A 179,914-nucleotide genomic window follows, 5' to 3' on the forward strand; every position below is an offset into this window, starting at 1 on the left:
CCCCGCGCACGACACCGGGACCGTCTTCCACGTCGTCACCACACTGCTCGCCCGGCGCGGCCTGCCGCAGGTCCAGCTGCACGGCTTCAAGGACCGGACCCTGCCCGCGGCCGACGTCGTGCTCTCCGCCGGGGCCGCCGAAGCCGGCGACTCCGCCCGCCGCGCCGCCGGCCGGCTCGCCGAGGCCGGGTTCCGGGTCCGCCGGGCCTGGGCCGAGCCGTGCCGGGGCCTGGCCGGGACGACGAACGTCCAGAGCCAGGCCGCCGGCGGCACGCCGTTCCTGCACGTCGAGCTGAGCCGGACGGTCCGGGAGACCCGGCGCGACGACGTCGTCCGCGCGCTCGTCGAAGCCGACCTTCGCAAGCCCTAAGCGGTCTGCTCTCCCAGCCGCGGGAAGGGCTTCGTCGAGAACAGGACCTCCAGCGGGACCTCGAAGAACTCCGCGATCCGCAGCGCCACGAACAAGCTCGGGCTGTACTCGCCGCGCTCCAGGTAGCCGATCGTCTGGTAGTGCACGCCGAGGGCCTCCGCCAGCTGGCGTCGCGAGATCGACCGCTCCGCGCGCAGCATCGCGATCCGGTTGTAGACGACCTCGCTCATGACTCACCCCACACGCTGCATGGCCTTCTCCCGGCGCTCGGACAGCGACGAACCGGACTCGCGCCGCGCCATGCGGCGCAGCAGGACCGGGGCCAGGGCCAATCCGATCACGGACCACGCGAGCAGCACCGCGAGGGTCGGCAGCGGCCGCCACGCCTGCCCGATCTCGACGACCACCGCGCTGTCGGGCAGCAGTGCCGAACGCATCCCGAGGCCCAGCCAGTACATCGGGAACGCCTGCGCGATGCCCTGCACCCAGCTCGGCAGCGCCGTGATCGGGTAGAAGATCCCCGAGATCGCGCCCAGGCCCATGATCGGCAGCGTGATCAGCGCGATCGAGCGCGGGCTGTTGGTGAGCGACCCCAGCGCGGCCCCGAGCGGCAGCGTCGCGACCAGTCCGAGCGCCAGCACCCACAGCAGGTGCACGTACGACCAGACGCCGTCCGGAGCCAGGGAGTCGAACAGGAACAGGCACGGGACCAGCACCAGCAGGATCCCGGTGACCTGCGCCATCGCCACCGACGTCGTCTTCCCGACCAGGTAGCCGAGCATGCCGTTCGGCGTCGCTTTCGCGCGCAGCAGCGTGCCGTCCTCGCGGTCGATGGCGAGGTAGCCCGCCGTGCTGTTCAAGCCGTTGAACACGATCCCGGCGCCGAGCACGCCGGGCACGGTCGCCGCGCCGAGCGAGAAGCCGGTGCCGGGCAGGGTCGCGTTCCGCATGAAGAACAGCGTGCCGAGGAAGAGCGCGACGAAGACGAACTGGCCGATGACGTCGTCGCGGTTGGTCCACGTCTGCTTGAACTCGATCCAGCCGCGGTCCACCCCGGCCCGCAGGGCGGCGGTCCTGGCGTTCATCGCACACCCGCTTCCTGGAGGCCGAGCTCGGTTTCGCCGTCGGCTTCCGCCCGGTGGACGAGCGTCATGTAGGTGTCCTCGAGCGACGCTCGCCGCACTTCGAGGTCCGAGACGGCTTCGCCGTGCTGCTTGAACAGGTCGTACACGTACTTCGTCGCTTCGGTCGTCGAGTGGACGAAGCGCTGGCCGTCGAGGGTCCAGCGGACCTCGGCCTCGCCGGCGATCTGCCGGGACAGCGCGTCGGCCGAACCGTCGGCGATGATGCGCCCGCCGTTGAGGATGAGGATCCGGTCGGCCAGCTTCTCGGCCTCGTCGAGGTCGTGCGTGGTGAGCAGGATCGTGGTGTCGAGCTCGTCGGAGAGCCGGTGCACCAGGTCGTGGAACTCGCGCCGGGCCTCCGGGTCGAAGCCCGCGGTCGGCTCGTCGAGGAACAGCAGCTCGGGCCGCCCGACGATGCCGATCGCGACGTCGAGGCGCCGCCGCTGGCCGCCGGAGAGGTTCTTGATCTTCTTCTGCGCGTGCTCGGTGAGCCCGACGGCCGTGATCAGCTCGTCGGCGTCCCACGGCCGGGAGTGCGACGCCGTCGAGTACGGCGCGTAGTACCGGCCGAGGTGCGCGAGCAGTTCGCGCACGCGCCACTTCCCGTGGTCGCGCCAGGACTGGAGCACGACCCCCAGGCGGGCCCGCCAGTCCTCGCCGCCGTGCGCCGGGTCGACGCCCAGCACGTCGACCTCGCCGGCCGACCGCATCCGGAAGCCTTCGAGGATCTCGATCGTCGTCGTCTTGCCCGCGCCGTTCGGCCCGAGCAGGCACACGACCTCGCCCCGGTGGGCCTCGAACTCGACGCCGTGGAGCACGTCGTTCGCGCCGTAGCGCATCCGCAGCCCGCGCACGCGGATCACGGGGACAGCAGGATCTCTCATCGTCAAACCCCCATCGGACTGATGTGATGGAATGTAGCACACCTACTACATTCGATCAGACTTCTGCTGCGCCGGGAACTTGACCCGCGGTCATCCGGTTCGCCGGGCATGGGTACTTGGCTGGGGCTGGCTCTGCCGGGCGGCGTCGTGATCCTGCTGGTCATGGCCGCGATCGAGCTGCGGCCGCGCAAGAACGGCTCGCGCTTCAAGGCCCGGCTGTCCGCGACCTACATCGAGGAGACGACCGCGTTCCTCTACGGCACCAAGCGGCGTGAGCTGGAACACCGGGAAACGATGTCGATGCTCGTCGAGCAGGACGCCGAAGGCGCGCCACCCTGGCGTGACGTGGACCTGGACCGCGGAATCGCGAAAATCCGGCCCCGATCGGACCCGCCGGAGCCGGAAAACCGCCAGCTACAGTGACCCCATGCCGACCCCAGCACGTGCGCGAGCCGACGCGTGCCCGGGTGTTTTCGCACCCCACGACGCCGCCGACGGCCCGTTGGCGCGGGTCCGGCTGCCCGGCGGTGCGGTTTCCGCGGCGCAGCTGCGCGCGCTGGCCGACTGCGCCGAGGCGTGCGGCGACGGCGACCTCCACCTCACCTCGCGCGGCAACGTCCAGCTGCGCGGCGTCACCCGGCCCGGCCTCGCGTCGCGGCTGACCGACGCCGGCCTCCTGCCTTCGCCGTCCCACGAGCGGGTCCGGAACGTGCTGGCGACGCCGTTGAGCGGGCTTCACGGTGGCCTCGCCGACGTCCGGGGGCTGGCCGCGTCGCTCGATGCCGTGCTGTGTTCGACGCCGGAGCTGGCCTCGCTGCCCGGCCGGTTCCTCTTCGCCTTCGACGACGGCCGCGGTGACGTCGCCGAGGAAGGCGCCGACGTCTGCTGGCGCGCGCTCGACGCGGACGAAGGAACTCTGCTGCTCGCCGGGGGCGATACCGGACGTCGGGTGCGTCTCGCCGACGCCGTTTCCGCGCTGATCGAGGTCGCGCTGGAGTTCGGCCGGGTGCGCGGATCCGCCTGGCGCGTCGCCGAACTCGACGACCCCGCCTGGCGGGGGACGCCGGTGGCGCGGGGTGACGTCTCGGTGCCCGTCGGGATGATCGCCGGGGGCGCGGCGGGGGTCGTGCCGCGTTTCGGGCAGCTGACCGCCGAGCAGGCCCGCGCCCTGGCGGAGTTCGGTCCCGCGCTGGTCACGCCGTGGAAGTCGCTCGTCCTGCCGGACGTGCCCGCCGACGTCTTCGAGCGGCTGGGCTTCGGCGGCGTGCCGCTCGGCACGAGCGCGTGCGTCGGGCGTCCCGGCTGTGCGAAGTCGCGCGCCGACGTGCGGGCCGACGCCGTCTTCCGGCCGGGCCTGCGCGCGCACTTTTCGGGCTGTGAACGGCGGTGCGGGAAGCCGTCGCAGTCCCATGTGGACGTCGTCGCCGAAGCGGGCGGCTATCGCATCGACGGCCGCTGGGTGCCGCTCGAAGAGCTGAAAGGGAAGCTGTGATCGACTACCTGCGGGACGGTGCCGAGATCTACCGGCACTCGTTCGCCACGATCCGCGAGGAGGCGGACCTGGCGATCCTGCCCGACGACGTGGCGGGCCTGGCGGTCCGGATGATCCACGCCTGCGGCATGGTCGATCTGGTCGACGACCTGCGTTACACGCTCGACGTCGTCGAGTCCGGCCGCGCCGCGCTCGAAGCGGGCGCGCCGATCCTGTGTGACGCGCAGATGATCGCGAGCGGCGTCACGCGGCGTCGGCTGCCCGCGGGCAACGAAGTCGTCTGCACGCTGTCCGACCCTTCGGTGCCGGGGCTCGCCGAGCGGATGGGCACGACGCGCTCGGCGGCGGCCCTGGAACTGTGGCGCGACAAGCTGCCCGGCTCGGTCGTCGCGATCGGCAACGCGCCGACCGCGCTGTTCCGGCTGCTGGAGATCCTCGACGAAGGCGTCGGCGCGCCCGCGGCGATCATCGGCGTGCCGGTCGGGTTCGTCGGGGCGGTCGAGTCCAAAGTGGAGCTCGCCAAGCAGGCGCCGGCACCTTATCTCGTGGTGCACGGCCGTCGTGGCGGCAGCGCGATGGCCGTCGCCGCGATCAACGCCCTCGCGAGCGCCGAAGAATGACCGGGACGCTCTACGGCGTCGGGCTCGGCCCCGGCGACCCGGAACTGATGACGGTCAAGGCGGCGCGGCTGATCTCCGAAGCTTCGGTGATCGCCTACCACTGCGCGCGGCACGGGCGCAGCATCGCGCGGTCGGTCGCCGAGCCGTACCTGCGCGAGGGGCAGGTCGAGGAGAAGCTCGTCTACCCGGTCACGACCGAGACGACCGACCACCCCGGCGGCTACGAAGGCGCGATCGCGGACTTCTACGAGCTGAGCGCGAAGCGGCTCGCCGAGCACCTCGACGCGGGGCGCGACGTCGTCCTCCTCTGCGAAGGCGACCCGTTCTTCTACGGCTCGTACATGTACATGCACGAACGGCTTTCCGGGCGGTTCGACGCGGTCGTCGTGCCCGGCGTGACGTCGGTGAGCGCGGCGTCGTCGGTGCTCGGCCGGCCGCTGGTCCAGCGCGACGAGGTCCTGACGGTGCTGCCGGGCACGCTCCCGGCGCCCGAACTGGCCCGGCGGCTCGCCGACACCGACGCGGCGGCGGTGCTGAAACTGGGCCGCACGTTCGGTTCGGTGCGGGAGGCCTTCGAAGAGGCCGGAAAGCTGGACGACGCCGTCTTCATCGAACGCGCGACGTGGGGTCAGCAGCGGATCGAGCCCCTCGCTTCAGTTGATCCTTCGACGGTGCCTTACTTTTCGCTGGCGTTGCTGCCTTCGCCGGCTTATGCCTCGCGCGTTTCGCCTGCGCCCGCTCCTGCCCCGGTTGCCGAGGGTGCGGGCGAGGTCGTCGTGGTCGGGCTCGGCCCGGCCGGTCCGGAGTGGCTGACGCCCGAGGCCGCGGCGGAGCTTTCGGCCGCCGAGCACGTCGTCGGGTACGGGCCGTATGTCGCGCGCGTGCCGCAGAAGGCGGGCCAGCAGCGGCACGCGTCGGGCAACCGCGTCGAGGCAGACCGGGCTCGGGAGGCGTTGTCGCTGGCCGTTTCGGGCGCGCGGGTCGCGGTCGTCTCCTCGGGTGACCCGGGGGTGTTCGCGATGGCCTCGGCGGTGCTGGAGCAGGTGTCGTCGGGGCACGGCGCGGGCGTCCGGGTGCGGATCGTCCCGGGCGTGACGGCGGCGCAGGCGGCGGCGTCCCGCGTCGGCGCGCCGCTCGGGCACGACTACTGCGTGCTGTCGCTGTCCGATCGGCTCAAGCCGTGGGAGATCATCGAGAAGCGCCTCGACGCGGCGGGCGCGGCGGATCTGGTGCTGGCGCTGTACAACCCGGCGTCGCGCTCCCGGACGACTCAGCTGGCTTCCGCCCGGGACGTGCTGCTCCGCCACCGCGCGCCGTCGACGCCGGTGGTCGTCGCCCGGGACGTCGGCGGCCCGGAGGAGGACATCCGCGTCACGACGCTGGGTGACCTCGATCCGTCCACAGTGGACATGCGCTGCCTGCTGATCGTGGGGTCGTCGAAGACCCGCGCCGAGAACGGCGTGGTGTGGACTCCGCGCAGCTACTGACGGCCGAGCACGCGTTGCACCGCAGGGCGGCGTCGGCGGGCGAGGCGGCGTCGGCGGCGGGAGTGCCGGGCCGGTTCCGCGCGTGGGAGCACGCGGGGTTGCTGGCGGTACTGGCGACCGACCCCGCGCTCGCGTACCTGTCGACGGTGACCGGGGTGACGCCGGAGACGCTGCCCGAGGTGGCCGGGTTGCTGGGTTCGCCCGGCTGGGACGAGGTCGCCCCGACCGTCGTGGCCCCGGCCGGGTTGCCGGTGCCGGGACTGGTGCCGGCGGGGGAGCGGTTCCTGGCCGTCCGCCGGTTGGAGCCCGCGCCGGCCTCGCCTGCGGACGTCGCGGACGCGCAGGTGTTCCAGCGTGTTCTGCTGGCCGGGTTCGAGGTGAGCGGACCGGTGGCGGAGTACATGGCCGCGGAGCACCGGCTCCCGACCATGCGGCGCTTCCTGCTGCGGGAAGGGGAGACGCCGATCGCGGCCGCGGGCATGACGATCGACGCGGGTGTCGCGATCCTGGGGGCGGCGTCGACGTTGCCCGAGTTCCGCGGCCGGGGAGCGCAACCGGAGTTGCTGCGCCGCCGCCTCGAAGCGGCGGCGGCCGAGGGCTGCACGCTGGCGGTGGCGACGGCCCGCCCCGGCTCACCGAGCGTGGCGAACCTGGAGCGAGCCGGCTTCCGCCTCCACCGCCGGACGGCGTGGACGAAGCCCTAGCGCGTCGGGTCCTTGCCGTTGGGCTGGCTGGGTCCCGGGCCCGGGGACCACCAGCCCGGCACGGTCTTCTCCCCGTGCACCACCGTCGGCGCGATGCCCTCCGTGAACGGCTCGATCTGCAGCAGCTGGCCCCACGACTGGCTCGGCTGCCCGATCAGGTAGCTCGGGACCTCGGGTTCCTCGGCCAGCTCCTCCAGCCAGCCGATCGGCCCGCCGTTGGTCGACGACGCCCACTCCGCCTCGTCCGCCAGGCCGCCCGCCGTGATGCGGTACTCCGGGACCTGCGAGATGCCGTCGTGGGACGTCACCGGCTGGACGCACGGGTACACGAACGACGCCGGCCAGTCGACGTACACCGGCTTCGAACCGATCTTGTCCGTCAGCGTCGTGAACGTCGGGACGCGCGGGGCCGATGCCGCGATCCAGCCGTCCTCCGTCAGGTCGTTGTCGACGATGTTGATGCGGACCGCGTTCGTCTCCGGGGGCAGGTCGCGCAGGTTGATGCGGGTGTCGTTCCAGCCGCCCGTGCCCGAGCCCGGCGGGAGCATGAACTGGCTGCGCAGCACCTTCACGCCCTCCGGGGTGTTGACGCCGTAGTCGAGGCTCACCGACGTCGGGCGGCGGGCCTCGCCGGCCGTCGCCACCACGATCTGGCCGTCTGCCGGCTTCTCCGTCAGCGCGTACCAGTCGCTGCGCAGGCGGCCCGCGCGCGTCTCCTGGTCGAGGTAGCTCGACCACATCGGCACGGTCTCCGGGGTGAACCCGTGCGGCGGCTCGGCCAGCGGGTCCTTGTCGTCGACCGCGCGGGTGTGGAAGCCGGTCTGGACGCGGCCGTTGTCCTGGTCGGGGTTCGGCAGCGGGGAGTTGGGCTCCTTGGGCTTCTCCGCGACCGTCCGCTGCTCGGTCTGCGGGTGCAGGATGCTCGTCGCCGCGTCGCGCTCCACCATGACGTGGTCGGACAGGTTGCAGCTCTTGCCGAACAGGTGCCCGACGTTCGCCGCGCCGAGGCTGTAGCTGCCGGCCTGGTTGTGGATCGCCCACGCCATCGTGGCGAACTCGCCCGCCGCCACCAGGCCGCAGACCACCACCAGCGACAGCGACCCGAGCCGCAGCGCGCGCAGCCTGCCCTCCTGTGGCTGGGCCGGCAGCCCCGGCCGGTGCGCGCGGACGTTCTCGACGAACGCGTAGATCCCGGCGACGGCCGCGGCCACCAGCAGGATCGTGGACAGGCCGATGCCGCCGATCGACGGCGCCACGTTCGTCCACTGGACGCCGAGGCGCGAGACGAACCAGTACGTGTTCGGGCCGGTCGCGGCCAGCGCGCCGACGACCAGCAGCCCGGCCAGGAAGGCGGCGCGGTTGCGTTTCGACCGCAGCACGGTCGAACTCGTCGCGAGCGCCGTCAACGCCGCCATCGACGCCCCGACCGCGGCGAACGCGCCGAAGTGGTGCGTCCACTTCGTCGGCGTCAGGGCCAGCAGCAGGAAGAACAGCGCCGTCGTCCCGATCAGGCGGCGCGCAGGGCCGAGCGACGCGCCCTGGATGCGGCCGCGGCGCAGCAGCATCACCAGGCAGGTGGCGGTGCACAGCACGACCAGGAGCACCGGGAACCGGCGTGGCGCCGAGCCGTCCGGCAGGTCGGCGAACAACAGCTGGTACCGCGCGAGCTCCTGGAACCACGACAGGTTCGGGCCCACCTGGGTCCGGATCCGGGTGGCCTCCTGGACCGTCGCGAACGTCTGGTCGGCGAACACGACGACGAGCACCAGCAGCCCCGCCGCGGCGATCGGCGCGAGCACCGGAAGCCAGCCGGACTCGGTGGCGCGCTGGCGGATCAGCTTGAACAGCGGCCGCGCGGCGACCAGGAACGGTGCCACCGCGATCAGCCCGGTCGGCGTCGCGGCGAGGGTGAACCCGGCCGCGGTCAGGCCGAGGCACAGCGGCAGCAGCCGCCGCGTCACCAGGGTGCGTTCGACGGCGCAGATCGCCAGCAGCGACCCGAGCGCGGCGACGGGTTCGGGCCGGACGCCGTTGTTGTAGGGCATCCACCAGACCAGGAACACCGTCGCCGCGGCCCAGCTGGCCGGGCGGCTGGTGCGGACCTGGGCGCCCAGGCGCGGCATGACCTCGCGGCTGATCAGCAGCCAGCTCAGGACGCCGAGCAGGAACGACGGCAGCCGGATCCACGGCGGCACCACGCTGACGTGCGCCATCAGCTCGAACACGTGGTAGAACCAGCCGAACGGCGCCTCGGCGACCCCGAACCAGCGGTGGTAGTTCGTGAGGAAGCCGGTCTGCTCGGTGACCCGGGCCATCGTCAGGATGTAACCGTCGTCCGAGGTCACCGGCCCGATGAAGACCCACGCGCCGAGCGCGACGATCACCGTGGCGTCCCGCAGCGTCAGCCGCCACCAGCCGACCGGCGCCCAGCGCGGCGCGCGTCTCGCGGAGCCGGAGTCGCGGCGCCAGACCGCGATCATGCAGCCGATCAGCGACAGCACGGCGAGCACGCCGACGATGATCTTCAGCGCGGTCGGCGACGTCTGGTAGCGCGTGTCCGGCACGACCGAGACGTGCAGGCCGGCGATCGGGTCCTTGCTCGAGTTGAGGGAGGAGTAGATGCCGACCACGCGGGGCCGGACGTCGCCGTTCGCGTGGAACACCGGCGTCCCGGCCACGGCGAGGGTCATCTGCCTCGCGTCGACGTCCAGCTCGACGTCGCACTTCTCGGCGGGCAGCGGCTGCTGGGCGATCTGCTGGCCCTGGCTGGAGGCGAGCAGCACGCCGTTGTCGACGCGCAGCTGCAGGCCGACGCCCTTGCCGGACTTCGGGTCGGTGCGGCCGTCCGGCACAGTGGCGAAGAGCAGGCCCGGGCCGCTGGTGCGGGCGTCGATCGAGCGGATGGCCGCGCACGGCAGCTCGGCGCGCAGGTCCTGGGCCCAGTACCCGGTCAAGGGCGCGTTGACGGAGCGGGTGTCGCTGCCGGTCGGCCAGACGACCTCCGCCGTGTCCTGCACCACCGGCAGGAAGGGGAAAGCCAGCGCGCACAAGGCCGAGAGCAGCCCCAGCGCTACGGCAATCAGACGCATCGGCGCAACGCTAACGGGTCAGACGTCGGCGGCTGACGCAACCCCCGGATCACGCGGGGTGAAGCGCCCGTGGTGCAGGGCCTCGGTCAGGGGACGGCGGCTGCGCCAGCCGTGGCGTTCCAGGTCGGGCACGGTTTCCAGCTTGCTCACCGGCCCGACGCAGAGCCACGCGACCGGCCGGACGCCGTCCGGGACGCCCAGCAGTTCGCCCAGGAACGGCTCCCGGTAGAAGCTGACCCAGCCGACGCCGAGGCCTTCGGCGGTGGCGGCGAGCCAGAGGTTCTGGATCGCGAGGCACACCGAGTAGAGGCCGGCGTCGGCGATGGCGTGCCGGCCGAGGACGTCGGGCGCGCCACGCGCCGGGTCGTAGGTGACGACGATGCCGAGGCTCGACTCGAGAATGCCCTCGATCTTGATGTTCGCGAAGGTGCTCGCGCGGTCTTCGGTGAGCTGCTCCGCGAAGACCTCTCGCTCCTCGTGGACGTGCTTCGCGAACGTCTCGCGCGTCGCGTGGTCGTCGACCAGCACGAAGTCCCAGGGCTGGGTGAGCCCGACGCTCGGCGCGGCGTGCGCGGCCTCGAGGATCCTGAGCAGGGTGGCGTCGGGGATCGGCTCGCTGGTGAACTCGCCGCGGACGTCCCGGCGCTTGCGCAGGACTTCGTAGAACTCTTCGATCATCGGTTCAGGACCCATTCGACGGCTTCGGCCACGGTTGCGGCGGTCTCCGTCTCCGGTCGCGGCGGTCGCCGGACCAGGAGGACGGGTTTGCCCAGTTCGCGCGCCGCCGTCAGCTTCGCGCTGGTCTGCGTGCCGCCGGAGTCCTTGGTGACCAGGACGTCTGTGCGGTGGAGCAGTGCGCGTTCGGCGGCGACTTCGTACGGCCCGCGCGCGAGGATCAGCTCGTGCCGGCGGGGCAGCGGCGGCTCGGGCGGGTCGACGCAGCGGATCAGGAACCACAGGTCGTCGAGGTGCGCGAAGGCCGGGAGGCCCTGGCGGCCGCTGGTGAGGAAGACGCGGTTTCCCAGTTCGGGGAGCTTCTTCGCGGCTTCTTCGAGCGTGTCTGCCCAGTGCCAGACGTCGTTTTCGCCCGGAGTCCAGCCCGGCCGGGCCAGCCGCAGCAGGGGAGTCCGTGTGGTTTCCGCCGCTTTCGCCGCGTTCGCGCCGATGCGCTCGGCGAAGGGGTGCGTCGCGTCCACGACGGCCTTCACGTCGTTCTCGCGCAGCCAGGCCGCGAGACCATCCGGGCCGCCGAAGCCGCCTACGCGTACTTCGCCGACCGGGAGCCGCGGCCTCGCTACGCGTCCCGCGAGCGAAGACACAACGCGCACTTCGCTTCTTACGAGCTCTTCGGCGAGCTTTCGTGCTTCGCCGGTGCCGCCGAGGATGAGGATCACGGCTTGCCGTACCCGACGGCTTCGCGCCACCGGTCCAGGGTGCGCATGTTGGCCAGCGTCTCGGCCCAGGTCAGCTCGGGGGCCTGCCGGTCGCCGACGTGCGCGGCGACGTGGTCCGCTTCGCGCGCGAAGACGCCCTGGGTCGCTTCGACCTCGATGACCTCCGGCTCGCCGTCGGCCGGCGTCAGGACGATCCGGGAGACGCCCGGCTTGCGCAGCGGGTGGATCCACGCGGGCTGCGGCACGTACAGCTGGCCTCGCGTGCCGAACACGCGGATGCCGTCCTCGCGGGTGAGGCGGATGCCGCAGGAGATCGTCGCGAGGATGTCGCCGGGCAGCCGGAGCAGGCCGGTCGCGTACTCGTCGACGCCTTGCGGGGACAGTTTCGCCATCCCGCTGACCTCGGTCGGCTCGACGACGTCCTGCCCGGTCGCGGCCTGGGCGACCAGTCGCGCCAGCGACGTGCAGTAGCAGCCGACGTCGAGGATCCCGCCGCCGCCGAGCGCCGGGTCGGACAGGCGGGCGGTCTCCTCCGGGTTGCTGTCGAAGGAGAACGTCGTGTCGACCGCACGGACCTCGCCGATCGCGCCGCTCGCGATCAGCTCGACCAGCCGCCGGGTCTGCGGGTGCAGGCGGTACATGAACGCCTCCATGAGGAAGACGTCGTTGGTGCGAGCCGCGTCGATGACCTCTTCGGCGTCGGCGGCGGTGAGCGTCAGCGGTTTCTCGCACAGCACGTGCTTGCCCGCTTCGGCCGCGGCGATGGCCCATTCCTTGTGCAGCGCGTGCGGCGTCGCGACGTACACGGCGTCGATGTCCGGGTCCGCGAGGAGGTCTTCGTAGCTGCCGTAGGCCTTGGGGATCTCGAAGCGGGTGGCGAAGTCGCGGGCGCGGTCGCCGTTGCGTGCGGCGACCGCGGCGAGCGTGCCGTGCTTGCTTTCGTCGACGCCCGCGGCGAAGTGGGCGGCGATGGTCCCGGCGGCCAGCAGGCCCCAACGCAGTTCTGTCACAACGACTCCGGTTGGTCGGCCCGGTCGCGGGCACTGGAATAGAGGAAGCTGTCCGGGAAGCCCGCGGCGGCGAGCACCCGGCCGACGAAGATGGTGGCAGCGCGGGTCATCCCCGCTTCGCGGACCCTCTGGGGGAGCTCGCCGAGCACCCCGCGCACGATGGTCTCCCCGGGCTGGGTCGCCAGCGCGACGACGGCGATGGGGCAGTCGGCGCCGTAGTGGGGAGTGAGCTCCTCGGTGACGCGTTCGACGTGGTTGATCGCCAGGTGCAGCGCGAGCGTCGCCTCGGTGGCGGCGAAGGCGGCGAGGGTTTCCTTGGGCGGCATCTTGGTGGAGCGCGCCTGGACGCGGGTGATCACCAGGCTTTGCCCGACTTCGGGCACGGTGAGTTCGCGTTTCAGCGCGGCGGCCGAAGCGGCGAAGGCGGGTACGCCGGGTACGACGTCGTAAGGGACGTTCTTCGCGTCGAGCCGCCGGGCCTGCTCGGCGACGGCGCTGTAGAGCGACGGGTCACCGGAGCACAGCCGGACCACTTCGTGCCCGTTTTCGTGCACTTCGACGAGCTTCCCGACGATTTCTTCGAGGCTGAGGTTCGCGGTGTCGATCAGCGTGGCCTCGGGCGGGCAGTACGCGAGCAGGTCGGGCGGGGTCATGCTGCCCGGGTAGAGGCAGACATCGCAGCGGGCGAGCAGGTCCCGCCCCCGCACGGTGATGAGGTCGGCGGCCCCCGGCCCGGCCCCGACGAAGTGCACGGTCATCGACGGCCACCACCGGTCGCGCGGTCACGGACACTGGGCGAACGTGCGGTCATCGGCTGCTCCACTGCGTCACGGTGCGGGCGGGGGTCCACCCGGTGAAGCCCCCGAGCGGTGCCGCGCGTTCGACGGCGATCCGCAGCAGCTCACCACCTCGCTCGGCGTACACGTCACCGAGGATCCGCTCGGCCTCCAGCGTCACCCCGTGCGCCACCAGCCGCGCGCCCGTGGACAGGCACGTGTCCAGCAGGCCCGGGGTCGTCAGGCCGCCGCCGATGAAGATCGCGTCCGGCGCCGGGAGCGCGCTCAACGACTCCGGGGCCGGGCCCGTCACCACCTCCAGCTCCGGCACGCCCAAGTCGAGCGCGTTCCGGCCGATCCGCTCGGCGCGGTCCGGGTCCTGCTCGATCGCGATGGCGCGGTTCAGCTCGTGCAGCCGCGACCATTCGATCCCGACGCTGCCCGCGCCCGCGCCGACGTCCCACAACAGCTCGCCGGGGCACGGCGCGAGCCGCGCCAGCGCCGACACCCGCAGGTCGCGCTTCGTCAGCTGACCGTCGTGGGAGTACACGTCGTCCGGGATGCCGATCAGCGGCAGCGCCGGCCCCTCGCACGTCAGCGCGAACACCGTCAGCGGACCGGGGTCGCCGGCCCAGCCGTCGGTGATGCGCTCCTCCGGCCCGCCGAGGTTCTCCAGCGCGAACAGCTCGCTCTCGCCGTACCCGCGCACGGTCAGCAGGGAGCGCAACGCCGCCGCGTCGGCACCCAGCACCAGCACCCGCCGCCCCGGCGCCAGCACCCGGGCGACGCGGGCCGGCGACCGGCCGACGAGCGACACCACCTCGGTCTCCTCGGCGGACCAGCCGAGCCGCGCCCGGGCCAGCGTCACCGACGAGACCGCGGGCAGCGCCGCGACCTCGTACCCATGGGCCACCAAGGTGGTGCCGATCCCCGACAAGAACGGATCACCGCTGGCCAGGACGCAGATGCGCTCGCCTTCGTGCTCGGCGATGAGCGCGTCCAAGCCCGGCAGCAGCGGCGACGGCCACGGCTCGCCCGGGACGTCGCCGGGCAGGTACGCCAGCTGCCGCGGCGCGCCCAGCACGACGTCGGCGCCGAGCACCAGGGCCTGGGCCTGCTCGGACAGGCCCGGCCACCCGTCGGCCCCGATCCCGACCACGGTCAGCCGTGCCCGGCGTTCCCGGGGCTCCCACCCCTCGGGAACGCCGTCGCCCTGGCGGGCGGCCGCGGGTCCAGTCGCAGGTCGGAGTGATTCTTCGCGCACGATTTCCCACCCTAAGCGAGCCGGGCGCTGTGCGATGATCGGCCGGTCGCCGAGCTGGAGGAGTGCTGTTGAAGCCGTACCCGTTCACCGCCGTCGTCGGGATGCCGGACCTGCGCCTCGCGCTCGTCCTCTCCTCGATTTCGCCCGCCGTCGGCGGGGTGCTGGTGCGCGGTGAGAAGGGCACGGCGAAGTCGACCATGGTCCGCGCGCTCGCCGGCCTGCTGCCGAGCGTGGACGTCGTCGACGGCTGCCGGTTCTCCTGCGATCCCGCGGCGCCCGACCCGGTCTGCCCGGACGGCCCGCACGACGCGGCCACGAGCCACCGGCGGCCGGCGAAGCTGGTCGAGCTGCCGGTCGGCGCGGCCGAGGACCGCGTCGTCGGCTCGCTGAACCTGGAACGCGCGCTGGGCGAAGGCGTCACGGACTACCAGCCCGGACTCCTGGCCGCCGCGCACCGCGGGCTGCTCTACGTCGACGAGGTCAACCTGCTCCACGACCACCTCGTCGACACCCTGCTCGACGCCGCCGCGATGGGTCGCGCGACCGTCGAGCGCGAGGGCGTCTCGGTGTCGCACGCCGCGCGGTTCGTGCTGATCGGCACCATGAACCCCGAGGAAGGCGAGCTGCGGCCGCAGCTGCTGGACCGGTTCGGGCTGACCGTCGAGGTCGCCTCCAGCCGCGACCCGGAGCAGCGCGTCGAGGTCGTCCGGCGCCGGCTCGCCTACGAAGCCGATCCGGACGGTTTCGCCCAGCGGTACGCCGGCGATGACGCCCACCTGGCCGAGGAGATCGAGTCGGCGCAGAAGCTTTTGCCGGCCGTGAAACTCCCCGACGACGCCCTGCGCCAGATCGCCGAGATCTGCGCGTCCTTCGAGGTCGACGGCATGCGCGCGGACATCGTCACCGCGCGCGCCGCCGTCGCGCACGCGGCCTGGGCCGGCCGCGACGAGGTGACCACCGACGACGTCCGCGTCGCCGCGCGGCTCGCGCTGCCGCACCGCCGCCGCCGCAACCCGTTCGACGCCCCCGGCATCTCGGAAGAGCAGCTGGAGCAGGCACTTCAGGACGCCGAGTCGTCACAGCAGCCGGGCCCGGAGGACGACGGTCCCGGCTCGGGCTCGGCGCCGGACGAAGCTCCCCAGGACGTCCCGCAAGGAGACGCGCCGCAGGGCGAGCCGCAGCAGAAGCAGAACGGCGGGCAGCAGAAGACCGTCGGTGCCGGCGAGACGTTCAAGGCCCGCGTGTTCCGCGTCAAGGGCACCGGCGAAGGCGAGCGAGGACGTCGTTCGCGCGCGATCACCGACAGCGGCCGCACCATCGGCGTCCAGCCGCCGAGTGTCCGGGACGGGCGACCGCACCTGGTCGCGACCGTGAAAGCCGCGGCGCCGCACCAGAAAGCCCGCGGCCGCGACGGCGCCGGGCTGAAGCTGCGCCGCCAGGACCTCCGCTTCGCGCTGCGCGAAGGCCGCGAAGGCAACCTTGTGCTGTTCTGCGTCGACGCGTCCGGCTCGATGGGCGCGAAGGCGCGGATGCGCGAGGTCAAGTCCGCGGTCCTGTCCCTGCTGCTCGACGCGTATCAGCGCCGCGACAAGGTCGGGCTCGTCACCTTCCGCGGCAGCGAAGCCGAACTCGCGCTGCCGCCGACCATCAGCGTCGACGCCGCCGCGTCCCGCCTCGAAGGCCTGCCGACCGGCGGCCGGACGCCCCTCGCGGAAGGCCTCCTGGAAGCCGCGCGCGTGCTGCGCGTCGAGGAGATCCGCGACCCGCGGCGCCGCCCGCTGCTGGTCGTCGTCACCGACGGCCGCGCCACCAGCGGGCCCGACGCCGTCGCGCGCGCCCAGGCCGCGGCCGGGCTGCTCACCGGCGTCACCACCATCGTCATGGACTGCGAGAGCGGCAAGATGCGGCTCGGCCTGGCCGCCGACCTGGCCGTCCACCTCGGTGCCGAGCACGTGCCCCTGGCCGACGTCGCCGCCGAGTCGCTGGCCGACGCCGTCCGCGCCCGGACCGGGAAGGCCGCCTGATGCCGCAGGGAAAGCCGGACGTCGTCCCGGCCGACGGGCTGACCACGCGCCAGCGTCGCAACCGGCCGCTGCTCGCCGTGCACACCGGCGAGATGAAGGGCAAGTCGACCGCGGCGTTCGGGATGGCGCTGCGTGCCTGGAACCAGGGCTGGTCGATCGGCGTGTTCCAGTTCGTCAAGTCGGCGAAGTGGCGCGTCGGCGAGGAAGCCGCGTTCCGCGCGCTGGGCAAGCTGCACGACGACACCGGCGAGGGCGGGCCGGTCGAGTGGCACAAGATGGGCGAGGGCTGGAGCTGGGCGCGCAAGGCCGGCACCGACGAGGACCACGCGACGAACGCGCGTGAAGGCTGGGCGGAGATCAAGCGCCGGCTCGCCGCCGAAACCCACGACTTCTACGTCCTCGACGAGTTCTCCTACCTGCTCAAGTGGGGCTGGCTCGAAGTCGACGACGTCGTGTCCACTTTGGTCTCGCGACCCGGGCACCAGCACGTCGTCATCACCGGCCGGTACGCGCCGCCGGAGCTCGTCGAGGCCGCCGACCTCGTCGCCGAGATGACCAAGGTCAAGCACCCGATGGACGCCGGCCAGAAGGGCCAGCGGGGGATCGAGTGGTAGCGCGCGTGGTCGTCGCCGCGCCCGGTTCGGGGCACGGCAAGACCACCATCGCCGCCGGGCTGATGGCGGCGCTGCGCGAGGCCGGGCACCGCGTCTCCGGGCACAAGGTCGGCCCCGACTTCATCGACCCGAGCTACCACGCGCTGGCGACCGGACGCCCCGCGCGCAACCTGGACCCGTTCCTGCAGGGCGAAGATCAGCTGATTCCCTTGCTGCGCCACGGTTCTCGTGACGCCGACATCGCCGTCATCGAAGGCGTGATGGGCTTGTTCGACGGCGCGCTGGGCACCGAGGGCTACGCCTCGACCGCGCACGTCGCCCGGCTCCTGGACGCGCCGGTGGTGCTGGTGGTGGACGCGTCGGCGGCGTCGCGCAGTGTCGCGGCGACCGTGCTCGGGTTCGCTTCCTACGACACGCGGGTGCGGCTGGCCGGGGTCATCCTCAACAAGCTCGGCTCGCAGCGGCACCGCGACGAGATCGCGTCCGCGCTGGAGGCCACCGGCGTCCCGCTGCTGGGAGCGTTGTACCGCAACGAAGAGATCCACGCGCCGAGCCGGCACCTCGGGCTCGTCCCGGCGGCCGAACGAGCCGTCGACGCGCAGCGCGTGCTGCCGTCGCTGGCCGCGTGGGTGCGGGAGGGTGTCGACCTGGAAGCGATCGTCCGGATCGCGTCCGGGGCTTCGCGGCTTTCTGCTCCGGCGTGGTCACCGTCCGGTGTGGACGGTCCGCGCGTGACGGTCGCGGCGGCGGGCGGGCCGGCGTTCACCTTCCGCTACACCGAGAACATCGAGCTGCTGGCCGCCTGCGGTGTCGACGTGGTCGACGTCGACCCGTTGCGTGACCAGGCGTTGCCCGATGGGTGTGCCGGGCTGTATTTCGGCGGCGGATTCCCCGAAGTGCACGCGGCGGAACTTTCGGCGAACAGGGCGTTGCGACTCGAAGTGGCTTCGGCGATTTCCCGCGGCATGCCGGTGAGCGCGGAATGCGCTGGTCTGTTGTACCTGTGCCAGTCGCTGGACGGCCTGCCGATGGTCGGCGCGGTGCCCGCGGACGCGAAGATGACCGCCCGCGGCAAGCTCGGCTACCGGCGCGCGGTCGCCGTCGAGGACAACGTCCTGGCCACGGCCGGGCAGCGCGTCACCGGGCACGAGTTCCACCGCACCGAGGTCACGCCGTCGCACGGCGCATCGGCGGCCTGGGGCTGGGACCGGCAGCTGGACGGCTTCGCGTCGCCGACGCTGCACGCGTCCTACCTGCACGTCCACTGGGCCGGATATCCCGAACTGGCCCAGCGGTTCGCGGCGCGGGTCCGGGCCTATGCCTGACTACGACCTGCACCACCACGGCGACCGCGAGGTCGGGCCGGGGCTGGTCGACCTCGCCGTGAACGTCCGGCTGCCCCGGCCGCCCGCGTGGCTGCGGCAGGAGCTGGCGTCCGCTTTGGACTCCCTGGCGGCCTATCCGTCCACCGTGGAGGCTTCGCGGGCGGTCGCTTCACGGCATGGCCGTGCTGTGGAAGAAGTGCTGGTCACGGCGGGTGCGGCGGAGGCGTTCACGCTGCTGGCGTCGGCGCTGCGGCCCCGGCGTGCGGTGGTCGTGCATCCGCAGTTCACCGAGCCGGAAGCGGCTTTGCGGGCCGCCGGTCACGCCGTCTCACGGGTCGTATTGTCCGAAGAGGACGGTTTCGTGCTGGACCCGGCGTTGGTCCCGGACGACGCCGACCTGGTGTTCGTGGGTAATCCGACGAACCCGACGTCGGTGCTGCACCCCGCTTCCGCATTGCTGGCGTTGACGCGGCCCGGGCGGCTGCTGGTGGTGGACGAGGCGTTCCTGGACGCGGTCCCCGGCGAAAGCGAAAGTTTGGCGGCCGGTGTCCCGGGCGTCGTCGTGCTGCGCAGCCTGACGAAGACGTGGGGCCTGGCCGGGCTGCGGGCGGGGTACGTGCTCGCACCGGCGGACGTCATCGAACGGCTGCGCGCGGTGCAGGTGCCGTGGTCGGTGTCCACTTTGGCCGGAGTGGCGACGGTGGCGTGCTGCCGACCGTCCGCGGTGGAGGAAGCGGAGAAGCTGGCGATCGCGGCGGAGTCGGACCGCGAGTACCTGGTGTCCGGCCTGGCGGCCGCGGGCGTCCCGGTACTGGGCGACCCGCGCGGCCCGTTCGTGCTGGTCCGAGTCGCCGACGGCGCGTCCGTGCGGGCGCGGCTGCGGAAGGCGGGCTACGCGGTCCGGCGAGGAGACACGTTCCCCGGTCTCGGCCCGGACCACCTCCGCTTGGCGGTCCGCGACCGCGAGACGACCGACGCGTTCCTGGCGGCTCTGCGCAAAGTTTCGTAAACACCGACAGGGGGCTGTCGCCAACACCGCCGAGAGTGGGTATCGCCGCCGGGAAACGCCCGGCGCGGCAGTGGAAGGAACGACATGCCCCGATTCAACGACGTCGCCTGGTTCGAGATCGGTGCGGCCGACCCGGCGGCCGCCGAGCGGTTCTACGGCGAGGTCTTCGGCTGGGCCGTCGCGCAGGACGACTCGGCCAGCACCGACGCCGCCTACCGGGTCATCGACACCGGTGGTTCGCGCGGCGGGCTCTTCGCGACCAAGGGGGAAATGCCCGATTACGCGGTGTTCACCGTGCTCGTCGAGGACGTGGCGGCCGCATGCCGCCGGGTCGAAGAAGCCGGCGGGAAGGTGCAGCGGCCGCCGGCGGTGAACCCCGTCGGGGTGACCTTCGCGCACCTGCTCGACCCGGCGGGCAACCACTTCTCGGTGTTCACTCCGCCAAACTGAGCTGCGCGACGACGCCGTACGGGATGTCGAGGTCCTCGCGCCGCAGCGGGCGGGGCGGGGGTACCTCGGCGGTGACCGAGACCGACGTGATCCGGTCGACGCGGAAGGCGCGGATCTCTTCGCGCAGCCGGCACCACGCCACCAGGTACCAGTGCTCCGGCTTGCCGACGTAGCCCAGCGGCTCGATGTCCCGCCGCGTCTCGGCGCCCGCGCGGTCGCCGTAGCCGATGCGCAGGACGCGGCGGGTGACGAGCGCGTCGGCCAGCACGCGGGGGATCGGGGGCAGGTCGGCGTCGTCGGTGAGGAAGTGGACGCGGGTGGCCAGCGCTTCGGCCGCGGCGACGTCGTCCTCCTGCATCGCGGCGACGAGCTTGCGCAGCGCCGAGCCCGCTTCGGTGCGGAACGGCGTGCCCGCCAGCCGTTTGAGCGCCATGGCCATGGCGACGGCCTCGCCGGGTGTCAGGTTGACCGGCGGCAGGGTGCGCGCCTTGTCGAGGCAGTACCCGCCGGTGCGGCCGGGCTCGGCGTAGATGGGCGTGCCGGACTGCTGCAGCGCGCTGATGTCGCGCTCGACGGTGCGGGTGCTGACCTCGAACCGGTTCGCGAGCCAGCGCGCGCTGCGGGGCCGCGGCGCGACGGCCCGGAGTTCTTCGACGAGGGCGTAGAGACGATCGGTCCGGTTCACGGCCTGGACCTTAGGCGTGGGGTACGACGTTTTCAGGCGAGGGCGAGCAGCGAGGCGGCGACGGCGACCTCGACCCCGGCGCCGAGGACGTCACCGGTGACACCCCCGAGGCGCTTGGTGCACCTGACGAGCAGGGCCGCGGCGACGACGTAGGCGACGACCACGGCGAGCGTCCCTCGCCACCAGGCCAGCCCGGGGATCAGGGCACTCGCCCCGGCGGCGGCCACGGCGATCGCGGCGGCGACGGTCCTCGGGACAGAGCCGGCGACGGTGGCACCGAGCCCTTCGGGCCGCGCGGACGGCACTCCGCGCGCGCAGGACATGGAGAGCGTGCAGCGCCCGATGAGCACCCCCGCGACGACGGCGGCGACGGGATGGTGGGCTTGGCTGAGCGCACCGACCTGGACGAGCAGGACGAAGACGAGCGTCGCGACGCCGGTCGGGCCCGAGTCGCCGCGGCGCATGACGTCGAGGGCCTTGGCGCGGTCGTAGGAGGCGCCGAGGCCGTCGGCGGTGTCGGCGAGCCCGTCGAGGTGCAGGCCCCGGCTCCCGAGCGCGACGGCCCCGAGGGCAACCGCCGCGACGGCGATCCTCGGCAGGCCGAGAGCATCCCCACCGGCGACGACGAGCCCGGCGGCCGCGGCGAGGGGGAGGGCGGCGAGCGGAGCGAGCATCATGGCCCCGCCGGCAACCCGCCGATCGATGACGCGGGGCGCCGGGACGGGCACGGTGGTGAGCGTCCCGACGGCCATCCGCACGGAGTCGGCCCAGCGGCTCAAGCCAGGTCCGCCAGCAGGCCCATGTCGGCGATGATCGCCCGCGCCGCCCGGAGCGTCGGGACTGCCTGCACCGCGCCGCTCCCTTCACCCAACCGCAGCCCGAAGTCCAAGATCGGCTCCAACCCCAGCGCCTTCAACGCGAACGCCTGGGACGGCTCCGTCGAGCGGTGCCCGGCCAGCCACCACCGCTCCGCCCCCGGCGCGATGTCCCGCGCGACCAGCGCCGCCGCGCCCGAGAACACCCCGTCCAGCAGCACCGGGATCCGCAGCAACGCCGCCTCGACCAGGAACCCCGCCGTCGCCGCGACGCACGCGCTGCCCAGCGCCGTCAACCGGGAGAACGGCTCCTCCACCCGGCCCGATGTCCGCGTCAACGCCGCCGCGACCGCCTCCGTCTTGCGGTCCAGGCCCGCCGCGTCGACGCCCGTTCCCGTGCCGACCACCTCGGCCGCCGGGAGACCGAGCGAGGCCGCCACCAGTGCAGCGCACATCGCCGTGTTGCCGATCCCCATGTCGCCCGGGATCAGCACGTCCGCGTCGCCCTCCTCGCGCGCGATCGCCCGGCCCGCTTCGAACGCCGCCCGTGCCTCGCCCGGCTCCAGTGCGTCCTCGACGTCGATCGAGCCCGAGCCGCGGCGGATCTTGTGCGCCGTGACGTCGGCCGGGACGTCCGCGCCGTCCCAGTCGACGCCCAGGTCGGCCACCCGGACCTTCGCTCCGACCTGCGCCGCCAGGACGTTCACGCCGCTCTTGCCGGCCAGGAACACCCGCACCATCGCCGCGGTCACCTCGCGCGGGTACGCCGACAGCGCCGACACGCCGTGGTCGCCCGCGAAGACCACCACCCGGACGTCGTCCAGGGGGCGCGGCGGCACGCTCCCGTGCGCCGCGGCCAGCCACGCGGCGATCTCCTCCAGCCTGCCGAGCGCGCCGAGCGGCTTGACCAGGCCGTCGAGCCGCTCGAGCGCGGCGGTGCGAGCGGCGGGGTCGGGGACGGGAACGTCGAACACGGGCGCCTCCTGGCTACAGGTCGAGCGCCCGGCCCGCGACGACCAGCACGACCCGGTCGGCGTCGGCGGACACCCGGTTGTTCAGTGCGCCCAGCACATCACGGAACAGCCGTCCGGACGACGTTGCGGGCACCACACCGCTGCCGACCTCGTTGCTGACCGCGACCACCGGCACCCGCGCCGCGGCCCAGGCGGCGAGGAAGTCCTCGAGCCGGTCGTCCAGCCGGTGCTCCCAGCCCGGCTTCTCCCGCCACGCGCCGACGTCGTCCAGCACGCGCGACAGCCAGGTGCCGAGGCAGTCGATCAGCAGCGGCTCGGTCGCCTTGCGGAGGGTGCCCGCCAGGTCCGTGGTCTCGACGGTCTTCCAGTGCGACGGCCGCCGTGCCTGGTGCGCGGCCACCCGCGCGGCCCACTCGGGGTCGTCGTCGCTCGCGGGAAGGCCGGGCGCGACGTAGACGAGGTGCGGGTGGCGGGCGACGAGGCGTTCGGCGTGCCGCGACTTCCCCGAGCGGACGCCACCGAGGACCAGCACCTTGCCGTCGTCGCGTCCGTACCGGCGGAGCGCCTTCGCGAGGTTCTCGAGATAGCCGGCGAGCCGGTGGGTCAGCTTGGTCATACCCGGCATTGTGGTGCACGCGCTACCGTGCGCCACGTGCCACTCCGTCTAGGGACAACCGCTGCCGGACTCGTTACCGGATATGCCGCCGACACCCTGTTCGGCGACCCCCGACGGGGGCACCCGGTGGCGATCTTCGGTTCGGCGGCCGCGCGCCTCGAACGCGTCCTGTGGGCGGACTCGAAGCCACGCGGAGCCGTGTACACGGGGTTGTGCTCCTTCGGCGCTCTCGGCCTCGGCGTCGCGCTTCAGACGGCGACGCGGCGACGTCCCTTCGCGCGCTTCGCGCTCACTGCCGCGTGTACGTGGGCAGTACTCGGTGGACGCGGCCTCGCCGCCGAAGGCGCCGAAATGGCCCGCCTGCTCGAAGCGGGCGAAGTGCCTTCGGCGCGTCAGCGGCTCTCGCACCTCTGCGCGCGCGACGCGACGACGCTCGACTCCGCCGAGCTGACCCGCGCGGCGACCGAGTCGATCGCCGAGAACACCTCGGACGCCGTGGTCGCGCCGCTGTTCTGGGGCGCGGTCGCCGGGATGCCGGGGCTGCTGGGCTACCGCGCGCTCAACACGCTCGACGCGATGGTCGGGTACCGGTCACCGCGGTACCGGAACTTCGGCTGGGCCGCGGCGCGTGCCGACGACGTGGTCAACCTGGCGCCGTCGCGGGTCGGAGCAGCGCTCACGGCGTTGTGCGCGCCGCTCGCGGGAGGGCGCGCGGGGGGTGCGTGGCGGGTCTGGCGCCGCGACGGCGGGCAGCACCCGAGCCCGAACGCGGGCCAGGTGGAGGCGGCGTTCGCGGGGGCGCTGGACATCCGGCTCGGCGGGACCAACAGCTACGGCGGCGAGGTCGAGAGCCGCGCCCGCCTCGGCGAAGGACGCGACCCGGAGCCGGTCGACCTGCGCCGGGCGGTGCGGTTGTCGCGGCTGGTGGGTCTGGCCGCGGTCGTGGCCGCCGCCGGGGTGGCCCGGTGAGCGGCCTCCTCATCGCCGGGACGACGTCCGATGCCGGCAAGAGCCTCGTCACCGCCGGGGTCTGTCGCTGGCTCGCCCGCCAGGGCGTCCGCGTCGCGCCGTTCAAAGCCCAGAACATGTCCAACAACTCCATGGTCTGCGCCGACGGTGCCGAGATCGGGCGCGCGCAGTGGCTGCAGGCGCGCGCGGCCCGGGTCGAGCCCGAGGCCGCCATGAACCCCGTTCTGCTCAAGCCCGGCAGCGATCGGCGCAGTCATGTCGTCGCGCTCGGGAAGCCCTTCGGGACCCTCGAAGCCGGTGAGTACGCCACCGGGCGCGCCGGGCTCGCCGAGATCGCCTTCGCGGCCTACGAGGACCTCAGCTCCCGCTACGACGTCGTCGTCTGCGAAGGCGCCGGCAGTCCCGCCGAGATCAACCTGCGCGGCGGCGACTACGTCAACCTGGGGCTCGCGCGGCGGTTCGGGCTGCCCGTGCTCGTCGTCGGCGACATCGACCGCGGCGGCGTCCTGGCCGCCATGTTCGGCACCCTCGCCCTGCTCTCCGCCGAGGACCAGGCGCTCGTCGCGGGCTGGGTCGTCAACAAGTTCCGCGGCGACGTCGGCCTGCTGCGCCCCGGCCTGGACAGCCTCGAGAAGGTCACCGGCCGGCCGGTGCTGGGCGTGCTGCCGTGGCTCGACCGCGTCTGGATCGACTCCGAGGACGCCCTCGCCGCCGCCGGCTGGCGCCGCGAGGCCCACGGCCGCGGGCTGCGGGTGGCCGTTGTGCGCTTCCCGCGCGCGTCCAACGCCACCGACGTCGACGCCCTCGCCGCCGAACCCGGCGTCACCGTGACGCTGACGGCCGACCCCGACACCGTCGCGGCGGCGGACGTCGTCGTGCTGCCCGGGTCGCGCGCCACCGTGGACGACCTGGCCTGGCTGCGCGGCCGCGGTCTCGACACGGCCCTGGCGGCCCGGGCGACGTCCGGAAAGCCGATCCTCGGCATCTGCGGCGGTTACCAGATGCTCGCCGAGTCCATTGTGGACGACGTCGAGTCCGGTGCCGGCGAGGTGTCGGGACTCGGCCTGCTGCCGGCGCGGGTCCTGTTCGCCGGGGAGAAGGTGCTCGCCCGCCCGTCGGGGAGCTGGCGGGGAAACCCCGTCGACGCGTACGAGATCCACCACGGCTCGGTGACACTGTCCGCGCCCCAGGAGTCCTTTTTGGACGGCACGCGCGCGGGCGCGGTCTGGGGCACGATGTGGCACGGCGCCTTCGAGAACGACGCCTTCCGCCGCGCGTGGCTCACGGAAGCGGCGGCCCAGGCCGGGGTCGGGTGGACCCCGGCGGCGGACGCTCCCGGCTTCGCCGACCTGCGCGAGGAGATGCTGGAGAAGCTGGCCGACGCCGTCGGCGAGCACCTGGACACCGCGGCGCTGCGCACCCTGCTGGACCTGGGCGCGCCGAAGGGCCTGCCGTTCGTCCCGCCCGGCGCGCCCTAGCGGGGCACGGACGCGGTGAGCTTTCCGCTGACCTGACGCAGGGTGCAGACCGCCTCCCGGGCCCCGGTGCTCCAGGACGACTCGGTCGGGACGTGCGCGGCGAACTCGATGCTGGGCGGCGGGGTGCCTTCGGTGAAGAACGCGGCCGCCGCGATCCGGCACAAGGCCAGCGCCGGCTCCTGCAGCTTGGTGAGCCCCGGGTAGGTCTCGTACCCGTTGCCGACGTCGACCCGCGCGGCGATCTGCTCGTCGTGCGGCACGTCGCAGGCGACCCGGACCACCTGCGTGGCGTTCGCTTCGGAGTCCAGGCAGTCGCCGATCGTCATGGCGTCGATGTAGTCCGGGGCGGCCGTCGGGTGCTGCGGCGTGATCGCCACCAGGCCGACGCCGATCCAGAGCACGCTGAGCACCAGCCCGGCGACCGCCAGGCCGGTGCCGTCCCGGCCGTTGCGGCTGAGCCGGATCAAGGCGCGGGTCCCGAAGCCGAGGGCGAGCGGGACCAGCCCGAGCAGCCCCATGACGAACGCCGTGATCGCGAACCCGTCGGTCCCGGGGGACTCGACGGGTCCGCGGACCGTCGTCTGGGTGTGGCTGGACAGCGTCGAGCGCGTCTCGTCGAACAAGGTTCCCCCTCCGGAATCCCCCGACCCGGCGGGGAAATCCTAAGGGACCGGGATCACGCTCCGGCGACGGCCACGGCTTTCTTGGTGAGCGCCTTCTCCGCGAAGGCGCCGAAGGCCAGGCCCAGCGCCAGCCACAGCACCACCTGGGTGCCGACCGAAGCCGTGCGGAAGTCCCAGAGGGTCGAGGCCGGGAAGTCCGCCGGGACCTCGTCGACCGCCGGCATCAGCCAGGCCACCACGCCGATCACGACGAGGTAGCCCGCCGCGGCCAGGAGGAAGCCGTTCCAAGCGCCGAAGCGGTCCGCGAGCTTGCGGCCGAACACCGTCGCGAAGATGCCGACCAGCAGCGACACCGCGACGAACCCGAAGTACAGCTCGGTGCGCGAGCCGATCGTGCCCGCCTGGCCCACCGCGGGCGGGTTCGCCGGGTACTTCAGGAACGGGACCAGGAACACGACGGCGAAGGCGCCGCCGGTGAGCAGCAACGCCGTCACGCGGGGGCGGAGGGTGCCGAGGCGGCCCTGGGCGAACGCGAAGGCGAGCGAGAGCAGGCCGCCGATCGCGAGGCCGTAGACGACGACGCCGGTGAGCAGCCCGACCGTGCTCTGGATGTCCCGCGGGACGAGCTCTTCCTCGTGTTCTTCGGCGGGCCCGGCGCCCGCATCGTGGGAATGGGCGTGGCCGCCGGACTCCTCGAGCCCGATGGCGGTGTTCACCGACGGCTCACCGAAGGCGTAGGCGAACCCGAACGCGAGCACACCGGCGATCAGGCCCGCGAGCATGCCGCGGACCAGCAGGGTCTTCATCATGGGAGGTCGTGCCGCCGATCAGTGGCAGGGGAAGGCCAGCAGGTGCCGGCCGTCGTGCACGAACTCGTGGACGTACATGTTCGCGAAGATCGAGGTGGCGCCCTGCTCGGCGCTGACGAAGTACACCGCGATCAGGGCGAGGAGCACCACGAACACCGCCCACGGCACGATCTCACGGATCGGGATGCGGATCGGGAGCGGTACGGCGGGAGCTGCCGTGTGGGACATGAGCGTGGCCTCCTCGGGCTTTCGCGGCCTCATCGGGGACTGCACGAAGGGATCCGGGTCTGGCTTCCCCCTCGCGGGGGTCACAGTGGCGCGACCGCGCGGACTTGCACCGCGTTCCGGAATCTCCTCGTCTGGCCGGTTGAGCGTAGGTCCGCCGTTTGGGCCGCGTCAATGTGACAATGCCGCGGTGACTCGAATGGTGGCGGCCCTCGATGTGGGCGGGACGACGATCAAGGCGGCGCTGCTGGACGAGCAGCTCGAGCCCAGGGCGACGCTGCGCGCGGAGACGGCGCGCAGCGCGGACGGGACGGCGCTGGCCGCCCAGGTGGTGGACATCGTGGCCGCGTTGTCCTCGCAGGCCGGTACCGGGACGCCGGACGCGGTCGGCGTCGTCGTGCCCGGCATCGTGGACGAGGAGACCCGCGTCTGCCACTTCTCGGCCAACCTCGACTGGCGCGAGGTCCCCTTCGGCGAGCTGCTCGAAGGGCGGCTGGGGCTGCCGGTGGCGTTCGGGCACGACGTCACCGCGGGCGGCGTCGCCGAGTTCCGCGTGGGCGCGGGACAGGGCGCGACGAACGCGGCGTTCATCCCGGTCGGCACCGGGATCGCGGCCGCGCTGCTGCTCGACGGCCGCATCCACCGCGCCCACGGGCAGGCGGGCGAGGTCGGCCACATCGACGTCGGCCACCCCGGCAAGTGCGGCTGCGGCGCGATCGGCTGCCTGGAGGCGATCTCGTCGGCGGCAGCGATCGCCCGCCGCTACACCGAACGCACGGGCCGCGCGGCCGACGGCGCTCGCGAGGTCGTCGAGCTGGCTCGGCACGGCGACGAGGTCGCGGTGGCGGTGGTCCAGGACGCTTTGGACGGGCTCGGGCACGGGATCCGGACGTTGCTGACGCTGCTGGGGCCGGAGGTGATCATCCTCGGAGGTGGGTTGTTCACGGCGGCGGACTACGTGCTGGAGCCGGTGCGGGAGTGGCTGGCCGCGCACCTGACGTTCCAGCGGATGCCGGAGCTGCGGATCGCGAAGCTGGGCGACGAGGCCGGGCGGCTGGGAGCGGGGTTGCTGGCCTTGGATCTGCTCGGCCCCGCCTGACCTCGCCGCGCCCGGGTCAGAGCGCCCGCAGGAAGGCCAGTGACGGCATGAAGAAGTACTCACCGCCCCGCAAGGTCACCGACTGCGGCACCGGGTCGGCCGTGCGTTGCGCCGACCCGCCCCACTCGACCGTGTAGTCCGACGTGCCGCGCTCGCCCTGGCCGATCACCGGGTCCAGCCCCGGTGTGACGCCGTCGACGATCGGGAAGCCCGGGTTGTCCGCCCAGACCGCCTGCGTGAACTCGAACTGGTTGCCCAGTACCGCGTTGAACGCCATGAACAGCAGCCCGACCCCGCCGCTCGGCCGCGCCGACGGCGGGACGTCGGCGTTCGGGTCGTCCGGCCGTTCGCCGTAGGTGACGCCCCGGCGCGCCATCAGGTGCAGGCGCTCGCCGGCCGGTTCCTCGGCGCCGCCGGATCCGCGCGGGTTCGTCTTGCGGATGTGCGCCTGGAACGGGCACTTCAGCGCCGCGCGGTCGCTGTCGTAGGTGAAGTTGTTCGACACCGGGCTTTCCGCGCCGTCTTCGCGCTGCGTGGTGAGCGGGGTGCCGTCCTCGAACCGGCCGATGATCATCGCGCCCGCGCGCTCCCGGTCGTCGCCGGACAGGCCGAGCGTGTCGGCCAGGTCCGCCTCCGCCTGCTTGAACCGCCGCACGTTCTGTTCGAGCTTGCGGAAGACGAAGTAGCTGCCGAAGTGCACGGCCGGATCGGGGGCCGCGGTGTCCGGCACCAGCACCTGGGACAGCGGCGCCGCCGGGTTCCACACGTTGATGCCGTCGGTGTTGTTCTTCTCCGCGTCGACGTCCTCGGTGAGGAACAGCGGCTGGCTCCGGCCGTCGACGTACCCGAAGTGCTCGATGCCCTCGCCCCGCGCGTTGACGCGGCCGAGGCCGGTCTCCTCCGCGAGCACGGCGACGGAGTCCGGCAGCAGGTCCAGGATCTCGTTGCGCCGCGCGGTCATCGCCTTGTCCGTGGCGTCGCCGACGAGCACGACGGCGTGGATTTCCCCGTGGTAGCCCGGATCGAACGTCGAGCGCGGCGGGTCGTTCAGCTTCCGCCGCGTCGCCGGTGCCGCCATCCCTCGCAGGAATGCCTCGTCCTGCGGGAAGTTCTCGACGCCGAGAGCGTTGTAGCCGGCCGCCGTGAGCCCCACCCCGACGTACGGCGTGCCGGCCGCGTCGCCGCCCTTGAAGGCGCCGACTTCGTCGAGGTGTGCCTTGGCGGACTTCATCTTCCCGGTGACCGAGACCAGGAACGCCCGCGCCTCCGCGGCGTCGCCGAAAGCCAGCAATAGTACGGAAAGGTGGTCGCGGACGTGGGCCTTGAGGATGTTCGGCTGCAGTTCGCCGAGCATCACCTCGGCGTCCCCGGTCGCGGTGGTCCAGGACAGCGTGGTGGACAGGTCGACACTCATTGCGGGCTCCCCTCCCGTGTGGATGACGCAGGGGCGCACGACCGGCCGAAGCTCCCCCCGTCGGCCGTGCCCCCTGAAACCCAGGTTGCCGACACCGCGACGTCGCGTGCCACCGAAACCGGGGCATTCACACGAAAGATTAAGTTGAGCGTCGAAGCGGATCGGGGGACACCGGGGCGGTGAATCACTTTTTGCACGCCCTCCGTGTCCGCCGCTACCGGTCATTTCCGCGACAGTTCGCGGGAGCCGGTAGCGGAATTCCCGCGGCCGCCGACATCCGCCCCGAGAACGCTGGAGGCGGAGATGAACCAGGGAAGAATTCGGGTGGCCGTGCTGGTCGGCGCCGTCGCCATCGGGGTGCTCGGGCTCGCGGGGTGTGCCACCGGACCGGTCGACCGCCGGGCGTTGTGCACCGGTTTCGACGAGCTGGGAAACGACCTGATGTCGGCGAACGGCTTTTTCGACAACGCCGTTTTCTCCAGTGCCGGCGATCTGGCCGACCTGGCCGATCGGTACCAGGGCGGCGGGCTGAGCGCCGACGCGTCCGCGCTGGAGCGGATCTCCGATTCCGACTCGACGAACGGCTTCGAGCTGGACCGGGCCACGGCCGGGACGGCGAGGGTCTGCGGACACGAGCTCGGCATGGGCACGACGAGCTACGCGGACTCCGGCGGCACCGGGACGAGTGGCGGCGGGTACGGGAGCTACGGCGCCTACCCGTACGCGGCGCCCACGACGTCCGTGCCCTCCACCGAGCCGCCGGTGACCACCACGACCTCGGCGCCCGACCCGGTGTCCGACGAGACGTCCGCCCGCTCCACGCTCCAGCGGCAGGTGGACACGGACCGGGCGCGGGTGGAATCCGTGGCGGACCAGTGGGTTCCGCAGCTGTCGTCGAAGAGCTACGGCCTGGTCGCGGACGGGACGACATACGACTACCGAGCGATCTGGGCCGACTTCACGTCGACCCGGCAGGCGTACCCGTCGGCGCTGCTGCTCTGGTCCGGCGACTACGCGAGCTACACGAAGGGCGACTTCTGGGTCACGGTGGCGAGCACGACGTTCCCCACCGGCGCGGCCGCGAACGCCTGGTGCGTCGCCGAGCACCTCGATGCCGACCACTGCTTCGCCAAGCTCGTTTCGCACAGCCACGGCCCCAAGGGCAGCACTCTGCCCCGCTGAACCACCCGCCTCAGCCGAGCTTGGCCGTCGCCTCGACGAGTTCCGCCAGCGCCGCCCGGGCCTCCTCGCCGAAGGTGCGTTCGTTCGACGGCGCCACCCAGCGCGCGAACCCCGTCGTGAACGCCAGCCCGCCGATCTCGGCGGCCAGGCTCGCCGCCGGGTCCGGCACGCCGCGCGCCCGCAGCGCGTCGGCCATCGCGGCCCGGAGCTTCGCCCGCTTGAGCAGCTCGCGTTCCCGGAGGTCGGTGTGGTCCGCGACCACCGCCTGGACCTTGCGCGCGAACTCGCGGTGGTCCGGGCCGAACGCCGTCTCCGTGGCCGTCAGCGCCGCCGAGATCGCCTCGATCGGGGTCGCCGACGCCGGGGCCGCGGCGATCGCCTCCGCGAACGTGCGGCTCAGGATGTCCTGGCCGGCGAACAGCACTTCGCGCTTGTCGGCGAAGTGCCGGAAGAACGTCCGCTTGGTCAGCCCGGCGCGCTCGGTGATCTCCGCGACCGTCACCTCGTCGTAGCCGCGCTCGGCGAACGACTCCACCGCGGCGCGCACCAGCCGCTCGCGTGCGTTCGGTTCCCAGCGGCTCATGCCTCCAGCTTAAGCGATGACACCCGGTGTCGTCATACGTGCTAGCGTGATGGCACCAGGTGTCATCACAGGGAGGTTCTCATGCGTGTCTTCGTCACCGGAGCGAACGGCTGGATCGCCTCGGCCCTCGTGCCCGAACTGCTCGCGGCCGGCCACCAGGTCGTCGGCCTCGCCCGATCGGAGGCCGCCGCGGCGACCGTCGAGGAAAGGGGCGCCGAGGTGCTCCGCGGCGACCTCGGCGACCTCGAAACGCTCAAAGCCGGCGCCGACAACGCCGACGGCGTCGTCCACCTCGCCTTCGGCCACGACTTCGGCCGGATGGACGCCGCGATCCGCACCGACGCGGCCGCCGTCGAGGCCATGACGGCCGTGCTCGAAGGCAAGCCGTTCATCGCCGCGTCGGGGACGCCGTGGGTGGCCGGGCGCGTCGCGACCGAGCGGGACGACCCGGCGGGCTTCGGGCCGGTGGCGGGCCGGATGGACAACGCCCGTGCCGTCGTGAAGACGGCGGACCGCGGGGTCCGCGCGTCGGTCGTCCGGCTGCCGCGGACGGTGCACGGCGAGGGGGACGCCCACGGGCTCATCGCGCGGCTGGTGCTCGCGGGCCGGGAGCGGGGCATCGCGGCCTACGTCGGGGACGGGACGGCCCGCTGGCCGGCCGTGCACGTCGTGGACGCGGGCCACCTGTTCCGCCTGGCGCTGGAGCAGGCGCCCGCGGGTTCGGTGCTGCACGCGGTGGGCGACGAGGGCGTGGCGATCCGCGACGTCGCGGAGGTGGTCGGCCGCCGGCTCGGGCTCCCGGTCACGTCCGTCGAGGCCGAGGAGCTCGGCTTCCTCGGCGCGCTCCTGGGGATCGACCAGCCGGCTTCCAGCGAGGAGACCCAGGAACTGCTCGGCTGGCAGCCGACGCACCCGGGACTGCTGGACGACCTCGAAAAGGGTTACTACGGCTGAGCAGTGGGACAGCGCCGGCGGAGGTGGCGACAGTGACACCTCCGCCGGCGCCGGGTCTTACGCGATCGGCCGGTCCGTCGGCGCGATCGGCCGGGGCAGCACCTCGCGCCCGGTCAGGTAGGCGTCCACGCCGGCCGCGGCGCTGCGGCCCTCCGCGATCGCCCAGACGATCAGGGACTGGCCGCGGCCCATGTCACCGGCCACGAACACGTTGTCCAGGCTCGTCTTGAACGCCTTGCCGCGGGCCACGTTGCCACGCGGGTCCAGCTCGACGCCCAGGTCCTCGATCAGGCCCTTCTTCTGCGGCCCGAGGAAGCCCATCGCCAGCAGGACGAGCTGGGCCGGCAGCTCGCGCTCGGAGCCCTCGACCGGGACGAACTTGCCGCCCTCGTTGCGTACCTCGACCAGCTTCAGAGCGCGCACGCGGCCGGCGTCGTCGCCGAGGAACTCCTGCGTGTTCACCGCGTACATCCGCTCGCCGCCCTCTTCGTGCGCCGAGGACACCCGGTAGATCATCGGGTACGTCGGCCACGGGTGGGCGTCCGAACGGGCCTCCGGCGGCTTGGGCATGATCTCGAGCTGCGTCACCGACCGAGCGCCCTGGCGGTGCGACGTCCCGACGCAGTCCGCGCCGGTGTCACCGCCGCCGATCACGACGACATCCAAGCCCGAAGCGGAGTACGGGGACTCGGAGAGGTCACCGGAAGCGACCCGGTTGGCCGGCGGCAGGAACTCCATGGCCTGGTGGATGCCGTCGAGCTCGCGGCCGGTGATCGGCAGGTCGCGCCAGTCGGTGGCCCCGCCGGCGAGCACCACCGCGTCGTAGGACGACTGGAGCTCGGCCGCGGTGATGTCGACGCCGACGTTCACCGAGGTCCGGAACTCCGTGCCCTCGGCCTCCATCTGCGCCAGGCGCCGGTCGAGACGGGACTTCTCCATCTTGAACTCGGGGATGCCGTAGCGCAGCAGCCCGCCGATCTTGTCGGCCCGCTCGAGGACCACGACGCTGTGGCCCGCGCGCGTGAGCTGCTGCGCCGCGGCGAGTCCCGACGGGCCGGACCCGACGACCGCGACCTTCTTGCCGGTCTTCGCGGTGGGCGGCTGCGGCGTGATCCAGCCCTCTTCGAAGGCGCGGTCGACGATGGAGATCTCGACGCGCTTGATCGTCACCGGGTCGTCGTTGATCCCGAGCACGCACGCGGTCTCGCACGGCGCCGGGCACAGCGTGCCGGTGAACTCCGGGAAGTTGTTGGTCGCGTGCAGCCGTTCGATGGCCTGCTGCCAGTCCTCCCGCCACACCAGCGTGTTCCACTCCGGGATGAGGTTCCCGAGCGGGCAGCCCTGGTGGCAGAACGGGATGCCGCAGTCCATGCAGCGGCCGGCCTGCTTCTCCAGCTTCGTGGACGCGAAGTCCTCGTAGACCTCTCGCCAGTCCATCAGCCGCAGGCCGACCGGACGCCGCTTCGGCTCTTCGCGGGTGGTGGTCAGAAAGCCCTTGGGGTCAGCCATGTGCGGCCTCCGTTTCTTGCGGGACACCCGCACCCGGTCGGCACTCATGACTGGCTGCGCGATTATCAGCCATGAGCTGCCTCCATGATCGCCTCGTTCACGTCGCGCCCGTCCCGCTCGGCCTGCACCTGGGCGGCGAGCACGCGCTTGTAGTCCTTCGGCATGACCTTCCCGAAGCGGTCGACGCCCGCGTCCCAGTCGGCCAGCAGTTCCCGCGCGACCGCGGACTCGGTTTCGTCGTAGTGCTTTTCCAGCGTCTCGCGCAGGAAGTCCGCGTCCTCGGAGTCGAGCGGGTCGAGGTCGACCATCTCCGGGTTGACGCGGTGCGCGGGCAGGTCCAGCACGTAGGCGATGCCGCCGGACATGCCGGCCGCGAAGTTGCGCCCGATCCCGCCCAGCACGACCATCCGGCCGCCGGTCATGTACTCGCCGGCGTGGTCCCCGACGCCTTCGACGACGGCCAGCGCGCCCGAGTTGCGCACGCAGAACCGCTCGCCGACCTTGCCGCGGATGAAGATCTCGCCGCTGGTCGCGCCGTAGGCGATGACGTTCCCGGCGATGATGTGGTCCTCGGCGGCGATCCGCGCGTCCGTCGACGGGCGTACGATCAGCCGCCCGCCGGAGAGGCCCTTGCCGACGTAGTCGTTGCCGTCGCCGTAGAGCCGCAGCGTGATGCCCTTCGGCACGAACGCGCCGAACGACTGGCCGGCGGTCCCGGTGAAGGTGACGTCGATGGTGTCGTCGGGCAGGCCCTCACCGCCCCACCGCCGGGTCAGCTCCGAGCCGAGCATCGTGCCGACGGTCCGGTTCACGTTGCGGACGGGCAGCTCCAGCCGCACCTTGTCGCCGGAGTTCAACGCGCCTTCGGCGAGCTGGATCAGCGTGTTGTCCAGTGCCTTCTCGAGCCCGTGGTCCTGCTGCGTCTGCTGGAGCCGCAGCCCGGCCGGCGCCATCTCGGGCACGTGGAAGATCGGCGACAGGTCGAGCCCGGCCGCCTTCCAGTGGTCGACGGCCTTGCGCTTGTCGAGGAACTCCGCGTGCCCGACGGCCTCGGCGATCGACCGGAAGCCCAGCTCCGCCAGGTACTCGCGCACTTCCTGGGCGATGAACTCGAAGAAGTTGACGACGTACTCGGCCTTGCCGCTGAACTTCTCGCGCAGCTTCGGGTTCTGCGTCGCGACCCCCACCGGGCACGTGTCGAGGTGGCAGACGCGCATCATGATGCAGCCCGACACCACCAGCGGCGCGGTCGCGAAGCCGAACTCCTCGGCGCCGAGCAGCGCCGCGACGATCACGTCACGGCCGGTCTTGAGCTGGCCGTCGGTCTGCACGACGATCCGGTCGCGCAGCCGGTTGGCCAGCAGCGTCTGCTGCGTCTCGGCCAGGCCGAGCTCCCACGGGCCGCCCGCGTGCTTGATGGACGACAGCGGCGACGCGCCCGTCCCGCCGTCGTGGCCCGAGATGAGCACGACGTCGGCGTGGGCCTTCGAGACACCCGCCGCGACCGTGCCGACGCCGACCTCGGACACCAGCTTCACGTGGATGCGGGCCTTCGGGTTGGCGTTCTTCAGGTCGTGGATCAGCTGGGCGAGGTCCTCGATCGAGTAGATGTCGTGGTGCGGCGGCGGCGAAATCAATCCCACGCCCGGCGTCGAGAACCGCGTCTTCGCGATCCACGGGTACACCTTCGCGCCGGGCAGCTGCCCACCCTCGCCGGGCTTCGCGCCCTGCGCCATCTTGATCTGGATGTCGTCGGCGTTGACGAGGTACTCGCTGGTGACGCCGAACCGGCCGGACGCGACCTGCTTGACCGCTGAGCGACGCTCCGGGTCGTACAGCCGCTCCGCGTCTTCGCCGCCCTCACCGGTGTTGGACTTCCCGCCGAGGCGGTTCATCGCGATGGCGAGGGTCTGGTGCATCTCCATCGAGATCGAGCCGTAGGAGATGGCACCGGTGGCGAACCGCTTGACGATCTCGGAGACCGGCTCGACCTCGTCGATCGGCACCGGCGCGCGCTTGCCGTACTTGAAGTCGAACAGCCCGCGCAGCGTCAGCAGCTTCTCGGACTGGTCGTCGACGGCCTTCGTGTACTCCTTGAAGACGTCGTACTTCCCGGACCGCGTGGAGTGCTGGAGCTTGAACACCGTCTGCGGGTTGAACAGGTGCGGCTCGCCTTCGCGGCGCCACTGGTAGTCCGCGCCGGTCTCCAGCTCGCGGTGGGCGGGGCGGACGCCGTCGGCCGGGAACGCGTAGGCGTGGCGCTTCGCGACCTCGTCGGCGAGGGTGTCGAAGCCGACGCCGCCGAGGCGGGACGTCGTGCCGGTGAAGCAGTTTTCGACGACCTCTTCGCCGAGGCCGACCGCCTCGAAGATCTGCGCGCCGGTGTAGGACGCGACGGTCGAGACGCCCATCTTGGACATCGTCTTGCGGACGCCCTTGCCGAGTGCCTTGATCAGGTTGTACGTCGCCTGCTTCGGCGTCACGCCCGGGATCAGGCCCTGGTGGGCCATCTCCTCGACGGTCGCCATCGCCAGGTACGGGTTCACCGCGGCGACGCCGTAGCCGATGAGCAGGGCGATGTGGTGCACCTCGCGCGCGTCGCCGGCCTCGACGATGAGGCCGACCTGCGTGCGCGTCTTCTCGCGGACGAGGTGGTGGTGCACCGCGCCGGTGAGCAGCAGCGAGGGGATCGGCGCGTGGTTCTCGTCGACGCCGCGGTCGGACAGCACGATCAGCCGTGCGCCGTCCTCGATCGCCTCCGACACCTCGGCGCGGATCTCGTCGAGCCGCTGGATCAGCGCCTCGCCGCCGCCGTGGACGTTGTAGCGGCCGAGCACCGTGACGGCCTGGAACTCCGGCAGGTCGCCGTCGTCGTTGACGTGCACGAGCTTGGCGAGCTGGTCGTTGTCGAGCACCGGGAACGGCAGCGCGATCCGGCGGCACGACGCCGCGTTGCCGACGAGCAGGTTCGGCTCGGCGCCGATCTGGGTGCCGAGCGCGGTGACGAGCTCCTCGCGGATGGCGTCCAGCGGCGGGTTGGTCACCTGGGCGAACAGCTGGATGAAGTAGTCGAAGATCAGCCGCGACCGGCTGGACAGCGTCGCGATCGGCGAGTCGTTGCCCATCGAGCCGATCGGCTCCGCGCCGGTGCGGGCCATCGGCTCGAGGATCGCTTCGAGCTCTTCCTCGGTGTACCCGAACGCCTGCTGACGGCGGACGAGCGCGGCGTGCAGCGGCACTTCGCGGTCGCGCTCGGGCAGGTCGTCGAGCTGCACCAGGCCGGCCTCGACCCACTCGTCGTACGGGTGCGCGGTGGCCAGCTCGGTCTTGACCTCGTCGTCCTCGACGATCCGGCCCTCGGCGGTGTCCACGAGGAACATCCGGCCGGGCTCGAGGCGGCCCTTGCGCACGATCGTCGCCGGGTCGATGTCGAGCACGCCGACCTCGGAGGCGAGCACGACGAGGCCGTCGTCGGTCACCCAGTACCGCCCGGGGCGCAGGCCGTTGCGGTCCAGGACCGCCCCGATCTGGCTGCCGTCGGTGAAGGCGACGAGCGCCGGGCCGTCCCACGGCTCCATCAGCGTCGAGTGGAACTCGTAGAAGGCGCGTCGCGCCGGGTCCATTTCCTGGTGGTTCTCCCAGGCTTCCGGGATCATCATGAGAACCGCGTGGGGCAGCGAACGGCCGCCGAGGTGCAGCAGCTCCAGCACCTCGTCGAAGCTCGCCGAGTCGCTGGCGCCGCGCGTGATCACCGGGTAGATCCGCTTGAGGTCGCCCGGCACCAGGTCGGTTTCGAGGAGGGCTTCGCGGGCGTCCATCCAGTTGCGGTTGCCGCGCAAGGTGTTGATCTCGCCGTTGTGCGCGACGTACCGGTACGGGTGCGCGAGCGGCCACGACGGGAAGGTGTTGGTGGAGAAGCGGGAGTGCACGAGGCCGATGGCGCTGGTGACGCGCTCGTCGGTCAGGTCGGCGAAGAACCGCTCGACCTGGCCCTCGGTCAGCATTCCTTTGTAGACGATCGTCCGCGACGAAAGGCTGGGGAAGTAGACGTCGTCCTCGACGAGCTCGTGCTCGGCGCGCTTGCGCACGCAGAACGCGCTGCGCTCGATGTGCAGCGGGTCGGAGTGCTCCGGCTTCGGGCGGCGCGCGGTGAGGAACAGCTGCGTGAAGTGCGGCATGGTCTCGGCCGCGGTCGGCCCGCAGTGCTCGGTGTGCACCGGCAGCTCGCGCCAGCCGAGGACGCGCATGTCCTCTTCGGCCGCGATGCGCTCGATGGTCGTCATGGCCCGGCCGCGGCGCTTTTCGTCCTGCGGCAGGAAAGCCGTGCCGACGGCGTAGGTGCCCGGCTCGGGGAGCTCGAAGTCCACGACGTCGCGGTAGAACTCGTCGGGGACCTGGATCAGCAGCCCGGCGCCGTCGCCGGTGTCCGGTTCGGCGCCCCGCGCCCCGCGGTGTTCCAGGTTGCGCAACGCGACCAGGGCCTTCGCGACGATCGCATGATCTCGGCGGCCGGTCAGGTCGGCGACGAAGGCGACACCGCAGGCGTCGTGTTCGTAGTCGCTGCGGTAGAGGCCCTCGGCCTCGGCGTTGCTGAGCTGCTGCCCCGTGGTGGACAGGGAACGGGCACGGTGGGTCACGGCTGGCCGCCTCCCAAGGCGTTGGCGCGACCGGTACTCACTCCATCGTGTGGTTCGAGCTGAACCGGTTAACGAAGTGGTCCGGTACCGCGATGGTCAGTCGAGAACAGTTGCTGTTGTCGGCGTTGTCGAAGTGCAAGATGCCGCGAGGTACCGGCCGAGCGGCGATGCTCGGGAACCGGACGTGGGTCATCTGGGAGGCCGCACAACACTGGGCAGCCGAACATGTCGGTCCTGCGTGCGCGCACGGGCAGACCACTGTGGTGGGGGTCGGCTCGAGCGCGCGGTGTTACTCCCGGGTTCGCCGGGTCTTATGACGATAGTGTGAATTCGCTGTTATCGACATACGTCGTTGTCCCCGGGTGGGAAATGCCACGCTTACGTTGACGGGCCCCAGGGTAGTCCCATATGCCGGGCTGTTCCTCCCGAGTATCGGAAGATAGTGGCCTTGACCTGCGGAAACGTCTGTCTTAAGTGGTCTGGGGCACGTGTCGCGGCACCCGTGCGGGGTGGCAAGCTGAGTGCATGGCGGACTTGCCCGATGACTGATCGTTATCTCTCCGTGGCTCGTGAAGGGGTCCACGAGATCGAGATCAAGCGCTCGCGGTTCCTGTGCGCGCTGGCCCCGGTGACGTCGGAAGAGGCCGCGCGCGAGTTCATCGCGGGCCGCCGGAAGGCGGAACCGGGCGCGCGGCACCACTGTCACGCCTTCGTTTTGGGGCCGGATGGGCGAACCCGGCGGTCCAGTGACGACGGTGAGCCGGCGGGTACCGCGGGCACGCCGATGCTGGAGGTGCTCCGCCGCCGGGAGCTGACGGACACGGTCGCGGTGGTGACGCGCTACTTCGGCGGCGTGCTGCTCGGGGCGGGCGGGTTGATCCGCGCGTACGGTCAGTCCGTTTCGGACGCACTGGAAGTGGTTGGTGTACTAGAACACCGGCGTCTCAGGCTCGTCGAGGTGGCGGTGAGTTACGACCGCGCGGGCCGGCTGGAGAACGATCTGAGGGAGTCGCCGTACTTGATCCACGCGACCCGCTTCGACGCTCTCGCGCGTTTCGAGATCGGGCTGGCGCCGGGGGAGTGGCCGGCGTTCGAGAGCCGGCTCGCGGACCTGACGAACGGCGAAGCCTCGACGACCGAACTCGGCGAGACCTGGGTGGTCCACCGCCGCTGAGTGGTCCGGTCGCCGAACCGGTTGGCGCACAACGGACTTTCGGTGCTTCCGCGACAGGGTTCCGCCGTGGCACCATGTCGTGCCACCGAGTTCCGGTACCACTTCGATCGCCACAACGTCGTCGGCGCGGCTCGTCCCACGTTGACAACGTTGTCAGAAACGCTTGTCCGACAACGTTGTCGCCCGGCGGAAGCGTGCGACAAGGAGGGAAGGTTCCATGTCCGGACCACTCGCCAGACGGCTGCGCGGGGCGGCGCTCGCCGCGATCATCGCGGCCGGAGGGCTCGTCGCACTGCCCACCGCACCCGCCGGCGCGGCGACGCTGGCCCTTACGCAGTACGTGAATCCCTTCATCGGCACCGACAACAGCAACTCCCCGAACCCGGTGCCCGGCGGCGCCGGCGGCAGCACGTACCCGGGTGCGGCCGTGCCGTTCGGGATGACGCAGTTCAGCCCGGACACCCCGACCGGGTCGCCGTCCGGCTACCGCTACAGCGACACCAGCATCGAGGAGTTCAGCCTCACCCACTTCAACGGGGCGGGCTGCCCCAACAACGAAGACCTCGGCCTGCTGCCGATCACCGGTGCGATCGGCACCTCGCCGGGCACCGGCTGGACGGGTTACGCCGGCCGCTACACGAAAGCGAACGAGTCGGCCGCGCCCGGCTACTACAAGAACAAGCTCGACAACTACAACACGACCGTCGAACTGTCGGCCACCCAGCGGTCCGGCTTCATGAAGCTGACCTACCCCAACACGACGTCCGCGCGGCTGCTGGTCAACCCGGGCCGCAGCGCGACGGGCAACCGCAACGGATCGATCAGCATCAGCGGCAGCCAGCTCACCGGCTCGGCGACCGGCGGCGGCTTCTGCGGCTCGTCGAAGACGTACCAGATCTTCTACGTCATCCAGTTCGACCGCGCGCCCAGCGGCTTCGGCACCTGGCTCGGCGGCACGGTCTCGAACGGGTCCGCGAGCACCAGCGGCGCGAACGCCGGCGGCTACGTCACCTTCGACACCTCGTCGAACACCACCGTGCAGGCGAAGGTCGGCATCTCGTTCGTCAGCCTGGCCAACGCGCAGGCGAACCTCGCCGCCGAGAACCCCGGCTTCGACTTCGCCGGGACCCGCGCGGCGGCCGACACGAGCTGGAACACGATCCTCAACCGCGTCCAGGTGACCGGGGGCGCGGCCGCGGACCTGCAGAAGTTCTACACGGCGCTGTACCACGTGTTCCAGAACCCGAACATCGCCAGCGACACCAACGGCCAGTACCGCGGGTTCGACCAGGCGATCCACACGGCGTCGCACACCGTCTACCAGAACTACTCCGGCTGGGACATCTACCGCTCGTGGGCCGCGCTGATCGGGCTGGTCGCGCCGGCGGAAGCCAGTGACATAGCCAAGTCCATGGTGCTCGACGGCCAGCAGGGCGGCCTGCTGCCCAAGTGGTCGCACAACAACAACGAGCACTTCGTGATGACCGGTGACCCCGGGCCGATCGTCGTCGGCAGCATGTACGCCTTCGGCGTCCGCGGATTCGACACGGCGGCGGCGCTGACGCTGATGGACAAGAGCTCCAACGGCGGCACCGCGCAGGGCGGCTCGATCCGCGGCCGCCAGTCCGGGTACGTCAGCCGGCACTACGTCACCGAGGACCCGTCGGACTCGCTCGAGTACTCGGCGTCGGACTTCGCGGTGGCGCAGTTCGCGAAGGCCGTCGGCGACACCACGAAGTACAACACGTACATGCAGCGCGCCCAGTGGTGGCAGAACGTCTTCGGCCCCGACTCCGGCTACATCCAGCCGCGCGGCAGCACCGGCACGTGGGCCTGGCCGGTCGTGCCGTCGAGCAACAGCGGCTACACCGAAGGCAACCCGTCGCAGTACACGTGGATGGTGCCCTACAACTACCAGGGCCTGATCAACCTGATGGGCGGCCCGAAGACCGCCGTCCAGCGGCTCGACCACCACTTCACCCAGCTCAACGGCGGCCTGACCCAGCCGTACTTCTACATCGGCAACGAGCCCGAGCACGGCGTGCCGTGGGCGTACAACTACGCCGCCCACCCGCAGGGCACCAGCTCGGCGGTGCGGCGCGTGATGAACGAGTCGTTCACCACCGGCGCGGGCGGCGAGCCCGGCAACGACGACCTCGGCGCGACGTCGGCGTGGTACGTCTTCGCCGCGCTGGGCATGTACCCGGCGACCCCGGGCGCGGACGTCCTCGCCCTGCACGGCCCGCTGTTCCCGTCCGTCTCGATCATCCGCCCGAGCGGCACGATCCAGATCAACGGAAGCGGCGCGGGCCAGGGATCGCAGTACGTGCAGAGCCTCAGCGTCAACGGCGTTGCGACGACCAAGTCGTGGATCCGCTACGGCGACATCGCGGGTGCGTCGACGCTGAACTACACGATGGGCTCGTCGGCGAGCGCGTGGGGCACGAACGCCTCCGACGTCCCGCCGTCGTACAACGACGGGTTCACGCCGCCGGCCACCGCGCCGGACCTCGGCACGAACCTGGCCCAGGGCAAGGCGGCCACGGGCTCGGCGGCGTGCGCGTCGTCCGAGAGCGCCGACAAGGCCGTCGACGGCAGCCTGGCGAACAACAGCAAGTTCTGCTCCACCGCGGCCACGAAGTTCCTCCAGGTGGACCTCGGGTCGGCGCAGAACGTGTCGTCGTTCGTGGTGAAGCACGCCGGCCTCGGCGGTGAGACGACCGGCTGGAACACCGGCGCGTTCACGATCCAGACGTCGACCGACGGTTCGACCTGGACGACGGTCGCGTCCGTGACCGGTTCGAGGGCCAGCCGCACGTACAGCCCGATCACGACCCGATCGGCCCGGTACGTGAAGCTGAACCTCACCACCCCGGCCAACGACGGCAACGGCGCGGCGCGGATCTACGAGTTCGAGGTCTACCGCTGACCCACCGGTCGTGAGTGGGAAACAGGGTTAGAACACTGTTTCTCACTCACGACCGGCCGCGGCAGCCCACTCTTCGCGGGTGATCGCGTACTCGACCTCGCCGTGCTCCGAACCCGGGGCCGGGTCGTGGAAGTCCTCGAAGTACGTGCGGACGAACGTCATCCCCAGTTTCTCCATCACGCGGCGCGACGCCTTGTTCACCACCATGGTCGCCGCCGTCACGCGGCGGACGCCCAGTTCGGTGAAGCCCTTGGCGAGCAGCGCCGCCGAGCCTTCGGTCCCGTAGCCCTTGCCCCAGGCCCGCTGGTGCAGCCGGTACCCCAGCTCCGGCTCGTCCGGGGGATCGTGCGGGCGCGGGCGGAAATGGAACCACCCCAGAAAATCGCCGGTGTTCTTCTCGATCGCCGCCCAGAACCCGTAACCGGGGAAACGCTCGTAGTAACCGAGGAACGCGGGGAGATCCAGCGTGACGATCTCGGTGCGGTCCGCCGGCCGGCCCCCATTGAGGTACTTCATCACGGCCGGGTCGTCATAGAGCGCGAAGAGCGAGTCGGCGTCGTTCTCGGTGAACCGGCGCAAGATCAGCCGCTCGGTTTCGAGGAATACGTGCATCAGGTGATGCTGTCAGTGACCCCAGAGTGTGGCAAAACAATTACGCGGCGATGGCGAAGACCTCGCCCAGCGCCAGTGAGCCGGCCTCGGTCAGCACGGCGGGCACGCGGGTGCCGCACTTGCCGGGGCGGGCGGGTGCGATCAGGCCGAGCCGGGCCAGCCGGTGCACGGTGGACTGGTCGCAGCAGCTCAGGCCGTCGATGAACAGGTCGGGCTCGCAGCTGCAGCTGATCTCGGCGTGGCCCCCGGCCACGGCTCTCAATGTGGCCCGCTCCCGGTGGTTCAGTTCCGTTGTCATGGCGGTGCCTCCTTCCCGTCGTGCTCATTAGACCGCCCGACACCGACATTTTCCGCCTTTGAGGGTGCGAACCCGGGTATTTCAGGGGAACACTTAGGGGTGGCGTGTCGTCCACACCAGGGTTACCCCGGTGGGAGGGGTTCAAGCGTCGTCTTCCGGAGGTGCCGGAAAACGATCGACGTCCGGAAGCCGACGATCTCGCGGCGCAACGCCAGCCGGTCGGCGAGGAAAGCGTGCAGCCCGTCGATGTCCGGTGTCGTCACTTCGATCAGGAAATCGTCACTCCCCGCGGTCACGTAGACCGAAAGCACCTCCGGCAGGTCCGAGATCGAGCGCTGGAACTCGTCGATGACCGCCCGGCTCAACGGTCGCACCTGCGCCGCGATGAGCGCCCGGACGCCGCGGTTGAGGCTCGCCAGGTCGATGTCGGCGTGGTAGCCGCGGATGACGCCCCGCTCCCGCAGCAGCCGGACGCGTTCGAGGCACGTCGAGGGCGCGATGCCGACCTTCCGGGCGATGTCCCGGTTGGTCTGCCGGGCGTCCTCCTGCAGGTGGCGCACGATCGCCGAATCAAGTTCGTCCAGCACGGGGCCCTCCTCGGTTCCACCGAATTTAGTTCGGCGGACAGTCATCAGCGTCGATGTTCACCCTAACTTCGGTCGGCATGACCGCACATGAACAGCTCGTCGCCCGGCGTGGCCGTCGTTCCGGCGTCACCACGATGGTCGCGATCCACTCGAGCGCACTCGGCCCGGCCGTCGGCGGCTGCCGCATGAAGGCCTACGCCACGCCCGTCCAGGCCGTGGACGACGTCCTCCGCCTGTCCGCCGCGATGACGGCGAAGTGCGCCGTCGCGGGCCTCGCGTTCGGCGGCGGCAAGAGCGTCCTCGCGCTGGAGCCCGGCCGCGTCCTCTCGCCGGCGCAGCGCCGGGACGTCCTGCTCGACCACGCCGACCTGATCGCCGAGTTCGGCGGCACCTACCTGGCCGGCCCGGACGTCGGCACCGGCCCGGCCGACATGCTCGTGCTGCGCGAGGTCTCGGCGTTCGCGTTCTGCACGCCCGAGTCCGCGGGCGGCACCGGCTCCTCCAGCGGCCCGACCGCCGTCGGCGTGCTGGCCGCCCTGCGCGCGGCGGTCGGCTCCGCGGACATGACGGGGCGCCGGGTGGTGATCAGCGGCTACGGCTCCGTGGGCGCCCACCTCGCGGCGAGCCTGCACGCGGCCGGTGCCGACGTCGTCGTCTCCGACATCGACCCGGCGAAGCGCGCCGACGCCGAAAGCGGCGGGCTGACCTGGGCCGAGCCCGAGAAGGCGCTCACCTTGAGCGCCGATGTCGTCGTCCCGGCGGCGGTCGGCGGGGTGCTGAGCCCCGAGACGGTGGCCCGGCTCGACACCCCGCTGGTCGTCGGCCCGGCCAACAACCAGCTCACCGAGGACTCCGTCGCGGACGACCTGGCCGCCCGGGGCGTCCTGTGGGTCCCGGACTACGTCGCGAGCGCGGGCGGGATCGTCTACACGCTCTCGCGGGAAGCGGAGGGCCTGGACCACGAGGCCGCGCTCGCCCGCGTCGAGACGATCGGGAAGACCGTCGAAGACCTGCTGGACGCCGCGAAAGCCAACGCGACCACCCCGCTGCACGAGGCGGCCGCGCTGGCCGCGCGACGGCTCACTTCTGGTGCGGAGCCACGTACTCCTTGGCCTCCGGTGCCTCGAACAGTGGCTTGACGTACTTGACGCCGCCCTCGGCCGTGGCGTCCGGGGTGGCCGCGTACACCTGGCGCGTCGCCGGCGTCCCCGGCTTGGAGAAGTCGAGCGCCGCGACCAGGTCGTCCGTGCCGGCCGAGGTCGTCTGCTTCAGCGCCGCGGCGATGCCGTCGCGGGTGAGGTCCTTGTTGTCGCAGGCCTTCTTGAGCACCGCGCCCCACACTTCGCCGACCGCGTAGCCGTAGGGGACCCCGCCGTTGGGTGTCTCCTTGTAGGCGGCCTTGAACTTCGCCGCGACGTCCTTGGCCTTCGGCAGGTCGGCCGAGAACGGCACGCTGCTGGCGACGATCGTGAGCTTGTCCAGCGCGTTCGCCGCCGGGCTCTTCAGCAGCACCGGGTCGAACGTCGGGTTGTTGCCCAGCACCGGCACGTTCAGCCCGAGTGCCTTGTTCGCCGCGAGCGCGGACCCGGTCTGGGCGGGCGTGGTGGTCAGCGCGATCAGCTTCACCCCGGCGCCCTTGAGCCCGGTGACGACGTTCGTCAGGTCGCTGTCGGTCGAGGTGATCTTCACTTCCTTGACCGTCAGGTTGTGCTTCTTCGCGTAGAACTGCGAGCCGCGCAGGCCGTTCTTGCCGTACTCGCCGTCGATGTAGACGTGCGCGATCGTGTCGCCGTCCTTGAGCTGCCCCTGCTCCTGCAGGTACGCCAGGCCGTCGATGATCTCCAGGTCGTAGGTGGTGCCGACGATCATCACGTACGGGTTGTCGAGCAGCTCCGACGACCACGACGCGGGCGCGGCGACGGCCTTGTCGGTCGCCAGGTTCTGCTTCAGCGCGGCCACCACCGGCGAGCCGAGCAGCTGCACGAACCCGAGCACCTTCGGCTCGATCTGCGGGTACAGCGTCTTCGCGGTGTCGGCCTTGTAGCCGTGGTCGACCTCTTCGAGCTTCACCTGCCGGCCGCAGACGCCGCCGGCGGCGTTGAAGTCCTTGGCCCACAGCTCGTTGCCCTGCGTGACGCCGAGGCCGAGGTTCTTGAAGACGCCGGACTTGTCGGTCATCACGCCGAGCGTCACCTCGGTGACCGTCACCCCCTTGCCGGTCTTGACGCCGGAGCTGTCCGGGCCCGACGAGCCCGCGTCGCCCGCTTTCGTGCTGCACGCCGAGAGCGCGAGGACGGCCGCCAGCGCCGCCGCCAGGTGTGTGCGTTTCATGGTTCCTCCGCGGTTTGACGGGGTTGACGGCGAAAACGTCTTTGCGTGAGCCGGCGGCCGATCGCGGCCAGCCCGCCAGGTTCGAACAGGACGACGAGGATGATCGCGGCGCCGTAGACGAACGAGCTGACCAGGATCGGGGTCAGCGCGCCGTCGCCGGTGCCGGCGAACCAGCCGAGGTCGGCGGAGTACAGGGCGAGCACCTGCGGCAGGCCGTTGACGATCAACGCGCCGACCAGGGCGCCGGGGACCGAGCCGAGGCCGCCGATGATGACCATCGCGAGGTAGGCGATGGACACGTTGATGCCGTAGGTGCCGAACTCGCTCTCGTCCGGCTTGAGGATGTCGAACCACAGCACGGTCATCGCGCCGGCGAGACCGCCGTAGGCCGACGAGACGGCGAACGCGCCCGCCTTGGCCCGCAGCACGCTGACGCCCATCACCGCGGCCGCGGCCTCGTTGTCGCGCACCGCCCGCCACGACCGGCCGACCCGGCCGCGCACGGCACCGCGCGCGATCACGAACGCGAGCGCGGTGAGCAGCAGGAACAGGTACCACGTGCGTTCGGCCTGCCGGATCGGGACGCCGAGCAGGGTGAGCTCGGGCCCGTCGTTGGTGAAGGGGAAGCCGAACAGCGAGAACGGCGCCGGCGCGCGCCCGGTGGACGTCCCGCCGGTGAGCTCCTCGGCGGACTGTCCGAAGTAGAGCCCGAGGAACACCAGCGCGAGGGAGGCGACGCCGAGGTAGATCCCGCGCAGCCGCCCGGCCACCGGCGCGAAGGCCAGGCCCAGCAGCGCCGAGACGACGACCGCGCCGACCAGCGCCAGGCCGGGGTCCAGGCCGAAGCCGACGACGCGGTCGTCGCCGGTCGGTCCGGAAAGGACGGTGTACGCAGTGCCGCCGGCGAGCAGGAAGAACGCGTGGGCCAGGGAAAGCTGCCCGGCCTGCCCGACCACCAGTGTCAGCCCGATCGCGCCGACCCCGCCGATCATCATGTACTGCCCGGCCTTCAGCCAGGCGGCGTCGAGGTAGAGCGGCAGGGCGAGCAGGACGACCAGCAGCGCGAGCCACGCGATCGTGCGCACCAGCTTCCCCGCGTCACGGCGCTTCGGCGGCGCGGCTGCGGCGACCGGTGGGCTGTCCACTTCGGACACAGCACTGTCAGACACGGGTTCGCTCCCTCGTGCCGAACAGCCCCGAGGGCCGCACCACCAGGACCACCAGCATCACGAGGAACACCGCGCTCTTCGAGAAGTCGAACGACACGTACTGCGCGGACAGCGCTTCCACGAGGCCGACGACCAGGCCGCCGACCACCGCGCCCGCCGTCGAGTCGAGGCCGCCGAGGATCGCGGCCGGGAACGCGGCCAGCGCGATCGAGTGCGTGCCGCGCGAAAGGCCGGCGCCGGAGAAGTCCTGCGTCGCGATGAACAGGACCGCCACCCCGGCCAGCAGCCCGGCGACCAGCCACGCGGTCGCGGTGACGCGGGAGCTGCGGATGCCCATCAACGCGGCGGCTTCGCGGTTCTCCGCCTGCGCCCGCATGGCCACGCCCCAGTTCGAGTACTTGAAGGCCAGCCAGAACGCCGTGATGAGCACCGCGGCGACGCCGAGGGCGACCAGGTGCGTGCGGAACAGCGTGATCCCGCCGAGCTGGAACGGCTGCGCGTCCCAGGCGCCGCCGAGGAAGGGCAGCGTGACACCGAGGCGGCGGACGATCTCCTCGGTGACGATCACGTCGACGCCGATGGTGAGCAGGGCCAGGCTGTTCGCGTCGGCGTGGCGCGAGCGCGACAGCAGCAGCCGCTCCACGACCAGGCCGAGCAGCCCGGCCGAGACGATGCCGACGAGCGACGCGCCCACCCAGCCCAGCGCGTCCCGCGTCACCACGACGAGGTAGCCGCCGAAGAGCACGAGCGAGCCGTGCGCGAAGTTGACCACCTCGGTGGCCTTGAAGATGATGACGAACCCCAGCGCGAGCAGCGCGAACACCGCGCCCTTGCCGAGGCCGTTCACCGTGAGCTGCAGGAATGTGTTCACGCCGCCTCCGTGCCCAGATAGGCCTTGATGACGTCCGGGTCGGCCTGGACCTGCGCCGGGGTGCCGTCGGCGATGCGGCGGCCGAAGTCGAGGACCGTGACCCGGTCGGCGATGCCCATCACCAGGCCCATGTCGTGCTCGACGAGCAGGATCGAGATGCCCAGCTCGGCGCGGATCCCGCTGATCGTGCCGGCCAGCTCCGCGGTCTCCGCCGCGTTCATCCCGGCCGCGGGCTCGTCGAGCAGCAGCAGGACCGGCTCGACGGCGAGCGCGCGGGCCAGGTCGACGCGCTTGACGACGCCGTAGGGCAGCGCGCCGACCGGTGCGTCGACGACGTCACCGAGGCCGAGGAACGCGCAGATCTCCCGCGCGCGCTCGGCGTGCCGGCGTTCGGCGCGGACCGTCCACGGCAGCCGCAGCCCGACCTCGAGGAACCCGCCGCGGGTCAGCGCGTGGCGGCCGAGCAGGACGTTGTCGAGCACGGTGGAGCCGGCCGACAGCGCGGCGTTCTGGAACGACCGGCCGACGCCGAGCCCGGCGAGCTTGTGCGGCGCGAGCCCGGTGAGGTCGGTGTCGCCGAGCCGCACGCGGCCGTCGTCGGCCCGGTAGAGGCCGCTGATCACGTTGAAGCAGCTGGACTTCCCGGCGCCGTTCGGCCCGATCAGCGCGTGCAGCGAGCCGGGGGCGACGGTGAAACTCACGCAGTCGAGGGCGCGGATCCCACCGAACCGCAGGGAAACGCCCTCGACGCGCAGCTCCGGCGGCGTCATCCGGCCCACCTCGACAGCGTCCGGCCCGCGAGGTGCTCGCGCGCTCGTTCGGCCTCGGCGTCGGCGGTCTCCTGCGACTCGGCGTGCCCGCCGAGGTAGAGCCGCTGGACGTCCTGGCTCGCGGACAGCTCGGCGGCCGTCCCGGCGAGCGCGACCCGGCCGACCTCCAGCACGACGGCGTGGTCGGCGACGCCGAGCGCCATCACGGCGTTCTGCTCGACCAGCACCACGGCGGTGCCCTGCTCGTGGATCTCGCGGATGGTCCGGGCGATCTGCGCGATGATCTTCGGCGCCAGCCCGAGCGACGGCTCGTCGAACAGCAGCAGCCGCGGCGCGGACATCAGTGCCCGCCCGATGGCCAGCATCTGCTGCTCACCGCCGGACAGCAGGCCGGCCCGTTGCTTGGCGCGTTCGGTCAGCACCGGGAACAGCTCGTCGACGCGCTCGCGTGCTTCGGTTCGTTCGGCGGCGGTCCGGGCCCCGATGCCGCCGGCGCGCAGGTTCTCCTCGACGGTCATCCGCGCGAAGACCTGCCGCCCCTCGGGCACGCCGACGACGCCGAGCCGGACGATCCGGGCGGGGTCGAGCTTGCCGAGCGCGTGGCCGTCGTAGCGGATCTCGCCGTCTTCGATGACGCCCCGGTGCATGCGGAGGGTGCCGGAGACGGCTCTGAGCAGGGTGGACTTGCCGGCGCCGTTGCTGCCGAGCACGGCGAGGACGCCGTCGGCGGAGACGTCGAGGTCGACACCGTGCAGGGCGGCCGTCGACCGGCCGTACCGCACCCGCAGACCACGCACGGTCAGCACGGACTCACTCCTGGACGCACGACGCCTCCTCCACTCGTGTGACGTGAGTCACCGTCGGTGGCGGTCATCCTGCGGTGGGGTCGGGTCCTCGGACACCCCCACGTGGAGAGGTAACCGGCTACAAAACGGACACGGCGGCTTCCCGCAGCGCCTCGAACACGTCGGGTGAGGTGGTGTGCTCACCGAGCCGGACCGGCTTGCGGTCGCCGTGGAAGTCGCTGGAGCCCGTCGCGAGCAAACCGAGTCCGGTGGCCACCTCCCGCAGCCGCGTGCGGACCTCGGGGGCCTGCTCCGGGTGGTCGGCCTCGAGCCCGGTCAGCCCGGCCGCCGCGAGCGCGGCCAGCTGCGCGTCGCTGACTTCCGCGCGGCGTTTCACCGACCGCGGGTGGGCCAGCACGGTCACGCCGCCGGCCGCGCGGACCAGCCCGATCGCGTCCACTGTGGACAGGACGTGCTTCGGGACGTCGGCCCGGCCGCCGTCGACGATCCAGTCGGGGGTGAAGGCATCGGCGATGCCGACGGTGGCCAGGGCCGCGGCGATGTGCGGCCGGCCGAGCGGTGCTCCCGCGGCGATCGCCTCGACCTGCTCGAGGGTGATCGGCGCGCCCAGCTCCCGGCAGCGCTCGACCATCCGCACGGCGCGGCGCGTGCGATCGGTGCGGATCAACTCCAGCTCGGCGGCCAGCGGCGCGTACCCGGGGTCGGCGAAGTAGCCGAGCAGGTGCACCTCGGCGTCGTCGAGCCGGCAGGAGATCTCGACGCCGGGCACGATCTCGATGTCCGAGGCGGCGGTGGCGGCTTCCAGGCCGGCGAAGGTGTCGTGGTCGGTGAGGGCGAGCACCGTCAGCCCGGCCTCGGCGGCCAGCCGGGGGAGTTCCGCGGGCGGCGTCGTCCCGTCCGAGGCCGTGCTGTGCGCGTGCAGGTCGATGGTCACCCGGCGGAGGATCTCACAGCAGGCCGGCCTCGCTGGCCTTGCCGATCGCCTCGACCCGGTTGCGCGCGCCGAGCTTGTGCAACGCCGACTGCAAATACGTCTTCACCGTGTTGCGCGCCAGCCCCGTCGACTCCGCGATCTCCGGGTTCGTCTGGCCCTGCGCGGCCAGGCGCAGCACCTCGTACTCGCGGCGGGTCAGGCCGCTGCGGGCCAGCGCGTCCGATCGCTGCCCGGCGTCGGGCAGGATGCGCGGGTCGACCACCCGCTCGCCACGCAGCACCCGCCGCAGCGCCGCGACCAGGTCGGTGCCCGCCACGTCCTTCAGCAGGCAGCCGTGCGCGCCCGAGTCCAGGGCCGCCAGCACGCCCTGGTGGTCGCCGTGGGCGGTGAACACCACGATCCGGGCGGCCGGGTGCACGCGCCGCAGCTCGGCGATCACCTCCGGCGCGAGCATGTCCGGCAGCCGCAGGTCCAGCAGGATCAGGTCCGGCAGCAGCTCCGACACGCGCTGGATCGCCGCCCGGCCCGACTCCGCCGAACCCGCCACCGCCAGGCACGGGTCGGAGCGCAGCAGCAGGCTGACGCCGTCGCGGACCACCGGGTGGTCGTCGACGACGAGCACGCTCGCGCGCGTCACGACCGCACCAGCGGCACCCACGCGCGCAGCGTGCAGCCGTCGTCGTCATCGCGGACCAGGCTGACCCGGCCGCCCAGCCGCAGGGCGCGCCCGGACAGCGTGCGCAGGCCCATGCCCGTGCCGGGGACGGTCGCCGCGCCGGTGCCGTCGTCCGCGACGACCACCTGAACCCCGTCTTCGCTGGGCAGGAGACTGACGATCACCGACGACGCCCGCGCGTGCTTCTCGACGTTGAGCAGTCCTTCGCGGACCGCGGCCACCAGCAGCGCGGTGCGTTCGGCGTCCAGCGGCGGCACCGCCGCGAGCTGCACGAACCGGGCCGGGACGCCGCAGCGCGCCTGGAACGAGCGGCAGTGCTCGGCCAGCTCGACCGGCAGCGCCCGCTCCGGACTGGACTCCGACAGCGCCAGCAGCGACTCCCGCAGCGCCCCGGCCGCCGCCGAGACGTCCCCCTCCAGCCGGCGCAGCCGCGCCTCCAGCCCGGGGTTGCCGTGGACGTCCCCGTGCAGGTCGCGGACCTGGACGCCGATGGAGAACAGCAGCGCGCCGACGGAGTCGTGCAGGGCGCTCTGCATCCGCAGGCGTTCGCCGGCCACCGCGGCCGTGCGGTCGGTCTCGGCGACCTTCGCCAGCTGCAGGGCCGTCCCGGCCTGGCAGGCGACCTCCTCCATCCGCCGGACGGCGTCGTCGCCGAAGTCGGCGGGCTCGCGCATGGCCGCGTACGCGATCGCGACGGTCTCGCCGCGCGCGACGACCGGGACGGCGAGCATCGCCGCCAGACCCTCGCCGCGTACCTGGGCGTCGAACTGGTGGGTGATCGCGGGCGAGCTGACGTAGTCGGCGACCCGGACCGGCCGGCCCAGCGCCAGCACCCGCCCGCCGATGCCCTGGCCGACGGGCACCGCGAGGTCCTGCAGCGAGTCCGTCCGGGTGCCGGACATCCAGCGGATCACCGCGAGCCCCGGCTGGTCGAGCTCCGCGACGAACCCGGCCTTCGCGCCGACCGTCTCCCGGACCAGGCGCGCGGTCCCGTGCAGCGCGGCGACGCGGTCGAGCGTGCCGAGCAGCTTTTCGCGCTCGCGCAGCAGCTCGCCCAGCACCGCGCTGTACTCGGCGACGTGCTCCTTTGCCGTCACCCGATCACGATGGCACACGGGGTGTGGTTTCGGACATACCCGGCTGGAGAGGTACGGACGCCGTCCGTCGACTTGAATGGGGGCGTGGAGATCCTCACCGACGCCGCCACGCTCGCGCTGTACACGACCGACGCGTCCAACTACCGCCACGTGCCCCGGGGCGTGGTGCTGCCGAGGTCCGTCGACGACGTCGTCGCCGCGGTCGCCGAGGCGCGCGCCCGCGACCTGCCGGTGATCGCCCGCGGCGGCGGCACGAGCGTCGCCGGCAACGCGTGCGGGCCGGGCCTGGTGATCGACACCTCGCGCCACGTCGGCGGCGTGCTCTCCCTCGACCCGGGGACGCGGCTCGCGCGGGTGCTGCCCGGGACGGTCCTCGATGACCTGCAGGCGGTCGCCGCGCCGCACGGGCTGCGGTTCGGCCCGGACCCGTCGACGCACAGCCGCTGCACGCTCGGCGGGATGATCGGCAACAACGCGTGCGGCTCGCACTCGGTGGCCTGGGGGCGCACGGTCGACGTCGTCCGCTCGCTCGACGTCCTGCTCTACGACGGCACGCGGCTGCGCGTCGGGCGCGACGAGCCCACCGAAGGCCGGATCTTCGACGAGCTGCGCGCCCTGGTGCGGGACAACCTGGCCTTGCTGCGCAAGGAACTTTCGACGTGGCCGCGGCGCGTGTCCGGCTACGGGCTCGAACACCTGTTGCCGGAGAACGGGTTCGACGTCGCGAAGGCGCTCGTCGGCTCGGAGGGCACCTGCGTCACGATCCTCGAAGCCACGGTCGAACTGGCCGAGCTCCCCGCGCGCCGCGTGCTGGCGGTGCTGGGTTTTCCGTCCGACATCGCCGCGGCCGACGCCGTGCCGTCGATCCTGCCGTGGTCGCCGCTGACCGTCGAGGGCGTCGACGCCGAGCTCGTCGCGATGCTGCCGGGCCGCGCGGACGACCTGCCGCCGGGCGGGGCCTGGCTGTTCGTCGAGCTGGCCGGCGACGACCCGGCGTCGCGGGCCCGCGCGCTGGCGGCGTCGCTCGACCTCACGGGCTTCGCGATCCTGGACGACCCGGCCGCGCAACGCCGGCTGTGGCGCATCCGCGAGGAGGGCGCGGGGCTCGCGACCCGGCTCGCGGACGGCTCGGAAGCCTGGCCGGGCTGGGAGGACGCGGCCGTCCCGCCCGAGCGGCTCGGCGCGTACCTGCGCGAGTTCAAGGAGCTGATGCGGGCGCACGGGCGGCGCAGCGTCGTCTACGGCCACTACGGCGAGGGGTGCCTGCACCTGCGGCTGGACTTCGACCTGCTGTCCACGTCCGGCGTGGCGGGGTTCCGGCGGTTCCTGGAGGAGGCGGCGGACCTCGTCGCCGCGCACGGCGGGTCGCTGTCCGGCGAGCACGGCGACGGCCAGGCGCGGTCCGAGCTGCTGTCCCGGATGTACAGCCCGGACATGATGGACCTCTTCGGGCGGTTCAAGGCGATCTTCGACCCGGCCGGGCGGATGAACCCCGGCATCCTGGTGGCGCCGCGGGCGGTCGACGCCGATCTGCGCGTGCGGGCCACGTCACCATCCTTTGAGGACAGTGTCTTCCTCGGTTATCCGGAAGACCGGGGGAGTTTCGGCCAGGCGATGCGCCGCTGCGTCGGCGTTGGGAAGTGCCGCAACACCAGTGGCGGCGGTGTGATGTGCCCGAGCTACCGGGCCACCCGCGAGGAACAGCACTCGACGCGCGGGCGCGCGCACCTGCTGGCCGAGATGATCAACGGCGAGGTGATCACGGACGGCTGGCGCTCGTCCGAAGTGCACGACGCGCTCGACTTGTGCCTGTCCTGCAAGGGATGCCTGTCGGACTGCCCGGTGGACGTCGACATGGCGACGTACAAGGCGGAGTTCCTGCACCAGCACTACCGGCGGCGGCTGCGCCCGGCGTCGCACTACTCGATGGGCTGGCTGCCGCTGTGGCTGCGGCTCAGCGCCCGGGCGCCGCGGCTGGCCAACGCCGTCGGGCGGTCTTCTCTGGCGCGGTTGGTGAAACGGCTGGGCGGGATCGCGCCGGAGCGTGCGCTGCCGACGTTCGCCCCTTCGCCGTTCACGTCGTCGCGTGCGGACTTGCGGCGTAAGGCTTCGGGAGAGCGTCGCGTCGTCCTGTGGCCGGACTCGTTCAACAACTACCTGACGCCTTCGGTGCTCGACGCCGCCCACGAAGTGCTGACCGCGGCGGGCTACGACGTCGTCCTGCCGGACCGCGGAGTCTGTTGTGGACTGACGTGGGTGTCGACGGGCCAGCTCGGTGTCGCGCGCCGCGTCTTGACCCGGACGCTGGACGTGCTCGCGCCCTACCTCGAAGAGGGCTACGAGGTGGCCGGGCTGGAACCGAGCTGCACGGCCCTGTTCCGCGGCGACCTGCCGGCGCTGCTGCCGGGCGACGCGCGAGCCGCGGTGCTGGCCTCCCGGACGTTCACGTTCGCGGAGCTGCTGGCGCGGGCGCCGATCCCGTTCGCGGACCTGGACGTCGACGCGATCACGCAGGTGCACTGCCACCAGCACGCGGTTCTGGGCTTCGGCGCGGACGAGTCGGCGCTCGCGGCGGCCGGGGTCCGCAACACGACGCTGGACTCGGGCTGCTGCGGCCTGGCGGGCAACTTCGGCTTCGAGCGCGGCCACTACGAGGTGTCGAAGGCGGTGGCGGAGGACCGGATGCTCCCGGCGATCCGCGCGACGCCGGAGGAGACGCTGGTGGTGTCCGACGGCTTCAGCTGCCGCACACAGATCGCCCAGGAGTCGGGCCGCACCCCGGTGCACCTGGCGGAGCTACTCCGGCGCGCGCTGCCCGGTCGTGAGTGAGAAACCGTGTTCTAACCCTGTTTCTCACTCACGACCAGTGCGGTAGGGCTCCCACGGCTATTCCGCGCGCTCCAGGAGGGTGCGCGTCGCGGTGAGCACCAGGCGGCAGACCTCGTCGGGGTCGGCGCTGGCCAGGGGTTCCGTGCCGGAGATCTCGCGGACCAACGCGATGCCCATCAGCCAGGCCAGCGCGAGGTCGGCGCGCAGCTCGGCGTCCGGCGCGTCGGTCAGCGTCGCCAGCACCTGCGCGTACTCCTCGCCGATCTCCTGCCGGATCGCGGCCGCGGCGCCGTCGCTGCCCGACGAGCGCAAGTACGTCTCCAGTGTCCGGTTCCGCGTGCCCTCCGGGGCCAGCATGCCGCGCAAGGAGGCGCTGAAGAGCCGCTCGGGCGGGGTGCTGGCCAGCTGCTCGCGCCCGTTGCGCGCGATGACCGCCTCGAACAGCGCGTCCTTGCTGCCGAAGTAGCGGAACAGCAGCGCCTGGTTGACGCCGGCCTGGCTCGCGATCTCGCGCACGGTCGTCCGGTCGAAGCCGCGCTCGGCGAACAACGTCGCGGCGGCGTCCAGCAACGCGCGCTGCGTCGCGGCCGCGTCCCGGCGCCGGCCGGCCTGTTCGCTCATCCGAGCAGGCTAACCGGCAAACCGGGCGCGGGCGCGCCTAGGCGCCGGAAAGGCGGATCGCGGCGGCCGGGCAGGTCAGCTCGGCCTGCCGGACCGCGTCCTCCTCGCCGGCCGCCGGCCCGTCGGAGAGCAGGACGACGGTGCCGAGGTCCTCGTCCTGGTCGAAGGTGCCCGGCGCGAGCAGCACGCACTGCCCGGAGGAGACGCAGCTGTCGGTGTCCGCGGTGATCTTCATGGGGCTCACCACGTCACGGGGACGGCGTCGACCCCGCCGGCGACGCGGTTGACGCGGACCGGGATCTCGTCGATCCCGGCCGCCAGCCGCAGGCCGGGGAACCGCGAGAACAGCTTGGGGAACACCGTCCGCAGCTCGGTGCGGGCGAGGTTGGCGCCGATGCAGACGTGCGCGCCGGTGCCGAAGGCCAGGTGGACGTTCGGCGTGCGGGCCGGGTCGAACTCGTCCGGGTCGGCGAACACCGCCGCGTCGCGGTTGGCGGCGTCGCTGGAGATGAGGACCGCGTCGCCGCGCATGATCCGCGTCCCGGCGACCTCGACGTCGTCGTGGGCGTAGCGCAGCAGGCCGGTGCCGCTGGTCGCCGTCAGGCGCAGGATCTCCTCGATCGTCTGGTTGACCTCGCCGTCGGGGTCGGCGGCGAAGCGATCGCGGCGGGCGGTGTCGCTGAGCAGGAACAGCGTGCCCATCGCGATCCGGGTGGACGTCGTCTCGTGGCCGGCGAACAGCAGGCCGGCGCCCATCCGGGCGAGGTCGTCGTCGGTGAACGTGGGGTCGTCGGCCTGGACCGCGACCATGTCGGAGATGACGTCCGGCTGCGGGTCCACGCGCTTGGCGTCGGCCAGCTTCGTCATGTAGGCCTTGAACTCGGTCATGGCCGCCTGCGCGTCCTCGCCGCCGTCCATCATCGCGATCCGCTCGGACAGTCCGCGGAACTTCTCGCGGTCTTCGTACGGCACGCCGAGCAGCTCGCAGATCACCAGCACGGGCAAGGGGAACGCGAGGAAGTCGGTCAGGTCGACCGGCTCGCTGGGGTTCGCGTCGTGCGCGGCCTGCAGGTCGTCGAGGCAGCGGTCGGTCAGCTCGGCGATCCGGTCGCCGAGGGCCCGCATCCGCGGCGCGGAGAACGCGGGCGCGAGCATCCGGCGCATCCGCTTGTGCTCGGCTTCTTCGGTTTCGAAGTCCCCGCTCGGGCCGTCCTGGATCGCGGCGTTCGAAATCCGCGACGCCTGCTCCGGCGCGGGGTGTGAACGGCCGAAACGCTTGTCGCGGAAGATCTCCTTGGCCTCTTCGTACGACGTCACCAGCCACGCCGGGTCGCCGGCCGGGGTCAGCACCCGGCTGATCGGGGCCCGCCGGCGCAGCGTTTCGTAGTCCGGCGCGATGGCGAGCGCGTTCGCCCGGGTGAAGGGGAGGCGAGGCGTCTCTTCGGTGGTGGTCATGCGTCTCTCCTCAGTTCGGTTTCGAGGTCGGCGAGCCAGCGGAGCTCGGCGTCGAACTTCCCGATGACGTGGTGCAGCGCGGCGCGGCTCCACGGGTCGGCCTGCCCGGCGGCGAGCCCGGTGACCCGCGCCCGCTCGGCGAGCAGCGCCCCCTTGCGGACGTCGAGCACGCGGGCACGTTCGTCGCGGCTCAGCCGGCCGAAGTTCCCCACTCTCGCGAGGAACTCCGGTTCGTTCAGCGCCAGCTCGCCGGGGAAGTCCGCCAGCATGTCGCGCAGCAGCTCCCGCCCGACATCGGTGACCGTGTAGACGTGCCGCGGCGGTTTGGCCTCCTGCTCCTCGGCGCTGCGGCTCACCGCGCCCGCGTCGACGAAGCGCCGCAGCGTCGGGTAGAGCGAGTTGTTCGACAAGGTGTGGCCCGTCGACGCCTCCACGGCTTTGCGCAGTTCGTAGCCGTGCATCGGCTCCCGGTCCAGCTTCGACAGCAAGAGGATCTCGATCCACACCTAGGTCACCGTAACCTAGGATTCCGTGACCTGGCAATGGCGGACCGTGACAGGTGGGGAGAAACTGTGTAGCGTTGTAAGCAGTCGCTTACAATCCGACCACGGGGGTTTCCGCATGACCGTCGCCCACACCGAGCCGCTCTCGTACCCCTTCAACGAGGAGGCGGGGCTCGACCTCAACGAGGCCTACGCGGCCGCCCGCGACGCCGAGGGCATGGTCCGGGTCAAGATGACCTACGGGGACCCGGCCTGGCTGGCCACCCGCTACGCCGACGCCCGGCTGGTGCTCGGCGACCGCCGGTTCTCGCGGGCGATGGAGAAGGAGAAGGACGCGCCGCGCCGCTCGCCCGTCCAGCGTGACGGCGGCATCCTGCAGATGGACCCGCCGGACCACACGCGGCTGCGGACGCTGGTGGCGAAGGCGTTCACCATGCGGCGCGTCGAGCTGCTGCGCCCGCGCGTCGTCGAGCTCGCGACCGGGCTTATCGCGGACATGAAGGCCGCCGGACCGCCCGCCGACCTGGTCGACCTGTACGCGCTGCCGATCCCGGTCGCGGTCATCTGCGAGCTGCTCGGCGTCCCGGTCGGCGACCGGCCGAAGTTCCGCGTCTGGAGCGACGCCGCGCTGTCCACCAGCGGCCTGACCCCCGAGGAGTTCGAGCGCAACCGCGAAGAGCTGCGCGACTACATGCGCGGGCTGATCGCGGAGCACCGGGCGCGGCCCCAGGACGACCTGATGACGGCGCTGATCGAGGCGCGCGACACGCGTGACCGGCTGACCGAGCTGGAGCTGGTCGACCTGTGCGTCGGCATCCTCGTCGCCGGGCACGAGACCACCGCGAGCCAGATCCCCAACTTCGTCTACGCCTTGCTGGACCAGCCCGGCCAGTGGGAGCGGCTGGTCGCCGACCCGGACCTGATCCCGGCCGCCGTCGAGGAGCTGCTGCGGTTCGTGCCGCTGGGCGCGGGCGCCGGGTTCGCGCGCTACGCCACCGAAGACGTCGAGGTCGGCGGCGTGCTCGTGCGGGCGGGGGAGCCGGTGCTGGTGGCCATCGGGGCGGCCAACCGCGACCGGCTGCAGTTCGACGACGCCGAGGGCCTGCGGTTCGACCGCGAGGACCAGCACCACCTCGGCTTCGGCCACGGCGTCCACCACTGCCTCGGCGCGCCGCTCGCCCGGCTCGAGCTGCAGGAGGCGCTCCGCGCGTTGGTCACCGAACTGCCGGGGCTGCACCTGGCCGGCGATATCGTGTGGAAGACGCAGATGCTCGTCCGCGGACCGCGGTCGATGCCGATCGGCTGGTGACTCGGAAGGTGGCCATGAGCTGGCACGTGGAAGTCGACGAACACACCTGCATCGGTTCGGGGATGTGCGCCGCGCTGATGCCCGAGGTCTTCGTCCTCGACGGTGCGGTGGCGCAGACGGCGGTTTCGGACGTCGACGCCGACGAAACGGTGCTGGACGCCGCGGACTCGTGCCCGGCGATGGCCATCACGGTGACCGACGGCGGTCGCGAGATCGGCCCGCGTCCCTAAGGCTCGTAGCGGCCGTGCTCGGTGACCACGGCCGTGACGAGCTCGTGGGGCGTCACGTCGAACGCGGGGTTGAAGACCCGCGTGCCCGGCGGGGTGATCGGCACTCCGGCGTATTCGGTGAGCTCGCGGGCATCGCGTTCTTCGATGGCGATGCCCGCGCCGTCCGCGAGCCTGCTGTCCACTGTGGACGAAGGCGCGACCACGACGAACGGCACGCCGTGGTGCTTCGCGGCGATCGCCAGTCCGTAGGTGCCGATCTTGTTGGCGACGTCGCCGTTCGCGGCGATCCGGTCGGCGCCGACGAGCACGCAGTCGACCATCCCGCGCGCCATCGCCGCGGCGGCCGCGCCGTCCGGTTGGACCCGGTACGGGACCTGCTCCTGCGCGAGCTCCCACGCGGTCAGCCGGGCGCCTTGGAGCAGCGGGCGCGTCTCGTCGACCAGGACTTCCTCGACGAGCCCGCGGGCGTGCAGGTGCCAGACGACGCCGAGGGCGCTGCCCCAGCCGACGGTCGCGAGGCGCCCGGCGTTGCAGTGGCTGAGCAGGCGCAGCGGCCGTCGCGGGCAGGCGGCGAGCACGATCTCGGCGGCGTGGCGTGAAGCGGTCTTGTTGAGCTCTTCGTCTTCGGCGAGGAGGGCGAGGGCTTCTTCGAGGACGGCTTCCGGGCCGTGGTGAAGCTTCTTCAGCGCGCGCTCGACGCCCCAGCCGAGGTTCACGGCGGTGGGCCGCGCGGTGGCGATCAGCGCGGCATCGGCTTCGACGTCGTCGCTGGTCCGGGCCGCGAGGGCGACCCCGAGCGCCCCGGCGGCCCCGAGGGCGGGCGCCCCGCGGACGGCGAGGCGCCGGATGGCGTCGACGAGCTCACCGACGGTCCGCAGGTGCAGCAGCCGGTACTCGCCGGGCAGCGCGGTCTGGTCGATGACGACGATCGCGTCGCCGGCCCAGTCGATGGTCCTGCGCACGTGCCCTCCCGGCGTTTCTCGGTTGCGCGCCCGGTGATGATGCGGTGGTGACCATTGAACGGCAGAACCCGCCCGGCCTGCACGCACCACCGGGCTACCACCACGTGACGGTGGCGACATCGGCCCGCACGGTGTACCTGGCCGGCCAGTGCCCGCTGACCCCGGACGGTGCGGTGGTGGACGGGCTCCTTCCCCAGGTGGACCAGGTGGTGGCCAACACGGCTTCGGCCCTGGAGTTCGCGGGCGCGTCGCCGTCCGACGTGGTCCGGACGGTGATTTACGTGGTGACGGAGGACCGCTCGGTGCTGTCGGCGGTGTGGGACCGGCTGACGGAGTCGGCGATCGGGGCGGCGTTCACCTCGGCGAGCACGTTGCTGGGGGTGGCCCGGCTGGGGTACGCGGGCCAGCTGGTGGAGCTGGACGTGACGGCCGCGCCGGACTGACCGGCCTGGGCTGAGGTCGGCTGGAGCTGGGCAGGCTCGGTGGGGAGTGCGGTCGGCTGGGGCCCGCGTAGGAGCCCGCCGGGGGCTGAGGCCGATTGAGGTCTCGCGCCGGAGTTGGCGGGATCGGGCTCGGCTGAGGGCCCTGCGCCGGAGGTTGGCCGGGCTGCAGTCGGCTGGGGCCTCGCGGCGGAGGGCTGGTCGGGCATGTCGGGGGCCGCGATCGGCTGAGGCCCCGCGCCGGAGGCCGACCACGGCCGCATCGCGGGGAGGTTCGCGGTTCACCGCCGAGCAGCCTGGTCGCCGGGGGAGCAAAATCCGCACAACCCGCGCCGAGGCACGCCCGGCAGCACCGCATTCCCGCCGCCAAGCCACCCACTCGGCTCGCCTACGCCGCTAGCCTCTCCCCGGCCCCGGCCCCGGCCCCGGCCCCGGCCCCGGCCCCGGCCCCGGCCCCGGCCCCGGACCCGGCCGGACACTCGCGACCAGCCGACTGTCCTACAGCTCGGCCAGCAGATCCGTCTCCGTGATCCCCGGCCCCTGGCCGGCCCGGATGAACCACTCGGTCCCGAACGCGAAGGCGAACGCGTCGTCCGGCATGGCCAGCATGAACATGTCCTCGCTGATCTGGCTCGGGTGCGCCCGCATCGCCGCGCGCTTCGCCCCCACGTACTTCGACACGTCGACCGCCGCCGTGATCTCGGCCTCCGGTTTGCCGAACTCGACGTTCTCCGGGGGCTTCGGCGCTGCCTCCGGGGGCATCAGGCCCTGCTCCACCGCCGCTTCGAAGCCGCGCTGCATGAACTCGCGGTTGAACGTCGCCTGGAACACGCGTGGGGTGCTCGCCAGCTCCGCCGCCCGCATGCCGACCCGGTGGACCTGGATGTGGTCCGGGTGGCCGTAGTCGCCGTTGTCGTCGTAGACCGTCAGGACGTCCGCCGACTCCTCGCGCAGGATCGCCGCCAGCTGCTCGGCCGCCTTTTCGACGTCCGCCTGCCAGAAGCACTCCGGGTCGTCGTTCGTGGACTCGCCCATCATCCCGGAGTCGCGGTAGCCGAGGAACTCGACGCGCTCCACCCCGAGGATCTCCGCGGCCGCGTGCGACTCCCGCACGCGCCGCTCCCACAGGTGTTCGCCCTCGGCGAGAAAGCCCTCGGGGACCTCGCCGGCCTCGCCCTTGGTGGCGACGACGAGCACGACGCGGTGCCCCTCGGCGACGGCCTTGGCCATCACCCCGGCGGTGCGCAGGCATTCGTCGTCCGGGTGGGCGTGGAAGGTGACCAGTGTTGCCATGTCTCCGACGCTACCGAACCCCACCGACAAAAACCGTCCGCCAAGGTGCGCTGCTGCCCGTTAGGGTTCCCCGTCGTGGCCGACGACGAGAAGCGCACGCTCCAGGCTTTCCTGCGTGCCCAGCGCGAAAGCGTCCTCGCGATCCTCGACGGACTCGGCGAGGACGCGCTCGCGACCCCGGTCCTGCCGACCGGCTGGACCCCGCTCGGCATGGTCGAGCACCTCGGGTACGCCGAGCGGCACTGGTTCCAGGAGATCGTCACCGGCACCGCGGACCCGGTCGCGTGGCCGGCCGGCCCCGCGCCGTCGACCACGCCCCGGCCCCCGGAGGTCGTCTTCGCGTTCTACCGCGACCAGTGCCGCCGGTCCGACGAGATCTTCGCCGCGACGCCGTTGTCCGCGGTGCCGAAGCTGCGCCACCCCGCGCCGCTCGGGGACGAGATCGCCGACCTGCGCGGGGTGGTCCTGCACATGATCGAGGAGACGGCCCGGCACGCCGGCCACCTCGACGTCGTCCGCGAGCTGATCGACGGCCGCACCGGGCTCGGGCCGCGCTGACGGCGGCCGGTCACTCCGGGCGCGTCCATTCGTAGAGGAGGTGCCCGGGCGCGGTGAGGTCCGGTGGGGCCAGCATCCGGTCGATGACGAACGCCCTCGCGACGAACCCGAAGTGCGGGTTGGCACCGACCCGACGGCGCAGGTAGTCCTGGTTCACCGGCCCGAGCACCGGATCGGTCAGGCACCGGGCCGCGGCCAGCGTGCCGCGGGCGTACATGCCGGCGCAGATCGTGATGGTGCGCCGCCGGTCGGCCGGGTTGAGACCGCGGAAGAACAGGATCACGTCCTCGTGGAGGATGCGCGCCCCGTATTCGTCGCCGAGGACGGGGCTGAAGCGCCGGGTCCCCTCCCCGTTGCCGACTTCCAGGCCGAGCCAATCCGTTTCGGGAAAACGCGGGGACATCTTCACGGGCAGGTGCAGGGCGGCGAACATGTCGCGGGTCAGCAGGTTGAAATCCGACCCGCCGATCACCACCAGGTGACTGGCGTGGTCCGCGGGCTGCAGTTCGCTCGTCGTCGCGAACTTGACGTGGTTATCCGGGTTCAGGGCGCGAATGTGGCCGAACAGGTGGACCAGCGCGTCCGGATCGGCGTAGGTCAGCAGATCGACGTAGTCGGGATCCCGCGGATCGCTCGCCGGGAGGTTGTTGACCATCGATTCCGGGATTCGCCCGCACGTGATCACCACCGGCTCGTCCGGCGGGAACCGCCAGATGTCGGCCGATTCCCCGGCGGCCGGATCGGGGCCGAAGTCCGCGTTTTCCGCCGGCCGGCCGGCGACGGCCCTTTCCCACGCGATCGTCCACCCCGCCCGGTCTTCTTCGGGAACTCCGTACGCGGTCAGCAGGGCCAGGAGCAGATCACGCCGCGGCGCGCGCCGGCCGGCCAGGACGCCGGCCACGGTGGAGCGGGGCAAGGTGTGCCCGCGTTTCTCGCCGAGCCGCTCGATGTCGCGCAGCGACGGATTCCCGGCGCGCACCCGGCATTGCCGGAGCAGCGCGGCCAGCTGGGTGAGCGTCGTGACCCCGGACGGGTCAAGGTCACCGAATGGCCCGGGTCGGGAAGGAGGCATCTTGGCATCGTGTCCCACGTCGGCCGGTTGTGTCCCACATCGTCTCACGCTTTCCGGGCGGGATGGGGTGCCGGAACCGGCGGAAATCGGGGGACCTCGACGTCTTCGGCGTCCCGGGAGCGAGTTCGTCTTCGTGTGTCCGCGGACGTGGCACGGAAACCGCCCCCGACTGTTCAATCGTGTGAGGGACATCGGCTCTGCCGAGGGGATGGACATGCTTCACGAAGGTCAACTCGTCTACGGACTCGTCGTAGCGGTCGACGTCGAAGGATTCTCGAGAATGGGGATCCTCGACCAGACCGCGGTTCTGCTCCGACTGAAGGAGGTTCTCGACCGCGCTGCCGAACGGGCAGGTCTCGTCCGCGCCGAATGGCTCCGGCAACCGCGGGGGGACGGTGAGCTGGCGGTGCTGCCCGCCGATTCCGACGTTTCCCTCGTCGTCGCGGACTTCGTCCACGAGGTGGTGGAAGAACTGGCGCGCGGCAGCTGCCCGCGGTTGCGGTTGCGGATTTCGATGCACCACGGCGCCCTGACCGCGGGGGTCTTCGGCCCCATCGGGGACGCCCCGATCGTCGCCTGCCGGCTGCTCGACGCGGTGGCCGTGCGCGAAGCGCTCGTCCGGCACGCCGGCGACGACGTCGTGGTGGTCGTCTCGCAACGGTTGTACGAAGACGTCGTCGCGACGCGGTTCCGCGGTCTCCGGCCCGATCGGTTCCGGCCGGTGGCCGAGCGGGTCAAGGACCGGACGTACGCCGGGTACGTCTGCGTGGGCAGCCCCAAGTCCGCGTCGCCGGCCCGGGACGACGCGGTCCCGGTCGGCCACGGCACCCTGCTCGAATTTCCGAACGGGTGACTGATCGCCTGGTCAGGCGTCGAGCGACTGGGTCGTGGCGACTTCCCACGCGAACCCGTCCGGGTCGGTGAACGGCACGCCGGCGTTGACGGCGATCCGGTGCGCACCGGAGCCTTCGGGAGCGACGCCGGCCTGCTTGGCGAGCGCCTTCCGCCGGTAGAGCGCCAGCTTGACGGGTCCGCTCCCGCCGTCGAACTCGACGTACATGCGGCCGAAGCTCTTCCCGACGGTGAGACCGTGGTCGACGTAGAACTTCTTGCTGGCCAGGATGTCCTGGACGCCGAGGAGCAGCACGATCGAGCCGATCGCCCGGGTGGCCGGCCCGGTGTCCTTCTTGGTCGAGGTGGCAAGGGTCCAGATGGCACCGTCGGGCGCCTGGACGGCGCCACCGTAGCCCCACAGGGACTTCGCGGCGGGCTTGAGCGTGGTGGCCCCGGCTTCGAGAGCGGTGGCCATGAGCGAGTCGACGTCGGCGGGCTGGGCGACGACGAGGGAGAGGGTGTAGCCGCGGAAGCCGGTGGAGGCGGCCGCGGCGGTCCGGAACCGGAGCTGGGTGGTCAGTCCGAAGCCGTCGGCGTAGAAGCGCTCGGCGGCGGCGATGTCGGAAACCTCGAGGGTGATGGAGTCGATGTTCGTCATGCCGGTAACGCTAGGTCGGGGGCGGCGACCGGCGCTTCTCGATTCCTGATCGGTTGGCCTGACGTCGCCGGTAACGCGCTCGACCGGGGGCTGTCCGTGGCGAGACGTCGCCAGTAACTGGTGAAGCTCGACCAAATCGTCGCCGCACGTCCGTAGGATTCGATTCAAGAAAGGATGAATGATGAACAAAGATCCCGACGAGTGCGCCGGGCGGTTTGTTCCCGGGTTTGTGCGGGCTTCGGTGCCGGCCGACGGCAAGGTGCACGCGGTTGAGGGCCTGCAGATGGCTGTTCAGTGCGTCCGGCGGGCGAACGGTGGGATCGGTGTCGCTTCTCGGTGATCTGAACGAGGCGGGCGGGAACGTCCTGATGGTGGACTTTCCCCATATGCGGATCGAGACGGTCGAATTGACGCGGAAGCGGAAACTCTTCGGCGGCGTGAAGGACAAGAGTGTTCGCATTGCCTCGACCACGACGCCGGCCGTGCTCGACTTCGAACCGGCCTCCACGCTCGACGGCAACTCACTCTCCGCCACAAGGGTCGACTACGCGGTCTTCGTCGAGGCGGTCGTGCGGTCGGCCTGCGGAACGCGCTTGTCCCGGGATGGTCTCGCCGGCTCCGAGCGGCAGCGGCTCGAACGGGTGGCCGGGGGCGAGCGGGAGGTCGATGGTGACGACACCGTCGCCTGGTTGGGTCGACCCGAAGGACTGATCAGTACTCGTTCTTGATGACGAAGTAGGAGCCGCGGATGGTGCCGGCCAGCTTCGACTTCTGGCGGGCGAACTTGAACGCCCCCAGTTCCGCCGGGACGTCCATCCCGTCGGAGAGCTTGAACCCCACCGCTCGCTTCCCCCCGTCTTCGAGGGTGTACATCACGTTGATCGACAGGCCGTCCTCGTAGAACACGTACGCCATCCGGATGTTCTCGACCTGGAACTCGGTCGCCTCGAGCGGGGGTGCGGCGATGACGATGTCGCGTTCCTCCGCGAGGATGCGGCTCACCCAGGCGATGGTCGCCTCGGCGTCGGCCGCGGGCTCGACCGTGAAGACGTGGTCGTACTTGTTCTTGAAGTAGCGGGCCTCGTTGGCCCGCAGGCCGGCGAGGGCGGGCGCGACCGGCGACGACTCCAGGCCGGCGGTCGACACGGTGACGAAGTCCACGGCGTGGGGCACGGTTCCTCCAAGGTCAGCGCTGGTGGCGACTGTAGACGACCCGGGACCCCCACAGGACGCCCGCCGCGATGGAGACGCCCAGCAGCGCGATGCTGCCCACGATGTCGAGCACGTAGTGGTTCGCCGTGGCGAGCACGTCCGCCGCCATGAGCGCCGGGAACGCCCATGCCGCCAGCGCCAGGCGGGGACGCGTGCCCCGGAGCGCGGTCCACACGGCATACGCGCAACACAGCGACCAGCCCACGTGCATGCTGGGCATGGCCGTGTAGTGCGTCGGACTCGTCCAGCTCGGCTGGTCCCAGATGTCGTACCGGGCAACGATGTCGACGGCGCCCGGCAGCGCGAACCGCGGTGGCGACATCGGCACCGCCCAGTAGACCGGCAGGACGAGGGCCATCATCGCGACCATCGTCCGGCGGACCTGGCGGTAGACCTCGGCGTGCCGGACGAACACCCACAGCAGCGTCCCGGCGACCACCACGTAGTACAGCCGGTACAGGTACACCGCGAGCTGGGCGAGGACCGGGTTCCCGGCCAGCCAGCCGTTCACGCTCAGTTCGACGTCGAGGTGCACCGCGTGCTCCGCGGACTGGAGGGCCAGCGCGTTCGCGGTGGCGGCCGCGAAGTCCTTGCCCACCAGGGAGTCGAGAAACGCGAAGAGCGGAAACCAGAGCAGCAGGAAGATCAGCTCGACGAGCACCGCCGGTCGCCCGCCGACACCCCGGAACAGGGCCCCCAGCCGCGGATGCACGCGGTCACCCTAGCCGACCGCTCGCGCCGGACGTGGCCACCTGACAGAGTGGGCCGATGCTGAAGCAGGTGGCCGACGGTGTCTGGGTCCGGCAGAGCGAGTGGGTCCGGAGCAACGCCGTCGTGGTGCGCGCGGACGCCGGGGTGATCCTGGTCGACCCCGGCATCGACGGTGCCGATCTGACCGAGCTCGCCGACGACGTCGACCGGCTCGGTCTGCCGGTGGTCGCCGGGTTCTCCACCCACCTCCACTGGGACCACCTGCTCTGGCACCCCCGGTTCGGCGACGTGCCGCGCTACGCCACCGCCGCCTGCGCCGCGGCCGCCGGCGCGGTCCTGGAGCGCGCGCGGACGATGGCGGCGGAGAGCGCGACGGGCATCCCGCCGGAGCTGATCGGGCTCGTCACCCCGCTGCCCGCGGACGGGGGACCGGTGCCGGGCGAGCTCGTCGAGCACGAGGCGCACGCCATCGGCCACGCCGCGCTCCTGCTCGCCGACCGTGGCGTCCTGGTCGCCGGCGACATGCTCTCCGACCTCCTGATCCCGCTCCTCGACCCCCGCCGTCCCGGTCAGGTGGACGCGTACGCGACCGCGCTCGACCGGCTGGCCGAGGCCGCCCGGCACGTCGAGGTCGTGGTCCCCGGCCACGGTGCCGTCGCCGAGGGTCCCGAGGTGGCGGCGCGCTTCGCCGCCGATCGGGCCTACATCGACGCGTTGCGGCGCGGCGAGGAACCGGTCGACGCGCGGCTCGAGCAGGACTGGCTCGCCGGCCCCCACCAGGCGAACCTGGCCCGGCACTCGTCCGGGTGAATCACGCGGGCAGGGTCCGCCGCAGGAAGCCGGTCGTGAGGTCCCACGCCCGGGCCGCCGCGGCCGGGTGGTGGAACATCGGGGCCACGTTGTTGTGGAACGCGTGCCCCGCCTCCTCCTGCACGTGGATCTCCGCGCCCGGATGGGCCGCGACCGCGGACTCGACCACCGCCACGTCCGCGCGCGGGATGTACGGGTCCTGCCCGCCGAAGTGGAACTGGATCGGGCACGTGATCTTCGCCAGGTCCGCGACCTGCCCGGCCACCGTCGAGCCGTAGAACGACACCGCCACGTCCGGGTCGCCCGCGGCCGCCGCGGCGAAGGCCAGCGATCCGCCCAGGCAGAAGCCCAGCACTCCGACGCCGCCGGAAACCGCGGGATGGGCGCGGAGGTGGGCGATCGTCGCCAGGACGTCGGAAAGTCCCGACACCGGGTCGAAAGTGGACGCCACCTCCATCGACGCCGCCACGCCCGCCTCGTCGTGGGACGACGACCAGCCGGGAGCAGTCCGCCAGAACAGCTCCGGGACCGCCACCACGTACCCCTCGGCGGCGAGGTCCGCCGCCACCGAGCGCAGGTAGTCGTCCAGCCCGAAGATCTCCTGGACCAGCACCAGGCCGGGGCCGCGGCCCGACTCGGGCAGCCACACCGGGAGGTCCGTCAGCACGCTGTCCATCACGAGGCCCTTTCGAGGAGTCGGCGTCCACACCGTACTGGCTCCACGGCCGGTGGCGTCCTAAGTTGAAGTGCCGACCTAGGAGGCGCGATGGCTGAGCAGACCAAGTACATCCTGGACGAAGAGGATCTGCCGACCCAGTGGTACAACGTCATCCCCGACCTGCCGGAGCCGCCGCCACCGCCGCTGCACCCCGGCACCCGCGAGCCCGTCGGGCCGGACGACCTGGCTCCGCTCTTCCCGCAGGCGCTCATCGCCCAGGAAGTGACGACTGATCGCTATGTCGACATCCCGGAGGAGGTCCGGGACGTCTACCGGCTCTGGCGGCCGTCTCCGCTGTTCCGGGCGCGCCGGCTGGAGAAGGCGCTCGGCACGCCCGCGCGGATCTACTACAAGTACGAAGGCGTCAGCCCGGTCGGCTCGCACAAGCCGAACACCGCCGTCCCGCAGGCGTACTACAACGCGCAGGAGGGCGTCACCCGGCTGACCACCGAGACCGGCGCCGGCCAGTGGGGGAGCGCGCTCGCGTTCGCCTGCGCCCAGTACGGGCTGGAGTGCGAGGTCTGGCAGGTCCGCGCGTCCTACGACCAGAAGCCCTACCGCAAGCTGATGATGGAGACGTTCGGCGCGACCGTCCACCCGAGCCCGTCCGAGCTGACCGAGTCCGGCCGGGCGATCCTCAAGCAGCACCCGGACTCCACCGGCAGCCTCGGCATCGCGATCAGCGAGGCCGTCGAGCAGGCGGCGCAGGACCCGGACGCGCGGTACGCCCTGGGCAGCGTCCTCAACCACGTGCTGCTGCACCAGACGATCATCGGCGAAGAGGCGCTGAAGCAGTTCGAACTGGCCGGCGACACCCCGGACGTGCTGGTCGGCTGCACCGGCGGCGGCTCGAACTTCGGCGGGCTCGCGTTCCCGTTCCTGCGCGAGAAGCTGGCCGGCCGGATGAACCCGGTGATCCGCGCGGTCGAGCCGGCCGCGTGCCCGTCGCTGACGCGCGGCAAGTACGCCTACGACTTCGGTGACACCGCGGGGCTGACGCCGTTGCTGAAGATGCACACGCTCGGCCACGACTTCATCCCGGACCCGATCCACGCGGGCGGCCTGCGCTACCACGGGATGTCGCCGCTGATCTCGCACATCTACGAGCTCGGCCTGATCGAGGCGATCGCGATCGGGCAGCAGGAGTGTTTCGCCGCGGGCGTGCGGTTCGCGCGTTCCGAAGGGATCATCCCGGCGCCGGAGCCCACGCACGCGCTGGCGGCGTGCGTCCAGGAAGCGTTGCGGTGCAAGGAAACCGGCGAGGAGAAGGTGATCCTCACGGCGCTGTGCGGCCACGCGCACCTGGACCTGCCGGCGTACGGCGCCTACCTGGCCGGGGACATGGTGGACAACGAACTGTCCGCGGCGACGCTCGAGGACTCCCTCTCGACCCTGCCGTAGCGTCCGGCCCGCCCGGGGATCAGAGCACGTCGGGGATCTCCGGGCGGGACAGCTCGGTGCGCGTTTCCGCGAGGACCACGCGGTCGCGCCCGGCCGCCTTCGCCGCGAACACCGCGTCGTCCGCCGCCTGCAGCAGGATCGTGTACTCCGTCGCCGTTTCCGGGTACACCGCCGCGCCGATCGAGGCGGTCAGGCCGTCGATCACCTCGGGCTTGCCCGGGCGGATCACCGGGACCGCCACCTCGATCCGGGCGATCGCCGCGCGGATGCGGTCCGCGATGGACACGATCTCCGCGCTCGTCGCGCCCGGGAGCAGCACCACGAACTCGTCGCCGCCGAACCGGCCGACGTAGTCGCCACCGCGCACCGAGCCCTGGATCGCCGCCGCGATCGCGCGCAGGACCTCGTCGCCCGCCAGGTGGCCGTTGCCGTCGTCGATGGCCTTGAAGTGGTCGAGGTCGATCATCAGCACGCCCGCGGTCGACGACAGCTCCGCGGCGCGGGCCAGTTCGTTGCGCGCCAGCTGGACCCAGAACTCCGGCGCGAGCAGCGCGGTCTTGGAGTCCGTGCGCGCGGCGGCCTGGAACTGCGGCAGCAGCAGGCCGATGTGCAGCGCCACCGGCGTCACCATGAGCACCGGCAGCAGCCACGGCCGGACCGTCATCACCAGCGCGATCCCGCAGCCGACGCCGACCGCGGCCAGCACGATCAGCACGTCCGACGGGTTGCCGAACGCCTGCCGCGGCGGCTTGCCCGGGTTGCTCATCAGGATCGCGAGGATGACCAGCACGTAGTTGAGTCCGAAGTAGACGATCCCGGACAGCAGCAGCGCGGTCATCCCGCCGAACCCGTCCAGGTACGGCACGTACGGCGCCACGTGCCCGGTGCCGGCGGACAGAACGGCGCCAGCGGCGAAACAGGCGAGGATGACGGTCGCCCCGGAAAACACTTTCCGGTGAATTACGCCGCGCCGTTTGTAAACGCGGACCCAGGAATGGGCGTAGCTGACGACGATGACGAGCGTGGCCAATGGCGGCGGCAGCAGGAGCAGCCCGGCGAAGATCCAGATCGACTGCAGGTGCATGTGCGGCCGACCGTCGGCGGCGAGCTCCCGGATCCGCTCGATGCGTTGCGCCGCTTCGAGATGCACGATCTCGCCGCCCAGGATCAGGCCGCACCAGAGCAGGGACTGGGTGGTGACCGGCACGAGCGCGGTCGTGGCGAGGACCGCGACCAGTGCCAGCGCGTCGACGATGAGGACATAGCCGAACACCGGAGTGGCCAGCTTCCACATCGCCCACGTACGGATACCCGATCGTGGACGTTCTGAGCTGGGCTTTCGCCCTTGGGACCCGGACAATCCCACGAAACGCCCTTCTGCTCAGGACGAACCCTTTCGCGGAAATCGTCACTGTAATCGAATGAACGCGGTGTGTCACTAGGCTGGTCGGGCTACCGTCCGGTCACGCACTGTGCAAGATCCCAGCCGAACAGGAGAAATCATGTCGCACTTCCTGCCCAACGCCAACATCGTCCCGTCCCGCCGGCGCGCGCAGCGGCCGACCGACTGGACGCGCCAGCTCCCCACCGACTGGACCCGCGCGATCCCGACGGACTGGACCCCGCGTCAGCTCCCGACGGACTGGACCGCCCGCGAACTGCCCACCGACTGGACCGTCCGCGAGCTGCCGACCGACTGGACCCGCCCCGGCGTCTCGACACCGCTGCCGCAGTGCCCGACCGACTGGACGCGGTCCTGAACCGTGCCCGGTGACCGGCCTCCCGCCGGTCACCGGGGTTCCGGTTGCGCTCGCCGCCACAACATCGCCGCGCCGAAGGCGGCGACCACGCCGATCGCCCCGGCTCCGGCGACGACCCCGTGCGGCGCCGCGCGTTCGGCCGCGAGCCCGGCGAGCACCACGCCGAGTCCCTGCGACACCCGCAACGCCGTCAGCGCGAACCCGAACGCCTGCGCGCGCTGGGCGTCCGGGGTCAGCTGGACGAACGTCGTGTTGGCGATGAGGTTGTACGAACTGGCCATTCCGGACAGCGTCAGCAGCGCCAGCGTGGCCTCGAGGTCCGGACGCAGCGCGCAGCCCAGCAGCGCCGCGCACGCCAGCACCGCCAACGGTCCCAGCAACCGCGCACGCCGCTCGGCCGGGATCCGGGACAGCGCCGCCATCCCGAGCACGTTGCCCAGCGCGTACGCCCCCAGCAGCAGCCCGACGACCACCGCGCCGCCCCCGAGCTCCGCCGCGTACGGCGCCGCGATCGCCTCCCCCGCGATGTAGATGCCCGACACGCACCCCAGCGCGACCAGCGCGAGGCGGCGCCGGTCGCCGGCCACCACGGTGAAGCCCGCGCGCACGTGCCGCCACCAGCGGACGCCCGAGGACTCCCGCGGCGGCCGGGACCGGACGCCGGTGACCAGGAACAGTGCCGACGCCGCGAAGCTCACCGCGTCCGCCAGCAGCGCGCCGCCGGTGCCGATGGCCGCGACCAGGAGCCCGCCGAGGGCGAACCCGGCGACCTGGCCCGCCTGCACCAGCATCATCAGCAGGCCCATGCCGGGCACGAACGTCTCGCCCGGCAACACTTGCGGCAGCAGTGCCGCGCGGGCGGAGTTCCACACCGGGTTGAGCAGCTGGACGCCGACCAGCAGGCCGGCCACCGCCGGCAGGGGGAGACCCGGCCACGCCATCGCCGCCACCGCCAGCGCGCGCAGGACGTCGGCCAGGACCATCACCGTGCGCGGCGGGTGGCGGTCGGCCAGCCCGGACAGCAGCGGCCCGCCGACGAGGTCCGGCAGGAACGTCAGCGCGTACGCCAGCGCCGCCCAGCCCGGCGACTTCGTCCGGTCGTAGACCAGGATCGACAGCGCGACCCGGGCCAGCTGGTCACCGGTGACCGAGACGAGCTGGGCGGAGAACAGCGCCCGGAACTCGGCCACCGCGAGGACGTCCCGGAACCCTGCCGCGCGCGTCGCCATGGACACCCACGGTACCGCCGCGGACGCGGTGCGTGAACGGCCGTTAGGAGGTCACTGGCCTTCGCCGCAGGTGATTTTCGGCTGCGGGTTGTAGCGGACGTTGCGGGTCGAGCGGCTGACCTCGCGGCCCGAAGCGGCGTCCTTGAGCACGCGGGTGTCGCTCGTGGTGAACCCCGGCGCGCCGTTGGACGCGTGGCAGTTCTCCGCCGGGCCCGGCTTGGTCGGCGGGTCGGTCGGGTTGGAGCGGCCGCCCTGGATCGACTCGACGGTGTAGCGCTTGGTGCCCCACAGCTTCACGGTGATCGACGACGGCGTCCAGATCGTCTGGATCGCGATGCCGGTGGCCGAGTCGTTCGTGAACTTGATGTCGATGACGCTGGCGCCGTTGGGGTTCTGGAACACCGTCGCCTCGCGCGCGGCGGGGTAGCGGCTGATGTAGTAGCTGTGCTCCTTGTGCCCCGCGTCCTTCATGCCGCTGAAGTACGACGCGTTGTACAGCGTCGTCGCGAACTGCGAAATGCCGCCGCCGACCTCGCGCGCCGGGGCGCCGTTCTCGATCACGCCGGCTTCGACGTAGCCCTGCGGCTTGCCGCGCGGGCCGGTGAACCCGTTGAGGCTGAAGGTTTCCCCGGGCTTGACGATGGCGCCGTTCACCTTCTGCGCCACGACGCGGATGTTGGTGCCGGAGTCGGCCGCGAAGCCACCGGTGGTGAACTCGCCGACGACCTCCTTGACGCCCAGCTGGTTCGCCTGCTCGGTCGTGACCTTCGCCGGGCTGTCCTTGTAGATCGCGGCGACCTCGCGGCCGTCGGTCTTCTTGAGGACGTCGGGCAGCGGCTTGAGGCTCGGGTCCCAGTCGACGGTCCGGCCGTCGGTGGACGGGTCGACCGTGGGCTTGCCGCCCTCGAAGACGATGGTCGCCTCCTTGCCCTCCTTCTCGGTGGACTTCAGCTGCGGCCCGGCGGCTTCGGTGATCTTGCCGTTGTCGATCTTCGGGGTGAGGCCGCCACCTTCGGCGGGCTCGAAGCTCAGCGCCGCGGCGATCGCGTCCGGCTTCACGGTGGCGTTCTTGCCGTCGCCCTTGACCACCAGCGGGCCCGAGACGGCGGGCTTCGCGAACTGCTCCAGCGCGGCCTGGACGCCCTCGGGCGTGGTGCGGACCGGCGTGGTGGTGACGGGCAGCGCCAGGGTCTCCCCGCGCGCCCACTTCTCGACGACGGCGGCCTTCGCGGCCGCGACGTCGAGCTTCTGCCCGGGCTTCGGCGCGACGGCGACCGGGTTCGTGCCCTCGAACTTCACGGTGCCCTCGGCCGGGTCGCGGTCGACCTGACCGCGGAGGCCGTCGAGGGCGGCGGTGAGCTTCGCGTCCTCGGCGTGGCTGACGACGCCGACCTCGCGGCTGGAGAACAGCGACGCCAGGCGCGTGAACGGGTTCAGCGGCTGCTCGCCGGCTTGGTCGAGGGTCTGCGGCCAGTCGAGCTTCAGCCCGGCGACGGTCGGCGAGAGCGTGCCCTGGACATCGCCCGCGGTGACGGCGACGGGGCGCGTCAGCCGCGGCTCGATCTGCCCGCGCAGCTCCTGCTCGGCGGCCTGGCGATCCATCCCGCCGACGTCGACGCCCGCCACGGTCACGCCGCGCGGGACGCTGCCCTGGCTGACCAGCAGGTCGATGCCGTAGATCGCGACGAGCAGGCCGAGCGCCCCGCCCGCGATCAAGCCGGCCTTGCGCAGGTTGATCCGCCGGGCGAGCTTCTGAACCGGAGTGAGTGCCGGATTCGGTTCGGGCCGGACGACCGGCAGGACGTCCGTCTGCTCACCGTGTGACTCGGGCCAGCGCGGTTCGTACGGCAACTCTCCACCCCTTCAACGCGGCACCGGATCGCGCCGGTGACGGGATCAGCGTACGGGGCACCCGGACAAGCCGTACGACTCGCCCTAACGGGGGATGAACCGGTCACGGGAGGTCAACGCGCGTCGGGTTCCGGGTTGTTGCCCGCCCGCGCCAGGAAGTCGAAGTCGCAGCCTTCGTCCGCCTGCGTGATGTGTTCGCTGTAGAGCGCGCCGTAACCACGCTCGAACCGCTGCGCCGGCGCGACCCACTCCGAGCGACGCCGCGCCAGCTCCTCATCGGACACCTCGAGCCGCAGCGCCCGGGCGGGCACATCCAACGTGATCAGGTCGCCGTCGCGGACCAGGGCCAGCGGCCCGCCCACGTGGGACTCCGGTGCCACGTGCAGCACGCACGCTCCGTAGCTCGTGCCGCTCATCCGGGCGTCGGAGATCCGGACCATGTCGCGGACCCCGGCGGCGAGCAGGTGCGAAGGGATCGGCAGCATCCCGTACTCGGGCATGCCGGGGCCGCCGAGCGGGCCGGAACCGCGCAGCACCAGCACCGAGTCCGCGGTGATCGACGGGTCGTCGATCCGCTTCTTGAGGTCCGCGTAGTCCTCGAACACCACCGCCGGCCCGGTGTGCGTCAGCAGGTGCGGCTCGGCGGCGATGTGCTTGATCACCGCCCCCGACGGCGCCAGGTTGCCGTGCAGCACCGCCACTCCGCCCTCGGCGGCCAGTGGGTTCTCGCGCGGCCGGATGACGTCGTCGTTGTGCACCTTCGCCTGGGAAAGGTTCTCGCCGAGGGTGCGGCCGGTGACGGTGGGCCGTTCGAGGTGCAGCAGGTCGGTCAGCCGCGACAGCAGCCCGGGCAGGCCGCCCGCGTAGTAGAAGTCCTCCATCAGCCAGGCGCCGCCGGGACGGATGTTCGCCAGCACCGGCACGCGCCGGGCGAGCGCGTCGAAATCGGCCAGCGAGACCGGGATCCCGCTGCGCCCGGCCATCGCGATCAGGTGGATCGCGGCGTTGGTCGACCCGCCGAGCGCCAGCACTGTGGTGATCGCGTCCGCATAGGCCCGCTTGTCCAGGATCTGCCCCACGGTCAGGTCTTCCCAGACCATGTCGACGATCCGCGCGCCACTCGCCGCGGCCATCCGGTGGTGCGCGGAGTCGACGGCGGGGATCGACGCGGCCCCCGGCAGCGTCATGCCGAGCACCTCGGCGGCCGACGTCATCGTCGACGCCGTCCCCATGGTCATGCAGTGCCCCGGCGACCGCGCGAGACCGCGTTCCAGTTCGGACATCTCCGCGTCGCCGATCAGCCCGGCGCGCTTGTCGTCCCAGTACTTCCACATGTCGGTGCCGCTGCCGAGGACCTCGTCGCGCCAGTGCCCGCGCAGCATCGGCCCGGCCGGCACGAAGATCGCGGGCAGCCCGGCGCTCGCCGCGCCCATCAGCAGCGCCGGCGTCGTCTTGTCGCAGCCGCCCATCAGAACGGCGCCGTCGATCGGGTAGGACCGCAGGATCTCCTCGGTCTCCATCGCGAGGAGGTTGCGGTAGAGCATCGGGGTCGGCTTCTGGTACGTCTCCGACAGCGTGGCCACCGGGAACTCCAGCGGGAAGCCGCCGGCCTGCCAGACGCCGCGCTTGACCTGCTCGGCGCGTTCGCGCAGGTGCATGTGGCAGGGGTTGATGTCCGACCACGTGTTGAGGATGCCGATGACCGGTTTGCCGAGGTGCTCTTCCGGGTTGTAGCCCAGTTGACGGCCGCGGGCGCGGTGGCTGAAGTTGCGCAGCTCGTCGCCGCCGAACCACCGGTGGCTGCGGAGCTCCTCGGGTGCTTTCATGCGATCCAGTATGGCATCTGATATATGATCGCGGGGGCCTGGTTGAATGGGGTGCGACACGAGCGAGGAGCGCAACATGACCGGGACGTTCAGCCTGCCCGCCTCCCGGACCGAAGTGGTCCTGGAGGAGATCCGCCGCGGCATCCTGACCCGCGAGCTGGTGCCCGGTCAACCCCTCGTCGAAGCGGAGCTCGCCGCGCGGCTCGGCGTGTCGAAGACGCCGGTGCGCGAGGCGCTCAAGGTGCTCTCGAACTCGGGCCTGGTGACGTTCAGCCCGTACAAGGGCGCGTCGGTGGTCCTGGTCGACGCCGAGCTCGCGAAGTCCGTCTACGACGTCCGGATGGTCCTGGAACCGGAAGCGGTCCGGCGGACCGTCGAGCGGCGCGACTCCGCGTTGCTCGACGACGCCGCGGAGGCGCTCAAGGAGGCGTCGACGGCCATCGCCGACAAGGACCAGGCCGCGCTGAGCCTGCTCAACCGCCGCTTCCACCGCGCCCTCTACCGCGGCTGCGGCAACCCCCTGCTGGTCTCCATCCTCGACGACCTCAAGGACCGCGCGGCCCTGATCAGCGTCGTCGGCTGGGAAGCCAACCCCAGCTGGAAGAAGGAGTGGACGGAGCACAAGGCGGTGCTCGCGGCGGCCAAGAAGGGCGACGCCGACGGGGCCGCGGCGCTCCTCAAAGACCACATCGGCGGGTTCCTGGAACGGGTCCTCAAGGCCATCGGATGAGGCTGCTGCTCATCTCCGACACCCACGCCCGTCCGCTGCCGGAGCAGGTGTGGGACGAGGTGCCGGCGGCCGACGTCGTCGTGCACGCCGGCGACTGGGTCGAGACCGGCCTGCTCGACGAGCTCGAAGCCCGCAGCAAGCGGCTGATCGGCGTCTACGGCAACAACGACGGCGCGGACCTGCGCGCGCGGCTCCCGGAGATCGCGCGGGCGGACCTCGGCGGCGTGCGCCTGGCCGTGATCCACGAGACCGGCGCGAAGCAGGGCCGCGAGCAGCGGTGCGACGCGCTGTTCCCCGACACCGACGTGCTGGTGTTCGGGCACAGCCACATCCCGTGGGACACGACGACCCCGGCGGGGCTGCGGCTGCTCAACCCCGGTTCGCCGACCGATCGCCGCCGCCAGCCGTTCTGCACGTACCAGACGTGCCGCATCGAGGGCGGCACCCTGAAGGACGTCGAGCTGCACGAACTGCCCCCGAGGGGGTAGACAGGTCCCATGGATCCGGCATGGGCCTTGCGGGAGATCGCGTTCCAGCTCGAACGCGCGGGAGAACCGACCTACCGCGTCCGCGCGTTCCGGAACGCGGCCGCGACCGTCGACAAGACCGGTGCCGAGCAGCTGGCGCAAATGGCCGAAAACGGCACGCTGACGTCGTTGCCCGGCATCGGGAAGGCCACCGCCGGCGTCATCGAGGACGCGCTGGCCGGCCGCGACCCGGCGTACCGGGGCAAGATCGTCGAGAAGGAACTGCCCTCCGGCGAACCGCTGCGCTCGGCGTTGCGCGGTGACTGCCACACGCACTCCGACTGGTCGGACGGCGGCAGCTCGATCGGCGAGATGGCCGTCGCGGGGCGGGACCTGGGCCACGAGTGGATGGTGCTGACCGACCATTCGCCGCGGCTGACCGTCGCGAACGGGCTCTCGCCGGACCGGCTGCGGACGCAGATGCTGATCGTCGCCAAGGCCAACGAGCTGATGGCCCCCTTCCGGCTGCTGCAGGGCATCGAGGTCGACATCCTCGACGACGGCGCCCTCGACCAGGAGGAAGACCTGCTGGGGGAACTGGACTTCGTCGTCGCCAGCGTGCACTCGAAGCTGCGGATGCCGGCACGCGACATGACCCGGCGGATGCTGGCCGCGGTGCGCAACCCGCACGTCCGGGTGCTGGGGCACTGCACCGGACGGCTGGTCGTCGGGAAAGGGCGTCCGCAGTCGGAGTTCGACGCCGAGGCGGTGTTCACCGCGTGCCGCGAGAACGGCGTCGCGGTGGAGATCAACTCGCGCCCGGAACGGCTCGACCCGCCGATGAAGCTGCTGCGCCTGGCCGCGGAGATCGGCTGCGAGTTCGCCATCGACAGCGACGCGCACGCGCCGGGCCAGCTCGACTGGCAGGGCTACGGCTGCGAGCGCGCGATCGAGGCGGGGATCGGGCCGGAGCGGATCATCAACACCCGCACGGCGGACGAGCTGCTCACCCGCTGATCTCGATGACGGGGTGCTTCGCCGGGTCGAGCCAGCGCAGGAGCGTTTCGAGGTCGGGCTTCGGGATCGCGACGCAGCCCGCGGTCGGCTTCCCGTTGGCGACGTGGAGGAAGAACGCCGAGCCGGCGCCGGGGACCACGGGAGCGCGGTTGTAGTCGATGACGACGGCGTGGGCGTAGACCGGGCCCGCCTCGCCGAGGTTCTCCCCGGCGGCCTCGTCGAACGGGCACGTGCCGGGGGCGCACGAGAAATGCGTGTTGTAGTAAGGCGATCCGGCGTCGGAGACCCACCAGTCCGAGGTGGTGACCTCGCGGTAGGGCAGCCGGGTCCGCGCGGGCTCGCTGCCGAACGCTTCGGTGAGCGGCCACACGCCGGCGGGGGTGCGGGACGTCGCTTCGCTCGCCTGTCCGACGCCGCTCTTGCCGACGTACGCGGAAACGGGTCCGTGCGCACGGACCCAGTCGCCGCCCTCGCGTTCCCAGGCGGTGAGGACGGCCGTGGCCGCGCCGGCCGAGGCGGCGACGACGCGGACCACCTGGCCCGCGCCCCCGCTGAACGCCGTGGACGCTGTGGACGCGGCGCCGGCCGGGGTGGCGGCCCCGGTCAGCAGCGCGGCCGCGGCCAGCGTGGCACCGAGGGATCTCCTGCGCATGCGGGAGAGTTTACCGGTGCCACGCTGGCCGCGCCGGGCGTCAGTTGATGGTGTAGCTGTCCCCGTAGACCTTCCACTTCAGCGGGGTGTGCAGGTCGAAGTTGCCCGCGTTGAGGAACACCAGCTGCTCGGTGTCGACGCGGGAGGTGTCGGCGTGCGCCTCCTCCTGCTTCATGATGACCTTGCGGGCGTCGAAGAACGCCTTGAGGTAGGTCGTCTCGTTGCCGCCCTGCGCCGGCGTCTTCGCCTTCTTCATCGCGGCCTTGCGGATGCCGCCGAAGCTGTCCGAGCTGTCGCCGGGGCCGTGCATCACGATCGCGTCGTAGTAGGCGAACTGGCCGAGGTTGCTCAGGCCGTCCGACTTGCCCTGGCTCACCGCGGGGTTGAAGTACACGCGGTCGCGCTCGCTGTTCTGCGCGCTCTGGAACTCCGTGGTGGCCGCGGCCTGCTTCCACGCGCTTTCGAACGCCGAGCCGAGCCCGCTGTGCGAGTCGGTGCCGTTCACCTTCCGCAGCGCGGGAAGGTACTTGGCGAGCGGGTTGTTCGGGACGGAGTTCGTGTACGCCTCGACGAGCTCCAGCATGTCGCCGGTGCCGGAACAGAACCCGATGATGCCCGCGGTGTAGCCGCGGCCGTCACCGATGTCCTCGATGTACTTGTACTGCGCTTTCCAGTCCAGCGAGGAGTTTTCCGCGCTGGAGACCAGCTTCATCGCGATCTCCTTCTTCGCCGCGACCGAAAGGTCGCCGGTGGCGAGCACGGACGCGCTGCTCGCGGCGGGTGGCGCGGGTGTCGCCGAGGAGAGTGCGGGAGTGGTGATCACGAGGGCGGCGACGGAGGCCGCGCCGAGCGCGCCGATGAAGACCGGCCGCAACTTCTTGCTCATGGGGAAAACCCTTTCCGCGGGATCGGCCGTGGGGGAGCACGGCTTTCTGGCATGGCGGACGAAGCCCGTAATTCGGCGGCTCGCGGGAACCGTCGCCTTCGGGACATCGGGTGGTGCTGCGGCGTAGCGCCACGGTAGCGAAGGGTGAGGGGCTTCACAAGAGGCGGAAGATGTTCACGTTCCTGAACAGCGCGTTTCCGTCCTCAGTGGACACGGATTCGGCAATTAGGTAAATCCGGGAAGGGAAAACAGACTATTTCGCGGGGGTCAGCGGATCCCGGTGAAGATGCGGATGACGTCCGGCAGCACGTTCACCGGGATCGTCGGGTCGATCGCCCGCTGGACGCCGAGGCCGATGCCGAGGCTGAGCAACGCCGTCGCGGCGTCGTCGGCCGACATCGGGAGTGTGATCCCGAACCGCTCGGCGTACCCGGTGAGCAGGCCCGCGATGCTGTCGCGGATCGCCTTGTCCCGCGTGGCCAGTTCGGCGCGCACGTGCGGGTTGCGCCGGGCGTTCGTGGCGAACTCGACCTCCAGCGCGGTCCACGCCTCGTCGCCGATGCTGCGCTCGGCCCAGGTCTGGAACGCGGCGAGCAGCCCCTCGACGCCGTCGGCGCCGACCAGCGCTTCGGCGACCAGCGCGACCTGCTCGTCGTGGATCCGGTCGAGCACCGCGAGGCAGAGCTCGTCCTTGTTGCGGAAGTTCGAGTACACCGCGCCCTTCGAGTACCCGGCTTCGTCCGCGACCTTCTCCAGCGACGTCAGGGAGTAGCCGTCGCGCAGGAAGAGCAGCTTGGCGGTCTCGATCAGCTGCTCGCGGGTGCGCGCCTGGCTTTCCGCGCGGGTGAGTCGGGCCATGACCGCCACTCTAGCGAGGTCCGGAATCGGGGTACCGTGAGTATTGGAATACTGTTAGTCTCCGAAATATGGAGCAACGCCACTTCGCGGTCCTCGTCGTCGGTGCCGGGGCGTCCGGGCTGGGTGCGGCCATCCGGCTCGGCCAGGCCGGCGTCGACGACCTCGCCGTGCTGGAGAAGGCCGACGCGCTCGGCGGGACCTGGCGGGACAACACGTACCCGGGCTGCGCCTGCGACGTCCCGTCCGCGCTGTACTCGTACTCGTTCGCGCCCAACCCCGGGTGGACGCGGGCGTTCGCCGGGCAGGCCGAGATCCGCGCGTACCTGGCGGACACCGCCTCGAGGTTCGGGGTGACGTCGAAGATCCGCTACGGCGTCGAGGTGACGCGCGCGCAGTGGAACGGATCCCTGTGGGAGCTGGAGACGTCCCGGGGTCCGTACACCGCGCGGATCCTGGTCGCCGGCACGGGTCCGTGGCACGAGCCGCTGATGCCCGACCTGCCGGGGCTCGCGGACTTCCCGGGCGAGGTCTTCCACTCCGCGCGCTGGAACCACGACTACGACCTGGCGGGCAAGCGGGTCGCGGTGATCGGCACCGGCGCGTCGGCGGTCCAGTTCGTCCCGCGCATCGCGGGGGAAGTGGCGCGGCTGCACCTGTTCCAGCGCACGGCGCAGTGGGTGCTGCCGAAGCCGGACCACCACGTTCCCGGCGTCGAGCGGTTCCTGCTGCGGCGGTTCCCGGCGCTGCGGCGGGCGTTGCGGAGCGCGGAGTACGGCGTGATGGAGACGCTCGGCTTCGGGTTCCGGCACCCGTGGCTGCTGCGGCAGGTGCAGAAGATCGGCCTCGCGCACCTCCGGCTGGCGGTCCGGGATCCCGCGCTGCGCCGCGCGTTGACGCCGGACTACACGCTCGGCTGCAAGCGGCTGCTGATGTCGAACACCTACTACCCGTCGCTGACGAAGTCCCATGTGGACGTTCACCCGACGGCGGTGCGCTCGGTTTCCGGCGATCGGGTCCTGGGCGCGGACGGGTCGGCCGCCGAGGTCGACGCGATCATCTTCGGCACGGGCTTCCACATCCTCGACATGCCGGTGTCCTCCCGGGTCTTCGACGCCGACGGCCGGAGCTTGGACGACCACTGGAAGGGCAGCCCAAGGGCGTACGCGGGGACGACGGTGGCCGGGTTCCCGAACCTGTACCTGCTGCTGGGGCCGAGCCTGGGAACCGGGCACTCGTCGGCGTTCATGATCCTGGAGGCCCAGCTGAGGCACACGGTGGCGGCGGTGACCCGGACGCTGAACTCGGGCTGGGAATCGGTGTCGGTGCGGCCGTCCGTCCAGGACGCGTTCAACGCGGAGGTCCAGGCGGCGCTGCCGGGGACGGTGTACCAGTCGGGCGGGTGTTCGAGCTACTACACGGACGTGAACGGGCGCAACAGTTTCAGCTGGCCGTTCTCGACCGGACGGTTGCGGTCGGCGGTGGGGAAGTTCGACGAGGCGGACTACGAGATCGGGAGGGTCTCGGCGCAGGTCGGTCGTGAGTGAGAAACAGGGTTAGAACACTGTTTCTCACTCACGACCGGTCAGTCCCACTCCCAGCACATGCCGTAGACGCCCGGCTGGGCGTCGAGCACCGCGATGTGGCTCGTCGCGCTCGGGCCCACCGGGAGCTCCGGCCGGTCCGCGGCCGGGCCGCCCTCGTGCGGGCGGTGGTAGCGGTAGCAGCGCACCGGCACCGCCGCCGGGTCGAAGCACGCCTGCAGGACGATCTGCCGGGCCGGTGCGCGCACGCCGAACTGCAGGTAGCTCGTCTCCGGGGGCGTTCCGTCGTAGCCGAACTCGAAGTCGAACACGTACGTCTCGCCCGCCCGCAGCGGGTAGTCGAAGCGCAGCTCCAGCGCCACCAGCTCGGAATCCGCGTCGCGGCGGACGCGGCCCGGGCGGCAGCTGTGCGCCGAGCGCAGCACCGGCCGGTGACCGCCGCCGGTCTGGGGGCGGAAGAACGACACCCAGCGGTCGACGCCGTCCTCGCGGCTGGTCACCACCAGCTCCGAGCGGACCGACCGCTCGGTGCGATCCGGGCCGAGCTTCGCGCGCTGGTGCACCGAAGCCAGCGCCAGGCGCGCGTTGCCGTCGAGGTCGATGCCGTCGCACGAGGCCAGCTCCGTCGGCTCCGAGCCGAGCGCGCCGGCCAGGCTGATCCCGCCGGGCCACGGCTCGGCCCGGCGCTCGCGAGGCCGCGTGACCAGCGCCGTCAACGCGTCCGCGGGCAGGCCCAGGCAGCCTTCGGCCACGCCCACCGCGTGCAGCGAGCGGTGTCCTTCGGGGTGCCGGCGGCCGCGGCGCCAATAGCTCAGCGTCGCCAGGCTGACCTGGGCGCCGTGGGTGGCCATCCGCCGCTGCAGGGCCTCCAGGCTCAGCCCGCGGTGCCGGATCGCGAGGTCGAAGGCCACCTCGAACGGTCCCTCCCGGATCGCCGCGGCGACCTCGGTGTTGTCCTCGGGGAACGCTTCCATTCGCGTAAGCATGAATACCGGACGCATCCGGCGCAACGAGGCCTGCCACCAAAGTAGGGGGCAGGCCTCGTCGGGGGATCAGCCGACGGCGACCGCCGTGTCGTCCACGGCGAACGACGTCTGCAGTGACTGGTCCTCCGTCCCGGCGAACTTCAGCGTGATCGTCTGGCCGGCGTACGAAGACAGATCGAGCGTCTTCTGCGCGTAGGCCGAGTTCCGGTCGAGGTTCGAGTACGTCGCCAGCGTCGTCGAACCGGCGGAGACGACGAGCTTGTCGTACGCGACGTTCTCGGTCTCGGCCGTCCACACGCGCAGCCAGAACGTCAGGCTCGCCCGGCAGCCGGCGGGGATGGTGACCGCCTGCGTGAGCGTGTCCGTGTGCGCCGAACCCCAGCCGCCGAGCCAGGAGTCCCAGGTGCCCGAGCGCGCCGGCGCCTGGCTCCCGAACTGGCCGATCGTCGTGTTCGGGTCTGTCCACGACGCCTTGCCGGACTCGAAGCCCGGGTTCTGCACGAGCTGGCCGCTACACCCGCCCGGGGGAGGCGTCGTGGTCGGCGGGGTCGTGGTGGGCGGAGTGGTCGTGGTCGGGGGAGTGCCGGTGCACGTCGGGTCGCCGGACTGCGCCGGGACGCTCACCGCGTTCCACGCCGCCTTGACCGCGTCGAACTCGGCGCAGCTGTCGGGGTAGAGGTTCTTCGCGGCCTGCAGCGTCCACGTGCGGTAGCGCAGGTAGGTGCTGCCGGACGTCTTCAGCTGCACGGCACCGTGCATGATGTTGATCGCCTTGCGGATGCCGAGGCCGGTGATCGTGGTGTTGTTGCACGTGGAGCTGGTCGGCTGCCCGTTGGTCGGGTTGCTGCCTTCGGCCAGCAGGTAGAACCAGTGGTCGCCGGGCCCGGCCGCCTTGTGCACCTCCGCGTTCGGGGTCGAGCTGGAGTAGCAGCTGGGGTCGCCGACCTTCGACGGGTCGTACATGTACCGGATCGCGCCGGTGCCGACCAGGTTGACCTCCTCGCCGATCGCGTAGTCCGGCGGGTCGTACTGCGACGGCTCGTTCGCGTAGAACTCCGTCGCCGTGCCGAAGGTGTCGGCGATGAACTCCTGCGTGCCGCCGCCGGAGAAACCGCCGGAACCGGAGTAGTCGTCGATGCCGTGGCCCATCTCGTGGCCGAGGATGTCGAGCGAGCCGACCCATTCGCCGCTCGGGTTGTGCCCGAGGTTCACGTACGCCGGGCGCGAGTTGTAGTAGTACGCGTTCTCGTCGTCGAGGCCGACGCGGATCTTCCACGCGCCGCCGTTGCCGGTGAAGCCGTTGCGGCCCAACCACTCCGAGAGCATCTTCTTCTCGGTCTGCGCGACGAACAGCGCATCCGCGCAGCCGGTCTCGATGTTCGTGCCGGTGCCGTTGCCCCAGCTGTCGTCCGATCCGGTCAGGACGGAGTCGCTGCTGTAGTTGCGGCAGTCCAGGTTGGGCGTGTCCGGGTCGGCCATCGAGTACGTGTTGCCGGACTTCGTCGTGTTCAGCGCCAGCGGCGACGGCCCGTTCCACTTGCCGGTGCCGGTGCCCGCGGCGACGTGCTCGACGGTCCGCAGGACGCGGCCGTCCACGGCGTCGACGTAGACGCTCAGACTGCTCGGCTCGCCGTGCTCGTCGGTGCCTTCGACGTTGCTCTCGTAGGCGAGCCGGCCGCTGCCGTCGGCGACCACGACGAGCTTCCCGCCGGGCAGGCTCTTCGGTCCGCGGACCTGGTTGCGCGCAACGGTTTCGGCCTGCTGCGCGGTCAGCTTCGCGCCGTGGACGTCGAGGTCGCCGAGCGTCTGGTTCTGCGCGACGGACGTCGTCTTCACGGTGCCCGCGGCGTCAGTGGCGATGACCAGGTCGCCGCCGACCACGGGCAGGCCGTCGTAGGTGCGGTCGTAGACGACGTACGACAGCCCGGCCGCCGACCGCACGTCCCGCTGGACGAACTTGTCGTGCGCCCCGGCGTGGAGGGCGGCCGGCCGGGCGTTGACGAGCCCGGCCGCGGCGCTCGTGGCGTTGGCCTGGGCCCGCGCGGCGGACGGGGGCGGCTCGGGGGCGGGCTGCGCGGGCGCGGCGACGGCGATGCCGACCACCACCATGCCCGCCGCCGTCGCCCCGCCGAGCGCGGCGAACCGTTGCGGCAATCTCATGACGCTCCTCGGGAAAAACGCGATGGGGGAAGGAGAACCCGATCGACGCTAACCGCGGGTGAGGAGCGGCAGAAGATTCATCACAGCACCGGAATTTCACGTTCGGTGCTGTGAAAGCGTGAAATTCAGAGGGTCGCGAACCGCATCCCGGCTTTGGTGAGCCGCTCGATCAGCGCGTCGCCCATCGCGGTCGCCGTGGTGACCTGGCCCGCTGTTTCCGGGAGCTCGTCGGTGGCGAGGCACAACGCCGATTCCGCGAGCATCTTCGCCGTTTCGTCGTAGCCGGGATCGCCGCCGGACACCTCCGTCACGACCCGCGAACCGCCGCCCTCGCCGATGAACCGCACCGAGAACCACGACCGGGCGCGACGCTCGGGGCTCGGGCCGTCGCCGGGGGCGAGCAGGCGGGAGAGCCCGCGCCGCGCGGGCGGGATCTGCGCCGCCGCGAACAGCGCGCCGACCCCGAGCGCGCCGCCCGCCAGCACCGGCAGGTGCTTGACCGCGGCGAAGTGCCGGTAGGTGAAGTCCGGCCCGTAGCGCTCGGACGCGGCCGCGGACCGGCGCACGATCTCAGGGTCGATGGTCGGCAGCGGCACGGCCCACCAGCCGGCGTCGGCGACCCGGTGCGGCCGTCCGAGCGGCGCGCGGGCGAACCGCCCGGCCGGCCGGGGTTCGGCGGCGGACCGTTCTTTCGCCACCCGGGCCCCGGCGGGGAGCCGGGACATGATGGTCAGCGCGCTGAGGAAGGTGCCACCCGAGGGCATCCCACTGGCCCGGACGTAGCCGTCGACCTTCAGCGGCACGCCTTCCGGCAGGTGTTTGACCGTGAAGTAGGCGCCGAGGTCGTGCGGAATCGAGTCGAAGCCACAGGCGTGCACCAGCCGCGCACCGGTCTCCCGGGCCCGGCGGTCGTGCGCCAGGTACATCCGGTCGACGAACTCGGGCTCACCGGTCAGGTCGACGTAGTCGGTACCGGCCGCGGCGCAGGCGGCGACCAGCGGCTCGCCCTGGGTGAGGTAGGGCCCGACGGTCGTGATGACCACCTTGGTGGCCTCCGCGACGGCTTTGAGGGAGGCGGGGTCCCCGGAGTCGGCGACGAGCAGGTCGAGGTCGGCGAACCGGTCATCGATGTCCGCGAGCCGCGCCCGGACGGCCTCGAGCTTGCCGAGGTTCCGGCCGGCGAGCGCCCACCGCAGGTCCGCGGGCGCGTGACGGGCCAGGTATTCGGCCGTGAGGCCCCCGGTGAACCCGGTGGCGCCGAAAAGGACCACATCGTGCGCACGCATGTTTCCTCCAAGGGACGTCGACGGCGGACGCGCCCATGTTACCCACGGGTCACTTCCGGCCGCTGGGGTAGACGGGGGCGGGCGTGGGCCCGCGAGGTCGCAGGTCACCGCTGTGGGTGACGGCTGCAGTGGCGCTGCTTATCGCCGCCCGCCTTGGGGCGCTTGCGGCCGCCGGCGTCGGTGGGGCAGCCGCGGCCCTGCCACGCCGCCGGTTGCCGCCGCCCCGCCGGGGTCACGTGCGGTCGCCGGCGCTGCCCCAAGTCACTTCCGGTCGCCGGTATAAACCACCGCCGCCGCCACGGCCGCCACTCCGCTGATCACGTCGGAAATGCGCCGCGGCATCTCGTGGTGCGTGTCGGCCATCCAAGCCCGCACCGATGCCCGGCCGAGCTCCGGCTCGCACAGGTCGTCGACGCCCGCCGTCCAGGCCAGCAACGCCAAACATGCCGCGTGCGGGTCGGGACGGTCCACCCCGAACACCGCCGCCCGGGCCTTGCTGCGGGCCGCCGTCGATACCAGCAAGTCCTCCGGGGGGTAGCGATGCCTGCGCCGCAACAGCATCGGCGTCCGCCGGACCAGTCCGAGCCCCACAAGGTTGTCCGCGGCGACCGTGGGCAGTTCGCCGCGCAGGTGGTCCACCCAGTCCCTCACGCTGTGCGCCCCCGTTTCCGAAACGATTTCGGAAAGCACGTGATCCGCCGTCGGAATACCCGGTGGCCGGGTGGCGATCGCGCGCACCTTCCCGTTCTCGACCGTGATCCGGTCGGTGAAGAGCAGGTCGCACAACGCCGCGCCGGCCAGGCCGATGCCCAGAGACGTCCGGCTGAGGGACGGGCGGCCGGTGAACTCGTCGTGGCCGAGGAAGAAGAAGGAATCGACCAAGGTGAGCCGGCGCATGACGGAAAACGGCCCCCTGGGCGGTCGAAGTGAGGATGCCGAAGATAGCGGTCCGGCTTCGGCGCGCTTTCGGTGCCGTCACGGTTTACCCCGAACGGACGTACCGCCGTCCGGTGCGGACCCCCTACTCTGGGGCGCCGCGCCAAGATCACCTACGGCGCGGGGGAAGGTTCATGGGTACCCAGTCACCGGGGCACGGCCTCGGGAAGAAGCGGCTCGGCGCCGCCCAGATCGTCTTCTTCGTCGTCGCGGCGGCCGGTCCGCTGTACGCGATCGCCGGCGGGGTTTCGGCGACCTACGCTGTGACAGGCATCGTCGGTGTGCCACTTTCGTTCGTCCTGCTGGCCCCGGTGCTCGCGTTGTTCGGCGTCGGGTACGCCGCGATGAGCCGGTACATCACGAACGCCGGCGCCTTCTACCCCTATGTGGCGCACGGGATCGGGCGGTCCGCGGGCACCGCCGTCGCGTACGTGACGGTGCTCGCCTACAGCTCCATCCAGACCGGCGTCTTCGGCCTGTTCGGCCTTTCCGTGTCCACCTGGCTGAACTCGACGTTCGGCTGGGACCTGCCGTGGTGGCCGATCGCGCTGCTGATGGTGCTGGTCGTCGGCGCCGGCGGCGTGCTGCGGATCGACCTCAACGCGAAGGTGCTCGGCGTCGCGCTCGGCCTCGAGGTCGTGGTGCTCGTGGTGCTGAACGCCGGGATGTTCAGCCACCCGGCCGGCGGCTCCGTTTCGCTCGTCCCGCTCGAACCGTCGAGCCTCTTCACGGCGGGCGTCGGCGCCGTTTTCGCTTTCTCCATCGCGGTTTTCCTCGGCTTCGAAGGGGCCGCCACCTACGGCGAGGAGTGCCGCGACCCGCGCCGGACGGTGGGCCGCGCGACGTACATCGCGATCGGGCTGACCGCGGTGCTCTACGTCGTCTCTTCGCTGGGGATGGCGGTCGCGACCGGTCCGGACCACGTCGTCGAGCGCGCCGCCGCCGAGGGGCCGGGCCTGCTGTTCGGGCTCGGCGGGCAGTACGTCGGCACCGCGTTCGCCGACACGGCGTACGTGCTCTTCCTGACCAGCCAGTGCGCCGCGCTGCTGAGCCTCCACAACGCCGTCGCGCGGTACTTCTTCGCGCTGGGCCGGGACGGGCTCCTGCCGGAGGGCGTCAGCCGCACCAGCAAGCGCACCGGCGCGCCGATCGGCGGCTCACTGGTCCAGACCTCGATCGGGATCGTCGTCGTCGCGATCTTCGCGCTGGCCGGGCGCGACCCGTTCACGGACCTGTTCACCTGGACCGGCGTCACCGCTTCGACCGGCGTCACGATCATCATGATCGCGGTTTCGCTGTCGGTCATCGGGTTCTTCCGCCGCCGCCCCGGCCGGGAGACGTCGTGGCGGCGCCTCGGCGCACCCGCGCTCGCGGCGGTGACGCTGACCGCGATCCTGGTGCTGATCATCGTCAACTTCGACGTCCTGCTCGGCCCGGCGGGCTCGATCCCGTTGCTGCGCTGGGGCCTGCCGGGGCTGCTGGTGCTCGCCGGCCTCGCCGGCTTCCTGCGGGCCGAGGCGCTGCGCACCCGGCGGCCGGACGTCTACGCGGGGATCGGCGGCCCGCTGCGCGAGGACGAGCTCGCGGAGACGCGATGAGCGACGTCCGCGCCGCGGATCCGTCCGAAGTGGACACCGTGCTCGGCATCCTGGTCGAGGCGTTCCAGGACGACCCGATGAGCCGCTGGGTGTTCCCGGACGCCGGCCGCCGCCGCACCGTCGCGCACCCCGCGTTCTTCGGCGCGCTCCTCGAAGCCGGCTTCGCGGCCGGGCACGTCGACGTGACCGGCGACCACACGGCGGCGGTGATCTGGCTCCCCGCCGGCGGGGACGACGACCCGATCCCCGGCCTCGACGCGGCCGAGACCGGCCGGCTCGGCGCGCTGCTCGGCCTCATGGCCGGCCTCGAACCGCCCGGACCGCTCTGGCACGCGCAGTTCATCGGCGTCCGGCCCGGCCACCAGGGCCGGGGCATCGGCGGGCGGCTGCTGCGCCACGGCCTCGACCGGGCCGACGCCGAGGGCGTGCCCACCTACCTGGAGGCCAGCTCGCCGGCCAGCACGCGGCTCTACCGGCGACTCGGCTTCCGAGACCACGGGCCGGCGTTCCACCCGCCTGGTGGGCCGCCGATGCAGCCGATGCGGCGTCCCGTGGTGTGAGGTGGGGGCGGCGGCTCGGGTTCCGTGACCACAGACCGGCGTTCCACCTGCCTGGTGGGCCGCCGATGCGGCGTCCGGTGGTGTGAGGTCGGGGCGGTGGCTCGGGTTCCGTGACCACGGAGCCGCGTTCCACCCGCCTGGTAGGCCGCCGATGCGGCCGATGCGGCGTGCCCCGGCCTGAGCCGTTACCGGCGAGTACAGTGCGCGTTCGAACGCGAGGAGGAAGCCGTGACCGAACGCTTCGGCAGCTACCAGAACGAGCTCTACCTGCAAGGACTCGGTGGGGTGCTGCCGCCGTGCTCGACCGACGCGACGAAGCTCGAAGCGTCGGCCCGTGAGGTCATGGCGCCCGGCCCGTTCTCCTACGTCGCGGGCTCGGCCGGCTCCGGTGCGACAGCCCGCGCCAACCGCGAGGCGTTCGACCGCTGGCGCGTCGTGCCGCGGATGCTGACCGGCGCCACCGACCGCGACCTCTCGACGACCGTGCTCGGCACCCGGCTGGCCGCGCCGGTTGCCGTCGCGCCCGTCGGTGTCCAGTCGATCGTGCACCCGGATGCCGAGTCCGCGACCGCCCGCGCCGCCGCCTCGGTGGGGCTCCCGTTCACCCTGTCCACGGCGTCGTCCACCGGTATCGAGGACGTCGCCGCGGCCAACGGTGACGGCCCGCGCTGGTTCCAGCTGTACTGGCCCGGCGACCCGGACGTCTGCGCGAGCCTGCTGGCCCGGGCGAAGGCGGCCGGCTACACGGCCCTGGTCGTCACGCTCGACACGTGGACGCTGGCCTGGCGACCGTCCGACCTGGACCAGTCCTACCTGCCGTTCCTGCAGGGTGAGGGCCTCGCCGTCCCGTTCACCGACCCCGTCTTCCTGTCCCGGCTGGCGAAGACGCCGGAGGAGGACCGCGGCACGGCGATCCTCACCTGGATCGGCATGATCACCGGCACCGACCGGACGTGGGACCAGCTGCCGTTCCTGCGCGAGCACTGGGACGGCCCGATCGTGCTCAAGGGCATCCAGCACGTCGGCGACGCGCGCCGCGCGGCCGAGGCCGGGATGGACGGCATCGTCGTCTCCAACCACGGCGGCCGCCAGGTCGACGGCGCGATCGGGGCGCTGGAAGCGCTGCCCGGGATCGTCGCGGCGGTCGGCGACCGCATGGAGGTGCTCTTCGACTCGGGCGTCCGCACCGGCGCGGACGTGCTGAAGGCGATCGCGCTGGGTGCGCGGGCGGTGCTGGTCGGCCGGCCGTGGGTGTACGGGCTGGCGCACGCGGGTGAGGACGGCGTCCGGCACGTGCTGCGGAGCTTGCTGGCCGACTTCGACCTGACCATGGGACTTTCCGGCCACCGCACCCTCGCCGACCTGGGCCCGGACTCACTCCAGCGGACATGAGATAACAAAACGGGAAATCCGGGGACAGCTCGGGAACCGGCCGCTACTGTTCGAGTCCCATTGCGGGCCGTCGGGGCGGCCGGCTCCTGTTTCCCTTTCCTGTTGGGGGTTTTCCATGTCTTCGATCATGATGCGCATCGGCATCCTGTTCGCCGTCCTCGGCTTCGGATCGCTCGTCCTCGAGCAGTTCGACTACGAATTCCGCCTGCTGTCCTGGGCCACCGACATGCAGCCGACGTTCGGCATCGGGCTGGGCGTCCTCGGCCTCGTGCTGATCGGCGGCTCGGTGGCGATCAGCCGCTCGAAGTCCGCGCCGCAGCCGCAGCAGCAGTTCGCCCAGCAGCCGCCGGCGCCGGGCCAGCAGCAGCCGTACGCCGGCGGCCAGCCGCAGCAGTTCCAGGGCCAGCCGCAGCCGCAGCAGCAGTACCCGCAGCAGCCCGGCCAGCAGGGCTGAGCCTCGTTTCGAAAAGGCCCCGCACCACCCGGTGCGGGGCCTTTCGCGTGCGCCCGGTCACGCCACGGGGATATTGGGAGGCCCGCGTCGTCACGCACGGCTATCCTCGGTCCAAGCATGTCCACGTCATCCCCCTTCGAAGCGCTGCGTGCGCGCCTGCCCGAGCTGATGCCGCGTGACGAGCAGCGGCTGCGCCGGCGGCTCGACGGTGCCCGCAAAGCTCGCGATCGCGACGCCGCCCTCGCGCAGATCTCCGCCGACATCGACAAGGCCGAGCTGCGGATCGCGGCGCGCCGCGAAAGCGTGCCCAAGATCGAATACCCCGAAGAGCTGCCGGTCAGCAAGCTCAAGGACGAGATCGGCGCCGCGATCGCGAAGCACCAGGTCGTGATCGTCGCGGGGGAGACCGGCTCGGGCAAGACCACCCAGCTGCCGAAGATCTGCCTCGAGCTCGGCCGCGGCATCCGCGGCCAGATCGGCCACACGCAGCCTCGCCGCCTCGCCGCCCGCACGGTCGCCGACCGGATCGCCAGCGAGCTGAAGACCGAGCTCGGCGACACCGTCGGCTACAAGGTGCGGTTCACCGACCAGTCCGGGCAGGACACGCTGGTCAAGCTGATGACCGACGGCATCCTGCTGGCCGAGATCCAGACCGACCGCTCGCTGCGCCAGTACGACACGCTGATCATCGACGAGGCTCACGAGCGCAGCCTCAACATCGACTTCATCCTCGGCTACCTCAAGCAGCTCCTGCCGCGCCGTCCCGACCTCAAGGTGATCATCACCTCGGCGACGATCGACCCCGAGCGGTTCTCGAAGCACTTCGACGACGCGCCGATCGTCGAGGTCTCCGGCCGGACCTACCCGGTCGAGACGCGCTACCGGCCGCTCGTCGACCCCGACGACCCCGAAGGTGACGACGAGCGCGACCAGACGCAGGGGATCCTCGACGCCGTCGAGGAGCTGTGCGCCGAGGGACCGGGCGACGTCCTGGTGTTCCTCTCCGGCGAGCGCGAGATCCGTGACACCGCCGACGTGCTCAACCGGGCGGACCTGCGCAACACCGAGGTCCTCCCGCTGTACGCGCGGCTGTCGGCGGCCGACCAGCACCGCGTGTTCCAGCAGCACAGCGGGCGCCGGGTGGTGCTCGCGACCAACGTCGCCGAGACGTCGCTGACCGTGCCGGGCATCAAGTACGTCGTCGACCCGGGCACCGCGCGCATCTCCCGCTACAGCCACCGCACGAAGGTGCAGCGCCTGCCGATCGAACCGGTCTCGCAGGCGTCGGCGAACCAGCGCAAGGGCCGCTGCGGCCGGACGTCCGACGGCATCTGCATCCGGCTGTATTCCGAAGAGGACTTCGAGGCGCGGCCGGAGTTCACCGACCCGGAGATCCTGCGGACCAACCTCGCGTCGGTCATCCTGCAGATGACGTCGCTGGGGCTGGGCGACATCGCGGCGTTCCCGTTCGTCGAGCCGCCGGACCGCCGCCAGGTCACCGACGGCGTCGGGCTGTTGCAGGAGCTGGGCGCGTTCGACAGCACCGCCACCAGCTCGTCGGACCGGCGGCTCACCGACATCGGCCGCAAGCTCGCGCAGCTGCCGGTCGACCCGCGGATGGGCCGGATGGTGCTGGAGGCGGCGAAGAACGGCTGCGTCCGCGAGGTCATGATCATCGCGGCGGCACTGTCCATCCAGGACCCGCGGGAGCGGCCGGCGGAGAAGCAGCAGGCGGCCGACCAGCAGCACGCGCGCTTCGCCGACCCGACGTCGGACTTCCTCGCCTACCTGAACCTGTGGGAGTACGTCGCCGAGCAGCAGAAGGCGTTGTCCGGCAACCAGTTCCGCCGCATGTGCCGCACCGAGTACCTCAACTACCTGCGCCTGCGCGAGTGGCAGGACATCTTCAGTCAGCTCCGGCAGCTGGCGAAACCGCTCGGCATCTCCCTGAACACGAACACGGCCCCGGTGGACCCGCAGCGCGTGCACACGTCGCTGATCGCCGGGCTGCTCTCGCACATCGGGCTCAAGGACCCGGCGAAGGGCGACTACCTGGGCGCGCGCGGCGCCCGCTTCGGCATCTTCCCCGGGTCGGCGCTGTTCAAGAAGCAGCCGCGGTTCGTGATGTCGGCCGAGCTGGTCGAGACGTCGCGGCTGTGGGCGCGGGTGAACGCGCGCATCGAGCCGGAGTGGGTCGAGCCGCTGGCGGGGCACGTCGTCAAGCGCAATTACTCCGAGCCGCACTGGGAACGCAAGCAGGGCGCGGTGATGGCGACCGAGAAGGTGACGCTGTACGGGGTCCCGCTGATCGCCGACCGCCGCGTCAACTACGGCCGGATCGACCCGGAGATGTCGCGGGCGCTGTTCATCCGGCACGCGCTGGTCGAGGGCGACTGGCAGACGCGCCACCACTTCTTCGCCGAGAACCGGGCGCTGCTGGAAGAGGTCGAGGACCTCGAGAACCGCGCGCGGCGGCGCGACATCCTGGTCGACGACCAGACGCTGTACGAGTTCTACGACGAGCGGGTGCCCGCGGACGTCGTCTCGGTGCGGCACTTCGACACCTGGTGGAAGAAGACGCGGCACGAGCAGCCGGACCTGCTCTCGTTCGAGAAGTCCATGCTGATCAACGAGACCGCGGGTGGTGTCCGCGAGGGCGACTACCCCGACTCGTGGACGCAGGGCACGCAGGTCTTCAAGCTCACCTACCAGTTCGAGCCGGGCGCGGACGCGGACGGCGTCACCGTGCACATCCCGCTGCCCGTGCTGAACCAGGTCACCGAGGACGGTTTCGACTGGCAGGTACCCGGCCTGCGCGCGGAACTGGTGACGCAGCTGATCAAGTCGCTGCCGAAGGCGTTGCGGCGCAACTTCGTCCCGGCGCCGGACACCGCGGCGTACGTCCTTTCGCGAGTGTCCCCTTCGGACGGTCCGCTGCTGGAGGTGCTCGGCCGCGAGCTGCGCGCGCTGCGGGGGATCACGGTGCCGTACGCGGACTGGGACCCGGCTTCGGTGCCGGAGCACCTGAAGATGACGTTCCGGGTGGTCGACGAGCGGGGCAAGAAGGTCGCCGAGGGCAAGGACATCTCGCTGCTGCGGCTCAAGCTGGCGCCGAAGGTCCGGGAGACGATCTCGAAGGCGGCCAACAGCCTGGAGAAGGCGGGGCTGACGAAGCCCGACTTCGGCTCGCTGCCCCGCGTGTTCGCCTCGACGCAGCGCGGCCACGACGTCAAGGCGTACCCGGCGCTGGTGGACGAGGGCGCGTCGGTGGCGGTGCGGATGCTGGACACGCCGGGGCAGCAGGAACACGCGATGTGGGCGGGCACGCGGCGGATGCTGCGGCTGAACCTGAACTCGCCGATGAAGTTCATCACGCGGTCGCTGTCGAACTCGTCGAAGCTGGTGCTGAACCGGAACCCGCACGGCAGCGTGGCGGCGCTGCTGGAGGACTGCGTCGACTGCGCGGTGGACGCCCTGATGACGGCCGGCGGCGGTCCGGTGTTCGACGAGACCGGCTTCAAGGTCCTGCTGGAGAAGGTCCGCGCGGGCCTGCACCCGGTGGTGCTGGACGTGCTGACCGACGTCGAGAAGATCCTCCGCGCGGCGAACGACGTCGAGGTGGCGCTGCCCTCGACGCGCGGACCGGCGGAGTCGCTGGCCGACATCCGGGCCCAGCTTTCGGGCTTGGTCCACCCGGGTTTCGTGACGGCGACGGGTGCTTCGCGGCTGCGCAACGTGGTGCGCTACCTGCAGGGAATCTCGCGCCGGCTGGAGAAGCTGGTCTCGGAGCCGACCCGCGACCTGCAGCGCACGGCGGACATCGCGTGGATCACCGGCGAGTACGCCGACGCGCTGGCTTCCCTGCCGCCGGGCACGTCGTCGCCGGCGCTGGACGAAGTGCGGTGGATGATCGAGGAGCTGCGGGTTTCGTTCTTCGCGCAGACGCTGGGGACGGCACACCCGGTGTCGCTGAAGCGGATCACGAAAGCCATCGACGACGCGCTGGCCTAAAGGAAGACCCGAGCGAGCTCCAGCCACTTCCGCGCGTGGTCGCCGTCTGCCGTGAGGCCGGTTTCGGCCGGCGTCCGGCGCTGGGTGACGCACAGGCCGAAGTCGAGTGCGCCGGGCCGCACCCGCGGCGGCATCGAGGTCGGCGTCCGCCGGCACGACGTCGAAAGCTTCCGGCGTCCGGAGGGCGACGAGCACGTTCGCGTCGGCCGCGGCGAGGTGCGCGATCTGGTGGGCGATCGTCCACCCGGCCCGGGCAGCGCGCGGTCGCGCTCCACCGCGGACCGGTCGAGACCGTAGTCGATCATCGGTCCAGGCTACCGAAATCCGGTATGTCCGGCTCCGAACTTCCGTCGGTTGACCGCGCGTGGACGGGCGTCAAGCCTGGGACGGCTGAAGACCTCCTGGGAAAGGATCTTCCGATGTCCTCAGGTGTTTCATCCGCCAAGCGCAGAATCTTCGCCACGCTCACCGCGCTCGTCCTGCCGCTCGCCGTCGTCCTCGCGCCGGCCGCGCACGCCGCCGGCGGAGGGTCGCCGCTGCCGGTGGATCCGCTTCACAGTAAGCACAAGATCGCGGCGGAGGCTCGGCACGATGTGCCGAACCCGCTGCTGAAGGAGCAGTTCGCCGAGGAGGAAGAGGAAGACGGCGACGATCCGGCGCTGTCCGCGCTCTGCCAGACCTACATCGGCAAGCCGAACCCGTACCGGCCGCTCGCTCCCAACAACGACGTCATCGCGGGCGACACGATCGTGCCCACCGGCAGCCAGACCGGCTGCAGCACCGCCCAGAACGAGACGACCGTCGCCGTCAACCCCGAGAACCCGCGCAACATCGTCGCCGGTTCGAACGACTACCGGCTCTACAACACCCGCGAGGCGCGCAACGACTCCGGCGGCTTCGCCTACACGTCGTTCGACGGCGGCCGGACCTGGGCGAACGTCCAGCTGCCGCACCTGGACTTCCCGACCGGAGCGCCGGCTCCACTGTCCTACATGGACGCCGCGGGTGACCCGGCGGTCGCGTTCGGGCCGCACAACACCGTCTACTACGCCACGCTCCTGTTCAGCCGGGCGGCGGTCCCCGACGACCAGCAGCTCGCCAGCGGCATCGCCGTTTCGGTGTCCCACGACGGCGGGCGCAGCTTCGGCGACCCGGCGATCCTGCACCTCGACGGCCTCACGCCGGCCGGCACGCCGACGCCCACGAACATCTTCAACGACAAGGAGTGGATCGCCGCCGACCCCGTGTCCGGCGACGTCTACGTGACCTGGACGCAGTTCACCTACGACGACGGCGGAAACTTCGTCGAGTCGCCGATCGTGCTGTCGAAGTCGGCCGACTTCGGCCGGACGTGGTCGCCGATGCGCCGGGTTTCGCCGTCACTGTCCGGTTTCCACGGGGGGATCACGCCCTACGGCAGCGGCTCGAACCCGGTCGTCACCCGTGACAAGACGCTCCAGATCGCCTACGAGACGTCGGTGTGCGCGACCGCGGCGTGCGACCAGCCGGCCGATCACGACGCCGTCGTCGTGGCGACCTCGCGGGACGGCGGACGCACGTTCCGGAACACGGAGGTGGCGCTCGACTTCGACTTCCCGGTCGACGAAGACGTCGCCAACAACGCGCTGACCGGCGAGAACTTCCGCGTCAACAGCTTCCCGCAGCTGACCTACGACCGCGTGACCGATCACCTGTGGGTGACCTGGGCCGACGACCGCAACGGCACCTACCGCGACGGCGAGTCGGTCAAGACGAACGGCGACGCGTTCCTGAGCGGGTCCGACGGCCGCCACGGCTGGTCGAAGCCCGTGAAGATCGGCACGGGCGCCGACGAGGTGTTCCCGGCGGTCGCGGCGCTGGCCGGACGTGTCGCGGTCACGTTCTACACCCGCGCGTACGACCCGCACGGCATCGGCCTCGACTACGCCTACGCCACCGGCTGGGGCGACCGTTCGTCCCCGATCCGCCGGATCACGACGCAGACGGCGAACCCGCAGGTCCAGTTCGTGTCGACGGGCGCGGAGACCGGCAAGGAGCTGCAGGGCGTGTTCATCGGCGACTACACCGCGGCGGCGGTCGGCGCCGACTTCCGGCTGCACCCGGTCTGGACCGACTTCCGCGGCAACCCGGGCAAGACCCTGCCGAACCAGGACGTCGGCACGCAGACGCTCTCGATGTTCGGCTGACGCGTACCCGGCCGGACGACACGCGTACCTGGACGGACGACACGCGTACCTGGACGGACGACACGATCGACCGCCGTGTCGTCCATCTGCGTGCGCGTGTCGTCCGTCCGGGTACGGCTACTTCGCGTCGGCGTAGGTGTCGACCACCGCGACCTGCATCGGGAACCGCACCGGGCAGGCCTCCCCGAACAGCATTCTCGCGGCCTCCGCCACCGCGTCCGTGATCGCGGAAGACACCTCCTCCGCCAGCGCGGCCGGCGTGTGGACGATGACCTCGTCGTGCTGGAAGAACACCAGGTGGGCCGGATCCGGGAGGCGCTGGCGCAGCGTCGCCAGCATCACCGCCGTCATGTCGGCCGCGCTCGCCTGGACGACGAAGTTGCGCGTGAACCGGCCCCAGCCGCGTGACGCGCGGCGGGCCTTCAGCTCCCCGGCCTCGTCCGAAGCCAGCCCGCCGGTCAGCGCGCGCCAGGCGGCCGAGGGTGCGGGCGAGGTCCGGCCCAGCCGGGAGCGGACGCGTTCGCCGCGCTCGCCCGCCTGCGCCGCGTGCTCCACATAGGACACCGCGTCCGGGAAACGCTGGCGCAGCAACGCCAGCAGCGGCCCCGCTTCGCCGGACGTGCCGCCGTACATCGCCGAGAGCATCGCGATCTTCGCGCGCGCCCGGTCGTCGCGGTCGTCGTCGGGGGCCGGGACCCAGCGGGCGCCCGAGAACAGCGCCTCGCCGAGCCGGGCGTACAGGTCGGTCGCCGCCGCGACGTCGGCCAGCCGGCGGTCGCCCGACAACGCCGTGAGCACCCGCGGTTCGAGCTGGGCCGCGTCGGCCACCACCAGCTTCCAGCCCGGGTCCGCGCGCACGCACGTGCGCAGCACCTTCGGGATCTGCAGCGCCCCGCCGCCGCGGCTGGCCCAGCGCCCGGACACCACCCCGCCGACGACGTAGTGCGGCCGGAACCGGCCGTCGGTGACCCACTCCTCGAGCCAGGCCCAGCCGTTCGCCGCGTACAGCCGCGACAGCTCCTTGTACTCCAGCAACGGCCCGACCGCGGGGTGGTCGATGCCCTTCAGCAGGTACTTCCGCGCCGCCGGGACCTCGATCCCGGCGCGGGCCAGCGCCTTGACCACGCTCGGCGGCGAGTCCGGGTTGACCGGCCGCCCGCCGAACGCCTCGCTGATCTTCGCCGCCAGCTCCACCAGCACCTTCGGCCGCTCCCCGGCGCGCACCCGCGGCCCGAGCCGGGAGACCAGCAGCGCCTCGTGCAGGTCGGCGCGCCAGGGCAGGCCGTCGGCCGACATCTCCGCCGCGGCCAGCGCGCTCGCCGACTCCGCGGCGAGCAGCAGCCGCATCCGGTCCGGGTGCCCGGTCGCGGCGACCCGCCGCTCCTGCTCCGCGAGCACGCGCCGGACCGCCGTGACGACCGTCACGCCCTCGGGCAGCGTCGGCACCCGGGTGTCGAACAGCGTCGGCTGCGCCAGCTCGACGTCCGCGGAGTCGAGCGGCGGCTCCTCGTCGTTCGCCCTGGCCCAGGCCGCGCGCAGGCTTCGCGACTGCCCCTCCCGGCCCTCGTGCGCCAGCAGCAGCCCCTCGGCCAGCGCGAGGTCGTAGCAGCGCCCGACCCGCACCCCGGCCGCGACGAGCACCGGATACACGCCCTCCACCGAAGGGAACACCCAGCGCGGCCGCAGCGTCGCCTCCAGCTCCCGCGCCAGTGCCGCGAAACCCGCCTCGTCCAGGCCGTTCGCCGTCGACGACGGTGCGTGCACGGTGAAGCTCCCGTCCTCCTCCCGCCCGGCGATCACCTGCACGGAGACATCATGACGGCCACCACCGACAAAAACCGGGCCACGCGCGGCTGGTGCGCTCGCGGCGCCGTTGGTTTACTGTCCAGTAGCCCCCATACCGCCGGTACGCCCGCCGTCGGCATGGGCTCTCTTCCCGCAGCAACGGAGGTGCCCGGATGAGCCTGGTCGAGCTCGCCACGCAGGTGGCGGACAAGGTGGCGGAGACGGCGCGCAGCGTGGACGTGATGCGCCGCGCGGGTCTCGTCCCCTTCCCCCGGCTCGACGAGGGGGTCCGGTCGCTGGTCGCGTTGCGCAAGTTCGGCCCGTTCGCCGGCGCGAACCACATCTCCGCGCGCCGCGACCCGACCGCCGTCGGCATCGTCGACGAGCTCGGCCCGCTGACCTACAAGCAGCTCGACGACCAGTCGAACGCGCTGGCCAGGGCCTGGTCCGAGCGCGGGATCAAGCCGGGTCAGGTCGTCGCCGCGCTCTGCCGCGACCACCGCGGCCTGGTGATCACGATGGCCGCGTCGGGCAAGCTCGGCGTCCGCCTGCTGCTGATGAACACCGGGTTCGCGAAGCCGCAGCTGGCCGACGTCGCCAAGCGCGAGGGCGTCACGGCGCTGGTGTACGACCAGGAGTTCACGAACCTCCTCGACGCGATCCCCGACGGCGTCGAGCGTTATTTGGCCTGGGTCGACCCGGACAGCGACCTGAGCGACCGGGACGTGCCGGTGCTGTCCGAGATCATCGCCAGCACCGACGACCGGCCGTGGCCCGCGCCGGCCAAGCCGGGCGGTTTCGTGCTGCTGACCAGCGGCACGACGGGCACGCCGAAGGGCGCGCCGCGGCCGCACACCTCGGCGCTGGCGTCGGCGCAGTTCCTCGACCGGATCCCGCTGCGGTCCAACGAGGCCACCTACATGGGCGCGCCGCTGTTCCACGGCACCGGGCTCTCGCAGTTCATCCTTTCCTTCGCGCTCGGCTCGAAGGTCGTGATGCGCCGCAAGTTCACGCCGGAGGAGGCGCTGCGGGGCGTCGCCGAGCACAAGTGCACCGCGCTCGTGCTGGTGCCGACCATGCTGCAGCGCATCGTCGACCTGCCGAAGGACGTCCGGGCGAAGTACGACACGTCGGCGCTGCGGATCATCTTCGTCGCGGGCTCCGCGCTGTCGCCGGACCTCGGCAACCGCGCGAACGAGGCGTTCGGCCCGGTCGTGCACAACCTCTACGGCTCGACCGAGGTCGCTGTGGCGACGGTCGCGACGCCGGAAGACTGGGCGCGCGCGCCCGGCACGGTCGGCCGGGCACCGGTCGGCTGCAAGGTCGCGCTGTACGACGAAAAGGGCGGCAAGATCACCGAGCCGCACGTGACCGGCCGAGTGTTCGTCGGCAGCGGCCTCAGCTTCGGGGGCTACACCGACGGCCGCCACAAGGAGATCATCGACGGCCTGCTGTCGAGCGGCGACGTCGGCCACTTCGACGAAGACGGCCTCCTGTTCATCGACGGCCGCGACGACGAGATGATCGTCTCCGGCGGCGAGAACGTGTTCCCGATCGAGGTGGAGAACCTCCTGGTGGAGCGTGAAGACGTGCTGGAGGCGGCGGTGATCGGCGTCGAGGACCCGGAGTTCGGCCAGCGCCTCAAAGCGTTCGTGGTCCTGGCCGACGGCGCGGACCTCGACGTCGAGGGCGTCCGCGAGTACGTGAAGGCGAACTTGGCGCGCTACAAGGTGCCGCGCGACGTCGAGTTCCTGGACGAACTGCCGCGCAACGCCACCGGGAAGGTGCTGCGGACCAAGCTGTCATGAGCCGCGCTGGACGTTGACGATCCGCCAGCCGTCATCGCGCCGGGCGGCCACCACCGTGCAGCCCACTCCGTCGCGGTGACCGGTCGCGACACCGACGGTGGCGGTCACCTCCAGCCGGGTCCACCGGAACGCCGCCGTCGGCGCCCGGCCGGGCCAGTGGTCGCGGTCGAGCACCAGTCCGTCGGGCCCGTCGCCGCGGAAGCCGGCGGCCAGGAAGGACGCGGTGGTGTCGCCGCGCGTCTCGGCGTCGCGCCATCGGGCCAGCAGGTCTTCGAAGGTGTCCACGGATCGAAGGTCGCAGGCGGCGGGGGTGCGGACATCTGCCACCTGGCCGAGATTCGCTGGCAGACTGGCCGGGCGATGAGCGAGACGAACCTGGTGCCCGCGGGCACGGTCACGATCCTGTGCGCCGGCGACGAACCTCCGGCCGTTTTCGCGACGCCCGAAGAGGCCGTCGCGACGTTGACCACCGGACCAGCCGCTGTCCACACGGGCGAGGCCCTGATCCGCGACGACGGCACGCCGACCGGACCCGCTGTCCGGCGCTGCCGGCACCTGCGCGAGCTGGCCGACGGCCGCACGCTCGTCTCCGCGCCCGCCGCCGCCGGACTGCCCGGCAAGCCGCTGCACGACCTCGGCGTCCACCGGCTGCCGGACCTCACCGCGCCCGAGCGGATCTTCCAGCTCGGCGGCAGCCCCGGCCCCCTGCGCTCGCTCGACACGACCCCGAACAACCTCCCGGTGCAGCTGACCGGTTTCGTCGGCCGCGGAACCGAAGCTGACGACATCGAGGGGCGGCTGGCCGGGGGACGGCTCGTCACGCTGGCCGGGACCGGCGGCAGCGGCAAGACCCGGCTGGCCGCGCAGGTCGCCGCCGCCGGGGCCGGACGATGGCCCGATGGGGTGTGGTGGGTCGAACTCGACACCGAGCCCGCCGAAGTCGCCGAGCTGGTCGCCGCGACGCTCGGGGTGCCCGTCGAGCCGCACGTCGGCGCCGTCCGGTCGGTGGTGACCCACCTGCGCGACCGGCGCGTCCTGCTCTGCCTCGACAACTGCGAACAGGTCCTCGACGGCGTCGCGGACCTCGCCGTCGAGGTGCTCCGGTCCTGTCCCGAGGTCGCCGTGCTGACGACCAGCCGGGAACCCCTCGGCGTGCCGGGCGAGACGGTGTGGCGCGTGCCGCCGCTGGCCGTCGAGGAGGCGGTCGCGCTGTTCGTCGAACGGGCGGGCGCGGTCCGCCCACTGTTCACTTTGGACACTTCCAGCGCGGCCGCCGTCCGGTCCGTCTGCACCCGGCTCGACGGCATCCCGCTGGCCATCGAGCTCGCCGCCGCGTGGCTCGGAACCCTGACCCCGCACCAGATCGACGCCGGTCTCGACGACCGTTTCGCGCTGCTCACCCGCGGCCCGCGCGGGGTGCCGGCCCGGCAGCAGACCCTCGCCGCGTCGATCGCGTGGAGCCACGACCAGCTCGACGACGCGGACCGCGCGGTGTTCCGCCGGCTCTCCGTCTTCGCCGGCGGGTTCACCCTGGACGCCGCGGGTGGCCCGGTCGCGCTGGGCCGGCTCGTCGACAAGTCCTTGGTGCTGGCCGAAAACGGCCGCTACCGCATGCTGGAGACGCTGCGTGAGTACGCGGCGGCCCGGCTCGCCGAGGCCGGGGAGACCGACGCCGTCCGCGACCGCCACCTCGACCACTTCCTCGCGCTCGCCGAAGCCGCCGAACCCGACCTCGACCGGGACAAGGACGCGTGGCGCGCGCGGGTGGAACCCGAGCGCGACAACTTCCGCGCGGCCCTGGAATGGGGGCTGGCGCGGGAAGATCCCGAGCGCGGCCGCCGGCTCGCCGCCGCCGTCGCGTGGCTGTGGAACCTCCGGGGCCGCGGCCACGAGGGCTTGGCCTACCTGAAACGCGCGGTCGCCCGCTGCCCGGACGAGCGCTCGCCGCTGCAGGCCCGGCTGCTCACCGGGATGGGGCTGGTCGCCGACACGACGGCGCCGTTCGACCTCGAAGCCGCGCGCCTGGGCCTGGAGATCGCCACCGAAGTCGGCGAGGCGGGGCTGCGCGCGCGATGCCTCTCGCTGACCGCCCTCGGGCACCTCTACACGGACTTCGACGCCGCCTGGGACCTCGCCCTCGAAGCCGAGAAGGCGGCGGAAGACGACGACTTCGCCCGCGACAGCGCCGTGATGCTGCGCGGAATCGTCCTCCACGCCCGCGACCGCCACGGCGAAGCCGACTCGCTGCTCGCCGAAGCGGCCGAAGGGCTCCTTCGCCGAGGAGATCGAGGACTCGCCTCGACCGTCCTCAGTGCCCGGTCGGCGATCGCGCTCGCGTCGGCGGACCTGCCGCGGGCGCGCGAACTCGCCGAGCACGCCGTCGAGGTCGCCGCGCCGCTCGGGGACTTCCACCGGGTCAACACGACGTTGTGCCGGCTGGCGCTGGTGCACTGCCTGGCCGGTGAGGTCGACGCGGGGTTCCGCGTGATGGAACCGTTCCTGCGGCTGCTCGAGACCGCGGGCGACGTCTTCGTGCCCGGTATGGCGGGCGTGATGGGCGAGCTGCACCGGCGTCGCGGCTCATTCGACGAAGCCGAGCGGTGGTTCGCCCGTGAGGCCGTTCCCGGGACGTACATGGCGTCGCAGGGGCTCGCCGGACGCGGGGCCGTGCTGCGGGAGCTGGGCCGGACCGAGGAAGCCGCGGCCGTGCTGACCACCGCCGTCGAGCTGACCCGGCGCTGGGGCCTGCGGTCGGCGCTGGCCGACGCGCTGGACCAGCAGGGGTACCTGGCCGAGCCGGAGCAGGCCGCCGAGCTGCACCACGAGGCCCTGGCGCTGCGCCTCGACCACGGACTCCGCCTGGGTGTTCTCGACAGCCTGGACGCGCTGACGGCGCTCTTCGTCCGCACCGGCCGCGAGGCCGACGCGGCGCGGGTCTTCGTCTCGGCCACGCGGGTGCGGACGGAGCTGGGCTTCCCGCGCCGGCCGGGCGGGTTGGACCTCACGACCGAGGACGAGCCGATGAGCCTCGACGACGTCGTCGCGTTCGTCCGCCGGACCCGAGGAGCGCGCGGCCGCCCGTCGAGCGGCTGGGGCAGCCTGACGCCGACCGAGCTGGAGGTCGTGAAGCTCGCGGCGGAAGGCTGCACGAACCCGGAGATCGGCACCCGGCTGTTCATGAGCCGCGGCACGGTGAAGACCCACCTCGCGCACGTCTACGCCAAGCTGGGCATCGCGAACCGCACGGAGCTGGCCACCGCGGCCGCCGCGCAGCGGGGGTGAATCAGTCCCAGTCGATGCCGAACACCCCGGGGCCGAAGTCCAGGGCCACCGCGTGGACGCCGTCGCCGCCGTCGAGCTTGAGGGGACGGCGGGTGGCGCCCGTCCCGCCGTTGCGGGCGTACTGCCAGCAGCGCTCGGGCGCCGTGCCCAGTGCGAACCGGACCTCCAGCAGGTACTCCCGGACCGGCCGCCGGAACTCGCGGTAGTAGGTGTTGCGGCACTCCGGGTACGGCGGCCCGCCGTTGGTCAGCGTGTACTCGATCAGGTGCGTCTCGCCGCGGTCGATCGGCTGGTCGAAGATCAGCTCGGCGACGATCAGGCCGTGGGCCTCGTCGGTCTCGGCGCGGCCCACCCGGCAGTTGCGCACCGCGTGCAGCTCCGGTGCGCCGGCGGCCGGGTCGTCCTGGGTGTAGACGAGCAGCCAGCGGTCCAGGCCGTCCGCGCCCGCCTGGAACACCGCCCGCGCGGTGACCGCGCGCTGGCCGCCGTCCGCGGCGATCTCGCACAGGTCGTGCAGCCCGACCAGCTTCAGCGGGTGCTGGCGTTCGAGGGCGTCCGGCGCGCCGACCTTGTCCAGCAGCGGCTGGAGCGTCTCGCGGGGGAACGTCAGGGGCTCGCCGCCCGCGTGGCGCTTCCCGGCGCCGCCGCGGGGCCGGGGCGGCGGCAGCAGGCCGAGCAGGGATCCGGCCGGGACGTCGAGGATTTCTTCCAGCGTGCGGACGGCCGAGAGCGAGCTCTGCCGTTCCGGCTGGCGCTTGCCGGACTGCCAGTAACTGAGGGCGGTGACGCTGACGACGACGCCGCGGGCGCGCAGCCGCGCCTGGATCCGGTCGAGGGAGAGACCACTCGTGGCGATGGCCGCGCGCAGGTGGGTGGCGAACGCGGTGCGTTCACCCTGCTGACCGCCCGCCGTGCTGCCCGCCATGGCCGACCCGCCCCGTAACGTCCCCCGACGATCCCCGACACGGTGCACGTTACCAACCCGAACGGACGTGGGCGGACACGGTCCGCGACTGATTTGCCGGGGCCGTCCCCTTCGCCGGAGGTCGCCGCCGGCCGGGACCCGGGGGCCCGCTCGGGCGAACGGGCTAGTACTGGCAACTGTGAACCATTGCCCCGGCCTGGGCGGACGCGCTTGTATGACTTGCCCGCACCGGTGGCTCCGCCTCCCCCTCACGGCCCATCCGGCGCGGTGACAGCCGTGGACAACGGCTCCGGCTCGCCCGGCCGCGTTGTGCGACCGGCCGGGATGGCCGCGCGATGACCGGTGGCCCGGCGACGCCCCCAGCGCCGGGCCACCGGTCTTATTACTTCCGGGTAGCATCCCCCGCATGGTCGTCCGCAAGAACATCCTGATCACCGGCGCGAGCAGCGGGTTGGGCGAAGGCATGGCCCGCCAGTTCGCGGCGAAAGGGCGCGATCTCGCACTCTGCGCGCGACGCACCGACCGGCTCGAAAAGCTGGCGGCCGAGCTGACCGCGGCGCACCCGGGGATCAAGGTCGTCACGCGCAAGCTCGACGTCACCGACCACGACAGCGTCTTCACGGTCTTCGAGGAGTTCCGCGCCGAGCTGGGGTCCCTCGACCGGGTGATCGTGAACGCCGGGCTCGGGAAGGGCCAGCCGGTCGGGAAGGGCCGCTTCGACGCCAACCGGCAGACCCTCGAGGTCAACTTCGTCGCGGCCGCCGCCCAGATCGAGGCCGCCGCCGGGATCTTCCGCGCGCAGGGCGCCGGGCACCTGGCCGTCGTCTCCTCGTTCAGCGCGATCCGCGGCCTGCCGGGCAACCTCACCGCGTACGCCGCCTCGAAGGCCGGGATCTCGGCGTTCGTCGACGGCACCCGGCTGGAGCTCAAGCGCGAGGGCATCACCGTCACCGACATCCGGCCGGGCTACATCGAGTCGGAGATGAACGACCGGATCGGCCGGAACCCGTTGCTGGCCAAGGCCGAGAGCGGCGCGCGGGCGCTGGTCAAGGCGGTCGAGGCCGAGCGGGCGCGGGCGTACGTCCCGGCGTGGCCGTGGGTGCCGCTGAGCCTCGCGATGCGCGTGGTGCCGGCCTCGATCCTGCGGAAGTTCGCATGACCACCGTCGAGGTGCGCGAGGAAGACGCCTTCGACGCGGCCGCGGTGCACGCCTGGCTGGCCGGGCGGGTCCAGGGCCTCGGCGACGAGCCGCCGTCCGTCCGGCAGTTCCCCGGCGGCGCGTCGAACCTGACGTACCTGCTGACCTACCCCGATCGCGAGCTGATCCTGCGCCGCCCGCCGGCCGGGCCGAAGGCCGCGTCGGCGCACGACATGCGACGCGAGTACCGCGTGCAGCACGCCCTGCGGCCGGTGTTCCCGTACGTGCCGCGGATGCTCGCGTTCGGGGACGACCCGGCCCTGCTCGGCGGCGACTTCTACGTCATGGAGAAGCTGGACGGCCTGATCCTGCGCGGCGACCTCCCCGAGGGCATGACACTGACGCCGGACCAGGCGCGGGCGCTGTCCGGCAAGGTCGTCGACCGGCTGGTCGACCTGCACGCGGTCGACGTCGAGAAGGCCGGGCTGGCCGACCTCGGCAAGGGCGCGGGGTACGTCGAACGGCAGATCCGCGGCTGGTCGGACCGGTACGTCGCGGCGCGCACCGACAACGTCGGCGACTTCGCCGAGGTCCGCTCGTGGCTGGCCGCGAACCAGCCCGGCGAGGTCAAGATCTGCCTGATCCACAACGACTACCGGCTGGACAACCTGGTCCTCGACGGCCCGTCGACGTTGAACATCGTCGGCGTCCTCGACTGGGAGATGGCCACGCTCGGCGACCCGCTGATGGAGCTCGGCAGCATGCTCGCCTACTGGGTCCAGGCCGATGACGACGACGTCATGAAGGCGAGCCGCCGCCAGCCGACGCACCTGCCGGGGACGTTCACGCGCGAGGAGTTCGTCGCGCGGTACGCCGAGAAGACCGGGCTGACGATCGGCGACTGGCGGTTCTACGAGGTCTACGGCCTGTTCCGGCTCGCCGCGGTGCTGCAGCAGCTGTACCGGCGCTACCACGACGGCGCCACCCGCAACCCGGCGTTCAAGGACTTCTGGCAGTTCGTCGGCTACCTCGACTGGCGCTGCCGGGAGATCATCGCGAAGGGGAGGGTCTGAGTGGGCGCGATCTACCTGGTCCGGCACGGGCAGGCGTCGTTCGGGGCCGAGGACTACGACGCGCTGTCGCCGCGCGGCTTCGAGCAGTCCACTGTGGTCGGCGCGGAACTGTTGCGGCGTAACGTCTCCTTCAGTCAGATTCGCTCGGGAACGCTCGCGCGGCAGCGGGACACCGCGGCGACGGCGTTGAAGGTCGTCGGCACGGACGTCCCGGTCGTGGAGGATCCCCGCTGGAACGAGTACGACCACGTCGACATCGCGCTCCACCACGCCGGCGGTGCGCCGCAGGAGGACTCCCGCGCGTACCAAGGGCTGCTCGACTCGGCGCTGACGGCGTGGACGACGGCCGGCGAAGACGGGCCGTGCGCGGAGACGTGGCCCGTGTTCCTCGAGCGCTGCCGCGGCGCGCTCACGGATCTGGTGGCGTCGCTGGGCAAGGGCGAGCACGCGGTCGTGTTCACCTCCGGCGGCGTGATCGCCACGATCTGCGGCCTGCTCATGGGCACTCCCGAAGCCGGGCTGCTCAAGCTCAACCGCGTCACGGTCAACGGCGGGATCACGAAGCTGGTGTCCGGCCGCGGTGGCGTTACCCTGTTGTCCTTCAACGAGCATCCGCACTTCGAGGCCGACGCGGCTGCGCTGCTGACCTACCGGTAGGAGATGGTCGATGCTGTCCGGTCGTCACGTCACGCTCATCCCCATCGGCGGCCACGGCCCGGAGGACGTCGTCCTCGACGCCCAGGGCCGGATCTACACCGGCGTCGACGACGGCCGCATCCTGCGGTACACCCCGGACGGCAGCGGCACCGTGACCATCGCCGACACGGGCGGCCGCCCGCTGGGCCTGGAGCTGTATGGCGAGGACGAGCTGCTGATCTGCGACGCGCGGGCGGGGTTGCTCGTGGTCCCGCTGGCCGGCGGCGCCGTGAAGACCTTGGCGACCTCGGCGCTGGGGCTCGACTTCGTGTTCTGCAACAACGCGGCGGTGGCGTCGGACGGCACGATCTACTTCACGGACTCCTCGCGCCGCTTCGGCATCGACAACTGGCGCGACGACCTCATCGAGCAGACCGCCGGCGGCCGCCTGCTGCGCCGCACCCCGGACGGCGCGATCGACCTGGTCCTCGACGGACTCCAGTTCGCCAACGGCGTGGCGCTGGCCCCCGACGAGTCGTTCGTGGCGGTCGCGGAGACGGGCGCGTGCCGCGTGACGCGGGTGTGGCTGGACGACGGCCGCACCGACGTCTTCGTCGACGACCTGCCGGGCTTCCCGGACAACATCTCGACGGGCACGGACGGCCTGATCTGGATCACGCAGGCCTCCCCGAAGGTGGCGGCGCTGGACGTGGTCCGCCGCCTGCCGGCCCCGCTCCGAGCGGGCGTCCGCGCCCTCCCGACGTGGTTGCAGCCCAAGCCGGGCCGCGAGGTGGGCGTCCTGGGCGTCGCGCCGGACGGCAAGGTGGTGAAGGAACTGCGCGGCGAGATCGACGGGTTCCACATGCTGGTGGGCGTGCGGGAGTGGCAGGGTCAGCTGTACTTCGGCTCGCTGGAGGAGTCGAAGATCGCGGTGGTCCGGGTCTAGCGGCCGGTCCACCGGGGTTCGCGGCCCGCGGTCCACGCCGCGTAGAACTCCTTGTGGTCCTTCGCCGTCATCAGCAGGGCCTGGGTCATCGCCTCCAGCTCGATCGCGCTGCCCAGGTCCATGTCCAGCTCGCGGGTCAGCAGCACCTTCGTCGTCGCGTACGCCAGCGCCGGGCCGTCCGCCAGGCGGCGGGCCAGCGCCGTGGCCGTCTCGCCCAGCGAAGCGTCCGGGACGACCTGCGAAGCCAGCCCGATCTCCAGCGCCCGGGCGGCCGGCAGCTTGTCGCCCAGGATCAGCAGCTCCGTCGCCCGGCCCAGGCCCACCAGCCGCGGCAAGAGGTACGCCGACCCCATGTCGGCCCCCGCCAAGCCCACCTTCGTGAACAGGAACGCGAACTTCGCCGACTCCGCCAGCAGCCGGAAGTCGCTGGCCAGGGCGATCACCGAACCGGCGCCCGCCGCCACGCCGTTGACCGCCGCGATCACCGGCAGCGGGCACTCGCGCAGCGCCTTCACCACCGCGCCCGTCATGCGGGTGAACTCCAGCAGCTCCGCCGTCTCGAACTTCTGCAGCTCTCCGATGATCTCCTCGACGTCGCCGCCGGAGCAGAATCCGCGGCCCTGCCCGGTGATCACCAGCACCCGCACGTCCTCGTGCTGCGGCAGCTCGATGACGAGGTCCCGCAGGTCGGCGTAGACGTCGAACGTCAGCGCGTTCAGCTTCTCCGGGCGGGTGAACGTCACGGTCGCGACGCCGTCGGCAAGGGTGAACTCGAAGTGTTCCCACTCCTTCGTCAGCGGTGCGGTCGCGCGGAACGGGCTCATGACTGGATTCCTCCGCCGTCGAGTACGAGGGTCTGGCCGTTGATCGCGGCGGCTTCGGGCGCCGCCAGGAAGGCGACGGCGAACGCCACCTCCGAAGGTTCGAGCAGTCTGCCGAGCGGGGACGCCGACGCCAGCGCCGCTTCCGCTTCCGCCGAAGCGCGTCCCGTGCGCTCCTGGATCCGCGCCACCGAGGTCGCCGTCATGTCGGTGCGGACGAACGCCGGGCAGACCGCGTTCGCCGTGACGCCGGTGCCGGCCAGCTCCGCCGCGACCGCCCGCATCAGGCCGGCCGCCGCGTGCTTCGACGCCGTGTACCCGGCCGTGTAGCGGTAGCCGACGTGCGACGCCGTCGACGCGACCGTGACGATCCGGCCGCTGTCCCGCGAGCGCATCCCCGGCAGCACCGCGCGGGTGCACAGGAACGCGCCGGTCGCGTTGACCTCGATCTGCGACCGCCAGTCGTCGAGCGAAGTCTTCGCCAGCGGTGCGCTGGCGGAGATTCCCGCGTTGTTCACGAGCACGTCCACCGGCCCGGCGGACGCGAAGTAGGCCGCGACGGCGTCCTCGTCGGTGACGTCGCATTCGGCACGGCCGGGCGCGAGGACCTTGTCGCCCGCCTCGGTGAACCGGGCCGCGATCGCCGCGCCGATCCCGCGGGTGCCGCCGGTGACGACGACCAGCCGGCTCACGGCCGGCCCGCCAGTGCGCGCCGGTCGAGCTTTCCGTTGGCGGTACGGGGAAGTTCCGTCATGAACACCACTTCGCGGGGGTACTTGTGCTTGGCCAGGTGGGCTTTCGCGTGGTCCTTCAGCTCGTCGGCCGGCACCGGCGCTCGCACCACGACGTACGCGCGCGGCACGACCAGGCCGTCGACCTCGTGCCCGACCACCGCGCAGTCGACGACCGCGGGGTGCCCGAGCAGGCAGTCCTCGATCTCGCCGGGCGCGACGAACACCCCGCCGACCTTGAGCAGCGCGTCCGCGCGTCCGTGGTGGCGGAAGAAGCCGTCGGACCGGCTGAAGAGGTCGCCGGACGTCAGCGTGTCGCCGTCGAACGTCCCGGCCGACTTCTCGGCGTCGCCGAAGTACTCCAGCGCGATCGTCGGCCCGGTCACCCGCAGCGGCCCGATTTCCCCGTCCGGCAACGGGTTCCCGAGTTCGTCGACGACCTGGGCGGTGTAGCCGGGGACGGGCGTGCCGAGGGTGCCGGCCCGCGCGTGACCCGGCCGGTTCGACAGGTAGATGTGGTACGCCTCGGACGAGCCGATCCCGTCCACCACCGGCACCCCGAAGGCCGCGTCCCACTTCCGGTGCAGCTCCGGGGGCAGCGCCTCGCCGGCGGACGTCGTCATCCGCAGGCAGCTCAGGTCCTGCGCCGCCGCGGCCGGGTGCGCGACCATCGCGCTCATCATCGTCGGCACGTTCACCAGGACCGTCGGCCGATATCGCGCGATCAGCTCGAACACCAGGTCCGCCGTGCTGCGCTCGGGGAACGCGATCCCGGCCGCGCCGACGCCGAACGGGAACAGTGCCACGAGGTCGCGCGCGTAGCCGAAGAACAGCTTGGGCACGGCGAGCACGCGGTCGTCCTCGCGCAGCCCGAGCACCTGGACGGCGTACCGTTCGAAGCTCTCTTTCGCACTGCGCAACGGATGCACGCACGCCTTGGGCGCGCCGGTGCTGCCGGTGGTGAACTTCCAGATCCCGACGTCGTCCACAGTGGTCGGAGCCGCGTCCAAAGTGTCCGGTGCGGCGTCCACCAGGGACCGGAACGGACGTTCGCCCGGCCGCAGCTCGTCATCGGGTACTCCGGTGACCAGGAGCCCGGTGGCGCCCGCTTCCCGCAGGGCGGGCACCGTGACGGCGTCGGCGACCACCGCGACCGCTTCGGTGTAGCCGAGATAGTACGCGTAGTCCTTGGGCTGCAGGAACGGGTAGACCTCGGCGGTGACCGCGCCGATCTTCTGGGCGCCGTACCAGGTCGCGACGAACTCGTCGCCGTCGCTCAGCGCCAGCAGCACGCGCTGTCCTCTTCGGACACCGGCGTCGAGCAGCACGTTCCCGACGCGGTTGGTCAGCCGCGCCAGCTCGGCGTAGCTCACCGCGCGGTCCCCGACGAACAGGGCGGTTCGGTCACCGCGGCCCGAAGCCACGTGCCGGTCGAGGAAGTGCGTGGCGAGGTTGAACGGCTCACTCACGGGCCAGCTCCCGGATCGCTTCCACCAGCAGGTCGGTCAGGGTCGAGAACGTCTCTTCGCCTTCGGACGCGGTCGCCTCGGCCGGCGCGCCGCAGTACGCCTCCGTCATCCCCATCGCGAGGAAACCGCCGTCCTCGGGCGCGGAAGCCAAGCTCACGCGCACGTGCGGCAACGTCCGCATCAGCGGCTGGTCGACCAGCTCGGGCCGGTCGGCGAGCACCAGCGACGTCTCGTAGCGGCCGGCGTGGCACTCGCCGGAGCGGAACTCGTCGGTCAGGCGCTGCGCGTGCCGCCGCCGGACCAGGTCGAGCAGCGCGACACGGCCGTCGTAGGCGAAGTTCAACGTCTCCACCGCCCGCCGGAGCGTGACCAGGTGTGCGGGCTCGAAGTGGTTGTTGACCAGCAGGATCCGCTTGAACCGCTGGCCGATCAGGGCCGACCCGATGTCGACGAGCAGCGAGTGCAGCGTCTCCTCACCGACGTGGACGCCGCCGGCGAACCCGGCCGCGAACCGCGTCACGCCGTAGGGCACCTCGGGCAGCACCAGCACGTGGACGTCGTCGTCGGCGGCCAGGCGAGAAGCCGCGCGCTCGCACATGCCGCGCGAGATCAGCGGGTCCGTGCCCAGCGGCGCGTGCGGCCCGTGCGGCTCGACCGCGCCCAGCGGGAGCAGCAGCACCGGCACCCGCGAGCCGTCGGCGAGGGCCGCGACCTGCCGCGAGCTGAGGTCCGCGAAGTACGTCACGCAAATCAAGCTACACCGCAGCGGCCTGAGGTGTATAGAGTTGCGCCATGCCCGGAGACGCCTTCGACGCCAGCCCTCAGGAGCTGGTCGTGACGTTGCTGGGCAGCTACGTCCACCCGCGCGAAACCCGCCGGGTGTGGTCGGGCGGCCTGGTCGCGGCGCTCGCCGAGCTGGGCTTCTCCGACGGCGCGGCCCGGATCGCGCTCACCCGCGTGGTGCGCCGCGGGCTGCTCCAGCGTCATCGCGAGGGCCGCACCGTGCACTACTCGCTGACGCGCCGCACCGTCGCGCTGCTCGCCGACGGCGACCACCGGATCTTCTCCCTCGGCCGCCGCGAACGCGCCGCCGGCGAGTGGACCGTGCTCTGGCAAAGCATCCCGGAGACCCACCGCCAGGCCCGCGAACGCCTGGTGCGGCGGCTGCGGTTCCTCGGGTTCGGCCCCTACCAGGACGGCACCTGGATCGCCCCGCACGACCGCGAGGCCGAGGTCGTCGCCCTGCTCGGCGAGCTGGACGTCACCGAGCACGCCGGGCTGCTGCTCGGCCGCCCGTCGGCCGCGCTCGACGTCCGCCGCTTCGCCGGCCGGGCCTGGGACCTCGACGACCTCGCGGCGCGTTACGCGACTTTCGTCGGACAGTTCGGCGCGTACCCCGGGAAGAAGATTTCGGACGCCGAAGCGTTCGAGGTGCGGACCCGGCTGGTGCACACGTTCCGGGCGTTCCCGTCGCTCGACCCCGAACTGCCCGCCGACCTGGTCCCCGCACCGGACCGCCGGGCGGCGGCGGTCGAGTTGTTCCACGATCTGTACACCGCGCTGGCTCCGGCCGCTCAGCGCCATTTCGACGAGGTGACGCAAGGATGACCGATATCGACGCCAAGACGCAGGAAGCCCTGAGCTACACCTCCTACCTGGCGCTGGACGAGGTGCTGGCAGCCCAGCGCCCGCGTTCGGACGAGCACGACGAGCTGCTGTTCATCGTGATCCACCAGGTGTACGAGCTGTGGTTCAAGCAGATCCTGCACGAGGCGGAGTTCCTCCAGAGCAACCTCGAAAAGGGGAACACTGCGATTTCGATCCGGGTCCTGCGCCGGATCCTGACGATCCTCAAGGTCGCCGTCGCGCAGATCGACGTCCTGGAAACCATGACGCCCAGCCAGTTCACGAGCTTTCGCGCCCGTTTGGACGCTTCGAGTGGCTTCCAGTCGGCCCAGTTCCGCCAGCTGGAAGCCGTCCTCGGACGGCGTGACGAGCGCGTGTTCGCGCACTACCCCGAAGGCGGCGAGCAGCGGAAAGGCATCGCCGAGGCGATGGCGCGACCGTCCTTGTTCGACTCTTTTCTCGCGTACCTCAAGGTTTCTGGCTACGCGGTCGAGTGTGACCGAGACGTCACTCGACCGGTGGAGCCCTCTTCCGCCCTGCAGGCGATATTGCTGGACGTGTACAGCGACGACGGCGGACCGTCGGTCGTCGCGGAATGTCTGGTGGATCTCGACGAAGGGATGCAGGAGTGGCGCTACCGGCACGTGAAGATGGTCGAACGCACCATCGGCGACAAGACCGGGACGGGGGGATCGTCCGGCGCGACCTACCTGCGTACCACGCTCTTCCAGCCGATGTTCCCGGATCTCTGGGCCGTACGGAGCCGACTGTGACCACTTTGGACGACCTGCGCGACGACCACAACGCGCTCGCCCCGCACTACTCCCGTTTCGGCGTCGCCGAGCGCCTGCTGCTGTCCGGGCACTCGCACCAGGCGTGGCCTGACGTCGCGGAGGAGGGCCTGCGGGAGTCCTTCTCGGACGCCGCCCGCGACGTCGACGAGAAGTGGGGACGCGCGTTCGCGAAGGCCGACGAGCTGCGCGCGGGGTTCCGCCTGCTGCTCGGCGACCCGCACGGCGAGTACGCCCTCGGCGCGAGCACGCACGACCTGGTGCTGCGGTTCCTGTCGGCGATGGAGCTGCCGCGAAGACCGCGCCTGGTCACCACCGACGGCGAGTTCCACACCCTGCGCCGCCAGCTCGCCCGCCTCGAGGAGGAGGGCGTCGAGGTCGTGCGGGTGGCCCTGGACCCGGTGACGACGCTCGCCGAGCGTGTCGCCGCCGAGGTCGACGACAACACGGCGGCGGTGCTCGTCTCGGCCGTGCTGTTCGAGACGTCGCGGCTGGTCCCGGGGCTCGCGCACCTGGCCGACTCGTGCCGCGACCGGTCGATCGAGCTCGTCGTCGACGCCTACCACGCGCTCGGCGTCGTGCCGTTCCCGCTGCACGACCTCGGGCTCACCAACGCCTGGGTGCTCGGCGGCGGCTACAAGTACCTGCAGCTCGGCGAGGGGAACTGCTTCCTGCGGCTGCCCGCGCACGCCCAGGAGCTGCGCCCGGTGATCACCGGCTGGTACGCCGAGTTCGGGGCGCTCGCCGACGAGCGCGACCCGGGCAAGGTCGCCTACGCCACGGGCGGCGACCGGTTCGCCGGCGCCACCTACGACCCGGCCAGCCACTACCGCGGCGCCCGGGTCCAGCGCTTCTTCGCCGATCAGGGCCTCACGCCGGAGTTCCTGCGCCAGGTGTCGCAGCACCAGGTGGGCCTGCTCGCGTCGGTGTTCGACGCGCTCGGTTTGCCTGCGGACGTCGTCACGCGGGACCGTTCGGTGGAGCTGGAGCGGCTCGGCGGGTTCCTCTCGCTGCGCTGCGCCGACGCGGCCGGCCTGCAGGCGGCGCTGGCCGCGCAGGGCGTCCGCACCGACAGCCGGGGGCAGTACCTGCGCTTCGGCCCGGCGCCGTATCTCTCCGACACCCAGCTGGAGACGGCGATGAACACCCTTGGTGCGGTGGTGCGCGGCTGAGTCCGTGATCTAGGTTGGTGCCGGGAAGCACTCGGGCGGACGACCTCCGCTCTGCCTCCCCGTCACTGTTGAAGCGCGTCCCGGCCACGAACCGGGCGCGGGAGACAAAGGAGTCACCACCGTGACCGAAGGAGTGTTCGCCCGGTCGTCCGGGCACGAACAGGTCGTGTACTGCCACGACCAGGCCAGTGGCCTCAAGGCCATCATCGGCATCTACTCCACCGCGCTCGGGCCCGCCTTGGGCGGGACGCGCTTCCACCCCTACGCCACCGAAACGGACGCGCTCGACGACGTGCTCGCGCTGTCCAAGGGCATGGCGTACAAGAACGCGCTGGCCGGGCTCGACCTCGGCGGCGGCAAGGCCGTCATCATCGGCGACCCGAAGACGCTCAAGTCCGAAGCGCTGCTGCGGGCGTTCGGACGCTTCGTGCAGTCCCTCGGCGGCCGCTACATCACGGCGTGCGACGTGGGCACCTTCGTCCAGGACATGGACGTCGTGGCGCGCGAATCCGACTTCGTCACCGGCCGTTCGCCCGAGGACGGCGGCGCCGGCGACTCTTCCGTGCTGACGGCGTTCGGCGTGTTCCAGGGCATGCGGGCGTCGGCCGAGCACCTCTGGGGCAGCCCGGACCTGGCCGGCAAGCGCGTCGGCGTGGCCGGCGTCGGCAAGGTCGGGCACATCCTCGTCGGACACCTCGTGGACGCCGGTGCGCAGGTGACCATCACCGACGTCTACGAGCCGGCGATCTCGCGTACGCGGTCGATCTACCCGAACGTGCAGGTCGTGTCCGATGTGGACACCCTGCTGCGCACCGAGCTGGACGTCTTCGCGCCGTGCGCGCTGGGCGGCGTCCTGACCGACGCGACGGTGCCGGTGCTCGGCGCTCGCATCGTGTGCGGCGCGGCGAACAACCAGCTCGCGCACGCCGGCATCGACAAGCAGCTCGCCGACCGCGGCGTCCTGTACGCGCCGGACTACCTGGTCAACGCCGGCGGCGTGATCCAGGTCGACGACGAGCGCCACGGCTTCAACTTCGAGCGCGCCAAGCGCAAGACGACGGCCATCTTCGACACGACGAAGGCCGTGTTCGCGCTGGCCGAGGCCGACGGAGTACCCCCGGCGACGGCGGCCGACCGCCTCGCGGAGCGCCGGATGGCGGAGGTCGGGCGGCTGCGGTCCATCATGACTGTGTGAGTCTTTCCTCTCTGTTCGAGGCGGTGGGCGTGCGGGGGTTCCTGCACGTCCGTCGTCTCGGCGCCTCGGGTTCCTGCGGTCTCGCCGCGGATTCGCCGGTCGTGCTGGCCTCGGTGGTGAAGGTCGCGCTGGCGTACGAGTTCGCCCGCCAGGTGGCGGCGGGCCAGCTCGACCCGACGGACCGGGTACGGGCATCGGCGGCGGACCGCCTCGGCGGCAGCGGCTCGGCGGGTTTCGCGGACGACGCGTCGTACAGCTTGCGCGACGCGGCTTCGCTGGCGCTGTCGGTGTCGGACAACACGGCTGCGGACCTGCTGTTCGACCGGGTGGGCGTGGCGAACGTGCGGTCGTTGCTGGCGGAGCTGGGGTTGACGCGGACTTCGGTGATCGGCGCGCCCCGGGACCTGCTGCGCACGATCATGGAGGACACGGCGGCGGGAGTTCCGTTGCGGGCATTGGATCCTTTGCGGACATCGGCGACGACGCCGCGCGAGATGACTGCGTTGCTGTCGGCGCTGTGGAGCGACCCTGGGCCCGGCGCGCAGGTGTTGGAGTGGATGTCGGCGCAGGTCAGCTGGCACCGGCTGACGGCGGGGTTTCCCCCGGAGGTGGCGGTGGCGGCCAAGACGGGGACGATGCCGGGAATCCGCAACGAGATCGGGGTGGTGACGTACCCGGACGGTCTTTCGTACGCGATCGCGGTGTTCACGGTGGGCGGCGCGGAGACGTTGAGGCGCCCGGACATCGACCGAGCAATCGGCGACGCGGCCCGCACGGCGGTGGATCAGCTGCGCTCGTAGCGGCGCGGTCTGCCGCGGCTGGGTCGTGAGTGAGAAACAGTGTTCTAACCCTGTTTCTCACTCACGACCCCCTCGCCCAGCGGGAGGCGGGCGCCCTCAGCTGCGCTCGTAGAACACGTCCCACGGCCGCGCGCCGCCCGCGTCGGGCGGCACCAGCCGGGAGATCCCGTCGTCGCGCAAGACCTCCGCCGCGATCTCCGCCAGCTTCGCCGCCTGCGGGTGCGGGCTCGACGACGGCCAGGCGAACGCCGTCCGTGCGCGCAGGACCTCGCCGTCGAGGGGGCGCCAGACCACGCGCGGTTCCTTGCGGGCCTGTGGCTCGAACGCCACGCCGTGCCCCGCCAGCACCAGGCCGAGCACGAACTCCGGGTTGCGCGCGTGCCGGATCGACGCCGGGCGGAAGCCGTGGTCCCAGCACGTGCGCAGCAGCGCGTCGTAACTGCCGGGCGCCGCCGCGCGCGGGGCGTGCACCAGGCCTTCGCCCGCCAGGTCGGCCAGGGACAGCGACGCGTGCCGGGCCAGCGGCGAGTCGCGGGGGAGGACCACGCCCAGCGGCGTGTCGACGGCCGGCCCGAGCTCCAGCCCGATGACGTCCACCGGCAGCTGCAGGAGCCCGGCGTCGAGTGAGCGGTCGGCCAGCAGCCGCGCCTGCTCGGCCGTCGTCAGCTCCTGCAGGTCGAGCCGGACCGCCGGGAACTGCGTGGCGAAGGCCGTCAGGAGCGCGGCGAGCACCCGCCCGGGCAGCTCCGGCGGCACGCCCGCGCGCAGGGCGTCCATCTCGCCGCGCTCGGCCTTCGCGACCAGCGCCGTCATGCGGTCCCAGCGGCCCAGCAGGTCACGGGCCTCGGCGCGCAGCACTTCGCCGGCTTCGGTGAGCGTGACGCGCCGGCCGCGGTCGAACAGCTTCGCGCCCAGCTCGGCTTCGAGCCGCTTGACGCGCTGGCTCAACGGCGGCTGCGCGATGCCGAGCCGGTCGGCCGCGTGGCCGAAGTGCAGTTCCTCGGCGACGACCAGGAAGTACCGCAGCGAACGGAGGTGGTCCACGCTGCGACGATACTCGTCCGCATATCGATATGCCGACGTCTCGATCTTGGACAGTGCCCTCGGGGACGTGGTCGAGTGCCCGGCATGGACTTCAGCAGACGAGGGCTACTGGGCGCGGGTGCGGCGGCAGCGGCGATCCTGGCGGGCGCTCCGGCGGCGGCCGCCGCTTCGGGCACTTCGCGGATGACGCTGCGGTGGTGGGGGAACAACGGCTGGGAGATCCGCGTGCCGGGCTCGGCCGGCACGAAGACGATCCTCATCGACCCGTGGCTCACGCGGTTCAAAACCGGCACGTACACCCCGGCGGGCGCGGACCCGAAGACGCCGCTGTCGGTGAACAAGCCGCTGATCGACGGCTACCTCGACCGCGGCGAGCTGCGTGCGGACCACATCCTGGTGACCCACGGCCACTACGACCACCTCACCGACGTCCCCTACCTGGCCAAACGCACCGGAGCGACGGTGATCGGCACCGAGACCCATTTGAGTCTCATGGCAGCATTGGGCGCCCCGGAGGACCAGCTGTCGATCGCGAGCGGCGGCGAGGACCTGACGTTCGACGGCTACTCGATCCGGGTCCTGAGGTCGTTGCACTCGGCAACGGGCGAGCGCGCGCGGGTGCCGTTCCCGGGGTCGCGCCCGCTGTCCCGCCGCGACCGCCCGCGCGTGATCGAGGACCTGGTGGAGGGCGGCACGCTGGCGTACGCGGTCACCGGCGGCGGAGCGAGCGTCGTGAACTTCGGCGGTTCGAACTACATCGAGTCCGAGCTGGCCGCCCTCCGCCCGGACGTCGTGTGCGTACCGGTCGGCGGCGCGAAGGTGACGCAGTACGTGCCGAGGCTGCTGCGCACGCTGGGCAACCCACGCTTGGCAGCGGCGACCCACTGGGACGACTTCGACCTGCCGCTGGGGCAGGCGCACGACCCCAACGGCGGGTTGGAGGTGCTGCGCAAGGCGGTGGCGGCGGCTTCGCCGGGGAGCGAGTTCGTGGTGCTGGACCACCTGGGTTCATTCACGCCATAGCGGCTTGTCCACAGCCCCACCGTGTTGTGGAAAACGAAACCGCCCGGCAGCTTGCCGGGCGGTTTCGTCGGTGCCCGCCGATACACTGGGACCGGGGACGCCCCCCAGGGAAGGGCGGGGGCGTTTTCCGGCCCGGCGAGGCTCAGCCGCTCTTGCGGCGGAAGGTCCTCTTGTTGGCCGCGGGCCCGTGGGCGTGCTGGTTCTTGCCGCCGCCGTTCTCGTGGGACGCTCCCGAGCGGGCGTGCGCCTGCTTGCGCTCCAGCGCCTCCCGGAACTTGCGCTTGACGTCGTCCTCCTCGCCGCTGGGCGACGGATTCGGTTCACTCATGCTTACCTCCGGAACTGACGACGTGTGACCGCTCCAGCCTGGCATCAGACAAACCGCTTGGCGAGTCGATTACGTCACGTCATCAGCGTTTGGGGGACGGCACCCCGCCGAACTGCACCGACTGGCGGGTCAGCGGGCGGCCACAGTGGTCGCACAGCAGCATCGGCCGCAGGCGGTTGCCGCATTCGACGTGGTGGAGCGTGATGTCCGGCTCCTGGCCCGCCACCTCGAAGCCGCGTGACCACTCCGCGATGAACGCCAGCGCCGGGAAGAACGCCAGCCCCTTCGCCGTCATCCGGTAGTCGCGCGCGTCCGTGCGCGTGGCAGCCGTGCCGGTGCGCAGGACACCCACCTCCACCAGCTTGCTCAGCCGCGCCGACAGCACGCTCGGCCCGATGCCCAGCTCGCGCTCGAACTCCGAGAAGTGCCGGCAGCCGAGCAGCGCGGACACCAGGAGCCCCGTCGACCAGCGGTCGCCCAGCAGCTCCATCGTGTCGGGGAAGAACATCATCGGGTCGCCGGCCAGGGATTCCGCGTCCTTGCGGCGGAAGCGCTTGGACGCCGTCGCGGCCGCCACGCCGGTGGTGTCGAGCCGGGTGGCCCGGACGTCGCGCGCGTCGACCCGACGGCCGCAGGCCCCGCAGCCGAGGGGCGCTGATGTAGCCAGCTCGCAGTCGAGGTGGATCAGCGTCGGCAGCACCTCGCGGCGACCTTCGACCCACTCCCGCTCCCAGGCCCAGATCGAAATCAGCAGCGGCCACAGCTCCAGGCCGCGCTCGGTGAGCCGGTACTCGTGCCGCGTGCGGCGCGCGTCGCGATAGGGCACGCGCGTGAGCATGCCCGCCTCCACCATGTCCCGCAGGCGTCCAGACAACGCCGTCGGCGAGATGCCCAGCCGCAGGCGCAGCTCTTCATAGCGTCTGAAGCGCAGGAACAGGCTCTGCAGGATGAGCAACGTCCACTGGTCGCCGACCAGTTCGAGTGCTCTCCGGAGCGGATCCCCCGCGGGCCGGATGCGCTGTGCGGTCGCCTCGGTCACCGTCTATCCCCCTGTTCCACGAACGGCCTCAGCGTACACCTGACTACACCTAAAGAAGCCTATTGACACCTGACTACACAAATCATAGTCTCATCCCCATCAGCCAGCGCGGTGAGCCCGACGACCAGGGAGCAGCCCGATGACCAGCACCTCCGAACAGCCGCTGATGGTGGCCCGGACGGCGGACACCGGCGAGGCCAACCCCTACCTGCTCGGCGTCTACGCCCCGGTCAGCACCGAGATCGACGCGGAAGACCTGCAGGTCATCGGCGAGATCCCGAAGGACCTCAACGGCGTCTACCTGCGCAACGGCCCCAACCCGCGGTTCGCCCCCGAAGGCCGCTACCACTGGTTCGACGGCGACGGCATGATCCACGCCGTCCACCTGGAGAACGGCAAGGCGCGCTACCGCAACCGCTGGGTCCGCACGAAGGCCTTCGAGGCCGAGTCCGAGGCCGGCAAGGGCCTCTGGACCGGCGTCATGGAGAACCCGGCGGACAACCCGTTCGGCAACACCCACGGCCTGGGCCTCAAGGACAACGCCAACACCGACGTCGTCTTCCACCGCGGCCGGATCCTCGCGACCTGGTACCTGTGCGGCTCGCCGTACGGCGTCGACCCGCTCTCGCTGGAGACCCTCGGCGCCGAAGACTTCCTCGGCACGCTGGTCGGCGACATGATGGCCCACCCCAAGGTCGACGAGGCCACCGGCGAGCTGTTCTGGTTCGACTACGGCCCGCGCCCGCCGTACCTGCGCTACGGCGTGATCAGCGCGGACGGCAAGGTCGTGACGACCACCGAGATCGAGCTGCCCGGCCCGCGCCTGCCGCACGACATGGCCATCACCGAGCACTACGCCGTGCTGATGGACCTGCCGCTGGTCCAGGACGTGCAGGCGGCGAAACAGGGGCGGCACAAGCTCCACTTCGACCGCTCGATGCCGAGCCGCTTCGGCGTCATGCCACGCTACGGGGACGGTAGCCAGATCAGGTGGTTCGAAGCGAGCCCGTGCTACATCTACCACGTCGTCAACGCCTGGGAAGAGGGCGAGGAAGTCATCCTCGACGTCTGCCGCGTGCAGAAGCCGGCACCCCGGCCCGACGCGCACACGCCGCTCGCGAAGATGCTCTCCTACCTGCGCCTCGACGCCCAGCTGCACCGCTACCGCTTCAACCTGCGGACCGGCGTGTGCCGCGAGGCCCCGCTCGACGACGCCAACACCGAGTTCCCGACCGTCGACTCCCGTGGGGTCGGCACGCGGAACCGGTACTCCTACGCGGTGCACATCTCGCCCGAGTCGACGCTGAAGTTCGACGGGCTCGTGCGCTACGACAATCTTGCCGGCTCCAAGACCGAATACCGGTTCGGTCCCGGCCGGTGGGGCAGTGAGGCCCCGTTCGCACCCCGCGACGGAGCAGCCGCCGATTCGGCGGACGGTTATCTGGTGACGTTCGTGCAGGACGAGCGTGAGGGACGCTCGGAACTGGACATCTTCGACGCCGCCGAGCTCGCTGCCGGACCCGTGGCCAGGGTCCTGTTGCCCCAGCGGGTTCCGCTCGGTTTTCACGCGACCTGGGTCCGGGCGGACCAGCTGGAAAACCTCCGTTCATGAGATGCCATCGAGAGGGTCGCGCCCGGGACTTCCGGACGCGGGGATGGTGGAGTGCGGAGACGATCGACCGGCTCGTGAAGGAGCGGGTCAGTGCCGACCCGGAGGGTCTCGCGCTGGTCGATCCACCGAACACCACCGCACTGGTCGGACGCGACCCGGTGCGGTGGACCTGGAACCGGCTCGACGAACGCGTCGACGTCCTGGCCGCGTTCCTGCTCGCCAGAGGGGTGCGAGCAGGCGACGTAGTGGCCGTGCAGCTGCCGAACTGCTCGGCCCTGGTGCAGGCGTTCCTCGCGATCGTCCGGCTCGGTGCCGTGGTCACCCCGTTCCCGGTGTCCTACCGGGAGCACGAGATGGGTCCGATGTGCCGGCGCACCGGGGCTGTCGCGGTGGTGACCGCATCCAGATACGGCGAGCACGAGCTCGCCGGGGCGGCCCTTGGGCTAATAGGCGCTTCGGCGCCGTCGGTCCGGTTCGTCGTCGCCCGGGGGGACGACGAACCGGCCGGCGCCCTGGCCTGGCCCGAAGATCCACTGTCCGAAGCGGACCGCTCCACTTTGGACGCGTATCTGTCCGAACTCGACACCGACGTGAACGACTGCGTCACGATCTGCTGGACGTCCGGCACCGAAGCCGAGCCGAAAGCGGTTCCACGCTGCCACGGCGACTGGCTCGCGACGGCCGCGGGCTGCGCGCAGGCGGCCGGCCTGACGTCCGAAGACGTCCTGCTGTCGCCGTTCCCCATGACGAACATGGCCGGCATCGGCGGGATGTTCCTGCCGTGGCTGCTGACCGGTGCGGTCTTCGTCCCGCACCACCCGTTCGACCTGCCGGTGTTCCTGGGGCAGCTCGCCGCCGAACGCGTGACGTACACGCTCGCGCCACCGGCGTTGCTGACCATGTTGCTGCACAACGAAAAGACCCTGTCCGGAGTGGACATTTCCGCGCTGCGGAAGATCGGCTCCGGCTCGGCGCCGCTCTCGCCGTGGCTCGTGCGCACCTGGGCCGAGCGGTACGGCATCGACATCATCAACTTCTTCGGCTCCAACGAAGGCACCGCGCTGCTGTCCGGCCCGATCGACATCCCGGACCCGGAGCAGCGCGCGAGCTACTTCCCGAACTACGCTTCCGATGTCACGTGGTCGACGCCCGTCGCCGGCTGGACGTCGGTGCGGTTGCACGACCCGGTCACCGGCGAGCACGTGACCGGACCCGGGCGCCCGGGTGAGCTGCACATCGCCGGGCCGACGGTGTTCGCCGGCTATTTGACGTCGGTGGGCGAGCCGCTGGACACGTCGTCCTTCGACGAGGACGGGCACTTCCGCACCGGCGACGTCTTCGAGATCGCCGGCGAGCGCGGGGAGTTCCTCAAGTACGTCGACCGGATGAAGGACCTGGTCATCCGCGGGGGGATGAACATCTCGCCCGCCGAGGTCGAGGGCCTGCTGGCCGGGCACCCGGACGTCGCCGACGTCGGGGTGATCGGCGTGCCCGACGACGTCATGGGGGAGCGGGTGTGCGCGGTCGTCGTGCCGGGGGCGCGCAAGCCGTCGCTCGACGACCTGGTCGCGTACCTGCGCGAGAAGAAGGTGGCCGCGTTCAAGCTGCCGGAACGGCTCGAGTACGCCGACGCCTTGCCCCGCAACCCGGTGGGGAAGATCCTGAAGCGGCAGCTGCGGGAAAGTCTGGAGTGAGGCCATGACCGTGTTCGTGCTGGGCGGGGCGCAGACCGACTTCGCGCGCAACTACGCGAAGGAGGGGCGCGGGATCCTCGAGCTGTTCGCCGAGGTCGTCCCGGCCGCTCTCGCGGACGCCGGTGTCACGGCCGAAGACGTCGGAGTCGCGCACGTCGGGAACCTCGCGGCGGAGCTGTTCACCGGGCAAGCGCAGCTGGGCGGGCTGCTGGTGGCCGCCGTCCCGGAGCTGGACGGGGTGCCGTCGACCCGGCACGAAGCCGCGTGCGCGTCCGGCAGCACCGCCGTCCTCGCCGCGTGCGCGGACATCGAAGCGGGCCGCTACGACGTGGCGCTGGTCGTCGGCGTCGAGCTGATGCGCAACGTCGACGGGCAGCGGGCCGCCGAGCACCTCGGGTCCGCCGCGTGGGCCGGGCACGAAGCCGTCGCCGCGAAGTTCCCGTGGCCCGCGCTTTTCGCCGACGTCGCTTCGGTGTACGACTCGCGATACGGGCTCGACCCGGAGCACCTCGGGCAGTTCGCGTCGCACGCTTTCGACCGCGCGGCAACGAATCCGCTCGCCCAGGCCCGGGACTGGCGGTTCCCGGCCGGCGCGTTCGGGCCCGACGACGACCTCAACCCGGTGATCGAGGGCAGCCTGCGCAAGCAGGACTGCGGCCGGATCACCGACGGCGCCGCGGCGGTTCTGCTGGCCTCGCCCGCGTTCGCCGAGCGGCTCGGCGGCGGCTTCCCGCGCATCGCCGGTTTCGGCCACCGCACCTCCCACATCGGCCTCCGGGAGAAACTGTCCGCGGACGGCGAGTACCTGTTCCCGCACCTGCGCGGCGCCGTCACCGATGCCTACCGGCGCGCGGACGTGGCCGGGCCGGACGCGCTCGACGTCGTCGAGCTGCACGACTGCTTCACGATCACCGGGCTGGTCGCGCTGGAGCACCTCGGCGTCGCGCCACCCGGCGACGGCGGCAAGTTCATCGCGGACGGCGGCCTCGACACGGCCGGGATCAACCCGGGCGGCGGCCTCCTCGGCCTAGGCCACCCGGTCGGCGCGACCGGCGTCCGGATGCTGCACGACGTCGCCCGGCAGGTGACCGGCAAGGCGGGCGAGACGCAGGTGGACGGCGCGCGGACGGCGTTGACGCTGAACATCGGCGGCTCGTTCACCACGGTCGTCACGATGGTGGTCACCGCATGAGGCTTTCGGTGTCGCTGGGGCTCTGGCAGGACCGTCCGCCGGAGGAGGCCCTCGAAACCGCGCGCGCCGCCGAGGCCGCCGGGTACGAAGAGCTGTGGATCGGCGAAATGGCGACGTGGGACGCGTTCGCCTTGGGAACGGCGATCGGTGCGGCGACTTCGTCCCTTTCGCTGACTTTCGGGCCGCTGGCGGTGACCGTGCGGGACCCGGCGACGATCGCGATGGGCGTGGCGTCGGTCGCGGCGCTGACCGGGCGGACGACCGGCGTCGCGCTGGGGACGTCCAGCGACGTCGTGGTGCGGGGGTGGCACGGCCGGTCCCGCTCACGTGCGGCCACGGCGCTGGAGGAGTCGGCGATCGCCGTGCGGCAGCTGGTTTCCGGTTCGAAGTCCACTGTGGACGGATCTGTGGTCGGGTCGCAGGGGTACCGGTTGCGTTTGGCTGCCCCGAAATCGCCGTTGACGATCGCGGCGTTCGGGCCGCGCGCGCTCGACGTCGCCGCGCGGCACGCCGACCGGATGGTGGTCAACCTGGTCAGCCCGGCGGCCGCGGCGACGCTGGTGCGTGGGCTGCGAGAGGCGGCCGCGCGGGCGGGTGTCGTGCCACCGCCGGTCGCCGCGTGGGTGGTCGGCGCGGTGGATCCCGGGCCGGCGTCGCTCGAACAACTGCGTCGCGGCGTGGTCGGGTACCTGGCGGCGCCGGGCTACGGCGAGATGTTCCGCGCGGCGGGGTTCGGCGAGCTCGTCGACTTCGCGCGCACGCGTCCGCACCCGCGTGAGCTGCTGGCCGCGGTGCCGGCGTCGGCGATCGCCGTGGTGGGGTTGCTGGGGTCCCGCGAGGAGGTCGCCGCGAAGGCCGCCGAGTACGCGGAAGCCGGGATCGACGAGCTGGCGATCGTGCCCGCGACCAGCGACGACGACCCAGGTGGCGCGAAAACCCTGGAAGCGTGTCGATCCGCGATCCTCCCGTTCGACGCGTAGGCATGACGGAACCCACGCACACCAAGAACCTCGACCGGACCGGGTCCGCGGCGCTGCCGTGGAGCAGGGCGCGCGACCTCCTCGCGACCCAGACCCCGCACGAAAACCTGACGTTCTTCGTCGGCACCGTCCGCCCCGACGGCCGCCCGCACGCGGCCGGCGTCGGAGCCATCTGGGTGGACGACGCGCTGTACTTCGTGAGCGGGCCGGGCACCCGCCGGGCCCGCAACCTGGCGGCGAACCCGGCGTGCAGCGTGTCGGTGCGCCTGAACGGCCTGGACCTGACGATGGAGGGCGAGGCCCACCGCGTCGCGGACGCCGCCACCCTGGAGCGAGTGGCGGCGGTCTACGGCGAGGGCGGCTGGCCCGCGACGGTGGAAAACGGCGGGTTCAACGCGCCGTTCATGGCACCGGGCGCCGGACCCGCGCCGTGGCACCTGTACCGGCTCGCACTGCACCGGGCGGTGGGCATCGCCAGCGCTGAGCCGCACGGCGCCAGCCGCTGGGACTTCAGTCACTGACCACGGCGTCCGGGCGCCGGTCGGGGGGACCGGCGCCCAAGCTCTGACCTCGGCCGCCGATCGCCGCGAGCACGGCCGCTGGTCACTGCGGCCGCACCCCGTGCCGCCCGGCGCTGTCCGGTCTCAGCCGCTGATCGCCGCGGCTACCTGTGCGCCGATGTTGCGCATGCCCGTGCGTTCGGGTGCGGCGGCGACCGGCCGCTGATCGCCGCGGCTGCGGGCCGGCCGCTGCGCGTGCCTGGCTTGAGCTGCCTGCCGCAGCCGCGTTTCGTGGCGCCGGCCGCGACCGGGCGGCGCCACCTCGCCCGGCGCCGTGCCCTGCCTCAGCCGCCGATCGCCGCCGTCACCAGGGCTCCGATGTGGCGCATCCCGGTGGCGTTGGGGTGCAACGGGGCCGCGACCGACGTCGGGATCACGCTCTCGAACCACTTCACGCCGGGCAGCTTGCAGACGTCGTGCCCGATCGATGCCGTCCGGACGTCGACGTACCGCGCGTTGTGCGCCGCCGCCTGGCGGGCCAGGGCCGCGTTCGTCTTGTCGACGCTGCCCTGGATGTAGTTCGCGTCGCGCGGGGTCAGCGGCGCGACCGGCCAGCACCCGTTGTGCGGCAGGTAGGTGCCGTAGCCGGCGACGAAGACCGTCGCGTTCGGCGCGTGCGTGTGGATCGCGTCCAGCAGCGCGCCCCACGTCGGCTCGAACGCCGCGATCTTCTCGGCCAGCTGGTCGTGCCCGCCGGCGGTGTAGCGGTCGACGCAGTCCGGGTTGATGCCGGGCAGCAGGTTGATGCAGCTGGTCGCGGCGCCGACCAGTCCGACGTCGTTGCCGCCGATGGTCAGCGTCACGGTCTTCGTGCTCGCGCCGAGCGCGTCCAGCTGCGGCGGGACCGCGCCGGTCTCCGTCGACTGCGGCGCGTACATGTCCGCGGTCGTCGCGCCTGAACACGTGACGTCCTTCAGCGGGGTGCCGAGCTGCTTCGCGGCGACGTGCGGGTAGTTCGCGAGCGACCGGAGACAGCCCGGGGACGAGAGGTCCGGGGGCAGGATCAGCGGGCCGGCCGCGGCCGAGTCCCCGAGTGCCACGTATTCGCCTGCGGTGCTCGCTTCGGCCGTACCCGCCGTCGTCGCGAGAGCCGCGACCAAGATCGTGATGAACGCCGTTGTCCTCACTCGCACGCCGTCCTCCTTGACGTTGTGCCGATGATTGGTCTCCGTGACACCATCGGCACCGACGGTGCCCGGATTGACTGGGAATCCGGGCAGAGAACGAGGGGATCGGTTGTGACGGAGCACAAAACCGGCGGCGACCTGGCCCTCGGCGGGCAGCGCGTCCACGAGCGGCTCACCCAGGAGGAGCCGGAGCTGATCGCGCGGGTGCTGACGCGCATCCAGGAGGACGTCGCGGACTACCGGCGGCTGCCGGTGGAGGAGCTCGCCGGCGACATCGCGCGGATCACCCGTCAGGCCGTGCGCGCGTTCGCCCGGAGCCTGCGCGAAGACCGGCAGCTCAACGACGCCGAGCTGCGGCAGATCGGCGCGTCCGCGGTGCGCCGCGCGGAGGAAGGCTTCCCGCTGGAGGCCGTGCTGACCGCGTACCACGTCGGCGCGCGGGAGATCTTCGCCGTCGGCTCGGCGGACGCGGGCAGCGCGGACGTCGCCGACCTCCTCGACGTCGCGGACCGGGTGCTGGCGTTCGTCGGCACCGTCACCGGCGCGGTCACGCGGGGCTACCTGGAGGAGCTGCGCACGAAGGTCGGGCAGGAGCACACCGCGCGGCGCACGCTGCTTTCGGTGCTGGCCGACGGCGGCCCGGTCGACGTCGTCGCCCGCAGTGCCGGGATCACGCTGCCCGCGCGGTACCTGGTGCTGAGCGTCGAACTGGGGCCGCACGCCGACGAGGCGTCCCCGGGCGTCGACGCCGACATCGCGATCCGCCGGAAGCTGCGGCGGTTCCTGGCGGCGTTCGAACAGTCTTGCGGCGACGGGGTTTTGGCGTCACTGGACGGCCCGGGCGGACTGGTGCTGCTGCCGCTGGCCGGGCGGCTGTCGACGGTCTCGGAGTGGGGCACGCTGCTGGAGACGGCCGGGCGCGCGGCGGGCGTCGACGTACTGGCGGCGGCCGACACCGCGACGCCGCCGGAGGTCCGGCTCGTGGCCGGGCGGACCAGCGAGGTGCTGGACGTGCTCCGGTGGTTCGGGCGCCCGCCGGGGTTGTACCGCCTCGACGACGTCCTGATGGAGTACCAGCTGACCCGTCCGGGCGAGGCCCGCGACCGGCTCGCGGCGGTGCTGGCGCCGTTGGACGCGCACCCGGAGCTGGTCGAGACGCTGTCGACGTACCTGGAGCTGGACACGAACCGCCGCCGCACGGCGGCCCGCCTGCACGTCCACCCGAACACGGTCGACTACCGCCTGCGCCGCGTCCGCGACCTGACGGACATCGACCCGCTCCATCCCGCCGGCCTGCCGCGCATCATCGCGGCTTTGGCGGCCCGCCGGGCTTCGCCCCCGCGCACGGTTTGACGTGTCGACCCTCCAGACACGCGTGTCGACCCTTCCATCACGCGTGTCGACCGTTCACTCACGCGAGGTGCCCTTCCGACCACGCGAATTTCGTGTACCGGAACGGCGAACTCGCGTGCCTGGGCGGACGACACGCGTGCTTGGACGGACGACACGTGTGTCTGGAGGGTCGACACGTGTCTGGAGGGTCGACACGCGTGATTGGGGGGTCGACACGGCCGGCGGGCCTCTCGATCCCGCCGGCCGGAGGCCGGACCCGAGGCCGGACCGAGGCCGGAACCAGGTCAGCTCGCCGTGGTCATCGCCTGGGAAGCCGGGACCTCGGCCGGACGGCGCGGAGCCGGGATCCGGACCGGCACCGAAGCGCGGGAGATGAGCCGCGCGAAGGAGCCGAAGGCGACGAGCGCGGCGAAGGCCAGGGCGGCGAGACCGGCCGCCGGGGTGAAGGCGAGTTCGCCGGCCCGGCCGAGCACGAACCCCGAGTCCAGCGCCCACGCCACCGCCGCGACCCCGATCGCGGCGGTGGCCGTACTCCAGAACGCCGTCAGCAGCACCACCGCGCCCAGCGTGACCAGCGCGTACCACGGATGTCCCGTTGCCCCGCACAGTTCTGCCAGTAGCACCGCGACCACCGCCGTCGCACAGCCGAACGGGAACCCGAAGCCACCACTCATGCCGTCCAGCGAACCCCGCGGCAAGCCGGGGAACGCGAACCCGGACGCGTTCCGTACGCCCGGACCCCGGGTTCTTGACGCCTTATTGACCTGCCAGGCCGGCGATCGCCGCGGTCAGCGTCGGCCAGACCGCGCGTGGCAGGTTGTGGCCCATGCCCGGGATCACCAGCAGCTCCGCGCCCGGGATCGCCTCCGCCGTCGCCTTGCCGCCGCTGACGTCGATCAGCGGGTCGGCGTCGCCGTGGACGACCAACGCCGGCAGCCGCACCGAACGCAGGCCCGCCGTCCGGTCGCCCGAAGCCAGGATCGCCGCCGCGTGGCGCAGCGTGCCCACCGGGTGGCGGGCGCGGTCGTAGTGCAGCGTCGCCTTGGCCAGCAGGAACGCCGGGTCGTCCGGGTAGCCGGGCGACCCGAGCCGCCGGTAGCCGTCGACGCTGTCGGCGAGGGCCTGCTCGCGCGTCGACGCCGGTGGGCGCGTCAGCAAAGCCAGTGCCCACGGCTCGGCCCGCCCGACCGCCGGGTCGCCGGTGGTCGACATGATCGAGGTGACCGACAGCAGCCGGTCCGGGTGGTCGATCGCCAGCTGCTGCACGATCATCCCGCCCATCGACGCGCCGACGACGTGCGCGCGGTCGATGCCCAGCGCGTCGAACAGCCCGACGGCGTCGTCCGCGAGGTCCGAAAGCAGGTACGGCGCCGTCGAAAGGTCGCCGCCCGCCAGCGCGGCCAGATCCGGCGCGGGCAGCTCGTCGAGCCAGGTGGAGAGCCCGACGTCCCGGTTGTCGTAGCGCACCACGAAGAACCCGCGACCGGCCAGCAGCTCGCAGAAACCGTCCTCCCAGGTGATCATCTGGGCGCCGAGGCCCATCACCAGTACCAGCGGCGGATCGCCCGGATCGCCGAAAGTGTCGTATTCGAGCTCGAGACCGTTGGCCTGTGCGCGTGCCATGTCCCGATCCTGCCGTACCCGTGCGGAGCTGGCACCGGTCCCACCCGTGCGGTTACCGTTACCCCCCATGCCGACCTCATCCTCGGGTACCGGACAGCGCCCCCGGTCACGGGCCGCGGCGGGGCTCCCGGCCCTCACGGCCGACCGGATCATCAGCGCGGCGACGACGCTCACCGGCGAACGTGGCCTCGACAACTGGACGCTGCGGGAGCTCGCCCGCGCGGTCGAGGCCTATCCCGCGGTGATCTACCACCACGTCGGCGACCGGGACGCGGTGGTCAACGCCGTCGTCGACCGGGTGGTCGGCCTGCTGGAGCTGCCGGAGGCGCACCTGCCGTGGCAGGACTGGTTCACCGAGCTGCTGGCCAACCTGCGCGCGGTGCTGCGGGCCTACCCGGGCTGCGCGCGGCGCCTCGCGCTGTTCGGCCCGTCCGTCAAGGCGGCCACGCGCAGCATCGACGCCGGTGTCGGCGTGCTGCTCCGGGCCGGCTTCGGCCGCGAGAGCCCGATGGCCTACAACCTGCTGCTGATGACCGCGTGCCAGTTCGTCGCGATGGAGGACGACCGCGACGGCGCGCTCGCGCTGCGGATCGACAACACCGAGGAGTACGCGACCTACCGCGAGCGGGCCGACCTGCCCGGGATGGCCGAGCTCGGCTCGGCGATGCACGACCTGATGGGCGATCCCGACCTCGCCGCGGGGTACTACGCCCAGGTGTACGACTACGCGGTCCAGCGCTGTCTCGACGGCCTCGCCCACCGGCTCGGGCAACTCCGCGAATCGGCCGGCGAATCGGACGGCCCAGCGGACGACAAGGGCTGACAGCGACTTGACAGCGCTCCGGCGTACCGTGAGCGTGCGTCGGCGGTCCGCCGCCGACCCGGAGCCCCTGGCGCCCTCCTCCCCCTCGTGGCGCCGGGGGCTTCGGTCTATTCGCGACCGTCCGGCTGCGGCGGTGCCGCCTGGATCGCCGGGAAGATCTCGCCGACCAGCGTGACGAGCGACTTGGACAGCAGCAGGTGCACCTGGGCGCGGGTCAGCGACCCGCGCACGAGCCATTCCCGGCCGGCGGACTTCACCATCCCCCCGAACGCGCGCACGAGCGCGTTCAGCTCGGGCCCGTGTTCGCTTTCGCTGGACAGCCCGACGGCTTCGAGCACGCGGTCGGCGGACTCGCGGTCGGCCTCTTCGAGGATGCGTTCCACCTCGAGGTCGCGCCCGATGCCCTCCGGCGCGATCGCGGCCAGCCACATCCGCTCCTGGCTGGTGACCATGTCGAGGAACCACTCGATGGCGACGTCGGCGCGCAGTTCGAGCGGCCCGTCCGGCAGGATCTCGACGGCCAGCCGCGGCACGGTCAGCGCGCGGCGGATGATTTCCAGGTACAGCTCGCGTTTCGTGCCGAAGTAGTGGTTGATCAACCCCCGCGCGACGCCGGCCGCGGCGGCGATGTCCGAAGTGGACACTTCCGAGTAGGGCCGGTCACCGAACAGCCGCGCCGCGCAGACGTAGATCTGTTCCTTCCGTTCGTCCGGTTCCAGTCTTCGCCATCTCGGCGCCGGCTCGGTGTTCATGGTCCCATCGTCGCACGGCCCGCTGAACAGGGCAGTTCAGTCTCCCGGGTACCACGATCGGGGCATGCTCAGTCCGGCAGCGTGATCGGCGCGATGTCGGCGAAGCCGTCGCCGGGCCCCGGGTTCGCGGGGTCCGTTTCGCCGCCGAAGTGGTGCAGCACGCCCCAAACGGCGTTGAGTGCCGTCTGCACCGCGCCTTCGGCCCAGCCCGCCGTCCACGAGACGTCGTCACCCGCCAGGAAGAGCCCGCGGTGACGCTCCGCCAGCTCGTCCTGCACGAAGTGCGTGAACAGCCGGTGCTGGTAGCGGTAGTGCCCGGGCAGGTTCGCCTTGAACGCGCCCATGAAGTGCGGTTCCGCCTCCCACGACACGGTCACCGGGTCGCCGATGATGTGCTTCCGGACGTCGACGCCGGGGTAGATCTCGCGCAGCGACTGCAGCATCACCTCGACGCGCTCGGTCACCGAAAGCGGCAGCCACTTCAGCGAGTCGTCGGCCCACGTGTACGACAGGCAGATCACCGCCGGCTTCGCGGGGTCGTCGCCGAGCAGGTAGGTGCCGCGCGGCATCCGGTCGGTCAGCGTCATGCTCATCGTGTCGCGGCCGGTCGCCGGGTCGGGGTCGAGCCAGAACGGCCGGTCGACCGGCACGAACACCTTCGACGACTCCATGTAGTGCGTGCGCTCGATCGCCGTCCAGTGGTCGATCGGGAACAGCGCCTCGTCGCATTCGATCTTGGACAGCAGCATCCAGCTCTGCGCGGTGAACACGGCCGCCGGGAACGTCCGGATGTGCCCGGACGCGTCGGTCACCGTGATGTTGTTCGGCGCCGTCCGGTGCAGCCGCGTGACGCCCGGACGCGGCCCGCCCTCGTGCAGCGAGGCCAGCGACGTTCCGGCGGGCCAGAAAGCGACCTCGGCCGGCGCGTGTTCCCACAGCCGCAGGGGGAGCTGCCGGCTGCCGCCGGCGATGCTGCGGTGCTCGTCGTCGGCGCCGGTGTAGACGACGCGCAGGATCTCCAAAATGGAGTTGGGGAAGTCGGTGTCCCAGCCACCGGTACCGAAGCCGACCTGGCCGAAGATCTCGCGGTGGCGGAAGGAGGCGAACGCGGGGGAGTCGCAGAGGAACCCGTAGAACGTCTGGTCGTCCAGCTTCGGGACGAGCTCGTTCCACAGCCGCTTGACCGTCTTCGCGTCGCGGTCGCGGATCGCCGTCTGCATCTCGGCGAACGACGCGTGCTCGGCCAGCGTCCGGTCCCACGCGGCGGCGACGTCGGCGAACACCGCGGGCAGGTCGGCCGGCGTCCGCGCGTAGTGGCTCTGTCCCTTGAGGTCGACGACCGTGCTCGGCGTACCCGGCGCCAGGGGGTTGGGGAACGGCGTCGTCTCGAGCCCGACCTTGTCGATGTAGTGGAACAGCGCGGTCGACGCGGGTGGGAAGCGCATCGCGCCCATCTCGGCGACGACGTCGTCCGGGCAGCCGGGGAACCGCACGGTGCGCAGCCTGCCGCCGATTTCGGCGATTTCGTAGACCACCGGGCGCAGGCCGAGCTTCATCAGCTCGTACGCCGTGACGATGCCGGACAGGCCGCCGCCGATCACCGCCACCTCGGTGCCGTGCCGGTGGGCCGGCACCGAGCCCAGCCCGGCGGGGTGGGCGAGGTAGTCGTCGTAGGCGAACGGGAAGTCGGGGCCGAACATGGTGATCGGGCGGCCCGCCGGCTCGTCGTGGTGGATCGCGGTCGGGACAGCGGAGGTCATGCGGTGGTTCCTCGGTACAGTTCGGGCCGCCGGTCGGCCAGGTGGGTGTTCTCCAGCCGGGACGCGGCGAGCGCTTCCCGGGTCACTTCGGCGGTGATCAGCGCCGGGCCGGAGCCGGCGCGGGTCAGCACCTCGCCGGTGGGAGCGACGACGCAGGAGCGTCCGCAGTACGTCAGCTCCTGTTCGACGTCACAACGGTTGGCGTAGGCAACGAACAGCTGGCTCTCGTAGGCCCGCGCCGGCACCAGCGTGTCGGCGACCAGCTCGTACGGGCTCATCAGCGCGGTCGGCACGACCAGCAGCTCCGTGCCGGCCAGCGCGTGCGCCCGCACCAGCTCGGGGAACTCGACGTCGTAGCAGATCAGCAGCCCGACCCGGACGCCGCCGATGTCGGCCTGCACCACCGGCTCGTCGCCCGGGGTGAACCACGCCTTGTCGAGGTCGCCGAACAGGTGCGTCTTGCGGTAGTTCGCGCGTCGCCGCCCGGTCGCGTCGACGAGCTGGACGCTGTTGTAGACGTCTCCGCCGTCGGCTTCCGGATAGCCGTACGCCAGTGCGACGCCGGTTTCCCTTGCCAGCGCGGACATCCTGGCCGCGGTCGGGCCGTCGGCGGGCTCCGCGAGCTCGTGCGTGCGGGCGCCGATGTGGTAGCCGGTGGTGCTCATCTCCGCCGTGACGACGAGGTCCGCGCCGGATGCCGCGACGGCGTCGGGGAGCGCGTCGACCGGGCCCTGGTGGATCGCGACCCTCATGCGAGCCTCGACCGCCGGATGCCGTACCCGAAGTAGATCAGCAGGCCCAGCGCCATCCAGGCGCCGAAGACGACCCAGGTGGCGCCGTCGAGGCTGAACATCATGTAGCCGCAGCAGAGCACGCCCAGCAGCGGCGTCACCGGGGAGAGCGGCACGCGGAACGTGCGCGGCCGGTCGGGCTGGCGCTTGCGCAGCAGCAGGACGGCGATGTTGACCAGCAGGAACGCGAACAGCGTCCCGATGCTGGTGGCGTCGGCGAGCTTGCCGAGGGGGATGAACGCGGCCAGGACGGCGACGAACCCCGAGACCACCAGCGTGTTGATCCGCGGCGAGCCCGACTTCGGGTCCACTTTGGACAGCGACGGCGGCACGAGGCCGTCGCGGGACATCGCGAACAGGATGCGCGTCTGTCCGTAGAGGACGGTCAGCACGACGCTGGAGATCGCCACGATCGCCCCGACGGCGAGCAGGCCGGCCCAGAACGGGTTGCCCGAGACGACGGAGAGCACGTGCGACAGGGCCGCCTCCTGGCCGTCGAACTCCTGCCACGGCAGCGCGCCGACGGCGGCCACGGCGACCAGGCAGTACAGCACGGTGACGATGCCGAGCGAGAGCAGGATCGCCCGCGGCAGGTCGCGCTGCGGGTTCTTCGCCTCCTCGCCGGCGGTCGACGCGGCGTCGAACCCGATGTAGGAGAAGAAGAGCTTGGCGGCGCCGGCGCTCATCCCGGCGAGGCCCAGCGGCAGGAACGGCGTGAAGTTCCGAGCCTTGACCGCGGTGAACGCGATCGCGCAGAACAGCACCAGCGTCACGATCTTGACGGCGACCATGACGGCGTTGGCCCGCGCGCTCTCCTTCGCGCCGGACAGCAGCAGGAGCATCGCGAGGACCACGACGACGATGGCGGGCACGTTGACGATCCCGCCCGAGCCCGGCGGCTGGCTGAGCGCGTCCGGGATGGCGAAGCCGAAGGCCAGCCGCAGCAGTTCGTTGAGGTACTGCCCCCACCCGACGGCGACCGACGCCACCGAGACGCCGTATTCGAGGACCAGGCACCAGCCGCAGACCCAGGCGACCAGCTCGCCGAGCGTGGCATAGGCGTAGGAGTAGGACGAACCGGACAGCGGGATCATGCCGGCGAGCTCGGCGTAGGACAGCGCGGAGAAGAGTGCGGTGACCCCGGCGAGCACGAACGAGAGGACGACGGCCGGCCCGGCCACCGGAACGGCCTCGCCGAGGACGACGAAGATCCCGCTGCCCAGCGTCGCGCCGATGCTCAGCATGGTCAGCTGCCCGAGCCCGAGCGACCGCTTCAACGTGCCATGATCACTTTCGGCGACCAGATCGGCGACCGGTTTCCGCCGCACCGTCGCGGCTCGCAGATTCATGCCGACGACGGTATCTGCCGTCTTCGGCACGCAAAACAGGAGAACGTTGCGCGTACAGATGAATCACAGGTGATTCATTGCACATGACGCGCGAATCGTGGCGATTCGTTCCAGGCGGCCTGGGCCCGGCAAAAATTGATGGCAGCTCGGGTGTCGGATCCGGGGTGCGCAGTTCGTGGAGTAGGTGAGCGGCCGCCACCCAGGGCGCCGCCTGGACCCACAGGATGAACGATGTCGCACCCGGAACCCGTCGCCCGCCGCATGTACGACCTGGTCGAGCCGCTCGGCCTGGTCCCCTACTTCACCGACGAGCCGGACGCGGCCCTGATGGCCTTGGGCCTGCGCAACCCGTGGGACGCCTACTTCGCCGGACGGGCGGCGCCGTTCGGGCGGGCCGTGCCGGCCGAGGTGGTCCACGCGGTCTTCTACAACTTCGCCCCCGGCGAGGTGGCCCGCCACATCCCCCAGGTGTGGGACCTGACCACGCCCGAGGCGGCGCTGGCCGCGCGTGAACAGGGCTGCGTCGCGGGCATCCGCCGGATCCTCGGCGACCTCGCCGACGACCCCGCCGTCGCGCGCGCCGCCGACCTCCTGCTGACCGCGGCGACCAGCGCACCGGTGGAGGGACGCCCCCTCTTCGCCGCTCTGCGCACGGTGCCGGTACCCCAGGAACCGGTGGCCCGGCTGTGGCACGCGGCCACCCTGCTGCGCGAGCAGCGCGGCGACGGGCACACCGTCGCGTTGCTGACCGAGGGCATCGGCGGGACGGAAGCCCACGTGCTCCACGCCTTGTCCACCGGTACGGCCGCGGAGAAGTTCGGCCGGGTCTGGCACCTCCCGGCGGCGCAGCTGGACGCCGTCGTCGACGGCATGCGCGCCCGCGGTCTCATCGGCGCCGACGGCTGGCTCACCCCCGCCGGCGAGGCCACGAAGGACCGCGTCGAGGCGCTGACCGACCGGCTCGCCGAAGCGCCGTACAACGCACTGAGCCCCGAAGAGCTCGACGGTCTCGTCGCCGACCTCGAACCGATCTCGGCCGCCCTCCGGGCGGTCTTCCCGATGTAGCCGGCACCCGTGACCAGCCGGGCATCACGTGTGTCCGGCGGGGCATCACCTGTGATCAGCGGGGCATCACCGGTGTCTGGAGGGGCATCACGCGCGATGCCCCTCCAGTCACGCGTGATGCCTCCCCAGACACGTGTGATGCCCGTCCAGTCACGCGTGATGCCCGGTTCGTCACGTCGGGGTGGGGGGTTCGTCGGCCGGGAGGAGGAGCGTGAACGTCGGGGGGTCGGGGCGGCTGAGCCGGAGGCGGCCGCCTTCCGCTTCGGCGAGGCTGCGGGCCAGCCGCAGGCCGATGCCGTGGCCGGCCGCCGCCGTCGCGAACGGGTCCTTTTCGCCCAGGTCGGGGCCCTCGTCGGCGACGTCGATGGCCAGCGCGTCCCCCGCGTCGCGGGCGACCAGCGTCACCGTTCCACGACCGTGCGTCGCCGCGTTGTCCAGCAGTACGCCGAGGACCTGGCGGACCGCCGCGGCCGCCACCCGCGCCGGCGGCGGCTCCTCGCGGGTGATCCGCAGCGTGCGCCCGTGCGGTGCGAGCAGCGCCTCGCCGGCCTGCCGGATCTCCTCCAAGAGGGCGTCGAGGTCGAGCTCGGCCCGCGGGGCCCGGCGTTCGCGGCCCAGTGCCAGGAGGTCCTCGATGGTGCGTTCCAGCCGGTCGGCGGACGCGATCCCGGCGCGGATCGCTTCCCGGGGGTCCGCGTCCGGCGTCTCCAGTGCGGCCTCCAGCTGCAGGCGCAGCCCGGTCAGCGGGGTCCGCAGCTGGTGGGACGCCTCCGCGGAGAAAGCGCGCTCGCGCTCGAGGGTCTCGCCGATGCGGGTCGCGGTGGCGGCCAGCGCCTCGCCGACCCGGTCGATCTCGGCGATCCCTGCTCGCGGGCCGCGGGCGGTGAAGTCGCCGTCGCCGAGCCGCCCGGCCGCGGCGGCCAGCTCCTCCAGTGGCCGGACCAGCCGGGTCGTGTACCGCCGGGCCGTCAGCCAGCTCGCCCCGATCGCCACCACCGCGAGCGCGGCCATGCCGAGCCAGGTCAGCCCGACCCGCATCCGCAGCTCCGACATCGGGATCGCGGCGCGCACCACCCCGGTCACCCGCGCGCCGTTGAGCACCGGGACCGCCAGCACCACTTCGTCGGCTTCGCGGCCGATGACGACGTCCAGCGTGGCGCTCGCCGCCTGCCGCTCGACCGACCCGCCGACGGCCGGACCCCGGCCGGTCAGCAGCCGCGCGTCCGGGCCGTAGATCCCGACCTCGGTGCCGGCTTCGTCGTCGTCCAGCGGCGGCAGGACCGGCGGGCGCCCGGAGGCCAGCTCGTCCGCCACGGCCAGCGCCGTCGCGTCCGCGGCCCGTTCCAGGTCCGCCTTGGTGTCGTCGCGGTAGTACTGCATGGCCGCGATGAACAGCGGCAACGCGAACAGCACGGTCGCGACCAGTGCGGCCAGCACCGTCAAGGAGATGATCCGGCGGCGCACGGTCAGCCTTCGGCGACGGTCCGGGCGGGGTCCTCCAGCCGGTACCCGTGGCCGCGCAGGGTGGCGATCCGGGGCACCTCGGCGTCGGGCCCGGCCGCCGACGAGAGCTTGCGGCGCACCGCCGCGATGTGCACATCCAGCGTCTTCGTCGAGCCGTACCAGTGCGCGTCCCAGACCTCGGACATCAGCGTCTCGCGGCTGACGGCGACCCCGGGCTGCTCGGCCAGCCGCGCCAGCAGGTCGAACTCCTTGGCCCGCAGCACGACCTCGCGCCCGCCCAGGGTGGCGCGGCGGCCGGCGATGTCGACGGTCAGCCCGCCGACGGTCACCGGGGGCCGGGCCGCGGCCGGCGCGCCGCGGCGCAGGTGCGCGCGGACCCGGGCCAGCAGCTCGCCCAGCCGGATCGGCTTGGTCAGGTAGTCGTCCGCGCCGGCGTCGAGGCCGACGACGACGTCCATCTCCTCCTGCCGCGCGGTGAGGATGACCAGTACCGCCGCGGGCAGCGCGGCCCGCAGGCGGCGGCAGACCTCGACGCCGTCGAGGTCGGGCAGGCCGAGGTCGAGCAGCACCAGGTCGAAGTCGCCGGACGCGGCGGCCTGCAGGGCGGTGCGGCCGTCGCGGCGCCAGCACACCTGGTAACCGTGCAGTCGCAGGGTCGATTCGAGCACGCTGCCGATCGCGGCGTCGTCTTCCACCACCAGCAGGTTCGGCATGCCGGGAGCCTACGTTCTACTCCGGCCGGCCACCGAAACCGATCCGCGAAATGCGTCGTGAGGCGTCCGTCACTCCGGCCCCGAACTCCGCCACCGCCTCGGCCGTGAACCGCGTGGTCGGGCCGGTCACCGCCAGCGCGGCCAGCAGCCGCCCGTCGGCGTCGAGCACCGGGGCGGCGACGCTGGACGCGCCCGGCTCCGGCTCGCCGTGCCCGACCGCGACGCCCTCGGCGCCGGCGAGCACCTTCCCGGCGGCGCCGCACCCGAGCGGCAGCTCGTCCCCGACGTGGCCGACGTGCCGGATGGCCCGCGAACCCTCCTGCTGGGCCACGCAGACGAGTACTTCGGTGCTGCGGACGTACAAGTTGACCGTTTCGCCGTATTCCTCGGCCAGCTCGCGCAGCACTTGGCGGACCGGCTCGGGCAGCTGCCACGCGGCGTTCGCCAGCTGGGCCCAGCGCAGCATCCCCGGCCCGACGGTGACCCGCCCGTCCGGGCGCGTCCAGAGCAGGCCCCGCTGCTCGCAGGTGGCGACCAGCCGCAGCACCGTCGTCTTCGCCAGGCCGCTCGCGGCGGTGAGGTCCTTGACCGACCACGTCCGGCGGCGGTCGGTGAAGTGGGCCAGCAGGTCGAACGCGCGCAGCACGCTCCGGACCGCCCCGTCGTCGTCCGCCACCGAGCGACCCCCGTCCGCCTGATGGAGCCAGCCTACCGGCGGGTCAGGCCACGTGGCGCTCGAACGCCGCGACGGTCTCGGCCAGCACCTCCGCCCCCGGCCGGGCCCACAGCCCGGCGTTGAACACCTCGACCTCGATCGGGCCGGTGTAGCCGGCGGCCTCGACGTGGGCGCGCAGGTGGCGGTGGTCGATCGGGCCGTCGCCCGGCAGCGCGCGGCCGAGCAGCGGGTCGGGCAGCGGCACGAGGACGTCGCACACGTGGAACCCGGCGATCCGGCCGGCGGCCGCGGCGATCGACTCCTCGATCCGCGGGTCCCACCAGACGTGGAACTCGTCGACGATCACGCCGACCTGCTCCGCCGGGTGCTCGACGGCGATCGCCAGTGCTTGCTCCACAGTGGACAGCACGGACCGGTCCGCGCACTGCATCGGGTGCAGCGGCTCCAGGCCCAGCCGTACGCCGCGCTCCCCGGCGTACGGCGCGAGCTCGCCCACGGCGTCCGCGACGCGCTGCCGGGACGCGGCGAGGTCGTTGCCCGCGATCCCGCCCACGACCAGCACGAGGACGTCGGCACCGAGCGTTGCGGCCTCGTCGATCGCTTCCCGCGTCTGCGCGACACCGTCCACAGGGGACCCTTCCGGCGTCACGCCGGTGAAGAACCCACCGCGGCACAACGAGGAAACCCGGACACCGTGTTCCTTCAGCAGGCGTGCGGCCTCGTCGACGCCGGTCTCCGCGACCTTGTCCCGCCACAGCCCGATCCAGCCGACGCCGGCCGCGGCGCACCCGGCCACCGCTTCGGGCAGCGACCAGGCCTTGGTGGTGATCTGGTTGAGGCTGAACCGCGGGTCCATCACGCCACCCCCGCGACCCGCAGCAACGGCCGCATCCGGGCGACGGCCCGCTCGGGGTCGGCGAGCACGCCGGCCGCGTCGGCCAGCCGCAGCAGCGTCGCGAGGTGGGTGATCGTGCGCGCGGACTCGCTGCCGGCGAGCATCCGGAAGTGCTCTTGATGACCGTTCAACCAGGCGAGGAAGACGACGCCGGTCTTGTAGTGCCGCGTCGGCGCGCGGAAGATCTCGCGCGCCAGCGGCACGGTCGGGTCGAGCAGGGCGTGGAAGCCGGCGCGGTCGCCGTCGTCCAGGCGGCGCAGCCCCGCCGCGGCGACCGGCGCGATCGGGTCGAAGATGCCGAGCAGGGCTTCGCTGTGACCCCGCTCGTCGCCGGCGATGAGCTCGGGGTAGTGGAAGTCGTCGCCGGTGTAGCAGGCGACGCTCCCGGGGAGCGCGCGCCGGAACTCCGTCTCGACCTCGGCGTCCAGCACCGAGACCTTCACCCCGGCGATCGTGCCCGCGTGCTCGGCGCACAGGGTCGCCAGCTCACGGGCCGCGGCGCGGACGTCGTCGTGGCCCCAGTAGCCGGCCAGCGCGGGGTCGAACTGCTCGCCGAGCCAGTGCAGCAGGACCGGGCCGCCCGCCTCGGACAGCAGCTTCCCGTAGGCCGCGTGGTAGTCGCCCGGGCCCTGCGCCGCGGCGGCCAGTGCACGGCTCGCCATCACGACGGGGACCGCGCCGGCGCCGCCGACCAGGTCCAGCTGCTCGCGCCAGGCGTCCACAATGGACGCGATGGTCGCCGTCCCCGGTGGCAGCTGGTCGGTGCCGACGCCGGCGCACCAGCGCCGTCCCGCGGCGAGCGCGCCGGTGCGGGTGACCAGCTCCTTCGTCGTGGCCCAGTCGAGGCCCATGCCGCGTTGCGCGGTGTCCATGGCCTCGGCGACGCCTAGCCCGCAAGCCCAGAGGTGTTCGCGGAAGGCCAGCGTGGTGTCCCAGTCGACGGCGCCGGGCTCGTCGGCGAGCGCGTCCGCGACGACGTGCACGGCGGAGTAGGCGATCCGGGACGACGGCGGCGTGCCCGCTGCTTCGGGGAGCGCCGGGCCGGACGGTGACCAGTTCACGAGCCCGCCGCCGGGAACCGGGAGCAGGAGCATCGGGAGACCTCCGCAAGTCAGAAAGCGCTTTCTCGGCTCCACGGTAGGGCCTGTGCCAGAGCACGACAAGGCCCGTCCGGGTCAGCGCTTGGGGCGCGCTGTGCTCTCCCGCAGGACGACCTCGCCCGACAGCCGGACGGTCCGCGGCCGGGTGCCCCCGGCCCCCTTGATCGCCAGGTCCATCGCCCGTTCGCCCAGCTCCTCCAGCGGCAGCCGGACGGTGGTCAGCGCCGGGGCGAGGTCGCGGACCACCGGGATGTCGTCGAACCCGGCGACCGAGATGTCGCCGGGCACGGACAGGCCTTCCTCGCGCAACGCCGTCAGCGCGCCGATCGCCATCACGTCGGTGACGGCGAAGACGCAGGTCGGCAGCTTGCGCTTGCGCCCGGCGAGCAGCCGCTTCGTCGCCTCGTAGCCGCCGTCGCGGGTGAACGCGGCCTCGATGACGTCGTCTTCGTGCAGGGTGATGCCGTGTTCGGCGAGCGCGTCGGTGAACCCGGCCAGCCGGTCGATGACCGTGCTCAGCTTCCGCGGGCCGGCGAGCACGGCGAACCGCTTGTGGCCGAGGCCGACCAGCGCCTTCGCCAGCGCGGCGGCGCCGCCCTTGTTGTCCGGCTGCACGGTGTCGATCTTGAGCCCGCGGTGACGGCTGACCGCCGCGACCTGCCCGCCGCCGCGGCGGTACGGCTCCAGCTCGGCCGCCATCGCGCGTTCCCACGCGCGGTCCTCGAACGCCGAGCCGATCAGCAGGATGGCCGCGGCCCGCTGTGCGCGCAGCGTCGAGACGTAGGCGACCTCGCGGTCGGGGTCGCGGAAGGTGCCGGCCAGCATCACGAGCAGCCCGTTGTCGGTGGCCACCCGCATCACCCCGCCGGCGATCGCGGCGAAGTACGGGTCGCTGACGTCGTGGCAGATCACGCCGACCGTGCGGTGGGTGCCGCCGGCCAGCGCCTGGGCGTGCGCATTCGGGGCGTAGGCCAGCTCGGCCGCGGCGGCGGACACCCGCTCCCGCAGGTCGGCGCGGACGGACGCGGTGCCGTTGAGCACCCGCGACGCCGTCGCGAGCGAGACGTTCGCGCTGCGTGCCACGTCTTCGAGTGTCACGTGCGGCCGGGCCTTCATGGCTGGCTCCTCCAAGATCGGTTTCGGGTGTCTCCGCAAGCTCGGTCGGTGCAATCTACTGGGAGGGGGGTGGGCCGGGAGAAGCCGCTGGCCGGGGGACCTGACCCGAACGAGTGAATTGACCGAGGGAAGCACGGGGGAAGATCAGCGAAAGTCCGTGTCCTGGTAACAAGGAGAATCCTCAAGTAGTGAGTACGCCACTTCCGATCGACCGCGAAAGGATTCCCGCATGCTGTTCGGTGATGAGCACATCCGCCGCTACGAGGAGACCGACGGCGAAGTCGGTCACGAGTGGCAGGAAGGCGTCCCGACGCTGTTGCTGACCACGAAGGGCCGCAAGACCGGCCAGGAGCGCAAGCTCGCCCTGATCTACCAGGAGGCCGACGGCAACCCGGTGGTCGTGGCCTCCGCCGGCGGCGCGCCGAAGCACCCCGCGTGGTACCTGAACCTCGTCGAGAACCCCGAGGTCGGGGTCCAGATCAAGGCCGACAAGTTCAAGGCCCGCGCCCGCACGATCGAGGGCGAGGAGCGGGCGAAGGTGTGGAAGAAGCTCGCCGCCGTCTGGCCGGACTACGACGAGTACACGAAGAAGATCGACCGCCACATCCCCGTGGTCGTGCTCGAGCGCGTGTGATCTGCGCCGCGTTCGGCCGGTGCGCGGGCCGATCCGGCCGGTCGTCGGCTACGAATGACAGTCATGAACCGCTGGACCGCCCTCGACAGCGAGGGTGAGCTGCTCACCCGTCGCCAGATGCTCGCCTACGGCCGGCGCTTCGCCCGGGCCGGCCGGGGTGCCTGGTACAGCTTCGCGATCGAGGTGGTCTGGCAGTTCCTCGTCCAGACGACCCGCTTCCGGGTGCGCGGCTCGCACCACATCCCGAAGTCCGGCGGGGTCCTGGTGGCGTCGAACCACCTGTCGTTCGCCGACCCGGCGACGCTGACGGCGTTCTGCCTCGCCGCCGGCCGCGTGCCGCGCTACCTGGCGAAGGCGTCGCTGTGGAAGGTGCCGGTCCTGGGCCGCGTGATGCGCTCGGGGCGGCACATCCCCGTGTACCGCGGCGCGGCGACGGCGGCGGAGGCCTACCGCGACCTCGTCGCCTCGGTGCGCGACGGCGAGTGCGTCGCGGTCTTCCCCGAAGGCACGTTCTCGAACGACCCGGCCGGCTGGCCGATGCGCGGCAAGACCGGCATCGTGCGCGCCGCGCTGGCGACCGGCGCGCCGGTGATCCCGGTGGCCAACTGGGGCACCCACCACCTGCTGCCGTCGACGGCCTGGTTCCCCCGCGGGGTGCCCCGCAAGACGGTCGAGCTGGTGGCGGGACCGCCGGTCGACCTGTCCGACCTGCTGGAGAAGCCGCTCACCCGCGAGGTGCTGGAGGAGGCGACGGCCCGCATCATGGCGGCGGTGACCGCGCTGCTGGTGACGCTGCGCGGCGAGGAGCCGCCGGTCGCCGCCTGAGGTCCGCGTCACCCCGCCCGTGCCTGCCCGAAGGGGTAGTTTCGGGCGTATGAGTGCACAACACTTTGATGTCGTCGTACTGGGGGCCGGAGTGGGCGGCTACGTCGCGGCGATCCGCGCGTCGCAGCTGGGGCTGAGCGCCGCGGTGGTCGAGGAGAAGTACTGGGGTGGCGTCTGCCTGAACGTCGGGTGCATCCCGTCGAAGGCGCTGCTGCGCAACGCCGAGCTGGCGCACGTCGTGACGCAGGAGGCGAAGGCGTTCGGCATCTCCTCCGACAGCCCGATCCGCGTCGACTACACGGCCGCCTACGAGCGGAGCCGGAAGGTCGCCGACGGGCGCGTCAAGGGCGTGCACTTCCTCATGAAGAAGAACAAGATCACCGAGTTCGACGGGCACGGCACGTTCGTCGACGACCACACCCTCGAGGTGAACGGCTCGCAGGTGACCTTCGGGCACTGCATCATCGCGACGGGCGCCACGACCCGCCTGCTGCCGGGGACCTCGCGCAGCTCGCGCGTGGTGACCTACGAAGAGCAGATCCTTTCGAGCGAGCTGCCGTCGAGCATCGTGATCGCCGGCGCGGGCGCGATCGGCGTCGAGTTCGCCTACGTGCTGCACAACTACGGCGTCGACGTCACGATCGTCGAGTTCCTCGACCGGATGGTGCCGCTGGAGGACGCCGAGGTGTCGGCGGAGCTGGCGCGCCGCTACCGCAAGCTCGGCATCAAGGTGCTGACCTCGACCCGCGTCGAGTCGATCGACGAATCCGGTTCGTCGGTGCGGGTGACGGTGACTTCGGAGAAGGACGGCACGCGGGTCCTCGAGGCCGACAAGGTGCTGCAGGCCATCGGCTTCCAGCCGCGGGTCGAGGGCTACGGCCTGGAGAAGACGGGTGTCGCACTGACCGACCGCGGCGCGATCGCGATCGACGGCCGGGGCCGCACCAACGTCGACCACATCTTCGCGATCGGCGACGTCACGGCGAAGCTGATGCTGGCGCACGCGTCGGAGTCGATGGGCGTGGTGGCGGCGGAGACGATCGCGGGCGCCGAGACGATGGAGCTCGACTTCCCGATGATCCCGCGCGCGACGTACTGCCAGCCCCAGATCGCCAGCTTCGGCTGGACGGAGGAGCAGGCGCGCGACAAGGGCTTCGACGTCCGCGTCGCCAAGTTCCCCTTCACGGCCAACGGAAAGGCCCAGGGCCTCGGTGACGCGGGCGGGTTCGTGAAGCTGATCAGCGACGCGAAGTACGGGGAGCTGATCGGCGGGCACCTGATCGGTCCGGACGTCACCGAGCTGCTGCCGGAGCTGACTTTGGCCCAGCAGTGGGACCTGACGGTGCACGAGGTTTCCCGGAACGTCCACGCCCACCCGACGCTGGGCGAGGCGGTCAAGGAAGCTCTGCACGGCCTCGCCGGGCACATGATCAACCTGTAGGGACGTCGAAGCGGAGCTCCGGCCGCTCCCACCGGACCTTGGGCGGGGACGGCGGGATCGTGCCGGTGCGCCGCGCGCCCATCCGGAGGTAGAACGCGAGCGCGGGCGGGTGCGAGACGACGCGGAGGCTCGTGATGCCGCGCGCGCGGGCTTCCCCGAGCAGGTGCGCGACCAGGCGCGCCCCGAGGCCGAGCCCCTGCGCGGCGTCCGCCACGAACAGGATGTCGAGTTCCGGTGGGGCTTCGAGCAGCGAGTAGAAGCCGAGCAGCTCGTCGCCGGCCATGGCCACGAAGGTCGGGTTGCGCTCGACGTAGCCGGGCGTGACCGCGTAGCCGTCGAGGATGGACGCGTAGTCGCCTTGGTAGGCCGAAGAAGCGAGCATCAACGCGGTCAGGGCATCGGCCTGGCCGGCCGTGGCGCGCAGGATTTCGATCTTGTCCACGCCGTGGAGCGTACGGCGGGGTACCGACAGTTCCGGTGCGGCGAAACGTTCTCACATTTCCGCGGGTGTTCCAGCATGTGGGCGCACGGACGTTCCCGACTTTGGTCGCTGGTTCCCCGTCCGGTCACTCCTTAGATTCTCCCCATTACACCCGGTCGGGTGTCATTCGGTCGAGTGACCGAGTAGCGCAGGGAGAAATCGATGGTGAGATTCAGCCGGGTCGCCGCGCACGCGGTTCCGCTGACGGTCGGTGCGTTGCTGCTGACGACGGGGGTTTCGGTGGCGCAGCCGTCCACGGTGGACGCGGCGACCGCGCGCACCGAGGCGGGCATCAACGCGCTCCAGAGCATCAAGAAGAGCCTGACCCCCGCCGAGCGCAAGCAATCGAGCCAACTGGTCGTCGAGAAGCGGTTGCGGGCCGACCGCTCCCTGGCCGCGAAGCTGCCCGACTACCGCTCCGGCCTCGGCGTCAGCACCGCCGGCACCGTCTCCGTCGAGATCACCGCCACCCGTGACCAGGCCGTCGCGAACGCGGTCAAGGCCGCGGGCGGCACCGTCCGCTTCGCCTCACCCGATGGTGTCCGCGCCGACCTCCCGCTGTCCGCCGTGGACGCGATCGCCGGCCGCGCCGACGTCGCCGAGATCAAGCCGGCCGCGCAGGCGACGACCTGGAGCGAGCAGGGCAACCGCGACTTCCGCGTCGCCGCCGCGCAGGCCGCCGCCGCGACCCAGGTGTCCGAAGGCGACAAGGCGCACGGCGCCGACACCGCCCGCACCACCTACGGCGTCAGCGGTTCCGGCGTCAAGGTCTGCGTGCTCTCCGACGGCGTCGACTCGCTCGCGAAGTCGCAGAGCGCCGGCGAGCTGCCCACGGTCGACGTCTTGTCCGGCCAGAAGGGCAGCGGCGACGAAGGCACCGCGATGCTGGAGATCGTCCACGACCTCGCGCCGAACGCCGCGCTCGGCTTCGCGACCGCGTTCACGAGCGAAGCCAGCTTCGCCGCGAACATCCGCGCGCTGCGCACCACCGGCCACTGCACGATCATCGTCGACGACGTCGCCTACTTCGACGAGTCGCCGTTCCAGGACACGCAGGTCGCGCAGGCGGTCAACGAGGTCACCGCGGCCGGCGTCCTGTACTTCTCCTCGGCCGGCAACTCGGGCAACGCGACCGACGGCACCAGCGGCTACTACGAAGGCGACTTCCGCGCCTCGTCGTCGAAGATCAGCGGCGTCACCGGCACCCCGCACGACTTCGATCCGAGCACCACGACGCAGAACTTCGACGCGCTTTCGGCCGGCTCGCTCGGCAAGCCGGTGACGCTGTTCTGGTCCGACCCGTGGGGCAAGTCCGCCAACGACTACGACCTGTTCATCCTGAACTCGGCCGGCAGCGTCGTGGCGTCGAGCGAGAACGGCCAGTCCGGCTCGCAGAACCCGTACGAGATCGCTTCGGTGCCTTCCACGGGCTCCGGCTACAAGGTGGCCGTGGTCAAGTACAGCGGTGCCGACCGGTTCATCGCGCTCAACGTGATCCGCGGCCGGTTCGTGGCTTCGGGTTCGCTGAAGGCGTTCAGCACCAACGGAGTCACGAACGGCCACTCGGCGGCGGCGAACGCGTTCAGCGTGGCGGCGGCCCCGGCCGGCCCGGCGTTCACGCGGCCGCTGGAGACCGGTGACCCGGCCAACCCGGCGGGCCCGTACCCGGGCCAGTTCACCGCGGCGAGCAAGTGGGAGCGCTTCTCCTCCGACGGCAAGCGCCACCTGTTCTACAACGCGGACGGCACGGCGATCACGGCCGGCAACGTGTCCTCGACGGGGGGCACGACCCGCAGCAAGCCGGACATCACGGCGGCCGACGGCGTGGCGACGTCGGTGACGGGCTTCCAGCCGTTCTACGGGACGTCGGCGGCGGCCCCGCACGCGGCGGCGATCGCGGCGCTGTTGCTGTCGGGCAAGCCGACGGCGACCCCGGCCCAGATCCGCTCGGCGCTGGTGTCCTCGGCGATCGACCTGGGTACGCCCGGGTTCGACACAGTGACGGGCAACGGCGTGATCATGGCCGGCCCGGCCCTCGCGGCGCTGGGCGTGGCGGCGAAGTAGGTTCGTGGCGGGGTCCGGCGTGCGCCGGGCCCCGCTATTTGCCGCTGACCAGCAGGTGGAAGCCCAGGCCGCTGTGGGCGAACCGTTCGTGCCGGACGACACTCAGCCCGGCCGAGGTCAGCGCCGCCTCCAGCTCGGGCAGGGGCCGGATGCGGAAGCCGTTCTCGGTCAGCATCCGCGCGCGGCCCATCAGGTCCGGATCGCCGACGCCCAGCACGAAGCGCCCGCCCGGGGCGAGCACCCGGGCGATCTCGGCGAACGCCGCGGCGAGGTCGTCGACGAAGTAGACCGTGTTCGTCGTGACGATCGCGTCCACGGAATCGTCGTCGAGGGGCAGTGCCGTCATCGGTCCCTCGCTCAGCACCAGCCTGCCCGCGGCGATCTCCCCGCGGAACGTCCCGCGTGCCCGCTCGAGCATCGTCGCCGAGACCTCGACGCCGTGCACCTCGCCGGCTTTCCCCAGGAGCAAGGAAAGACCCAGCCCGCCGCCGAAGCCGATGTCCAATGCCGTTTCGCCGTCCGACAGCTCCAGCGCTGCGACCGCTTTCACGACCGCTTCCCGGTTCCGGCGGTTGAGCGCCGACCCGACCAGACGTCCGCGCAGGCCGCTAGGGTGGCCGAGTTGCCGGGCCAGCCCGGCCTGGAAGCGCTCGCGAAGTCCCATGCGGGCAGTCTAGGAGGCGTGATGGCGAAGACGGCAGTGGTGACCGGGGCCGGCTCGGGCATCGGGCGGGCGGTGGCGCGGGCCCTTCTCGAGGACGGCTGGTCGGTCGCCCTGGCGGGACGGCGTTCCGAAGCTCTCGAGGAAACCGCCGAGGACTTCGAAGGTGCCCTCGTCGTGCCCACCGATGTGGCGCGGGAAGACTCCGTCGCCGAGTTGTTCGCCGCGGTTCGCGAGCGGTGGGGACGGCTCGACCTGCTCGTCAACAACGCCGGGATCGGCGCCGCGGGGACCGTGGCCGATCTGTCCGTCGAGGACTGGAAACGGACCGTCGACGTCAACCTCACCGGGATGTTCCTCTGCGCGCAGCAGGCCGTCCGGCTGATGAAGGACCAGGACCCGCGCGGCGGCCGGATCGTCAACAACGGCTCGATCTCCGCCCACGTCCCGCGCCCCGCCAGCGTCGCCTACACCGCGACCAAGCACGCGGTCACCGGCCTCACCCGCTCGATCTCGCTCGACGGCCGCGCGTGGAACGTCGCGTGCGGGCAGATCGACATCGGCAACGCGGCCACCGAGATGACCGAGCGGATGGCGGCGGGCATCCCGCAGGCCGACGGCCGGGTCATCGCCGAGCCGACGTTCGACGTCCGGTACGTCGCCGACGCGGTGCGGTACATGGCTTCGCTGCCGCTGGACGCCAACGTCCAGTTCCTCACCGTCACCGCGACGACCATGCCGTTCATCGGCCGCGGCTAGGGGATCACCCGCGCCTTCCGGAACTCGTCGAAGAGCCGGTAGAACATCTGCTCCGTCTCCACGTACCCGTGGAACCCCGCGCGGCGTGACTTCGACGTGTCCGCGAACATGTCGTAGTCCCAGCCGAACACGAAGTCGCCGAAGCCCCACGAGGCCGACACGTCCGCGTAGGACACCGACAGGCCGTGGTGAGCGACCATCGAAGTCCACAGTGGAGCTTTGTCCGCCATGACGTCCACAAGGGACATCCGCAGCGGGGGCGCGACTTCGAGGTCGAAGTACGCCGCCAGTTTCGGCCACAGCTCGCGCCAGCGGAACAGGTCGCCGTTCGCTATGTTGAACGCGCCCTCCTGGCCCGTCGCCCAGATCGTCGCGTCGGCCAGCAGGCCCGCGTCCGTCATCTCCAGCAGGCTGTCGTACGCGCCGGGCTTGCCCGGGAACCGCAGCGGCAGACCGAGCTCCTTCGAGATCGACGCGTACACCGCGATCACCAGCGCGAGGTTCATCGGGTTGCCCAACGCCGTGCCGCCGACCACCGACGGCCGGATCGCCGACCACGAACCCCCTCGCCGCTCCAGGAACCGCTGCTGGTCGACGTTGAACTCCGGCGGCATGTGCCCGGCGTCGGTCTCGCGTGCCGGCGTCTTGAACGGGCCGAGGTGCGCGCCGTAGACCTTGTAGCCCTGCATCAGGCTGACGTGCTCGAGCGCGGCCGGGTCCAGGGCCTCGACGAGGTTCGTCAGCATCGCCAGGTTCGGCGGGACCAGCTCGGCCCACGTCGGCCGGTCCTGGTACGCCGCGTAGAAGAGGTGCGTGACCCCGGTCAGCGCGCCGACCTTCGCCCGCGTGTCGGCGGCGTCGAGCAGGTCGACGGCGAGACCACCGCGACGGGAGAGCCCGATGACGTCCCAGCGCCCGTCGGCTTCGAGGTGCTCGACGAGGTTCCGGCCGATGATCCCGTTCGCCCCGGCGACCAGGGCTGTCTTGCGTTCCATGTCCTCCAGGCTGGTCACGCGCTCGCGATAAGTCCAAGGCTTAGTTCTCACCGTTGCGATAAGTTGAGTTCATGACAAGCCTGCGGCAGCTCGAGTACCTGGTCACGGTGGTCGACACCGGCTCGTTCACGCGCGCGGCCGAGCAGCTCCACGTGACGCAGCCCGCGTTGTCGCACCAGATGCGGGCCCTCGAACAGGGCCTCGGCGGGCCGCTGCTGGAACGGCTGCCCCGCAGCGTGCGGCTCACGCCGATGGGCCGGGCGATGCTGCCGCACGCGCGGGCGGCGCTGGCCGACGCCGAACGCGCGCGCTGCGCCGCCCGCCTCGCGTCCGGCACGACGGCGGGGGAGCTGCAGGTGGCGACGGTCTACTCGATGAGCCTCGGCGTGCTGCCACCGGCGTTGCGCGTGTGGCGGCGCGACCGGCCCGGCGTCGACGTCCGGCTGCTCGAGTTCCGGCACGCCGACGAGCTGCGTGACGCGATGGCCGCGGGCGAGGCCGACGTCGCGCTCGGCCCGCTGCCGTCACCTTGGCCGGGGCCGGTGCGCGAGCTGGGGGTCGAGGAGTTCGTGGTGGTGCTCCCGGCGGACGGTGCTTCGGAGGACGACGCGACCGGTGAGGTCGACCTCGCGACGCTGGCGGACTGCGCGTGGGTGCACTACGCGCCGGGCAACGGCCTGGCGGAGCTGGTCGACGCGGCCTGCGCGGCGGCCGGGTTCCGCCCGCGAGCGGCGGTCCGCACCGAGCAGACGGCGGCGGCTCCCACTCTCGCGGCGGCGGGTCTGGGGCCGGCGCTGGTTCCGGCGAACGTCCTGCCGGCGAGGTTCGAGGGGCGAGTCTTGCGGCCTTCGACATCGGTGCGCCGGACGTTGGCGGCCTACACGCGGGCCGCGCCGGACCCGCTGACCACGGCGTTCATCGACACCCTGGTCGAGCACGCCGTGGTCTAAAGCCGGTCGAGCCAGGCGTGCGAGCCGTACGTGCGCCCGAGTGCGTCCGCGAGCCACTGCCGCTGGGAGTCGTCCAGGACCGGCAGCGCCGCCAAGAAGTCCAGCTCGTCCTTGGGGCGGGGGTGCCGGGCCTTGACGAAAAGCTGGACTTCCGGTGCCAGGTAGGGGATTCCGTCCGCCGTGACCGCGCCCAGCTCCGTGACGGCCCGCCGCACGGCCGGGTCCCGGCGAGAGATCCACGAGTCGCCTTCGGTCTCGTCGAGCATGACCTGGATCCGCCACGGCGCCGACGCCGACGGGCGGCACCAGATGTCGTCGACGCCGGGCGGCAGCAGCTCGCCGCGCCGCCACGGCCGGAGCGTGCCGGGCGGGTCCGCCGCCCACCACTCCCACGTCGTCAGTGCCTCCTGGACCGCGAGCTGGTCGCGCCGGAGGAGCAGGACGTCGACGTCGCCGTGGTTGCGGAACGCGTGCCCGACCGCGAGCTCGATCGCGTAGCCGCCCGCGATCCACCAGGGCGCGCGGAGGCGCGAGAACAGCTCGACGACCTCGGGCAGCGGCGCCGGGTCCCAGGTCACGAGACCCCGATTCCGGCCAGCGCCGGGCCGGTGAACGGCGTCGTCAGGACGTCGTGGACGCGGGGTGCCCAGACCGCGTGGCCGTGGCCGGACCACAGCGGGGCCACCGGGAGGTCGCGCAGCAGCTGGTTCTCCGCCAGCCGGTACAGCTCGCCCGACTCCTCCGGCGTCGCCGCCGCGTCCGCGAGTGCCAGGTTCTGGCGGAACACCTCGTCGGTGTACCCCGACGCCGCGGCCAGCGTCGACAGCAGTTCGTACGGGCTCGCGGTGGCCAGTGAGACGTCCAGTGTGGACGGTCCGTCCGGCGGGCCGGACAAGGGTTGCGCGGTCACCGAAACGTCCAACGACTTGTGCAGGCCGACGACCAGCGTCCGCGTCCAGGCCTCGGTCGAAGGTCCGAAGTAGACGGTCGCGCCGCCGGGGAAGGCTGCCTGCCGCAGGAGGGCCTTGCCCGCCGCCGCGTCGAAGCTGCACGGGCGGCACGTGCCCGATCGCTCGCCGGGTGCGTCCGCCGGCGGCAGCAGTGCCTTGGCCGGGTCGACCTGGTGGGCGAGCGGCCCGGCTTCGAGGGCCGCGCGGTCGACGCCCAGTGCGAAGCCGTGACGGACCGTCGCGTCGGCGAAGCGGGGGTTCGCCACCGGGAACGCCAGGTAGCCGGCCCGCGGCAGCGCCCAGGTCGCGTGGTGGTCTTCGCCGAAGTCGCCGTGCATGGCGTCGTGCTTCTCGCCGGGGACCTCGGTGGCGAGGTCGAGGGTGCCCGCCTTGACCGCGTCGTACTGGGCCGTCGGATCGCCGACGCGCAGCTCGATCTCCTCGGCCTGCCCGGAACCGACGCGCTTCAGTGTGCCGCCGGAGCCGGGCCGCCACGCGCCGTCGAGCCGGTACGGGCCGTTCCCGACGGGTGCCGCGGCGAAGCCCTTCCAGTCGTGCGACGTGAGCACCGACGCGGGCAGCGGCACCAGGCCCGGCGCCGAGAGCAGCGCGGGCACCTGGCCGGACGGGCGATCCAGGGCGAGCGTGATCGTGTCCGGAGTGGACGCCCGGATCTCGCGGGCGCGCAACAATTTCGTCAGCACCGGCGCGGACGACCACTGCGAAGCGGCAATCGCCTTCCAGGTGTCCACATAGGACTGAGCGGTGACCGGGGTACCGTCGTGGAACGTCGCCGGCCGCAGCTTGACCGTCCAGTGCACCCGGTCGGTGCTCTCGATCGACTCGGCCGCGCGCGGCGTGAGCTTCCCGGTCGCCGCGTCGTAGTCGGCGAGCGGGGTCCACAGCGCCCCGGTCACCAGCCGGCCGGCCTGGTCGGTGACGTCGGCGGGCAGCAGCGTCGCGGGCTCGCGGATGCCGGCGGACAGGACGCCGGGCCGGGCGGCGTCGGAATCGGAACAGCCCGTGACGGCGAGGACCACCGTGGCGAGCGAGGCGAGCAGGACGAGCAAGCGCATGCGCCAGTCCTACCAGTCAGGAGGCAACCAAAGGCGGTTGTGTCCGGTTGATCTCCGTCGTACCGTTCCCCGGGATCACGCGTTCTGGGAGGTTTCGTGCGCACCTGGCTCCGGTCGTGTTTCGCCGCCGTCACCGTCAGCGCCACGCTGGTCGCGACCGGGCTTCCGGCCGCCGCCTGCGGCGAAGACGACAAACCCGCAGTTCCCGCCACCCGCACCCTGGGTGACCCGGGGGCGATCAAGAACGTCAAAGCCGTCGGCAACGTCCCGGACGCCGCCGGCGCCATCTCGGTCAACTTCCTCGACTACGGCCGCCGCGACGTCATGGTCGTCTCCGGCGAGTTCGGGCTGAAGGTCTACGACCTGACGAAGAACCCGGCCGCGCCGAAGCTGGTCGGGCAGGTCAGCCTGCCGGGGCTGTGGGAGACCGAGGACACCGAGGTCGACCAGGCCCGCAAGCTGGTGTTCCTGTCCCGCGACCCGCGCGCGTTCGGCGGCACCACGCACACCGGCGAGTCCGGCATCTACGTCGTCGACGTCTCGAAGCCCGAGGCTCCGGCGATCCTGAGCTACACGAAGGTCCCGGCCGGGCACACGACCAGCTGCGTCGACGGCTGCCGGTACCTGTGGACCGGTGGTCCGGCGAAGGCCGACGACCAGCCCGCCGACTGGGGCGGCCGCCCGATCTGGGTCACCGACGTCCGCGACCCGCGTCACCCCAAGGTGAACCCGCAGCCGATCGAGCTGGCGCGCAACGACGGCAAGACCGACTACGTGCACGACGTCCAGGTCGACGGCGACGGCGTGGCCTGGGTGTCCGGCCGCGGCGGCGTGCGCGGCTACTGGACCTCCGGGATTCACCGAGACCCGCTGACCGGCCGGATCCGTCGCGCGACGGCGCACGAGCCGGTGCCGTACGCCGGTGGTGGCATCGCCGAGACCGCGGCGCCCTCGCGGTTCATGCACAACAGCTTCCACCCGGCCGGGAACCGCATCGGCGACGGCGCGTGGCGCGGCCAGGACCTGATCTACGCGACGGAGGAGAACTTCGTCGACGGCTGCGCGGGCGACGGCGTCCTGACGATCTCGTCGCTGAAGGGCTCCTACCACGGTGAAGGCTGGCGTTCGACGCCCGAGCAGCCGTTCCGCCTGCAGAGCGTCGGCACGTGGGGCGTCAACGGCCAGGAGGGCAGCGACCCGGCGTCGGACGACTGCTCCGCGCACTACTTCGACGTCCGCGGCAAGATCCTCGTGCAGTCGTTCTACGCGCAGGGCACCCGGTTCCTCGACGTCAGCGACCCGACGAACCCCCGCCAGATCGCGTACTACCGCCCGGGTGACGCGAGCGCGTGGGCGCCGTACTGGCACGGCAAGTACGTCTACGTGGCCGACAACGTCCGCGGCATCGACGTCCTGCAGCTCACGAAGTAGGGCTTGATCCACCGGAGGCCGCCGCCGAGTCCGCTCGGCGACGGCCTCCGGTGCGTTTCAGGACCGCAGCCAGACGGCGGTGTCGGTGGGCAGCTGCGCGTCGACCGGCCCGCTGGCCAGCAGCACCTCACCCGAAGGCAGGGGCACCGGGGCGGCCGAGAAGTTCAGCGCGAACGTGAACTCCGGTCCGATCCGGAACGCCAGCACGTCGTCGCCGAGGGAGAGCCACTCCAGCTCACCCGCCGGGAGGTCCCGCCGCAGGCGCAGGCCGTCGCGGTACAGCGAGAGCATCGACGCCGGGTCCGCCGCCTCCACTTCCGCCGTGTAGGCCTTCCACTCCGCCGGCTGGGGCAGCCACGCGTCCCCGGACCCGAAGCCGAACGGCGGCTCGTCGCCGGACCACGGGATCGGCACGCGGCAGCCATCGCGGCCAGGGTCGGTGCCGTTCGTGCGGGCCCACACCGGGTCCTGGCGCAGGTCGTCGGCGATGTCCAGGATCTCCCACAGCCCCAGCTCCTCGCCCTGGTAGACGTACAGGCCGCCGGGCAGCGCCAGCGTCAGCAGCGCCGCCGCCCTGGCCCGCCGGGTGCCCAGCTCGAGGTCCACCGGCAGCTCGTGCAGCCGGTTCGCGAAGCTGAACCCCGTGTCACCCTGGCGGCCGTAACGCGTGACGTGCCGCGTGACGTCGTGGTTCGACAAAACCCACGCGGCCGGCGCGCCGACCTCGTCGTGCGCGCGCAACGTCCGGGAGATGACGTCCCGGAAGCGCGCGGAGTCCCACGGGCACACCAGGAAGTCGAAGTTGAACGCCGAGTGCAGCTCGTCGCGGCGCAGGTAGCGCGCCGCGCGGGACATGTCCGGCAGCCACATCTCGCCGACCAGCACGCGCTCGCCCGCGTAGCTGTCGGCGATCTTGCGCCACGACCGGTAGATCTCGTGCAGGCCCTCCATGTCGGAGAACGGCGTCTCGTCGCCCTCGTCGACGTCGGGCAGCCGCGGGTCCTTCACGAGCCCGTCGGCGACGTCGATGCGGAAGCCGTCCACCCCGCGGTCGAACCAGAACCGCAGCACGTCCTCGAACTCCGTGCGGATCTCCGGGTTGTCCCAGTTGAAGTCGGGCTGGCGCGAGCTGTAGAGGTGCAGGTACCACTCGCCGTCTCCGACGCGCGTCCACGCGGACCCGCCGAAGCGCGACTTCCAGTTGTTCGGCGGCTCGGCGCCGTCCGGTCCGCGGCCGGGCCGGAACCAGAACCGTTGCCGCTCCGGCGATCCCGGGCCCGCCTCCAGCGCGGCCTGGAACCACCGGTGCTCGTCGGAGCAGTGGTTGGGCACGATGTCGATGATCACCCGGATGCCGCGCGCGTGCGCCTCGGCGATCAGGTCCTCCGCCTCGGCGAGCGTGCCGAAGAGCGGCTCGATGTCGCGGAAGTCGGCGACGTCGTAGCCGCCGTCGTCCATCGGCGAGGGGTACCACGGGGTGAACCAGATCGCGTCGATCCCCAGGTCGGCCAGGTGGTCCAGCCGGGCGCGGACGCCGGCGAGGTCGCCGATGCCGTCGCCGTTGCCGTCCGCGAAGCTGCGGATGTAGACCTGGTAGATCGCCGCGCTCCGCCACCAGCCGGTCTTGTCGGTCACGAAAGTGCCCTCCTAGTCGTTGTGGAAACCCCGGGTGCGGCTCAGCCCTTGACGGCGCCGGCGGTCAGCCCGGCGAGGATCTGCCGCTGGAACGCCAGGAACAGCGCCACCATCGGCAGGCTGGCCAGCACCATCCCGGCGACGAGCACGTTGAGCGGCATGTCGATCGCCACCCGTTGCAGCATCACCGAGAGCGTCTGCTTTTCGGTGTCCGGGAACACCAGCAGCGGCCAGATGAAGTCCTTCCACGCGGTGACCACCGCGAGGATCGACACCACGGCCAGGATCGGCCGCGAGATCGGCAGGATGATCCGCCAGAGCGTGCGCACCGGCCCGGCGCCGTCGATGCGCGCCGCCTCGATCAGCTCGTCCGGGATCTGGTCGAAGAACCGCTTCAGCAGGTAGATGTTGAACGCGTTCGCCGCCGCGGGCAGCCAGACCGCGGTCGGCGAGTTGATCAGGTTGAGGTGCAGCAGCGGCAGGTCCGTCACCGTCACGTACGTCGGCACGAGCAATGCCGTGGCCGGCAGCATCAGCGTGGCCAGCATCAACCCGAGCACGACGTTGCCGAACTTCGGCCGCAGCTTCGACAGCGCGAACGCGGCCGGGACGTCGATGGCCAGCTGCACCAGCCACGCGCCACCGGCGACGACGAGCGTGTTGAGGAAGTACTTGCCCAGGCTCAGCTGGCTCCAGGCGTCGGCGAAGGTCTCCGGGTGCCACTCGTGCGGGACGAGCGTCGCCGGTGTCTGCGCCAGCTCCTGCGGGGACTTCATCGCGCCGGTGATCACCCAGTAGAGCGGGAACATGAAGGCCAGGACGAACACCGCGAGCGTGCAGGCGAAGACGACGCCGTAGACGACTTTGCCGCGCGGGCTGCGCAACGCGCCGGGGGAAACGAGGGTCCTCATGACTGGTCCGCCTTCCGCGTCAGCCGGACGTACCACGCCGAGAACACGCCGAGTGCGATGAAGAGCAGCAGGCTCATCGCGCTCGCCGAGCCGAAGTCGTTGTAGACGAAGGCGTACCGGTAGAGCAGCAGGAGCACGGTGACCGTCGAGTCGTCCGGCCCGCCGCCGGTCATCACGTACGGCTCGGTGAACACCTGCATGGTCGCGACGATCTGCAGCAGCAGGAGCACCAGCAGCACGAACCGCGTCTGCGGGAACGTCACGTGGCGCAACCGCTTCCACAGCCCGGCGCCGTCGAGCTCCGCGGCTTCGTACAGCTCGCCGGGGATCGTGCCGAGCGCGGCCAGGTAGATGAGCGTGGTGCTGCCCATGTTGGCCCACGTCGAGACGAAGACCAGGGAGAGCATCGCGGTGGTGGACGAGTCGAGCCACTGGCCGCCGGGCAGGCCCACCGCGCCGAGCGCGGAGTTGAACAGGCCGGGACCCGGGTCGTAGAACCACTTCCACATCAGCGCCGTCACGACCGGCGGCAGCATCACCGGCAGGTAGACGGCGAGCCGGAAGAACGCCTTCGCGTGCCGGATCTCGTTGAGCAGCACGGCCGTGAGGAACGGGACGGCGAAGCCGAAGACCAGCGCCAGCCCGGTGAACAGCAGCGTGTTGCGCCAGGCGACGCCGAACAGCGGGTCGTCGAACAGGCGCTGGAAGTTGTCGAACCCGACCCACGTCGGCGCGTTGACGAAGTCGACCTGCTGGAAGCTCAGCAGCACGCCGCGCACGATCGGGTACCAGGAGAAGAGCGCGAACACCACGAGCGCGGCGCAGAGCAGGCCGTACGCGGTGAGGTTCTCCTTGAGCTTGCGCTTGAGGCCGGTGCGGCGGCGTTCTTCCGGCGAGGCAACCGGGCGCCTGGCCCGCGACGAAGACGTCGCGGGCCAGGCGAGGAGGCTACTTGACCTGGGCGAGGACACTGTTGACCTTCGAGGACGCGGACGACAGCTGCTGGTCGAGGTTCGCGTTCTGGTCGGTGAGGACCGCCTGCATCACGCTGTCGAGGGCGGCGTAGATCTGCTGCGCGCCCGGCGGCTCGATGCTGCCCTTGATCTTGCTGGTCGTGTCCACGTAGGACTGGTAGTTCTTCGCGGGGACGTTGGCGAACTTGGCCTTCAGGGCCAGCTGCTGCTCGCGGACCGAGCCCGTCCAGACGTCCGGAGTGGGCTCCGCGGGCAGGCCGACCGGCTGCTTGCCGTCGACGTACTGCTGGATGTGCTTCTCGAAGCGGTCCGGGTTGAGGTACTTCCACTGGATCCACTCGAGGCCGGCCTTGACCTTGTCCGGCGAGGCCTTCGGGTTGATCATGTAGCCCTCGCCGCCGAGGAGCGTGCCCTGGCCGCCGGGCATGCCGGCGATGCCGTAGTCCTCGTACTTGCCGTTGAACTGCTTGACGAGCACCGGGACGTTGTCCGGGGCGGCCATGTACATGCCGAGCTGGCCGGCGCCCATCATGCGCTGGACGTCGGTGGCTTCGAGGAGCTGCTTGGCGCCCATGGAGTTGTCGGTCCAGCGCATGTCGTGCAGGTACTGCAGGGCCTGCTTGCCCTTCTCGTTGTCGAAGTCGGCGACCCACTTGTCGCCGTCCTTGCGGGCGATGTCGCCGCCCATCGAGTACATCCAGCCGGTCATGTGCCAGCCGCCCTGGTTGTTCTTGCTGTAGTCGGCATACCCGACGACACCGTTGCCCAGCGCGGCGATCTTCTTCGCGTCCGCGCGGACTTCGTCCCAGGTGGTCGGCGGCTTGTCCGGGTCGAGCCCGGCCTTCTGGAACAGCGGACGGCTGTAGACCAGGCCCATCGTGTAGTTCATGGTCGGCAGGCCGTAGAGCTTGCCGCTCGCGTCCCGGAAGTTGTCGAGCAGTTCCGGCTTGATGTCGTTGATGTGCGGAACGCTCTTCGCGGCTTCCGTGATGTCGGCGGCTTGACGGCGCGCGATGATCTGCGCGGGGTCGGTGAAGTAGACGTAGTAGACGTCCTCGAGCTGCCCGCCGGCGAGCTTCGCGGAGAACGTCTTCGGGTCCATGAACCCCTCGTGGGGCTCGATCTGGATGTTCGGGTGGGCGGCCTCGAACTCCTTGACGTCGGCGTCGAACACGCTGCGCTCGAACGGCTGGCTGGTCGGCGGCTGGCCGGTGACCGTGATCTTCACCTTGCCGCCGGTCTGGGCGGCGGTGTCCCCATCGCCACAGGCGGCCAGCGAGAGTGCCAGACCTCCCGCGGCTATCAGGCACAACGTGCGGCGGGACACGGTCCGGGACCAGGGACTGCTCATCTCAAGCCTCTTCTCGGGGTCGCGACGGCTGTCACGTGATTGCGGTCACTCTAAAGTGTGAGAGCAGATCGACGCAATAAGGCGACGAGAAGTTGCAAGTTACGAACAGGCCGCGAGTGGTTGGTGAGCGCCAGTGCGAGGTGAGCGACGGGTTTCGAACCCGTCGCTCACCTCGGGCGTCGCGCGGGCGCGAAAAAGGGCGCGACGACCGGAGTCGCCGCGCCCTCTTGGGCCTGCCTCAGGCGGTGCGGCGGGCCGTGGAGCCCCGGACCACCAGCTCCGGCGCGAACAGCAGCTCCTCCGCCGCCACCTCGCCGCCGTTGATGCGCTTCACCAGCAGTTCCACCACCGCGCGGCCCATCGCCTCGATCGGCTGCCGCGTGGTCGTCAAAGGCGGGTCGGTGCAGTTCATCAGGGCCGAGTCGTCGTAGCCGACCACCGAAATGTCCTCCGGCACCGACAACCCCTGCCGACGGGCCGCGCGCACCGCGCCCAATGCCAGCAGGTCGCTCGCGCACAGCACCGCCGTCGCGCCGCGAGGGTACAGCCGGGCCGCCGCCGCGTGGCCGCCCTCGATCGAGAACATTCCGTGCTCGACCAGCTCGTCCAGGACCGGCAACCCCAGCTTCGCCGCGTACGACTGGAACGCCGCGAGCTTGCGCTGGGACGGCACGTGGTCCGACGGCCCCAGGACCAGCCCGATCTTCTCGTGCCCGAGCGAACTCAGGTGCCCGACGACCTGCTCGACCGCCACCGCGTCGTCGCACGACACCTGCGGCAGGCCGAGGTGGTCGACCGCCGCGTTGATGAGCACCGTCGGGAGCCGTCGCTCGACGAGGTGGTGGTAGTGCGAGTGGATCGCGTCCGCCTGCGCGTACAGCCCGCCGGCGAACACCACGCCCGACACCTGCTGCTGCAGGAGCAGCTCGACGTACTCCGCCTCCGACACCCCGCCCGCGGTCCGCGTGCAGAGCACCGGCGTGAACCCCTGCTGCGCGAGGGCGTTGCCCATGATCTCGGCCAGCGCGGGGAAGATGGGGTTCTGCAGCTCCGGCAGCACCAGCCCGACCAGGCGGGCCCGCTCGCCGCGCAGCTGGGTGGGGCGTTCGTAGCCCATCACGTCCAGCGCGGTGAGCACGGCGGCCCGGGTGCTCGCGGACACCCCGGACCGGCCGTTGAGCACCCGGCTGACCGTGGCTTCGCTGACCCCGACCTGGCGGGCGACTTCGGCAAGACGACGCGTCATGAGTGAAACTTTACAGCAACCGGGCGCAAAAGTATGACAAGCCCGTACCGGTCCCGGGGACCGGTACGGGCTCGCCGGGTGACCGGCTACGAAGCCGCCACTTCGAACTCGGACACCTGACCCGCGGGCCAGCCGGTGTTGCCGCTGAACGTCAGCCGCACGAAACGCTGGGACGTCGCCGTGAAAGAAGCCGACGCCGTGTTGCCGGAAGCCGGGTCGAACGCGTAGCCGCGTGAACCCACCAGCGTTGTGTACGAGCCGCCGTCCTGGCTGCCGGAGATCGTCACCGTCTGCGTCCGCGCGCCCCACGCCGACGACGGCGGCAGCTTCAGCGTCACCTTGTTGATCGACGCCGCCGCGCCCAGGTCCACCGTCAGCGTCTGCGGGAACGCGTTGTTCGCGCTCTCCCAGTACGAGTTGGCGTCCCCGTCCACCGCGTTCGACGGCGGGAACCCACCGACCGACGCCGACGCGCTGATCGCCTTGCCCCGCGCGAGGTTGCTGCCGGACGTCGGCGGCTGCGGTGGCCCCGAGTTCGGCGCGGGCCACGTCGAACAGTCACTCCAGGTGCCCGTCCAGCCGCTGTTGCCCGACCCGCCGAACGTCATCCGCGGGATCGACGACGGGTACGGGCAGTTGTACGTCCCGGTCACGCCGACGCCGGACGCCGTCAGGTTGCTGATCGACACCGACCCCTGCGTCTGCGACTGCGCCACGAACGTGCCGACGCCCTGCACTGTGACGCCGTCGATCGTGATGCCCTGGATCTGCTTGCCCTGCCCGTTGCCGTCGATGAACTGGATCGCCTCGTACGGGCTCTGGATCGCGGTGAACCCGGTGACGCGGATCGTGACGCCGGTGATCGCCTGGTCGCGCGCGTCGAACCACAGCGCCCCGACGCCGAACTGCCAGTTCGGGTCGAGCGCCCCGGCTCGCAGCGCCGTGTTGTTCGCCAGCGTCACCGTGCCGCCGAGCGGCACCGAGTTGAACCGGTTCGCCACCAGGTACCCGCCGCCGAGAGCGTTGGTGTCCTGGACGAGGTTCCCGCTCACCGTGTTGTTCGAGCCGCCGTAGAGCGCGATGCCGTTGGCCAGGTTCGGCTGCACGACGGTGTTGTCGATCAGCGAGTTGCCCGAGTCGGCCTGGCCGTTGGACCACAGCGCTAGACCGTCGTCGCCGTTGTTGCGCAGGTAGTTGTTGCGCAACGTCGAGTTCGTCACCGCGCCGTCGAAGTTCACGCCGTCGGCCTGCGTGTCCAGGATGCGGTTGTTCTCGATGGTGAGGTTCGACGACGCGCCGTTCATCAGCCACAGCCCGCACTTCGTGTCCTGGATCCACAGGCCGCTGACGACCGAGCCGTTCCCGAGGACGCCGTGGAACGCGTTGTCGGGGCTGCCGTCGTTGCGCTCGGTCACGTCGCCGAACACCGCGAAGTCGTACAGCTTGATGTTCCCGGACGCGCTGCCGTTGTTGAAGATGTTGTTGCCGTGCAACACCGTGTACCACTGACCCGCGCCGCGGACGGTCGTCTGGTCGATCTGCAGCGCCGACCCGATCTCGAACCGCCCGGACGGCACCCACACCTCGCGACCCTGCGAGCGCGCCGCCGAGAGGGCGTTGCGGAACGCCTGTGAGTCGTCGGACGAGTCATTCGCCGTGGCGCCGTAGTCGGTCACCGACAAGGCGGCCGACGGTTTCGTGCCCGCGCCGCCGACCTGCTCGAAGTCCGCGAGGTCGATGGTCGCCTGCCCGACGTCACCGGAGTCGGCCGAGACCCGGACCTTCGCGCCCGCCGCCAGATTCTGGCCGAACAGCACCCGGGCGTCGTCGAAGAAGTGGTGCGTCTTCGAGCCCGTGATGAAGCCGGTGTCCACATAGGTGTAGCGCGACGTCACGGGCAGCGCGACCTTGGACCCGTTGACCGTCACCGAAAGCCGTCCGGACGAACCGTCGGGCAGGTTGTAGTGGACGTTGATCGAGTTCGCCGCCACGGGCAGTGTGAACTCGACGTACTGACCGGTCGTGATCCGCACGGCCTGCCGTCCGGAGGCCTCCGAGGCGATCGAAGCCTGCGTGTAGTCGGGGCCGACGGCCGAGCCGTTCGTCGCCGAGCACTCGGCTTCGACGGTCCGGAACGGCACGCTCGCGCCGCCGGACGCCGTCGTCGGGCAGGTCGCGGCCGCGGCCGGGGTGCTGCCGGACAGCACCGCCAGGCCGGACGCGGCGAGCGCGACGGCGAGGAGAGCCGGGATGCGGGACATCGTCATCACCTCTCAGGACGAATAGGCTTCGAGTTCGGACAGCTGCCCGGCGGGCCAGCCGGTGTTGCCGGTGAAGGTCAGCCGCAGGGTGCGCGCGGACGTCGCCGGGAACGTGATGGTCGCGGTGTTCCCCGACGCGGGGTTGAACGTGTAACCCGCCGCGGCCTTGACACCGTCGACCGCGATCGTCTGCGTGCGCGTGCCCCACGCCGATGCCGGCGGCAGCTTCAGCACCAGCCGCGACACCGAAACCGTGCTGCCGAAGTCGACGGTCAGCGACTGCGGGAACGCGTTGTTCGCGCTCTCCCAGTACGAGTTCGCGTCGCCGTCGACGGCGTTGGCCGGCGGGAAGCCGCCCTGGGAGCCGGATGCGCTGATCGCCTTGTGCAGCGCCAGGTTCCCGCTCGGCTGGGTGGGAGTGGTGGTCGGCGGGGTAGTGGTCGGCGGAGTGGTTGTCGTACCGCCGTTGTCCGAGCCGTACACCGGCGTCGGCCAAGAACCGCAGAACGTCGTCGACCAGCCCGAGTTGCCACCTTGGTCGGCCAGCCCGGCCATCGCGTCCGGGCCCATGCAGTTGTAGACGCCGGCCCGCCCGACGCCGGTCGCGACGACGTTCTTCACCGACCCCGTCGGCTTGGCCTGGATCTGCCACGCGAACGTGCCCGCCCCGGTGATCCGGACGTTGGTGAAGTGCACGTCCGTGGTCGCGCTGTCGATGAACTGGATCGCCTCGTAGTTGTTGTCCTGCAGGTCGAGGTCGGTGACGTCGACGCGGCCGGTGATCGCCGAGTCGCGGCCGTCGAACCACAACGCGCCGACGCCGAACTGCCAGTTCGAGTCGAGCACGCCGGTGCGGATCGCGGTGTTGCGCGCGACGGTCGTCGTGCCGGCCAGGGGAACCGCGCTGAACCGGTTGGCGATGTGGATGCCGCCGCCCTGGTCCTGGTTGTCGGCCACGACGTTGTCGGACACTGTGTTGTCGTGCCCGCCGTAGATCGCGATGTTGTTGGCGAGGATCGGCAGCAGCACGGTGTTGAAGGAGAACGTGTTGTGGTGGTCGGCGTCGTGCTCGGACCACATCGCCAGGCCGTCGTCGCCGGTGTTGCGCAGGAAGTTGTTCGTGACGGTGACGTTGCTGATGCCCTGGTGCAGGTTCAGCCCGTCGGCGGTCTGGTCGAGGATGCGGTTGCCGGACACGGTGAGCCCGTCGAACGGCCCGTCGAGCCACAGCCCGACCTTCGTGTGCTGCAGCCACAGGTTCTGCACGACCGAGCCGCCGCCCAGCGCGCCGCCGATGGCGTTCGACTGGTCGCAGTCGACGCGGGCGTCGACCTGGCCGATGATCGCGAAGTCGTACAGCTTCACGGCGCTGCTCGTGCCCGGGACCGCGGCGTTGCCGGGGTACGTCGACGTCCCGCAGCTGGCCGGTTCGCCCTTGCCGAAGATCCCGGCGCGCGGGCCGGTCAGCACGGAGTACCACGGGCCGGCGCCGCGGATCGTCACCTGGTCGACGGTGATGTGGTGCCCGAGCGTGAAGGTGCCGGACGGGATCCAGACCTCCTTGCCCTGGCTGCGAGCGGCCGTGACAGCCGAGTCGAACGCCGAAGCGTCGTCGCTCGTGTCACCGGCCGTGGCGCCGTAGTCGGTGACGGACACCGAGTTCGTGGGCCGCGTGGCCGCCGCGCCGACCTGCTCGAAGTCCGCGAGGTCGATCGTCGCCGGGACGTCGCCCGCGTCGACCTGCAGCTTGATCTTCGTGCCGGCCGGGTACGACGTGCCGAGCAGTGCGCGGGTCTCGTCGTAGAAGTGGTGCGCGTGGCCGTCACCCGGGTTGTTGGTGAACGGGTACGAGCCGTAGTACCAAGCCCACTTCGACGTCAGCGGGACGTCGCGGTTGTGCGCGCCGCCGACGTACAGCGAGAGTGTGCCGTTCACCGAATCCGGGACGCTGTAGCGGAAGTCGATCGAGTTCGCCGCGGCGGTGAGCGTGAACTCGACGTACTGGCCCTGGCCGGACAGCGTCACGGCTTTGCGGCCGGACGCCTCGCCGGCGAGTGTGCCCGCGTTGCGGTTCGGGCCGATGACCGAGCCGTTCGTGGCGGCGTTCTCCGCCTCTTGTTCGAGGAAGGGCACGCTCGCACCGCGGCCGGCCGCGAGGGCCGACCCGCCGGCGGGAACGGCGGCGATCGTCAGGCCGGCCGCGACGGTCACGGCGGCGGCGAGAGCACCGAATCTCTTGGCCCGGAGGCGATCCGGGGCTTTTTCGGGCGCGCTGAAGACAGAGCTGGGAGACATGGGCGGCACTGGCCTTTCCGCAGCAGGTGGGGACCTCTGTGATCCGGATCATACGAATCTCGGACAAGAAATCGCAATAGTTGGACTAACTTACGCAACTTTGCGACAGGAATTGACGACTGCGCCGGATGTCCGACGTTCGCTTACGCCCGGCGGAGCAACGCCTCGGTCGTGGCGAGGCGCTGATAGTTTTCAGTCATGAGCCAGCGACGTGCGGACGGCAGCGCCGGGGACGCGGACTACGGCGCGATCGGCGGGGTCTACACCGACTACCGCAAGCCGGATCCCCGCATCGGCCAGTACATCCTCGACGCGCTGGGGGACGCGCGGACCGTGCTCAACGTCGGCGCGGGCGCCGGCGCCTACGAACCCGAAGACCGGGAAGTGACCGCGGTCGAGCCGTCCGCGTCGATGCGCGCGCAGCGCCCGGCGGACCTGCCGCCCGCGGTCGACGCCGTGGCCGAGAAGCTGCCGTTCCCGGACCGGGCGTTCGAGGGCGCGATGAGCACGTTCAGCGTCCACCAGTGGAACGACCTGTGGACCGGGCTGAAGGAGCTGCGCCGCGTCACCCGCGGCCCGATCGCCATCCTGACCTGCGACCCGGCCCTGCTGCGGCGGTTCTGGCTGCTCGACTACGCGCCCGAGGTGATCGAGACCGAAGCTCGGCGCTACCCGTCGGTCGACGACATCGCCGACGGGCTCGGCGGCCACACGTCGATCGTCCCCGTGCCCATCCCGATCGACTGCACCGACGGCTTCAACGAGGCCTACTACGCCCGTCCGGAGCGGCTGCTCGACCCGGGCGCGCGGCTGTCGTGCTCGGCGTGGAGCTTCGTCGACGACCGCGTGCACCACCGGTTCGCCGCCGAGCTGCAGCACGACCTCGACGACGGCACGTGGGAACGCCGCTACGGCCGCCTGCGCGAGCAGCAGACGTTCGAAGGCTCGCTGGTCCTCGTCGTCTCGGACCCGACGGGATGACGCCACCGCCGTTCGACCCGGAGCTGGCGCCGGTCGTCGAAACCCTGCGGGCGCTGCGCCCGCCGCTGGCCTCCCTCGACGACATCCCCGGCCGTCGTGAGCTGAACCGGGCCGAGCACCGGACCGTCGAGGAGCTGGCCGCCGCGTACCCGGCGCACAAGGTCGCCGAGGAGTACGCGGGGGACGTTCCGCTGCTGGTGATGACGCCGGCGGCGAGCGCGGGCGTCCTGTACTACGTGCACGGCGGCGGCACGATCGTCGGCAGCCACCTCGGCCAGGACGTGCCGAACCTGCTGGACTGGGCGGGCGGCCTCGACCTGACGATCGTCTCGCCGGGCTACCGGCTCGCGCCCGAACACCCTTACCCGGTACCGGTCGAAGACTGCTACACCGGTCTCTTGTGGACGGTCGAGCACCACGCCGGCCCGGTGGTGCTCGGCGGCCTCAGCGCGGGCGGCGGGCTCGCGGCGGCCACCGCGCTGCTCGCTCGCGACCGCGGCGGACCGGAAATCGCCGGGCAGCTGCTGCTCTGCCCGATGCTCGACGACCGCAACGACACGCCCTCGGCGGTCGACCTCGACGGACGCGGCCTCTGGGACCGCACGGCCAACGCCGTCGGCTGGACGGCGTACCTGGGCGGCCTCGACGACGTCCCGCCCTACGCCGCCGCGGCCCGCGCCACCGACCTTTCCGGTCTGCCGCCCGCGTTCCTGGACGTCGGCACGGCGGAGACGTTCCGCGACGAGGTCGTCGCCTACGCGAGCCGGCTCTGGCAGGCGGGCGGCGAAGCCGAGCTGCACGTCTGGCCCGGCGGCTTCCACGGCTTCGACGCGCTGGCCCCGGAAGCGCGGATCAGCCGGGCCGCGCGCGCGGCCCGGCTGACCTGGTTGCGGCGCCTACTCGGCCAGTAGCTCCTGCAGCTCCCGCACCGCGACAGCCAGCTCGTCGGCGAAGCGGTACATCTCGGCCGAGACGTGCTTCGGCGTGCTGAGGTAGATGTTCCAGCGGTCCGGCAGCAGCACGTACGCGATGCCGATGCACTGCGGGCTCGTCGAGCCGAACCCGAAGTACTGGATGTTGACCGACGGCGCCGAGCTGGTGCTCAGGTAGTCGTCGCGCGTCTTGACCCAGCCCGGCGAGCTGTACAGCGCCGCGACCTCGGGGTCGCCCCGGCGCTTCCCGATCAGCTGCAGCTCCCACAGGTGCTGCTCCGGCGCGTCGCCGGCCTGACACTCCTTCGCCCGCGAGACGTGCTTCGCCGCGGCCGTGCGGAAGGCTTCGCGCTTCTCCTCCGCGGAGGCGTCGGAGGTCATGACGTCGGCGAAGCGCACGACCTCCGGCGTCACGACCCGCATCGCCTCGGTGCGGCCGTTCCGGAACTGCCGGGTGGCGATCGACTCGTACGTCGCGCCCGTCAGGCCCTTCGCCCGGCGGTGTGCCAGCTGGTACGCCATCTGCGCGAAGGCGTCCGGCGACATCTTCAGTTCCTTCGCCCGGTTGGCGCCGAAGTCGAACGACACGGTCTGCGTCGCCGTCGCGTCCGCGTACGCCCGGAAGGCCGCTCCGGCGGCACGGGCGTCTTCGCGCAGAGCGTCGGTCAGCGTGAACTCGACGACCTCGTGGCCGGGGACGCCCTCGGCGCTTTCCCGGGTTTCCCGCGAGCCGCTCAGCAGCGCGTCGGTGAGGCCGAGGATCGTGGTGCCGTCGAGTTCGCAGTGCTCGACGTTGATCCCCGCGGTGCCGTCCTCGAACACGATGAGCGACACGGCCTTGTCGTACCAGCGGTTGTCGCCGTGCAGCAGCCGGTCACTCGCTTCCAGGGCGTCGGACGGCGTGAAGTCGTCCAAGCACAGGCAGAACAACGCCGTCTCGATGGTCTCGAGTGCCGGAGCGTTGCCCGCGTCGAGCAGTGCCTTACGGGTGACCGCCCACTCCGCACGCGCCTTCGTCGTGAAGTGCCCGACGGGGACGTCGGTGACGTGGTCGTCCTTGAGGATCGCCCGCAGGCCGTCGGCGATCTGCTCGGGCGAGTACGGGCGGCCGTCTTCGGCGATGACGTCCAGCCGGAACGGCGTGTCGCGGTGGAACACCACGATGTGCCGCTCGGGCGACGGGAACCGCGTGCGCGCGGTGTCGAGCAGCTCGCCCGGGATGCGCGTCGCCGAGAACAGGTACTTGTGCTGCACCATCGACTGCGGCACGCCGCGCACGAGCACCGGCGGCAGCAGCTCGTCGTCGAGCTTCAGCTTGTAGTCCACGGCGGCCGCGGCCAGCTCGGCCGCGCGCTCCACCTGGCCCAGCGGGGAGTCCTGGAACAGGAAGAAGAAGTTGGCGTTGAGCGCGATCCGGTCGCGGCGGCCGAGGTAGCGGTACGGCCAGAACGTGTCGAGCCAGCTGTGCACGCCCGGCGAACGGTCGTACTCCTCGAGCGCGGCCTGCAGCTCCGGCCCGGGGCCGGCCAGGAACTCCGCGACGGCCGCTTCGGTCTCGGCCAGCTCGTCCGGCGTCAGCAGCGGCGCGCACCACTCGAGGAAGCGGCGGCCGCTGTCCTCCAGCGCAGGGACGGGGACGCGGGGGAGCCGGTCCTCGTTGCCGAAGGTGCGGGTGGACCAATCCGGACTGCTCACGGTCATCCTTCTTGCTGGGAAGTGGCGAGCACGGCCGCGAGTTCCGCGGCCGCGCCTTCAGGGCGGGAAACATACAGCTGCGCGTAGAGCCAGCCGTCGGACTCCACGCCGGCCGGGTCGACCCCGGCGGCGTCGAGGGTGTCGAGGATCTGCGTCCGCTCTTCGGCGGAGGCGAACCGCCGCTGCCGGAACACGCCCGGCACCTGCGCGGTCTCGTACCCGAGCCCGGCCAGGCTGTCGGCCACCGGCTCGTAGGAGAACATCCGCAGCACGAAGTGCGCCATCCACGGCCGCGAGCCCCGGGCGATCCGGGCGAGCGTCTTCTCGGTGACGTAGCCGACGCAGCCGGTCGAGATCACCAGGTCGACGTCGTCGAGCAGCTTCCGCTGGGTGCTGTCCGGGTCGTCGCTTTCGAAGTCCGCGTGGATCGCCTCGTCGAGGAACCCGGCGGAAAGCGCGTACTCGAGCGCCGGCGCCGCCGCGTCGAGGCCGAAGAACTTGGCGCCGCCCGAGCCGGTGATCAGGGCCCGGTCGGCCTCGATCAGCCGCGCGTGGTTCAGCGCCAGCACGTCCGGGGCGGTGTAGTGCGCGTAGAGGTCGTCCATCGTGGCGTCGCACCGGCGGAGTGCGGCGTTGACGCCGTACGAGCAGCCGACGTCGAGCACGGTCGGGCTTTCGGCGGGGTGTTCGCCGATGAGCTTCGCGAAGTACGGCTTCGCGAGCTGGGGGATTTCGTAGCCGACTCGGCGCAGCGTGCCGAAGAACGGCCGCGGGTCGGGTGCGGTGTAGATGTGGTCGAACGAGATCTTGCCGGTCGAGTCGAAAGGCACAGGCCAGGCTCCTGATCTAGTCGAGCAGCTCGTCGCCCCGGTCGGTGCGCCCGGCCAGGTGCGCCGGCAGGACCCGGCCGAACAACTGCCTGGTCCGCTCCGCGCTGCCGATGACCCCCGGGCGCTCGCTGTAGGCGAAGATCGCCGAGTGACGCGCGACCTCGCCCCTCACCGTACTGACCCGGTGCAAGGCGAAGCGCCCTTGAAAGAGCTGCAGATCGCCCGGACGGAGGCTCAGGCGCTGGGCCGGACGGGTGCTTTCGCCGTCGAGCACGGCCCGGACGGCCGGGAAGTTTTCGTCGGTCGCCGACCGGATGCCCGGGCAGTATTCGAAGGTCCCGCCGTCGTCCGCGGCCTGCGTCAGCATGCTGACGGTGTAGGAGTTCGTGTCGAAGTGCCACGGGTGCGCGCGGCCGGGCGCGATCACGTTGAGCGTCAGCCCGGACAGCGGGTCGGCGAGCTCGTGCAGCTCCGGCAGGCCGAAGCAGTCGGCGACGAACCGCTGGAACAGCGGGCTCGTGTAGAGCCGGCTGATCAGCGACGACGCCGGGACGCGGTCACGCGCGACGAAGGCGTTGCCGCGCTCCATGATCGTCCGGCCCGGGTGGCCCTCGGGCAGCGGCTCGTCGATCGCGGTGTTGTACGCGTTGACCTTTTCGATCTTCGTGTACGCGTGCGGTTCGAGCGCCGCGCACTCCGCGCGGAGAACGTCGTGCAGTTCCGGGCGGATGAAGTCGGCGAGCACGCTGCAGCCGACGTCGGCCAGGTCCGCGCGGGTGCGGCCGACGGTCACGCGCCACGCGGGACTGTCCGGATCGGTGAGCGGGTAGCGGTCGGTGTCGACCATTTCCAGTGGCGCTACGGAGGTGCTCATCGAGGTCCCTTCCGGCGGGTGAAGGAACAGAGTTAGCACAGAGTCCGGCTGGTCAACTGTCGGTTTGTGATCGGTGACACAAGGTCATCACGCGCCGACCTCGGTGGCCCACGAGCTGACGGTGACGGTGTCCGTGGTGCCGAGGTCGGTGTCCAGCGGCTGCGCCTGCGCGGGCTCGCCGGGGACGGGTACCACCGAGATCGCCGCGCCGGAGCGCTTGTCGCCATCGGTGACGGTGGCCGACCACGCGAGCACGGCGACGACCTTCTCACCCGGTTGGACGGTCAGGTCCTGCGGACCGAGGTCCCGCGCGAAGTACGACGTCCCGTGCTCGACCGTCACCTCGAGCGACGAGCCGTCGCCCGCGAGGATCTTCAGGTCCGGGTAGCCGGTGACCTTCCGCGGTGCGGTGTCCCGGTTGGTCAGCGTCAGGACGCTCGCGCGGTGCCCGAGGCCGGCTTCGACCTGACCGACCGAAAGCGACAGTCCGGCCGACGGCGGCGGCGCGTACGTCGGGCTCGGCGTGGTCGTCGGCAGCGGTACGGGTGGCGGAGGCGGCGTAGTGCCGCAACCCGCGAGAAGCGCGACGAAGAGAAGTGGTGCGAAGCGAGAAACCCCCATGGACCGGAAGAGTAGCGGGCGCCCCGGAGCCGGGCGCCCGCTACCGCTTTTTACGGCGTCAGCAGGGGAAGCAGCGGCTTCCGGACCGCGGTCGCGACGCCGTCCGAAGCCTCCGCCGCGGCGATCCGCTCGGCCGACGGCCGGCCGTAACCCGTGGTGCGCTGCACGAGCGGGCGGCCGAGTGGTTCGACCATTTCGCGCATGTCGCTGATCGTCTTGTACGACCCGTTCGACGCGCCGGCCATCCGGCTGATCGTCTCCTCCATCAGCGTGCCGCCGATGTCGTTGACGCCGCCCTGCAGCACCGCGCGGCTGCCCTCGGTGCCCAGCTTCACCCAGGAGCTCTGGATGTTGTCGATCATCCCGTGCAGCAGCAGCCGGGCCAGCGCGTGCACCGCGCGGTTCTCGTTCTGCGTCGCGCCCGGGCGGGCGAGACCGGCGAGGTAGATCGGCGAGCTCTGGTGGATGAACGGCAGCAGCACGAACTCGCTGAACCCGCGTCGGCCGTGCTTCTCCAGGCCTTCGCGCTGCAGCTTCGCGAGGAGCTTCAGGTGCGCGACCCAGTGCGCCGGGGTGTCGACGTGGCCGTACATCATCGTGGACGTCGTCGGCAGCCCGATCTCGTGCGCGGTGGTGACGACCTTGATCCACTCCGACGTCGGCAGCTTGCCCTTGGTGAGCACCCAGCGGACGTCGTCGTCGAGGATCTCCGCGGCCGTGCCCGGCAGGGAGTCGACGCCTGCTTCCTTGGCCTTGATGAGCCAGTCCTTCAGCGACAGGTTGGTGCGGGAAGCGCCGTTCACGACCTCCATCGGGCTGTAGGAGTGCAGGTGGATCTCCGGCTGCCGGCGCTTGACCTCGGCCGCGAGGTCGAAGTACGCGGTGCCCGGCAGGTCCGGGTGGATGCCGCCCTGCATGCAGATCTCGGTCGCGCCGGCGGCCCACGCCTCGTCGACGCGGTCGCCGACCTGCTCCAGCGAGAGCGTGTACGCGTCGGCGTCGGTGCGACGCTGGGCGAAGGCGCAGAAGCGGCAACCCGTGTAGCAGACGTTGGTGAAGTTGATGTTCCGCGTGACGACGAACGTGACGTCGTCGCCGACCGTCTCGCGCCGCAGGTCGTCGGCGAGCTTCGTGAACGCGTCCAGTTCCTTGCCGTCGGCGGACAGCAGCGCGAGCGCGGCGTCGTCGGACAGCCCGGCGGGGTCCTTTTCCGCGCTGCGCAAGGCTTCCAGCACGGTGGAGTCGAACTTCTGCGGCCCGGTCTTGATCCGGTCGCCGATCTCCTTCCAGTCCCCGTACACCGAGTCGAAGTCGCTGCGGCGGTCCTCGGTCCGGCCGGTGGTGTCGATCTCGGTGTGCAGGTCGGTGCGCCCGGACTCCTGCCAGCCGCCGTCCGGCTCCTGCCACGGGATGCCGACCGGCATCGCGCCTTCGCGCGCCATCCCGGTGTCGTAGTCGACGAGCGCGGCGACGTGCCGCGTGATCCGCGGGTCCAGCCACGGCTCGCCGGCCTTGACGTACTCCGGGTAGATCGTCAGCCGTTCCTTGAGGTCGAAACCGGCTTCCCCGGTGCGACGGGCCAGCTCGTCGATCTGCGGCCACGCGCGTTCCGGGTTGACGTGGTCCGGGGTCAGCGGCGAGACGCCGCCCCAGTCGTCGATGCCGGCGCGGATCATCAGGTCGTACTGGCGCCCGATCAGGTTCGGCGGCGCCTGGATGCGCATCTTCGGGCCGAGCACGAGCCTCGCGACGGCGATGTTCGCGGCCAGCTCTTCGAGGTCGGCGTCCGGGGTCGCGCGCATCTTCGTGTCCGGCTTGGCCCGGAAGTTCTGGACGATGACTTCCTGGATGCCACCGTAGGTCTTGGCGATCTTGCGGATCTCGAACAGCGCGTCGGCGCGCTCCTCGAACGTCTCGCCGATGCCGATCAGGACCCCGGTGGTGAACGGAACGCTGCTGCGGCCGGCGTCTTCGAGCACCCGGAGCCTTACCGCGGGATCCTTGTCGGGGGACCCGTAGTGCGGCCCGCCCTTCTCGCTCCACAACCGGGTCGCGGTGGTCTCCAGCATCATGCCCATCGACGGCGCGACCGGCTTGAGGCGCTGGAAGTCCTGCCAGGACAGCACGCCCGGGTTGAGGTGCGGCAGCAGGCCGGTCTCCTCCAGCACCCGGATCGCCATCGCGCGGACGTAGGAGAGCGTGTCGTCGTAGCCGTGCGCGTCCAGCCAGTCGCGGGCGGCCTTCCAGCGGTCCTCGGGCCGGTCGCCGAGGGTGAAGAGGGCTTCCTTGCAGCCCATCTCCGCACCCTTGCGGGCGATGTCCAGGACTTCGTCCGGGGACAGGAACGGCGATTCGAGCCGGCCCGGCACCGTGACGAACGTGCAGTAGCCGCAGCGGTCGCGGCAGAGCCGGGTCAGCGGGATGAACACCTTGCGGCTGTAGGTGATGACGCCGGCGCGGCCGGCCTCGGCCAGGCCCGCGTCGCGGATGCGGGAGGCGTACTCGGACAGCGTGGTGAGGTCGTCGCCGCGGGCGTGCAGCAGGACGCTCGCTTCGGCAACGTCCAGTGTCTTCCCGTCACGCGCCCGGGCGAGCGCGCGGCGCATCGCGGAGGCGGTCGGGGCGGTGGCGTCGGGTTCGGGTCCCATTCCACCCACGCTAGGACCGTCCTCGCGGGACCAGCCAGTGTGCGTTCCGCACCTCTCTCACCCGATCGGTGCGCGTGATCGTCGTCGCAGGTCAGGACGCCCGGCCGGTTGTCGATCAGTGCGCCGGCGTGTATTACCTAAAGGGTGGCATCGGTGGTCGGGAAGAAGATCGGCGGACGGACGTACTACTACCTGGCGGAGTCCGCCCGGGTCGACGGCAAGCCGCGAGTGGTGACCCAGCGCTATCTCGGGACGGCCGAGGAGATCGCGCGCGCCGTCCCAGGCGGGGAACCCGCGTCGGCTTCGTACCGGACGTACGGCGACGTCGCCGCGGTGTGGGCGACCCTCGAGCGGCTCGACTTCGTCCGCCGCGTCGACGACGTCGTGCGCGCCAAGCCCAGCCTGGGCGCCACGCTGGCGATCGCGGTGCTGCACCGCGCGACCGCGCCCGGGCTGCCGATCGGCGAGTGGTGGGCGGACTGCGCGGTGGCCGACCTCGTCCGGCCGAAGGTGACCTCGATGGACGGTTACTGGCGGGCACTGGACCGGCTGACCCCGGACCGCCTGGAGCGCATCGAGGAAACCGTCGCCGAGGCGGTCCTGGCCACGCTCGACGACCACGCGGCGCTCGCCGTGGACGTCCCGCAGTTCGCGGTGTTCGCGCCCGCGGACTGCACGCTGCCCTCGGCCTGCCGGGAGGTGCTGGCGGGCGCAGGCCTGCGGGTGACCCGCGACGGCGCCATCCCGCTGGCGTCCCGGCTCTACCGGCGCGACGACGCCCCGACGTTCGCCTCGCTGACCGCGGAGCTGGGCCCGGCGACGCTGATCTTCCACACCGGCCAGGCGGCCCAGCTCGACCTGGGCTCCCGCAGCGGCTTCGTCGGCTCGCTGCCGCTGCCGGATCACCCCGAGCTGCTGACGCAGCCCGCGTCCGCCCGCAAGCGCGTCGACCCCGAACGGTTCGCCGGCCTCACCGCCCTGGACACGCACGCCGTCGTCGACGGCGTCCGGCGGCGGGTGATCCTCACGCATTCGGCGACGCTGCACGCGGCCCAGTCCCGCGCGTTCGCCGACGAGCTGGCCACCGCGACCCGCGAACTCGACGGACTGGCCGAAGCCCTCGCCGCCGGCACCCACCGCGGCGACCGCGCGCAGGTACACGCCGAGATCGGCCGCGTCACTCGCGGCCGGCGCGTCGAGCGCGTGCTGACGGCGGTGCTGAGCGGCACGAAACCCGGCGAGATCCGGCTGGAACGGCGAATCGACACCGCCGCCGTCGCCCGCCTCGACGAGGAGTTCTTCGGCAAGCAGGTGCTGGTCACCGACCGGGACTGGCCGATCGGGGACGTCGTCACGGCGTACCGCGCGCGGACCCACCTCGAATCCACGTTCCGCTGGCTCACCGGCCCGGCCGTGACCGGGCCGACCCCGCGCTGGGAGTGGACGCGGCAGCGGATCGCCGCGCACGGGCTCGTCTCGGTGCTCGCGGCGACCGTGACGCACCTGATGCGGCGCGAGGCCGACCGGGCCGGGATGAACCTGTCCGTGCGCGAGCTGCTCGATCAGCTCGCGGGCATCGGCGAGCTGGTCCTGCGCTACCCGTCCACCGGCGGGCGGCCGCGGACGAAGCGCCTGCCGACCGAGCGGGACCCGGCCCAGCAGGCGCTCTTCTCGCTGTTTCAGGACTCCCGGTAGATCTGCAGCGCGGAGAAGCTCTGGACCACGGGCATCAGCTCGATGACGTTGATGTTCACGTGCTTCGGCTGGTTCGCCGCCCAGAAGACGGACTCGGCGACGTCGTCCGCGGTCAGCGGCGTGGTGCCCTGGTAGACCTTGTCCGCCTTCTCCTGGTCGCCGTCGAAGCGGACCTTCGAGAAGTCCGTGCCGCCGACCATCCCGGGCTCGACGTTCGTCACGCGGACGCCGGTGCCGTGCAGGTCGCTGCGCAGGTTGAGGCTGAACTGGTGGACGAACGCCTTGGTCGCGCCGTAGACGTTGCCGCCGGGGTAGGGGTAGGTGCCGGCGATCGAGCCGATGTTGATCACGTGGCCGCGGCCGCGCTCGACCATGCCGGGCAGCAGCGCGCGCGTGACGTGGGCGAGGCCGCGGACGTTGGTCGCGATCATCTCGTCCCAGTCCTGGAGGTCGGCGCGCTGCGCGGGCTCGAGGCCCTTCGCCAGGCCGGCGTTGTTGACCAGGACGTCCACCTCGCGCCAGTCCGCGGGGAGGTCTTCGATGGTGGTTTTGACCGCTTCGGGGTCGCTGACGTCGAGCTTGACGGCGAGGACGGCGTCACCGAGCTCGCCGGCCAGCTTCTCGAGCTTGTCCTCGCTGCGGGCGACGGCGATCACCCGAGCGCCCTCGGCGACGAACCGGCGCGCGATGGCGTCACCGAAGCCGGCGCTGGCGCCGGTCACGAACACGGTCTGCTGCTGGGTCATGGCGTGGCTCCGCTGCTGCTCGTCAGGAACGTGTCGAGTGCCTGGTTGAACTCGGTCTCGCATTCCAGGTTAGGCAGGTGGCCCGCGCCCTCGACGACCACCAGGGTCGAAGCTCCGATCTCGCGGTGGATCAGCTGGGCGTCGGCGACAGGCGTGAACTCGTCCTCGCTGCCGACGACGACCAGGGTCGGCACGGAGATGTTCTTCAGTCCTCCGGTGTAGTCGGGACGCTCGGCGCGTCCCCTGAGCGCGGCCGCGGCTCCCTCCCCGGGTGCGGTGCGCATCATCCCGCGGACGTGCGCTTCGACGTCCGGCCTGGCCGAGCGGGTTTGCTTCGAGATCATCTTGGGGAGGAGTTCGTCGGCGTAGTCCGCCATGCCTTCCTCGGTGATCCTCGCGGCGGTGTCGATGCGGGCTTGCCTCGCCGCCGGGGTGTCGAGGCCGGGGAAGGTGTCGGCGAGGACGAGGGCGGTCACCCTGTCCGGGTGGTGGGCGACGAGCTCCATGACGATCTGGCCGCCCATGGAGAGGCCGCCGAGGACGAAGCGCTCCATCCCCAGGTGGTCGGCCAGCTCGACGAGGTCGTTCGCGAAGACGTCGAGGGTGGTCTTGGTGCCGTGCCCGGGGGACTCCCCGTAGCCGCGGAGGTCGGGGGTCACGACGCGGTGGCCGCGCCCGGCCAGGTGCGCGGCCTGGGGGCGCCACATCGAGCGGTCGAAGGGGTGGCCGTGGACGAGGAGGACCGGCCGGCCGTTTTTCGGGCCGAGGTCGTCGTGGGCGAGGGTCATGCGGCCGACGCTAGGCGGAGCTTTGGCGCGGTGCAATACGGTGCAATGTACTCGGAGCAATGTCATTTCCCTGGCGCCCGCGGCCGGTTCGGGGCACACTGGGCCCCAGGCGGGCTCCGTCATGGGGCCTGACCTGCGCTGATCTTGTTAAGGGACCCCCCTGTTTCGGGCCCTTTTTCGGCATGTAAAGTTCTCCAAGTCGCCAGGGAAACCGGGCGGCGGGGACACGAACCAAGCTCTCGCAGACAAGCGATTGAGTGGGTGGACCACCAAAACTGCTAGGAATACTCGCTTCGAGTAAGGCCGCGTGAAAGCGGTGCGACTCGAGGTGTGTTGCTTGAGAACTCAACAGTGTGCTAGTGAACTAAGCCAGTAGAGCTTATATAGAACCTCGTATGAGGTTCCTTTGAGAATGATTGAGTA

Annotated in this window: 165 protein-coding genes (1 of these 165 cut by a window edge); 69 read left to right on the forward strand and 96 right to left on the reverse strand. The window is 71.7% G+C overall.

What is annotated here, in order from left to right; translation table 11 throughout:
* On the forward strand, window positions 1-370 hold the 3' portion of the coding sequence (locus tag ACZ7OU_RS17125; protein ID WP_470255718.1) for a hypothetical protein. 359 nt of this gene lie to the left of the window's left edge; 370 of the gene's 729 nt are visible here — the last part of the coding sequence; its start codon lies beyond the left edge, outside the window; the stop codon is at window positions 368-370.
* Here the strand turns inward: ACZ7OU_RS17125 and ACZ7OU_RS17130 are convergent.
* The 3 genes from ACZ7OU_RS17130 to ACZ7OU_RS17140 are packed head-to-tail and all read right to left on the reverse strand — an operon-like array spanning window position 367 to window position 2,378.
* The gene (locus ACZ7OU_RS17130) at window positions 367-600 is read right to left on the reverse strand and encodes a helix-turn-helix transcriptional regulator (protein WP_470240994.1); all 234 of its coding nucleotides are present in this window, start codon (window positions 598-600) and stop codon (window positions 367-369) included. The two genes, ACZ7OU_RS17125 and ACZ7OU_RS17130, sit on opposite strands and share 4 nt — an antisense overlap.
* A gap of 3 nt (window positions 601-603) precedes the next feature.
* Entirely contained in the window at window positions 604-1,455 is an 852-nt protein-coding gene (locus ACZ7OU_RS17135; protein WP_470255719.1) for an ABC transporter permease, read from the reverse strand.
* The gene (locus tag ACZ7OU_RS17140) at window positions 1,452-2,378 is read right to left on the reverse strand and encodes an ABC transporter ATP-binding protein (RefSeq protein ID WP_470255720.1); all 927 of its coding nucleotides are present in this window, start codon (window positions 2,376-2,378) and stop codon (window positions 1,452-1,454) included. The genes ACZ7OU_RS17135 and ACZ7OU_RS17140 overlap by 4 nt, the downstream gene beginning before the upstream one ends.
* A gap of 108 nt (window positions 2,379-2,486) precedes the next feature.
* On the opposite strand from ACZ7OU_RS17140, the gene ACZ7OU_RS17145 reads away from it, so the two are divergent.
* The 5 genes from ACZ7OU_RS17145 to ACZ7OU_RS17165 are packed head-to-tail and all read left to right on the forward strand — an operon-like array spanning window position 2,487 to window position 6,681.
* The gene (locus ACZ7OU_RS17145) at window positions 2,487-2,801 is read left to right on the forward strand and encodes a DUF6191 domain-containing protein (RefSeq protein ID WP_470240991.1); all 315 of its coding nucleotides are present in this window, start codon (window positions 2,487-2,489) and stop codon (window positions 2,799-2,801) included.
* A 4-nt stretch (window positions 2,802-2,805) separates the two neighbouring features.
* On the forward strand, window positions 2,806-3,870 hold the full coding sequence (locus tag ACZ7OU_RS17150) for a precorrin-3B synthase (protein ID WP_470255721.1): 1,065 nt from the start codon (window positions 2,806-2,808) through the stop codon (window positions 3,868-3,870).
* Entirely contained in the window at window positions 3,867-4,490 is a 624-nt protein-coding gene (locus ACZ7OU_RS17155; RefSeq protein WP_470255722.1) for a precorrin-8X methylmutase, read from the forward strand. The genes ACZ7OU_RS17150 and ACZ7OU_RS17155 overlap by 4 nt, the downstream gene beginning before the upstream one ends.
* On the forward strand, window positions 4,487-5,977 hold the full coding sequence (locus ACZ7OU_RS17160) for a precorrin-2 C(20)-methyltransferase (protein ID WP_470255723.1): 1,491 nt from the start codon (window positions 4,487-4,489) through the stop codon (window positions 5,975-5,977). Before ACZ7OU_RS17155 ends, ACZ7OU_RS17160 begins: the two co-directional genes overlap by 4 nt.
* A complete protein-coding gene (locus ACZ7OU_RS17165) occupies window positions 5,956-6,681 on the forward strand; it encodes a GNAT family N-acetyltransferase (RefSeq protein ID WP_470255724.1) in 726 nt (241 codons plus the stop codon). The genes ACZ7OU_RS17160 and ACZ7OU_RS17165 overlap by 22 nt, the downstream gene beginning before the upstream one ends.
* On the opposite strand, the gene ACZ7OU_RS17170 is transcribed toward ACZ7OU_RS17165, so the two are convergent.
* Genes ACZ7OU_RS17170 through cbiE form a run of 6 tightly spaced genes read right to left on the reverse strand, consistent with a single transcriptional unit; the run spans window position 6,678 to window position 14,109 of the window.
* Entirely contained in the window at window positions 6,678-9,770 is a 3,093-nt protein-coding gene (locus ACZ7OU_RS17170; RefSeq protein ID WP_470255725.1) for an arabinosyltransferase domain-containing protein, read from the reverse strand. The genes ACZ7OU_RS17165 and ACZ7OU_RS17170 overlap by 4 nt on opposite strands.
* An 18-nt stretch (window positions 9,771-9,788) precedes the next feature.
* Complete coding sequence (gene bluB / locus ACZ7OU_RS17175; protein WP_470255726.1) at window positions 9,789-10,448, reverse strand: 5,6-dimethylbenzimidazole synthase; 660 nt, start codon at window positions 10,446-10,448, stop codon at window positions 9,789-9,791.
* A complete protein-coding gene (locus ACZ7OU_RS17180; protein WP_470255950.1) occupies window positions 10,445-11,164 on the reverse strand; it encodes a cobalt-precorrin-6A reductase in 720 nt (239 codons plus the stop codon). The genes bluB and ACZ7OU_RS17180 overlap by 4 nt, the downstream gene beginning before the upstream one ends.
* Window positions 11,161-12,174: a Gfo/Idh/MocA family protein gene (locus ACZ7OU_RS17185; RefSeq protein ID WP_470255728.1), complete on the reverse strand. Its 1,014-nt coding sequence runs from the start codon at window positions 12,172-12,174 to the stop codon at window positions 11,161-11,163. Before ACZ7OU_RS17185 ends, ACZ7OU_RS17180 begins: the two co-directional genes overlap by 4 nt.
* Entirely contained in the window at window positions 12,171-12,932 is a 762-nt protein-coding gene (gene cobM / locus ACZ7OU_RS17190; RefSeq protein WP_470255729.1) for a precorrin-4 C(11)-methyltransferase, read from the reverse strand. The genes ACZ7OU_RS17185 and cobM overlap by 4 nt, the downstream gene beginning before the upstream one ends.
* 49 nt (window positions 12,933-12,981) lie before the next feature.
* Window positions 12,982-14,109, reverse strand: coding sequence for a precorrin-6y C5,15-methyltransferase (decarboxylating) subunit CbiE (cbiE, locus tag ACZ7OU_RS17195; protein ID WP_470255951.1), 1,128 nt, complete (start codon window positions 14,107-14,109; stop codon window positions 12,982-12,984).
* 173 nt (window positions 14,110-14,282) lie between these two features.
* On the opposite strand from cbiE, the gene ACZ7OU_RS17200 reads away from it, so the two are divergent.
* From ACZ7OU_RS17200 to ACZ7OU_RS17220, 5 genes are all read left to right on the forward strand, one after another.
* Window positions 14,283-16,238 (forward strand): putative cobaltochelatase, encoded by a 1,956-nt coding sequence (locus ACZ7OU_RS17200; protein ID WP_470255730.1) that lies wholly within the window; start codon window positions 14,283-14,285, stop codon window positions 16,236-16,238.
* Window positions 16,238-16,852 (forward strand): cob(I)yrinic acid a,c-diamide adenosyltransferase, encoded by a 615-nt coding sequence (cobO, locus tag ACZ7OU_RS17205; protein WP_470255731.1) that lies wholly within the window; start codon window positions 16,238-16,240, stop codon window positions 16,850-16,852. The genes ACZ7OU_RS17200 and cobO overlap by 1 nt, the downstream gene beginning before the upstream one ends.
* On the forward strand, window positions 16,846-18,177 hold the full coding sequence (locus ACZ7OU_RS17210; protein WP_470255732.1) for a cobyrinate a,c-diamide synthase: 1,332 nt from the start codon (window positions 16,846-16,848) through the stop codon (window positions 18,175-18,177). Before cobO ends, ACZ7OU_RS17210 begins: the two co-directional genes overlap by 7 nt.
* Entirely contained in the window at window positions 18,170-19,186 is a 1,017-nt protein-coding gene (gene cobC, locus ACZ7OU_RS17215) for an Rv2231c family pyridoxal phosphate-dependent protein CobC (RefSeq protein WP_470255733.1), read from the forward strand. Before ACZ7OU_RS17210 ends, cobC begins: the two co-directional genes overlap by 8 nt.
* An 84-nt stretch (window positions 19,187-19,270) precedes the next feature.
* A complete protein-coding gene (locus tag ACZ7OU_RS17220) occupies window positions 19,271-19,636 on the forward strand; it encodes a VOC family protein (RefSeq protein ID WP_470240976.1) in 366 nt (121 codons plus the stop codon).
* On the opposite strand, the gene ACZ7OU_RS17225 is transcribed toward ACZ7OU_RS17220, so the two are convergent.
* From ACZ7OU_RS17225 to ACZ7OU_RS17240, 4 genes are read right to left on the reverse strand one after another with little or no spacing between them, the layout of a single operon-like run.
* The gene (locus ACZ7OU_RS17225) at window positions 19,620-20,321 is read right to left on the reverse strand and encodes a helix-turn-helix transcriptional regulator (RefSeq protein ID WP_470240975.1); all 702 of its coding nucleotides are present in this window, start codon (window positions 20,319-20,321) and stop codon (window positions 19,620-19,622) included. The two genes, ACZ7OU_RS17220 and ACZ7OU_RS17225, sit on opposite strands and share 17 nt — an antisense overlap.
* A 32-nt stretch (window positions 20,322-20,353) precedes the next feature.
* Entirely contained in the window at window positions 20,354-21,073 is a 720-nt protein-coding gene (locus tag ACZ7OU_RS17230; RefSeq protein WP_470255952.1) for an adenosylcobinamide-GDP ribazoletransferase, read from the reverse strand.
* 23 nt (window positions 21,074-21,096) lie between these two features.
* Window positions 21,097-22,110, reverse strand: coding sequence for a nicotinate-nucleotide--dimethylbenzimidazole phosphoribosyltransferase (gene cobT / locus ACZ7OU_RS17235; RefSeq protein WP_470255734.1), 1,014 nt, complete (start codon window positions 22,108-22,110; stop codon window positions 21,097-21,099).
* A 13-nt stretch (window positions 22,111-22,123) separates the two neighbouring features.
* Complete coding sequence (locus ACZ7OU_RS17240; RefSeq protein ID WP_470240973.1) at window positions 22,124-22,726, reverse strand: bifunctional adenosylcobinamide kinase/adenosylcobinamide-phosphate guanylyltransferase; 603 nt, start codon at window positions 22,724-22,726, stop codon at window positions 22,124-22,126.
* Window positions 22,727-22,762: 36 nt separating this feature from the next.
* On the opposite strand from ACZ7OU_RS17240, the gene ACZ7OU_RS17245 reads away from it, so the two are divergent.
* Both ACZ7OU_RS17245 and ACZ7OU_RS17250 read left to right on the forward strand, forming a co-directional pair.
* Window positions 22,763-23,695: a cobalamin biosynthesis protein gene (locus ACZ7OU_RS17245; protein WP_470255735.1), complete on the forward strand. Its 933-nt coding sequence runs from the start codon at window positions 22,763-22,765 to the stop codon at window positions 23,693-23,695.
* Window positions 23,692-25,173: a cobyric acid synthase gene (locus ACZ7OU_RS17250; protein ID WP_470255736.1), complete on the forward strand. Its 1,482-nt coding sequence runs from the start codon at window positions 23,692-23,694 to the stop codon at window positions 25,171-25,173. Before ACZ7OU_RS17245 ends, ACZ7OU_RS17250 begins: the two co-directional genes overlap by 4 nt.
* Here ACZ7OU_RS17250 and ACZ7OU_RS17255 read toward each other — a convergent pair.
* Genes ACZ7OU_RS17255 through ACZ7OU_RS17265 form a run of 3 tightly spaced genes read right to left on the reverse strand, consistent with a single transcriptional unit; the run spans window position 25,170 to window position 26,833 of the window.
* Window positions 25,170-25,796 carry a DUF4190 domain-containing protein gene (locus ACZ7OU_RS17255; protein WP_470255737.1) on the reverse strand — a complete coding sequence of 209 codons (627 nt, stop codon included), beginning with the start codon at window positions 25,794-25,796 and terminating at the stop codon, window positions 25,170-25,172. The genes ACZ7OU_RS17250 and ACZ7OU_RS17255 overlap by 4 nt on opposite strands.
* 53 nt (window positions 25,797-25,849) lie before the next feature.
* On the reverse strand, window positions 25,850-26,605 hold the full coding sequence (locus ACZ7OU_RS17260) for a CbtA family protein (protein ID WP_470255738.1): 756 nt from the start codon (window positions 26,603-26,605) through the stop codon (window positions 25,850-25,852).
* Window positions 26,606-26,623: 18 nt separating this feature from the next.
* Entirely contained in the window at window positions 26,624-26,833 is a 210-nt protein-coding gene (locus tag ACZ7OU_RS17265) for a CbtB domain-containing protein (RefSeq protein ID WP_470240968.1), read from the reverse strand.
* Window positions 26,834-27,029: 196 nt separating this feature from the next.
* Between ACZ7OU_RS17265 and ACZ7OU_RS17270 the strand changes: the two genes are divergently transcribed.
* Window positions 27,030-27,929, forward strand: a complete 900-nt coding sequence (locus ACZ7OU_RS17270; RefSeq protein WP_470255953.1) for an ROK family protein — start codon at window positions 27,030-27,032, stop codon at window positions 27,927-27,929.
* Window positions 27,930-27,945: 16 nt separating this feature from the next.
* On the opposite strand, the gene ACZ7OU_RS17275 is transcribed toward ACZ7OU_RS17270, so the two are convergent.
* Entirely contained in the window at window positions 27,946-29,343 is a 1,398-nt protein-coding gene (locus ACZ7OU_RS17275; protein ID WP_470255739.1) for a Dyp-type peroxidase, read from the reverse strand.
* Window positions 29,344-29,646: 303 nt separating this feature from the next.
* Between ACZ7OU_RS17275 and ACZ7OU_RS17280 the strand changes: the two genes are divergently transcribed.
* A complete protein-coding gene (locus ACZ7OU_RS17280) occupies window positions 29,647-30,525 on the forward strand; it encodes a hypothetical protein (protein ID WP_470255740.1) in 879 nt (292 codons plus the stop codon).
* Between the two features lie 10 nt (window positions 30,526-30,535).
* On the opposite strand, the gene ACZ7OU_RS17285 is transcribed toward ACZ7OU_RS17280, so the two are convergent.
* The gene (locus ACZ7OU_RS17285) at window positions 30,536-31,108 is read right to left on the reverse strand and encodes a TetR/AcrR family transcriptional regulator (RefSeq protein WP_470255741.1); all 573 of its coding nucleotides are present in this window, start codon (window positions 31,106-31,108) and stop codon (window positions 30,536-30,538) included.
* Between the two features lie 81 nt (window positions 31,109-31,189).
* On the opposite strand from ACZ7OU_RS17285, the gene ACZ7OU_RS17290 reads away from it, so the two are divergent.
* Entirely contained in the window at window positions 31,190-32,062 is an 873-nt protein-coding gene (locus ACZ7OU_RS17290) for an SDR family oxidoreductase (protein ID WP_470255742.1), read from the forward strand.
* Between the two features lie 57 nt (window positions 32,063-32,119).
* On the opposite strand, the gene ACZ7OU_RS17295 is transcribed toward ACZ7OU_RS17290, so the two are convergent.
* Entirely contained in the window at window positions 32,120-33,571 is a 1,452-nt protein-coding gene (locus tag ACZ7OU_RS17295) for a glutamate synthase subunit beta (RefSeq protein ID WP_470255743.1), read from the reverse strand.
* A gap of 65 nt (window positions 33,572-33,636) precedes the next feature.
* Entirely contained in the window at window positions 33,637-38,208 is a 4,572-nt protein-coding gene (gltB, locus tag ACZ7OU_RS17300) for a glutamate synthase large subunit (RefSeq protein ID WP_470255744.1), read from the reverse strand.
* Between the two features lie 541 nt (window positions 38,209-38,749).
* Between gltB and ACZ7OU_RS17305 the strand changes: the two genes are divergently transcribed.
* Entirely contained in the window at window positions 38,750-39,382 is a 633-nt protein-coding gene (locus tag ACZ7OU_RS17305; RefSeq protein WP_470240961.1) for a YigZ family protein, read from the forward strand.
* A 217-nt stretch (window positions 39,383-39,599) separates the two neighbouring features.
* A complete protein-coding gene (locus tag ACZ7OU_RS17310) occupies window positions 39,600-42,311 on the forward strand; it encodes a GH92 family glycosyl hydrolase (RefSeq protein WP_470255745.1) in 2,712 nt (903 codons plus the stop codon).
* 42 nt (window positions 42,312-42,353) lie between these two features.
* Here the strand turns inward: ACZ7OU_RS17310 and ACZ7OU_RS17315 are convergent, their stop codons facing one another.
* The 3 genes from ACZ7OU_RS17315 to ACZ7OU_RS17325 all read right to left on the reverse strand — a co-directional run bounded on the left by ACZ7OU_RS17315 (window position 42,354) and on the right by ACZ7OU_RS17325 (window position 43,805).
* The gene (locus ACZ7OU_RS17315) at window positions 42,354-42,923 is read right to left on the reverse strand and encodes a GNAT family N-acetyltransferase (RefSeq protein ID WP_470255746.1); all 570 of its coding nucleotides are present in this window, start codon (window positions 42,921-42,923) and stop codon (window positions 42,354-42,356) included.
* A gap of 40 nt (window positions 42,924-42,963) precedes the next feature.
* Window positions 42,964-43,221 (reverse strand): hypothetical protein, encoded by a 258-nt coding sequence (locus tag ACZ7OU_RS17320; protein WP_470240958.1) that lies wholly within the window; start codon window positions 43,219-43,221, stop codon window positions 42,964-42,966.
* A gap of 122 nt (window positions 43,222-43,343) precedes the next feature.
* The gene (locus ACZ7OU_RS17325; protein WP_470242370.1) at window positions 43,344-43,805 is read right to left on the reverse strand and encodes an Lrp/AsnC family transcriptional regulator; all 462 of its coding nucleotides are present in this window, start codon (window positions 43,803-43,805) and stop codon (window positions 43,344-43,346) included.
* Between the two features lie 80 nt (window positions 43,806-43,885).
* Here ACZ7OU_RS17325 and ACZ7OU_RS17330 point away from each other — a divergent pair, with 80 nt between their 5' ends.
* Window positions 43,886-44,947, forward strand: a complete 1,062-nt coding sequence (locus tag ACZ7OU_RS17330) for a Glu/Leu/Phe/Val dehydrogenase dimerization domain-containing protein (protein ID WP_470240957.1) — start codon at window positions 43,886-43,888, stop codon at window positions 44,945-44,947.
* On the opposite strand, the gene ACZ7OU_RS17335 is transcribed toward ACZ7OU_RS17330, so the two are convergent.
* From ACZ7OU_RS17335 to ACZ7OU_RS17370, 8 genes are all read right to left on the reverse strand, one after another.
* Window positions 44,889-46,139: an ABC transporter substrate-binding protein gene (locus tag ACZ7OU_RS17335; protein ID WP_470255747.1), complete on the reverse strand. Its 1,251-nt coding sequence runs from the start codon at window positions 46,137-46,139 to the stop codon at window positions 44,889-44,891. The genes ACZ7OU_RS17330 and ACZ7OU_RS17335 overlap by 59 nt on opposite strands.
* Window positions 46,136-47,308 carry a branched-chain amino acid ABC transporter permease gene (locus ACZ7OU_RS17340; protein WP_470255748.1) on the reverse strand — a complete coding sequence of 391 codons (1,173 nt, stop codon included), beginning with the start codon at window positions 47,306-47,308 and terminating at the stop codon, window positions 46,136-46,138. Before ACZ7OU_RS17340 ends, ACZ7OU_RS17335 begins: the two co-directional genes overlap by 4 nt.
* Window positions 47,301-48,179, reverse strand: coding sequence for a branched-chain amino acid ABC transporter permease (locus ACZ7OU_RS17345; protein ID WP_364379875.1), 879 nt, complete (start codon window positions 48,177-48,179; stop codon window positions 47,301-47,303). The genes ACZ7OU_RS17340 and ACZ7OU_RS17345 overlap by 8 nt, the downstream gene beginning before the upstream one ends.
* Window positions 48,176-48,949, reverse strand: a complete 774-nt coding sequence (locus ACZ7OU_RS17350; protein ID WP_470255749.1) for an ABC transporter ATP-binding protein — start codon at window positions 48,947-48,949, stop codon at window positions 48,176-48,178. The genes ACZ7OU_RS17345 and ACZ7OU_RS17350 overlap by 4 nt, the downstream gene beginning before the upstream one ends.
* Window positions 48,946-49,755 carry an ABC transporter ATP-binding protein gene (locus ACZ7OU_RS17355; protein ID WP_470255750.1) on the reverse strand — a complete coding sequence of 270 codons (810 nt, stop codon included), beginning with the start codon at window positions 49,753-49,755 and terminating at the stop codon, window positions 48,946-48,948. Before ACZ7OU_RS17355 ends, ACZ7OU_RS17350 begins: the two co-directional genes overlap by 4 nt.
* Before the next feature lie 118 nt (window positions 49,756-49,873).
* Window positions 49,874-50,689 carry a PHP domain-containing protein gene (locus tag ACZ7OU_RS17360; protein ID WP_470255751.1) on the reverse strand — a complete coding sequence of 272 codons (816 nt, stop codon included), beginning with the start codon at window positions 50,687-50,689 and terminating at the stop codon, window positions 49,874-49,876.
* 13 nt (window positions 50,690-50,702) lie between these two features.
* Window positions 50,703-51,347 (reverse strand): response regulator, encoded by a 645-nt coding sequence (locus ACZ7OU_RS17365; protein ID WP_470240951.1) that lies wholly within the window; start codon window positions 51,345-51,347, stop codon window positions 50,703-50,705.
* Window positions 51,323-52,462 (reverse strand): GAF domain-containing sensor histidine kinase, encoded by a 1,140-nt coding sequence (locus tag ACZ7OU_RS17370; protein WP_470255752.1) that lies wholly within the window; start codon window positions 52,460-52,462, stop codon window positions 51,323-51,325. Before ACZ7OU_RS17370 ends, ACZ7OU_RS17365 begins: the two co-directional genes overlap by 25 nt.
* An 84-nt stretch (window positions 52,463-52,546) precedes the next feature.
* Between ACZ7OU_RS17370 and ACZ7OU_RS17375 the strand changes: the two genes are divergently transcribed.
* Window positions 52,547-55,291, forward strand: coding sequence for an FAD-binding and (Fe-S)-binding domain-containing protein (locus ACZ7OU_RS17375; RefSeq protein WP_470255753.1), 2,745 nt, complete (start codon window positions 52,547-52,549; stop codon window positions 55,289-55,291).
* Window positions 55,292-55,348: 57 nt separating this feature from the next.
* Here ACZ7OU_RS17375 and ACZ7OU_RS17380 read toward each other — a convergent pair whose 3' ends face one another.
* From ACZ7OU_RS17380 to ACZ7OU_RS17395, 4 genes are read right to left on the reverse strand one after another with little or no spacing between them, the layout of a single operon-like run.
* Complete coding sequence (locus ACZ7OU_RS17380) at window positions 55,349-55,912, reverse strand: TetR/AcrR family transcriptional regulator (RefSeq protein WP_470240948.1); 564 nt, start codon at window positions 55,910-55,912, stop codon at window positions 55,349-55,351.
* A 37-nt stretch (window positions 55,913-55,949) separates the two neighbouring features.
* Window positions 55,950-56,147 carry a ferredoxin gene (locus ACZ7OU_RS17385; protein WP_470255754.1) on the reverse strand — a complete coding sequence of 66 codons (198 nt, stop codon included), beginning with the start codon at window positions 56,145-56,147 and terminating at the stop codon, window positions 55,950-55,952.
* A gap of 5 nt (window positions 56,148-56,152) precedes the next feature.
* Window positions 56,153-57,367: a cytochrome P450 gene (locus tag ACZ7OU_RS17390; protein WP_470255755.1), complete on the reverse strand. Its 1,215-nt coding sequence runs from the start codon at window positions 57,365-57,367 to the stop codon at window positions 56,153-56,155.
* Complete coding sequence (locus ACZ7OU_RS17395) at window positions 57,364-57,873, reverse strand: PadR family transcriptional regulator (protein WP_470255757.1); 510 nt, start codon at window positions 57,871-57,873, stop codon at window positions 57,364-57,366. The genes ACZ7OU_RS17390 and ACZ7OU_RS17395 overlap by 4 nt, the downstream gene beginning before the upstream one ends.
* 115 nt (window positions 57,874-57,988) lie before the next feature.
* On the opposite strand from ACZ7OU_RS17395, the gene ACZ7OU_RS17400 reads away from it, so the two are divergent.
* Both ACZ7OU_RS17400 and ACZ7OU_RS17405 read left to right on the forward strand, forming a co-directional pair.
* Window positions 57,989-59,179: a cytochrome P450 gene (locus tag ACZ7OU_RS17400; protein WP_470255758.1), complete on the forward strand. Its 1,191-nt coding sequence runs from the start codon at window positions 57,989-57,991 to the stop codon at window positions 59,177-59,179.
* Between the two features lie 14 nt (window positions 59,180-59,193).
* The gene (locus ACZ7OU_RS17405) at window positions 59,194-59,409 is read left to right on the forward strand and encodes a ferredoxin (protein WP_470240943.1); all 216 of its coding nucleotides are present in this window, start codon (window positions 59,194-59,196) and stop codon (window positions 59,407-59,409) included.
* Here ACZ7OU_RS17405 and mtnA read toward each other — a convergent pair.
* Window positions 59,406-60,371: an S-methyl-5-thioribose-1-phosphate isomerase gene (gene mtnA / locus ACZ7OU_RS17410; protein WP_470255759.1), complete on the reverse strand. Its 966-nt coding sequence runs from the start codon at window positions 60,369-60,371 to the stop codon at window positions 59,406-59,408. The genes ACZ7OU_RS17405 and mtnA overlap by 4 nt on opposite strands.
* Before the next feature lie 47 nt (window positions 60,372-60,418).
* Between mtnA and ACZ7OU_RS17415 the strand changes: the two genes are divergently transcribed.
* Window positions 60,419-60,814 carry a RidA family protein gene (locus tag ACZ7OU_RS17415; RefSeq protein WP_470240941.1) on the forward strand — a complete coding sequence of 132 codons (396 nt, stop codon included), beginning with the start codon at window positions 60,419-60,421 and terminating at the stop codon, window positions 60,812-60,814.
* A 495-nt stretch (window positions 60,815-61,309) separates the two neighbouring features.
* Here ACZ7OU_RS17415 and ACZ7OU_RS17420 read toward each other — a convergent pair whose 3' ends face one another.
* A complete protein-coding gene (locus ACZ7OU_RS17420) occupies window positions 61,310-62,104 on the reverse strand; it encodes a PIG-L family deacetylase (RefSeq protein ID WP_470255760.1) in 795 nt (264 codons plus the stop codon).
* 75 nt (window positions 62,105-62,179) lie between these two features.
* Between ACZ7OU_RS17420 and ACZ7OU_RS17425 the strand changes: the two genes are divergently transcribed.
* Complete coding sequence (locus ACZ7OU_RS17425; protein WP_470255761.1) at window positions 62,180-62,662, forward strand: DinB family protein; 483 nt, start codon at window positions 62,180-62,182, stop codon at window positions 62,660-62,662.
* Window positions 62,663-62,672: 10 nt separating this feature from the next.
* Here ACZ7OU_RS17425 and ACZ7OU_RS17430 read toward each other — a convergent pair whose 3' ends face one another.
* Complete coding sequence (locus tag ACZ7OU_RS17430; RefSeq protein ID WP_470240938.1) at window positions 62,673-63,734, reverse strand: helix-turn-helix domain-containing protein; 1,062 nt, start codon at window positions 63,732-63,734, stop codon at window positions 62,673-62,675.
* A gap of 280 nt (window positions 63,735-64,014) precedes the next feature.
* Here ACZ7OU_RS17430 and ACZ7OU_RS17435 point away from each other — a divergent pair, with 280 nt between their 5' ends.
* Window positions 64,015-64,587 (forward strand): nucleotidyl cyclase domain-containing protein, encoded by a 573-nt coding sequence (locus ACZ7OU_RS17435; RefSeq protein WP_470255762.1) that lies wholly within the window; start codon window positions 64,015-64,017, stop codon window positions 64,585-64,587.
* 12 nt (window positions 64,588-64,599) lie between these two features.
* Here ACZ7OU_RS17435 and ACZ7OU_RS17440 read toward each other — a convergent pair whose 3' ends face one another.
* Window positions 64,600-65,226: a glyoxalase gene (locus tag ACZ7OU_RS17440; protein WP_470255763.1), complete on the reverse strand. Its 627-nt coding sequence runs from the start codon at window positions 65,224-65,226 to the stop codon at window positions 64,600-64,602.
* A gap of 323 nt (window positions 65,227-65,549) precedes the next feature.
* Between ACZ7OU_RS17440 and ACZ7OU_RS17445 the strand changes: the two genes are divergently transcribed.
* On the forward strand, window positions 65,550-65,954 hold the full coding sequence (locus tag ACZ7OU_RS17445; protein WP_470255764.1) for a hypothetical protein: 405 nt from the start codon (window positions 65,550-65,552) through the stop codon (window positions 65,952-65,954).
* Here the strand turns inward: ACZ7OU_RS17445 and ACZ7OU_RS17450 are convergent.
* A complete protein-coding gene (locus ACZ7OU_RS17450; RefSeq protein WP_470255765.1) occupies window positions 65,938-66,399 on the reverse strand; it encodes a phage tail protein in 462 nt (153 codons plus the stop codon). The two genes, ACZ7OU_RS17445 and ACZ7OU_RS17450, sit on opposite strands and share 17 nt — an antisense overlap.
* A 13-nt stretch (window positions 66,400-66,412) precedes the next feature.
* A complete protein-coding gene (locus ACZ7OU_RS17455; RefSeq protein WP_470255766.1) occupies window positions 66,413-67,150 on the reverse strand; it encodes a phosphatase PAP2 family protein in 738 nt (245 codons plus the stop codon).
* Between the two features lie 56 nt (window positions 67,151-67,206).
* Between ACZ7OU_RS17455 and ACZ7OU_RS17460 the strand changes: the two genes are divergently transcribed.
* On the forward strand, window positions 67,207-67,959 hold the full coding sequence (locus ACZ7OU_RS17460; protein WP_470255767.1) for an MBL fold metallo-hydrolase: 753 nt from the start codon (window positions 67,207-67,209) through the stop codon (window positions 67,957-67,959).
* Window position 67,960: 1 nt separating this feature from the next.
* Here ACZ7OU_RS17460 and ACZ7OU_RS17465 read toward each other — a convergent pair whose 3' ends face one another.
* Window positions 67,961-68,635, reverse strand: coding sequence for a dienelactone hydrolase family protein (locus tag ACZ7OU_RS17465; protein ID WP_470255768.1), 675 nt, complete (start codon window positions 68,633-68,635; stop codon window positions 67,961-67,963).
* A gap of 90 nt (window positions 68,636-68,725) precedes the next feature.
* Here ACZ7OU_RS17465 and ACZ7OU_RS17470 point away from each other — a divergent pair, with 90 nt between their 5' ends.
* The gene (locus ACZ7OU_RS17470) at window positions 68,726-70,078 is read left to right on the forward strand and encodes a TrpB-like pyridoxal phosphate-dependent enzyme (protein WP_470240929.1); all 1,353 of its coding nucleotides are present in this window, start codon (window positions 68,726-68,728) and stop codon (window positions 70,076-70,078) included.
* 19 nt (window positions 70,079-70,097) lie between these two features.
* Here the strand turns inward: ACZ7OU_RS17470 and ACZ7OU_RS17475 are convergent, their stop codons facing one another.
* On the reverse strand, window positions 70,098-71,372 hold the full coding sequence (locus ACZ7OU_RS17475; RefSeq protein WP_470255769.1) for a diguanylate cyclase: 1,275 nt from the start codon (window positions 71,370-71,372) through the stop codon (window positions 70,098-70,100).
* 208 nt (window positions 71,373-71,580) lie between these two features.
* On the opposite strand from ACZ7OU_RS17475, the gene ACZ7OU_RS17480 reads away from it, so the two are divergent.
* Window positions 71,581-71,838, forward strand: coding sequence for a hypothetical protein (locus ACZ7OU_RS17480; protein ID WP_470240927.1), 258 nt, complete (start codon window positions 71,581-71,583; stop codon window positions 71,836-71,838).
* Between the two features lie 29 nt (window positions 71,839-71,867).
* Here ACZ7OU_RS17480 and ACZ7OU_RS17485 read toward each other — a convergent pair whose 3' ends face one another.
* The 3 genes from ACZ7OU_RS17485 to araD form a co-directional block, all read right to left on the reverse strand.
* Window positions 71,868-73,067, reverse strand: a complete 1,200-nt coding sequence (locus ACZ7OU_RS17485; protein ID WP_470255770.1) for an MFS transporter — start codon at window positions 73,065-73,067, stop codon at window positions 71,868-71,870.
* A gap of 51 nt (window positions 73,068-73,118) precedes the next feature.
* The gene (locus ACZ7OU_RS17490) at window positions 73,119-74,918 is read right to left on the reverse strand and encodes a VanW family protein (protein ID WP_470255771.1); all 1,800 of its coding nucleotides are present in this window, start codon (window positions 74,916-74,918) and stop codon (window positions 73,119-73,121) included.
* 113 nt (window positions 74,919-75,031) lie between these two features.
* A complete protein-coding gene (araD, locus tag ACZ7OU_RS17495) occupies window positions 75,032-76,744 on the reverse strand; it encodes an L-arabinonate dehydratase (RefSeq protein WP_470255772.1) in 1,713 nt (570 codons plus the stop codon).
* A gap of 76 nt (window positions 76,745-76,820) precedes the next feature.
* Here araD and ACZ7OU_RS17500 point away from each other — a divergent pair, with 76 nt between their 5' ends.
* Genes ACZ7OU_RS17500 through ACZ7OU_RS17510 form a run of 3 tightly spaced genes read left to right on the forward strand, consistent with a single transcriptional unit; the run spans window position 76,821 to window position 78,958 of the window.
* Entirely contained in the window at window positions 76,821-77,474 is a 654-nt protein-coding gene (locus ACZ7OU_RS17500; RefSeq protein ID WP_470240923.1) for a GntR family transcriptional regulator, read from the forward strand.
* Window positions 77,471-77,962 carry a metallophosphoesterase family protein gene (locus tag ACZ7OU_RS17505; RefSeq protein WP_470255773.1) on the forward strand — a complete coding sequence of 164 codons (492 nt, stop codon included), beginning with the start codon at window positions 77,471-77,473 and terminating at the stop codon, window positions 77,960-77,962. The genes ACZ7OU_RS17500 and ACZ7OU_RS17505 overlap by 4 nt, the downstream gene beginning before the upstream one ends.
* 9 nt (window positions 77,963-77,971) lie before the next feature.
* Window positions 77,972-78,958, forward strand: a complete 987-nt coding sequence (locus tag ACZ7OU_RS17510; RefSeq protein ID WP_470255774.1) for a PHP domain-containing protein — start codon at window positions 77,972-77,974, stop codon at window positions 78,956-78,958.
* Here the strand turns inward: ACZ7OU_RS17510 and ACZ7OU_RS17515 are convergent.
* The 3 genes from ACZ7OU_RS17515 to ACZ7OU_RS17525 form a co-directional block, all read right to left on the reverse strand.
* Entirely contained in the window at window positions 78,948-79,610 is a 663-nt protein-coding gene (locus tag ACZ7OU_RS17515) for a L,D-transpeptidase family protein (RefSeq protein ID WP_470255776.1), read from the reverse strand. The genes ACZ7OU_RS17510 and ACZ7OU_RS17515 overlap by 11 nt on opposite strands.
* 40 nt (window positions 79,611-79,650) lie before the next feature.
* Window positions 79,651-80,496, reverse strand: a complete 846-nt coding sequence (locus ACZ7OU_RS17520; RefSeq protein WP_470255777.1) for a chitosanase — start codon at window positions 80,494-80,496, stop codon at window positions 79,651-79,653.
* Between the two features lie 267 nt (window positions 80,497-80,763).
* Window positions 80,764-81,354, reverse strand: a complete 591-nt coding sequence (locus ACZ7OU_RS17525; RefSeq protein WP_470255778.1) for a TetR/AcrR family transcriptional regulator — start codon at window positions 81,352-81,354, stop codon at window positions 80,764-80,766.
* A gap of 68 nt (window positions 81,355-81,422) precedes the next feature.
* Between ACZ7OU_RS17525 and ACZ7OU_RS17530 the strand changes: the two genes are divergently transcribed.
* Entirely contained in the window at window positions 81,423-82,898 is a 1,476-nt protein-coding gene (locus ACZ7OU_RS17530) for a flavin-containing monooxygenase (RefSeq protein ID WP_470255779.1), read from the forward strand.
* Between the two features lie 38 nt (window positions 82,899-82,936).
* Here ACZ7OU_RS17530 and ACZ7OU_RS17535 read toward each other — a convergent pair whose 3' ends face one another.
* The 4 genes from ACZ7OU_RS17535 to ACZ7OU_RS17550 all read right to left on the reverse strand — a co-directional run bounded on the left by ACZ7OU_RS17535 (window position 82,937) and on the right by ACZ7OU_RS17550 (window position 88,224).
* Window positions 82,937-83,869 (reverse strand): hypothetical protein, encoded by a 933-nt coding sequence (locus ACZ7OU_RS17535; RefSeq protein ID WP_470255780.1) that lies wholly within the window; start codon window positions 83,867-83,869, stop codon window positions 82,937-82,939.
* A 78-nt stretch (window positions 83,870-83,947) separates the two neighbouring features.
* Window positions 83,948-86,041, reverse strand: coding sequence for a M4 family metallopeptidase (locus tag ACZ7OU_RS17540; protein WP_470255781.1), 2,094 nt, complete (start codon window positions 86,039-86,041; stop codon window positions 83,948-83,950).
* Between the two features lie 125 nt (window positions 86,042-86,166).
* Entirely contained in the window at window positions 86,167-87,327 is a 1,161-nt protein-coding gene (locus tag ACZ7OU_RS17545; RefSeq protein WP_470255782.1) for a saccharopine dehydrogenase family protein, read from the reverse strand.
* Between the two features lie 261 nt (window positions 87,328-87,588).
* Complete coding sequence (locus ACZ7OU_RS17550) at window positions 87,589-88,224, reverse strand: GOLPH3/VPS74 family protein (RefSeq protein ID WP_470240913.1); 636 nt, start codon at window positions 88,222-88,224, stop codon at window positions 87,589-87,591.
* A 173-nt stretch (window positions 88,225-88,397) separates the two neighbouring features.
* On the opposite strand from ACZ7OU_RS17550, the gene ACZ7OU_RS17555 reads away from it, so the two are divergent.
* The 5 genes from ACZ7OU_RS17555 (at window position 88,398) to hrpA (ending at window position 96,278) form a co-directional block, all read left to right on the forward strand.
* Entirely contained in the window at window positions 88,398-89,861 is a 1,464-nt protein-coding gene (locus ACZ7OU_RS17555) for an APC family permease (RefSeq protein WP_470255783.1), read from the forward strand.
* Window positions 89,858-90,421, forward strand: a complete 564-nt coding sequence (locus ACZ7OU_RS17560) for a GNAT family N-acetyltransferase (protein ID WP_470255784.1) — start codon at window positions 89,858-89,860, stop codon at window positions 90,419-90,421. Before ACZ7OU_RS17555 ends, ACZ7OU_RS17560 begins: the two co-directional genes overlap by 4 nt.
* Window positions 90,422-90,649: 228 nt before the next feature.
* The gene (locus ACZ7OU_RS17565) at window positions 90,650-91,813 is read left to right on the forward strand and encodes a lactate 2-monooxygenase (protein ID WP_470255785.1); all 1,164 of its coding nucleotides are present in this window, start codon (window positions 90,650-90,652) and stop codon (window positions 91,811-91,813) included.
* Between the two features lie 115 nt (window positions 91,814-91,928).
* A complete protein-coding gene (locus tag ACZ7OU_RS17570; protein WP_470255787.1) occupies window positions 91,929-92,267 on the forward strand; it encodes a hypothetical protein in 339 nt (112 codons plus the stop codon).
* A gap of 117 nt (window positions 92,268-92,384) precedes the next feature.
* Window positions 92,385-96,278, forward strand: coding sequence for an ATP-dependent RNA helicase HrpA (hrpA, locus tag ACZ7OU_RS17575; protein WP_470255789.1), 3,894 nt, complete (start codon window positions 92,385-92,387; stop codon window positions 96,276-96,278).
* On the opposite strand, the gene ACZ7OU_RS17580 is transcribed toward hrpA, so the two are convergent.
* A complete protein-coding gene (locus ACZ7OU_RS17580; RefSeq protein WP_470255790.1) occupies window positions 96,275-96,583 on the reverse strand; it encodes a hypothetical protein in 309 nt (102 codons plus the stop codon). The two genes, hrpA and ACZ7OU_RS17580, sit on opposite strands and share 4 nt — an antisense overlap.
* A gap of 114 nt (window positions 96,584-96,697) precedes the next feature.
* On the opposite strand from ACZ7OU_RS17580, the gene ACZ7OU_RS17585 reads away from it, so the two are divergent.
* Entirely contained in the window at window positions 96,698-98,464 is a 1,767-nt protein-coding gene (locus tag ACZ7OU_RS17585; RefSeq protein ID WP_470255791.1) for a sialidase family protein, read from the forward strand.
* Between the two features lie 117 nt (window positions 98,465-98,581).
* On the opposite strand, the gene ACZ7OU_RS17590 is transcribed toward ACZ7OU_RS17585, so the two are convergent.
* Complete coding sequence (locus tag ACZ7OU_RS17590) at window positions 98,582-100,270, reverse strand: bifunctional 3'-5' exonuclease/DNA polymerase (RefSeq protein WP_470255792.1); 1,689 nt, start codon at window positions 100,268-100,270, stop codon at window positions 98,582-98,584.
* Window positions 100,271-100,422: 152 nt separating this feature from the next.
* Here ACZ7OU_RS17590 and ACZ7OU_RS17595 point away from each other — a divergent pair, with 152 nt between their 5' ends.
* Window positions 100,423-102,057, forward strand: coding sequence for an acyl-CoA synthetase (locus ACZ7OU_RS17595; RefSeq protein ID WP_470240904.1), 1,635 nt, complete (start codon window positions 100,423-100,425; stop codon window positions 102,055-102,057).
* Here ACZ7OU_RS17595 and ACZ7OU_RS17600 read toward each other — a convergent pair.
* The gene (locus tag ACZ7OU_RS17600; RefSeq protein WP_470255793.1) at window positions 102,052-102,342 is read right to left on the reverse strand and encodes a nuclear transport factor 2 family protein; all 291 of its coding nucleotides are present in this window, start codon (window positions 102,340-102,342) and stop codon (window positions 102,052-102,054) included. The genes ACZ7OU_RS17595 and ACZ7OU_RS17600 overlap by 6 nt on opposite strands.
* Before the next feature lie 75 nt (window positions 102,343-102,417).
* Here ACZ7OU_RS17600 and ACZ7OU_RS17605 point away from each other — a divergent pair, with 75 nt between their 5' ends.
* Window positions 102,418-105,339: a helix-turn-helix transcriptional regulator gene (locus tag ACZ7OU_RS17605; RefSeq protein ID WP_470255794.1), complete on the forward strand. Its 2,922-nt coding sequence runs from the start codon at window positions 102,418-102,420 to the stop codon at window positions 105,337-105,339.
* Window position 105,340: 1 nt separating this feature from the next.
* On the opposite strand, the gene ACZ7OU_RS17610 is transcribed toward ACZ7OU_RS17605, so the two are convergent.
* Complete coding sequence (locus ACZ7OU_RS17610) at window positions 105,341-106,264, reverse strand: hypothetical protein (RefSeq protein ID WP_470240901.1); 924 nt, start codon at window positions 106,262-106,264, stop codon at window positions 105,341-105,343.
* Window positions 106,265-106,670: 406 nt separating this feature from the next.
* Between ACZ7OU_RS17610 and ACZ7OU_RS17615 the strand changes: the two genes are divergently transcribed.
* Genes ACZ7OU_RS17615 through ACZ7OU_RS17630 form a run of 4 tightly spaced genes read left to right on the forward strand, consistent with a single transcriptional unit; the run spans window position 106,671 to window position 110,057 of the window.
* Complete coding sequence (locus ACZ7OU_RS17615) at window positions 106,671-107,423, forward strand: SDR family oxidoreductase (RefSeq protein WP_470255795.1); 753 nt, start codon at window positions 106,671-106,673, stop codon at window positions 107,421-107,423.
* Window positions 107,420-108,475, forward strand: a complete 1,056-nt coding sequence (locus ACZ7OU_RS17620) for a phosphotransferase family protein (RefSeq protein ID WP_470255796.1) — start codon at window positions 107,420-107,422, stop codon at window positions 108,473-108,475. The genes ACZ7OU_RS17615 and ACZ7OU_RS17620 overlap by 4 nt, the downstream gene beginning before the upstream one ends.
* The gene (locus tag ACZ7OU_RS17625; RefSeq protein WP_470255797.1) at window positions 108,476-109,132 is read left to right on the forward strand and encodes a histidine phosphatase family protein; all 657 of its coding nucleotides are present in this window, start codon (window positions 108,476-108,478) and stop codon (window positions 109,130-109,132) included. It begins immediately after the preceding gene.
* A 10-nt stretch (window positions 109,133-109,142) separates the two neighbouring features.
* The gene (locus tag ACZ7OU_RS17630; RefSeq protein WP_470255798.1) at window positions 109,143-110,057 is read left to right on the forward strand and encodes an SMP-30/gluconolactonase/LRE family protein; all 915 of its coding nucleotides are present in this window, start codon (window positions 109,143-109,145) and stop codon (window positions 110,055-110,057) included.
* On the opposite strand, the gene ACZ7OU_RS17635 is transcribed toward ACZ7OU_RS17630, so the two are convergent.
* The 4 genes from ACZ7OU_RS17635 to ACZ7OU_RS17650 are packed head-to-tail and all read right to left on the reverse strand — an operon-like array spanning window position 110,054 to window position 113,823.
* Window positions 110,054-110,881 (reverse strand): enoyl-CoA hydratase family protein, encoded by an 828-nt coding sequence (locus ACZ7OU_RS17635; RefSeq protein ID WP_470255799.1) that lies wholly within the window; start codon window positions 110,879-110,881, stop codon window positions 110,054-110,056. The two genes, ACZ7OU_RS17630 and ACZ7OU_RS17635, sit on opposite strands and share 4 nt — an antisense overlap.
* The gene (locus ACZ7OU_RS17640; RefSeq protein ID WP_470255800.1) at window positions 110,878-111,570 is read right to left on the reverse strand and encodes an SDR family NAD(P)-dependent oxidoreductase; all 693 of its coding nucleotides are present in this window, start codon (window positions 111,568-111,570) and stop codon (window positions 110,878-110,880) included. Before ACZ7OU_RS17640 ends, ACZ7OU_RS17635 begins: the two co-directional genes overlap by 4 nt.
* Entirely contained in the window at window positions 111,567-113,078 is a 1,512-nt protein-coding gene (locus ACZ7OU_RS17645) for a benzoate-CoA ligase family protein (protein WP_470255801.1), read from the reverse strand. The genes ACZ7OU_RS17640 and ACZ7OU_RS17645 overlap by 4 nt, the downstream gene beginning before the upstream one ends.
* A complete protein-coding gene (locus ACZ7OU_RS17650) occupies window positions 113,071-113,823 on the reverse strand; it encodes a creatininase family protein (RefSeq protein WP_470255802.1) in 753 nt (250 codons plus the stop codon). Before ACZ7OU_RS17650 ends, ACZ7OU_RS17645 begins: the two co-directional genes overlap by 8 nt.
* A 47-nt stretch (window positions 113,824-113,870) precedes the next feature.
* Here ACZ7OU_RS17650 and ACZ7OU_RS17655 point away from each other — a divergent pair, with 47 nt between their 5' ends.
* The 5 genes from ACZ7OU_RS17655 to ACZ7OU_RS17675 all read left to right on the forward strand — a co-directional run bounded on the left by ACZ7OU_RS17655 (window position 113,871) and on the right by ACZ7OU_RS17675 (window position 118,662).
* Window positions 113,871-114,686: a PaaX family transcriptional regulator gene (locus ACZ7OU_RS17655; RefSeq protein WP_470240892.1), complete on the forward strand. Its 816-nt coding sequence runs from the start codon at window positions 113,871-113,873 to the stop codon at window positions 114,684-114,686.
* Window positions 114,683-115,477 (forward strand): tryptophan 2,3-dioxygenase, encoded by a 795-nt coding sequence (locus tag ACZ7OU_RS17660; RefSeq protein ID WP_470255803.1) that lies wholly within the window; start codon window positions 114,683-114,685, stop codon window positions 115,475-115,477. The genes ACZ7OU_RS17655 and ACZ7OU_RS17660 overlap by 4 nt, the downstream gene beginning before the upstream one ends.
* Window positions 115,474-116,667, forward strand: a complete 1,194-nt coding sequence (locus ACZ7OU_RS17665) for a kynureninase (protein ID WP_470255804.1) — start codon at window positions 115,474-115,476, stop codon at window positions 116,665-116,667. The genes ACZ7OU_RS17660 and ACZ7OU_RS17665 overlap by 4 nt, the downstream gene beginning before the upstream one ends.
* Before the next feature lie 121 nt (window positions 116,668-116,788).
* A complete protein-coding gene (locus ACZ7OU_RS17670; RefSeq protein WP_470240889.1) occupies window positions 116,789-117,862 on the forward strand; it encodes a Glu/Leu/Phe/Val dehydrogenase dimerization domain-containing protein in 1,074 nt (357 codons plus the stop codon).
* Window positions 117,859-118,662: a serine hydrolase gene (locus ACZ7OU_RS17675; protein ID WP_470255805.1), complete on the forward strand. Its 804-nt coding sequence runs from the start codon at window positions 117,859-117,861 to the stop codon at window positions 118,660-118,662. Before ACZ7OU_RS17670 ends, ACZ7OU_RS17675 begins: the two co-directional genes overlap by 4 nt.
* Window positions 118,663-118,758: 96 nt before the next feature.
* On the opposite strand, the gene ACZ7OU_RS17680 is transcribed toward ACZ7OU_RS17675, so the two are convergent.
* A complete protein-coding gene (locus ACZ7OU_RS17680) occupies window positions 118,759-119,706 on the reverse strand; it encodes a LysR family transcriptional regulator (RefSeq protein WP_470255806.1) in 948 nt (315 codons plus the stop codon).
* An 84-nt stretch (window positions 119,707-119,790) separates the two neighbouring features.
* On the opposite strand from ACZ7OU_RS17680, the gene ACZ7OU_RS17685 reads away from it, so the two are divergent.
* On the forward strand, window positions 119,791-120,729 hold the full coding sequence (locus tag ACZ7OU_RS17685; protein ID WP_470255807.1) for an MBL fold metallo-hydrolase: 939 nt from the start codon (window positions 119,791-119,793) through the stop codon (window positions 120,727-120,729).
* Window positions 120,730-120,871: 142 nt separating this feature from the next.
* Here ACZ7OU_RS17685 and ACZ7OU_RS17690 read toward each other — a convergent pair whose 3' ends face one another.
* On the reverse strand, window positions 120,872-121,057 hold the full coding sequence (locus tag ACZ7OU_RS17690; RefSeq protein ID WP_004559232.1) for a DUF5302 domain-containing protein: 186 nt from the start codon (window positions 121,055-121,057) through the stop codon (window positions 120,872-120,874).
* An 82-nt stretch (window positions 121,058-121,139) separates the two neighbouring features.
* On the reverse strand, window positions 121,140-122,096 hold the full coding sequence (locus ACZ7OU_RS17695; protein ID WP_470240885.1) for a winged helix-turn-helix transcriptional regulator: 957 nt from the start codon (window positions 122,094-122,096) through the stop codon (window positions 121,140-121,142).
* Between the two features lie 139 nt (window positions 122,097-122,235).
* Here ACZ7OU_RS17695 and ACZ7OU_RS17700 point away from each other — a divergent pair, with 139 nt between their 5' ends.
* The 5 genes from ACZ7OU_RS17700 (at window position 122,236) to ACZ7OU_RS17720 (ending at window position 128,095) form a co-directional block, all read left to right on the forward strand.
* Window positions 122,236-123,708: a carotenoid oxygenase family protein gene (locus ACZ7OU_RS17700; RefSeq protein ID WP_470240884.1), complete on the forward strand. Its 1,473-nt coding sequence runs from the start codon at window positions 122,236-122,238 to the stop codon at window positions 123,706-123,708.
* Between the two features lie 74 nt (window positions 123,709-123,782).
* Window positions 123,783-125,402, forward strand: coding sequence for a class I adenylate-forming enzyme family protein (locus ACZ7OU_RS17705; protein ID WP_470255808.1), 1,620 nt, complete (start codon window positions 123,783-123,785; stop codon window positions 125,400-125,402).
* Window positions 125,403-125,406: 4 nt separating this feature from the next.
* Window positions 125,407-126,594 carry an acetyl-CoA acetyltransferase gene (locus ACZ7OU_RS17710; RefSeq protein WP_470255809.1) on the forward strand — a complete coding sequence of 396 codons (1,188 nt, stop codon included), beginning with the start codon at window positions 125,407-125,409 and terminating at the stop codon, window positions 126,592-126,594.
* Window positions 126,591-127,574, forward strand: coding sequence for an LLM class F420-dependent oxidoreductase (locus ACZ7OU_RS17715; RefSeq protein ID WP_470255810.1), 984 nt, complete (start codon window positions 126,591-126,593; stop codon window positions 127,572-127,574). The genes ACZ7OU_RS17710 and ACZ7OU_RS17715 overlap by 4 nt, the downstream gene beginning before the upstream one ends.
* 2 nt (window positions 127,575-127,576) lie before the next feature.
* Window positions 127,577-128,095 (forward strand): pyridoxamine 5'-phosphate oxidase family protein, encoded by a 519-nt coding sequence (locus ACZ7OU_RS17720; RefSeq protein WP_470255811.1) that lies wholly within the window; start codon window positions 127,577-127,579, stop codon window positions 128,093-128,095.
* A gap of 323 nt (window positions 128,096-128,418) precedes the next feature.
* Here ACZ7OU_RS17720 and ACZ7OU_RS17725 read toward each other — a convergent pair whose 3' ends face one another.
* Window positions 128,419-129,261: an SGNH/GDSL hydrolase family protein gene (locus ACZ7OU_RS17725; RefSeq protein ID WP_470255954.1), complete on the reverse strand. Its 843-nt coding sequence runs from the start codon at window positions 129,259-129,261 to the stop codon at window positions 128,419-128,421.
* A 111-nt stretch (window positions 129,262-129,372) separates the two neighbouring features.
* Between ACZ7OU_RS17725 and ACZ7OU_RS17730 the strand changes: the two genes are divergently transcribed.
* Window positions 129,373-130,614, forward strand: a complete 1,242-nt coding sequence (locus tag ACZ7OU_RS17730; RefSeq protein WP_470240879.1) for a PucR family transcriptional regulator — start codon at window positions 129,373-129,375, stop codon at window positions 130,612-130,614.
* A 284-nt stretch (window positions 130,615-130,898) separates the two neighbouring features.
* Here the strand turns inward: ACZ7OU_RS17730 and ACZ7OU_RS17735 are convergent, their stop codons facing one another.
* Together ACZ7OU_RS17735 and ACZ7OU_RS17740 are read right to left on the reverse strand one after the other, a co-directional pair.
* Window positions 130,899-131,288: a hypothetical protein gene (locus ACZ7OU_RS17735; RefSeq protein ID WP_470255812.1), complete on the reverse strand. Its 390-nt coding sequence runs from the start codon at window positions 131,286-131,288 to the stop codon at window positions 130,899-130,901.
* Between the two features lie 82 nt (window positions 131,289-131,370).
* Window positions 131,371-132,237 carry an alpha/beta fold hydrolase gene (locus ACZ7OU_RS17740; RefSeq protein ID WP_470255813.1) on the reverse strand — a complete coding sequence of 289 codons (867 nt, stop codon included), beginning with the start codon at window positions 132,235-132,237 and terminating at the stop codon, window positions 131,371-131,373.
* A 67-nt stretch (window positions 132,238-132,304) separates the two neighbouring features.
* Here ACZ7OU_RS17740 and ACZ7OU_RS17745 point away from each other — a divergent pair, with 67 nt between their 5' ends.
* Complete coding sequence (locus ACZ7OU_RS17745; RefSeq protein ID WP_470255814.1) at window positions 132,305-133,060, forward strand: TetR/AcrR family transcriptional regulator; 756 nt, start codon at window positions 132,305-132,307, stop codon at window positions 133,058-133,060.
* A gap of 107 nt (window positions 133,061-133,167) precedes the next feature.
* Here ACZ7OU_RS17745 and ACZ7OU_RS17750 read toward each other — a convergent pair whose 3' ends face one another.
* From ACZ7OU_RS17750 to ACZ7OU_RS17765, 4 genes are all read right to left on the reverse strand, one after another.
* Window positions 133,168-133,812: a TetR/AcrR family transcriptional regulator gene (locus ACZ7OU_RS17750; protein ID WP_470255815.1), complete on the reverse strand. Its 645-nt coding sequence runs from the start codon at window positions 133,810-133,812 to the stop codon at window positions 133,168-133,170.
* A 68-nt stretch (window positions 133,813-133,880) separates the two neighbouring features.
* A complete protein-coding gene (locus ACZ7OU_RS17755; protein ID WP_470255816.1) occupies window positions 133,881-135,572 on the reverse strand; it encodes a flavin monoamine oxidase family protein in 1,692 nt (563 codons plus the stop codon).
* Entirely contained in the window at window positions 135,569-136,324 is a 756-nt protein-coding gene (locus tag ACZ7OU_RS17760; protein ID WP_470255817.1) for a carbon-nitrogen hydrolase family protein, read from the reverse strand. The genes ACZ7OU_RS17755 and ACZ7OU_RS17760 overlap by 4 nt, the downstream gene beginning before the upstream one ends.
* Window positions 136,321-137,712 (reverse strand): amino acid permease, encoded by a 1,392-nt coding sequence (locus ACZ7OU_RS17765; RefSeq protein ID WP_470255818.1) that lies wholly within the window; start codon window positions 137,710-137,712, stop codon window positions 136,321-136,323. The genes ACZ7OU_RS17760 and ACZ7OU_RS17765 overlap by 4 nt, the downstream gene beginning before the upstream one ends.
* A 231-nt stretch (window positions 137,713-137,943) precedes the next feature.
* Between ACZ7OU_RS17765 and ACZ7OU_RS17770 the strand changes: the two genes are divergently transcribed.
* Window positions 137,944-138,777 carry an SCO6745 family protein gene (locus tag ACZ7OU_RS17770; RefSeq protein ID WP_470255820.1) on the forward strand — a complete coding sequence of 278 codons (834 nt, stop codon included), beginning with the start codon at window positions 137,944-137,946 and terminating at the stop codon, window positions 138,775-138,777.
* Window positions 138,778-138,948: 171 nt separating this feature from the next.
* On the opposite strand, the gene ACZ7OU_RS17775 is transcribed toward ACZ7OU_RS17770, so the two are convergent.
* The 6 genes from ACZ7OU_RS17775 to ACZ7OU_RS17800 all read right to left on the reverse strand — a co-directional run bounded on the left by ACZ7OU_RS17775 (window position 138,949) and on the right by ACZ7OU_RS17800 (window position 144,741).
* On the reverse strand, window positions 138,949-140,241 hold the full coding sequence (locus ACZ7OU_RS17775) for a sensor histidine kinase (RefSeq protein ID WP_470255821.1): 1,293 nt from the start codon (window positions 140,239-140,241) through the stop codon (window positions 138,949-138,951).
* A 2-nt stretch (window positions 140,242-140,243) separates the two neighbouring features.
* A complete protein-coding gene (locus tag ACZ7OU_RS17780; protein ID WP_470255822.1) occupies window positions 140,244-140,954 on the reverse strand; it encodes a response regulator transcription factor in 711 nt (236 codons plus the stop codon).
* Between the two features lie 16 nt (window positions 140,955-140,970).
* Window positions 140,971-141,630: an IclR family transcriptional regulator gene (locus tag ACZ7OU_RS17785; RefSeq protein ID WP_470255823.1), complete on the reverse strand. Its 660-nt coding sequence runs from the start codon at window positions 141,628-141,630 to the stop codon at window positions 140,971-140,973.
* A gap of 43 nt (window positions 141,631-141,673) precedes the next feature.
* Entirely contained in the window at window positions 141,674-142,486 is an 813-nt protein-coding gene (locus tag ACZ7OU_RS17790; RefSeq protein ID WP_470240867.1) for a sugar phosphate isomerase/epimerase family protein, read from the reverse strand.
* Window positions 142,486-143,619 carry a dihydrodipicolinate synthase family protein gene (locus tag ACZ7OU_RS17795; RefSeq protein WP_470255824.1) on the reverse strand — a complete coding sequence of 378 codons (1,134 nt, stop codon included), beginning with the start codon at window positions 143,617-143,619 and terminating at the stop codon, window positions 142,486-142,488. Before ACZ7OU_RS17795 ends, ACZ7OU_RS17790 begins: the two co-directional genes overlap by 1 nt.
* A gap of 81 nt (window positions 143,620-143,700) precedes the next feature.
* Entirely contained in the window at window positions 143,701-144,741 is a 1,041-nt protein-coding gene (locus ACZ7OU_RS17800) for a LacI family DNA-binding transcriptional regulator (protein WP_470240865.1), read from the reverse strand.
* Window positions 144,742-144,970: 229 nt separating this feature from the next.
* Between ACZ7OU_RS17800 and ACZ7OU_RS17805 the strand changes: the two genes are divergently transcribed.
* The 3 genes from ACZ7OU_RS17805 (at window position 144,971) to lpdA (ending at window position 147,641) form a co-directional block, all read left to right on the forward strand.
* The gene (locus ACZ7OU_RS17805) at window positions 144,971-145,375 is read left to right on the forward strand and encodes a nitroreductase family deazaflavin-dependent oxidoreductase (RefSeq protein WP_470240864.1); all 405 of its coding nucleotides are present in this window, start codon (window positions 144,971-144,973) and stop codon (window positions 145,373-145,375) included.
* 63 nt (window positions 145,376-145,438) lie between these two features.
* Entirely contained in the window at window positions 145,439-146,200 is a 762-nt protein-coding gene (locus ACZ7OU_RS17810; protein ID WP_470255825.1) for a lysophospholipid acyltransferase family protein, read from the forward strand.
* 49 nt (window positions 146,201-146,249) lie between these two features.
* Window positions 146,250-147,641 carry a dihydrolipoyl dehydrogenase gene (gene lpdA, locus ACZ7OU_RS17815; protein ID WP_470255826.1) on the forward strand — a complete coding sequence of 464 codons (1,392 nt, stop codon included), beginning with the start codon at window positions 146,250-146,252 and terminating at the stop codon, window positions 147,639-147,641.
* Here the strand turns inward: lpdA and ACZ7OU_RS17820 are convergent.
* A complete protein-coding gene (locus tag ACZ7OU_RS17820) occupies window positions 147,631-148,023 on the reverse strand; it encodes a GNAT family N-acetyltransferase (RefSeq protein ID WP_470255955.1) in 393 nt (130 codons plus the stop codon). The genes lpdA and ACZ7OU_RS17820 overlap by 11 nt on opposite strands.
* A 261-nt stretch (window positions 148,024-148,284) precedes the next feature.
* Between ACZ7OU_RS17820 and ACZ7OU_RS17825 the strand changes: the two genes are divergently transcribed.
* Window positions 148,285-150,186 (forward strand): S8 family serine peptidase, encoded by a 1,902-nt coding sequence (locus ACZ7OU_RS17825; protein ID WP_470255827.1) that lies wholly within the window; start codon window positions 148,285-148,287, stop codon window positions 150,184-150,186.
* A gap of 34 nt (window positions 150,187-150,220) precedes the next feature.
* On the opposite strand, the gene ACZ7OU_RS17830 is transcribed toward ACZ7OU_RS17825, so the two are convergent.
* Complete coding sequence (locus ACZ7OU_RS17830; protein WP_470255828.1) at window positions 150,221-150,850, reverse strand: class I SAM-dependent methyltransferase; 630 nt, start codon at window positions 150,848-150,850, stop codon at window positions 150,221-150,223.
* Window positions 150,851-150,871: 21 nt separating this feature from the next.
* Between ACZ7OU_RS17830 and ACZ7OU_RS17835 the strand changes: the two genes are divergently transcribed.
* Complete coding sequence (locus tag ACZ7OU_RS17835; protein WP_470255829.1) at window positions 150,872-151,606, forward strand: SDR family oxidoreductase; 735 nt, start codon at window positions 150,872-150,874, stop codon at window positions 151,604-151,606.
* Here the strand turns inward: ACZ7OU_RS17835 and ACZ7OU_RS17840 are convergent.
* On the reverse strand, window positions 151,603-152,601 hold the full coding sequence (locus tag ACZ7OU_RS17840; protein ID WP_470255830.1) for an SDR family oxidoreductase: 999 nt from the start codon (window positions 152,599-152,601) through the stop codon (window positions 151,603-151,605). The genes ACZ7OU_RS17835 and ACZ7OU_RS17840 overlap by 4 nt on opposite strands.
* 71 nt (window positions 152,602-152,672) lie before the next feature.
* On the opposite strand from ACZ7OU_RS17840, the gene ACZ7OU_RS17845 reads away from it, so the two are divergent.
* Window positions 152,673-153,551, forward strand: a complete 879-nt coding sequence (locus ACZ7OU_RS17845; protein ID WP_470255831.1) for a LysR family transcriptional regulator — start codon at window positions 152,673-152,675, stop codon at window positions 153,549-153,551.
* Here the strand turns inward: ACZ7OU_RS17845 and ACZ7OU_RS17850 are convergent.
* Both ACZ7OU_RS17850 and ACZ7OU_RS17855 read right to left on the reverse strand, forming a co-directional pair.
* Window positions 153,548-154,129: a nucleotidyltransferase domain-containing protein gene (locus tag ACZ7OU_RS17850; RefSeq protein WP_470255832.1), complete on the reverse strand. Its 582-nt coding sequence runs from the start codon at window positions 154,127-154,129 to the stop codon at window positions 153,548-153,550. The genes ACZ7OU_RS17845 and ACZ7OU_RS17850 overlap by 4 nt on opposite strands.
* A complete protein-coding gene (locus ACZ7OU_RS17855) occupies window positions 154,126-155,577 on the reverse strand; it encodes a peptide ABC transporter substrate-binding protein (protein ID WP_470255833.1) in 1,452 nt (483 codons plus the stop codon). The genes ACZ7OU_RS17850 and ACZ7OU_RS17855 overlap by 4 nt, the downstream gene beginning before the upstream one ends.
* A gap of 96 nt (window positions 155,578-155,673) precedes the next feature.
* On the opposite strand from ACZ7OU_RS17855, the gene ACZ7OU_RS17860 reads away from it, so the two are divergent.
* The gene (locus tag ACZ7OU_RS17860) at window positions 155,674-157,008 is read left to right on the forward strand and encodes an LVIVD repeat-containing protein (protein ID WP_470255834.1); all 1,335 of its coding nucleotides are present in this window, start codon (window positions 155,674-155,676) and stop codon (window positions 157,006-157,008) included.
* A 57-nt stretch (window positions 157,009-157,065) separates the two neighbouring features.
* Here the strand turns inward: ACZ7OU_RS17860 and ACZ7OU_RS17865 are convergent, their stop codons facing one another.
* The 7 genes from ACZ7OU_RS17865 to ACZ7OU_RS17895 all read right to left on the reverse strand — a co-directional run bounded on the left by ACZ7OU_RS17865 (window position 157,066) and on the right by ACZ7OU_RS17895 (window position 167,681).
* Window positions 157,066-158,643, reverse strand: a complete 1,578-nt coding sequence (locus ACZ7OU_RS17865) for a glycoside hydrolase family 13 protein (RefSeq protein WP_470255835.1) — start codon at window positions 158,641-158,643, stop codon at window positions 157,066-157,068.
* A 41-nt stretch (window positions 158,644-158,684) separates the two neighbouring features.
* A complete protein-coding gene (locus ACZ7OU_RS17870) occupies window positions 158,685-159,554 on the reverse strand; it encodes a carbohydrate ABC transporter permease (protein WP_470255836.1) in 870 nt (289 codons plus the stop codon).
* Entirely contained in the window at window positions 159,551-160,525 is a 975-nt protein-coding gene (locus tag ACZ7OU_RS17875; RefSeq protein WP_470240850.1) for a carbohydrate ABC transporter permease, read from the reverse strand. The genes ACZ7OU_RS17870 and ACZ7OU_RS17875 overlap by 4 nt, the downstream gene beginning before the upstream one ends.
* On the reverse strand, window positions 160,503-161,879 hold the full coding sequence (locus tag ACZ7OU_RS17880) for an ABC transporter substrate-binding protein (RefSeq protein ID WP_470255837.1): 1,377 nt from the start codon (window positions 161,877-161,879) through the stop codon (window positions 160,503-160,505). The genes ACZ7OU_RS17875 and ACZ7OU_RS17880 overlap by 23 nt, the downstream gene beginning before the upstream one ends.
* A gap of 238 nt (window positions 161,880-162,117) precedes the next feature.
* On the reverse strand, window positions 162,118-163,125 hold the full coding sequence (locus ACZ7OU_RS17885) for a LacI family DNA-binding transcriptional regulator (protein WP_364383336.1): 1,008 nt from the start codon (window positions 163,123-163,125) through the stop codon (window positions 162,118-162,120).
* An 86-nt stretch (window positions 163,126-163,211) separates the two neighbouring features.
* On the reverse strand, window positions 163,212-165,392 hold the full coding sequence (locus ACZ7OU_RS17890) for a discoidin domain-containing protein (protein ID WP_470255838.1): 2,181 nt from the start codon (window positions 165,390-165,392) through the stop codon (window positions 163,212-163,214).
* 6 nt (window positions 165,393-165,398) lie between these two features.
* Window positions 165,399-167,681: a discoidin domain-containing protein gene (locus ACZ7OU_RS17895; protein ID WP_470255839.1), complete on the reverse strand. Its 2,283-nt coding sequence runs from the start codon at window positions 167,679-167,681 to the stop codon at window positions 165,399-165,401.
* A 198-nt stretch (window positions 167,682-167,879) separates the two neighbouring features.
* On the opposite strand from ACZ7OU_RS17895, the gene ACZ7OU_RS17900 reads away from it, so the two are divergent.
* Together ACZ7OU_RS17900 and ACZ7OU_RS17905 are read left to right on the forward strand one after the other, a co-directional pair.
* Complete coding sequence (locus ACZ7OU_RS17900; protein ID WP_470240845.1) at window positions 167,880-168,662, forward strand: class I SAM-dependent methyltransferase; 783 nt, start codon at window positions 167,880-167,882, stop codon at window positions 168,660-168,662.
* Window positions 168,659-169,573, forward strand: coding sequence for an alpha/beta hydrolase fold domain-containing protein (locus ACZ7OU_RS17905; protein WP_470255840.1), 915 nt, complete (start codon window positions 168,659-168,661; stop codon window positions 169,571-169,573). The genes ACZ7OU_RS17900 and ACZ7OU_RS17905 overlap by 4 nt, the downstream gene beginning before the upstream one ends.
* On the opposite strand, the gene ACZ7OU_RS17910 is transcribed toward ACZ7OU_RS17905, so the two are convergent.
* The 5 genes from ACZ7OU_RS17910 to ACZ7OU_RS17930 all read right to left on the reverse strand — a co-directional run bounded on the left by ACZ7OU_RS17910 (window position 169,559) and on the right by ACZ7OU_RS17930 (window position 176,262).
* Entirely contained in the window at window positions 169,559-171,295 is a 1,737-nt protein-coding gene (locus ACZ7OU_RS17910) for a choline/carnitine O-acyltransferase (protein ID WP_470255841.1), read from the reverse strand. The two genes, ACZ7OU_RS17905 and ACZ7OU_RS17910, sit on opposite strands and share 15 nt — an antisense overlap.
* Window positions 171,292-172,119 carry a class I SAM-dependent methyltransferase gene (locus tag ACZ7OU_RS17915; RefSeq protein WP_470255842.1) on the reverse strand — a complete coding sequence of 276 codons (828 nt, stop codon included), beginning with the start codon at window positions 172,117-172,119 and terminating at the stop codon, window positions 171,292-171,294. The genes ACZ7OU_RS17910 and ACZ7OU_RS17915 overlap by 4 nt, the downstream gene beginning before the upstream one ends.
* A 16-nt stretch (window positions 172,120-172,135) precedes the next feature.
* Window positions 172,136-172,993 carry a HalD/BesD family halogenase gene (locus tag ACZ7OU_RS17920; RefSeq protein ID WP_470255843.1) on the reverse strand — a complete coding sequence of 286 codons (858 nt, stop codon included), beginning with the start codon at window positions 172,991-172,993 and terminating at the stop codon, window positions 172,136-172,138.
* 87 nt (window positions 172,994-173,080) lie between these two features.
* Window positions 173,081-173,614: a DUF4232 domain-containing protein gene (locus ACZ7OU_RS17925; RefSeq protein ID WP_470255844.1), complete on the reverse strand. Its 534-nt coding sequence runs from the start codon at window positions 173,612-173,614 to the stop codon at window positions 173,081-173,083.
* Between the two features lie 50 nt (window positions 173,615-173,664).
* Window positions 173,665-176,262, reverse strand: a complete 2,598-nt coding sequence (locus ACZ7OU_RS17930) for a bifunctional FO biosynthesis protein CofGH (RefSeq protein WP_470255845.1) — start codon at window positions 176,260-176,262, stop codon at window positions 173,665-173,667.
* A 153-nt stretch (window positions 176,263-176,415) separates the two neighbouring features.
* Between ACZ7OU_RS17930 and ACZ7OU_RS17935 the strand changes: the two genes are divergently transcribed.
* Window positions 176,416-177,957, forward strand: coding sequence for an IS1634 family transposase (locus ACZ7OU_RS17935; protein ID WP_470255846.1), 1,542 nt, complete (start codon window positions 176,416-176,418; stop codon window positions 177,955-177,957).
* On the opposite strand, the gene ACZ7OU_RS17940 is transcribed toward ACZ7OU_RS17935, so the two are convergent.
* Complete coding sequence (locus tag ACZ7OU_RS17940) at window positions 177,942-178,703, reverse strand: SDR family oxidoreductase (RefSeq protein WP_470255847.1); 762 nt, start codon at window positions 178,701-178,703, stop codon at window positions 177,942-177,944. The genes ACZ7OU_RS17935 and ACZ7OU_RS17940 overlap by 16 nt on opposite strands.
* A complete protein-coding gene (locus ACZ7OU_RS17945; protein ID WP_470255848.1) occupies window positions 178,700-179,491 on the reverse strand; it encodes an alpha/beta fold hydrolase in 792 nt (263 codons plus the stop codon). Before ACZ7OU_RS17945 ends, ACZ7OU_RS17940 begins: the two co-directional genes overlap by 4 nt.
* Window positions 179,492-179,914 lie beyond the last annotated feature (423 nt).

The organism is Amycolatopsis sp. NPDC114505 (assembly GCF_055633615.1).

Coding starts and splice junctions, on each gene's coding strand:
- ACZ7OU_RS17390 (WP_470255755.1), bottom strand. CDS start 57,367: ATGACCACCACCGAAGAGACGCCTCGCCTCCCCTTCACCCGGGCGAAC.
- ACZ7OU_RS17605 (WP_470255794.1), top strand. CDS start 102,418: ATGAGCGAGACGAACCTGGTGCCCGCGGGCACGGTCACGATCCTGTGC.
- ACZ7OU_RS17580 (WP_470255790.1), bottom strand. CDS start 96,583: ATGATCGACTACGGTCTCGACCGGTCCGCGGTGGAGCGCGACCGCGCG.
- ACZ7OU_RS17285 (WP_470255741.1), bottom strand. CDS start 31,108: ATGAGCCGCTGGGAACCGAACGCACGCGAGCGGCTGGTGCGCGCCGCG.
- ACZ7OU_RS17140 (WP_470255720.1), bottom strand. CDS start 2,378: ATGAGAGATCCTGCTGTCCCCGTGATCCGCGTGCGCGGGCTGCGGATG.
- ACZ7OU_RS17270 (WP_470255953.1), top strand. CDS start 27,030: ATGGTGGCGGCCCTCGATGTGGGCGGGACGACGATCAAGGCGGCGCTG.
- ACZ7OU_RS17260 (WP_470255738.1), bottom strand. CDS start 26,605: ATGATGAAGACCCTGCTGGTCCGCGGCATGCTCGCGGGCCTGATCGCC.
- ACZ7OU_RS17615 (WP_470255795.1), top strand. CDS start 106,671: ATGGTCGTCCGCAAGAACATCCTGATCACCGGCGCGAGCAGCGGGTTG.
- ACZ7OU_RS17335 (WP_470255747.1), bottom strand. CDS start 46,139: ATGAAACGCACACACCTGGCGGCGGCGCTGGCGGCCGTCCTCGCGCTC.
- araD (WP_470255772.1), bottom strand. CDS start 76,744: ATGAAAGCACCCGAGGAGCTCCGCAGCCACCGGTGGTTCGGCGGCGAC.
- ACZ7OU_RS17585 (WP_470255791.1), top strand. CDS start 96,698: ATGTCCTCAGGTGTTTCATCCGCCAAGCGCAGAATCTTCGCCACGCTC.
- ACZ7OU_RS17530 (WP_470255779.1), top strand. CDS start 81,423: ATGGAGCAACGCCACTTCGCGGTCCTCGTCGTCGGTGCCGGGGCGTCC.
- ACZ7OU_RS17320 (WP_470240958.1), bottom strand. CDS start 43,221: ATGACAACGGAACTGAACCACCGGGAGCGGGCCACATTGAGAGCCGTG.
- ACZ7OU_RS17570 (WP_470255787.1), top strand. CDS start 91,929: ATGTCTTCGATCATGATGCGCATCGGCATCCTGTTCGCCGTCCTCGGC.
- ACZ7OU_RS17890 (WP_470255838.1), bottom strand. CDS start 165,392: ATGACGATGTCCCGCATCCCGGCTCTCCTCGCCGTCGCGCTCGCCGCG.
- ACZ7OU_RS17835 (WP_470255829.1), top strand. CDS start 150,872: ATGGCGAAGACGGCAGTGGTGACCGGGGCCGGCTCGGGCATCGGGCGG.
- ACZ7OU_RS17380 (WP_470240948.1), bottom strand. CDS start 55,912: ATGAGCGAACAGGCCGGCCGGCGCCGGGACGCGGCCGCGACGCAGCGC.
- ACZ7OU_RS17770 (WP_470255820.1), top strand. CDS start 137,944: ATGTCGCACCCGGAACCCGTCGCCCGCCGCATGTACGACCTGGTCGAG.
- ACZ7OU_RS17700 (WP_470240884.1), top strand. CDS start 122,236: ATGACCAGCACCTCCGAACAGCCGCTGATGGTGGCCCGGACGGCGGAC.
- ACZ7OU_RS17465 (WP_470255768.1), bottom strand. CDS start 68,635: ATGGACAGCGTGCTGACGGACCTCCCGGTGTGGCTGCCCGAGTCGGGC.
- ACZ7OU_RS17715 (WP_470255810.1), top strand. CDS start 126,591: ATGAGGCTTTCGGTGTCGCTGGGGCTCTGGCAGGACCGTCCGCCGGAG.
- ACZ7OU_RS17750 (WP_470255815.1), bottom strand. CDS start 133,812: ATGAACACCGAGCCGGCGCCGAGATGGCGAAGACTGGAACCGGACGAA.
- ACZ7OU_RS17940 (WP_470255847.1), bottom strand. CDS start 178,703: ATGACCCAGCAGCAGACCGTGTTCGTGACCGGCGCCAGCGCCGGCTTC.
- ACZ7OU_RS17925 (WP_470255844.1), bottom strand. CDS start 173,614: ATGGGGGTTTCTCGCTTCGCACCACTTCTCTTCGTCGCGCTTCTCGCG.
- ACZ7OU_RS17780 (WP_470255822.1), bottom strand. CDS start 140,954: ATGCCGAACCTGCTGGTGGTGGAAGACGACGCCGCGATCGGCAGCGTG.
- ACZ7OU_RS17825 (WP_470255827.1), top strand. CDS start 148,285: ATGGTGAGATTCAGCCGGGTCGCCGCGCACGCGGTTCCGCTGACGGTC.
- ACZ7OU_RS17760 (WP_470255817.1), bottom strand. CDS start 136,324: ATGAGGGTCGCGATCCACCAGGGCCCGGTCGACGCGCTCCCCGACGCC.
- ACZ7OU_RS17630 (WP_470255798.1), top strand. CDS start 109,143: ATGCTGTCCGGTCGTCACGTCACGCTCATCCCCATCGGCGGCCACGGC.
- ACZ7OU_RS17660 (WP_470255803.1), top strand. CDS start 114,683: ATGACCGATATCGACGCCAAGACGCAGGAAGCCCTGAGCTACACCTCC.
- ACZ7OU_RS17170 (WP_470255725.1), bottom strand. CDS start 9,770: ATGCGTCTGATTGCCGTAGCGCTGGGGCTGCTCTCGGCCTTGTGCGCG.
- hrpA (WP_470255789.1), top strand. CDS start 92,385: ATGTCCACGTCATCCCCCTTCGAAGCGCTGCGTGCGCGCCTGCCCGAG.
- ACZ7OU_RS17420 (WP_470255760.1), bottom strand. CDS start 62,104: ATGGCAACACTGGTCACCTTCCACGCCCACCCGGACGACGAATGCCTG.
- ACZ7OU_RS17145 (WP_470240991.1), top strand. CDS start 2,487: ATGGGTACTTGGCTGGGGCTGGCTCTGCCGGGCGGCGTCGTGATCCTG.
- ACZ7OU_RS17330 (WP_470240957.1), top strand. CDS start 43,886: ATGACCGCACATGAACAGCTCGTCGCCCGGCGTGGCCGTCGTTCCGGC.
- ACZ7OU_RS17945 (WP_470255848.1), bottom strand. CDS start 179,491: ATGACCCTCGCCCACGACGACCTCGGCCCGAAAAACGGCCGGCCGGTC.
- ACZ7OU_RS17290 (WP_470255742.1), top strand. CDS start 31,190: ATGCGTGTCTTCGTCACCGGAGCGAACGGCTGGATCGCCTCGGCCCTC.
- ACZ7OU_RS17315 (WP_470255746.1), bottom strand. CDS start 42,923: ATGCACGTATTCCTCGAAACCGAGCGGCTGATCTTGCGCCGGTTCACC.
- ACZ7OU_RS17440 (WP_470255763.1), bottom strand. CDS start 65,226: ATGACGAACATCGACTCCATCACCCTCGAGGTTTCCGACATCGCCGCC.
- ACZ7OU_RS17820 (WP_470255955.1), bottom strand. CDS start 148,023: ATGCTCGCTTCTTCGGCCTACCAAGGCGACTACGCGTCCATCCTCGAC.
- ACZ7OU_RS17135 (WP_470255719.1), bottom strand. CDS start 1,455: ATGAACGCCAGGACCGCCGCCCTGCGGGCCGGGGTGGACCGCGGCTGG.
- ACZ7OU_RS17765 (WP_470255818.1), bottom strand. CDS start 137,712: ATGAATCTGCGAGCCGCGACGGTGCGGCGGAAACCGGTCGCCGATCTG.
- ACZ7OU_RS17480 (WP_470240927.1), top strand. CDS start 71,581: ATGTCGCACTTCCTGCCCAACGCCAACATCGTCCCGTCCCGCCGGCGC.
- ACZ7OU_RS17795 (WP_470255824.1), bottom strand. CDS start 143,619: ATGCTCCTGCTCCCGGTTCCCGGCGGCGGGCTCGTGAACTGGTCACCG.
- ACZ7OU_RS17305 (WP_470240961.1), top strand. CDS start 38,750: ATGACTGATCGTTATCTCTCCGTGGCTCGTGAAGGGGTCCACGAGATC.
- ACZ7OU_RS17240 (WP_470240973.1), bottom strand. CDS start 22,726: ATGACCAAGCTGACCCACCGGCTCGCCGGCTATCTCGAGAACCTCGCG.
- ACZ7OU_RS17505 (WP_470255773.1), top strand. CDS start 77,471: ATGAGGCTGCTGCTCATCTCCGACACCCACGCCCGTCCGCTGCCGGAG.
- ACZ7OU_RS17735 (WP_470255812.1), bottom strand. CDS start 131,288: ATGAGTGGTGGCTTCGGGTTCCCGTTCGGCTGTGCGACGGCGGTGGTC.
- ACZ7OU_RS17895 (WP_470255839.1), bottom strand. CDS start 167,681: ATGTCTCCCAGCTCTGTCTTCAGCGCGCCCGAAAAAGCCCCGGATCGC.
- ACZ7OU_RS17275 (WP_470255739.1), bottom strand. CDS start 29,343: ATGAGTGTCGACCTGTCCACCACGCTGTCCTGGACCACCGCGACCGGG.
- ACZ7OU_RS17160 (WP_470255723.1), top strand. CDS start 4,487: ATGACCGGGACGCTCTACGGCGTCGGGCTCGGCCCCGGCGACCCGGAA.
- ACZ7OU_RS17755 (WP_470255816.1), bottom strand. CDS start 135,572: ATGACCTCCGCTGTCCCGACCGCGATCCACCACGACGAGCCGGCGGGC.
- ACZ7OU_RS17525 (WP_470255778.1), bottom strand. CDS start 81,354: ATGGCCCGACTCACCCGCGCGGAAAGCCAGGCGCGCACCCGCGAGCAG.
- ACZ7OU_RS17885 (WP_364383336.1), bottom strand. CDS start 163,125: ATGACGCGTCGTCTTGCCGAAGTCGCCCGCCAGGTCGGGGTCAGCGAA.
- ACZ7OU_RS17610 (WP_470240901.1), bottom strand. CDS start 106,264: ATGGCGGGCAGCACGGCGGGCGGTCAGCAGGGTGAACGCACCGCGTTC.
- cobO (WP_470255731.1), top strand. CDS start 16,238: ATGCCGCAGGGAAAGCCGGACGTCGTCCCGGCCGACGGGCTGACCACG.
- bluB (WP_470255726.1), bottom strand. CDS start 10,448: ATGATCGAAGAGTTCTACGAAGTCCTGCGCAAGCGCCGGGACGTCCGC.
- ACZ7OU_RS17595 (WP_470240904.1), top strand. CDS start 100,423: ATGAGCCTGGTCGAGCTCGCCACGCAGGTGGCGGACAAGGTGGCGGAG.
- ACZ7OU_RS17435 (WP_470255762.1), top strand. CDS start 64,015: ATGGGGATCCTCGACCAGACCGCGGTTCTGCTCCGACTGAAGGAGGTT.
- ACZ7OU_RS17310 (WP_470255745.1), top strand. CDS start 39,600: ATGTCCGGACCACTCGCCAGACGGCTGCGCGGGGCGGCGCTCGCCGCG.
- ACZ7OU_RS17635 (WP_470255799.1), bottom strand. CDS start 110,881: ATGAGCCCGTTCCGCGCGACCGCACCGCTGACGAAGGAGTGGGAACAC.
- ACZ7OU_RS17790 (WP_470240867.1), bottom strand. CDS start 142,486: ATGGACCCGCGGTTCAGCCTCAACCAGATCACCACCAAGGCCTGGTCG.
- ACZ7OU_RS17845 (WP_470255831.1), top strand. CDS start 152,673: ATGACAAGCCTGCGGCAGCTCGAGTACCTGGTCACGGTGGTCGACACC.
- ACZ7OU_RS17745 (WP_470255814.1), top strand. CDS start 132,305: ATGCCGACCTCATCCTCGGGTACCGGACAGCGCCCCCGGTCACGGGCC.
- ACZ7OU_RS17555 (WP_470255783.1), top strand. CDS start 88,398: ATGGGTACCCAGTCACCGGGGCACGGCCTCGGGAAGAAGCGGCTCGGC.
- ACZ7OU_RS17265 (WP_470240968.1), bottom strand. CDS start 26,833: ATGTCCCACACGGCAGCTCCCGCCGTACCGCTCCCGATCCGCATCCCG.
- ACZ7OU_RS17560 (WP_470255784.1), top strand. CDS start 89,858: ATGAGCGACGTCCGCGCCGCGGATCCGTCCGAAGTGGACACCGTGCTC.
- ACZ7OU_RS17840 (WP_470255830.1), bottom strand. CDS start 152,601: ATGGAACGCAAGACAGCCCTGGTCGCCGGGGCGAACGGGATCATCGGC.
- ACZ7OU_RS17405 (WP_470240943.1), top strand. CDS start 59,194: ATGAGCTGGCACGTGGAAGTCGACGAACACACCTGCATCGGTTCGGGG.
- ACZ7OU_RS17535 (WP_470255780.1), bottom strand. CDS start 83,869: ATGGAAGCGTTCCCCGAGGACAACACCGAGGTCGCCGCGGCGATCCGG.
- ACZ7OU_RS17910 (WP_470255841.1), bottom strand. CDS start 171,295: ATGACCGTGAGCAGTCCGGATTGGTCCACCCGCACCTTCGGCAACGAG.
- ACZ7OU_RS17930 (WP_470255845.1), bottom strand. CDS start 176,262: ATGGGACCCGAACCCGACGCCACCGCCCCGACCGCCTCCGCGATGCGC.
- ACZ7OU_RS17515 (WP_470255776.1), bottom strand. CDS start 79,610: ATGCGCAGGAGATCCCTCGGTGCCACGCTGGCCGCGGCCGCGCTGCTG.
- ACZ7OU_RS17800 (WP_470240865.1), bottom strand. CDS start 144,741: ATGAAGGCCCGGCCGCACGTGACACTCGAAGACGTGGCACGCAGCGCG.
- ACZ7OU_RS17855 (WP_470255833.1), bottom strand. CDS start 155,577: ATGCGCTTGCTCGTCCTGCTCGCCTCGCTCGCCACGGTGGTCCTCGCC.
- ACZ7OU_RS17620 (WP_470255796.1), top strand. CDS start 107,420: ATGACCACCGTCGAGGTGCGCGAGGAAGACGCCTTCGACGCGGCCGCG.
- ACZ7OU_RS17475 (WP_470255769.1), bottom strand. CDS start 71,372: ATGTGGAAGCTGGCCACTCCGGTGTTCGGCTATGTCCTCATCGTCGAC.
- cobM (WP_470255729.1), bottom strand. CDS start 12,932: ATGACCGTGCACTTCGTCGGGGCCGGGCCGGGGGCCGCCGACCTCATC.
- ACZ7OU_RS17810 (WP_470255825.1), top strand. CDS start 145,439: ATGAACCGCTGGACCGCCCTCGACAGCGAGGGTGAGCTGCTCACCCGT.
- ACZ7OU_RS17920 (WP_470255843.1), bottom strand. CDS start 172,993: ATGAGCACCTCCGTAGCGCCACTGGAAATGGTCGACACCGACCGCTAC.
- ACZ7OU_RS17280 (WP_470255740.1), top strand. CDS start 29,647: ATGAACCAGGGAAGAATTCGGGTGGCCGTGCTGGTCGGCGCCGTCGCC.
- ACZ7OU_RS17130 (WP_470240994.1), bottom strand. CDS start 600: ATGAGCGAGGTCGTCTACAACCGGATCGCGATGCTGCGCGCGGAGCGG.
- ACZ7OU_RS17550 (WP_470240913.1), bottom strand. CDS start 88,224: ATGCGCCGGCTCACCTTGGTCGATTCCTTCTTCTTCCTCGGCCACGAC.
- ACZ7OU_RS17690 (WP_004559232.1), bottom strand. CDS start 121,057: ATGAGTGAACCGAATCCGTCGCCCAGCGGCGAGGAGGACGACGTCAAG.
- ACZ7OU_RS17150 (WP_470255721.1), top strand. CDS start 2,806: ATGCCGACCCCAGCACGTGCGCGAGCCGACGCGTGCCCGGGTGTTTTC.
- ACZ7OU_RS17545 (WP_470255782.1), bottom strand. CDS start 87,327: ATGCGTGCGCACGATGTGGTCCTTTTCGGCGCCACCGGGTTCACCGGG.
- ACZ7OU_RS17500 (WP_470240923.1), top strand. CDS start 76,821: ATGACCGGGACGTTCAGCCTGCCCGCCTCCCGGACCGAAGTGGTCCTG.
- ACZ7OU_RS17460 (WP_470255767.1), top strand. CDS start 67,207: ATGCTGAAGCAGGTGGCCGACGGTGTCTGGGTCCGGCAGAGCGAGTGG.
- ACZ7OU_RS17295 (WP_470255743.1), bottom strand. CDS start 33,571: ATGGCTGACCCCAAGGGCTTTCTGACCACCACCCGCGAAGAGCCGAAG.
- ACZ7OU_RS17350 (WP_470255749.1), bottom strand. CDS start 48,949: ATGACGCCGCCGGAGCTGCGCGTCGAGGGCGTTTCCCTGCGGTTCGGT.
- ACZ7OU_RS17470 (WP_470240929.1), top strand. CDS start 68,726: ATGGCTGAGCAGACCAAGTACATCCTGGACGAAGAGGATCTGCCGACC.
- ACZ7OU_RS17655 (WP_470240892.1), top strand. CDS start 113,871: ATGCCCGGAGACGCCTTCGACGCCAGCCCTCAGGAGCTGGTCGTGACG.
- ACZ7OU_RS17540 (WP_470255781.1), bottom strand. CDS start 86,041: ATGAGATTGCCGCAACGGTTCGCCGCGCTCGGCGGGGCGACGGCGGCG.
- ACZ7OU_RS17520 (WP_470255777.1), bottom strand. CDS start 80,496: ATGAGCAAGAAGTTGCGGCCGGTCTTCATCGGCGCGCTCGGCGCGGCC.
- ACZ7OU_RS17710 (WP_470255809.1), top strand. CDS start 125,407: ATGACCGTGTTCGTGCTGGGCGGGGCGCAGACCGACTTCGCGCGCAAC.
- ACZ7OU_RS17880 (WP_470255837.1), bottom strand. CDS start 161,879: ATGAGCAGTCCCTGGTCCCGGACCGTGTCCCGCCGCACGTTGTGCCTG.
- ACZ7OU_RS17900 (WP_470240845.1), top strand. CDS start 167,880: ATGAGCCAGCGACGTGCGGACGGCAGCGCCGGGGACGCGGACTACGGC.
- cobC (WP_470255733.1), top strand. CDS start 18,170: ATGCCTGACTACGACCTGCACCACCACGGCGACCGCGAGGTCGGGCCG.
- ACZ7OU_RS17905 (WP_470255840.1), top strand. CDS start 168,659: ATGACGCCACCGCCGTTCGACCCGGAGCTGGCGCCGGTCGTCGAAACC.
- ACZ7OU_RS17385 (WP_470255754.1), bottom strand. CDS start 56,147: ATGAAGATCACCGCGGACACCGACAGCTGCGTCTCCTCCGGGCAGTGC.
- ACZ7OU_RS17870 (WP_470255836.1), bottom strand. CDS start 159,554: ATGAGGACCCTCGTTTCCCCCGGCGCGTTGCGCAGCCCGCGCGGCAAA.
- ACZ7OU_RS17720 (WP_470255811.1), top strand. CDS start 127,577: ATGACGGAACCCACGCACACCAAGAACCTCGACCGGACCGGGTCCGCG.
- ACZ7OU_RS17220 (WP_470240976.1), top strand. CDS start 19,271: ATGCCCCGATTCAACGACGTCGCCTGGTTCGAGATCGGTGCGGCCGAC.
- ACZ7OU_RS17685 (WP_470255807.1), top strand. CDS start 119,791: ATGGACTTCAGCAGACGAGGGCTACTGGGCGCGGGTGCGGCGGCAGCG.
- ACZ7OU_RS17740 (WP_470255813.1), bottom strand. CDS start 132,237: ATGGCACGCGCACAGGCCAACGGTCTCGAGCTCGAATACGACACTTTC.
- ACZ7OU_RS17510 (WP_470255774.1), top strand. CDS start 77,972: ATGGATCCGGCATGGGCCTTGCGGGAGATCGCGTTCCAGCTCGAACGC.
- ACZ7OU_RS17830 (WP_470255828.1), bottom strand. CDS start 150,850: ATGGGACTTCGCGAGCGCTTCCAGGCCGGGCTGGCCCGGCAACTCGGC.
- lpdA (WP_470255826.1), top strand. CDS start 146,250: ATGAGTGCACAACACTTTGATGTCGTCGTACTGGGGGCCGGAGTGGGC.
- ACZ7OU_RS17805 (WP_470240864.1), top strand. CDS start 144,971: ATGCTGTTCGGTGATGAGCACATCCGCCGCTACGAGGAGACCGACGGC.
- ACZ7OU_RS17400 (WP_470255758.1), top strand. CDS start 57,989: ATGACCGTCGCCCACACCGAGCCGCTCTCGTACCCCTTCAACGAGGAG.
- ACZ7OU_RS17230 (WP_470255952.1), bottom strand. CDS start 21,073: ATGGCCGTCGGGACGCTCACCACCGTGCCCGTCCCGGCGCCCCGCGTC.
- ACZ7OU_RS17485 (WP_470255770.1), bottom strand. CDS start 73,067: ATGGCGACGCGCGCGGCAGGGTTCCGGGACGTCCTCGCGGTGGCCGAG.
- ACZ7OU_RS17430 (WP_470240938.1), bottom strand. CDS start 63,734: ATGCCTCCTTCCCGACCCGGGCCATTCGGTGACCTTGACCCGTCCGGG.